210 protein-coding genes, 1 tRNA gene and 1 pseudogene (2 of these 212 only partly in view) are annotated in these 226,924 nt (G+C 64.0%); 120 read left to right on the plus strand and 92 right to left on the minus strand.

The features are described 5' to 3' along the window. The 3 genes from yidC to C6W88_RS06750 form a co-directional block, all read left to right on the plus strand. Positions 1-755 carry the 3' portion of a membrane protein insertase YidC gene (gene yidC / locus C6W88_RS06740; protein ID WP_108131947.1) on the plus strand. It extends 925 nt beyond the left edge of the window, so only the last 755 of its 1,680 coding nucleotides appear in the window; its start codon lies beyond the left edge, outside the window; the stop codon is at positions 753-755. A gap of 153 nt (positions 756-908) precedes the next feature. Next, on the plus strand, positions 909-2,279 hold the full coding sequence (mnmE, locus tag C6W88_RS06745) for a tRNA uridine-5-carboxymethylaminomethyl(34) synthesis GTPase MnmE (protein WP_108131948.1): 1,371 nt from the start codon (positions 909-911) through the stop codon (positions 2,277-2,279). Positions 2,280-2,540: 261 nt separating this feature from the next. Continuing rightward, complete coding sequence (locus C6W88_RS06750) at positions 2,541-3,113, plus strand: YceI family protein (RefSeq protein WP_146164639.1); 573 nt, start codon at positions 2,541-2,543, stop codon at positions 3,111-3,113. 38 nt (positions 3,114-3,151) lie between these two features. On the opposite strand, the gene C6W88_RS06755 is transcribed toward C6W88_RS06750, so the two are convergent. The 4 genes from C6W88_RS06755 to rdgB all read right to left on the minus strand — a co-directional run bounded on the left by C6W88_RS06755 (position 3,152) and on the right by rdgB (position 6,985). Next, positions 3,152-4,027: a 23S rRNA (adenine(2030)-N(6))-methyltransferase RlmJ gene (locus C6W88_RS06755; RefSeq protein ID WP_108131950.1), complete on the minus strand. Its 876-nt coding sequence runs from the start codon at positions 4,025-4,027 to the stop codon at positions 3,152-3,154. 464 nt (positions 4,028-4,491) lie between these two features. Next, the gene (locus tag C6W88_RS06760) at positions 4,492-5,166 is read right to left on the minus strand and encodes a YiaD family glycine zipper/OmpA-like lipoprotein (RefSeq protein WP_108131951.1); all 675 of its coding nucleotides are present in this window, start codon (positions 5,164-5,166) and stop codon (positions 4,492-4,494) included. Positions 5,167-5,204: 38 nt separating this feature from the next. Beyond that, positions 5,205-6,374, minus strand: coding sequence for a radical SAM family heme chaperone HemW (gene hemW, locus C6W88_RS06765; RefSeq protein WP_108131952.1), 1,170 nt, complete (start codon positions 6,372-6,374; stop codon positions 5,205-5,207). Continuing rightward, the gene (rdgB, locus tag C6W88_RS06770) at positions 6,374-6,985 is read right to left on the minus strand and encodes an RdgB/HAM1 family non-canonical purine NTP pyrophosphatase (protein WP_045992730.1); all 612 of its coding nucleotides are present in this window, start codon (positions 6,983-6,985) and stop codon (positions 6,374-6,376) included. The genes hemW and rdgB overlap by 1 nt, the downstream gene beginning before the upstream one ends. A gap of 328 nt (positions 6,986-7,313) precedes the next feature. Here rdgB and C6W88_RS06775 point away from each other — a divergent pair, with 328 nt between their 5' ends. Continuing rightward, positions 7,314-7,985 carry a LuxR C-terminal-related transcriptional regulator gene (locus C6W88_RS06775; protein ID WP_045992729.1) on the plus strand — a complete coding sequence of 224 codons (672 nt, stop codon included), beginning with the start codon at positions 7,314-7,316 and terminating at the stop codon, positions 7,983-7,985. 160 nt (positions 7,986-8,145) lie between these two features. Here C6W88_RS06775 and C6W88_RS06780 read toward each other — a convergent pair whose 3' ends face one another. The 5 genes from C6W88_RS06780 to C6W88_RS06805 form a co-directional block, all read right to left on the minus strand. After that, positions 8,146-9,387, minus strand: coding sequence for a P-loop nucleotide/nucleoside kinase family protein (locus tag C6W88_RS06780; protein WP_108131953.1), 1,242 nt, complete (start codon positions 9,385-9,387; stop codon positions 8,146-8,148). A gap of 12 nt (positions 9,388-9,399) precedes the next feature. After that, on the minus strand, positions 9,400-10,692 hold the full coding sequence (hemL, locus tag C6W88_RS06785) for a glutamate-1-semialdehyde 2,1-aminomutase (RefSeq protein ID WP_045992727.1): 1,293 nt from the start codon (positions 10,690-10,692) through the stop codon (positions 9,400-9,402). Positions 10,693-10,866: 174 nt separating this feature from the next. Beyond that, a complete protein-coding gene (gene thiD, locus C6W88_RS06790) occupies positions 10,867-11,679 on the minus strand; it encodes a bifunctional hydroxymethylpyrimidine kinase/phosphomethylpyrimidine kinase (RefSeq protein ID WP_108131954.1) in 813 nt (270 codons plus the stop codon). A 35-nt stretch (positions 11,680-11,714) separates the two neighbouring features. Then, a complete protein-coding gene (gene hemJ, locus C6W88_RS06795) occupies positions 11,715-12,146 on the minus strand; it encodes a protoporphyrinogen oxidase HemJ (protein WP_045992725.1) in 432 nt (143 codons plus the stop codon). Between the two features lie 9 nt (positions 12,147-12,155). Beyond that, the gene (locus C6W88_RS06805) at positions 12,156-14,114 is read right to left on the minus strand and encodes a chloride channel protein (RefSeq protein WP_231498559.1); all 1,959 of its coding nucleotides are present in this window, start codon (positions 14,112-14,114) and stop codon (positions 12,156-12,158) included. Between the two features lie 263 nt (positions 14,115-14,377). Here C6W88_RS06805 and argC point away from each other — a divergent pair, with 263 nt between their 5' ends. From argC to C6W88_RS06940, 27 genes are all read left to right on the plus strand, one after another. Continuing rightward, a complete protein-coding gene (argC, locus tag C6W88_RS06810; RefSeq protein WP_108131955.1) occupies positions 14,378-15,412 on the plus strand; it encodes an N-acetyl-gamma-glutamyl-phosphate reductase in 1,035 nt (344 codons plus the stop codon). A 169-nt stretch (positions 15,413-15,581) separates the two neighbouring features. Continuing rightward, positions 15,582-15,935 carry an iron-sulfur cluster insertion protein ErpA gene (erpA, locus tag C6W88_RS06815; protein ID WP_108131956.1) on the plus strand — a complete coding sequence of 118 codons (354 nt, stop codon included), beginning with the start codon at positions 15,582-15,584 and terminating at the stop codon, positions 15,933-15,935. A 221-nt stretch (positions 15,936-16,156) separates the two neighbouring features. After that, positions 16,157-16,912, plus strand: a complete 756-nt coding sequence (locus C6W88_RS06820) for a transporter substrate-binding domain-containing protein (protein WP_108131957.1) — start codon at positions 16,157-16,159, stop codon at positions 16,910-16,912. 164 nt (positions 16,913-17,076) lie between these two features. Next, positions 17,077-17,748 (plus strand): amino acid ABC transporter permease, encoded by a 672-nt coding sequence (locus C6W88_RS06825; protein WP_045992720.1) that lies wholly within the window; start codon positions 17,077-17,079, stop codon positions 17,746-17,748. A gap of 28 nt (positions 17,749-17,776) precedes the next feature. After that, positions 17,777-18,547, plus strand: a complete 771-nt coding sequence (locus C6W88_RS06830; RefSeq protein WP_045992719.1) for an amino acid ABC transporter ATP-binding protein — start codon at positions 17,777-17,779, stop codon at positions 18,545-18,547. Between the two features lie 540 nt (positions 18,548-19,087). Next, positions 19,088-20,983, plus strand: a complete 1,896-nt coding sequence (gene mnmG / locus C6W88_RS06835; protein WP_108131958.1) for a tRNA uridine-5-carboxymethylaminomethyl(34) synthesis enzyme MnmG — start codon at positions 19,088-19,090, stop codon at positions 20,981-20,983. A gap of 8 nt (positions 20,984-20,991) precedes the next feature. Next, positions 20,992-21,648 carry a 16S rRNA (guanine(527)-N(7))-methyltransferase RsmG gene (gene rsmG, locus C6W88_RS06840; RefSeq protein WP_231498560.1) on the plus strand — a complete coding sequence of 219 codons (657 nt, stop codon included), beginning with the start codon at positions 20,992-20,994 and terminating at the stop codon, positions 21,646-21,648. 74 nt (positions 21,649-21,722) lie between these two features. Then, complete coding sequence (locus tag C6W88_RS06845; RefSeq protein WP_045992716.1) at positions 21,723-22,493, plus strand: ParA family protein; 771 nt, start codon at positions 21,723-21,725, stop codon at positions 22,491-22,493. Positions 22,494-22,559: 66 nt separating this feature from the next. Next, positions 22,560-23,483 (plus strand): ParB/RepB/Spo0J family partition protein, encoded by a 924-nt coding sequence (locus C6W88_RS06850; RefSeq protein WP_045992715.1) that lies wholly within the window; start codon positions 22,560-22,562, stop codon positions 23,481-23,483. Positions 23,484-23,761: 278 nt separating this feature from the next. Continuing rightward, positions 23,762-24,121, plus strand: a complete 360-nt coding sequence (locus tag C6W88_RS06855; protein WP_231498561.1) for an ATP synthase subunit I — start codon at positions 23,762-23,764, stop codon at positions 24,119-24,121. Between the two features lie 13 nt (positions 24,122-24,134). Continuing rightward, entirely contained in the window at positions 24,135-24,998 is an 864-nt protein-coding gene (gene atpB, locus C6W88_RS06860; protein ID WP_045992713.1) for a F0F1 ATP synthase subunit A, read from the plus strand. Positions 24,999-25,077: 79 nt separating this feature from the next. Then, entirely contained in the window at positions 25,078-25,326 is a 249-nt protein-coding gene (gene atpE, locus C6W88_RS06865) for a F0F1 ATP synthase subunit C (protein WP_045992712.1), read from the plus strand. 66 nt (positions 25,327-25,392) lie between these two features. Continuing rightward, positions 25,393-25,863: a F0F1 ATP synthase subunit B gene (locus tag C6W88_RS06870; RefSeq protein ID WP_045992711.1), complete on the plus strand. Its 471-nt coding sequence runs from the start codon at positions 25,393-25,395 to the stop codon at positions 25,861-25,863. An 11-nt stretch (positions 25,864-25,874) separates the two neighbouring features. Continuing rightward, positions 25,875-26,414 (plus strand): F0F1 ATP synthase subunit delta, encoded by a 540-nt coding sequence (locus tag C6W88_RS06875; RefSeq protein WP_045992710.1) that lies wholly within the window; start codon positions 25,875-25,877, stop codon positions 26,412-26,414. Positions 26,415-26,430: 16 nt separating this feature from the next. After that, entirely contained in the window at positions 26,431-27,975 is a 1,545-nt protein-coding gene (atpA, locus tag C6W88_RS06880; protein ID WP_045992709.1) for a F0F1 ATP synthase subunit alpha, read from the plus strand. Positions 27,976-28,052: 77 nt separating this feature from the next. Next, complete coding sequence (gene atpG, locus C6W88_RS06885) at positions 28,053-28,934, plus strand: F0F1 ATP synthase subunit gamma (protein ID WP_045992708.1); 882 nt, start codon at positions 28,053-28,055, stop codon at positions 28,932-28,934. A 41-nt stretch (positions 28,935-28,975) separates the two neighbouring features. Next, positions 28,976-30,352 carry a F0F1 ATP synthase subunit beta gene (gene atpD, locus C6W88_RS06890; RefSeq protein WP_045992707.1) on the plus strand — a complete coding sequence of 459 codons (1,377 nt, stop codon included), beginning with the start codon at positions 28,976-28,978 and terminating at the stop codon, positions 30,350-30,352. Between the two features lie 24 nt (positions 30,353-30,376). Then, a complete protein-coding gene (locus C6W88_RS06895; protein WP_045992706.1) occupies positions 30,377-30,802 on the plus strand; it encodes a F0F1 ATP synthase subunit epsilon in 426 nt (141 codons plus the stop codon). Positions 30,803-31,035: 233 nt separating this feature from the next. Beyond that, positions 31,036-32,409 (plus strand): magnesium transporter, encoded by a 1,374-nt coding sequence (gene mgtE / locus C6W88_RS06900; RefSeq protein WP_108131960.1) that lies wholly within the window; start codon positions 31,036-31,038, stop codon positions 32,407-32,409. Positions 32,410-32,519: 110 nt separating this feature from the next. Continuing rightward, positions 32,520-33,317 carry an undecaprenyl-diphosphate phosphatase gene (locus C6W88_RS06905; protein WP_108131961.1) on the plus strand — a complete coding sequence of 266 codons (798 nt, stop codon included), beginning with the start codon at positions 32,520-32,522 and terminating at the stop codon, positions 33,315-33,317. Positions 33,318-33,337: 20 nt separating this feature from the next. Beyond that, a complete protein-coding gene (locus C6W88_RS06910) occupies positions 33,338-34,447 on the plus strand; it encodes an FAD:protein FMN transferase (RefSeq protein WP_108131962.1) in 1,110 nt (369 codons plus the stop codon). 97 nt (positions 34,448-34,544) lie between these two features. Beyond that, the gene (gene glmU / locus C6W88_RS06915; protein WP_108131963.1) at positions 34,545-35,909 is read left to right on the plus strand and encodes a bifunctional UDP-N-acetylglucosamine diphosphorylase/glucosamine-1-phosphate N-acetyltransferase GlmU; all 1,365 of its coding nucleotides are present in this window, start codon (positions 34,545-34,547) and stop codon (positions 35,907-35,909) included. A 90-nt stretch (positions 35,910-35,999) separates the two neighbouring features. Then, positions 36,000-37,838, plus strand: a complete 1,839-nt coding sequence (gene glmS, locus C6W88_RS06920; protein ID WP_108131964.1) for a glutamine--fructose-6-phosphate transaminase (isomerizing) — start codon at positions 36,000-36,002, stop codon at positions 37,836-37,838. Between the two features lie 567 nt (positions 37,839-38,405). After that, positions 38,406-40,055 (plus strand): BCCT family transporter, encoded by a 1,650-nt coding sequence (locus tag C6W88_RS06925; RefSeq protein WP_108131965.1) that lies wholly within the window; start codon positions 38,406-38,408, stop codon positions 40,053-40,055. Between the two features lie 1,048 nt (positions 40,056-41,103). Continuing rightward, the gene (locus tag C6W88_RS06930; RefSeq protein WP_146164640.1) at positions 41,104-42,408 is read left to right on the plus strand and encodes a DcaP family trimeric outer membrane transporter; all 1,305 of its coding nucleotides are present in this window, start codon (positions 41,104-41,106) and stop codon (positions 42,406-42,408) included. A 194-nt stretch (positions 42,409-42,602) separates the two neighbouring features. Continuing rightward, positions 42,603-43,451 carry a DUF72 domain-containing protein gene (locus C6W88_RS06935; protein WP_108131967.1) on the plus strand — a complete coding sequence of 283 codons (849 nt, stop codon included), beginning with the start codon at positions 42,603-42,605 and terminating at the stop codon, positions 43,449-43,451. Positions 43,452-43,757: 306 nt separating this feature from the next. Beyond that, positions 43,758-45,098, plus strand: a complete 1,341-nt coding sequence (locus tag C6W88_RS06940; protein WP_108131968.1) for a sodium-dependent transporter — start codon at positions 43,758-43,760, stop codon at positions 45,096-45,098. Positions 45,099-45,546: 448 nt separating this feature from the next. Here C6W88_RS06940 and C6W88_RS06945 read toward each other — a convergent pair whose 3' ends face one another. Beyond that, a complete protein-coding gene (locus C6W88_RS06945; RefSeq protein WP_045994480.1) occupies positions 45,547-45,759 on the minus strand; it encodes a PA3496 family putative envelope integrity protein in 213 nt (70 codons plus the stop codon). Between the two features lie 298 nt (positions 45,760-46,057). Between C6W88_RS06945 and hexR the strand changes: the two genes are divergently transcribed. From hexR to C6W88_RS06965, 4 genes are all read left to right on the plus strand, one after another. Further along, positions 46,058-46,918: a transcriptional regulator HexR gene (hexR, locus tag C6W88_RS06950; RefSeq protein WP_045994481.1), complete on the plus strand. Its 861-nt coding sequence runs from the start codon at positions 46,058-46,060 to the stop codon at positions 46,916-46,918. A gap of 84 nt (positions 46,919-47,002) precedes the next feature. After that, entirely contained in the window at positions 47,003-49,207 is a 2,205-nt protein-coding gene (gene uvrD, locus C6W88_RS06955; protein WP_108131969.1) for a DNA helicase II, read from the plus strand. 39 nt (positions 49,208-49,246) lie between these two features. Next, a complete protein-coding gene (locus C6W88_RS06960; RefSeq protein ID WP_258183932.1) occupies positions 49,247-49,462 on the plus strand; it encodes an aquaporin in 216 nt (71 codons plus the stop codon). Positions 49,463-49,652: 190 nt separating this feature from the next. Further along, positions 49,653-50,753, plus strand: coding sequence for a TRAP transporter substrate-binding protein (locus C6W88_RS06965; RefSeq protein WP_108131970.1), 1,101 nt, complete (start codon positions 49,653-49,655; stop codon positions 50,751-50,753). 208 nt (positions 50,754-50,961) lie between these two features. Here C6W88_RS06965 and C6W88_RS06970 read toward each other — a convergent pair whose 3' ends face one another. Beyond that, the gene (locus C6W88_RS06970) at positions 50,962-51,369 is read right to left on the minus strand and encodes an acyl-CoA thioesterase (RefSeq protein WP_108132188.1); all 408 of its coding nucleotides are present in this window, start codon (positions 51,367-51,369) and stop codon (positions 50,962-50,964) included. Between the two features lie 244 nt (positions 51,370-51,613). Between C6W88_RS06970 and C6W88_RS06980 the strand changes: the two genes are divergently transcribed. The 7 genes from C6W88_RS06980 to C6W88_RS07010 all read left to right on the plus strand — a co-directional run bounded on the left by C6W88_RS06980 (position 51,614) and on the right by C6W88_RS07010 (position 58,335). Then, positions 51,614-52,555 carry a PstS family phosphate ABC transporter substrate-binding protein gene (locus tag C6W88_RS06980; RefSeq protein WP_231498562.1) on the plus strand — a complete coding sequence of 314 codons (942 nt, stop codon included), beginning with the start codon at positions 51,614-51,616 and terminating at the stop codon, positions 52,553-52,555. 84 nt (positions 52,556-52,639) lie between these two features. Further along, complete coding sequence (locus tag C6W88_RS06985) at positions 52,640-53,848, plus strand: ABC transporter permease subunit (protein WP_045994486.1); 1,209 nt, start codon at positions 52,640-52,642, stop codon at positions 53,846-53,848. Beyond that, entirely contained in the window at positions 53,845-55,410 is a 1,566-nt protein-coding gene (pstA, locus tag C6W88_RS06990) for a phosphate ABC transporter permease PstA (RefSeq protein WP_231498564.1), read from the plus strand. Before C6W88_RS06985 ends, pstA begins: the two co-directional genes overlap by 4 nt. Positions 55,411-55,496: 86 nt before the next feature. After that, entirely contained in the window at positions 55,497-56,270 is a 774-nt protein-coding gene (gene pstB / locus C6W88_RS06995; protein WP_045994491.1) for a phosphate ABC transporter ATP-binding protein PstB, read from the plus strand. Between the two features lie 32 nt (positions 56,271-56,302). Further along, on the plus strand, positions 56,303-57,037 hold the full coding sequence (gene phoU, locus C6W88_RS07000) for a phosphate signaling complex protein PhoU (protein ID WP_108131973.1): 735 nt from the start codon (positions 56,303-56,305) through the stop codon (positions 57,035-57,037). 139 nt (positions 57,038-57,176) lie between these two features. Beyond that, positions 57,177-57,905 (plus strand): sulfate transporter CysZ, encoded by a 729-nt coding sequence (gene cysZ / locus C6W88_RS07005; protein WP_108131974.1) that lies wholly within the window; start codon positions 57,177-57,179, stop codon positions 57,903-57,905. A 94-nt stretch (positions 57,906-57,999) separates the two neighbouring features. After that, positions 58,000-58,335 (plus strand): YnfA family protein, encoded by a 336-nt coding sequence (locus C6W88_RS07010; protein WP_197037082.1) that lies wholly within the window; start codon positions 58,000-58,002, stop codon positions 58,333-58,335. A gap of 174 nt (positions 58,336-58,509) precedes the next feature. Here C6W88_RS07010 and phoR read toward each other — a convergent pair whose 3' ends face one another. The 4 genes from phoR to C6W88_RS07030 form a co-directional block, all read right to left on the minus strand. Continuing rightward, entirely contained in the window at positions 58,510-59,838 is a 1,329-nt protein-coding gene (phoR, locus tag C6W88_RS07015; RefSeq protein WP_045991648.1) for a phosphate regulon sensor histidine kinase PhoR, read from the minus strand. Between the two features lie 60 nt (positions 59,839-59,898). Beyond that, entirely contained in the window at positions 59,899-60,588 is a 690-nt protein-coding gene (gene phoB / locus C6W88_RS07020; protein ID WP_045991649.1) for a phosphate regulon transcriptional regulator PhoB, read from the minus strand. A gap of 114 nt (positions 60,589-60,702) precedes the next feature. After that, positions 60,703-61,596: a 4-hydroxybenzoate octaprenyltransferase gene (gene ubiA, locus C6W88_RS07025; protein WP_108131975.1), complete on the minus strand. Its 894-nt coding sequence runs from the start codon at positions 61,594-61,596 to the stop codon at positions 60,703-60,705. A gap of 197 nt (positions 61,597-61,793) precedes the next feature. Further along, positions 61,794-62,432, minus strand: a complete 639-nt coding sequence (locus tag C6W88_RS07030; RefSeq protein ID WP_108131976.1) for a chorismate--pyruvate lyase family protein — start codon at positions 62,430-62,432, stop codon at positions 61,794-61,796. A gap of 161 nt (positions 62,433-62,593) precedes the next feature. Here C6W88_RS07030 and C6W88_RS07035 point away from each other — a divergent pair, with 161 nt between their 5' ends. The 3 genes from C6W88_RS07035 (at position 62,594) to C6W88_RS07045 (ending at position 64,820) form a co-directional block, all read left to right on the plus strand. After that, the gene (locus tag C6W88_RS07035) at positions 62,594-63,754 is read left to right on the plus strand and encodes an FAD-dependent oxidoreductase (protein WP_108131977.1); all 1,161 of its coding nucleotides are present in this window, start codon (positions 62,594-62,596) and stop codon (positions 63,752-63,754) included. A 342-nt stretch (positions 63,755-64,096) separates the two neighbouring features. Continuing rightward, the gene (locus C6W88_RS07040) at positions 64,097-64,372 is read left to right on the plus strand and encodes an HU family DNA-binding protein (RefSeq protein ID WP_045991652.1); all 276 of its coding nucleotides are present in this window, start codon (positions 64,097-64,099) and stop codon (positions 64,370-64,372) included. A gap of 91 nt (positions 64,373-64,463) precedes the next feature. Next, positions 64,464-64,820, plus strand: a complete 357-nt coding sequence (locus C6W88_RS07045; RefSeq protein ID WP_045991653.1) for a hypothetical protein — start codon at positions 64,464-64,466, stop codon at positions 64,818-64,820. Between the two features lie 45 nt (positions 64,821-64,865). Here the strand turns inward: C6W88_RS07045 and recG are convergent, their stop codons facing one another. Beyond that, positions 64,866-66,947: an ATP-dependent DNA helicase RecG gene (recG, locus tag C6W88_RS07050; RefSeq protein WP_045991654.1), complete on the minus strand. Its 2,082-nt coding sequence runs from the start codon at positions 66,945-66,947 to the stop codon at positions 64,866-64,868. Next, complete coding sequence (locus C6W88_RS07055; RefSeq protein WP_108132191.1) at positions 66,944-67,861, minus strand: hydrogen peroxide-inducible genes activator; 918 nt, start codon at positions 67,859-67,861, stop codon at positions 66,944-66,946. Before C6W88_RS07055 ends, recG begins: the two co-directional genes overlap by 4 nt. Positions 67,862-67,977: 116 nt before the next feature. Here C6W88_RS07055 and C6W88_RS07060 point away from each other — a divergent pair, with 116 nt between their 5' ends. Then, positions 67,978-68,856: an SDR family oxidoreductase gene (locus C6W88_RS07060; RefSeq protein ID WP_108131978.1), complete on the plus strand. Its 879-nt coding sequence runs from the start codon at positions 67,978-67,980 to the stop codon at positions 68,854-68,856. 355 nt (positions 68,857-69,211) lie between these two features. Here C6W88_RS07060 and C6W88_RS07065 read toward each other — a convergent pair whose 3' ends face one another. The 6 genes from C6W88_RS07065 to gmk all read right to left on the minus strand — a co-directional run bounded on the left by C6W88_RS07065 (position 69,212) and on the right by gmk (position 74,460). Beyond that, positions 69,212-69,706, minus strand: coding sequence for an acyloxyacyl hydrolase (locus tag C6W88_RS07065; RefSeq protein ID WP_052704262.1), 495 nt, complete (start codon positions 69,704-69,706; stop codon positions 69,212-69,214). A 383-nt stretch (positions 69,707-70,089) separates the two neighbouring features. Continuing rightward, complete coding sequence (thpR, locus tag C6W88_RS07070) at positions 70,090-70,599, minus strand: RNA 2',3'-cyclic phosphodiesterase (RefSeq protein ID WP_108131979.1); 510 nt, start codon at positions 70,597-70,599, stop codon at positions 70,090-70,092. A gap of 72 nt (positions 70,600-70,671) precedes the next feature. Beyond that, entirely contained in the window at positions 70,672-71,061 is a 390-nt protein-coding gene (locus tag C6W88_RS07075; RefSeq protein ID WP_108131980.1) for a deaminase RidA, read from the minus strand. 84 nt (positions 71,062-71,145) lie between these two features. Beyond that, positions 71,146-73,278, minus strand: a complete 2,133-nt coding sequence (locus C6W88_RS07080) for a RelA/SpoT family protein (protein ID WP_045991657.1) — start codon at positions 73,276-73,278, stop codon at positions 71,146-71,148. A 63-nt stretch (positions 73,279-73,341) separates the two neighbouring features. Further along, positions 73,342-73,599, minus strand: a complete 258-nt coding sequence (gene rpoZ, locus C6W88_RS07085; protein WP_045991658.1) for a DNA-directed RNA polymerase subunit omega — start codon at positions 73,597-73,599, stop codon at positions 73,342-73,344. 243 nt (positions 73,600-73,842) lie between these two features. Next, on the minus strand, positions 73,843-74,460 hold the full coding sequence (gene gmk / locus C6W88_RS07090; protein ID WP_045991659.1) for a guanylate kinase: 618 nt from the start codon (positions 74,458-74,460) through the stop codon (positions 73,843-73,845). A 331-nt stretch (positions 74,461-74,791) separates the two neighbouring features. On the opposite strand from gmk, the gene C6W88_RS07095 reads away from it, so the two are divergent. Together C6W88_RS07095 and C6W88_RS07100 are read left to right on the plus strand one after the other, a co-directional pair. Continuing rightward, a complete protein-coding gene (locus C6W88_RS07095; protein ID WP_108131981.1) occupies positions 74,792-75,610 on the plus strand; it encodes a lysophospholipid acyltransferase family protein in 819 nt (272 codons plus the stop codon). Continuing rightward, on the plus strand, positions 75,603-76,559 hold the full coding sequence (locus C6W88_RS07100; protein WP_108131982.1) for a phosphatidate cytidylyltransferase: 957 nt from the start codon (positions 75,603-75,605) through the stop codon (positions 76,557-76,559). Before C6W88_RS07095 ends, C6W88_RS07100 begins: the two co-directional genes overlap by 8 nt. Before the next feature lie 175 nt (positions 76,560-76,734). On the opposite strand, the gene C6W88_RS07105 is transcribed toward C6W88_RS07100, so the two are convergent. Then, positions 76,735-77,955 carry an MFS transporter gene (locus tag C6W88_RS07105; RefSeq protein WP_045991661.1) on the minus strand — a complete coding sequence of 407 codons (1,221 nt, stop codon included), beginning with the start codon at positions 77,953-77,955 and terminating at the stop codon, positions 76,735-76,737. Positions 77,956-78,531: 576 nt separating this feature from the next. Here C6W88_RS07105 and C6W88_RS07110 point away from each other — a divergent pair. From C6W88_RS07110 to C6W88_RS07125, 4 genes are all read left to right on the plus strand, one after another. Next, positions 78,532-80,034 carry a M28 family metallopeptidase gene (locus C6W88_RS07110; protein WP_108131983.1) on the plus strand — a complete coding sequence of 501 codons (1,503 nt, stop codon included), beginning with the start codon at positions 78,532-78,534 and terminating at the stop codon, positions 80,032-80,034. A gap of 162 nt (positions 80,035-80,196) precedes the next feature. Continuing rightward, positions 80,197-80,502: a hypothetical protein gene (locus tag C6W88_RS07115; RefSeq protein WP_045991662.1), complete on the plus strand. Its 306-nt coding sequence runs from the start codon at positions 80,197-80,199 to the stop codon at positions 80,500-80,502. Positions 80,503-80,610: 108 nt separating this feature from the next. Beyond that, positions 80,611-82,221 carry a M43 family zinc metalloprotease gene (locus tag C6W88_RS07120; RefSeq protein ID WP_197037083.1) on the plus strand — a complete coding sequence of 537 codons (1,611 nt, stop codon included), beginning with the start codon at positions 80,611-80,613 and terminating at the stop codon, positions 82,219-82,221. Between the two features lie 58 nt (positions 82,222-82,279). Continuing rightward, a complete protein-coding gene (locus C6W88_RS07125; protein WP_108131984.1) occupies positions 82,280-83,221 on the plus strand; it encodes an ATP-grasp domain-containing protein in 942 nt (313 codons plus the stop codon). A 64-nt stretch (positions 83,222-83,285) separates the two neighbouring features. Here the strand turns inward: C6W88_RS07125 and hpaI are convergent, their stop codons facing one another. From hpaI to C6W88_RS07140, 3 genes are all read right to left on the minus strand, one after another. Continuing rightward, positions 83,286-84,143: a 4-hydroxy-2-oxoheptanedioate aldolase gene (hpaI, locus tag C6W88_RS07130; RefSeq protein ID WP_108131985.1), complete on the minus strand. Its 858-nt coding sequence runs from the start codon at positions 84,141-84,143 to the stop codon at positions 83,286-83,288. Positions 84,144-84,164: 21 nt separating this feature from the next. Further along, positions 84,165-85,439 (minus strand): alpha/beta fold hydrolase, encoded by a 1,275-nt coding sequence (locus tag C6W88_RS07135; protein ID WP_108131986.1) that lies wholly within the window; start codon positions 85,437-85,439, stop codon positions 84,165-84,167. A gap of 121 nt (positions 85,440-85,560) precedes the next feature. Beyond that, the gene (locus C6W88_RS07140; RefSeq protein ID WP_045991666.1) at positions 85,561-87,036 is read right to left on the minus strand and encodes a peptide MFS transporter; all 1,476 of its coding nucleotides are present in this window, start codon (positions 87,034-87,036) and stop codon (positions 85,561-85,563) included. A gap of 349 nt (positions 87,037-87,385) precedes the next feature. Between C6W88_RS07140 and C6W88_RS07145 the strand changes: the two genes are divergently transcribed. From C6W88_RS07145 to C6W88_RS07170, 6 genes are all read left to right on the plus strand, one after another. Continuing rightward, the gene (locus tag C6W88_RS07145; RefSeq protein WP_146164641.1) at positions 87,386-88,240 is read left to right on the plus strand and encodes an aminoglycoside phosphotransferase family protein; all 855 of its coding nucleotides are present in this window, start codon (positions 87,386-87,388) and stop codon (positions 88,238-88,240) included. Between the two features lie 283 nt (positions 88,241-88,523). After that, a complete protein-coding gene (locus tag C6W88_RS07150; protein ID WP_108131988.1) occupies positions 88,524-89,438 on the plus strand; it encodes an allantoinase PuuE in 915 nt (304 codons plus the stop codon). 69 nt (positions 89,439-89,507) lie between these two features. Further along, complete coding sequence (locus tag C6W88_RS07155; RefSeq protein ID WP_181248617.1) at positions 89,508-90,332, plus strand: transporter substrate-binding domain-containing protein; 825 nt, start codon at positions 89,508-89,510, stop codon at positions 90,330-90,332. Positions 90,333-90,409: 77 nt separating this feature from the next. Next, the gene (locus tag C6W88_RS07160) at positions 90,410-91,081 is read left to right on the plus strand and encodes an amino acid ABC transporter permease (protein ID WP_108131989.1); all 672 of its coding nucleotides are present in this window, start codon (positions 90,410-90,412) and stop codon (positions 91,079-91,081) included. Between the two features lie 82 nt (positions 91,082-91,163). Then, the gene (locus C6W88_RS07165) at positions 91,164-91,910 is read left to right on the plus strand and encodes an amino acid ABC transporter ATP-binding protein (RefSeq protein ID WP_045991702.1); all 747 of its coding nucleotides are present in this window, start codon (positions 91,164-91,166) and stop codon (positions 91,908-91,910) included. Between the two features lie 100 nt (positions 91,911-92,010). Next, on the plus strand, positions 92,011-93,255 hold the full coding sequence (locus C6W88_RS07170) for a cysteine desulfurase-like protein (protein WP_108131991.1): 1,245 nt from the start codon (positions 92,011-92,013) through the stop codon (positions 93,253-93,255). A gap of 157 nt (positions 93,256-93,412) precedes the next feature. Here C6W88_RS07170 and C6W88_RS07175 read toward each other — a convergent pair whose 3' ends face one another. Then, the gene (locus C6W88_RS07175; protein ID WP_108131992.1) at positions 93,413-94,129 is read right to left on the minus strand and encodes a GntR family transcriptional regulator; all 717 of its coding nucleotides are present in this window, start codon (positions 94,127-94,129) and stop codon (positions 93,413-93,415) included. A gap of 330 nt (positions 94,130-94,459) precedes the next feature. Between C6W88_RS07175 and C6W88_RS07180 the strand changes: the two genes are divergently transcribed. Continuing rightward, the gene (locus tag C6W88_RS07180) at positions 94,460-95,749 is read left to right on the plus strand and encodes an aminotransferase class V-fold PLP-dependent enzyme (RefSeq protein ID WP_108131993.1); all 1,290 of its coding nucleotides are present in this window, start codon (positions 94,460-94,462) and stop codon (positions 95,747-95,749) included. A gap of 42 nt (positions 95,750-95,791) precedes the next feature. On the opposite strand, the gene C6W88_RS07185 is transcribed toward C6W88_RS07180, so the two are convergent. Next, positions 95,792-97,558, minus strand: coding sequence for a SulP family inorganic anion transporter (locus tag C6W88_RS07185; protein WP_108131994.1), 1,767 nt, complete (start codon positions 97,556-97,558; stop codon positions 95,792-95,794). Between the two features lie 114 nt (positions 97,559-97,672). Here C6W88_RS07185 and C6W88_RS07190 point away from each other — a divergent pair, with 114 nt between their 5' ends. Further along, on the plus strand, positions 97,673-98,509 hold the full coding sequence (locus tag C6W88_RS07190; RefSeq protein WP_108131995.1) for a LysR family transcriptional regulator: 837 nt from the start codon (positions 97,673-97,675) through the stop codon (positions 98,507-98,509). An 827-nt stretch (positions 98,510-99,336) separates the two neighbouring features. On the opposite strand, the gene C6W88_RS07200 is transcribed toward C6W88_RS07190, so the two are convergent. The 8 genes from C6W88_RS07200 to C6W88_RS07235 all read right to left on the minus strand — a co-directional run bounded on the left by C6W88_RS07200 (position 99,337) and on the right by C6W88_RS07235 (position 103,917). Continuing rightward, complete coding sequence (locus tag C6W88_RS07200) at positions 99,337-99,756, minus strand: c-type cytochrome (RefSeq protein WP_231498565.1); 420 nt, start codon at positions 99,754-99,756, stop codon at positions 99,337-99,339. A 31-nt stretch (positions 99,757-99,787) separates the two neighbouring features. Further along, complete coding sequence (locus C6W88_RS07205) at positions 99,788-100,654, minus strand: WD40/YVTN/BNR-like repeat-containing protein (protein ID WP_035470136.1); 867 nt, start codon at positions 100,652-100,654, stop codon at positions 99,788-99,790. A gap of 23 nt (positions 100,655-100,677) precedes the next feature. After that, a complete protein-coding gene (locus C6W88_RS07210; RefSeq protein WP_181248616.1) occupies positions 100,678-101,421 on the minus strand; it encodes a cytochrome c biogenesis CcdA family protein in 744 nt (247 codons plus the stop codon). Positions 101,422-101,438: 17 nt separating this feature from the next. Then, positions 101,439-101,822 carry a hypothetical protein gene (locus C6W88_RS21620; protein WP_035414162.1) on the minus strand — a complete coding sequence of 128 codons (384 nt, stop codon included), beginning with the start codon at positions 101,820-101,822 and terminating at the stop codon, positions 101,439-101,441. Beyond that, positions 101,819-102,382 carry a TlpA family protein disulfide reductase gene (locus C6W88_RS07220; RefSeq protein ID WP_071211088.1) on the minus strand — a complete coding sequence of 188 codons (564 nt, stop codon included), beginning with the start codon at positions 102,380-102,382 and terminating at the stop codon, positions 101,819-101,821. The genes C6W88_RS21620 and C6W88_RS07220 overlap by 4 nt, the downstream gene beginning before the upstream one ends. A gap of 15 nt (positions 102,383-102,397) precedes the next feature. After that, on the minus strand, positions 102,398-102,838 hold the full coding sequence (locus tag C6W88_RS07225; protein WP_035414165.1) for a DUF411 domain-containing protein: 441 nt from the start codon (positions 102,836-102,838) through the stop codon (positions 102,398-102,400). Between the two features lie 64 nt (positions 102,839-102,902). Further along, positions 102,903-103,598, minus strand: a complete 696-nt coding sequence (locus C6W88_RS07230; protein WP_231498566.1) for an SCO family protein — start codon at positions 103,596-103,598, stop codon at positions 102,903-102,905. A 73-nt stretch (positions 103,599-103,671) separates the two neighbouring features. Then, positions 103,672-103,917 carry a hypothetical protein gene (locus tag C6W88_RS07235; protein WP_035414167.1) on the minus strand — a complete coding sequence of 82 codons (246 nt, stop codon included), beginning with the start codon at positions 103,915-103,917 and terminating at the stop codon, positions 103,672-103,674. 257 nt (positions 103,918-104,174) lie between these two features. Here C6W88_RS07235 and C6W88_RS07240 point away from each other — a divergent pair, with 257 nt between their 5' ends. Then, the gene (locus C6W88_RS07240) at positions 104,175-104,606 is read left to right on the plus strand and encodes a MerR family transcriptional regulator (RefSeq protein WP_081919054.1); all 432 of its coding nucleotides are present in this window, start codon (positions 104,175-104,177) and stop codon (positions 104,604-104,606) included. On the opposite strand, the gene C6W88_RS07245 is transcribed toward C6W88_RS07240, so the two are convergent. From C6W88_RS07245 to C6W88_RS07260, 4 genes are all read right to left on the minus strand, one after another. Beyond that, positions 104,600-105,331: a sulfite exporter TauE/SafE family protein gene (locus tag C6W88_RS07245; protein ID WP_035470139.1), complete on the minus strand. Its 732-nt coding sequence runs from the start codon at positions 105,329-105,331 to the stop codon at positions 104,600-104,602. The two genes, C6W88_RS07240 and C6W88_RS07245, sit on opposite strands and share 7 nt — an antisense overlap. Then, on the minus strand, positions 105,332-105,871 hold the full coding sequence (locus C6W88_RS07250) for a protein-disulfide reductase DsbD domain-containing protein (protein ID WP_035470142.1): 540 nt from the start codon (positions 105,869-105,871) through the stop codon (positions 105,332-105,334). Next, positions 105,868-106,680, minus strand: coding sequence for a prolipoprotein diacylglyceryl transferase (lgt, locus tag C6W88_RS07255; protein WP_035414172.1), 813 nt, complete (start codon positions 106,678-106,680; stop codon positions 105,868-105,870). Before lgt ends, C6W88_RS07250 begins: the two co-directional genes overlap by 4 nt. Before the next feature lie 68 nt (positions 106,681-106,748). Continuing rightward, the gene (locus C6W88_RS07260) at positions 106,749-107,276 is read right to left on the minus strand and encodes a DsbE family thiol:disulfide interchange protein (RefSeq protein ID WP_035414173.1); all 528 of its coding nucleotides are present in this window, start codon (positions 107,274-107,276) and stop codon (positions 106,749-106,751) included. A gap of 253 nt (positions 107,277-107,529) precedes the next feature. Between C6W88_RS07260 and C6W88_RS07275 the strand changes: the two are divergent. From C6W88_RS07275 to C6W88_RS07285, 3 genes and pseudogenes are all read left to right on the plus strand, one after another. Then, positions 107,530-109,929, plus strand: a pseudogene (locus C6W88_RS07275) (heavy metal translocating P-type ATPase). A gap of 38 nt (positions 109,930-109,967) precedes the next feature. Then, positions 109,968-111,620: a multicopper oxidase family protein gene (locus tag C6W88_RS07280; RefSeq protein WP_035470148.1), complete on the plus strand. Its 1,653-nt coding sequence runs from the start codon at positions 109,968-109,970 to the stop codon at positions 111,618-111,620. Between the two features lie 67 nt (positions 111,621-111,687). Continuing rightward, entirely contained in the window at positions 111,688-112,308 is a 621-nt protein-coding gene (locus C6W88_RS07285; protein WP_035470151.1) for a class I SAM-dependent methyltransferase, read from the plus strand. Here C6W88_RS07285 and C6W88_RS07290 read toward each other — a convergent pair whose 3' ends face one another. Then, positions 112,309-112,491 carry a hypothetical protein gene (locus C6W88_RS07290; protein WP_035470154.1) on the minus strand — a complete coding sequence of 61 codons (183 nt, stop codon included), beginning with the start codon at positions 112,489-112,491 and terminating at the stop codon, positions 112,309-112,311. Positions 112,492-112,723: 232 nt separating this feature from the next. Further along, on the minus strand, positions 112,724-113,620 hold the full coding sequence (locus C6W88_RS07295) for a cation efflux transmembrane domain-containing protein (RefSeq protein WP_035414185.1): 897 nt from the start codon (positions 113,618-113,620) through the stop codon (positions 112,724-112,726). Between the two features lie 97 nt (positions 113,621-113,717). On the opposite strand from C6W88_RS07295, the gene cadR reads away from it, so the two are divergent. Beyond that, complete coding sequence (gene cadR / locus C6W88_RS07300; RefSeq protein WP_035414187.1) at positions 113,718-114,125, plus strand: Cd(II)/Pb(II)-responsive transcriptional regulator; 408 nt, start codon at positions 113,718-113,720, stop codon at positions 114,123-114,125. 137 nt (positions 114,126-114,262) lie between these two features. On the opposite strand, the gene C6W88_RS07305 is transcribed toward cadR, so the two are convergent. Next, positions 114,263-115,645, minus strand: coding sequence for a DegQ family serine endoprotease (locus tag C6W88_RS07305; protein WP_051895595.1), 1,383 nt, complete (start codon positions 115,643-115,645; stop codon positions 114,263-114,265). 206 nt (positions 115,646-115,851) lie between these two features. Here C6W88_RS07305 and C6W88_RS07310 point away from each other — a divergent pair, with 206 nt between their 5' ends. The 3 genes from C6W88_RS07310 (at position 115,852) to C6W88_RS07320 (ending at position 118,764) form a co-directional block, all read left to right on the plus strand. Then, positions 115,852-116,766, plus strand: a complete 915-nt coding sequence (locus C6W88_RS07310; protein ID WP_035470160.1) for a cation diffusion facilitator family transporter — start codon at positions 115,852-115,854, stop codon at positions 116,764-116,766. 139 nt (positions 116,767-116,905) lie between these two features. Next, positions 116,906-117,544 carry a DsbA family protein gene (locus C6W88_RS07315; RefSeq protein ID WP_231498567.1) on the plus strand — a complete coding sequence of 213 codons (639 nt, stop codon included), beginning with the start codon at positions 116,906-116,908 and terminating at the stop codon, positions 117,542-117,544. Then, a complete protein-coding gene (locus C6W88_RS07320; protein ID WP_197037084.1) occupies positions 117,541-118,764 on the plus strand; it encodes a M23 family metallopeptidase in 1,224 nt (407 codons plus the stop codon). Before C6W88_RS07315 ends, C6W88_RS07320 begins: the two co-directional genes overlap by 4 nt. A gap of 306 nt (positions 118,765-119,070) precedes the next feature. Here C6W88_RS07320 and C6W88_RS07325 read toward each other — a convergent pair whose 3' ends face one another. Beyond that, a complete protein-coding gene (locus C6W88_RS07325) occupies positions 119,071-119,529 on the minus strand; it encodes a MerR family transcriptional regulator (protein WP_035470166.1) in 459 nt (152 codons plus the stop codon). Between the two features lie 89 nt (positions 119,530-119,618). On the opposite strand from C6W88_RS07325, the gene C6W88_RS07330 reads away from it, so the two are divergent. The 7 genes from C6W88_RS07330 to C6W88_RS07360 all read left to right on the plus strand — a co-directional run bounded on the left by C6W88_RS07330 (position 119,619) and on the right by C6W88_RS07360 (position 127,039). After that, on the plus strand, positions 119,619-121,817 hold the full coding sequence (locus tag C6W88_RS07330) for a heavy metal translocating P-type ATPase (protein ID WP_035470168.1): 2,199 nt from the start codon (positions 119,619-119,621) through the stop codon (positions 121,815-121,817). Next, positions 121,814-122,317 carry a signal peptidase II gene (gene lspA, locus C6W88_RS07335; protein ID WP_035470171.1) on the plus strand — a complete coding sequence of 168 codons (504 nt, stop codon included), beginning with the start codon at positions 121,814-121,816 and terminating at the stop codon, positions 122,315-122,317. The genes C6W88_RS07330 and lspA overlap by 4 nt, the downstream gene beginning before the upstream one ends. Before the next feature lie 34 nt (positions 122,318-122,351). Next, a complete protein-coding gene (gene lnt / locus C6W88_RS07340) occupies positions 122,352-123,824 on the plus strand; it encodes an apolipoprotein N-acyltransferase (protein WP_108131997.1) in 1,473 nt (490 codons plus the stop codon). A gap of 107 nt (positions 123,825-123,931) precedes the next feature. After that, a complete protein-coding gene (locus C6W88_RS07345; protein ID WP_231498568.1) occupies positions 123,932-124,921 on the plus strand; it encodes a L,D-transpeptidase family protein in 990 nt (329 codons plus the stop codon). Between the two features lie 313 nt (positions 124,922-125,234). Next, a complete protein-coding gene (locus tag C6W88_RS07350; RefSeq protein WP_071211138.1) occupies positions 125,235-126,008 on the plus strand; it encodes a cytochrome c oxidase assembly protein in 774 nt (257 codons plus the stop codon). Beyond that, positions 125,986-126,450 carry a copper chaperone PCu(A)C gene (locus tag C6W88_RS07355; RefSeq protein ID WP_035470183.1) on the plus strand — a complete coding sequence of 155 codons (465 nt, stop codon included), beginning with the start codon at positions 125,986-125,988 and terminating at the stop codon, positions 126,448-126,450. The genes C6W88_RS07350 and C6W88_RS07355 overlap by 23 nt, the downstream gene beginning before the upstream one ends. 25 nt (positions 126,451-126,475) lie before the next feature. Beyond that, positions 126,476-127,039 carry an SCO family protein gene (locus tag C6W88_RS07360; protein WP_231498569.1) on the plus strand — a complete coding sequence of 188 codons (564 nt, stop codon included), beginning with the start codon at positions 126,476-126,478 and terminating at the stop codon, positions 127,037-127,039. Positions 127,040-127,212: 173 nt separating this feature from the next. Here C6W88_RS07360 and C6W88_RS07365 read toward each other — a convergent pair whose 3' ends face one another. Continuing rightward, entirely contained in the window at positions 127,213-127,800 is a 588-nt protein-coding gene (locus C6W88_RS07365) for a bile acid:sodium symporter family protein (protein ID WP_231498570.1), read from the minus strand. Here C6W88_RS07365 and C6W88_RS07370 point away from each other — a divergent pair. Further along, complete coding sequence (locus C6W88_RS07370) at positions 127,799-128,047, plus strand: MerR family DNA-binding protein (protein ID WP_081919056.1); 249 nt, start codon at positions 127,799-127,801, stop codon at positions 128,045-128,047. The two genes, C6W88_RS07365 and C6W88_RS07370, sit on opposite strands and share 2 nt — an antisense overlap. Positions 128,048-128,546: 499 nt before the next feature. After that, positions 128,547-130,364 (plus strand): hypothetical protein, encoded by a 1,818-nt coding sequence (locus tag C6W88_RS21335; protein WP_146164642.1) that lies wholly within the window; start codon positions 128,547-128,549, stop codon positions 130,362-130,364. A gap of 122 nt (positions 130,365-130,486) precedes the next feature. Here C6W88_RS21335 and C6W88_RS07380 read toward each other — a convergent pair whose 3' ends face one another. Both C6W88_RS07380 and C6W88_RS07385 read right to left on the minus strand, forming a co-directional pair. Further along, entirely contained in the window at positions 130,487-130,804 is a 318-nt protein-coding gene (locus C6W88_RS07380; RefSeq protein WP_231498571.1) for a helix-turn-helix domain-containing protein, read from the minus strand. A gap of 66 nt (positions 130,805-130,870) precedes the next feature. Beyond that, the gene (locus C6W88_RS07385) at positions 130,871-131,566 is read right to left on the minus strand and encodes a YagK/YfjJ domain-containing protein (RefSeq protein WP_035470195.1); all 696 of its coding nucleotides are present in this window, start codon (positions 131,564-131,566) and stop codon (positions 130,871-130,873) included. Positions 131,567-132,332: 766 nt separating this feature from the next. Between C6W88_RS07385 and C6W88_RS07390 the strand changes: the two genes are divergently transcribed. The 5 genes from C6W88_RS07390 to C6W88_RS07410 all read left to right on the plus strand — a co-directional run bounded on the left by C6W88_RS07390 (position 132,333) and on the right by C6W88_RS07410 (position 135,475). Continuing rightward, positions 132,333-132,665 (plus strand): hypothetical protein, encoded by a 333-nt coding sequence (locus tag C6W88_RS07390; RefSeq protein WP_035470198.1) that lies wholly within the window; start codon positions 132,333-132,335, stop codon positions 132,663-132,665. Positions 132,666-132,803: 138 nt separating this feature from the next. Beyond that, positions 132,804-133,772, plus strand: coding sequence for a TIGR03299 family phage/plasmid-derived protein (locus C6W88_RS07395; RefSeq protein WP_035470200.1), 969 nt, complete (start codon positions 132,804-132,806; stop codon positions 133,770-133,772). Between the two features lie 96 nt (positions 133,773-133,868). Beyond that, a complete protein-coding gene (locus C6W88_RS07400; RefSeq protein ID WP_035470203.1) occupies positions 133,869-134,054 on the plus strand; it encodes a hypothetical protein in 186 nt (61 codons plus the stop codon). Positions 134,055-134,065: 11 nt separating this feature from the next. Further along, a complete protein-coding gene (locus C6W88_RS07405; protein ID WP_035470206.1) occupies positions 134,066-134,803 on the plus strand; it encodes an ERF family protein in 738 nt (245 codons plus the stop codon). A 60-nt stretch (positions 134,804-134,863) separates the two neighbouring features. Continuing rightward, a complete protein-coding gene (locus tag C6W88_RS07410; protein ID WP_035470208.1) occupies positions 134,864-135,475 on the plus strand; it encodes a lambda exonuclease family protein in 612 nt (203 codons plus the stop codon). Positions 135,476-135,688: 213 nt separating this feature from the next. Here the strand turns inward: C6W88_RS07410 and C6W88_RS07415 are convergent, their stop codons facing one another. The 3 genes from C6W88_RS07415 to C6W88_RS07425 form a co-directional block, all read right to left on the minus strand. Beyond that, on the minus strand, positions 135,689-135,874 hold the full coding sequence (locus C6W88_RS07415) for a helix-turn-helix transcriptional regulator (RefSeq protein WP_035414227.1): 186 nt from the start codon (positions 135,872-135,874) through the stop codon (positions 135,689-135,691). A gap of 61 nt (positions 135,875-135,935) precedes the next feature. Beyond that, positions 135,936-137,156, minus strand: a complete 1,221-nt coding sequence (locus tag C6W88_RS07420) for a tyrosine-type recombinase/integrase (RefSeq protein WP_035414229.1) — start codon at positions 137,154-137,156, stop codon at positions 135,936-135,938. 374 nt (positions 137,157-137,530) lie between these two features. Continuing rightward, positions 137,531-138,394: a YicC/YloC family endoribonuclease gene (locus C6W88_RS07425; protein ID WP_108131998.1), complete on the minus strand. Its 864-nt coding sequence runs from the start codon at positions 138,392-138,394 to the stop codon at positions 137,531-137,533. Positions 138,395-138,617: 223 nt separating this feature from the next. Between C6W88_RS07425 and rph the strand changes: the two genes are divergently transcribed. After that, a complete protein-coding gene (gene rph, locus C6W88_RS07430; protein ID WP_045992108.1) occupies positions 138,618-139,355 on the plus strand; it encodes a ribonuclease PH in 738 nt (245 codons plus the stop codon). Between the two features lie 109 nt (positions 139,356-139,464). On the opposite strand, the gene C6W88_RS07435 is transcribed toward rph, so the two are convergent. Then, entirely contained in the window at positions 139,465-140,232 is a 768-nt protein-coding gene (locus C6W88_RS07435) for an exodeoxyribonuclease III (protein WP_045992107.1), read from the minus strand. A gap of 118 nt (positions 140,233-140,350) precedes the next feature. Between C6W88_RS07435 and pyrE the strand changes: the two genes are divergently transcribed. From pyrE to rep, 3 genes are all read left to right on the plus strand, one after another. After that, the gene (gene pyrE / locus C6W88_RS07440) at positions 140,351-141,040 is read left to right on the plus strand and encodes an orotate phosphoribosyltransferase (protein WP_045992106.1); all 690 of its coding nucleotides are present in this window, start codon (positions 140,351-140,353) and stop codon (positions 141,038-141,040) included. A gap of 98 nt (positions 141,041-141,138) precedes the next feature. Further along, positions 141,139-141,639 (plus strand): tRNA (uridine(34)/cytosine(34)/5-carboxymethylaminomethyluridine(34)-2'-O)-methyltransferase TrmL, encoded by a 501-nt coding sequence (gene trmL / locus C6W88_RS07445; RefSeq protein WP_108131999.1) that lies wholly within the window; start codon positions 141,139-141,141, stop codon positions 141,637-141,639. After that, complete coding sequence (gene rep / locus C6W88_RS07450) at positions 141,636-143,702, plus strand: DNA helicase Rep (protein WP_108132000.1); 2,067 nt, start codon at positions 141,636-141,638, stop codon at positions 143,700-143,702. Before trmL ends, rep begins: the two co-directional genes overlap by 4 nt. 152 nt (positions 143,703-143,854) lie before the next feature. On the opposite strand, the gene C6W88_RS07455 is transcribed toward rep, so the two are convergent. Continuing rightward, entirely contained in the window at positions 143,855-144,715 is an 861-nt protein-coding gene (locus C6W88_RS07455) for a c-type cytochrome (RefSeq protein ID WP_231498572.1), read from the minus strand. Positions 144,716-144,957: 242 nt separating this feature from the next. Between C6W88_RS07455 and C6W88_RS07460 the strand changes: the two genes are divergently transcribed. Beyond that, positions 144,958-145,034 (plus strand) — tRNA-Arg (locus C6W88_RS07460). A 333-nt stretch (positions 145,035-145,367) separates the two neighbouring features. Here the strand turns inward: C6W88_RS07460 and C6W88_RS07465 are convergent. From C6W88_RS07465 to C6W88_RS07475, 3 genes are all read right to left on the minus strand, one after another. Beyond that, positions 145,368-146,498 (minus strand): polysaccharide lyase family 7 protein, encoded by a 1,131-nt coding sequence (locus C6W88_RS07465; RefSeq protein WP_197037085.1) that lies wholly within the window; start codon positions 146,496-146,498, stop codon positions 145,368-145,370. 166 nt (positions 146,499-146,664) lie between these two features. Further along, positions 146,665-148,656 (minus strand): methyl-accepting chemotaxis protein, encoded by a 1,992-nt coding sequence (locus C6W88_RS07470; RefSeq protein WP_181248615.1) that lies wholly within the window; start codon positions 148,654-148,656, stop codon positions 146,665-146,667. Between the two features lie 337 nt (positions 148,657-148,993). Then, positions 148,994-150,475 (minus strand): sodium:solute symporter family protein, encoded by a 1,482-nt coding sequence (locus C6W88_RS07475; RefSeq protein ID WP_108132002.1) that lies wholly within the window; start codon positions 150,473-150,475, stop codon positions 148,994-148,996. Positions 150,476-150,745: 270 nt separating this feature from the next. On the opposite strand from C6W88_RS07475, the gene C6W88_RS07480 reads away from it, so the two are divergent. After that, positions 150,746-151,642: a LysR family transcriptional regulator gene (locus tag C6W88_RS07480; RefSeq protein ID WP_108132003.1), complete on the plus strand. Its 897-nt coding sequence runs from the start codon at positions 150,746-150,748 to the stop codon at positions 151,640-151,642. Positions 151,643-151,655: 13 nt separating this feature from the next. Here C6W88_RS07480 and C6W88_RS07485 read toward each other — a convergent pair whose 3' ends face one another. Further along, a complete protein-coding gene (locus C6W88_RS07485; RefSeq protein WP_108132004.1) occupies positions 151,656-152,864 on the minus strand; it encodes a M24 family metallopeptidase in 1,209 nt (402 codons plus the stop codon). Positions 152,865-153,262: 398 nt separating this feature from the next. Here C6W88_RS07485 and C6W88_RS07490 point away from each other — a divergent pair, with 398 nt between their 5' ends. Genes C6W88_RS07490 through C6W88_RS07510 form a run of 5 tightly spaced genes read left to right on the plus strand, consistent with a single transcriptional unit; the run spans position 153,263 to position 158,528 of the window. Next, entirely contained in the window at positions 153,263-154,240 is a 978-nt protein-coding gene (locus C6W88_RS07490; protein WP_108132005.1) for a TRAP transporter substrate-binding protein, read from the plus strand. Positions 154,241-154,245: 5 nt separating this feature from the next. Beyond that, entirely contained in the window at positions 154,246-154,746 is a 501-nt protein-coding gene (locus tag C6W88_RS07495; RefSeq protein WP_231498587.1) for a TRAP transporter small permease, read from the plus strand. Next, positions 154,743-156,026: a TRAP transporter large permease gene (locus C6W88_RS07500; protein ID WP_108132006.1), complete on the plus strand. Its 1,284-nt coding sequence runs from the start codon at positions 154,743-154,745 to the stop codon at positions 156,024-156,026. Before C6W88_RS07495 ends, C6W88_RS07500 begins: the two co-directional genes overlap by 4 nt. Before the next feature lie 3 nt (positions 156,027-156,029). Further along, positions 156,030-156,773, plus strand: coding sequence for an HpcH/HpaI aldolase/citrate lyase family protein (locus tag C6W88_RS07505; protein WP_108132007.1), 744 nt, complete (start codon positions 156,030-156,032; stop codon positions 156,771-156,773). 36 nt (positions 156,774-156,809) lie between these two features. Then, positions 156,810-158,528 carry a thiamine pyrophosphate-binding protein gene (locus C6W88_RS07510; RefSeq protein ID WP_108132008.1) on the plus strand — a complete coding sequence of 573 codons (1,719 nt, stop codon included), beginning with the start codon at positions 156,810-156,812 and terminating at the stop codon, positions 158,526-158,528. A gap of 10 nt (positions 158,529-158,538) precedes the next feature. Here C6W88_RS07510 and C6W88_RS07515 read toward each other — a convergent pair whose 3' ends face one another. Then, a complete protein-coding gene (locus tag C6W88_RS07515; protein WP_108132009.1) occupies positions 158,539-159,534 on the minus strand; it encodes a LysR family transcriptional regulator in 996 nt (331 codons plus the stop codon). Between the two features lie 638 nt (positions 159,535-160,172). Here C6W88_RS07515 and dctP point away from each other — a divergent pair. The 4 genes from dctP to C6W88_RS07535 are packed head-to-tail and all read left to right on the plus strand — an operon-like array spanning position 160,173 to position 163,706. Beyond that, positions 160,173-161,186: a TRAP transporter substrate-binding protein DctP gene (gene dctP / locus C6W88_RS07520; protein ID WP_162816416.1), complete on the plus strand. Its 1,014-nt coding sequence runs from the start codon at positions 160,173-160,175 to the stop codon at positions 161,184-161,186. Positions 161,187-161,199: 13 nt separating this feature from the next. Further along, positions 161,200-161,715 (plus strand): TRAP transporter small permease, encoded by a 516-nt coding sequence (locus C6W88_RS07525; RefSeq protein WP_108132011.1) that lies wholly within the window; start codon positions 161,200-161,202, stop codon positions 161,713-161,715. A gap of 3 nt (positions 161,716-161,718) precedes the next feature. After that, on the plus strand, positions 161,719-163,023 hold the full coding sequence (locus C6W88_RS07530) for a TRAP transporter large permease (RefSeq protein WP_108132012.1): 1,305 nt from the start codon (positions 161,719-161,721) through the stop codon (positions 163,021-163,023). Positions 163,024-163,034: 11 nt separating this feature from the next. Further along, positions 163,035-163,706, plus strand: coding sequence for an RraA family protein (locus tag C6W88_RS07535; protein WP_108132013.1), 672 nt, complete (start codon positions 163,035-163,037; stop codon positions 163,704-163,706). Positions 163,707-163,801: 95 nt separating this feature from the next. Here C6W88_RS07535 and C6W88_RS07540 read toward each other — a convergent pair whose 3' ends face one another. The 4 genes from C6W88_RS07540 to C6W88_RS07555 form a co-directional block, all read right to left on the minus strand. Further along, the gene (locus C6W88_RS07540) at positions 163,802-164,863 is read right to left on the minus strand and encodes a TRAP transporter substrate-binding protein (RefSeq protein ID WP_108132014.1); all 1,062 of its coding nucleotides are present in this window, start codon (positions 164,861-164,863) and stop codon (positions 163,802-163,804) included. Between the two features lie 99 nt (positions 164,864-164,962). Then, the gene (locus C6W88_RS07545) at positions 164,963-166,249 is read right to left on the minus strand and encodes a TRAP transporter large permease (RefSeq protein ID WP_181248614.1); all 1,287 of its coding nucleotides are present in this window, start codon (positions 166,247-166,249) and stop codon (positions 164,963-164,965) included. A 15-nt stretch (positions 166,250-166,264) separates the two neighbouring features. Further along, positions 166,265-166,777 (minus strand): TRAP transporter small permease, encoded by a 513-nt coding sequence (locus tag C6W88_RS07550; RefSeq protein WP_108132015.1) that lies wholly within the window; start codon positions 166,775-166,777, stop codon positions 166,265-166,267. A 322-nt stretch (positions 166,778-167,099) separates the two neighbouring features. Further along, a complete protein-coding gene (locus C6W88_RS07555) occupies positions 167,100-168,173 on the minus strand; it encodes a MurR/RpiR family transcriptional regulator (RefSeq protein ID WP_108132016.1) in 1,074 nt (357 codons plus the stop codon). Positions 168,174-168,369: 196 nt separating this feature from the next. Here C6W88_RS07555 and C6W88_RS07560 point away from each other — a divergent pair, with 196 nt between their 5' ends. Genes C6W88_RS07560 through C6W88_RS07570 form a run of 3 tightly spaced genes read left to right on the plus strand, consistent with a single transcriptional unit; the run spans position 168,370 to position 171,762 of the window. Next, on the plus strand, positions 168,370-169,599 hold the full coding sequence (locus C6W88_RS07560) for a diaminopropionate ammonia-lyase (protein ID WP_108132017.1): 1,230 nt from the start codon (positions 168,370-168,372) through the stop codon (positions 169,597-169,599). Further along, positions 169,589-170,845, plus strand: a complete 1,257-nt coding sequence (locus C6W88_RS07565) for a Zn-dependent hydrolase (RefSeq protein ID WP_108132018.1) — start codon at positions 169,589-169,591, stop codon at positions 170,843-170,845. Before C6W88_RS07560 ends, C6W88_RS07565 begins: the two co-directional genes overlap by 11 nt. Further along, positions 170,842-171,762, plus strand: a complete 921-nt coding sequence (locus C6W88_RS07570) for an N-carbamoyl-D-amino-acid hydrolase (protein WP_108132019.1) — start codon at positions 170,842-170,844, stop codon at positions 171,760-171,762. Before C6W88_RS07565 ends, C6W88_RS07570 begins: the two co-directional genes overlap by 4 nt. A 125-nt stretch (positions 171,763-171,887) precedes the next feature. Here C6W88_RS07570 and ahpF read toward each other — a convergent pair whose 3' ends face one another. The 26 genes from ahpF to C6W88_RS21970 all read right to left on the minus strand — a co-directional run bounded on the left by ahpF (position 171,888) and on the right by C6W88_RS21970 (position 204,223). Then, positions 171,888-173,444, minus strand: a complete 1,557-nt coding sequence (ahpF, locus tag C6W88_RS07575) for an alkyl hydroperoxide reductase subunit F (protein WP_108132020.1) — start codon at positions 173,442-173,444, stop codon at positions 171,888-171,890. A gap of 336 nt (positions 173,445-173,780) precedes the next feature. Then, entirely contained in the window at positions 173,781-174,344 is a 564-nt protein-coding gene (ahpC, locus tag C6W88_RS07580; RefSeq protein WP_045992348.1) for an alkyl hydroperoxide reductase subunit C, read from the minus strand. Positions 174,345-174,565: 221 nt separating this feature from the next. Beyond that, entirely contained in the window at positions 174,566-175,267 is a 702-nt protein-coding gene (locus C6W88_RS07585) for an RNA polymerase sigma factor FliA (RefSeq protein ID WP_108132021.1), read from the minus strand. Between the two features lie 22 nt (positions 175,268-175,289). Further along, the gene (locus C6W88_RS07590) at positions 175,290-175,724 is read right to left on the minus strand and encodes a flagellar protein FlhE (protein WP_108132022.1); all 435 of its coding nucleotides are present in this window, start codon (positions 175,722-175,724) and stop codon (positions 175,290-175,292) included. 2 nt (positions 175,725-175,726) lie between these two features. After that, on the minus strand, positions 175,727-177,808 hold the full coding sequence (flhA, locus tag C6W88_RS07595) for a flagellar biosynthesis protein FlhA (protein ID WP_108132023.1): 2,082 nt from the start codon (positions 177,806-177,808) through the stop codon (positions 175,727-175,729). A 49-nt stretch (positions 177,809-177,857) separates the two neighbouring features. Continuing rightward, on the minus strand, positions 177,858-179,036 hold the full coding sequence (gene flhB / locus C6W88_RS07600) for a flagellar biosynthesis protein FlhB (RefSeq protein ID WP_108132024.1): 1,179 nt from the start codon (positions 179,034-179,036) through the stop codon (positions 177,858-177,860). Between the two features lie 161 nt (positions 179,037-179,197). After that, positions 179,198-179,860, minus strand: coding sequence for a protein phosphatase CheZ (gene cheZ, locus C6W88_RS07605; RefSeq protein WP_108132025.1), 663 nt, complete (start codon positions 179,858-179,860; stop codon positions 179,198-179,200). 26 nt (positions 179,861-179,886) lie between these two features. After that, positions 179,887-180,276 (minus strand): chemotaxis response regulator CheY, encoded by a 390-nt coding sequence (gene cheY / locus C6W88_RS07610; RefSeq protein ID WP_045992353.1) that lies wholly within the window; start codon positions 180,274-180,276, stop codon positions 179,887-179,889. Between the two features lie 41 nt (positions 180,277-180,317). Continuing rightward, on the minus strand, positions 180,318-182,036 hold the full coding sequence (locus C6W88_RS07615; protein WP_231498573.1) for a methyl-accepting chemotaxis protein: 1,719 nt from the start codon (positions 182,034-182,036) through the stop codon (positions 180,318-180,320). A gap of 41 nt (positions 182,037-182,077) precedes the next feature. After that, positions 182,078-183,136 (minus strand): protein-glutamate methylesterase/protein-glutamine glutaminase, encoded by a 1,059-nt coding sequence (locus tag C6W88_RS07620; protein ID WP_045992355.1) that lies wholly within the window; start codon positions 183,134-183,136, stop codon positions 182,078-182,080. 69 nt (positions 183,137-183,205) lie between these two features. After that, a complete protein-coding gene (locus C6W88_RS07625) occupies positions 183,206-184,078 on the minus strand; it encodes a CheR family methyltransferase (RefSeq protein ID WP_108132027.1) in 873 nt (290 codons plus the stop codon). Then, a complete protein-coding gene (locus C6W88_RS07630; RefSeq protein ID WP_108132028.1) occupies positions 184,075-186,222 on the minus strand; it encodes a methyl-accepting chemotaxis protein in 2,148 nt (715 codons plus the stop codon). The genes C6W88_RS07625 and C6W88_RS07630 overlap by 4 nt, the downstream gene beginning before the upstream one ends. 92 nt (positions 186,223-186,314) lie before the next feature. Beyond that, positions 186,315-188,075 (minus strand): methyl-accepting chemotaxis protein, encoded by a 1,761-nt coding sequence (locus tag C6W88_RS07635; protein ID WP_231498574.1) that lies wholly within the window; start codon positions 188,073-188,075, stop codon positions 186,315-186,317. Positions 188,076-188,140: 65 nt separating this feature from the next. Next, positions 188,141-188,644 (minus strand): chemotaxis protein CheW, encoded by a 504-nt coding sequence (locus C6W88_RS07640; RefSeq protein WP_108132029.1) that lies wholly within the window; start codon positions 188,642-188,644, stop codon positions 188,141-188,143. Then, positions 188,641-190,893 (minus strand): chemotaxis protein CheA, encoded by a 2,253-nt coding sequence (cheA, locus tag C6W88_RS07645; protein WP_108132030.1) that lies wholly within the window; start codon positions 190,891-190,893, stop codon positions 188,641-188,643. The genes C6W88_RS07640 and cheA overlap by 4 nt, the downstream gene beginning before the upstream one ends. 23 nt (positions 190,894-190,916) lie before the next feature. Next, the gene (motB, locus tag C6W88_RS07650; RefSeq protein ID WP_108132031.1) at positions 190,917-191,888 is read right to left on the minus strand and encodes a flagellar motor protein MotB; all 972 of its coding nucleotides are present in this window, start codon (positions 191,886-191,888) and stop codon (positions 190,917-190,919) included. Next, complete coding sequence (motA, locus tag C6W88_RS07655; RefSeq protein ID WP_045994770.1) at positions 191,885-192,757, minus strand: flagellar motor stator protein MotA; 873 nt, start codon at positions 192,755-192,757, stop codon at positions 191,885-191,887. The genes motB and motA overlap by 4 nt, the downstream gene beginning before the upstream one ends. 339 nt (positions 192,758-193,096) lie before the next feature. Further along, on the minus strand, positions 193,097-193,684 hold the full coding sequence (flhC, locus tag C6W88_RS07660) for a flagellar transcriptional regulator FlhC (RefSeq protein WP_045994769.1): 588 nt from the start codon (positions 193,682-193,684) through the stop codon (positions 193,097-193,099). Then, positions 193,681-194,007: a flagellar transcriptional regulator FlhD gene (locus C6W88_RS07665; RefSeq protein ID WP_045994768.1), complete on the minus strand. Its 327-nt coding sequence runs from the start codon at positions 194,005-194,007 to the stop codon at positions 193,681-193,683. The genes flhC and C6W88_RS07665 overlap by 4 nt, the downstream gene beginning before the upstream one ends. A gap of 290 nt (positions 194,008-194,297) precedes the next feature. Then, complete coding sequence (locus C6W88_RS07670; RefSeq protein WP_108132032.1) at positions 194,298-194,588, minus strand: EscU/YscU/HrcU family type III secretion system export apparatus switch protein; 291 nt, start codon at positions 194,586-194,588, stop codon at positions 194,298-194,300. Then, entirely contained in the window at positions 194,585-195,940 is a 1,356-nt protein-coding gene (locus tag C6W88_RS07675) for a flagellar hook-length control protein FliK (protein ID WP_108132033.1), read from the minus strand. The genes C6W88_RS07670 and C6W88_RS07675 overlap by 4 nt, the downstream gene beginning before the upstream one ends. Beyond that, complete coding sequence (fliT, locus tag C6W88_RS07680; RefSeq protein ID WP_231498575.1) at positions 195,937-196,365, minus strand: flagellar protein FliT; 429 nt, start codon at positions 196,363-196,365, stop codon at positions 195,937-195,939. The genes C6W88_RS07675 and fliT overlap by 4 nt, the downstream gene beginning before the upstream one ends. A gap of 16 nt (positions 196,366-196,381) precedes the next feature. Further along, positions 196,382-196,792, minus strand: coding sequence for a flagellar export chaperone FliS (gene fliS, locus C6W88_RS07685; RefSeq protein WP_045994764.1), 411 nt, complete (start codon positions 196,790-196,792; stop codon positions 196,382-196,384). Positions 196,793-196,828: 36 nt separating this feature from the next. Next, entirely contained in the window at positions 196,829-198,232 is a 1,404-nt protein-coding gene (fliD, locus tag C6W88_RS07690) for a flagellar filament capping protein FliD (RefSeq protein WP_108132034.1), read from the minus strand. A gap of 118 nt (positions 198,233-198,350) precedes the next feature. After that, on the minus strand, positions 198,351-200,102 hold the full coding sequence (locus C6W88_RS07695; protein WP_108132035.1) for a PilZ domain-containing protein: 1,752 nt from the start codon (positions 200,100-200,102) through the stop codon (positions 198,351-198,353). 128 nt (positions 200,103-200,230) lie between these two features. After that, the gene (locus tag C6W88_RS21970; RefSeq protein WP_108132036.1) at positions 200,231-204,223 is read right to left on the minus strand and encodes a sensor domain-containing phosphodiesterase; all 3,993 of its coding nucleotides are present in this window, start codon (positions 204,221-204,223) and stop codon (positions 200,231-200,233) included. A 634-nt stretch (positions 204,224-204,857) separates the two neighbouring features. On the opposite strand from C6W88_RS21970, the gene C6W88_RS07705 reads away from it, so the two are divergent. The 3 genes from C6W88_RS07705 to fucP all read left to right on the plus strand — a co-directional run bounded on the left by C6W88_RS07705 (position 204,858) and on the right by fucP (position 208,883). Next, positions 204,858-206,486, plus strand: a complete 1,629-nt coding sequence (locus C6W88_RS07705; protein ID WP_108132037.1) for a flagellin N-terminal helical domain-containing protein — start codon at positions 204,858-204,860, stop codon at positions 206,484-206,486. Positions 206,487-206,648: 162 nt separating this feature from the next. Beyond that, positions 206,649-206,900 (plus strand): hypothetical protein, encoded by a 252-nt coding sequence (locus C6W88_RS07710; RefSeq protein ID WP_108132038.1) that lies wholly within the window; start codon positions 206,649-206,651, stop codon positions 206,898-206,900. A 636-nt stretch (positions 206,901-207,536) separates the two neighbouring features. Continuing rightward, positions 207,537-208,883: an L-fucose:H+ symporter permease gene (gene fucP / locus C6W88_RS07715; protein ID WP_197037086.1), complete on the plus strand. Its 1,347-nt coding sequence runs from the start codon at positions 207,537-207,539 to the stop codon at positions 208,881-208,883. 27 nt (positions 208,884-208,910) lie between these two features. Here fucP and C6W88_RS07720 read toward each other — a convergent pair whose 3' ends face one another. Further along, a complete protein-coding gene (locus C6W88_RS07720; protein ID WP_162816418.1) occupies positions 208,911-209,639 on the minus strand; it encodes a FadR/GntR family transcriptional regulator in 729 nt (242 codons plus the stop codon). Positions 209,640-209,737: 98 nt separating this feature from the next. Between C6W88_RS07720 and C6W88_RS07725 the strand changes: the two genes are divergently transcribed. From C6W88_RS07725 to C6W88_RS07755, 7 genes are all read left to right on the plus strand, one after another. After that, a complete protein-coding gene (locus C6W88_RS07725) occupies positions 209,738-211,060 on the plus strand; it encodes an L-fuconate dehydratase (protein WP_108132040.1) in 1,323 nt (440 codons plus the stop codon). Further along, on the plus strand, positions 211,057-211,491 hold the full coding sequence (locus tag C6W88_RS07730; RefSeq protein ID WP_108132041.1) for an RbsD/FucU family protein: 435 nt from the start codon (positions 211,057-211,059) through the stop codon (positions 211,489-211,491). The genes C6W88_RS07725 and C6W88_RS07730 overlap by 4 nt, the downstream gene beginning before the upstream one ends. After that, the gene (locus tag C6W88_RS07735; protein ID WP_108132042.1) at positions 211,491-212,282 is read left to right on the plus strand and encodes an amidohydrolase family protein; all 792 of its coding nucleotides are present in this window, start codon (positions 211,491-211,493) and stop codon (positions 212,280-212,282) included. Before C6W88_RS07730 ends, C6W88_RS07735 begins: the two co-directional genes overlap by 1 nt. Then, complete coding sequence (locus C6W88_RS07740; RefSeq protein WP_108132043.1) at positions 212,279-213,277, plus strand: aldo/keto reductase; 999 nt, start codon at positions 212,279-212,281, stop codon at positions 213,275-213,277. The genes C6W88_RS07735 and C6W88_RS07740 overlap by 4 nt, the downstream gene beginning before the upstream one ends. Then, on the plus strand, positions 213,274-214,125 hold the full coding sequence (locus C6W88_RS07745) for a fumarylacetoacetate hydrolase family protein (RefSeq protein ID WP_108132044.1): 852 nt from the start codon (positions 213,274-213,276) through the stop codon (positions 214,123-214,125). Before C6W88_RS07740 ends, C6W88_RS07745 begins: the two co-directional genes overlap by 4 nt. Before the next feature lie 3 nt (positions 214,126-214,128). Continuing rightward, positions 214,129-214,875, plus strand: coding sequence for an SDR family NAD(P)-dependent oxidoreductase (locus C6W88_RS07750; RefSeq protein ID WP_108132045.1), 747 nt, complete (start codon positions 214,129-214,131; stop codon positions 214,873-214,875). 133 nt (positions 214,876-215,008) lie between these two features. Continuing rightward, positions 215,009-216,826 (plus strand): GGDEF domain-containing phosphodiesterase, encoded by a 1,818-nt coding sequence (locus C6W88_RS07755; RefSeq protein ID WP_181248613.1) that lies wholly within the window; start codon positions 215,009-215,011, stop codon positions 216,824-216,826. A gap of 141 nt (positions 216,827-216,967) precedes the next feature. Here C6W88_RS07755 and flgN read toward each other — a convergent pair whose 3' ends face one another. From flgN to flgA, 3 genes are all read right to left on the minus strand, one after another. Next, positions 216,968-217,417 carry a flagellar protein FlgN gene (gene flgN / locus C6W88_RS07760; RefSeq protein ID WP_045994752.1) on the minus strand — a complete coding sequence of 150 codons (450 nt, stop codon included), beginning with the start codon at positions 217,415-217,417 and terminating at the stop codon, positions 216,968-216,970. Further along, on the minus strand, positions 217,414-217,719 hold the full coding sequence (gene flgM / locus C6W88_RS07765; protein WP_108132047.1) for a flagellar biosynthesis anti-sigma factor FlgM: 306 nt from the start codon (positions 217,717-217,719) through the stop codon (positions 217,414-217,416). Before flgM ends, flgN begins: the two co-directional genes overlap by 4 nt. A 169-nt stretch (positions 217,720-217,888) precedes the next feature. Continuing rightward, the gene (gene flgA, locus C6W88_RS07770; RefSeq protein ID WP_181248612.1) at positions 217,889-218,662 is read right to left on the minus strand and encodes a flagellar basal body P-ring formation chaperone FlgA; all 774 of its coding nucleotides are present in this window, start codon (positions 218,660-218,662) and stop codon (positions 217,889-217,891) included. Between the two features lie 230 nt (positions 218,663-218,892). Here flgA and flgB point away from each other — a divergent pair, with 230 nt between their 5' ends. From flgB to flgK, 10 genes are all read left to right on the plus strand, one after another. Then, complete coding sequence (flgB, locus tag C6W88_RS07775) at positions 218,893-219,309, plus strand: flagellar basal body rod protein FlgB (protein ID WP_108132049.1); 417 nt, start codon at positions 218,893-218,895, stop codon at positions 219,307-219,309. 39 nt (positions 219,310-219,348) lie between these two features. Beyond that, positions 219,349-219,753, plus strand: a complete 405-nt coding sequence (gene flgC / locus C6W88_RS07780) for a flagellar basal body rod protein FlgC (RefSeq protein ID WP_045992584.1) — start codon at positions 219,349-219,351, stop codon at positions 219,751-219,753. A 4-nt stretch (positions 219,754-219,757) separates the two neighbouring features. Next, positions 219,758-220,453, plus strand: a complete 696-nt coding sequence (gene flgD / locus C6W88_RS07785) for a flagellar hook assembly protein FlgD (protein ID WP_108132050.1) — start codon at positions 219,758-219,760, stop codon at positions 220,451-220,453. A 56-nt stretch (positions 220,454-220,509) separates the two neighbouring features. Then, positions 220,510-221,766, plus strand: a complete 1,257-nt coding sequence (flgE, locus tag C6W88_RS07790; protein WP_108132051.1) for a flagellar hook protein FlgE — start codon at positions 220,510-220,512, stop codon at positions 221,764-221,766. A 59-nt stretch (positions 221,767-221,825) separates the two neighbouring features. Further along, a complete protein-coding gene (gene flgF, locus C6W88_RS07795; protein WP_045992587.1) occupies positions 221,826-222,581 on the plus strand; it encodes a flagellar basal-body rod protein FlgF in 756 nt (251 codons plus the stop codon). Positions 222,582-222,654: 73 nt separating this feature from the next. Beyond that, entirely contained in the window at positions 222,655-223,437 is a 783-nt protein-coding gene (gene flgG / locus C6W88_RS07800; RefSeq protein ID WP_045992588.1) for a flagellar basal-body rod protein FlgG, read from the plus strand. Positions 223,438-223,533: 96 nt separating this feature from the next. Beyond that, on the plus strand, positions 223,534-224,256 hold the full coding sequence (locus C6W88_RS07805; protein WP_108132052.1) for a flagellar basal body L-ring protein FlgH: 723 nt from the start codon (positions 223,534-223,536) through the stop codon (positions 224,254-224,256). A gap of 58 nt (positions 224,257-224,314) precedes the next feature. Continuing rightward, a complete protein-coding gene (locus C6W88_RS07810) occupies positions 224,315-225,406 on the plus strand; it encodes a flagellar basal body P-ring protein FlgI (RefSeq protein ID WP_274601887.1) in 1,092 nt (363 codons plus the stop codon). A gap of 158 nt (positions 225,407-225,564) precedes the next feature. Next, on the plus strand, positions 225,565-226,665 hold the full coding sequence (gene flgJ / locus C6W88_RS07815; RefSeq protein WP_231498589.1) for a flagellar assembly peptidoglycan hydrolase FlgJ: 1,101 nt from the start codon (positions 225,565-225,567) through the stop codon (positions 226,663-226,665). A 237-nt stretch (positions 226,666-226,902) separates the two neighbouring features. After that, positions 226,903-226,924, plus strand: the 5' portion of a protein-coding gene (flgK, locus tag C6W88_RS07820; protein ID WP_108132055.1) for a flagellar hook-associated protein FlgK. 1,622 nt of this gene lie beyond the right edge of the window; 22 of the gene's 1,644 nt are visible here — the first part of the coding sequence; the start codon lies at positions 226,903-226,905; the stop codon falls past the right edge of the window.

Here is a 226,924-nt window from a genome sequence, read left to right on the forward strand (position 1 = left end):
CGGGAGCCGACGCCACCCTGGGTGCCACCCTCTACATGGGGCCCAAGGTGCAGGAGCGGCTTGAGGCCGTGGCACCGAACCTGGAGCTGACCGTCGACTTCGGCTGGCTGTGGTTCATCGCCAATCCGCTGTTCTGGCTGCTCGATCACATCCACGATCTGATCGGCAACTGGGGCTGGTCCATCGTCATCCTGACCATCATGGTCAAGGCTGCCCTGTGGCCGCTGTCTGCCAAGGCCTACAAGTCCATGGCACGCATGCGCAAGCTGGGCCCGGAAATGCAGCGTCTCAAGGAACGCTTCGGCGACGACCGCCAGAAGATGTCCCAGGAGATGATGAAGTTCTACCAGAAGGAAAAGATCAATCCGCTGGGCGGCTGTCTGCCGATCCTGATACAGATGCCGGTATTCATCGCGCTGTACTGGATGCTGCTGGAGTCCGTGGAACTGCGTCACGCGCCCTTCATGCTGTGGATCCAGGACCTGTCGGTGAAGGACCCCTACTTCGTCCTGCCGATCCTGATGGGCGCCTCCATGTTCGTTCAGCAGATGCTCAACCCGACGCCTCCGGACCCGATGCAGGCGAAGATCATGAAGATGCTGCCGATCGTCTTCACCTTCTTCTTCCTGTGGTTCCCGGCCGGTCTGGTCATCTACTGGGTGTGCAACAACTGCATCTCGATCATTCAGCAGTACGTGATCACCCGCAAGATCGAGGAAGACCCCAGCGTCGGCAAGGGCATGAACACCAAGTAAGTCCTCATGCATGACGCTTCCAGACCCCCGCTTCGGCGGGGGTCTGGCGTTTCAGGGCCCGCACCTCTGGCCACAGCCGTTGGCCACACCAGCCGGACTGGCAAAGCCAGGCGCTGCGCCTGACAATACGCCCGATCATCAAGGAGTCTGACCATGACCACGCCTCTCTACACCCAGGACAGCATCTGCGCCCTCGCCACGCCGCCGGGTCGGGGCGGCGTCGGCATCATACGCGTCTCGGGGCCTGCCTGTGGCGCGATTGCCAGCGCCATGCTGGGCCAGGTACCGGAAGCGCGCCAGGCCTTCTACGGACCGTTCAGGGGCGATAACGGGGTAATCGATGAAGGCATCGCGCTGTTTTTCGAAGGGCCACACTCCTTCACCGGCGAAGACGTGCTGGAACTTCAGGGTCACGGCGGCCCGGTGATCATGGACATGCTGCTCGAGCGCTGTGTGGCGCTGGGGGCACGGCTGGCCCGCCCGGGTGAGTTCTCCGAGCGCGCCTTTCTCAATGACAAGCTCGACCTGGCTCAGGCCGAGGCCATCGCCGACCTGATCGACGCCAGCTCCCGTGGCGCCGCCGAAAATGCCTTGCGCTCCTTGCAGGGCGAGTTCTCCACCCGCGTGCAGTCGCTGGTCCAGGGCCTGATCGAACTGCGCATGTACGTCGAGGCGGCCATCGACTTCCCCGAGGAGGAGATCGACTTCCTCGCCGATGGCCATGTCGCGGCCAAGCTGGGCGCGCTCATGACGGAGCTCGCCGAGGTGCGTCGCAGTGCTGGCCAGGGCGCACTGATGCGCGAGGGCATGAGCGTGGTCATCGCCGGACGGCCCAATGCCGGCAAGTCGAGCCTGCTCAATGCGCTGACCGAACAGGACACGGCCATCGTCACCGATATCGAGGGCACCACCCGGGACGTGTTGCGAGAACATATCCATCTGGACGGCATGCCACTGCACATCATCGACACCGCCGGCCTGCGCGATACCCCCGACGCAGTGGAAAAGATCGGCGTGGCCCGCGCCTGGAGCGAAATCGAGAAGGCCGACCGAGTCCTGCTGCTGGTGGACGCCACCACCACCGAGGCCACCGACCCCATGGCCATCTGGCCGGAATTCGTCGAGCGCCTGCCGGACGCCTCACGCTTGACCCTGGTGCGCAACAAGGTGGACCAGAGCGGTGAAGTGCCGGGACTCGATTTATCCACAACACCTCCTACGCTGCGGCTCTCCGCCAGATCACGTCAGGGTGTGGATAACCTCAAGTCTCACCTCAAGGAGATCATGGGCTTTCAGTCCACCACCGAAGGCCGCTTCTCGGCTCGGCGTCGTCACCTGGACGCCCTCGACCGCGCTCGCGAGGCCCTCGACAACGGCCATGCACAACTCGAAGGCTATGGCGCGGGCGAGCTGCTGGCTGAGGACCTGCGTGATGCCCAGCAGGCTCTGGGGGAGATCACCGGCGAGTTCAGCGCCGACGATCTACTGGGTGAGATCTTCGGCAGCTTCTGTATCGGCAAGTGAATGCCTGAAAATGCACAAAAGCCTTTAAAGCATACGCTACACCGATAGCGAGCACTTACCCACGTTCATGCGCCAGCGATCGCCTCGCCATCCCTTCAGTGATGGCGAAGCCACGCCTGGCGCCGACATGGGGCGCCTGAGGCGTCCGCCATCACTGGTGCCAGACATCCGCCCCCCGGCCGGCCGGATCGAGGGCTCGTCCAGGGCATCTGTCATACCCGCTACACTGTGGGCATTGCCCCCTTGCCCACAGGAGTCCCCATGAAAGCTCTTCCCCTGGTTGTCGCAATGGCGCTAGGCAGCGCCTCGCTTTCCGCCCTGGCGGACTGGCAGCTGTCCGGTGACGATTCACGCCTGTGGTTCGGCTCGGTGAAAAACCAGAGCATAGGTGAGACCCACCACCTGGATGGTCTGTCCGGCGGTATCGACGATAACGGCAAGGTCACCATCGAGGTGGCCACCGAATCGCTGGACACGGGCATCGATATCCGTGATGAACGGATGCTCGAGCACCTGCTGGCCGCGGCCAGCTTCGCGATCTCGGCCCAGGTCGATACCTCCAGCTTCGATTCACTTGGCGTAGGCGAGACCCTGGCGACCAGTATCCCGGTCGATATCAGTCTCGGCTCGGCGTCGACCGAGCAGGAAGCCCAGGTACTGGTGGCAAGACTCGCCGACACACGCTGGCTGGTGGTATCGGATCAGCCGGTATGGCTAAGCGCAGAATCGCTGGGCTTCGAGGACGGCATCGCCGCCTTGCAGGAAATCGCCGGCCTCTCATCCATCGACCGAACCTCACCGGTGGGCTTTCGCTTGATGTTCGAGGCACCATGACCCGATTGGCGTCTGGCCAGATCACCGACGACCAGGCGCTACTCCTCGACCCACCAGCGCTGGTCGTGGCGCGCTGCGTCACCGAGCAGCGGCAGCCAGTCAGCGATGGCGGCCTGCATGCTGTCGCTGACACCCCAGGGCGGGTTGGCCACCAGCATCCCGCTGCCGTACATGCCGTGACTCGCCCCACCCGGGGGGTGCAGGATCACCTCGCTGCGCCATAGCTTGCGCACACCGCTGGCTCGCAGCCTGTCCAACAGCTCCTGGTGGCGCCCGGCGGGCAGCAGTGGATACCACAGCAGCAGCACCGCGTGTCGGACCTTGCCGAGGGCATGAATCATGGTTTCGGCGACCTCCTGGTACTCCGACTTGCGCTCGAAACTCGGGTCGACCAGCACGCACAGCCGCGGTGTCTTTACCGGGAGCAGTGACCTGAGCCCGGCCAGGCCATCGCCATGCACGCGTCGAATATTCGCCTGCTGCCCTTCGCCTGCCAGTGACTGCCGGGCCAGGTGGCCGTGCTCACCCGGGTGCAACTCGAACAGGGTCAATCGGTCCTGATCACGCAGCCGATGACCCAGCCACCAGGGCGAGCCCGGGTAGTGGGTCAATTGCTGTGGGCGCGGCTGGACGGAGTCGATCGCCTCAAGCCAGGTCGTCAGCAGTGGATTCTGCGCGCCCGCCTTGCCCGTCTCGGTGCGGCTGTCCCACAAGCGCTTGACGCCCGTCTGGTACTCCTTGAGCCGCGCGGTTTCTTCAGCCGCCAACGGATAGCTTCCTCGCCCGGCGTGAGTATCTATAAACGTAATGGCACTATCTTTACGTAATAGATGATCGATCGTGGCGTAAAGCCACAAGTGTTTATGAACGTCGGCGAAATTGCCGGCATGATAGGCGTGCTGATAGGAAAGCATGGATGGTCTGACCTGGTCGTGGGGCGAAAATCGTTCGCCGAGTCGATGACGTTACGATAACAGCAAGTAGGGGTCTGCGTGCAGACGTATGGACTCATGACAGACATTGGGCTTTATCCGAGTAGGTACGCTGTACCCCCACGAACCCGAGCCGTTGAATATCATTGAGCCGTCGCCAGTTATCGCTGTGACCAAGGTTGGGGCAGCAGCAGGGCTGGGAGAGACCAGGCCAGACAAGACCACGAGAGATCTAGCGAGTCCAGGAGATATCTAGAGGGTCCTGGAGAGACCGGGCAGGAATGAAGAGATAGGCAGGTATCGAAAAGGCCCGCGCCTCTGTCGAGAGGTGCGGGCCTTGCGATTGCAGTCGCTGCAACGTCGCGACTTCAGCTACGGGCTATCGACGCAAGCGAGAGAAACCCACCGAGGTGGCGGGCCTCCCTCATACAGGCAGCCGAGTCGCCTTACCCCTGCTGGCCGGTCGGCGTCAGGGTAATCTCGACGCGACGGTTCTGGGCGCGACCTTCTTCGGTGTTGTTGCTGGCGATCGGTTGGTTTTCACCGTAGCCGCTCACGTACAGACGACCGGAGGCGACACCCTGCCCCTGGAGGTAGCTGCCCACCGACTGAGCACGACGCTCGGACAGACGCTGGTTGTAGCTGGCGTCGCCGGTAGAGTCGGTGTGGCCGGCGATATTGACGCGGGTTTCCGGATACTGGGTCAGCACGTTGGCCACGTCGTTGAGGGCGCTGGTGGCGCCGCCGGTCAGGTCGGCGGAGTCGAAGCCGAAGGTCACGCTACTCGGCATGTTGAGCACGATGTTGTCACCCTGGCGCTCCACCTCGATCCCGGTACCCTGCATGCTCTGACGCAGCTGTTCTTCCTGGCGATCCATATAGACACCGATGCCACCGCCCACGGCGGCGCCCGCAGCGGCACCAATCAAGGCACGGTCACGTTTGCTGGTGCTGCCGTCGCCACTGATGGCGCCGGCTGCGGCACCGACGGCGGCACCCACAGCGGCGCCAATGCCGGTGTTGTTGCGATCGGTCTGGCCAGTGTAAGGATCCGTTGTGGAGCAGCCAGCCAGAATCACGGCGGCTGCCAGCGGGGCGATCAGTCGAGTCTTGCTGCTCATGGCGTCAACGTCTCCTTCCATGTGGTACATCATCCCTTTCAGTCTTCGCTGAACAGGGTCAAAAGGTCGTTCAAGAATAATAGACCTTGCGCAGAAGCTTGAACCCTGGCGGCGTCTTGCACAATAAGTCCCTTTTCACGCGCCTTGTCGATCTTTGGCGACAACTCTGCCACAGAGCGTCCTGTGTGTGCACACCAGGTATCCAGCGATACCCCGTCGACCAGTCTCAGTGCGTTCATCGCGAATTCCAGCGCCACCTCGTCAGGCTTCACCCGTCGATGACCGGCCACGAAACCCCGTGGGTCCTGATGTCGCTGCAGGTAAGCCTCGGGCTGGCGAGTCTTCCAGCGACGCTCGATGTGGAAGCCCGACTCGCCCGGCTGGCTGATCTTGCCGTGGGCACCGGCGCCGATCCCCAGGTAGTCGCCGAAGCGCCAGTAGTTGAGGTTGTGACGCGCCCGACGCCCAGGCTTCGAGTAGGCCGAGATCTCATAGCGTTGAAACCCTGCCGCCTCGAGACGCTCGTGGCCCAAGTCCTGGATATCCCACAGCACCTCTTCTTCCGGTAGCCGCGGTGGCTTGGCATGAAACTCGGTATTGGGCTCCAGCGTCAGCTGATACCAGGACAGGTGTTCCGGCGCCAGCGTGATGGCCCGCTCCAGGTCGGCAAGCGCGAGCTCCGGGGTCTGCCCCGGCAAGCCATGCATCAAGTCCAGATTGAGATTGTCGAATCCGGCTCGGCGAGCCTCATCGAAGGCGCGCTCGGCGTCCTCGCCGCCATGGATACGACCCAGCGCCGAAAGCTGTTCGTCGTGAAAACTCTGCACGCCAAGCGACAGCCGGTTGATGCCGGCACGGCGATAGTCGGCAAAGCGGCCACGCTCCAGCGTCCCCGGGTTGGCTTCCAGCGTAATTTCGATATCCGAGGCGAAAGGCACCAGCTGGCTCGCCGTATCCAGCAATCGGCGATAGAAATCTCCAGACATCAGACTCGGGGTGCCGCCGCCGATGAAGATGCTGACCAGCTCGCGTCCGTCGGCAAGCCTGGCATCGCTGCGCAGGTCGTCGATCAAAGCCGCCAGATAGGCCTGTTCGGGGAGTTCGGCGCCGCGCCCGACACCGTGGGAATTGAAGTCACAGTAGGGACACTTGCGCACGCACCAGGGCACATGGACATACAGCGCCAGCGGCGGAAGACGAGACACCATCACGAACTCGACCGACGCTCGAGTTCGAGCAGCAGTGCCGAGAGGGCGCGACCGCGATGACTCAGTCGGTTCTTCTCCGCCGCGCCGAGTTCGGCGGCGCTGGCGCCCTGATCCGGCAGCCAGAACAGTGGGTCATAGCCAAAGCCGCCCTCACCGCGCGGATGGGCCAGGATCTCGCCACGCCAGTCGGCCTGGACAATCAGTGGCACTGGATCCTCGGGATGCTCGAGCAGCACCAGCACGCACCAGTAGCTGGCACCACGACTCCCTTCGGGCACCTCGGCCATGGCCTCGAGCAACTTGTCGTTATTGCGACCGTCGTCCTTGGGTTCACCGGCAAAGCGGGCGGAATAGATACCGGGGCGACCATCGAGTGCATCCACGGCGAGCCCGGAGTCGTCGGCCAGCGCCGGCAGGCCGCTGATACGGCTGGCTTCCCTCGCCTTGAGCAGGGCATTTTCGACAAAGGTCAGTCCCGTTTCCTCGACCTCTGGAACGGCAAACTCCGACTGGGCGTGAACCTTGATGCCCAGTGGCGCCAGCAGCGCGCCCAGTTCCTTGAGCTTGCCGGCGTTTCCACTGGCCAGCACCAGTTCGGTAAGTTGACTCATGGTGTCGCTCTTGATGGGTAGTTCGAGAGAAGACACGTCGGCACTATGCCGGCATGTTTGCCTATACTCTATCATGCGTGGTTTGAATGCCGTTTAAGCACAAAGTTGGAAAAAAGATTCAAAAAATACCGGGAAAATGTCCGAAAATTCGCTATTTTCTAGGACCAAGGTATGAAATATTTCGGTACAACCGTGTATCAAGCCTAACTTTACTGTGCAGTAGTTACAGAACCTTACAAAATGAATGAAATAGGCCCATAATGGTCACCACTTACTAGTCATACCCATCCCTGTCAGCAGGCGTCTGCGGGTGCACGGAGACACGACGATGAGCAACAACACAGGACAGATAGTGCTGGTGACTGACCACAACCCTCAGTCACTGCTCTTCATCAACTATATCAAGGACCAATTCCACTGCCCTGTCTCCATCGCCGCCCCCGCCGACACCATCGAGATCGATGACAGTCAGCAGGTGCTGGTACTGATGGACGCCGACCACGTCGACGACGCCGCCATGCAGCATTGGCAGGATGTCAGTGCACGCCACAGCGGCCTGTTGCTCACCGCCTTCAACCTGCGTGACGAAGAACATGCGCTGGAGGTGCTGTCCTTCATGCATCTGCGAGGGGTCTTCTATCGTCAGGACAGCCTCGACAGTATCTGCAAGGGCATCGCCAAGCTGTTCGAGACCGACGATCTGTGGATGTCGCGCTCACTGATGACTCGCCTGATCGAGTTCTCCCGCCGCCAGCAGCTCAATGCCTATCGACCGGCCTGTGGCCTGACCCAGCGCGAGATGGAGATCATCGGCCTGCTGGGCTCCGGCGCCTCCAACATGGAAATTGCCGAACGCCTGTGCGTCAGCGAACACACCGTAAAGTCTCACCTGTACAACGTGTTCAAGAAGATTCGCGTCAGCAATCGCCTGCAGGCGGTCAACTGGGCACGCCAGAATCTCGGCGCACCGCCACCTCGACGCTCCACTGCGACACGCTAAGGCTCGACGACCGAGCCCTGGAACGACGGGGGCACAGACGCCTTTGGGCCGAGATCGAGCAACGGAATAAAGCGACTGCATCGACAACACAGGTGCAGCCGACAAGGACGCCGGCGATGCCGGCGTCCTTGTTGGTGGAGAAAGATACCTGGCTGGTCTCTCACAGCACGCGAATGTGCTCTTCGATCAGGCTGGCCAAGGTCTCCGCCGCGTTGTCGGCCGTGCTGTCCAGCCGCACCAGGTGCAGGCGTTCCTCGTCGGTGAAGTCTTCGAAGGCGTCCTGCTGTGCCGCCAGCACCGCCAGGCTCAACGATTCGTCTCGCTCATTGCGCACCGCGCGTTTGCTGATGCGACGTCTTAGCGTCTCGTCGTCGGCCTCGAAGCTTACCAGCAGCACCGGCAGTCCCCGGGCCTCGGCCTGCCAGCGCAACAGCTCGCGCTGCTTGCGCTCGAGGAAGGTGCCGTCGACACAGACCATGTAACCGGCGTCCAGCAAAATCCCGGCGCAGGCGGCCAGGCGCTGGTAGGTCTTGTCGGTGGCCTCGCGGGTATAGATATCCACAGGCAGATCGTCACTACCCTGTTGTGGATTGAATCCATGCAGCACCAGGCGCTGAACATCGGAGCTCAGTCGCACCGCCCCCTGGCGTCCCACCAGGGTACGGGTGAAACGGCTCTTGCCGCTGCCCGACACCCCGACGCCGATCACCAGCGGCGGAAAGCGGAACTCCGCGTGGCGCTCCGCCAGGGTCAGGTAGCGGCGGAAACTGTTCATGGTCTCGGCCATCAGCGACGGACGCTCCTGGCCGCTCACCTGGCGACGCTGCAGCGCACGGCGCATGCCCGCCATGGACTCGATGACCTGCAACAGTGACAGGATCCGTGCCAGCTCGTAGTCGCCACTGCGACGTAGATAGCCATCCAGAGCCTGATGGGAGAGCGTCATCTCGCCACGCAGTTCGAGTTCCACCCTGAGACTCGCCAGGTCATGGCCGGGATCTGCCATCTCGGGATAGTCGAAGGGCTTGGGATCCTGGGCGGCACTCTGGGCAACCACCAGACGCCCGTTGTCACACAGACGTACATCGGAGTACTCCATGTACCAACGGCTGGGACGCAGGCGATCCTTGCGCACCTCGATGATCGGAGCGAGACGATCGAATTCCTGATCCAGCCACACCTTGAGGGCGTCCAGGCGATCGACGTCCTCGTCCCCGGTCAGCAGTGATCGACAGGCCGAGAACTCGGCCTCGCTGCGGTGCTTGAGCACCGTCAGCGGTTCCGGCAAATCGCTCTCCGGCGGCAACGGCTCGGCGTGAAACTCGGCCAGCGCGTCCAGCAGTTCTTCCAGGGTAAATGGCTCCAGCGCGGTGTCCGGCGAAGCGGCGTCATTGCCAGTCATGGTCGGCTCCTGTCAGGCCTGGGTCGTCATCTGGGCGAAGGCTTTCTCGGCAGCGTCCAGGGTCACCTGGATATCCTCCGGCGTGTGTGCACTGGACATGAAGCCAGCCTCGTAGGCCGACGGCGCCAGGTAGACTCCCTGCTCGAGCATGGCGGTGAAGAAACGGCGGAAGGCATCGGCGTCGCAGGCGGTGGCCTGGGCAAAGTTCTCGACGCTGCTCTGGGCGGTGAAGAATACCCCGAACATCCCTCCCACGCGCTGGGTGATCATGTCGATACCAGCCTCTCGTGCCCGGCTTTCAAGCCCGTTGCACAGGGTCTCGACACGCTGCGCCAGGGCCTTGTGAAAGCCCGGCTCTTTCAGCTTGGTCAGCAGTGCCACCCCCGCCGCCATGGCCAGTGGATTACCGGCCAGGGTGCCGGCCTGGTACACCGGTCCCAGCGGCGATAGTTCGCTCATGATCTCGCGGCTGCCACCGAAGGCACCCACCGGCATGCCGCCACCGACGATCTTGCCGAGACAGGTCAGATCCGGGGTCACGCCAAAGTGTGCCTGGGCGCCGCCCAGGGCGACACGGAAACCGGTCATCACCTCGTCGAAGATCAGCACGCTCTGGTGGCGGTCACAGACCTGGCGCAGGGTCTTGAGGAAGTCGGCGCTCGGCGGGATGCAGTTCATGTTGCCGGCCACCGGCTCGACGATGATGCAGGCGATCTGACTGCCGATCTCCTCGAAACAGCGCTCCACCTCGTCGATGTCATTGTAGGACAGCGTGATGGTATGTTCGGCCAGAGCGGCAGGCACCCCGGGAGAACTGGGCTCACCGTGAGTCAGCGCGCCGGACCCCGCCTTGACCAGCAGCGAATCGCTGTGGCCATGGTAGTTGCCCTCGAACTTGACGATCTTGTCCCGCCCGGTAAAACCACGGGCCAGGCGAATCGCCGACATGGTCGCCTCGGTGCCCGAGTTGGTCATGCGCACCATCTCGATGCTCGGGATGATCTCGCAGATCAGCTCCGCCATGGTGGTCTCGACCGCGGTCGGGGTGCCGAAGGACAGGCCCTTGTCGAGGCGCTCGCGCACCGCGCCCAGCACGTCGGGATCGGCATGGCCGGTGATCATCGGTCCCCAGGAGCCCACGTAGTCGACGTAGCGCTTGCCTTCGACATCGAAAAGGTAGGCGCCCTTTGCGCTCTCCATGAACACCGGCGGACGATGCAGCCCCTTGAACGCGCGCACCGGTGAGTTGACGCCACCGGGAATGTGCCGACAGGCCTGTTCGAAGAGCTCAGCGGATGTGGTCATGGCAACCTCTTTGCCCAAAAGTGAAATTCAATCATCGATGCCACAGACATCGATTCAGCGCGACACCGCCTGTGGATAACCCTGTGGAGGGCATGGGATAACCCGGTGAATTGGGCACCAATACCTTCCAACAGGGGCTGATCGGGGTCTCTCATGCCGACTGCCGTGTCGCCATCATACCTTGACCTCGTCCGGCGAAAAGCGCGGCGTCGGCATTTTCCACAGCCGGCGAGGCAACGACTGCCCCTGGCCCGGCGTCCAGCCATGGGCCAGCGCCTGCCAGGCAAACACCTGAGCCTGCTCACAAGCCTGCACCAGACTTTCTCCCGCCGCCAGTCGCGTAGCCACGGCAGCGGCCAGGGTACAGCCGGAACCATGGAAGGTCGCCGGCAAGCGGGGCCAGGTCCACTGACGATCGCTGTCCGGAGTATGCAGGGTATGGGCGACGCGCCCCTTGGCCGTCTGGCCCTCGGGATCATCGGTGCCGGTCACCAGCACCGCCTGGCAGCCCTGGTGCATCAGACTGACACAGCGCTCGGTATCATCCTGGTAGTCGAGCCCGGCCAGGCGTGCCAGTTCGCCGCGATTGGGGGTCAGGATATCGACCCTCGGCAGCAGACGCTCGAAGTAGGCGTCGATCAGCTCCTGGGTCGCAAGCGGTGATCCGCCCCCCGCCTTGAGCACCGGATCGGCAACCACCGGCACACCGGGCCGGCGGCGCACCACATCGACCACCGCGTCCAGCGCCTCGAGGTCGGCGATCAAACCGATCTTGATCGCCGCGATCGGCAGGCTCTCCAGCGCTGCGGCTGCCTGGCGAATGGTCGAGGCCGGCACCGGGTGCACCGCCTGGACGTCGACGAGGTCCTGTACCGTCAGTGCGGTAGGCACGGTCAGCGCCCAGCCTCCGCAGGCGGCCACGCTCTCGGCGTCGGCCACCAGGCCGGCACCGCCGGTCGGGTCATGCCCGGCCAGCACCAGCACCATCGGCAGGTGGGGCGAAGTCGAAGGACTCAGGCTATTCAAAAGGGTTTCACCACGGCCAGGATCACGATAGCCACCAGTGCCAGTACCGGCAGTTCATTGAACACACGAAAGAAGGTGGCACTGCGACGGCAACGATCCTCGGCCAGCTGCTTCAGGTAGATCAGGCAGACATGGTGATAGGCCACCAGCGCCACCACCAGCGCCAGCTTGGCGTGCAGCCAGCCCTGGCTCATCAGGGCCGGGTTCAACCACACCAGCAAGGCCCCCAGCAGCAATACCGCCACCATCGAAGGTGTCATGATGCCGCGATAGAGCTTGCGTTCCATCACCATGAAGGTATCCATGCTGGCGTACTCGCCCTTGTCCCGGGCCATGGCGTGGTACACGTAGAGCCGTGGCAGATAGAACATGGCGGCGAACCAGGTCACGATCGACATCAGGTGAAAGGCTTTTATCCACAGATACATGGCGACTCCTCAGGCTGTGGATGGATCAGACAGGCGGTAGTACCGCTCGATGGCATCCCGGGTGATGATACCGGAAATTCGCTTCTGCTTCGGTCGATAGCCGTGTTCCACGTAGAGTCCATCCACCTTGCTTTCGTTCAGCACGTTCAGCGCCTCGGTCAGGGTCGCCTGCAGGTGGATGGCCACCAGGTCCAGTCGCTGGCCGGGGATTTCCAGCAGGTCCAGCAACGCCTCCTTGTCTTCATCGGGGCTGGCCGCCGCTGGTGACACCGGCGGTGGCGAGCGATCGACGTTCTTGCCCGCGATGACATCTGCCTGGCCACCGGGGGCGCCCCCCTTGTCCATCAACACGTCCATGGCGGCATTGTCGTCGCTGGCTTCGCGTTGATCTTCCGGCGCCACCGGCGCTGCCTTGTGTTCCTGTTTCTCCCGCTGTCCCTGCTGCTCCTGCTCCTGCTGCTCGAGCAGATAACGCGCCAGGTCGGCCGCCTTCAGCGCCAGGGTCGGCTTGTCGTCGGTGGAACGTTCGATGATGATCCACACCGGTTTGGCCTCGAGCAATGCCCGAGCCTGGGTCTCCGAGATCCGTCGCCTGGTGCGCACCAGGCTGCGCTCCATCACCGCCGGCACCGACACCCGCGACAACGCCTGCATCAGCGGTTGCTGAAGGGGGTGCAGACCATGGCGCTTGACGCTGATGAAGAAGCCGTCACAGCGACACAGCTGGCGCGCGGTCAGGCAGGACACCACCACCGCCAGCATGCCCGGCAACAGAATATGCGGCATATGGGTCAGTTCGAGCAGCGCCATCAGCGCCGCCAGCGGCGCCTGCAATACCGCCCCCATCATCGCCGCCATGCCGATCATAGCGAATAGCCCAGGGTCTGCGGCCTTGTCCGGCCACATCCAGCCCCCGGCAATGCCGAACAGCGCCCCGGCAGCCGCGCCGACCACCAGCACCGGGCCGATGATGCTCACCGGCACCCCGCAGCCTACCGCGAAGGCAGTCAGCAGCAGCTTGCCCAGCACCAGCGCCATCAGAATATCCAGCGTCAAACGATTGAACAGCGCATCGGACAGGCTGTCGTAGCCGATGCCCTGGACCTGGGGGTAGCACCAGGCCAATAGCGCCGCCAGGGCACCGACCAGTGCCAGGCGCCACCACAGCGGCAGACTGGCGATGCGCTCCGAGCGCGAGACATGGATGAACAGACCCGCCAGCAGACCGATACCAAAGGCCATGGCGGCGATCCAGTAGATATTGAACAGCGAGCCCATGGACAGATCGGGAACCGCGAAGGCAGGGTCGGCGCCATAGACCAGCTGGGAGACCAGGGCTCCCATGCAGGCCGCCAGGATGACCGGCATGAAGCCAACGATGGTGTATTCCATCATCACCACCTCCATGGCGAAGATCACCCCGGCGATGGGCGTATTGAAGGAGGCGGCGATGCCTGCCGCGGTACCGCATGCCACCAGCACCCGCAGGCTGTTGTGGGGCAGGCGCAGCAGTTGGCCGAGGCCACTGGAGGCGGCGGCGCCCAGGTGGATCGCCGGGCCTTCGCGCCCGGCGGACAGCCCCCCGACCACCGACACCACCCCCACCCACCACTGGTTCAACCAGTTGCGCAGCGGAAAGCGGCCCTGGTGATAGGTCAGGCGTTCGATCACATGGCTGACGCCGATCTTGCGGGCGGCCAGTGGCTGACGCCACAGCAGCACACCAATCACCGTCACCGCGATGATCGGCAGCACCATGCGCAGGCCGGTAGACAACTGCTCGAAGGCTTCGGGATCGTCGTAGGGCATCACCAGCATGGCGCCGACCATCAACGCCAGCCGGAAGACCACCATCAGACTGCCGGTGATCAGCCCCGTCACCACCCCCAGCACGCACAGTTGCGGCAGGGCGTCGACGCTCGCCAGCTGGCGACGGAAGGCATCAAGACTGAGATCGGGCAGGCGCATGGAGGTGTGGGTCGCTTCCTTGAGAGCGAAGGGTCGAGTCCCTGACGCAAGATGAAAGGCAGGCTTACCTTAGGTGACTATCTCTTGTGTATCATAGAACGTGACTTGGCACCCAGGCCGCCGTCATCGTCGTCTCTCGGAACCCCCATCGCCTGGCCCGAGAATCTCCAGGCAGGCCTGTGGCCAGGCCATTCGGCTCGCCTTGCGGGCGGCCACATTTCCATGGCAATGCGCTGAAACAGCAAAGTGCAAAGGAGCGTTACGTGATCAAGGTTGGAATCGTCGGCGGCACCGGTTACACCGGCGTCGAACTGCTCAGGCTGCTGGCGCGCCACCCCGAGGTGGAGGTGGACGCGATCACCTCACGAAGCGAAGCCGGCCTCGGCGTGGCCGAACTCTATCCCAACCTGCGAGGTCACTACGACGAGCTGCGCTTTTCCGAGCCTGACCCGGAGCGCCTGGCGCGCTGCGACGCGGTGTTCTTCGCCACTCCCCACGGCGTCGCCCACGCGCTGGCCGGCGACCTGCTGGAGCGAGGCACCCGGGTGATCGATCTGTCAGCCGACTTCCGGCTACGCGACGCCGGCGTCTGGGCCGACTGGTACGGCCAGCCTCACGGCGCCCCGGGTCTGCTCGAGGAAGCCGTCTACGGCCTGCCCGAGGTCAGCCGCGATCAGATTCGCCAGGCCCGCCTGATCGCCGTCCCCGGCTGCTATCCCACCGCGGTGCAGCTTGGCTTTCTGCCGCTGCTGGAAGCCGGGCTGATCGACGCCGACCACCTGATCGCCGACTGCAAGTCTGGCGTCACCGGTGCCGGCCGTGGCGCCAAGGTGCCCTCGCTGCTGGCCGAGGCCAGTGAATCGATGAAGGCCTACGGCGCCTCCGGCCATCGTCACCTGCCGGAAATTCGCCAAGGGCTCGGCGACGCCGCCGGGGGTGAGGTCGGGCTGACCTTCGTGCCCCACCTGACGCCGATGATCCGCGGCATCCATGCCACCCTGTACGGGCGCCTGACCGGCGAGCCCGGTGATCTCCAGCGCCTGTTCGAAGACCGCTTCGCCAACGAGCCCTTCGTCGACGTGATGCCCGCCGGCAGCCACCCCGAGACCCGTAGCGTCAAGGGCGCCAACCTTTGCCGCATCGCCGTACATCGCCCCGGCAACAGCGACACCGTGGTGGTGCTGGCCGTCATCGACAACCTGGTCAAGGGCGCCTCCGGCCAGGCCATCCACGCCCTCAATCTGATGTTCGGCTTCGACGAGACCGCCGGTCTCGACGCCCCGGCGATGATGCCCTGAGGCCCATCCCCCCGCTTGCTGCGGGGGGATGTCGACGTAACAGGCGCCTTACCTCCGAGGAAAAGTTGACCCTTTTACTCTGGCTTGGGGATAATGACCGATGCGGTCGACGTCGGCTGATCGGCGACATCGACCGCTTTGACCCTGTTTCTCGACCCCGGGAGCTCTCATGAGCGGTGCCGAATCCTTTGTCCCCACCCCGCTACTGCTGTCCGACAACGCCCAGCGCCGACTCAAGGCACTGATGGCCGAAGACGGCGCCAGCAACATCGCCCTGCGCGTCTATGTCACGGGAGGCGGCTGCTCGGGATTTCAGTACGGCTTCGACGTGGCCGACGGCGTCAACGACGACGACACCGAGATTCCCTTCGGCGATGTCGCGTTGGTGGTCGACCCGCTGTCCTACCAGTACCTGGTCGGCTCCACCATCGACTATGAGGAAGGCCTGGCCGGCGCGCGCTTTCTGGTGCAGAACCCCAACGCCACCACCACCTGTGGTTGCGGCGCCTCCTTTATGGTGTAGCGACCTTGCTGCGCGTCAGCCGACGCGACAGCAACACGCCTTTCCAGATAGCGCTTGATGCAGCCCTTGATGCCACCCTCGACGCAGCCTCCCGGCTGCGTCTTGCATTGTGTTGTGGCGCCGCCAGCGTTGGCCCAGCGGATTCTCCCCCAACTTGACCCCTTCCCCGCAACTCGCCATGGTAGTTGAGGATTTCACAATAACGTCAACTGGGGAAAATCATGAAAACCGCCCTTACTTCTGCCGCTCTTACCTCCGCCCTGCTCGCCTTCGGTGTCATCGGCAGCGCCCAGGCCGAGACCCTGAACGTGGCCACCGACCCGAGCTTCGTGCCGTTCGAGATGATGGACCAGGAATCCGGCGAAATGGTCGGCTTCGACATGGACATCATTGCCGAGCTGGCCGAGCGTGCCGGTTTCGAATACGAACTGCGCACCATGGACTTCAACGGCATCATTCCCGCCGTCCAGACCGGTAACGTCGACATCGCCATCGCCGGTATCACCATCACCGACGAACGTGCCGAGATCGTCGACTTCTCCGACCCCTACTACGACAGCGGTCTGAAGATCCTGGTCAACGCCGACGAAGAAGGCGTCAGCGAGATCGATGACCTGTCCGGCATGCGTATCGGCACCAAGATCGGCTCCACCAGCTATGACTTCCTCCAGGAAAACCTGGGCGAGGACGCCGAGATCACCCCCTATCCGGGCACCAGCGACATGTACATGGCCCTGCTCGGTGGCAGCGTCGATGCCGCCTTCTACGACGCCCCCAACGTCGGCTACTTCTCCCAGACCCGTGGCGAAGGCAAGGTCAAGGTCGTTGGTCCGCTGTACGAAGGCCAGCAGTACGGCATCGTCTTCGTCAAGGGCAGCGAGTGGGTAGAGCCGGTCAACGAGGCCCTGGCGGCGATGAAGGAAGACGGCACCTACGACGAGATCCACGCCAAGTGGTTTGGTTCCACCAGCGAGTGATCGCAGTCCATAGCGACCTGGGCAACCGACCTGGGATTCATGGGGGCCGGTACACGACCGGCCCCCTTGGTGTTACCCGGACGTCACCCCGAGGCACTGTCTCGACCCCGGCATCAAGGCCTCTCGCCTTGTCCTGATTTCACGTGCATGACGGAGACCCACTCGTGGACGTCAACTTCCAATTCGACTGGTCGGCGGCGCTGTCCTCCATCCCCCAGCTGCTGACCGGCATCCCCTATACCCTGCTGATTTCCTTCGGCGGTCTGGCCATCGGCTTTGTCATCGGCATCATCTTCGGCCTGTTGCGCATTTCCCCGAGCGCCTGGCTGCGTGTTCCCGCCGTGGCCTACATCGAAATCTTCCGCGGCACCCCGGTACTGGTACAGGTGCTGTTCATCTTCTATGGCCTGCCAAGCATCCTTGGTGGCCCCATCGATGCGGTCACCGCAGGTATCGCTGCCATCGCCGTCAACTCCGGCGCCTACATCTCGGAGATCGTGCGCGGTGGTGTGCAGTCCATCGAGCGCGGCCAGCGCGAGGCCGGCCTGTCGCTGGGCCTGTCCCGCCGCCAGACCTTCCGCTACATCATCTGGCCCCAGTCCTTCCGCCGCATGATCCCGGCGCTGGGCAACCAGGCCATCATCAGCATCAAGGACACCTCGCTGTTCGCCGTCATCGGCGTTGGCGAGCTGGTGCGCCAGGGCCAGATCTACATCGCCACCACCTTCACCGCCCTGGAGGTCTATCTGATGGTGGCGCTGCTCTATCTTGCCATCACCCTTTCCTTGTCCTTCGCCCTGCGCATGCTCGAGCGCAAGGGCCTGGTGGGCCAGTGAGGTGCAACATCCCATGGAAAATTCCGACATGAACCCAGCCTCTCACGCCCAGGGCGAGCCCATCGTCCGTATCGACAAACTCAACAAGCACTTCGGCTCGCTGCACGTGCTCAAGAACATCGACCTTGAGGTGGCCCAGGGCGAAGTGGTGGTCGTCATCGGCGCCAGTGGCTCCGGCAAGTCGACCCTCATCCGCTGCGTCAATGGCCTGGAAGAATTCCAGCAGGGCGCCCTCAGGGTCGACGGCAACGACCTCAAGCCCGACGGCAAGGCCAGCCAGGCGCTGCAGACCATCCGCACCGAGGTCGGCATGGTGTTCCAGCAGTTCAACCTGTTCCCTCACCTCAGCGTGCGTGACAACGTCACCCTGGCCCCGATGAAGGTGCGCGGCGAAAGCCGTGACAAGGCCGAGGCCACCGCGGAACGGCTGCTCGATCGGGTCGGCATCAAGGACCAGGCCGACAAGTACCCGACCCAGCTCTCCGGCGGTCAGCAGCAGCGCGTGGCGCTGGCCCGCGCACTGGCCATGGAGCCCCGTCTGATGCTGTTCGACGAGCCCACCTCGGCGCTGGACCCGGAGATGATCGGTGAGGTGCTCGACGCCATGCGTGAGCTCGCCAGAGAGGGCATGACGATGATGATCGTGACCCACGAGATGGGCTTCGCCCGGGAGGTCGCCGACCGCGTGATCTACATCCACAAGGGTGAGATCGTCGAGCAGGGCAAGCCCGAAGAAGTCTTCGACAATCCGCAGAATGAACGTACCCAGAGCTTCCTGGCGCGAGTGCTCAAGCACTGAAAAAACCGCCCGTTCGAGCCTCTCAAACGCCCTGTCGAGTGATCGACAGGGCGTTTTTTTGGCTTTTTGGGGCTGTGGACAAGATTTTTCACATTTGGCTGCGAAGCCCACTGCCACGGGGGCTGTGGGCAAGTCGGCGAGTTGTTCACCGTCGCGGTGACAACCGCCCCCGAGCTCGGTGGATAACTGGTGGAAGCCGAGCCCTGTGGGCAAGTCGTGATTGTGTCCACAGGCAGATAACACGCCATCAAACGCTGGTACGTCCCTTGTCCAACAAAGGATCAACATTGTACCTATTTGTTTTTTGTAGATTTAAATGGTTTTTCCACAGAAAGTGTCCACACCAGTAGTTACAACCACTACAGAACTTCCTTTCTTATTCTTTTATTTTTTTATAGGTAGGTAAGTGAAGCTCCTGCCTGACAGACGGGGTGTGGAAAACCCTGACGTTTACCCACAGGAGGGTTTATACTGGCCGGCTATTTTTCGTACGAACCCAATATCCAGACCGCTGGCGCGCTGCGCCGAACGAGGTGAACCTTGGAGTATCCCGACCGCTTTGACGTCATCGTCATCGGCGGTGGCCATGCTGGAACGGAAGCTGCCCTGGCCTCTGCCCGCATGGGTTGCCAGACCCTGCTGTTGACCCACAACATCGAGACCCTGGGCCAGATGTCCTGCAATCCCGCCATCGGCGGGATCGGCAAGAGTCATCTGGTCAAGGAAATCGACGCCCTCGGCGGCGCCATGGGATTGGCGACGGACCTGGGCGGGATCCAGTTTCGCGTGCTCAACGCCCGCAAGGGCCCCGCGGTACGGGCGACCCGTGCCCAGGCCGATCGTGTGCGCTACAAGGCCGCGATTCGTGGCATGCTGGAAAACCAACCGAACCTGACGCTGTTCCAGCAGGCCGCCGGCGACCTGATCGTCGACCAGGACACCGTGCGCGGCGTGGCCACCGAGACTGGACTGCGATTTCTGGCCGAAACCGTGGTGCTGTGCACCGGTACCTTCCTCGGCGGGGTGATCCACATCGGGCTGGACAACAGCCGTGGTGGTCGTGCCGGGGATCCGCCCTCCAATGCCCTGGCCGAGCGTCTGCGCGCCTTGCCGTTTCGGGTCGATCGCCTGAAGACCGGCACCCCGCCGCGCATCGATGCCAAGAGCGTCGACTTCTCGCGCCTCGAGGAACAGCCGGGCGACAGTCCGACTCCGGTGATGTCCTACCTGGGATCACGGGACATGCATCCGCGTCAGGTCAGCTGCCATATCGCCCATACCAACGAGCGCACCCACGAGATCATCTTCGACAATCTCGATCGCTCGCCGATGTTCTCCGGGGTGATCGAAGGGGTCGGGCCGCGCTACTGCCCGTCCATCGAAGACAAGGTCCACCGCTTCGCCGACAAGACCAGCCACCAGGTGTTCGTCGAGCCGGAGGGTCTGGATACCCATGAGCTATACCCAAATGGTATTTCGACCTCCTTGCCCTTCGACGTGCAGCTCAAGGTGGTGCGCTCCATCGAAGGTCTCGAGCGGGCCCATATCACCCGTCCGGGCTACGCCATCGAGTACGACTTCTTCGATCCGCGGGACCTGAAGCACTCGCTGGAAACCAAATTTATCCACAACCTGTTTTTCGCCGGCCAGATCAACGGCACCACCGGCTACGAGGAAGCGGGGGCCCAGGGCCTGCTCGCCGGGCTCAACGCCGCGCGTCGCGCCAAGGCGCTCGACGCCTGGTGTCCGCGCCGCGACGAGGCCTACCTCGGGGTGCTGGTGGATGACCTGATCACCCTGGGCACCAAGGAGCCCTACCGGATGTTCACCTCCCGCGCCGAGTACCGGCTGTTGCTGCGTGAGGACAACGCCGACATGCGCCTGACCGAACACGGTCGCGCACTGGGGCTGGTGGACGATGAGCGCTGGGCACGGTTCAGCGACAAGCGTGAAGCGGTGGAGCGCGAGAGCGCCCGGCTCAAGGCGACCTGGGTGCAGCCCGGGACCGATGCCGCCGCCACCATCGAGCAAATCACCGGCAAGCCTCTGGCCCGCGAGTACAGCCTGATGGACCTGCTCAAGCGCCCGGAACTCGGCTATGCCGACGTGGCTGCGGCCAAGGGTGAGCCGGTGAGCGACGAGACGGTCGCCGAACAGGTCCAGATCCAGGCCAAGTACCAGGGCTACATCGATCGTCAGCAGGACGAGATCGACAAGCTCAAGCGTCACGAGTCCATGGCCCTGCCGACCGATCTCGACTACAGCCGAGTCGAGGGGCTGTCCCACGAGATTCGCCAGAAGCTCGCCGAGGCGCGCCCGGAGACCCTGGCCCAGGCCGGGCGGATCAGCGGGGTGACCCCGGCGGCAGTATCGATCCTGCTGATTCACCTCAAGAAACGCCGGTTGCTCGATGATCGCGAGGTAGCCAGCGGATGAGTCAGGCGATGTCCCCGGCCCTGCAGCAGCGACTGCACGAGCGCTTGAGCGAGGGCCTTGCCGCCCTCGAGATCACGGCCACCGCCGCCCAGCTTGACCAGCTTCTGGCCCTGGTGGGTCTGTTGCACAAGTGGAACCGGGCCTATAACCTCACGGCGGTACGCGATCCGCTGGACATGGTCTCTCGCCACGTGCTCGACAGCGCCGCGGTGCTGCCCTGGGTCAAGGGCCCACGGGTGCTCGACGTGGGTGCGGGGCCTGGCCTGCCCGGCCTGGTGCTGGCGATCCTCAACCCCGAGCTCGACGTCAGCCTGCTCGACAGCAACGGCAAGAAGGTTCGCTTTCAGCGTCAGGCGGTGATGGAACTTGGGCTTGCCCGGGTGACCCCGATCCAGGCGCGAGTGGAAGCCTATACCCCGGCCGAAGGCGGGTTCGATCAACTGATCTCGCGGGCCTTTGCCAGCCTCGAGGACTTCGTCGAGCTGACCCGGCCGCTGCTGGCGCCCCACGGCCAGTGGCTGGCGATGAAAGGGCCGGCGGTGGACGGCGAGCTCGAACGCCTGGAGGACGACGTGCGCTGTGTCTCGCGCCATGCGTTGAGGGTGCCGTACGAGTCAGCGGGTCGAGAACTGGTTATGCTGGAACCCGAGGCCGGGGGCCGCTAGGCTCGGGCTTGGGGTTCGGTTTCACGATTTTGCCGCCACCAGCCACCCGAGAATTTCCACGCAAGGATGACGTCGTGACCAAAATCATCGCCTTGACCAACCAGAAGGGTGGGGTCGGCAAGACCACCTCTGCCGTCAACCTGGCCGCCAGTCTGGCGTCGCTGGATCGCCGCGTACTGCTGGTCGATCTCGATCCCCAGGGCCACGCCACCATGGGCAGTGGTGTCGACAAGCACAGCCTCGAGGGCAGCGTGCTCGACGTCATCCTGGGCGACAAGCGCCCGGTGGAGGTCATCCTCGACTGCCCCGAGGCGGGCTACGCCCTGCTGCCGGGCAATGGCGACCTGACCGCCGCCGAGGTCGAGCTGCTCGATCGTGGTGAAGGCCGCGAGCGGGCGCTGGCCAAGGCGCTGGACGAAGTCGCCGGCGAGTACGACGTGGTGATGATCGACTGCCCACCGTCGCTGAACATGCTCACCGTCAATGCGCTGACCGCCGCCGATGGGGTACTGATACCGCTGCAGTGCGAGTTCTATGCCCTGGAAGGCCTGTCGGCGCTGCTCGACACCGTCGAGCAGATCAAGGACAGCGTGAATCCGGGCCTCGAGATCTTCGGGATCCTGCGCACCATGTTCGACGCCCGCAACAGCCTGACCCGGGACGTCAGCAAGCAGCTGCGGGACTACTTCGGCGATGCCCTGCTCAAGACCACCATTCCACGCAACGTGCGGGTTGCCGAGGCGCCGAGTCACGGCCTGCCGGTTACCAAGTACGCACGCTTCTCGCGGGGCAGCCAGGCCCACCGGGTGCTGGCCAAGGAACTGATTCGTCGGCTGTCGCTGTAGCCCCGGCCAGGGTGGCAAGGGCCAGCAGTGTCGAATTTTTGAGCGTGCTGTGATGAGGATGAATCGATGACGCGCAAACGCGCCCTGGGACGAGGACTGGATGCGCTGATCGGGGCCGGTGCCCGCCGCCGCGAGAGCCTCGATCTGCCCGAGGTGGATGCCGAGCTGACGACCGACGGCGACGAAGACGCCACGGTGGTGCCGCCTCCCGCGCCGGAGGAACGTCTGGAGCGCCTGCCGCTGGGCCAGCTCAGCCGTGGACGCTACCAGCCAAGGCGCGATATCCAGCCCGAGGCGCTGGAGGAGCTGGCCGACTCGATCCGCGCCCAGGGCGTGATGCAGCCCATCGTGGTGCGTCCGATCGGTCCCGACCGCTATGAGATCATCGCCGGTGAACGCCGCTGGCGGGCCTCCCAGCTGGCCGAGCTGGACGTCATCCCGGCGGTGATCCGCGAGGTGACCGACGAGGTGGCCCTGGCGCTGGCACTGATCGAGAACATCCAGCGCGAGAACCTCAACCCGGTGGAGGAAGCGCTGGCGCTCAAGCGTCTGCTCGACGAATTCGAACTGACCCAGCAGCAGGTCGCCGACGCCGTGGGCCGTTCGCGTACCCAGGTGACCAACCTGCTGCGCCTGCTGGCGCTGGACCCCGAGGTGCAGACGCTGCTCGAACGCGGTGACCTGGACATGGGCCATGCCCGCGCCCTGTTGACCCTGCCGGCGGCCAAGCAGCGCAAGGCGGCCCATGAGGTGGTCAACAAGGACCTGACCGTGCGCGCCACCGAGGCACTGGTCAAGCAACTGGCCAATGGCAAGCCAAAGGCCGCCAAGACTGCGCCGAATCAGGACGTGGCCCGGCTGGAGACCCGTCTGGCGGATCTGCTCGGCGCCCCGGTCAAGATCAGCCACGGCAAGGCCGGCAAGGGCAAGGTCACCATCCAGTACTCGAGCCTCGACGAGCTCGACGGCATCCTGGGCCACATCCGCTGAGTGGCGACGACCAGAGACGGCGACCGGGTTGCGCGTATCAGCGCAGTAAACCACTTAGGTCGCTAATCACTTTAGCGGCCTTTTCTCCGCATTTGGTCGTAAGCCAGCGCGAAGTGACGACAAATCGTCACGTCTTTGGTTGAAGCCGTTAGGGGGCTTCCCTATAATCGCGCCGGAGTCTGCCGGTGGTCTGTCGCCGGCGATCACGATGGATGACGAGTTCGCGCCAAGAGGCGCGTCGGGAGAGACACTTGGCGGCCAGGATCCAACGACCCCAGGTGCAGCGCCTGCTGATGGCACAGCTCGCTGTGCTGGCGCTGACCAGCGTCGCGGCGGCTGGCATCGACGGTATCTCCGGCGCTTCCTCGGCGGCCCTGGGCGGGCTGGTGGCCTTTTTGCCCAATGTGTTCTTTGCCTGGTGTGTGTTCCGGGCGCAGGGCGCGCGCTACTCCAAGGCCATCGTCAACAATTTCTATCGTGCGGAAGCCGGCAAGTTCGGTTTGACGGCGGCGCTGTTCACCCTGGTGTTCATCGCAGTGCCTCCCTCAAACCCGACTTTTTTCTTTGGCGCTTATGTGGTGACGCTGTTCGTTCATTGGCTGGGGCCCTGGCTGGTGAAACGACCGTCGCACACCTGACAACGAGGCAGACATGGCAGGCACGAATCCGACTCCGACGGAATATATCCAGCACCACCTGCAGAACCTGACCTTCGGGCTGCACCCGGACAATGGCTGGTCGATCGCCCATTCCGCCCAGGAAGCTTCCGACATGGGCTTCTGGGCCGTTCACCTCGATACCCTCGGCTGGTCCGTCGGTCTCGGTCTGATCTTCCTGTGGCTGTTCAAGAAGGCGGCCAACACCGCTACCACCGGCGTGCCTGGTGCGCTGCAGAACTTTGTCGAGCTGATGGTCGAGTTCGTCGACAACTCGGTCAAGGACACCTTCCACGGCAAGAGCAAGCTGATCGCGCCGCTGGCGTTGACCATCTTCTGCTGGGTCTTCCTGATGAACCTGATGGACCTGGTGCCGGTGGACTTCCTGCCGCTGCTGGCGGCCAAGATCGGCGCCCTGTTCGGCGCGGACCCGGCCCACGTCTACTTCAAGGTGGTACCGACCACCGACGTCAATGCCACCCTCGGCATGGCGCTGTCCGTGTTCGGCCTGATCATCTTCTACACCATTCGTGCCAAGGGCTTCTCCGGCTTCATCGGTGAGCTGACCCTGCACCCGTTCAACTCACCCAACAAGCTGGTCCAGGCGCTGTTCATCCCGGTCAACTTCCTGCTCGAGACCGTGACCCTGATCGCCAAGCCGATCTCCCTGGCCCTGCGACTGTTCGGCAACCTCTACGCCGGTGAGCTGATCTTCATCCTGATCGCGATGATCGGCCTGTGGCAGCTGCCGCTGCACTTCACCTGGGCGGTGTTCCATATCCTGGTCATCACCCTGCAGGCCTTCATCTTCATGATGCTGACCATCGTCTACATGAGCATGGCGGTGGAGAAGCACTGACGGTTTCGCTTCAACCCTAAACCCTTAACCCTAACCCACTGATAAACCTTAGTTTCAACTAAAAACTGGAGAGACCACCATGGAAGCACAAGTTCTGGGTATGACCGCCATCGCCGTGTCCCTGCTGATCGGCCTGGGTGCACTCGGCACCGCCATCGGCTTCGGTATCCTCGGCGGCAAGTTCCTGGAAGGCGCTGCACGTCAGCCGGAAATGGTTCCGATGCTGCAGGTCAAGATGTTCATCGTCGCCGGCCTGCTGGACGCCGTGACCATGATCGGTGTTGGTATCGCGCTGTTCTTCACCTTCGCTAACCCGTTTGTCGGTTAATGTCCGACCGCTCGTCCCGAGCCGTCGATCCGTTAACCCCAAACCCGTAACGCGAGAGGTGCTGGCGTGAACCTGAACCTTACCCTAGTCGGCCAGGCTATCGCCTTTGCGTTCTTCGTCTGGTTCTGCATGAAGTTTATATGGCCGCCGGTCATGCAAGCTCTGCAGGAACGCCAGAAGAAGATCGCCGATGGTCTGGATGCTGCCAGCCGTGCGGCGCGTGATCTCGAGGTGGCCGAGAAAGAGGCCGACGAGACCCTGCGCAAGAGCAAGCAAGAGGCGGCCGAGATCCTGGAACAGGCCCAGAAACAGGCCAACCAGAAGCTCGAGCAGGCACGCGAAGACGCCCGCCTTGAAGGCGAGCGCATGATTGCCAAGGCCAAGTCCGAGATCGAGCAGGAAGTGGCACGCGCGAAGGAAGACCTGCGCGCACAGGTGTCCCGTCTGGCGGTCCTGGGCGCTGAGCGAATCCTGGAGTCCTCCATCGATGAGAAGCAGCACGCTGCCATCGTCGACAAACTCGCCAAAGAGCTCTGAGGAGGTGCCCCATGGCGGAAACGTCAACTATCGCTCGCCCGTACGCCAAGGCTGCCTTTGAGCACGCCGTGGCCAAGGACGCGCTCGACGAATGGTCCGGCATGCTGGCCAGGGTCGCGCAGGTCGTCGGCGACGACGACATGCGCGCCCGGGTGCTCGGCAATCCCAAGCTGTCCAGCGCACAGAAGGCTGATGTTGTCGTCGACGTCTGTGGTGACGCCGTCAATGACGACCTCAAGAACTTCGTTCGCCTGGTCGGCCAGAAGGGTCGCCTGGCGGCGCTCGGCGCCATCGCCGAGCAGTTCGAGGTGCTCAAGGCCCAGCAGGAAAAGCGGGTAGAGGTGGAAATCGTTTCTGCCTTCCCGCTGGCCGAAGCCCAGGAACAATCGCTCGCGAGTGCACTGGCCAAGCGTCTGAACCGCGAAATCTCCATTACCACTCAGGTGGACAAGACGCTCCTGGGCGGCGTGATCCTGCGTGCCGGCGACACCGTCATCGACGGTTCGGTACGTGGTCGATTGAACCGCCTCCAGGAAGCCCTTTCCGCCTGAGTCTGAGGGACATGGCATGCAGCAACTGAATCCTTCCGAGATCAGCGACATCATCAAGCAGCGTATCGAGAAGCTTGACGTCGCATCCGAAGCCCGTAATCAGGGCACGATCGTCAGCGTATCTGACGGTATCGTGCAGATTCACGGCCTCGCCGACGCAATGTTCGGTGAGATGATCGAATTCCCCGGCGGCATCTTCGGGATGACCCTGAACCTCGAGCGCGACAACGTCGGTGCCGTGGTTCTGGGTGATTACCTGCAGCTGGAAGAGGGCATGACTGCCCAGTGTACCGGTCGCATCCTCGAGGTGCCGGTGGGTCCCGAACTGCGCGGCCGTGTGGTCGACGCCCTCGGTAACCCCATCGACGGCAAGGGCGACCTGGGCACCAAGGAAACCGACGCGGTCGAGAAGGTCGCACCTGGCGTCATCACTCGTCAGTCCGTCGACGAGCCGATCCAGACCGGTTTCAAGTCCATCGATGCCATGGTGCCGATCGGCCGCGGTCAGCGTGAGCTGATCATCGGCGACCGTCAGATCGGTAAGTCGGCGATCGCCATCGATGCGATCATCAACCAGAAAGGCACCGGCGTCACCTGTGTCTACGTGGCCATCGGTCAGAAGCAGTCGACCATCGCCAACGTGGTGCGCAAGCTCGAAGAGCACGGCGCCATGGAGCACACCATCGTGGTCGCCGCCGGCGCCGCCGATCCGGCCCCGATGCAGTTCCTCGCCGCCTACTCCGGCTGCACCATGGGCGAGTACTTCCGCGACCGCGGTGAAGACGCGCTGATCGTCTATGACGATCTGTCCAAGCAGGCCGTGGCCTACCGCCAGGTGTCCCTGCTGCTGCGTCGTCCGCCGGGCCGTGAAGCCTTCCCTGGCGACGTCTTCTACCTCCACTCCCGTCTGCTCGAGCGTGCCGCGCGTGTCAACGCCGACTACGTCGAGAAGTTCACCAACGGTGAAGTGAAGGGCAAGACCGGCTCGCTGACCGCACTGCCGATCATCGAGACCCAGGCCGGCGACGTGTCTGCCTTCGTTCCGACCAACGTGATCTCGATCACCGACGGTCAGATCTTCCTCGAGACCGACCTGTTCAACTCAGGCATCCGCCCGGCCATCAACGCCGGTCTGTCGGTGTCTCGTGTGGGTGGCTCGGCACAGACCAAGATCATCAAGAAGCTCGGCGGCAGCGTGCGTCTGGCTCTGGCCCAGTACCGCGAGCTCGCGGCCTTCTCCCAGTTCGCCTCCGACCTGGACGAAGCCACCCGCAAGCAGCTCGAGCACGGTCAGCGCGTCACCGAGCTGATGAAGCAGAAGCAGTACTCGCCGATGTCGGTTGCCGAGATGGCGATCTCCCTGTTTGCCGCCAACGAAGGCTTCCTGGACGACGTCGACGTCAACAAGGTGCTGGACTTCGAACATGCACTCCACGAGTACATGAAGTCCGAGCACGGCGAGTTGCTCGACAAGATCAACGAGTCTGGCGACTACAACGACGAGATCAAGGACGGCCTGAAGCAGGGTCTCGAGAAGTTCAAGTCCTCTCAGAGCTGGTAAGCGTCCACTGGCCCGCCGCAAGGCGGGCCAGGTGGTCGAACAGGATTCTGAGGGTCACCGAACAAGGGTAGATCGCCATGGCAGTCGGAAAAGAGATTCGCACGCAGATTGCGAGCATCAAGAACACGCAGAAGATCACCAATGCGATGCAGATGGTGGCGGCGTCGAAGATGCGCAAGACCCAGGAACGGATGTCGGCGAGCAAGCCTTACGCCGAACAGATCCGTCACGTGGTGGGTCATCTCGCCCAGGCCAACCCGGAATACAAGCATCCGTGGATGGAAGAGCGTGAGGCCAAGCGCGTCGGTTACATCGTCGTCTCCAGCGATCGTGGTCTCTGTGGCGGCTTGAACGTCAACCTGTTCAAGGCGACGGTCAAGGACGCTCAGGCGTGGCACGAGAAGGGCGCCGAGCTCGACTTCTGTGCCCTCGGCAGCAAGGCCAGCAGCTTCTTCCGCAAGTATGGGGGAAGCCTGGTCGCCGCCAAGAGTGGCCTGGGGGAAACGCCGAGTCTTGATGATCTGATCGGCAGCGTGAAGGTGATGCTGGATGCCTACGATGAAGGCAAGCTGGATCGTCTTTACGTGGTGCACAACGAATTCGTCAATACCATGACCCAGAAGCCGGTCGTCCGTCAGCTGCTACCGCTGACCGAGGACACCGCAAAGGTCGAGGAAGACGACGAGAACAAGCGTCCCAGCAGCTGGGACTACCTGTATGAGCCGGATGCCAAGGCGCTGCTCGACAGCCTGCTCGTGCGCTACGTTGAAGCGCAGGTGTATCAGGCGGTGGTCGAGAACACAGCGTGCGAGCAGGCGGCACGCATGGTTGCCATGAAGAGCGCGACCGACAACGCGGGCAATCTGATCGACGATCTGGAGCTGGTGTACAACAAGGCCCGTCAGGCGGCCATTACCCAGGAAATCTCCGAGATCGTTGGCGGTGCCGCCGCTGTTTAAGGCATGCAGGTTTCATTTGCAGGTATTAGAGAGGAACCAAGATGAGCGGACGTATCGTACAAATCATCGGCGCGGTGATTGACGTAGAGTTTCCGCGGGACGATGTTCCCAAGGTCTACGACGCGCTGAAGGTCACCGAAAAGGAGACCATCCTCGAAGTCCAGCAGCAGCTGGGCGACGGCGTGGTGCGCTGCATCGCCATGGGCTCGACCGAAGGGCTCAAGCGCGGCATGAACACCGATAACACCGGCGCGGCCATCTCCGTCCCGGTCGGCCAGGAAACCCTGGGCCGCATCATGAACGTGCTCGGCGAGCCGATCGATGAGGCCGGTGAGATCGGCGAGCAGGAGCGCATGCCGATCCACCGCGAGGCTCCGGGCTACGCGGACCAGGCGGCCACCAACGAGCTGCTCGAGACCGGCATCAAGGTCATCGACCTGGTGTGCCCGTTTGCCAAGGGCGGCAAGGTCGGTCTGTTCGGCGGTGCCGGTGTCGGCAAGACCGTCAACATGATGGAGCTGATCCGTAACATCGCCACCGAGCACAGCGGTTACTCCGTGTTCGCCGGTGTCGGTGAGCGTACTCGTGAAGGTAACGACTTCTACCACGAGATGCAGGAGTCCAACGTTCTCGACAAGGTGGCACTGGTCTACGGCCAGATGAACGAGCCGCCCGGGAACCGCCTGCGTGTGGCCCTGACCGGTCTGACCATCGCCGAGAAGTTCCGTGACGAAGGTCGTGACGTACTGTTGTTCGTCGACAACATCTACCGTTACACCCTGGCCGGTACCGAGGTGTCCGCACTGCTGGGCCGTATGCCGTCCGCGGTGGGTTACCAGCCGACCCTGGCCGAGGAGATGGGCGTTCTGCAGGAGCGTATCACCTCCACCAAGACCGGCTCGATCACCTCCGTGCAGGCCGTCTACGTGCCCGCGGATGACTTGACCGACCCGTCTCCGGCGACCACCTTCTCGCACCTGGACGCCACCGTGGTACTGGCGCGTTCCATCGCCGAGCTGGGTATCTATCCGGCCATCGACCCGCTGGACTCCACCTCTCGCCAGCTTGATCCGCTGGTGGTGGGCGACGAGCACTACAACGTCGCGCGCGGTGTTCAGGGCGTGCTCCAGCGCTACAAGGAGCTCAAGGACATCATCGCCATCCTGGGTATGGACGAGCTGTCCGACGAAGACAAGCAGATCGTGGCACGTGCGCGTAAGATCCAGCGCTTCCTGTCACAGCCGTTCTTCGTTGCCGAGGTGTTCACCGGCTCTCCCGGCAAGTACGTGTCGCTGAAGGAGACCATCCGTGGTTTCCAGGGCATCCTGGACGGCGAGTACGACGAGCTGCCCGAGCAGGCCTTCTACATGGTCGGCACCATCGACGAGGCCGTCGAGAAAGCCAACCAGATGAAGTAATCCCTCTAACCGGGAGACGTCATCATGACGAAAACCATCCAATGCGAGATCGTCAGTGCCGAAGCCTCGGTCTACTCCGGTAGTGCCGAGCAGGTGGTGGCGGCTGGCATCCTGGGGGATCTTGGCATCCTGGCCGGCCACACGCCGCTGCTGACCGAGCTGGCTCCGGGCCCTGTGCGGGTGCTCAACGAAGGCAGCGAGGAGCACTTCTACGTCTCCGGCGGCTTTATCGAAGTGCAGCCCGAGAAGGTGATCGTGCTGGCCGACACGGCGGTTCGCGCATCCGATCTGGATGAAGCGGCCGCCGAAGAGGCCCGCAAGCAGGCCATCAAGGCCATGGAGGACAAGTCGGCGGAGCTGGATTACACCCGCGCCGCGGCGGAACTCTCCGAGGCCCTGGCCCAGCTGCGTACCATCCAGCAGCTGCGCAGGAAGGCCGGCAAGGGCTAAGTTCCCTGGCGCCGATGCCCCACGCCCCCCGAATGGCTGACATTCGGGGGGCGTTTTCGTTGGTGATGGCGGCAGCGAACCGCGACTGACGCTTCTTCGATGCTTGCCTTGTGTCTAATGTTCATCCAGACATGGCATCATGTCGCCTTTTCGAGCAGCCCCGATAGGTCGTCTCTTGGGGACACTGCGCCTCAGCGATTTGCGGCAAGGACGCCGGCCATGAGGAGACGTCCATGAATCTGACCCCCAGCCTGGATGCGCACAAGCAGGTGCTGCTGCGTGCCCTCGATCCCCGCGACAGCAAGACGCTGGAAGCCCGCCTGCCCGAGATTCGCTCGGCGGATCTGGCCGAGATCCTCGAGCGACTGATCGAGGATGAGGACCGCCTGGACAGCGCCGTGGCGCTGTTGGCCTGCCTGCCGGTGGGGCGCCAGGCCAGCGTGTTCGGTCATCTGCCATTCGAGGCCCAGGATGCCATGGCGTCTCGCATCGAGGACGCCTGGCTGTCGCGAATCCTCGACAAGATGGGCTCGGATGAACGTGCCGACCTGTTCAAGGTGCTGGGAGATGATCGCAAGGAGGCGCTGTTACGGCGCATGGCGCGGCGCGAGCGCGAGGCGCTCAAGCGCCTGGCGAGCTACGAAGAGGGCACCGCCGGCGCCCTGATGACCGCCGACTATGTGGCGATCCCGATGGGGCTCACCGTGTCCCGGGCGATGATGCGGGTGCGCCAGACCGCTCCCGACGCCGAGACCGTCTACCAGCTGTACGTGGTGGACGAGCACGGCCGCCTGGCCGGCACCATGTCACTGAGACAGCTGATGGTGGCACGGCCCCAGGCGATCATCGACGAGCTGATGATCCACGACGTCATCAGCATCGGTGTGGACGCCGAGCAGGAAGAGGTCGCCCGGGTGGTGGCACGCTACGACCTGCTGGCGTTGCCGGTGACGGACACCGACGAGCGACTGGTCGGCATCGTCACCCACGACGACGCCATGGACGTGGTCGAGTCCGAGGCCACCGAGGACATCCACAAGGGCATGTCGATCGGTCAGCTGGAAGGTGGCGTGTCCCGGGTGCCGCTGTGGAGCCTGTATCGCAAGCGAGTGATCTGGCTGGTATTGCTGGTGTTCGGCAACCTCTTCTCGGGAGCCGGCATCGCCCACTTCGAGGACACCATCGCCGCCCAGGTGACCCTGGTGTTCTTTCTGCCGCTGTTGATCGGCAGCGGTGGCAATGCCGGCGCCCAGGCCGCCACCCTGATGGTGCGAGGCATGGCCACCGGTGACGTCGGCATCAAGGACTGGAGCAAGCTGCTCGGCCGAGAACTGCTGGTGGCAGGCTCGCTGGGACTGACCATGGCCCTGGCGGTGGCCCCCATCGGGGTCATTAGAGGTGGTGAGGCGGTGGCCTTGGTGGTGGCCATCAGCATGATCTGCATCGTCTTGTTCGGCAGCCTGCTCGGCATGTGCCTGCCGTTCGTGCTCGATCGGCTGGGCTGGGATCCGGCCACCGCCTCGGCACCGCTGGTCACCACCCTGATCGACGCCTCCGGGGTGGTCATCTACTTTTCCATCGCCACGCTGGTACTGATGGGAACTTGATCGACCGCAGCGGGGGCGGCCAGGGGCCCCCTGACAGCGGACAAGAACGCCCGTGGAGTGTATGCTCTTGCGGGCGTTTTGCCTGTTACCCCTCGCTTACGGGTCACTCCATGGATTGGCTACAGATTGTCGTTCTCTCCCTGATTCAGGGAATCACCGAATTTCTTCCGGTATCGAGCTCCGCCCACCTGATACTGGTCCCCGTGTTCAGCGACTGGCCGGACCAGGGACTGGCCTTCGACGTGGCGCTGCACCTGGGTAGCCTTGGCGCGGTGGTCATCTATTTCCGCGACGAGATCCTGCGCATGCTGTCGAGCTGGTGTGCCAGCGTCGCCGGTCGCGGCACCGATCAGGACGCTCGGCTGGCCTGGTGGGTGATCCTCGCCACCGTTCCGGTGGGGCTGGCCGGACTGCTGTTCAAGGACGTCATCGAGCAGTATGCCCGCTCGCCCATGGTGCTGGCGTTCGGTCTGATCTTCTTCGGCCTGATGCTGGGGCTTGCCGACTGGCGCTTCAGGGGCTCGCGCAGCGAGTATCAGCTGCGCTGGAGCGATGCCCTGTGGATCGGCATCGGCCAGGCGCTGGCGCTGATTCCCGGCACTTCGCGCTCCGGCATCACCATCACCGTGGCGCTGATGCTGGGCATGGGGCGAGAAGCCGCGGCCCGCTTCTCGTTTCTGCTGTCGATTCCGGTGATCGTGCTGGCGGGGGGACTCGAGGCCTGCGAGCTGATTCAGACGGGTGTCGATGTGCACTGGGGTGACATGGCGCTCGGCACGCTGCTGTCCGGCGTCAGCGCCTACCTGTGCATCCATTTCTTCCTGTCGTTCATCAAGCGCATCGGTATGCAGCCCTTCGTCGTCTATCGCCTGCTGCTTGGTATCGCCCTGATCTGGCTGTTTGGCTGATATATCTGAAGAGACCCCTCATGACTGGATTCAAGACCGCTCGGCGTGGATGGCTGACAACCTGGCTGGCGCCCCTCCTGATGGCACTGCTGGTGTCCGGTTGCAGCGAAGAGACCACTACCCGTTCGCCGATCACCCTGGAAGGCGACATCTTCGGCACCTTCTACCAGATCACCCTGGCCGACCCGCTGACACGCGAGCAGGTAGAGGAGATCGAGCAGGGCGTACTCGACGAGATGCACGCGGTCGACGCCTCCATGTCGACCTGGCGCGAGGATTCGGAGCTGTCCGCCTTCAATCAGTCACCGCTGGGGCAATGGCAGCCGATCTCCGACGAATTCATGGAGGTGCTGGCCATCAGCCAGTCGGTCAACCAGCAAAGTCACGGCGCCTTCGACGTCACCGTCGGTAGCCTGGTCAATCTGTGGAGCTTTGGCCCCGAGGCCCGGCCCCGGGAAATCCCCGAGGAAAACGTACTCGAGAAGCGCTTGTCTCAGGTCGGCATGGACGCGCTCGAGATCGACACCGCCGAGGCCCAGGCCCGTCGCCTGCGTGACGTCTACATCGATCTGTCCGGGGTGGCCAAGGGGTTCGCCACCGACGAGGTGGCGGCCTATCTGGATCGTCAGGGTATCGCCAACTACCTGGTCAATCTTGGTGGAGAGGTCAAGGTCAAGGGACGGCGTGACGGCGGCAAGGGGCTGTGGCGCATCGGTATCGAGGTGCCCGAGAACGGCGCGCCCAAGGCTCAGCACGTGGTCGGCCTCGATGATGTCTCGGTGGCGACTTCCGGTGACTACCGTCACTACTTCGAGGCCGATGGCAAGCGCTACTCCCATACCATCGACCCCCGCACAGGGCGCCCCATCACCCATCGGCTGGCCTCGGTGACGGTGGTGCATCCGTCCAATGCCTGGGCCGACGCCTGGGCCACCGCGCTGAGCGTGATGGGCGAAGAGGAAGGCATGCAGGCCGCCATCGACCAGGAGTTGCCGGTGGTGATGCTGGTGCGTCAGGGTGAGGGCTGGGAAAGTCGGGTCAGCCCCGCCTTTGTGACGCGCTTTGGGCAGGAGATGGTCGATACCCTGGGGCTGACGGTGGTGACGGATGTCGACACCCCGCTAGAATAGAAGCGCTGGCCTCTCACGACGGATCACTGAAACCGTTGGTCGGTTCGCTACTGTTGCGATATTTGCTTCGATCTTTTGTTTTAGACAAGGAGTCACGATGAGCCTCGATGTGGTGATTCTCGCCGCCGGACAGGGCACCCGCATGCGCTCGAGTCTGCCCAAGGTGCTGCATACCCTGGCGGGCAAGCCGATGGTCCGTCATGTGGTCGATACCGCCCGGGGTCTCGATGCGGATCGCACCCACGTGGTCATCGGGCACGGTGGCGAGCGGGTTCGCGATGCCCTGGCCGACAGCGAGGTTCGCTTTGCCCATCAGGCCGAGCAGAAGGGTACCGGTCACGCCGTCGCCCAGGCGCTGGGCCAGCTCGGCGATGGCAAGGTGCTGGTGCTCTACGGTGACGTGCCGCTGATCCGTCGGCAAACCCTGGCGGCCTTGCTGGAGCAGGTAGACGAGCGCCACATGGGACTTCTGACCGTGACCCTGGACGACCCGGCGGGATACGGCCGCATCGTGCGTGACGATCAAGGCAAGGTGGTGGCCATCGTCGAGCAGAAGGATGCCTCTGAAAGCGAGCTTGCGATCACCGAGTGCAACACCGGCATCATGGCCATGACCAGCGCCCAGCTGAAGCGCTGGTTGCCTGAGCTGTCGTCGGACAACGCCCAGGGCGAGTACTACCTGACCGATGTGATCGCCATGGCCGCCGCCGAGGGCATTGAGGTGGCCACTGCCCAGCCGGCACGGCCGATGGAGGTCGAAGGCGTCAACAATCGCGCCCAGATGGCGCGTCTCGAGCGAGCATACCAGCGCGACATCGCCGAGGCGCTGATGGAAAAGGGCGTGGCCCTGGCCGACCCAGACCGTCTCGACGTGCGTGGCAAGCTGACTTGCGGGCACGACGTCTTCATCGACGTGGGTTGTGTGTTCGAAGGCGAGGTGGAGCTCGGCGAAGGTGTGCGCATCGGCCCCTACTCGGTGGTACGCAACAGCCATGTTGGCGCCGAAAGCGTCATCGAGGCCCACAGCATCGTCGACGGTGCAGTATTGGCCGGGCTGAACCAGATCGGTCCCTTCGCCCGGCTGCGTCCTGGCTCGCGTCTGGCGGTCAAGGCGAAGGTCGGTAACTTTGTCGAAACCAAGAACGCCGAAGTGGGCGAGGGCAGCAAGATCAACCACCTGAGCTACGTGGGTGACGCCCGCCTGGGACGTGAGGTCAATATCGGCGCCGGCACTATCACCTGCAACTATGACGGCGCCAACAAGCACCGTACCGAGATCGGTGACGCCGCCTTCATCGGCTCCAATTCGGCGCTGGTAGCCCCGGTCAGTGTCGGCGAGGGCGCCACCGTCGGTGCCGGCTCCACCATCAGCCGCGACGTCGCCGATCATAGCCTGGCGGTGACAAGGTCTCGTCAGATCGCCAAGGCCAACTGGCCGAGGCCGACCAAGGACGAGGATTGACGGACGCTTCCGCCCGTTTCTGCCGTTGCGGCCCCCTCTCGATTGCTGGTCAGCGGTAGCCAATAACGAATCTCTCAAGGAGTGACCCCTATGTGTGGCATCGTCGCCGCGGTGGCCCAGCGCAACGTACAGAACATTCTGCTCGAAGGCCTCAAGCGCCTCGAGTACCGCGGCTATGACAGTGCCGGCATGGCGGTGCGCAGCCCCGAGGGAGAACTGGTGCGCCAGCGCGCGGTGGGCAAGGTGGCCGCGCTCGAGGCGCGACTGGAGGGTTCGGCGCTGCCGGGGCTCAGCGGTATTGCTCACACCCGCTGGGCGACCCACGGTCGCCCCAGCGAGCCCAACGCCCATCCCCACCAGTCGCGTGATCGCCTAGCGGTGGTACATAACGGCATCATCGAGAATCATGAGCAGCTGCGTCGGGAACTCACCGATCAGGGCTATGTGTTCGAGTCCGAGACCGATACCGAGGTGATCGCCCACCTGCTGGAGCGTGAGTCTCGCCGCGACGGTGATCTGCTCAGCGCCTTCCAGCGGGTCGTCGCCGGCCTCGATGGCGCCTACGCCCTGGGGGTCATGGCGGTGGACGAGCCCGATGTGGTGGTCGGCGCGCGCAAGGGCAGCCCGCTGGTGGTCGGCGTCGGCATCGGTGAGGCCTTCCTGGCGTCTGACCCGCTGGCGCTGCTGCCGGTGACCGATCGCTTCATCTATCTGCGTGAAGGCGACGTGGTGCGCCTGTCCGCCAATGGTCGCATCGAGATCTTCGATGCCGAGGGGACCGCCGTCGAGCGTGAGGTCCAGACCTTCGAGCATGGTGACGGCGCCGCCAGCAAGGGCGAGTACCGCCACTTCATGCTCAAGGAAATCCACGAACAGCCGGCGGTGATCGCCGCGGCGCTGGAAGGCCGCCTGGGCGACCGCTCGGTGCTGGTGGAAAGCTTCGGCCCCGATGCCGAGCGACTGTTCCAGCAGGTCCGCCAGATCCATATCGTGGCCTGCGGCACCAGCTATCACGCCGGCATGGTGGCGCGCTACTGGCTCGAGCGCTACACCGGCATCCCGGTGCAGGTGGAGGTCGCCTCCGAGTATCGCTACCGCCAGGTGGTGGTGCCCCAGGGTACCCTGTTCGTGACCCTGTCCCAGTCCGGCGAGACCGCCGACACCCTGGCCGCGCTGCGGTTTGCCATGGAGCAGGACAACTACCTGGGCAGCCTGGGTATCTGCAACGTACCGGGCAGCTCGCTGGTGCGCGAGGCCGACCTGAGCCTGATGACCCAGGCCGGCCCCGAGATCGGTGTGGCCTCCACCAAGGCCTTCACCACCCAGTTGACCGCACTGATGCTGTTCGCCCTGGCGCTTGGCCGAGTGCGGGGCATGGACGAGGACGAGCAGGCCGAGATCGTCGCCGCTCTGCGGACCCTGCCGGCGCTGTGCAGCCAGGTGCTGGGCCTGGACGAGGCCATCGAGCGGCTGTCCATGGCCTTCGCCGAGAAGCACCACGCGCTGTTCCTGGGACGTGGCGCCCACTTCCCCATCGCCCAGGAAGGCGCCTTGAAGCTCAAGGAGATTTCCTACATTCACGCCGAGGCCTACCCGGCGGGCGAGCTCAAGCACGGCCCCCTGGCGCTGGTGGACAGCGAGATGCCGGTGATCTCGGTGGCACCCAACGACGAATTGCTCGACAAGCTCAAGTCCAACCTGCAGGAGGTCAGGGCTCGAGGCGGCGAGCTGTACGTGTTCGCCGACGAGAACGTCGGCCTGAACGCCAGCGAGGGCATCCAGGTGCTGCACCTGCCCCACGTCCACGAGGCACTGGCGCCGATCCTCTACACCCTGCCGCTGCAGCTATTGTCGTACCACGTGGCGGTGCTCAAGGGGACCGATGTCGATCAGCCGCGCAATCTGGCCAAGTCGGTGACGGTGGAGTAGACATACCGTCGGGCGATAGTATGGCAGCGGTCGCAGACTCGGCGTGACGGAAGGGAAATCTTCCCATCAACTCCAGAGAAGGTGTTGATGCAGTCCGTTCTTGTTCTTGGAGGCTAAAGAGAGTGCGGTGACACCCCGGTGTCCCGCGCTCTTTTTGCCTGGGAATGGGGTCCACTTCAGTTCAAGGATGGAGAGCAAGTCACCGATCAATCAGACAGGACTGCCGCCAAATAGCCCGGCACCGGATTTGACGATATCTCGTTGCGTTCTCGGTGGTGATGATTCTGATGTGCTATACAGTGATCAAGGCGTTGAACGGAAAGCGGCGTCGCTTTCGTTGATATTTCCACGCGTTATTTGCGGTCCCCCCTGTTGTGCTGACCTGCACGGGGTAGAGGGTTTCAGGGGAGGGCTGCTGTTTCCGGTGCACATATTGACGCCGAGAGCTCAATCTTTCCGCTACTGGTAAGGGAGCCTCAGCTCTCATCGCTTGTCCTGTCACACGCAACAGCTGACGTGTGCGAGACTCACTCGGCCAGTGTGTTTCCATCCACAGGAGCATCATTCATGAGTACTCAAAGCGAGCAGGCTCCAACCCCGGTTTCGGACGACATGCAGACGGACTATACCGTCGGGCAGGACAACTTCGAGGGCAGCCTGGGGCCTATCGGCTTCGATATACATAACCGGGTCTTCGCCATCTCGGCGCTGGCCTCGATTGTCTTCATCGTGCTGACGCTGCTGTTCCCCGAGCGAGCCGGTAATCTATTTCAGTCCATTGTCAGCTTCTCCACCGGCACCCTCGACAGCTACTTCATGATCGTGGTGGACGGCTTCATCCTGTTCTGTCTGGCACTGGTCGTGCTGCCATACGGCAAGGTCCGCCTGGGCGGCCCCGACGCCACGCCGGAGTATGGCTACCTGTCCTGGTTTGCGATGCTGTTCGCGGCCGGCATTGGCATCGGCCTGCTGTTCTTCGGCGTGCTGGAACCGGTCTATCACGCCAACGTCTCCTCGCCGCTAGGCACGCCCTCGCCCTTCGGCAGCGACGGGGAACTGAACGCTGAGGCCATCGCCGACGCCACCGCCATGGGGCTGGCCGGCACCTATCTGCACTGGGGCATCCACGGCTGGGCCGTCTACGTGGTGATGGCGCTGGCGCTGTCCATCTTTACCTACAACAAGGGCCTGCCCTTCTCCATCCGTTCGGCGTTCTTCCCGCTGCTGGGTGACCGCGTCTGGGGCTGGTGGGGCCACGTCATCGACATCCTGGCGGTATTCTCGACCCTGTTTGGCCTGGCCACCTCGCTCGGCCTCGGCGCTCAGCAGGCCAACGCCGGCATGAACTTCGTCTTCGGCCTGGACGTCAGCATCACCACTCAGGTGGTCGTGATCGCAGCCGTCACCGCAGTGGCGCTGGTTTCGGTGTGGCGCGGTCTGGAAGGTGGCGTGAAGCGGCTTTCCGAGATCAACATGGGAATGGCCGTGCTGTTCTTCTTCTTCGTGCTGTTCGCCGGCCCGACCCTGGCAGCGCTCGCCGGCTTCTGGGCCGGCCTTGAGACCTACGTGACGAAGTTCATCCCGCTGTCGGCCCCCTTCGGCCGCGAGGACGACGCCTATCGCCAATCCTGGACCATCTTCTACTGGGCCTGGTGGATCAGCTGGGCGCCTTTCGTCGGCATGTTTATCGCCCGCGTCTCCCGGGGGCGCACGGTGCGTGAGTTCGTGATCTGTGTGCTGGTGATCCCGAGTCTGTTCATCTTCATCTGGATGGGCGTGTTCGGCGCCACCGCCCTCGACCAGCTATATGCCAATCCGGCCGGTAGCCTGGTCAAGGAATACGTGATCGACAGCTACAGCCCCGAGCTGTCGCTGTTCGCCATGCTCAACGAGCTGCCGCTGTCGGGCCTGATGTCGACCCTGGGCATTATCCTGGCGCTGATCTTCTTCGTCACCTCGTCGGATTCCGGCTCGCTGGTGATCGATACCATCACCGCCGGTGGCAAGATCGATGCACCGCGCCCTCAGCGCATGTTCTGGGCCACGGTGGAAGGCCTGATTGCCATCGTACTGCTGATCGGCGGCGGACTCTCGGCGCTCCAGGCCGGAGTCACGGCCACCGCGATCCCCTTCTCGGTGGTGATGATTGTGATGTGCTACACCATCATCAAGGCGCTGAACGGCGAGCTTCGTCAGTTACGCCGTCGGGGTGGCTGAGTCCTCTCATCATGCGAAATCTGTCGGCTTTCTTTGGTTGTAGATGCTCTATCTGCTGGCACAACAACGTCGACTGACCCCGTTTTGCTGCATCCAGCTTTGCCCGGCCTCACGAGGTCGGGCTTGTTCCCTTCCTGTTGTGTAGTGCTGAGGGAAGCGTAGGCTCAAGTGTCGCCGCAGATCCAGGAGGTGCGGTCGAGGACAACGCGATATTCCGTCTACCGGGGTATGGCTCCCCCTAGCTCGATAGATCAATGTTCAAGTCATTGATGGTAATGAACACAGTTTTTCTAGATAGGCGCTAGAAGCGTGACGCGATCGGTGCCGGCAGCCCAAATCCACATGAAGTGACGAAGAGCTCTTTCCAGAGTGATGTCGGCCGAGAGGTATCGCCGACGGCGCGACGAGTCAGCGTCATAGCTGCGAGGCCAAAGGTATCCTGGCGCAGCGCCGGGAAGTCTTGAGGCGACAAAGCAGCTTTATCCGGAGTGTTGGTCCTGGGACATCGGAAACCTCGGCCTGCCAGAGGTAGTGCACCTGAATCCCGAGAGGAATGCGGCGCCCCTGGCGGCAGGGTGTTAAAGAGTCAGAATCATTTCAAGTGTCATCTGTGTTGACAGGCTCCGCGCTGCCGGTCCGAGAACCAGATCACAAAAACAGCACGTTGATGCAGTGGTATTTTCTTGAGGTCGGCCAGGCGCCGCTTCTACTGCCTATCGATATATGCTGTACCGGTACTTGATAAAGAAGAAAGCTCGTAATTTTCCATATTTTCCGGTTCTAGCATTATGAATTTGTAAGATATATTTCTATTGTTTTGCTAATTCGGACGCTTCTTTTTCGTGCTTCATTGGGCACAATATCAAACACCGTTCTCGAACCTTCATTCCTATATTCGTTAGTTAAGCGCTTGGTTATACGTGGTCGCCATTCCTGCGAGTGGTTTGCCGGTCATGCCTGGGTCTCCGAGCGTGCAGGCGTCGGTGATTCAGTTCAGCGACAGCCGCCATGACGACCGCCACGACAACGATAATGAAGGGGGACGGCGATGAGCGGATTACGATCCACAAGCGCCTTGCTGACGGGAACCGGCCTTTGTCTGCTGATGCCGATCGCGGCCGAGGCGCAGACGTCGATGCAGGAACTCAATGACCTGAAGGCCCAGATCGAACAGCTCAAGGCCCAACAGCAGGCGGCCATGCAATTGGTCGAACAGCAGCAGGCCCAGATCGATAACCTGATCAACCAGCAGGCCAGCATGCAACAGGACGTCGCCGACGTCAGCGAGAACGTGGTCAAACGCACCGAGAGTGGCGACTTCCTGGTGGGAGATACCACGGTGTCCTTTGGCGGCTACATCAAGGCTCAGGCGGCGTTCTCCGACAATGGACTCAGCGACGGCAAGGCCAACGAGACGGTGACGGCGGGGCTGTTGCGCGCCACCGACGATGACGCCGACAACCGCGTCAGTTTCAGTGCGCGGGAAACGCGTCTGAGCTTCGGTACCAGTACACCGCTGGGTGGCGATACCATGAAGACCTATATCGAGACGGACTTCTATGGCGCCGACGACGAAGCCAACGAATTTGTTTCGCACTCCTACGCGCCGCGGCTGCGCCACGCCTACCTGAGCTGGGGCAACTGGCTGGCCGGGCAGTACTGGTCAACCTTCATGGATCTCAAGGGGCTTGGCGAGATCGACGCCTTCAGTACCCATACCGGCTCGATCTTCGTGCGCCAGCCACAGCTTCGCTATACCTATCCGCTGGATTGGGGCAGCCTGCAGTTCGCGGTGGAGAACCCCGAGGACGGCGACGACGACCAGGACACCCCGGACATGGTGGCCCGGGTCAATGTGGACCAGGAGTGGGGGCATGTTTCAGCGGCCACCGTGGTCAGGCGCTTCAGCCTGGATGACGCCGAGGACGACGACAGTCGCTGGGGGGCCGGTTACAGCCTGACCGGACGATTCCCGGTGTTCGAAAAAGACGACCTCATGCTGCAGGCCAACTATGGCAACCTGGGACGCTACATGGCGCTGGGCGCCTACCCCAACGCCAAGGTGGAGGACGGCCAGATCAAGATGGTGGAGTCCTGGGGCGCCTCGGCCATCTATCGTCACTACTGGACCGACACGCTGCGCTCGAGCATCGCCTACTCGGCGACTGAACTCGACAGCAACGGTACCGGCGACGACACCGACAGCTACGACAGCTTCTTTCTCAACCTGATGTGGTCGCCCTTTGCCAACACCACGCTGTCGGCGGAGTACCAGCGCTACGACCTGGATGAGGTGGACGGCGATACCTTCGACCTGGACAGGGTTCAGTTCTCCGCCAAGTACGACTTCTAGGAGGCTGAAAATCCCCTGTGTCCGTCGGCTTTTCGGACAGAGTCCCGGCTGAGGGCGAGAAGCTCCGGCGCTCGGCGCCGCTTGCAGCTTGTCAGCATCTCCCCGTTCGGCAACACCGGGCGGGGCGATGCTATGCTGGCGCCCCTGAAACCGTCGAGTCTGCCTTCTTGAACGATCGATCAGCGCAACCGCCCATGTACATTGGTCTGCCGATGTGGGCCAATCCCGACTGGCGTGGTGGTCTCTACCCACCCCACGCCGGGCGCGAGGGTTGGCTCGACGACTACGCCGCCGTATTCAACGCCGTCGAGGGAAATACCACCTTCTACAGCGGGGCGCCCAGGCCACGGACGGTGGAAGGTTGGTCCCGCCAGGCGCCACCGGGCTTTCGCTTCTGCTTCAAGCTGCCCCAGGCGCTGACACATGCAAAACGATTGCGCCAGGTCGAGACCGATGTGGGCGACTTCGTCGAGGCCCTGTGGCCACTGAAGGACCGACTCGGGCCGGTCATGATTCAGCTCCCCAGGGACTTTGGTCCTGAGGAGGTGCCTGCTCTGGAGAAGGTTCTACGAGATTGGCCACAAGACGTACCCTGCGCAGTAGAACTGCGCCACAGTGAATTTTTCCACAAGGGGAGCGCCGAGAGAGATATCAACGCCCTGTTGATAAGTCATGGCGCCGATCGCGTGATGCTGGATGTCAGGCCGTTGTTTTCCGGGCCGCCCGAGGCCCATTCGGGATTGATCCAGGCTCGTGCGGAAAAGCCAAGACGCCCACTACACGTGATCTCTACAGCAAAATTTCCTGTGATACGTTTCATTGGCCATCTTGACAGCGCCATCAACGAGCACTATTTCACCCCCTGGATAGACCAGCTCGCCTTGTGGATAAAACAGGGGAAAACCCCTTTTCTTTTTGTGCATACGGCGGATAATCGCGAGGCCCCGGAACTGGCCAGAAACCTGTACGCCAGAGTCGCCGATAGAATGGGGTGGCAGGCATTGCCCGGGTTTCCGGGAGATCGACAGAATCAGCTGCTTTGACCATTGTTGGCTGGCGTTTGTTATTGTCATACGCTAGTTTTGTCGGCTGTTCGTCACTTGCCACGGGCCAGAGACGGTCGCCTCCTTATCCTTGGATGGTGACTCGCCTGGACCCACCGGTCTCGACCAGCGCGAACCCTGCGCTGGGGAAGAGTGGTGTGCCGGCAGTGATCCTGCTGACATCCGTCAGACCCCTTGTACATCGGTGGATCCGTGACCCGGACCATCGAGGACGTGGCGACTACAAACACAACGCCGTCATTGCATCCGATCGATCGATGACGACACGTATCCGAAGGGTGATTTATGTCCAAAACGACACATGCGCAGTGGTCATCGCGCTTTTCCTTTATCCTCGCCGCCACCGGTTCCGCTGTCGGGCTTGGTAATATCTGGAAGTTTCCCTACATGGTGGGCGAGAGCGGTGGTGCCGCCTTCGTGCTCGTCTACCTGCTGTGCATCGGCCTGATCGGCCTGCCGATCCTGGTCACCGAGTGGATGATCGGTCGGCGTGGGCAAAGCAACCCGGTCAATGCCATGGCCAGCGTCGCGGCCAAGGCCGGTCAGCCCAAGGTCTGGGCCCTGGTCGGCGTCGCCGGGGTCATCGGTGCCTTCCTGATCCTGTCGTTCTACAGCGTGATCGGTGGCTGGTCGCTGTACTACACCCTCGGTAGCGTGACCGGTGACTTCAGCGGCCAGGACGCCGACGGTATCGGTGCCTTGTTCAGCGGCATGCTGGCAAGCCCCGGTCTGCTGCTGCTGTGGCACTCCATCTTCATGCTGCTGGTCATCGGTATCGTTGCTCGCGGCGTGACCAAGGGCCTGGAAGGCGCGGTCAACGTGTTGATGCCGGCCCTGGCGCTGCTGCTGGTGGTGCTGGTGGGCTACGGCATGACCACCGGCCACTTCGGTGAGGCGTTGAACTATCTGTTCAACCCGGACTGGTCAGCACTCAATGGTGAGGTGGTACTGGCAGCGCTGGGACACGCCTTCTTCACCCTGTCACTGGGCATGGGCATCATGATCGCCTACGGTTCCTACCTCGGCGAGAAGGTCGACCTGATCAAGACCGCACGCACCGTGGTGATCATGGATACCGTGATCGCACTCGGCGCGGGCCTGGCGATCTTCCCGATCGTGTTTGCCAATCAGCTCGACCTGGCCTCCGGCCCGAGCCTGATCTTCGTCACCCTGCCGCTGGCCTTCGGCAATATGGGCGGTGGCCTGATCTTGGGCCTGATGTTCTTCCTGCTGCTGACCTTCGCCGCCCTGACCTCGGCCATTTCGCTGCTCGAGCCGGTGGTCGAGTTTGTCGAAGAGCGCACGCCGTTGTCGCGTTCCGCGTCGGCGGTGGTCTCCGGCATCGGCGCCTGGGCGCTGGGTATCGCCGCTCTGCTGTCCTTCAACGTGTGGAGTGACCCGGTACTGTTTGGCCTCGGGGTGTTCGACCTGCTGGACAAGCTGACCAGCAAGTTCATGCTGCCGTTGACCGGCCTGGGTGCCATCCTGTTCGCGGGCTGGTTCCTCAACCGCGAAGGCGTGGCCGAAGACCTCGGTCTGTCCGGTGGCAAGGAAGTACTGTGGGTCGCCTTGACCCGCTTCGTGGCGCCCATCGGTGTGGCGGTGGTGTTCATCTCCAGCCTGTAACAGGCGTCATTGCTGCATGCCAGACCAGAGACCCGGCCTTGTGCCGGGTCTCTGCGTTGACAGGCAATGCCAGACGATCCATCGGAACCGGGCGGCAGGGCAATACTGCTGCCCGTACAGAGTGACCAAAGGGGGACGTCAACGAGGTGGCAGTGGGGCCTCAGCGGGAGCCCAACGAGACGTCAGTGCTTGTTCATTGATGCCTGCAGCCAAAGACATGCATTTGGGAGAGCATGCCAGGAGGGACGCTTGGCGGTGCCTTTGACGCGCCTGGGGCTTTCAGGCGACAGACACCCGATGGCGAGTCTCGTCGGTGCGATTCTCGCAAGGGATGGGCCGGCCGTCGCTCGAGCCAGCGGCCAGGCCCCGAATATGGTTCAGACCCGCGTTGTTGGCGGTCTGGCGCACGTCGGGCCGGCGGCCACGCGTGCTGGTTCAGTCTACCGGGTCAGTGCATTTCGTCGTCGTTGCCGTCTTCCGGCAGTTCGGCGATGTCTTCGGATAGACGCTTGAATTCCCGATGAAGCTCGATGCCGCGGCGGGCTCGCAGGTTGCGTTGGGCCGCGGTGCGGGAGCGCCTTTCGTGTTCGGCGACTTCCATGCTCATGAAGATGTCGAGGAGTTCACTCTTGACGGAGGATAACCTTTCGACATTACGCATGATCGATTCTCCTATGCAGTGAATGTGCCGGCATCCAGGACGCTGCGCGACACTGCCCTTTTACTATACCCCAGTTGACAAAAAGATGACGGTGTGGACGTCAATCCTGCAACGTTCTGCCAACGCTAGAAAAAAATCCATCCGGTTGCGCAGGGGCGGCCTGGGGGCTCGATGCATGACGCAGCACAGGGCGCATTTGACGCCGTCATGGGGCATACTGGAACCAGACCGGATCGATAGCGACGGGCATTGCGCCCTGCCAGCTCCGGGTCCTCCCAGCCAGTCAAAGGAGTAGAGGGTGAGTCGCGCGCTGTTTGATGAAATGCGACGTCGCATGGAGCACTTCCGTCGGTCGGAGCAGAAGGTCGCACGCTTCGTATTGCGCAACCCCGACGAAGTTATCCACATGCGTATCGTCGATCTGGCCACCGAGGCCAAGGTCAGCGAGCCCACGGTGGTACGCTTCTGCCGGGCCCTGGGCTGCAACGGCTTTCAGGACTTCAAGCTGAAGTTGGCGCAGATGCTGGCGTCGGGCAGCCAGTTCGCGCAGTTCTCGATGAATGACAGCGACTCCGTGGCCGAGTTTTCCCACAGCATCTTCGATTCCACGGTGGGGACCCTGCTGTCGATCAGGGACCGGCTCGACAACGAGGCGTTGAACAAGACCATCAACGCCCTGGCCATGGCCAATCGCGTCGAGTTCTACGGCTACGGAGCCTCCGGTGCGGTGGCCTTCGATGCTCAGCACAAGTTTTTCAGGCTGCAGATTTCCACCGCCGCCTACGCCGATCCGCACATGCAGAACATGTCGGCGGTGACCCTCAAGGAAGGCGATGTGGTGGTGGCGATCTCGCAGACCGGCCGCACCCGGGCACTGGTGGCCAGCGTCAAGCTGGCACGGGAGGCGGGCGCCACCGTGGTCGGTCTCTGTCCCAGTGGCTCCCCCCTGGCGGACGAAGTCGACCTGCCGCTGTACATCGATGTGCCCGAAGACACCGAGATCTACACGCCCATGAGTTCCCGTATCGCCCATCTGGTACTGGTCGACGTGCTGGCGGTGGGAGTGGCGAAGACCCGGGGCCCCAAGCTCGCCGAGCAGCTCAAGGCGGTAAAGCGCAGCCTCAACCCGCTGCGCTATCCGGAGTCCGATCCTTCCTGACCGAGGGCGCCCTGCCTGTCCATTTATCCAGCATCGCTGTGGTAGACTGGGCGCCCATTTTCGATCTCGAGCGGTGCCTTCTCCATGGACGACGTCACGGCGATCATCGACGGCCTCAATGCGGCGCAGCATGAGGCGGTCTGCGCTCCCCAGGGCAATATGCTGGTGCTCGCCGGCGCCGGTTCCGGCAAGACCCGCGTGCTGGTCCATCGCATCGCCTGGCTGATGCAGGCGGAAGGTCTCTCGCCCTACGCGGTGCTGGCGGTGACCTTCACCAACAAGGCCGCCAGGGAGATGCGCACTCGCCTGGAGGCGTTGCTAGGGATCTCGCTGCGCCATGTCTGGGTGGGTACCTTTCACTCCATCGCCCACCGCCTGCTGCGTACCCACTGGCAGGATGCTCGTCTGCCCCAGCACTTCCAGATCATCGACTCCGATGATCAGCTACGTCTGATCAAGCGCCTGTTGAAGGACAACAAGATCGACGACGAGCGTTTTCCGCCCCGTCAGGTGCAGTCGTTTATCAGCGGCTGCAAAGAGGAGGGATTGCGTCCTCACCAGGTCCGGATCAACGGTGACGCCTACGTGGAGCAGATGGTGGCGCTGTATGACGTCTACCAGCTGACCTGCGAACGTGGCGGCCTGGTCGACTTTGGCGAGCTGCTGCTCAGGAGCCTCGAGCTGTTGCGCGACAATCCTGCTCTGCTGGCCCACTATCAGGAGCGCTTCGCCCACGTACTGGTCGACGAGTTCCAGGATACCAACACCCTGCAGTATGCCTGGCTGAAGCTGTTGACCGGACAGCGCACGCCGATGACGGTAGTCGGCGATGACGACCAGTCGATCTACGGCTGGCGCGGGGCACGGGTGGAGAACATTCGTCGCTTCGAGCAGGAATTCACCGACACCAAAACGGTGCGCCTGGAGCAGAACTATCGCTCCACCAGCGCCATCCTCGACGCCGCCAACGCCCTGATCAAGCAGAACTCGGATCGCATGGGCAAGGAGCTGTGGACCGCCGGCAGTCGTGGCGAACCGATTTCGGTCTACGCCGGTTTCAACGACTTGGAGGAGGCGCGCTTTATCGTCGACACCATCAAGGAAAAGGTCGACGAGGGGTTCAAGCGCCAGGAGGTGGCCATCCTCTATCGCTCCAACGCCCAGTCCCGCGTTATCGAGGAGACCCTGATCCGCCAGGGCATGCCCTACCGCATCTACGGGGGCCAGCGCTTCTACGAGCGCCTCGAGATCAAGAATGCGCTGGCCTACCTGCGGCTGCTGCTCAACCGCGACGACGATGCCTCGCTGGAGCGGGTGATCAATGTCCCTGCCCGCGGTATCGGTACCCGCACGGTGGAGGGACTGCGCGATCGTGCCCGTCGTACCGAAGTGTCGCTGTGGCAGGCGATCCACGACACCCTGGCCGAAGGCTCGCTCAAGGGGCGTGCGGCCAACGCCGTGGGTGCCTTTGCCAATCTGATCGAAGGCCTCGACAACGACACCTCGGGGATGGCGCTTCACGAGATCATCGCCCACGTGAATCAGCGCAGTGGACTGATTGACCATCATCTGAGCGAGAAGGGGGAAAAGGGGCAGGCCCGGGTCGAGAACCTGGAAGAGCTGATCAACGCCGCCCGTGCCTTCACCCAGGGCGAGACGCTGGACAACGTCGAAGCCGGGGAGGGCATGGCCGCGCTGGAAGCCTTTCTGGCCGAAGCTGCCCTCAATGCCGGCGAGCACGAGGCCGACGAATTCGAGGACAGCGTCCAGTTGATGACGCTGCACTCGGCCAAGGGGCTCGAATTTCCCATCGTGTTCGTGGCCGGGGTCGAGGAAGGCCTGTTTCCCCACCGCATGTCGCTGGAAGAACCCGGGCGCCTGGAGGAGGAGCGCAGGCTCTGCTACGTCGGGGTCACGCGCGCCATGCAGAAGCTCTACCTCACCCACGCCGAGATCCGTCGCATGCACGGCAAGGAGACCTTTCAGCGCCCGTCGCGCTTTCTGCGTGAGTTGCCGGAGTCGCTGCTCGAGGAGGTGCGTCTGCGTGGCCAGGTGTCACGTCCGGTCAGCGCCCGGCCAACGCCGTCGCGCTTCGCCCAGACGACCGTGGAGGCGAGCGGCGATCTACCTGCCTTGTCGCTGGGCCAGCGGGTACGCCATCCGGTATTCGGGGAGGGGGTCATCCTCAACGCCGAAGGAGAGGGCGAGCGGGCCCGTGTCCAGGTCAGCTTCGAAGGCCACGGCGACAAGTGGCTGGTGCTGGGCTTCGCCAAGCTGGAGGCGCTGTAGCGGGGTCTCAGTCTAGTCATCAAGGCGCCGGTGACCGCCATGGGCCTGCTGACACTGATCCATCTGATCAGCATCCCGGTGACCAACACCTCGGTCAATCCGGCGCGCAGCACGGCGGTGGCGGTGTTCGTGGGTGACTGGGCGCTGGCGCAGCTGTGGTTATTCTGGGTGGCGCCGCTGATCGGTGGTGTGCTGGGTGCGCTTGTCTACCGCCTGATCGGAAGCGCTCGACCGGTGGGCGAGCAGGCGACCTGAGGTGACTTGAGCAAGACGCAGGAAACCGGCCCGGCCATCGCCGGGCCGACCTGCATGGTGGTGGCTTGCAGGCGAATTTCGCTTTGCCGCATACTGCTTGGCGGACACCACGCCGAGCGCGGGGAATGGCGCTTCAGCGCGGCTCCCTGCGCTCCCGGCGTCGACACTACAAGCTTCAGGAGCTCGCCCCATGGAACGTCGTTCCTTCCTCAGGACAGCCGGCCTCGGCGCCGCCGGCGTGGCCGCCGCCCCCTTCGTCAATACCGCCAGCGCACAGGAAACCATCACCTGGAACATGGTGACGTCCTGGCCCAAGAACTTTCCGGCCCTCGGCACCGGAGCCAACGATCTGGCAGCGCGTATCGAGCGGATGTCCGGCGGACGCATGAAGGTCAGGGTCCATGGTGCCGGCGAGATGGTACCGCCGATGGAGGTCTTTGACGCCGTGTCCCAGGGAACCGCCGAGATGGGCCACTCCGCTTCCTACTACTGGCGGGGAAAGGTCGCGGCTTCTCAGTTCTTTACCGCCGTGCCCTTCGGCATGACCACCACCGAGACCAACGCCTGGCTGTACTACGGCGGCGGCCAGGAGCTGTGGGACGAGCTCTACGCCGACCACAACCTCAAGCCTTTCGCGGTGGGTAACACCGGCACCCAGATGGCTGGCTGGTTCAAGAAGGAAATCAACTCGCTCGAGGATATGCAGGGCCTCAAGCTGCGTCTGCCAGGGCTCGCCGGCGAGGCGATGGCCGGGATCGGCGTGACCACCCTGACCATACCGGGTAGCGAGATCTTCACCTCCCTGCAGACCGGCGTGCTCGATGCCGCCGACTGGGTGGGGCCCTACAATGATCTGGCCTTTGGTCTGCATCAGGTGGCTGACTACTACTACACCTCGGCCTGGAATGAACCCAGCGCGGTGCTGGAGGGCACGGTCAACCTGGATGCCTGGAATGCGCTGCCCGATGACCTCAAGGCGGTGGTCAATGAAGCCGCCAAGGCCTCCAACCTGGCCATGATCAGCGAATTTGCCTTCCGCAACGCCGAGGCCCTGGACGCCCTGGTCAACGAGCATGGCGTCAAGCTGCGCTCGTTTCCGGAGGAAGTACTGGCGGCCCTGCATGACTCCTCGCAGCAGGTGCTGCAGAAGCAGGTCGATAACGACGAGGCGTCGGCGCGGATCTACGAGTCCTATCGCAATTTCCAGCGCCAGGTACGCAAGTTCTCTGACGTCGGTGAGTTCGCCTACCTGAAGGCCCGCGATAGCGTGCTTGGCCAAGGCGAGTCCTGACGCCAGACGAGGCTCAAAAGTGGTGGCACAGACCCGGCGGTGACGGGCCTGGCGAGGTGATGAAGGCTAGCGACGGAAAACCAGGCGCGCCGCGGGCGCGCCTCTCTTGAAGGGCTATCTTGCAGGTCTAGTTCGCAGGACTAGCTTGCAGGTCTAGCTCGCACCTCTCTCTTGCCGGCCGCGTTCCCAGCTCTTGCTGAGGTATCGCTCAGGCGTCGGATCGGACGCCACGTATACGCCCGTTGTCATCCAGTGCCACCATCACATGGCGGGCCTCGGTGACCTTGTGCAGGTCGGCGTCTTCGGCGTCCTGGAGGGACCGGATCCAGACCTCCACGTCGATCTTGATGGAACTGTGGCCGATATCGCGCACCTCGGTGTAGACGCAGACCAGCGAGCCGACTCGTACCGGGCACAGAAAGTCCATGCCTTCGATGGCGACGGTGGCGGTACGTCCCATCGCCTCGCGGCTGGCGGTCCATTCCGCGGCCTGATCCATCAGGCTAACCAGCCAGCCTGCCGGGATATCGCCGTGGGCATTGGTATGCTGTCGTGTCGCGGCCAGCTGGAGCGTCAGCTGTCCCTTTGGCACGGGAACGTCATCGAGTTCTGTCATCATGGTGGGCGGCGCCTGGTCGTGGATGTTGTTGTGTCGTCATGGTACCCACCCGGGTCAGTCTTTCTCTACCGTTGGTGTCATGAAACGCCCAGGGGAGCGCATGTCTAGGTTGTCGCGTTGCATAGGTGCGCTCAAGCGCACGCTGTTGGCTCCCAGCCGGGGGCCGAGAACGCTGTCGATAGCGGTGTCGGGCGAAGCGCCGGCAGCGGTGTCGAGAGTGGCGCCGGGAGCAGTGTCGAGAGTGGCGTCGAGGCTGGTCTCGGGCCTGGTGCTTTCCGCCATGCTGGTGTCGGCGAAGGTTGCCGCCCATGACGTGGCCGGCTCTCTCGATGCGATAGGCTCGGATACCATGGCGGAGTTGATGCTGCGTTGGGGCGAGCAGTTCGAAGAACAGCGACCGGGGGTCAGGCTGCAGCTTCAGGTGGCCGGTTCGGCCAGTGCACCGCCTGCCCTGATCGCCGGCACCACCCTGCTGGGCCCCATGTCCAGACCCATGCAGGAGGACGAGTCCGCGGCCTTTATCGAGCGCCATGGCTACGCGCCAACGCCGGTGGTGGTCGGCAAGGATGCCCTGGTGGTGGTGGTCAATCGCCACAACCCCTTGTCTCGACTGTCTCGAGCAGAGCTCGATGCGATCTTTTCCGACACCCTCGCGTGCGGTGCCAGCGAGAGCATCGAGCGCTGGCAGCAGCTTGGGCTCGAGCGCCCGGGGGGCACCATCCACCTGTATGGCCGCAACGCTGTCTCCGGCACCCATGGATTGTTTCGTCGCCGCGCCCTGTGTGACGGCGAATTCAAGGTATCGGTCATGGTGTCGGCTGGCTCTGCCGCCGTGGTGGCCGCCGTGGGTGACGATCCCGCAGGCATCGGTTACGCCGGCCTGAATCACTTGAATGCGGACGTCAAGGCGGTAGCGATCGGCAACGCCGAAGGCGGGATTCTTCCGCGCCGACAATCGCTGCGAAGCGGCGGCTATCCGTTGTCACGGGACCTGTTGATCTACGTCAATCGCCCCCCCGAGGGCGAGCTTCCCGACGTCGAACGGGCCTTTCTCGACATGGTGCTGTCACCCTCGGGTCAACGGGTGGTCAAGGAACTGGGTTTCGTGGCGCTGCCGCCGTCTGTGCTGGCCGCTCAGCGACATGCCCTGGGGCTGGCTGAACTGCCACGGGACGGGCCTTGAGAGATGCCAGGCCTCGGCCGGGTTGTCATCTGGGTGTCATGAAGTTGTCGTAATCTTTCGCTATATACCGATGGCCCAAGATCAATGTCTGACCCTTCTCCGATAACCTCACTGCACCAGACGAGACAGCGACGTGACCGCCTGGCGACCATGCTGATCACGGCCGGAGGGGTTGGCGTGCTGTTGGCGGTGGTCGCCATTGCGGTATTTCTGCTGGTCGAGGTGCTGCCGCTGTTCTGGCCGGATGGCGCTAGCTTTCCGCTGGAGGCGCTGTGGTCATCGCCAGACGTGAGCGGCGAGCCCGAATATCGCTGGCTGCCCCATCGGCTGGATGACGCCGCGGTGCCCCAGGCGAGCCTGGCCCCGCTGTTGTGGGGCACCCTGGAAGCGGCCGCCTGGGCGTTGGTGGTGGCGATTCCCCTGGCCCTGGGTGCTGCGGCGCACTCCAGCCTGTACATGTCTCCCGGCCTGCGCGCACGGCTCAAGCCGACGCTGGAGCTGATGGAGGCGATGCCCAGCGTGGTGCTGGGGTTTATCGCCGGTCTGGCGCTGGGGCCCTGGGTCGAACGTCACCTGGCGCAGTCGCTGTCGATTGTGGTGGTGCTGCCCGCGGCGGTGGTGCTGCTGGCGTTGGGCTACCGGTGGCTGCCCGATCGGCTGAAGGCTGCCCTGACGTTACGCTGGGCGGCCCTGTGGTTGATACCCTGCCTGTTGCTGCTGGTGTGGCTGGCGATGAGCGTGGCGCCGATGTGGGAAGGATGGTGGTTCGATGGCGACCTGCGCCTGTGGGTCGAGGAGTCCTGGGGGCTCGACGTGCAGGCACGCAACGCCTTGATCGTCGGGCTGGCCATGGGTTTTGCCGTGATTCCCGGCATCTACGCGCTTGCCGAGGATGCGCTGAGCGATGTGCCTCGGGAGTTGGCCGAAGGCGCCCAGGCCATGGGTGCGACCCGCTGGCAGACGCTCACCCGGGTGATGCTGCCGGTGGCGCTGCCCGGTGTCTTTTCGGCGATCATGATCGGCGCCGGGCGCGCCGTGGGCGAGACCATGATCGTGCTGATGGCCAGCGGCAACAGCGCGCTGATGACGGCGAGCCCGCTGGATGGCTTGAGGTCGCTGGCCTCGAGCATCGCCATCGAACTGCCGGAAGCCGCACCCGGGGGCAGCCACTATCGGCTGCTGCTGCTGGCGGCGCTGGCCCTGTTTGCCTTCACCTTTCTGGTCAACACCCTGGCCGAGGTGGTGCGTGCCCGCCTGAAGCGTCGTTTTACCCGGCGTAAGGGGGACGCATGAAGATTCCCGGCCACACCGCGGTGGGCATGCCCGGCAAGCGGCGCACTCGAGAGGGCCCCTGGGCCTGGTTGGCAGCGGCCTCGGTGGCGCTGTCGCTGATCATGCTGGGGGCCTTGCTGGTGCTGTTGAGCGTCAAGGGCCTGTCCAATTTCTGGCCAGCGACGGTCCACCAGTTGACCCTGAAGAGCGGTGAGACGGTGATAGGGGTTCCCCTGGCGACCCGCGAACTACCCTCCGGGCAGGGGCTGGAGCGGCGCTATCTGACCGCCAATCGTGATGACGGCGGTGGCATCTGGCGGTGGCTCGCCAATGACCAGATCACCGAAGACACCACGCCGGAGGATCTGGTGGTGCTGGAGCGGCGCCACTGGGGCACCTTTCTGGGGCGTCTGGTGGCCTTGCAGTCAGGTGATCAGCGCTTGACCGGTCCGGATGCCTGGACGGTGCTCGAGTCCCGGCTGAAGGAGATCAATGCCCTGCGCGACGAACGTCGGCGTCTGACCCACGACGAGATATTACCGCTGATCCGCAGCATGGAAGACCAGGATGGCCACCGCTCGGAGGATCGACGTCTGGCCGACCTGCAGCGCCGGGCCAGTGAGCTTCAGCAGCGCATGCAGGGTGACCTGGTGGTGCTCGAGAATGGTCAGGGGCGTCGTCAGGAACAAGCCCTTGCCGAGACACTCGAGGCCTGGCGCCCCAACGCCATGGCCTGGCATGAAAAACTCGGCCACTGGGTGCGGGAGCTGTGGCAGTTTCTGTCCCAGGGGCCACGCGACGCCAATACCGCTGGTGGCGTCTGGCCGGCGATCTTCGGCACCATCCTGATGGTGCTGTTGATGTCGATTCTGGTAACGCCCTTTGGGGTGCTGGCGGCGGTCTACCTCAATGAGGTCGCCCACCAGGGGCGATTGACCCGACTGGTCCGGATCGGCGTGCGCAATCTGGCCGGGGTGCCGTCCATCGTCTACGGCGTGTTCGGCCTGGGGGTCTTCGTCTATGGCATCGGCGGCAGCATCGATCGCTGGTTCTTCGAATCGACGCTGCCCTCGCCGACCTTCGGCACCGGCGGACTGCTGTGGGCCTCGCTGACCCTGGCGCTGTTGACCTTGCCGGTGGTGATCGTGGCCACCGAAGAAGGTCTGTCGCGGATCCCGCTGCACCAGCGTGAAGGCGCCCTGGCGCTTGGGGCCACGCGCTTCGAGACCTTGACGCGGGTGGTGCTGCCGATGGCCACGCCGGCGATGCTGACCGGCCTGATCCTGGCGGTGGCCCGGGCCGCCGGCGAGGTGGCGCCGCTGATGCTGGTCGGGGTCGCCAAGCTGGCGCCGCAGGTGCCGCTGGACGGGGAGTTCCCCTTCCTCCACCTTGAAAGGAAGTTCATGCACCTGGGGTATCACATCTATGACGCGGCCTTTCACTCCAGCGATGTCCAGGCGGCGATGCCGCTGGTGTATGCCACAGCGCTATTGCTGGTCACGGTGATTCTGGTGCTTAACCTGACTGCAATATTCATGCGTCACTATTTGCGTAAGCGTCATGGTGCCCCGGTGCGCCGATGATGCAGGGAGAGGCAATGTCCATCGATGGCGAGCTGCCCAAGCGTCAGCTGGCCCAGGCAAGACTGGGAAATCGACGCGGGGCGGTCATGGAGTTTTCCGCGGCCGATACCTGCCTGGATATCCAGGGTTTGACCCTGGCCTATGGCGGCAAGACGGCGCTCAAGGATCTGACCCTGCGCATTCCACGCCATCGGGTCACGGCCTTTATCGGGCCGTCGGGCTGCGGCAAGTCGACGCTGTTGCGCGCCTTGAATCGTCTGCACGACCTTAATGAGGACGTCAGTCGTCACGGCCAGATTCATCTGGACGGCCACGATATCCATGACCCCAGGGTGGCGGTGGCCGAGCTCAGGCGTCGGGTGGGCATGGTGTTTCAGGCACCGAACCCCTTCCCCATGTCTATCTACGACAACGTCGCCTTTGGCCTGCGTCTGCAGGGAGGCTTGAGCAAGCGCCGCATCGACGATGTGGTCGAATGGGCACTGAAGTCGGCGGCGCTGTGGGACGAGGTCAAGGGGCGTCTACGGGCGTCGGCCTGGTCGCTCTCGGGAGGCCAGCAGCAGCGTCTGGTCATCGCCCGGACCCTGGCGGTGGAACCCGAGGTGCTGTTGCTCGACGAGCCGGCCTCGGCCCTGGATCCGATCTCGACGCTGAAGATCGAGGAGCTGATTCGCACACTCAAGCCGCATCTGACCCTGGTGCTGGTGACCCACAACATGCAGCAGGCGGCGCGGGTGTCGGACTATACGGCGTTTTTGCACAACGGTGAGCTGGTGGAGTACGGCCCGACCGACACCCTGTTCACGCATCCGCGCCTGAGGCGCACCGAAAACTACATCACTGGACGCATGGTGGGCTAGCGTCCCGTCCCATGCTTCTTCAGGAGACCTTCATGGATATCACCAGCGATACCCACAGCCAGCACATCTCGAGGCAGTTCAATCATGAGCTCGAGGAACTCAAGACCCACCTGATGGCCATGGGTGGCCTGGTGGAAAAGCAGGTGCAGGATGCCGTCAGTTCGTTGCTCGACGCCGACTCTGCACTGGCCTCTCGTGTGGTCGACAACGACCGCGCGGTCAATGACATGCAGGTCAAGATCGACGACGAGTGCACCCGCGTGCTGGCACGCCGTCAGCCGGCGGCCTCTGACCTGCGACTGGTACTGGCGGTGATTCGTGCGGCGTCGGATCTCGAGCGTATCGGTGATGAGGCCAGCAAGATCGCGCGCAACGCCATCGAACTGGTCGACGGCAACAACGGCACCCGCGGCTTCGTCGAGGTGCGCAATATCAGCGAGCACGTGCGCCACATGATGCGTGACGCCCTGACCTCCTTCGCGCGTTTCGACACCGAGCTGGCGATGCAGGTGGTGCAGGAAGACGAGCGGGTCGACAGCGAGTACCAGAGCGCCATGCGTTCGCTGATGACCTTCATGATGGAAGATGCGCGTTCGATCTCTCCGGTACTGGGCATCATGTGGATCCTGCGCGCGCTGGAGCGTGTCGGCGATCACGCCAACAACCTGGCCGAGTACGTCATCTATCTGGTCAAGGGCCTTGATATCCGTCACATCGCCCCTGACGACCTCAACCAGGAACTGCTCGACGACAGCAGCACGTCTTGACCTCGACGCCCTGAGCGGCGTCAATAGGCCGGCCCCGTCAGGGTCGTTGCCTGCACTCTGAGCATCGGGCCATCGTCGAGACGATGGCCCGATGTCGTTGGGGCACTGTCATCTTCAGCCACTGCCAAGGATCGATGTCATGCTGAATGCCCTCGAGGCGGTCCGCCGCGGAACCCGCCTGGTCTATAGCCAGGGCCTGCGTCGTTATGTGTTTCTTCCCATTCTGGTCAACCTGCTGGTCTACGCCGGCATGCTCAGCTACGTGCTCGGTGAGTTCGGTGGCTGGCTCGATAGCTGGATGGCCATGGTGCCGAGCTGGCTGGAATGGCTCGACTGGCTGATCTGGCCGTTGTTTGTGGTCAGCCTCGGGCTGATCGTGTTCTTCAGCTTTACCCTGGTTACCCACCTGATCGCCGCCCCCTTCTACGGCTTCCTGGCGGCCCGGGCCGAGGTCGAGCTGACCGGCCGCGAGCCCATCGACGACCGGGGCTGGCTCAAGACCGGTCTCGACGCCCTGGGCAGGGAGCTGTTGAAGCTGGCCTATATCCTGCCGCGCATGATCGGGCTGTTTATCCTGAGCTGGATTCCGGTGGTCAACCTGATCGCGCCGCTGTTGTGGGCGGCCTTCAGCGCCTGGGTCATGGCGATCACCTACCTCGACTACCCGATGGATAACAACAAGGTCAGCTTCGCCGATATGCGCAAGCGCCTGTCGGCGCGCTGGTGGCCGAGTCTCAGCTTCGGTGGCCTGGTGACCTTGATCACCTGGATCCCGCTGGCCAACCTGTTTCTGATCCCCGGGGCCGTGGCCGGCGCGGTGCTGATGTGGGATCAGCACTATCGGCAGTTGCCGGTGGTAAGGCGTTGATAGGCACTGTCGGCGCTGTTGTCGATGGTTGTACGGCGTTGAGCATCGCTGTCGATGGACGTGCGGCGTCAAAAGGGGATAGCAGGGAGTGGCCATGACAGCGCTGTTGCCAAGTCTTTTGCTCTATATCGCGGCGGCGCTGGCCGAGATCGCCGGCTGCTTTGCGGTGTGGCGCTGGTGGCGAGATGACGCCTCGGCATGGTGGCTGCTGCCCGCGGTGGCGAGTCTGGTGGCCTTCGCCTGGCTGCTCAGTCAGATCGATGCCGACTACGCCGGGCGTGCCTTTGCCGCTTACGGGGGCGTCTACATCGTGGCGTCGCTGGGCTGGCTGTGGTGGGTCGAGCAGCGCCTGCCGGATCGCTGGGACCTGATCGGGGGAGTGCTGTGTCTGGTGGGTGCCGCGGTCATCCTGCTGGGGCCCAGGAGCTGATGGGAGCACGCCCTGTTCGTCCTGGCGGGGCCTAGGCGCTGTCCGAAAAGTCGACGAGCGAAGGTTAGACAAGGCAAAAATCGGTGAGAAAGCGCAGTTTACGGGGTGTAAATGAGCATTTTGATCCGATTTTTAACGCCGTATTACCGAGCGCAGGCACTTTTCAGACAAGCCCTAGTGCACAGCGCCGGCGCGGCCGAGCGCTACCGGGTCGGCCGCTGCCAGCCGGCTCGAGGGAAAGATGCAGCGGAAGGTTGCGCCCTCGCCGAGCCGGGAGTCGATATCCAGGCGTGCCTCGTGGCGCAGCAGCACATGCTTGACGATGGCAAGCCCCAGGCCGGTACCACCGGTGGCGGTGCTGCGGCCCTTGTCGACCCGGTAGAAGCGTTCGGTAAGGCGTGGCAGGTGCCTCGGATCGATGCCTTCGCCGTCGTCTTCCACCTCGAGGCAGGCGCCTTCGCCGTAGGCACGCCAGCGTAGCGTGATATGGGCGCCGTCACCGGCGTAGCGCACCGCATTGAAGGCCAGGTTGGAGACCGCGCTGTGCATCTCCTTCTCGCTGCCGGTGAGACTGCGCGATTCTTCGACGACGACCTCGATCTGCTGGCGGCCGCCTGACAATGCCTCGGCGTCGCGCTTGACCGCCTGCAGCAGGGTGGTGGGGTCGAGGCGAACGTGGTCGCTGCCGCCCTGGTCGTTCTCGAGTCGTGACAGCAGCAGCAGGTCGTTGACCAGATTCTGCATGCGGCGCGTCTGGCTCTGCATCTGGGCGACCCCCTTGCCCAGGCGCTCCGGCAGCATGCCGGCCATGTCGCTGTAGGTCTCCAGGTAGCCGGTGAGCACGGTCAACGGCGTGCGCAGCTCGTGGGAGACGTTGGCGACGAAGTCGCGGCGCATCTGTTCCAGGCGATGCAGACGGGTGATATCGCGGGCCATGACCAGGCGTTCATCGTCACCGTACAGGGTGATCTGGAACTGCAGGATCATGTTCTCGTCGATGGGGGAGGGCAGGCTCAGCGGTTCGCGGTAGTCACGGGCATTGAAGTAGCCGACGAAGCGCGGGTCGCGCAGCAGGTTGGTGATGTGCTGGCCGCGGTCCAGCGCCGGCTTCAGGCCGAGCATGCGCTCGGCAGAGCTGTTCCACCACTCCAGGTCGCCGTGGCGATCGAGCATCACCACGCTGTCGCGCATTGCCTCGGACGACTCCTGGATGCGCTGGAGGGTCGAGCGCAGGCGGCGCTGGGTGATCCGCTGGCCTTTCTGGTAGCGATAGAGGCGATCGAACAGCTCGCCCCACAGGCCACTGGCGGTGGGAGGTTCCTGCTGGGGGCGGTGGGTCAGCCAGTCGTGCATCGCGTGCAGGTTGCGCAGGTGATAGCTGAGCCCAAGCGCCAGGCCCAGGCCGATGCCTACGCTGGACAGCGAGAAGGGCCAGCCCAGCAAGGCGCCGAGACCCACCAGCACGGCCAGGCGCCAGACTTCTCGTCTCCACAGACGACCCACGTCAGTTCTCGGCTCCGTTCACCTCATCCCTCCTGGTGCTGCGTTGCGTCGATGGCTCGCTCAGACCTTGGCCGAAAAGCGATAACCGGTACCGCGTACGGTCTGGATCAGTTGCTGATGGGGTTCCCCCAGGGCCTTGCGCAGGCGGCGGATATGCACGTCGACGGTACGTTCTTCCACGTAGACGTTGCCACCCCAGACCTGATCGAGCAACTGGCCACGGGTGTAGGCGCGCTCCTGGTGGGTCATGAAGAACTGCAGCAGGCGATATTCGGTGGGGCCCATGTCCAGTGACTTGCCGTCGACGCTGACGCGATGGCTGACCGGGTCGAGCTTGAGGCCTTCCACCTCCACCGGGTCCTCGACGCCCCGCGGAGTGGCGCGTCGCAGCACTGCCTTGAGTCGGGCTACCAGTTCTCGCGGCGAGAATGGCTTGGTGATGTAGTCGTCGGCGCCGGCTTCGAGGCCCTGGATCTTGTTGTCCTCCTCACCCTTGGCGGTGAGCAGGATGATCGGCAGCTCTGCGGTGGTTTCCTCGCGCTTGAGCCGGCGGGCCAGTTCGATGCCGCTGGTACCCGGCATCATCCAGTCCAGCAGCAGCAGGTCTGGCTGGTCATCGACGATGATGGCGTGGGCGGCCTGAGCATTGTCCGCCTCGAGCACCCGGTAGTCGGCCATTTCCAGCGCCACCGCGATCATTTCGCGGATCGGGGCTTCGTCATCGACGATCAGTACGGTCTTGGCGGTCATCCCGGGAGCCTCTTGGTCAGGGTCTTACACTCGACGGTGACAAATGACACCACGTCAATGTGACAATTAGATGACATTGTATCCATTGTCGAGCGACCGAGACGGGCATTTCCCTCACCCGAGGGAGGGATAGAGGCTCAGTCCGAGTCCGGCGAACAGCAATAGGCCCGACCAGTGGTTGTTGAGAAAGGCCTGGAAGCAACGGTCGCGGTCACGGCTCTTGATCAGCCGCTGCTGGTGGACAAAGGTCGCGCCCATGGCCAGCCAGCCGAGCCAGAAGAAGCCGCCCAGCGCCAGCAGGCTGCCGGCCCAGGCCAGCAGCCCCAGGGTGGCCAGCTGCAATAGCGCAATGATCCGGGTATCCCAGCGACCGAACAGCACCGCGGTGGACTTGATGCCGATCTTGAGGTCGTCGTCGCGGTCGACCATGGCGTATTCGGTGTCGTAGGCCACCGTCCACAGCACGTTGGCGGTAAACAGCAGCCAGGCGACCATCGGGACTTCGCCGAGCACCGCGCCGAAGGCCATCGGAATGGCCCAGGAGAAGGCTGCGCCCAGCACCACCTGGGGGAAGTGGGTGTAGCGCTTCATGAAGGGATAGCTGGCGGCCAGCACCGCTCCGATCAACGACAGCCACACGGTAAAGCCGTTGGTCAGCCAGACCAGCGCGAAGGCCGATCCCAGCAGGCACACGAACAGCACCTTGGCCTCCCGCTCACTGATGCGGCCGGTGGCCAGCGGTCGGTTCTTGGTGCGTTTGACGTGGCCATCGAAGTGGCGATCGGCGTAGTCGTTGACCACGCAGCCCGCCGCCCGCATCAGGTAGACGCCGGCGACGAAGATCAGCAGGGTGTCACGGCCCGGAATGCCCTCGGAGGCCACCCACAGCGCCCACAGGGTCGGCCACATCAACAGCCAGGTACCGATGGGGCGGTCCAGACGCATCAGCGCCAGAAAGTCGGGAATTCGGTTCAGGTATCCAGGGGGACGCAGCAGCGAACGATCCATCGGTCTCTCTCATGCTCTGGCGCAGGTCAGGCGAAAATGAGGCGTTAGCCGGGCAACAGTCGCTCCTCGGAGAAACATCGCCGAGAAGCCTTGGCGCAGCCTAGCGCGAGCCGACCGCCATGACCAGCCAGGCGGCTCGCTCCGAAGGTGGCGACGGAAGGGCGATGGCGGGGTGACGGCCGGTGAGCGACAGCTAGTCAGCCGGTGGCAGAGGCCGACAGCGACAACGCCCGGCCCATGGCCGGCATAAAGCTCTCCTGCACCAGCAGCACCCAGCCGCTGTGACGAAATACCGAGCGGCGTTGCCACAGCCCGGCATAGCCGTGGATCGGCCTGGTGTTACGGCCGATCTGAATGGCGCTGCGCTCGAGATCGGGCTGGCGAAACAGCCAGCTGCCGAGAGAGGTCTCGCCGAGGCCTTCGAAGGGAGCGTCGTGACGCTCGACGATCGGTGCCACGCTGCGCGCCACCACCCAGGGCTCCTCGTCCACGCACAGGGCGACCTCGCGCAGCCAGGCCTGCTCGTCGCTGGCCAGACCCAGCACGTGGGCCTCGTCAGGCCACGGCAGGCCCTTGGCCTCCGCCAGCAGGCGTACGCGAAAGTGCCCGGCGCCTGCCGCCTCGATCAGGCGTTCGGTCAGGGAGTCCCGCGAGGCCAGCCAGGCGTGCCAGCCAGCGGGCACCTCGATGCCACCGGAGGCCAGCGACACCCAGCCGGGGTCGACGATATCGGCCGCGTCGGCATTCGGCGAAGAGGCTGTGGCTGGCGCGGGATTACCCGGTTCGGACCCCGAGCGCTCGATCTGGGAGCGGAATGTGGAAGGAAGCTGTGTCATGCGGCCTCGGCAGGGCTGTCGTCACCGGAGGGCGGTGCTCCGGTCGGTCGGCACATAGTGTACCATGTGGCCCAGCACTCACCCGCTGGTGTGGCCCCGTGCGGGCCGGCCCAGCTTCAACAGCGACCGCCCGGCGGTCGTCGGCAGAGTCGAAGGAAGCGATGCAAGGACCCTTGACCATCATCGGTACCGGCATGGCGGGCATAGGCCTGGCACGCCAGGTGCGGGCGCTGGACGCCCACCGACCGATCACCCTGATCAGCGCCGACTCAGGCGATGACTATTCCAAACCGCTGCTGTCCACCGGCTTCGCCAAGGGCCTGGCGGCGGATCGGCTGGCCGCGCGCTCGGCGCTGGAACTGGCCGATCAACTGGGCGCGGTGGTACGTCCCCACACCAGGGTCGATGCCATCGATCTGGCGTCGCGCACCCTGAGCCTGGGCCAGGAACGCCTGCCCTGGTCGGATCTGGTGATTGCCACCGGTGCCAGCCCCGTGGCGCCCTTCGAGATTCCCGATGCCCTGGCCGGACGGGTGTTCTCGATCAATGATCTCGACGACTATCGGCGTTTTTCGGCAGGCCTCGAGGCGCTGGGGCGCCCGGCTCGGGTGGCCATCGTCGGCCTCGGACTGGTCGGCTGTGAATTTGCCAACGATCTGCACGCCGGTGGTCATCGCGTCTGCCTGGTCGGCCCTGAACCCTCGTTGCTGCCCAGGTTGCTGCCCCGGCGGTTGGGTCAGACCCTGAGCCAGGCCTTCATCGAGGCCGGCATCGACGTCATCCATGGCCGTCTGGTGAGCAGGCTCGAAGGTGCCGGTGGTGACATCGGTGTGCACCTCGATGACGGCCATGAGCTGGAGGCGGATATGGTGCTGGTGGCCACCGGTCTGAAGCCGCGCTCTCGGCTGGCGCGAGAGGCCGGTATCGCGACAGATAATGATGCCATCGCCGTCGATCGCTACCTTAAAAGCTCCGATCCTCGTGTTCATGCGCTGGGTGATGTGGCCTCGGTGGACGGTGTCAATGTCATGTACGTGCAGCCGCTGCAGGCTTCGGCCAAGGCGCTGGCTGCGACCCTGTGCGGTCGTCCCACCCAGGTGCGTTACGGGCCCTGGCCGGTGCTGGTCAAGACGCCGCTGCTGCCGGTGGTGGCGCTGCCGCCGATGAACGACAAGGTGCATTGGCGAATCGAGGCCGACGGCGAGGATATCAGCGCCCTGGCCGAGGATGACGAAGGGCGTCTGCAGGGCTTTGCGTTGACGGGAAAATGCGTTCGTCGGAAAGTCGAACTGGCGCGGGCGGCACCGCCGTTGCTAGGCTAGGTTCGTCAACGGCGCGGGTTGTACGCGATACAGCCGTCGTTGAAGGTGCCACCGAGGCAGGGCAATTCTATCGGGGACGACCGCCACGACGTGTGGCTGGCCGGTGTCGTATCGCCGGTTTCGTACCGATGGAAGAGGCAAGGTCCCGTCGGCGGTGGCTCTCGCTAGTCGAAAGACAGTCAGGAAGCGCTGAGCGCACCGTGATGTTCATCGTCGTGGTCAACGATCCTGTTGTCACGGCGCAGGGCCGGGGACTGCCCGTGTGGACACTCGGACAGTGTTTCCATAACAATGATGCCGGTGTCACGGCACCGGAGTATCAAGCCAAACCAGGAGGGCTGTATGCGCAAGCCAGAACTCGCCGCGGCGATTGCCGAGCGTGCCGATCTATCCAAGGACAAGGCCAGCCAGGTGTTGAACGTCATCCTCGACGAAATCACCGGTAGCGTGTCTTCCGGCCAGGACGTGTCGTTGATCGGCTTCGGCACCTTCACCGTGCGCGAGCGTGCCGCCCGCACCGGCAAGAACCCTCAGACGGGCCAGCCGCTGAAGATTCCCGCCAGCAAGACAGTCGCCTTCAAGCCCGGCAAGGGGCTCAAGGACGCAGTCGCCCGCTGAGGTGACGACTACCACCGCCTGTCCTCCAGGCGGTGGATCGATATCGCGGCCCGGTAGCGGGCCGCGCCTACCCGTCGACCGGTGAGGCAACATGACCCTGAGACTGATGCTGTGGCTGCTGGGCGTCATGCTCAAGCGGGCCTTCAAGCGCAAGGCGCGATTCCGCGAACGTCTGCAAGACCGGGGTGGGCTCGACTGGGGCATCGCCACCGAAGATCTGTCCATCGCGCGCCACTATCGCATGCGTCCCACGGGGATCGAGAGTCAGCGCGGACTGCCAGTGGATCTCGATCTGGAACTACGCTTCCAGGACAGTCAGACCGCGATCAAGGTACTCCGGCGCCCCTCCCAGCGCACCTTCCTCGATGCCATGATGGCCGGCCAGCTTCGACTGGTGGGCGACGCCCAGGATCTTGATCGGCTGCAGCGCCTGCTCAAGCACCTGTGACGCACACCTGATTCATACCCGGCCCACGCCTGGCCCACACCCGGTTCACACCTGGCCATAGCGGCCGGCTTCCTCGCCCAGCCAGCGCCTGATCAGTGGCCTGCTGGCCTCCGCTGCCTGCTCGAGCAGGGCATCGGCCAGTGGAGTGATGCGCGGCAACAGGTCGGCATCGCGCTCCAGGTCGGCGATCTTCATCTGGGCCAGCCCCGTCTGGCGGGTGCCCAGCACCTCTCCGGGGCCACGAATCTCGAGGTCCCTCTCGGCGATGCGGAAGCCGTCGGTGGTCTCGCGCATGACCGACAGGCGCTGTTTGGAAGACTCCGACAGCGGCGGATGGTAGAGCAGCACGCAGTAGCTCTCGGTACTGCCGCGCCCCACCCGGCCACGCAGCTGATGCAGCTGCGATAGCCCCAGACGTTCGGGGTTCTCGATGATCATCAGGCTGGCGTTGGGCACGTCGACACCGACCTCGATGACCGTAGTGGCAACCAGCAGGTCCAGCTCGCCGCTCTTGAAGGCGGCCATCGTCTCGGCCTTCTCGGCCGCCTTCATGCGCCCATGGACCAGGCCGACGGCCAGGCCCGGCAGAGCCTCGGTCAGCTCCTCGTGGGTCACCTCGGCGGCCTGGCAGGTCATCGCCTCGGACTCCTCGATCAGGGTGCAGACCCAGTAGGCCTGGCGGCCCTCGTCGCAGGCCGAGCGGATGCGCTGAATCACCTCGGGCCGGCGTTCGTCCGGCACCACAGCGGTGGTCACCGGGGTACGCCCGGGCGGCAGCTCATCGATCACCGAGACGTCCAGGTCGGCGTAGGCGCTCATCGCCAGGGTGCGAGGAATCGGGGTGGCGGTCATCACCAGCTGATGGGGCGTCAGCCCGCCCTGTTCGCCCTTCTCGCGTAGCGCCAGACGCTGATGCACGCCAAAACGGTGCTGTTCGTCGATGATCGCCAGGCCCAGACGAGAGAACACCACATCATCCTGGAAGATGGCGTGGGTGCCGACGATCATGCGCGCTCGACCGTCGGCGATGGCGGCCTTGGTGTCCAGGCGCGCCTTGCCCTTGAGCTTGCCCGACAGCCAGGCCACGTCGATGTCCAGCGGCGCAAACCAGTCGCGGAAGGCGCGGTAATGCTGCTCGGCCAGCAGTTCGGTGGGGGCCATGATGGCGGCCTGGCAGCCGCCGGCGATGGCCGTCAGTGCCGCCATCGCCGCCACCACGGTCTTGCCCGAACCGACGTCGCCCTGGACCAGGCGCAGCATTGGCGCGGGCCTGGCCAGGTCGGCTCCGATCTCGTCGAGCACGCGACGCTGGGCGCCGGTCAACGAAAACGGCAGCTGGGCCAGAAAGCGAGTCTTCAGGCTTCGACCGCTGGGCAGCTCCGGCGCGCCGTCCGACTGAATGCGCAGGCGCACCTCGCGCAGGCTCAACTGGTGGGCCAGCAGCTCTTCCATGGCCAATCGCCGGGTGGCCGGGTGATGCCCGTCGCTTAGCGCCTCGACGTCGCTGTCGGGGGGCGGATGGTGCAGGGTGGCGAGGCTATCGTGCAGCGAGGCCAGGCCGAAGCGCTGACGCAGGTTTTCCGGCAGGTAGTCCGGCAGCGCCTCGGGGGTCTCTTCGAGCAGCGTCATGGCCTGGTCGATCAGCGCCCGCAGACGTGCCTGGGCAAGCCCCTCGGTGGTGGGGTAGATCGGTGTCAGGTGGTCTTCCACCGGCGGTTCACTGCCACCGATCAGACGATATTCCGGGTGGTAGATCTCCAGACCGGTCGCGCCGGCGCGGGCCTCGCCAAAGGCGCGCACCCGCACGCCGGGGCGAAACTGCTGCTGCTGCGCCGGCGAGAAGTGGAAGAAGCGCAGGCTGAGGATGCCGCTGCCGTCACGTAGTCGTACCAGCAGGCTGCGGCGGCGACCGCGGACCACGTCGGCGGCGGATACCTCACCCTCGACCACCGCCTCGTGTCCCCCTCGCAGGGTGGCGATAGGGGTGATCCGGGTGCGGTCCTGGTAGCGCAACGGCAGGTGAAACAGCAGGTCCTCGATTCGCTCCACCTTGAGCCGGGCCAGCTTCAGGGCCAGCGCCTCGCCGACCCCCTTGAGCGTCGTGACCGGGTCCGCCAGCCCGCTCACGGAGTCTCCGATTCGGCGGCGCGGCAGCGCGCGATGGCTTCGGTCACCGCATCGATGGCCTTGGGCCGGGGAAAGCTGGCGCGCCAGGCGATCGCCACGGTACGTCCGGGGGGGTCTGTGAAGGGGCGGCTGATCAGCATGCCGCTCTCGTAGTGGCTGGTGCCGATGGCCGAGCGTGGCAGCACCGTGATGCCGAGTCCCGAGGCCACCATATGGCGGATGGTCTCGAGCGATCCGCCTTCGGCGGTGAGGGTATTGTTGGGGCTGTTGAGCTTGTGGCTGATCGCCGGGCAGGCCTCGAGGATCTGGTCGCGGAAGCAGTGGCCTTCGCCCAGCAACAGCAGGCGTTCATCGAGAAGGTCTTCCTTGGCGATGGTCTCGCGCTCGGCCCAGGGATGCTCCGCTGGCAGCAGCACCTCGAAGTCTTCCTTGTAGAGCGGCTTGGTGACGACGTCGGTCTCGGTGAACGGCAGCGCCACGATGATGGCGTCGAGCTCGCCATTTCTGAGCTTGCGGCGCAGCCCGCCGGTAAAGCCTTCCTCGATGTACAGCGGCATCTGGGGCGCGCCGCGGGTCAGCTCCGGGATCAGGTGCGGGAACAGATAGGGCCCGATGGTATAGATCGCACCGATACGCAAGGGGCTTGCCAACTGGTCCCGGCCGGCGGTGGCCAGTTCCTTGATGGCGCTGCTTTGCTCCAGTACGCGCTGGGCCTGTTCGACGATCTTTTCGCCGAGGGGTGTGACCTGTACCGTGGACTTGGAGCGCTCGAACAGGGCAACCTCCAGCTCCTCTTCCAGCTTCTTCACCGCCACCGAGAGGGTCGGCTGGGAGACGAAACAGCGCTCGGCGGCGCGGCCAAAGTGGCGCTCCTGAGCCAAGGTTACGATATAGCGGAGTTCTGTTAGAGTCATGATGGTGCCGATCGGCATCCTCTATCCGGGGTATTGATCGAGGCGCCAGACGCTGGACGCGCGGGTCTCCGGGCCGGAGCCTCATAGGGATTTTATATCAGGGGGACGCGGTAAAGGTGAAGACAACGACACTGATTGTTGGTTGTGGCGACATTGGCATAACGCTGGGACGCGAGCTGCTCGCCAGTGGACACCGGGTGATCGGCGCGCGTCGCCGGCCCGAGCGCCTGGCGGATTCGGGTATCGAAGGCGTCAAGGTCGATCTTGCCGACCCCGAGACGCTGGCTGAACTGCCCGATGCCGACATCCTGGTCTACGTGGTCAGCGCCGACCGCTTCGAGGAGGAAGCCTATCGCGCCGCCTACCCCGAGGGCCTGAAGGCGGTACTGGCGACCATGGCCACCCGTGACAAGGCGCCTCGCCACGTGTTCTTCGTGTCCTCCACCAGCGTCTACGCCCAGCGTGACGGCGAGGTGGTGGACGAGACCAGCCCGGCTGAACCCACCGGTTTCTCCGGTGTGCTGATGCGAGAGGCCGAGCAGGCGTTGATCGAACATGATCTGCCTGGCAGCGTGGTGCGTTTCTCCGGCATCTACGGCCCTGGGCGTGATCGCCTGATCCGCCAGGTGGGCGAGGGCCGCATCGCGCCGGCGTCGCCGACAATGTACTCCAACCGTATCCACCGCGATGACTGCGCCGGGGTGCTGGCCCATCTGATCGGCAAGGCGCTGGAGGGAGCCACCCTCGAGCCTCTGTACCTGGCCAGTGACACCGAGCCGGCCCCACTCAACGAGGTAATGACCTGGCTGGCGAAACAGCTCAAGGTGGAATGTACCGAAACCATCCAGTCACCGCTGCGTCGCAGGGCCAGCAAGCGCTGCGACTCCAGCTTGTTGATCGACAGCGGGTATCGCTTCCGTTACCCGACCTTCCGCGACGGCTATACCCAGGTGCTGAAGGAAGGCGGTTTTCTCAAGGCTGGCGTGGTGGAGTAAGGCTGGCGTCGAGCACCGGATCGACGAGGGTTTCAAAAGGACCGACAGCGCAAGGTCCGACAGCGCATGGCCGGCAATGGAAAACTGCCGGCCAGTTAGCAGAAAAAGCCCGCAACAAGGTTGCGGGCTTTTTCTTATCGACTTTTTCTTGCGGACAGTTTTTGCGGTAGTGGCAACGCGGAGGCGATCGCTGGCTCCGTCTTGTTCAGGACGAACGGGGAGTCACCGTTAAAAATGGCATGACAAGATAGTGCAGCGCACGTCTTGTCCGATAAAAGCGTATTCGCTTTTGTGTCGCGAGTGCGCCGAATGCATCGCCAGGGTCTGACCCTTGTCGGTCACATCCCGCAAGGCTTCAGTAGGCAAGGCGCCAGTTGAGCGCATACAGCTCGAAGCCATCGTTGGGCTCCTTGATACTGGCGTTGGAGTAGTGGGTGGCACTGATCGACAGATCCCCGTAGGGGCCCATCCGTAGACCCAGGGCGAGACGATCCTCGAACTGGAAGGAGCTCCCCAGATCCCGGTCCTCGATATGGGTATCGATAAAGGCCGAGGCACCGATGCCGCCTTCCACGAAGACGTGGTCCCAGCTGTAGCGCAGCGCAGGACGCAGGTAGAAGGCCTGGTTGGCGCTACGGTCGTCGCCTTCGAACAGGATCACCCCGGTGCCCAGGCGCAGGTCCAGTGAGGGGTGGTAGCGACTCAGGTCGAAGGTCCAGTCGTAGCCCAGATCCAGTGCCCCGGTGCCCTCGCTGGTGGAGCCGAGGCCGAGGGTGGGGCCTGCCGTGGCGGTAGAGGCGAGTCCCATGAGCAGGCAGCAGGCCAGCGGGCGGGCGAGTGAGGTAGTCATGGCGATTCCCCTATCCTTGTTGTGTCCTCGGGTCGTGAATCCGGCTGGCCCGAGCGCTGTTCGTTATTGTCTTTTGCAAATGGCTTTCGACACTGGCATTCGCACTCGTGCCACTGTCGCGTCTTGCCCGGATATCGTTGACGTTGCTGTGCTGTAATACGCTAGTCCCGGGTCCCACCATCGTTCGTGATTCAGGTCACATTCTTCTGCATAGCTGTGAGGTTTCTGCACAGCGGAAAAGCTCTTGTCGATGGGCCAACCCCAGGTAGATCGGTCAACAGGCAGACCCTCCGGGTGTACGAAAGGTGGTGTTCCTGTGCCTGGCCGGAGCCTACGCTCAAGGGTGCCACTATCGGTCAGATGGCAGAGCTACCTATACCGAGTTATCGACTGGTTGCGAGCGTGGTATATCGGCTGCCTTCATGACTAATTGATGACTGTATTAGTTGAATTGAAGTATAAGGCCAGCAGAAATAATCTTCTGATAAAGGTTGTGCTGATTGAGTCATCGCACTACGCAGTAACGATACATGGGGACGAAATTGCTGCGGTTGGTGGGGCAGGCCCCATCGGGTGAGCTGTCGCGACAGGTCGCTCTGCAGCTTGAGAAGGGAATCGGGGGGAGAGGAAGGACCGATCCAGACGATGCCGGGCCGGTGGAAGTAGCCTACGTGGTCGAGGGTCAGCCGACCGGGCGCACAGGGGTAGCGCTGGACCCAGCGACGCAGCTTCAAGGCGGTGGTGTCGCTCTGCTCACCGAGGAAGGCCAGCGTCAGATGAAGGTTGTCGTCGGGGATGCGGCGCCCGCCCAGTTCGGCGTGCAGCCGGTCGGCCAGCCCGCCGAGACGTTGGCGCAGCGCAGTCGGCGGTGTGAGCGCAAGAAACAGTCGCATCCCCGGGTTGCCCAGGCAGGGAGCGAGGCCGGAAATCCAGACGCCTCGGACCCTGACCTCAGGCTCCGTCCATCAGTCGCCGATGACCATCACCGCCTCGGCTTCGAACTGGGCGCCCTTGGGCAGGGCCTTGACGCCGACCGCGGCACGCGCCGGGTACGGCTTGGTGAAGACCTCTTCCATCACCTTGTTGACGGTGGCGAAGTTGTCCAGGTCGACCAGGTAGAGGTTGAGCTTGACGATGTCCTGCAGCGAGCCTGCGGCCTCTTCACACACCGCCTTGAGGTTGGTGAAGACCTGGCGCGCCTGGGCCTCGAAGTCGTCGGAAACCAGCTCCATGGTGGCCGGGTCCAGCGGAATCTGGCCAGACATGTAGACGGTGTTGCCGGCCTTGATGGCCTGGGCGTAGGGGCCGATGGCGGCGGGCGCCTGGTCGGTGTTGATGACAGCCTTGTTGCTCATTGTTGACTCCTGATGTCGTGTCAGCGGCAAATAGCAACACCACCACCAGGGCCGTCATCGGGATGACGGCCCTGGCGTCGGGGCTCAATTGCCAAGTCGAGAGATCTTGCCGATATGCGAAAGGTTACGCAGTCGTTTGATGATGCGTGCCAGATGGGTCCGATTACGCACAGAAAGTGTCAGATTGACGATCGAGAGACGGGCGTCACGCTCCTCGATGCCGATGCGCTCGATATTGGCGTCGGCGTCGGTGATCAGGCCGGCCAGCTCGGCAACCAGGCCGCGACGACTCTCGACCTCGAGGCGCAGCGCCACGGGGAAGTCCTCGTCGATGGTGTCCGACCAGTTGAGCGTCAGCAGCTTCTCCGGGTCGCTCTTCAATTCCTGCAGGTTGCGGCACTCGGAGCGGTGTACCACGATGCCTTTGCCCACCGACAGATGGCCGATGATCGGGTCTCCCGGCAGCGGGTGGCAGCAGCGGGCAAACTTGATCACCATGCCTTCGACGCCGCTGATGGTGACCCTGGAGCTGTCCTCGGCGGCCTCGCTATGGGAGATTCGCTCGCCACGGTGCAGTTCCACCAGACGACGGGCGATCACCTGGGTCATGCGATTGCCAAGGCCAATGGCTTCGAGCAGGGCGGATTCGCTCTGCAGCTCCATCTCCTTGAGCAGCCGTGCCATGACGTCTTCGCCGACGTCCTCCAGATGCACGCCAAACTCGCCCAGCGCCTTGGTCAGCAGGCGGCGTCCCAGCTGTACCGCTTCGGTATGCTGCTGATGCTTGAGCGCATGGCGGATGGCCGAACGCGCCTTGGCGGTAACGACGAAATTGAGCCAGGCGAGGTTCGGCTTGCCGCCCGGAGAGGTGATGATCTCCAGCGTCTGGCCGCTCTCCAGGCGCGATGACAGCGGGGCCAGATGGCGGTCGATACGACAGGCGATGCAGGTGTTGCCGATCTCGGTGTGCACGGCGTAGGCGAAGTCGATCACGGTGGCGCCCTGCGGCAGCTCCATGATGTCGCCTTTCGGCGTGAACACGTAGATATCATCGGGGAACAGGTCGTTCTTGACGTGTTCGATGAACTCCAGCGAATCGCCGGCATGGCGCTGCATCTCGAGCAGCCCCTTGACCCATTCCCGGGCCCTGGCGCGGCTGCCTTCGGCGATCGGGTGGGAGGTCTGCCCGGCCTTGTACAGCCAGTGGGCGGCGATACCGTTGTTGGCCATCGCTTCCATTTCCCGGGTACGGATCTGGACCTCGATGGGCATGCCGCTGTTGCCGAACAGGGTGGTATGCAGGCTCTGGTAGCCGTTGGCCTTGGGGATGGCGATGTAGTCCTTGAAGCGCCCCGGGACCGGCTTGTAGAGATTGTGCACCATGCCGAGGATGCGATAGCAGCTGTCGACGTCGTCGGCGATGATGCGAAAGCCGAACACGTCCATGATTTCGGCGAAGGACTTACGCTGGTCGCGCATCTTGCGATAGATCGACAGCAGGTGCTTCTGGCGCCCGATCACCGTGCCCTTGAGCTCGTGCTCGTCGAGCCGGGTCTGCAGCGCATTCTGCACCTGACGGATGGCCGAGCGACGGTTGCCTCTGGCGCTGGCCACGGCGCGCTTGATGCGTTCGGCGCGCATCGGGTGGATGGCCTGGAACGACAGGTCCTCCAGCTCGACCCTGATGGTATTGATGCCGAGGCGGCTGGCCACCCGGGCATAGATCTCGAGCGTCTCCCGAGCGATGCGGCGCTTCTTGTCCGGGCGCAGCGCGCCCAGGGTACGCATGTTGTGCAGCCGGTCGGCCAGCTTGACGATGATTACCCGGATATCCCGGGACATCGCCATGACCATCTTCTGGAAGTTTTCCGCCTGGGCGACGGCCTTGTCCTCGAAGGTGATCTGGGTGAGCTTCGAGACGCCGTCGACCAGTTCGGCCACGGCTTCGCCGAACTGCCCGGCGAGGGCATCCTTGGAGACCCCGGTATCCTCGATGACGTCGTGCAGCATGGCCGCCATCAGGCTCTGATGGTCCATGTGCATGTTGGCGAGGATGTTGGCCACCGCCAGCGGGTGGGTCACATAGGGTTCGCCGGAGCGACGACGCTGGCCGTCGTGGGCCTGTTCGGCATAATAGAAGGCACGCCTGACCTGCTGGATTTCCTCGGCGGGCAGATAGCCTCCGAGTCGGTCAGACAGATCGTCGATCGTGAACATGTGGCGTGCCCTGACTGCGTGATGAGAGGTCCGAAGGGCGACCCGCGGCCGCCTTCGGCACGATCATTCCTCGGAGGGCGAGGCCTGGTACTCGGGACGGAAGCGGCTGGGCGCCTCGACCGGCTCGTCCAGCACGCTGTGGTCGATCAGGCCCTCGGCGATCTCGCGCAGAGCCATGACCGTGGGCTTGTCGTTTTCCCAGGGAAGCAGCGCGTCGCGTGAGCCACGGGCCAGCTGCCGGGAGCGCTGGGTGGAAATCATCACCAGCTTGAAACGGTTCTCGACGTGTTCCAGACAATCTTCGACAGTAACTCGCGCCATTGGGCCCTTCCTGATCTGACAGACGGTGTGTCGGGCAGGTGCTGGCCTTTCGCGGTCGGCGAGACGGACTGTGCCCCCGTCGACGATTGCGCCCGGGGGTTGCACCTGCGAAGTGACAGGCTAGATTACTCGAGTCACGCCGCCTGTGACAAGACGCCGGGGTCTGGTTGCAGCGCCGAAAAGCGAGCCGTGGGAGGCGTGGGTTGCCCGCGCTCCTCGGCGACTTGCCTTTGATAGCGTGTTCTAGTCGGACAGAAGCGCCTCGAGCAGCGGGGCATGGCGCTGTCCAAGGCGCGGTGTGGCCAGGCGCTGGCTCACTACTAGGGCGCGCAGCTCGTCCAGTGCGGTGGTGAAGTCGTCGTTGATGACCAGGAAGTCGTATTCGCTGTAGTGGGACATTTCGCTGACCGCCTCACGCATGCGCGCGCTGACCACCTGATGGTCGTCGGTGCCGCGGCTCGACAGGCGGCGTTCAAGCTCTTCCCGTGAAGGCGGCAGGATGAACACCGAGACAGCCTCTGGCATCTGCTCGCGAACCTGGCGGGCGCCTTGCCAGTCGATCTCCAGAATCACGTCCTGACCGGCGGCCAGCAGTGTCTCCACGGCGCTGCGCGAGGTGCCGTAGCAGTTGTCGAAGACCCGAGCGTGCTCGAAGAAGTCACCCTGCTCGATCATCGCCTCGAAGGTGGCCATGTCGACGAAGTGGTAGTTCACGCCGTCGACCTCGCCCGGGCGCATGGGGCGGGTAGTGTGGGAGACCGAGACCTGAATGCCGTCGAGACCCTCGATCAATTCACGCACCAGGCTGGTCTTGCCGGCGCCGGAAGGGGCAGAAACGATAAACAGCGTACCTTGGGACATGGGCGGGGTCTTCACTTGGAGGCCTTGGGGATCGAGCGCCGTTCGCGGGCGACTTCGCGGGCGACAAGGTGGCGAAGTATGGCACAGTTGGGCCTGGGCCTGCATCCGCCCAGGCTGACCCGCGACGTCGCTCGGTGGGGCCATCGCTCCCCCTGGACTCTCCGTGAATTCCCCCTGAACTCCCGTGAAAAAGCGCCGTGGAGAGGGAAACGGGACCGCCTGGACGGGCGGCGAGATCGGAAAAAGGCAAGCCGATGGCGGCGGTGGATCCGGGGAGCGTCATTCAGCCGGGGCGGAACAACGTCCGAGCATGGGCAAGGGAGCATAAGACATGAAAGGAACAGCCTGGCGGGCGGCGTTGACGGGGGTGCTGATCCGGCTGGTGGCACGGCTGGTGACGGCGCCCAGGCCGATCTGGTCGGGGGTCGCGCCGGTGGCACGTCAGCGGCTGTACTTTGCCAATCACTCGAGTCATGGCGACTTCGTGCTGATCTGGACCACCCTGCCGCCGCGCCTGCGGGCGCGCACCCGCCCCGTGGCGGGCGCCGACTACTGGCTGGCGTCACGGCTGCGGCGCTTTCTGATCCACGACGTCTTCAAGGGGGTGCTGGTCGACCGCCAGCGCAAGCCCGGCCAACCTGGCCCCCTGGCGGTGCTGCGTGAGGCGCTCGACGGCGGCGACTCGCTGATTCTGTTTCCCGAGGGCACCCGCAATACCGATGACAAGGGCCTTTTGCCGTTCAAGCCGGGGCTCTACCACCTGGCCTGCGACTATCCCGAGGTAGAACTGGTGCCGGTATGGATCGATAACCTCAATCGGGTGCTGCCCAAGGGCGAGGTGGTACCGCTGCCGCTGCTATGCACGCTCAACTACGGCGAGCCGCTGGCTCGGATAGAGGGCGAGGACAAGGCCGATTTTCTCGCCCGGGCGAAGCGAGCGCTGCAGGCGCTGGCGCCGGCCGGGGCCAGCGTTCCCAGCGACCCCGTGTCTCCCGACACCGCGCCACCCGACACCGCTCATCCAGGTTCTACCACCCCTGGCTCTACCACCCCAGCTACCAGCACCCCAGACACCACCACCCCAGCTAAAAGCACCCCAGGCTCCGCCACCGAGGCATCTGGCCCCAGGGAGGGGGCGCCGAATGACTGATATCGTGATTCCCGCCGGTCTCGGCACCCTGCTCGCCGCCATCGTCGGGATCTTGCTGGTGGCCAGTAGCGTTGGCTTCGTACTGGCCCGCCGCTATTCGCCCGAGGGCGAAAACGAAGTGATCGAAAACCTCAACCAGCGCATCCGCTCCTGGTGGATCATGACGCTGTTGATGGGTATCGCCCTGCTAGGCGGCAGGACCGGGGTGGTGCTGCTGTTTGCCTTCGCCTCGTTTTCCGCGTTGCGCGAGTTCATCGGCCTGGTGCCGTCACGACGGGCCGATCACTGGGCCCTGGCGCTGGTGTTCTTTGTGGTGCTGCCGGTGCAGTACCTGTTCATCTGGCACCAGTACTACGGCATGTACTCGATCTTCATTCCGGTCTACGCGTTCCTGCTGTTGCCGGTGGTGGCGGCCCTGAGAGGGGATAGTCAGGGCTTTCTCGAGCGGGTCAGCGAGGTCCAGTGGGCGCTGATGGTGTGCGTCTTCTGCGTTTCTCACGTGCCTGCGCTGTTGAGCCTGGACATCCCCGGCTATGAGGGGCGCAACGTGCTGCTGATCGCCTTTCTGATCGTGGTGGTGCAGCTCAGCGATGTCCTGCAGTACGTCTGGGGCAAGCTGCTCGGACGCCGGCGTATCGCCCCCAGGCTATCGCCCTCCAAGACCTTGGAAGGCTTCCTCGGCGGGGTGGCCAGTGCCACCCTGGTCGGGGCCGGATTGGCCTGGATGACCCCCTTTTCCATGGGCCAGGCGGCGCTGCTGGCGCTGATGATCGCGCTGCTCGGCTTCGTCGGGGGGCTGGTGATGTCGGCGATCAAGCGCGATCGCGGGATCAAGGACTGGGGTCACCTGATCGAGGGACATGGCGGCTTTATCGATCGTCTGGATTCGGTGATCTTCTCGGCACCGATCTTCTTCCACGTGGTGCGCTACTTCTGGTCGGTGGCATGAGGCCCTGGTGGCGTCACAGCGCAATGCATGGGCTGGTGGGGTTCGTCGCCATGGGCGGTTGGACCGCCTGGGTAAGGGCGCGGCGCCTGTCATTGCGGTTCTCGCTTGGCGAAGGCGGCGCCTGACATTGCGCATTCTGCTCAACGAAGGCGACGCCTGAGTCCGGGGCGAACGATCAGCTCTCGCTGGCGCAGTCGGTGGCCGCGGCGCGGCGCCTGTCGCTGCGCTTCTCGGCGCGCAGGCCGATATAGAAGACCACCAGGCCGCCAAGGGCGAGCCCGGCGCCGACCAGGCCACTGGAGGACCAGGGCGCACCGGCCTTGATCGTCACCCCGGCCAGATAGGCGCCCAGCGCATTGGCGCAGTTGAAGGCGGCGTGATTCATCGAGGCGGCCATGGTCTGGGCGTCGCCGGCCACGTCCATCAGGCGTGTCTGCAGCGCCGGACCCAGCGCCATGCTGGTGCCGACCAGGCCGACGAACAGGATGCCGGTGTAAAGGTTGTCGGCGGCAAAGTAGAAGGCGCCCTGGACCACCAGGCACCACAGCAGGATGCGCGGCACCGCCTTCATCAGATTCTTGTCCGCTGCCCGGGCGCCCACCAGATTGCCGATGATGCCGCCGATGCCGAAGATCGCCAGCACCCAGGGGCCGACCATCTCGGGCATGTCGGCCTGGGCGCGCAGGGTCGGTACCACATAGCTGAACACCGAGAACATGCCGCCAAAGCCGATGCTGGCCACGCCCAGGGTGTAGAGCACCCGCTGTTTGACCAGGGCGGTCAGTTCGCGCTTGGGGCTGGCCTTGACGTCATGCGGCTGACGCGGCACGAACAGCTTGATCAGGCCCATGGTGACAAAGGCCACGACGCCCACCGCGAAGAAGGCGAACTGCCAGCCGAACCACTGGCCGGCCCAGGTGGCCAGTGGCGCGCCGATCACGATGGCGCTGGTCAGCCCCAGCATGACCCGGCTGATGGCTCGGGCGCGTTCTTCCACCGGTACCGCTGCTGCGGCCACCAGGGCGGCCACGCCGAAGTAGGCGCCGTGGGGCAGGCCGGCAAGAAAACGCAGACCGACAAAGGGCCAGAAGCTGGTCGCCAGGGCACTGGCGATGTTGCCCACGGCGAACACCAGCATCAGGCAGATCAGCAGGGTGCGCCGGGGCACCCGCGCGGCCAGCGCCGAGATCAGCGGCGCACCGACCACTACCCCCAGGGCATAGGCGGAGATGGCGTAGCCGACGTCGGCGGCGCTGACCGACAGGTCCTGGGCGACACGCTCCATCAAGCCCATGATCACGAACTCGCTGGTACCGATGCCAAAGCCACCGAGGGCCAGGGCGAGCTCCGCCAGGCGAGGATGACGAGCTCTGAGATGGGTGATGGAGATTGCCATCGGGCCTCCTGGAAAACGAAAACGATCCCGACGGGTGTCGAGATCGTAAATTTACGACAAAAGTATAAGGCATCCGAAAGGTGGGTTCTAGCGCCGAAAACGTCAATCTTGTCGATTAGATAGGGCTAAAATGCGGGTAAGTGACGGTTATGTGTCGTCGAGCCGGGGCGCTCTCCAGCGCCACGGCGAGCTATCGTGTTGTTAATTTTACCACTGTGAAAAAGCGCTCAGCTTTAGCGCATTTCTGTTGAAGAAGTTTCACCTATACGCAGTGTACTGTTTTTCTGTGCTCTTTTTTTGACACGACCAGCAGGCTGATCTCTTCAAAACTCTCCACTGCGCTTAACATTTGATTGAAAATCAATAGCCTGGCATGTGTTCACCGGCAAGTGATCGTGCCGATGTCGACGCGTGATTGTCGTGACGAGTGATGGCGGCGAGTGAGGAACGAACTACCTTAGTAGTTCAGTACCACCCGACTAAGTCCGTTGAGCCCCATTCCTCGGTTCAGCGGCGGTCGTCGTGGCGACGCCGAAACCGATGGTTCGGTGCACGCGCTGACGGCAGGGAGTCGACATGAAGGTCGAACTGCATCAGGCAAGGAGCGGCGACGCGACGCTGACCGAGCGCGTCGAGAAAGCCGGTGGCTGGCTGGTGGAGGCTGGACGCAAACGGCTGCTGGTCGCCGCCAACGCCCGCTGGCGGGCCGTCCGCGAGGCCACGAGCCTGCATGACGCCGATGACGCCGATGACGCGATGGTCCAGGACCTGGGCCAGGGAAGGCTGCACGGTGTCTGCCAGAAGGGTCGGCTGTTCCAGCAGGCCCATCCCGAGGTCCCGGTGCTGCTGGATGCGGGGCGCTATCTGGTGGTGGACCTGCCCAGGTCCGAGGCCAACAGGATCAACAAGCCCCTTGAGCAAAGTGAAGCGCCCTGCTTCCGCCTGTTCCCTTTACGCGAATCGACCCGTCTGTTTCGCCAGGTTGCGCCTCGTCGCGACGCCGCAGGATCCCGGGCCGTCGACGCTGTCGTCGCGTCGGCCTCCCAGGCCCGCTACGTCACCCTGCTGAGTCAGCTGGTGTCCTATCCGACGCGCCTATCATCGAGCGCCGAGTACGCTCAGGCGGTGGACTGGGCCGAGTCTCAGCTGACCACGGCGGGGCTGGCCGTGGATCGCCAGCAGGTATCGCTGCCCGGCGGCGCCAGCAGCATCAACCTGCTGGCGCGGCTGCCGGGGCAGGCCGCCAGCCCCCGTCACTGGCTGGTGGTCGCTCACCTGGACAGCGTCAACCATCAGGGCGGTCCGTCCGCACCGGCGCCGGGCGCCGACGACAACGCCAGTGGCTCGGCGGCGCTGATGCTGATGGCCGAGGTGCTGGCCGGGCAGCGTTTCGATGATGACCTGAGCTTTGTGCTGTTCGGCGGCGAGGAGCAGGGGCTGCACGGTAGCCGCCAGTTCGTGGCGGGACTCTCCGCTGCCGAGCGGGGGCGCATCACCGGGGTGCTCAATATGGACATGATCGGCTCGATCAACGCCACACCGGCGGCGGTACTGCTGGAAGGCGCGCCCCTCAGCCAGGACATGATTGATGGCCTGAGTGCGGCGGGAGGCCGCTTCACCGATCTCGAACTGCAGGTCTCGCTCAACCCCTTTGCCAGTGATCATGTGCCCTTTATCGACGCCGGCATACCCGCCGTGCTGACCATCGAAGGGGCCGACGGCGCCAATGACGCCATCCATGGACCTAACGATGTCCTGGCCACGGTGGATCCGTCCTACGCCATGAAGATCGTGGCAATGAACCTGGGGTTTGTGGCCACCAGCGCCGGCCTGCACGCGGTCGACGCCCCACCCCTGCCGGAATGCCACTGTCGTGGCGACGAGCGCCACCACCTGGGCGACCCCTGGCGCCAGCTCGAGGCCCATCATGAAGCCCTGCTGGCCCAGTATCGTCGCTGGCAGGGACAAGGCGTCTGGTCGGCGCAGCTGGACGTCGGCTGGCGTCAGGCCTGGCAGCGGTTGGAGTTGCTGCGCTCGCGCAGGGAATGGGAGCGACGGTCTCGGTCAACGGGCCGTTGAACGAGCCAGTGGCAAGGCCGCTCACCCAGCCACTCAGCCAGCCACTCACCCAGCCACTCACCCAGCCACTCACCCAGCCAGTGATCGAGTGACGCCCCGGCGAGACGAGAACAGGCAAGACAAGATCAGGTAAAGCAAGACAAGACCGATCAGGAGGATGTGATGCCAAAGGACCTGTGCGGAGACTGGATCGAGATGCGCGAGGAAGGCATCGGCGACTGCACGGTGCTGCGGCACCCGGATTCGCCGGCTGTCACCCCCTCGCGGATGCCGCGAAGGCGCCTGTGTCTGCACCAGGACGGCGCCGTCGAGCTCCACACCGGAGACGCCGCCGACCGCCTTGCCTGCGATGCCCGTGGTCAGTGGCGGCGTGATGGCGATCAACTGCACCTGACACTGCCCGGTTGGGACGGTGACTACGATATCGATGCGCTGGAGGACGATCTTCTGATCATTACCCGTCATTGAGGCCACCAACGCCGCCAATACCGTGCGTTGTGGGGCCACTTGAGGCCAGTTGCTGGCCATTGAACCTGTACTCACGACGCCGACCGGCTGGCCGGCGGGGAGGCTTGCATGTCCGATAACACCACCCATCCGGAACGGTGTCGCTGTTGTGGCACCATGGCGGTTCACCGGCGACTGCTGGACCAGGACCCCGGTTATGCCAGGCGGCGATCGCGCATCGAGGAACACGCCTTTCGCGCCATGCGTGGCACCATCGTCCAGCGTCCGGGGTGCACCCGCATCCCGGTGGTCGTCCACGTGGTCTACAACACCGACGAGCAGAACATCTCGCGGGAGCAGATCGACAGCCAGATCGAGATCCTCAATGAGGACTTTCGCAAGGCCAATGCCGACATCTCGACGGTACCTGCGCCCTTCGCGCCGGTGGCCGCCGATGCCAGGCTATTGTTTGCGCTGGCCACCAGCGATCCCGACGGCAACCCCACCGATGGCATCACCCGCACCCGCACCGACGTCAGCGGTTTCGTCGATGACGACAAGGTCAAGGCCGACGCCAGCGGCGGCAAGGATGCCTGGCCCGCAGACGAATACCTCAATATCTGGGTCTGCCCGCTTTCCGGTGGCCTGCTCGGCTACGCCCAGTTCCCCGGCGGACCCGCCGCCACCGACGGCGTGGTGGTGACCTACACCGGCTTCGGCAACATGGGCACCGCCCGGGCGCCGTTCGACCTGGGGCGCACCACCACCCACGAGATAGGCCACTGGCTCAATCTCTTTCATATCTGGGGAGACGACGGCACCGGCTGCTCCGGCTCGGACTTCGTCGACGACACCCCCAACCAGGGCGGCGCCAACCTGGGCAAGCCGACCTTTCCCAAGGTGTCCTGCGACAACGGCCCCGATGGCGACATGTTCATGAACTACATGGACTACGTCGACGACGACACCATGGTGATGTTCACTGAGGGCCAGGTGGCACGGATGCAGGCCTGCCTGGATGGCCCCCGCAGTGCCATCGGCGAGATGGTGTCGTGCACACCGCTGCACCCCAAGGCGCTGCCAAAGGACGCCCCCAAGGAGTTCACCAAGGAACCGATCAAGGATCCGCCAAAAGAGCGGCCCAAGGATAACCCCAAGGAGTTCGTCAAGGAGCCGGTCAAGGAGAGCGTCAAGGAGGGACCGAAGGACCTGATCAAGGATGGCATCAAGGATGGGATCAAGGACGGCGGCAAAGACGGGATCAAGGATGGCATCAAGGACGGCGGCAAGGAGTTGCCCAAGGACAACCCCAAGGACTTTGGCAAGGATCCAGGCCTGGAGCCGGGCAAATGGAAGCCGCTTGACCCGCCTCCCAAGCAGATCTTCGAAGTGCCGACCAAGCAACTGGTGGAAGGCCCCGTGGGCGGCAAGCAGGCCTTCGAGAATCCGCTACCGGGGGGCTGGGGCAACCAGCCCGTCCAGCCGATGCAACCAATGCAACCAGCCCAGCCGCTGCAGCCCTTTGTGCTGGCCACCGGTCAGGCGCCGTCGGGCGCCTCGCTCAAGCCGCCGGTGGCGGACGGCGGAGGCGAGCAGGATCAGAGCCAGGCGTTGCTTGGCGAGTACGCTCAACTGCTGGCGCAGTACGCCCAGCTCTACCAGCAGGGCATGCTCGATCAGCAGGGGATGCTGGCCTGGCAGCAGGCCTGGGCGGCCTACGTGCAGCTTGGTGGACGGTGAGCGATGACAGGACCCGCGGGCACCCTGTCGGTGCCCGCCTTTTTCGAGGGAGCCGAGCATGATCCTGATCCTGTCGTTTGCCGACAATGCCCATGTCGAGCGGGTACTGCCCCATCTTCACTCGCCGGTGGAGGTGATCGACGTCGCCGACTTCCCCCGGCGCCTGGGAATCCTGGCCTACGCAGGTGCCAGCGGTGACAGCCTGTGGCTGGAACTTGGCGACGGGCGCCGGCTGGCGCTGGACGAGGTGCGCTCGGTATGGAACCGGCGCATCCGTTCCTTTGACCTGGACCCTGCCCTGGGCGACGGCACCGAACGGCTGTTTGCCTGGTCCGAGACCCAGGAGGCGGTGCTTGGACTGTGGTATGCCCTGGATAGCTTCTGGATGAACCATCCGCTGGCCGACGAACGCGCCCAGCGCAAGCTGACCCAGCATCGTCTGGCCCACCGGCTGGGGCTCGAGATTCCCGATACCCTGATCACCAATCGCCCGGACGCCGCTGCCGAGTTTATCGCCCGCCACGGCGACGGTGGAGTGGTACGCAAGGCCTTTCGCAATATCGTCGAGGCGCCGCGAGAGACCCTCAAGGTCGGCCAGGACGAGATGGCCAGGCTCGAGGCGGTTCGTCTGGCGCCGGTGATCTTTCAGGAGTACATCCCGCTGGCGCTGGACCTGCGCGTCACCGCGGTGGCCGGCGAGATGTTCGCGACCGCCTTCAGGAGCGAGCCGCAGTACGAGGTCGACTACCGCAGTGGCGTGGGCAGCGCCGAGGTCTTCCCCTATACCCTGCCGGATGAGGTGGAGGCCGGACTGCGCGCGCTGATGAGAGAGCTTGGACTGGCCTACGGCGCCATCGATCTAAGGGTCACACCCGAGGGGCGTCATGTGTTCTTCGAGGTCAATCCGGCCGGCGAGTACCTGTTCGCCAGCGAACGCAGCGGCCAGCCGATTCCCCAGGCCATCGCCGCCGCCCTGGAGCGCGGCGGCGGCGAGTGGTGACGTCCCCGGCCGGTGGCAGCAGGGCCCCCGGTCGGTGGGATCAGGGCCCCCGGCCGGTATCAGGTCAGTAGGGTCCCTGGGACCCGTCGCCAGGGCTGGTGGATGAGTCTTCCTGCGAATCGGCCGCCTGCGGGCCAAGCGCAAACTCTGATGCACGCTGGCGCACCGCCTGCATCATCAGGCTGACGTCGAGCCCCACCGCCACGAAGCTGGCACCAAGGGAGAGATAGTGTCTGGCAAGCTCCGGGTCACCGGTGAGCACGCCGGCGGCCTTGCCGCTGGCAACGATGCGGGCGATGGCCTCGTCGATGGCGGCCTGGACCTCGGGATGGCCCGCGTCACCGAGATGGCCCATGGAAGCGGCCAGGTCGGCGGGTCCGACAAAGACCCCGTCGACGCCGTCCACCGCGCAGATCGCTTCGAGGTTATCCAGCGCGGTCACGCTCTCCGCTTGGACCAGTAGGCAGATCTCGTCGTTGGCCCGATGCACATAGTCAGGCCGTGCATTCCAGCGTGACGCCCGGACGATGGCGGAGGCTTCACCTCGCACCCCGTCCGGTGGGTAGCGGGTGGCGGCGACCATGGCGCGGGCCTGCTCCGGGGTGTCGATCATCGGCACCAGCAGGGTCTGGGCGCCGATGTCCAGCAGTTGCTTGATCCGCGCCGTCTCGCCGTTCACCACCCGAACCACCGGGTGGCTGTCGTAGGCGGCGACCGCCTGCAGCTGGGCGAGCATGGAGCGCACATCATTGGGGCCGTGCTCGCCGTCGATCAGCAGCCAGTCGAAGCCGGCGCTGGCGCACATCTCTGCGCAGTAGGGGTCGCCCAGCGACAGCCACAGGCCGATTCTGGCCTGGCCACTGGCCATGGCGGTCTTGAAGGGATTGCCGGCGGGGACACCCGCGCAGTGGGAAGGGGTCATGGGCAGCGTCCTTGATGAGTGTCAATCGTCCAGCATCGCCTTGAGCCGACGGAACACCCCGGGGTCCTGGCGCAGCCCGTCGTGCTCGTACTCGTTGGTGATCCAGTAGCGTAGCCGCGGGATCGCCTCGGCGGTGGCCAGCGACAGCTCGGCGTCCACGTACATGTCGTCGAAGTAGATCAGCGCCGCCACCGGCACCCGGTTGGCGGCGAGCTGTCTGGCGTCGTAGAAGGGGCTGGCCAGAGGTCGCCGGGCCAGCTGGTGTACCGCCCCACGGAAGGGCTTGAGGGCGCGAATCTCGTCGAACATCCAGGGGTAGATCATCTCGCCGGTCAGCCTGAGCGGGCGATGACGCTCGTCGAACTGCGGCCCCTGCTGGCGCTCGGCGGCCCAGTCGCACAGGCGCTCAGGGTTGGCGTAGATGTTCTCGTGGATGGCGCCGAACAGCGGATTCTCGTCGAAGCCGGTCAGCGTCATCACCTCCACCAGAAAGTGATGGTTGAGGGCGCTTCGCGTGTCGTCGGTGAAGGCCTCCTCGAGCAGCCAGTGGAGCTGCTCGGCGCCGTCACCCATGCCCAGCATCAGTCCCAGGCTCTGGAAGCGGCGCACGCTCAGTCGGTCGCCGTCGGGCAGGCGGACATCGTGGTCCAGCAGATGGTCGGCGATGGCGTCGATCCGCTCGCGATCATCGGGAAAGCGCGCCAGATACGCCTCAAGCTTGCGCTCCACCCGACGGTGAGTGCGCCGATAGACCTCGTCGGGGTCGGCGTCGAGCGCCGGCAAGCCGCCGGTGATATAGCAGCGGCTCAGTCCCTGAGGCGCGTAGGACAGGTAGGTCAGGGTCAGAAAGCCGCCGTAGCTCTGGCCCAGCGTGGTCCAGGTGGCGCCCTGATAGCGGGTCTTGCGCAGGTGCTCGAAGTCCGCGACCACCGCGTGGGCGTCGAAGCAGGCCAGGTAGTCACCGCCTGCCTCGTCACTGTCGAAGGCGGCCATGGTGGCCTCGGTGATGCGCGAACTGCGTCCGGTGCCACGCTGGTCGGGCAGGATCACCCGATAGTGCTTGAGCGCCTCGTGCAGCCATCCCGGTCCATTGGCGGTGGGGCGTGGCGACTTGCCGCCTGGGCCACCCTGCAGGAACAGCAACAGCGGCAGTTCCTCGTCGACACGGTCTGACGCGCAGACCTCGCGGTAGAACAGGCTCAGGGTCTCGCCGCTGTCCGGGTGGGACCAGTCCAGCGGCACCTCGAGGCGATGGTCGCTGATGGAAAGGCCCGGGATGGCGTGGTCGGAAGGCATGCCTGCATCCTGTGTCGAAAGAGTGACGAGAGAGTATCCGGGCGGCCATGGCCGCCCGGTGCCGAAAGAGACAAGGTCGGCCAGCTTCTTGTTGCCAGCGCTGGCCGACCCTGGCGGTAGCTCAGTCTGCGCCGCGCATGGCCCGGCGAATGAACGGCAGGCAGGCCGCCAGCAGCAGGGCGCTGACGCCACCGATGGCCGCCATGGCAATAAAGTAGCCGACTTCGGTGTCCTCGGTATAGAAGGCGCCGAGCTTGCCGCCGGCGGCGAAGCCGAGCGCCAGCGAGAGAAAGAACAGTGCCATCATCTGGGTCTGGAAGGCCCGCGGTGCGAGCTTGGTGGTCACCGACAGCCCGATCGGCGACAGGCACAGCTCCGAGGCGGTGAAGCCCAGCAGCAACAGCACCAGCATGGCCAGCGGCATGTTCGACCCTTCGCTGCCGAGAAACGGCAGGTAGCCGAGGAAGGTGGCGCCGATGATCGCCATGGCGATCACGAACTTGCCGGCCGACGACGGCTGGCGCTTGCCCAGCGTCGTCCACAACCAGGCGAACACCCCCGAGAACAGGATGATGGTCAGCGCCTGCACCGATACCAGCCAACCCACCGGAATCTCCCAGCCGAACAGGCTGCGATCCACGCGCTGATCGAAGAAGGCGGTGATCACGGTGTAGGACTGGCTGTACAGCGCCCAGTAGGCGGCGCTGGTCAGAAACAGCGGAATGAACGCCAGCACCCGGCTGCGTTCCTCGGGGCTTACGTGGGTGGAGCGCAGGATCACCGCAAAGTAGCAGAGCGCCGCTACAGCGATGATGCCAAGCATCACCCCGGACAGATTGTCGGCACGAATCCAGCCCGCCAGGGCCGCGCCGACCACGAGGGCGAGCACCACCAGGGCGATACCCAGGTAGCGCTTGAGGGTCGCTGGCGCGATGGGGTCCGGCGCGGCCTTCTGATCATCGGGCAGCCCCTTGCGTCCCGCCGTGTACTGGGCCAGACCGATCGCCATGCCCACGGCGGCGATGCCGAAGCCATAGTGGAAGCCGGCGTTCTGCTGCAGCAGACCTGTCAGCAGCGGGCCGACGAAGCCGCCGATATTGATACCCAGATAGAAGATCGAGAAGCCGGCGTCGCGCCGCGGGCTGCCGGGCTCGTACAGGGACCCCACCAGCGCCGAGCAGGTGGCCTTGACCCCGCCGCTGCCCAGCGCCACCAGAATCAGGCCGGCGGTGACGCCGTAGACACCGGGCAGGATGGCCAGGGCGATATGCCCGAGCATGACCACAATGCCCGAATAGAACAGGGTGCGTTCGGCGCCGAACACCCGGTCGGCGAACCAGCCGCCGAGGATGGTGGCCAGATAGACCGAACTGCCGTAGGCACCGACGATACCGATGGCCACCGACTGGTCGATCGCCAGGCCCCCGCGGCTGGCCTCGTAGTACAGGTAGATCAACAGGATCGCCTGCATGCCATAGAACGAAAAGCGCTCCCACACCTCCATGCCGAACAGGGTGGCGAGAGGCCAGGGATGGCCGAAGAAGCGGCGTTTGCCGCTGTCGCCGTGCTGGCGGGCGGCGGCCTCGGTGGTTTTCATCGGGAGCTCCTGCTTTGACGAGAAAATCGGAACGAAAAATACATTTTCCGCCCATGAAAACCCTAAAGCGTTGCGAATTACAGGGCAAAACTCATGTCCGCGATCGGAAAGGCCACGACGAAAAACGACAAGCGGGAGCGAGGACGTTGGCTCACAGCAAAACGAGCGGAACTGCTGCTGCACAGTGATGCTCTGGAGACAGCCCGTCGTGGGGGAGAAGGCCTGCCTGGCTGGGCGGCACGGGCCCCGCCCCTTTCGACGCATAGCCCGCCCCTTTCGGCGCATAGGTAGTGCACGTTTAGCGTGCTACTATCCGCGCGAATGTGCAGGGATAACGTCAGAAGGCGACATGATAAGAACTTTTTTCAAGAAAAAGGTGGCCGAAACGCCACTTGGGAGCATCACCGTCCAGGACCGGACCATCACCGATCTGACGCCACTGGGCAGCAAGCATTCTCCCGGCATGACCAAGGCCGGCAGGCTGTCGTTTGCCGGCTGGATGAACGGTCGCAAGGTCAAGGTCTATAGCGCCTTCTCGACACGTCAGATCGCGTTGAGCCACGCCATTCGCGAACTGCCGGCGTCGGGGCTCAGCTTCCCGGCGATACTCGCCCACGACGACGAGCTGGTCGTCGAAGAGTGGATCCAGGGGCCATCTCTCAAGCAGATCGAACGCTCCAGGGCAGACAAGGCGCCTATCGCTTCGGCGGCGGAGGCGGTGAGCCGCTTTCTCGAGATGGCGCAGTCGGACGAGCGCTATCGCGCCCTGGCCGACGAGCACGCCGGGGCCTTCTGTTACATTGACGACTACCTGCTCAGACGGGTGGACGGCTGGAAGCACCTGGATGCGATCGGTGGCTTTCTGGCCCGCTGGCAGCGTGAGGACGAGCGCCACCGCGCAGCGGTGGGCGCCAGGCTCAGCCACCCTGACCTGTCGCTGGCCAATATCGTGATGGAAGAAGGCAGTGGCCGCTTTGTGGTGATCGACAACGAACTGGTCGGGGTCGGTCCGGGCTGGGTCATCGACTGGCACAATTCCTTCCTCAAGCGGCGCAGCATGGCCGACGCCCCCGTCGTGCCCGAGGCCATCCGACCCTTCATCGACCTGACCTGGCGCCTGCGTCTGCTTGGGTCCGCGCTGTCCACCGGCAAGCTTCATCGCGCCATCGAGCAACTGGACGCCGAGACCGCGCCGAGCTGGTAATGCCCACAACAAGGCGCTGCAGGCCCCCACCGGCAGCGCCTTCCCGCCTCTCGATTGCTTTCCTTCCCGTCGAGTCCCTGGCCGGGGTTCGACTACCTGTTCAGCAGGCCCCAACCCCATACCCCACCATTGGCTAGTTGCCATTTGCGCTGCGAGTACGGTTGTGCTTTATTGTTCACATCGCACGCAGAATTGCGTGCAATCCTGGCAGGGCCGCCAGACGGTCGATAACAACACCAATAACCAGGGTCGTCACTTGCTTGGCGACCTCAGGAGAAACGGGATGCTCCCGCAGCGTGATCTGGTCGGCTACGCCGATACTCCCCCCACCGGGGCCTGGCCCAATGGCGCCCGCCTGGCGGTCAATATCGTGGTCAACTACGAGGAGGGCTCTGAAAGGTCCTTCGCCATGGGCGACGACGACCAGGAGTCGATGACCGAGTGGGGGAGTTACGTAACTCCCGCTGGAACCCGTAATCTGGCGATGGAGTCGATGTACGAGTACGGCTCGCGGGTCGGCATCTGGCGTATCCTCGATATCCTGCGCGAGGCCGACGTGCGTTCGACCTTCTTTGCCTGCGCGGTGGCGCTGGAGCAGAACCCCCGCGTTGCCCGTGTCGCCAGCGCCGATGGTCACGAATTCTGCAGCCACGGCTATCGCTGGGAGGAGGTCTTTCGCCTCAGCGAAGACGAGGAACGCGAGCATATCCGCCTGGCCATCGAGTCGATCACCGCCACCACCGGCAAGCGCCCGGTAGGCTGGTACTGCCGCTACGGACCCAGCGTGCGCACCCGGCGCCTTTTGGTGGAAGAGGGTGGCTTCCTCTATGACTCCGACGCCTACAACGACGACGTACCCTACTTCACCGAGGTGGCGGGAAGTCGTCAGCTGGTGGTGCCCTACACCACCGACATGAATGACTTCCGCTTCTGGCTTTCTCCTGGGCTTACCTCGGGGCGCGAGTTTCTCGACAACCTCAAGGAAGGCTTCGACGTGCTGTTCGAGGAGTCGGCCCGCGGCCCCAGGATGATGTCCGTCGGCCTGCATCCGCGCATGGTCGGGCGCCCCGGCAAGATTCGCGCGCTCAAGGACTTTATTGCCTATGCACAGGCCCACGAGGGCGTATGGTTCGCCACCCGTGAAGAGATCGCCCGGGCCTGGCTTGCCCGGGAAGGTGAAGCGACCGGCGTCGTCTGACGTCGCCGGTGACCCCTCCGTGTTTTCTGCTGTACCCGCAACAACGACAATAACCAGAGGAAATATCCCATGAGCCTTTCCTACAAGACCTTCTCCAAGACCTTCTCCAAGCGTTCCCTGGTGATGGCCACCGCCCTTTCCGCCGGTCTGGCAGCAGGCGGCGTGATGGCCGAGACCCTCAAGGTCGGTGCCAACATCGGCAACCTGCCCTGGGAGTTCCAGGACGACAGCGGTGACTACGTCGGCTTCGAGATCGACCTGGTCAACGAGGTCGGCAGCCGCCTGGGCTACGACGAGGTGGAGATCAGCAACATTCCGTTCAATGGCCTGTTCTCGGCGGTACAGTCCGGGCGCATCGACGTGGCGGTGTCCTCCATCACCATCACCGACGAGCGTCTGGAGTCGGTGTCCTTCGCCCAGCCCTACTACGACAGCGACCAGTCCCTGGCGACCCACACCAGCAAGGGCATCAGCGGGCTCGAGGATCTGGACGGCAAGGTGGTCGGCGTCGATACCGGCTCCACCGGCGACATCTGGACCAGCGAGAACCAGGAGCAGTACGGCATCAAGGAAATCCGTCGTTATGAAGGCCTGCAGCCGGCCATGCTGGACCTGTCCAGCGGCCGCCTGGACGCCTACATCTCGGACATTCCGGCGGTGCAGTACTACGTGCGTGACAAGCCCAGCCTCGAGGTGGTCAGTCGCATCCCCAGCGGTGAGCAGTACTCGATGATGTTCGCCAAGGACGCCGAGCTTGCCGCCAAGGCCAGCGAAGTGATCAGCGAACTCAAGCAGGAAGGCTTTGTTGCCGAGCTGCACGAGACCTGGTTCGGCGCCGCTCCGGATGCCGGCACCAGCACCGTCGAAGTGCGCGATATGCCTTCCGCCCAGTAAACCTGGCCCAGCAAGTCCCGTGGCCGCGGCGGTGACCGCCGCGGCCAGCGTATTACCCTCGATCGTGGAGACGATCCATGGACCTGGTCCAGACATTCTTCAACTGGGAGGTGCTGGTGCGCACCTTCCCGATGCTCCTGCAGGGGCTCGGCATGACCCTGATGCTGGGCTTTCTGAGCATCCTGCTGGGGCTGATCGGCGGGCTGGGGCTGGCGCTGTTGCGCCTCTACGGCCCCAAGCCGCTGCGTTTTCTCACCATCGCCTACATCGACGTCTTTCGCTCACTGCCGGTGCTGGTGTGGCTGGTCATCGTCTACTACGCGCTGCCGTTCGTCGGCATCACCCTGTCACCGTTCGCCGCGGCCTGTACCGCCCTGACCATGATCTCCAGCGCCTACGCCGCCGAGATCTACCGCGCCGGTATCGAAGCGGTACCTCGGGGCCAGTTCGAGGCCGCCCAGTCGATCGGTCTGAGCCAGTATCGGGTGATGTGCGACGTGGTCCTGCCCCAGGCGATCCGGCTGATCATTCCGCCGCTGACCAGCAACTGCATCAACGTGATGAAGGACACCGCCCTGGCCTCGGTGGTGGCCATGCCCGACCTGCTCAAGCAGGCCACCCAGGCCCAGGCGCTGGCGGCCAACCCGACACCGCTGATCGGCGCGGCGCTACTCTACCTGGCGGTGCTGCTGCCACTGGTGCGCCTGGTCGGTCTGCTCGAGAAACGCTTCGCCCAGGGCCGGGCCTGACAGGAGAACTGCCATGATCAATGAAACCCGGACAACCCAGGGCACTACCCAGGGCACTACCCTTCCCCCGCTCGAGGCTGGTCTGCCCGAGGCGCCCAGAGCGATCATCTCGCTCGAAGGGGTCAACAAGTACTATGGCGACTTCCACGCCCTCAAGAACATCGACCTCAAGGTACGCGAAGGCGAGGTGGTGGCGATCCTCGGCCCGTCGGGCTCCGGCAAGTCGACGCTGATCCGCTGCATCAATCATCTGGAGGCCTACAGCGCCGGCGACATCTACGTCGACAGCGTGCGGGTCCAGCCCGGCCCCGAGCTGATCGAGGTGCGCAAGGACGTCGGCATGGTGTTCCAGAGCTTCAACCTGTTTCCCAACATGACGGTGCTGGAGAACGTGACCCTGGGACCGATCCGGGTGCGTGGCATGAGCCCGGGGGATGCCCAGGCGCGGGCCAAGGAGTTGCTGGAAAAGGTCGGCATCGCCGAGCAGATGTACAAGTATCCAAGCGCCCTGTCCGGCGGTCAGCAGCAGCGGGTCGGCATCGCCCGGGCGCTGGCCAATGAACCGCGCGTGTTGCTGTTCGATGAGCCCACATCGGCGCTGGACCCGGAGATGGTCGGCGAGGTGCTCGACGTCATCAAGACCCTGGCCGGCACCGGCGTGACCATGCTGCTGGTGACCCACGAGATGGGCTTCGCCCGCCATGTCGCCGACCGGGTGATCTTCATGGAGGCCGGCCAGATCGTCGAGGAAGGCGCTCCCGAACAGATCTTCTCGGCACCGCAGGAAGACCGAACTCGCGCCTTTTTCCAGTCGGTGCTGGCTCACTGAGTCGTGGCGCCTGTTCGACGGCTGGCCGGCGCTTGTTTCGCCCCAGCCTTGTCTCTCGACGTCCATGTATCGCCTCTCGACCCCTATTCAAGGACTTCCCATGTCACTCGATTCATCCTCAGACGCTCGCCTTGATCTGACACACGTCAGAGCCCAGTTTCCCTCGCTTGAAAGCGACTGGGTGTTCATGGACAACGCCGGCGGCGCCCAGGTGCCGAAGATGGTGGTGGAGCGCATCAGCGACTATCTGCTGGGCGACAACGTGCAGCTCGGCGCGAGCTACGCCCCCAGCCAGAATTCCAAGGCCAAGGTCGACGCCGGTCGCCAGGCGGTGGCGACGCTGGTCAATGCTCGCCACGTGGAAGAGCTGGTGTTCGGTCCCAGTTCGACCATCCAGTTCCGCCTGCTGGCCGACGCCATGGCCAGCCAGTTTGCCCCGGGTGACGAGATCATCGTCACCAACACCGACCACGAGAGCCACGTCGGCCCCTGGATGCGCCTCGAGCAGCGCGGCGTCAAGCTGCGCTTCTGGAACTGCAATCCCGAGACCCTGGAGCTGGAGCTGGACACCCTGGCGGAACTGCTCAACGAGCGCACCCGCCTGGTCTGCGTGACCCACGTCTCCAACCTGCTCGGCACCATCAATCCGATCAAGCGGATTGCCGCCATGGCCCACGAGGCCGGCGCTCGCATCTGTGTCGATGGGGTGGCCTTCGCCCCGCACCGGGCCATCGACGTCCAGGACTGGGACGTCGACTACTACGGCTTCAGTCTGTACAAGGTATTTGGCCCCCATCACGCGGTGCTCTATGTGAAAAAGGAGTGCCTGCTGGAGTTGGACAATATCTACCATCACTTCTTCACGCGTGAGCAGATTCCAGGAAAGATGGAGCCGGGAAATCCCAACTACGAGCTGACCTACGCAGCCACCGGTATCCTGGATTATCTGACCTCGCTGTCGGGCGATAGTGGTGAAAGTGACAAGCGGAAAAAGCTGGAAACAGCCTTCGATACCATCGCCAAGCATGAAGCGATATTGAGCAAGAAACTGCTCGATTATCTCGCTGGAAAAGAAGGCGTTCGCATCATCGGAAGGCGGGATTCCGATATCGAACATCGCGTCGCGACCATCAGCTTTACCGTGGAAGGTCATCAGTCTGACGAGATTGTGCACAAGATCGACGAGGCCAAGGTAGGAATCCGCTACGGCGACTTCTACGCCCGCCGCCTGACCGAGGACCTCGGTCTGATGGACATCCAGGGCGTGGTGCGGGTGTCCATGGTGCACTACAACACCGAGGCCGAGGTGGACCGACTGATCGAGGCGCTGGACGCAGCACTCTGATGGCGTGGGCCAGAAGCTGGCAATGACGTCGTGGAAATGCAGAAAAGGGACCTCAGGCCCCTTTTCTGCTGCGCATGTCCCAGGCTCAGGGCCGGCTTTGTTTCCTGCTTGCGTTGGTTTTTCGGCCTGGCGTGGGTTTTTCGGCCTGGCCGGCCCTTTAGCCCAGCGGATCGTCGATGTCGATATCGTAGATGTTGGCCTCGGCGCGGCGGCGCTCGGACAGGTCCAGGCTGTAGAAGATGTGGCGACAGTGCTCCATCATCGACGCGGCGGCGCCCTCGGCGTCGCGCTTTTCGATCAGATCGACCAGGGTCTGGTGCTCGTGGGTCAGGCACAGCACGCCGGTGGAGCGTTCGTAGAGCGACTGGATGATGCAGAAGCGTCGAATGATCGGGCGCACGATGGCAATCAGCTCGTCGTTGCCGGTCAGCTCCGCCAGCATCAGGTGAAAGTCGCCGGAGATGCGATTGACGCTGGGCTGGTGCTCCTCGAAGACCTGGTGCTCCAGCGCCAGGTGGCGACGTAGCGTGGCGATGCCTTCGGCGTCGATACGCTCGCAGGCGATCCGCGCTACCGCACCCTCGATATGCAGCCGCGTCTCGAAGATATCGTAGGCTTCCTTCACCGATGGCAGCGAGACGAAGGCCCCCCGGTGCATCTCGAAGCGTACCAGACGCTCCGCCGTCAGCCGGTTCAGTGCGCGACGCACCCGGCTACGTGGCGTCTTGAAGGCGCTGGCGAGCTTGGCCTCGTTCAAACGCTCGCCGGGACGCAGACGCTTGTCGATCAGGGCGTCGACAATGCGGTCATAGACGAGCTCCTCGGCCAGGGCTTCCGGCTTGGATGGTGCAGCGGAGGTGGCGTCACTCGTCATGGCATGGTCTCGCCAGAAGGCTCGACCATCATCAGGGGGAAATCACCGGGATGGTTGAGCATTGTGAAAGGTGAAATAGCGTCAATTTACGGCCGTCGTGCAAGGGACAGATTATCACGATGTCGCTCGAACGGTAACGTTGGATCGACCAAAGTTCAGGCGCCCAGTGTGCTGCATTTTTGCCATCCGGTCAGCCAGGGCGTACTACTATGAGCAAGCTTCTCGATAACTCCGGACGAACCAGGAAGGATCGGGTAGCGTCCCTTGCCTCGTTCTGGCGCCCGGCTGGGGGTGAGGTTCGCTGTTCCGCTGCCACTAAGGAACGATCAGATGCAGACATTGAAGCCTTCCAGCAAGGCCAGCGTGGCGGTATTTGACGACGCCCTGATGAGTCAGGTGCGTGCTCGCTTTCACCACGTCGACCGCTGCCCCTACACCGGCCCCCGGATATTCTTCGAAAACGCCGGCGGTTCCCTGACGCTAAAGGCCGTGGTGGCGCGCATGGCCGAGGTTGCAGCACTACCGGACAACGAGCATCGCGACAACGACGCTTCCCGGGCCATTTCGTGCATGATCGATGACGGTCGCGATGCCATGGCCAGCCTGCTGGGGGTGGAGGACGGCACCGTGTTTGGCGGCGAGACCGGGACCGAGTGCCTGTTCCGGGTGATTCGCGCCGCCGCCAATGCCGCGCCAGCGGGGGGCAACATCGTTGCTTGTGAGCTCGAGCATCCCGCCACCTTTGATGCCACCGCGCAGTGGGCGAGGCGCACCGGCAGGCAGCGGCTGACGGTGCCCTTCGATCCGCATCAGGGGCGCGCCACCGCCGAGGACTATGCCCGCGTCGTGACGCCAGAGACCCGCGTGGCCACCATTTTGCACACCAGCCCGGTGACCGGCATGACCCAGGACGTGGCCGCCATCACCGAGGCGATTCGCGCCATCGCACCGGACTGCTACACCATCGTCGATGGCATCCAGCATGCCCCCCATGGTGCCCTGGCGGTATCGCACTACGGCGTCGATGCCTACGCGGTGTCGCTGTACAAGGTGTTCTGCCCGTTCAACGACGGCTACGCTTGGGTCTCGCCGCGACTGGGTTGCGCCGATCACGACCGCCTGGCGGGCAAGCCGGAAGACGCCTGGGAGCTCGGTAGCCGCGATCCTGCCGCCTGGGCCGGCGCCCACGAGATGGTCCGCTATCTCGAGTGGCTGGGAGGACACTTCACCGAGGAAACTGGCCGCCGGCAGCGGCTGCTGGCCGCCGGCCAGGCCATGCATGATCAGGAGGCGGCGCTGATGGGTCGGCTGATTGATGGCGCCGATGGTGTCACCGGACTCAGGGACCTGCCCGGCGTGACTCTGATAGGCGAGGCGGATTCGCCCTGGCGGGAGGGGGCGGTCTCGTTTTGCGTGAAGGACCGAGACCCACTGGAGATCGTCGCCGAGCTTGGCGAGCGTGGTATCCGCGTCCACGCCCGCAAGGACGACGCCTACTCCGGCAATATTCTGCGCCCCCTGGGCTTGCCCTCGGTCACCCGGGTGTCATTGGCCCACTACAACACCCCACTCGAAGTGGACGCCTGTCTGGCGGCGCTGAAGGACGTCCTCGGAGCCTGAATCTGGCGGCCCCGCCGAATTGCCCATTCCGGGCGCCGCTGATCAGACCTGGCTTGCCAGGACACCGTGTTCAGGAGATGGCTTCGACGCGCACTCGCCGAAGACACGCTTGGCGCAGCCCTGGCAGACGTCTGGGTTCAGAACCGGCGTAATCGAGGCAATGGCCGCCTCGGGATTTTCGAAAAAGCGAGCTTCGCCGATTCTCTTCAGATCCCCGCGACGGCGCAGCTCATCCATCACCGTGCCCTTGAGCGAGCTGATCATCAGCTCGCCCCCCTGGTCCGTCAGGCGCCGGACCTCCTGCAGCAGCATCTCCACGCCCGCCGTATCGATGAAGTTGATGCCCTTGCCGATGATCAGCGCACGGGAGCCCGGCTCTGCGGTGAAGGCGCGAAGACGACGTTGCACGTGGTCGGCGGCGCCGAAGAACAGCGAGCCGTCGATGCGCAGAATCTTGAGCTGTGGGCACTGCTCGAGCTGGTAGCGCCTGACGTTGCGGATGATCCGCCGGGGATGATCCTGGCGCGGCGCCACTTCCAGCACGGTGGGACGAGAGGTGCGCTTTAGATAGAGCACCAGTGACAGCAGCACGCCGATATAGATGGCGAACTCCAGTGCCACCAGCAGGGTAGCGGAGACGGTAGCGACCAGCACCATCGCCTCGTGGCGACTGACGCGTACCAGATGGACGATGTGCTGGACGTCGATCAGGTTCCAGGCGATCAACAGGATGCCTCCAGCCATGGCGGGTAGCGGCAGGTAGGCGGTGATGCCCGGGGCGAAGATCAGGATCAGCGATAGCAGCAGGGCGGCGAACACCGAGGCCAGCGGAGTGCGGGCGCCTGCGTCGTAGTTGGCACCGGAGCGGGTGAAGGAGCCCGAACTGGCGTAGCAGGAGAAGAACCCCCCCACGATATTGGACAGGCCCTGGCCGATGAATTCCTGATTGCCGTCGATCACCTGACGCGAGCGCAGGGCAATGGCGCGGGCGATGGATACCGCTTCGATCAGCCCCAGCAGGGCAATGGCGAAGGCGCCGGAGGTCAGCACGCGCAGGCTGTCCGGCGTCAGTTCGGGCAGCGTAACGGGTGGCAGGGTCCCGGGCAGGGCGCCGACCAGCGCCACACCGTGGGCGGCGCCATCCATCAACCAGCAGGCCAGGCTGCCGGCGGCCAGGCCCAGCAGCAGGTGAGGACTACGACGATGGAGGCGTCGTGCTACCAGCGAGGTGATCAGCGAGATCAACCCGATGGCCAATGCGTAGAGGTTGATATCCGGCAGCGCCCGGAACAGCGCTGAAAGCTCGGCCAGGAATCCCTGAGCGTCGATGGACACGCCAAGCAGGTGCTCCATCTGACTGGTGGCGATCAGGATGGCCGCACCAGAGGTGAAGCCGATGACCACCGTGTGAGAGATGAAACTCACCAGATTGCCGAGGCGCAAGAGCCCCATGGCCAGCTGGATCAGTCCGACCAGGAGCGTGATGGTCAGTGCCGCTCCCAGGTATTGGTCGGGTGTCAGCGTGCCGAGGCCACCGATCACGCTGGCCAGCACGATGGAGAGCGCCGCAGTGGGGCCGGAAATCATATGCCAGGAACTGCCGAACAGCGCCGCCACCGTGGCCGCGACGATCGCCGTGTAGAGCCCGACCTCCGGTGGCAGCCCCGCGATGAAGGCATAGGCCACGCCCTGTGGCAGTACCAGGATGGCGCCGGTCAGGCCCGCCATCATGTCCGCCGACAGGGTGCGGCGGTCGAGGCCGCGTCCCCAGCGCAGGAAGGGCAGATAACGCTTGGGGGAAGACGCCATGGCGGAACCTCAGGTGGGCAGAAGTAGGGGGTCGGGCAAGCCTAGAGAAATGCGGGTATCCTGAAAAACAAAATTTTTTGCGCCTCATGAACAAAAAAACCGCATAGGTGAGCCGTGGATACCCAACTGCTGAAGACCTTTCTCGAGGTCAGCCGGCTGCGCAATTTCGGCAAGGCCGCAGAGAGCCTCTGTGTCTCGCCCTCGACAGTCAGCGCACGCATTCGTCAACTCGAGACGCAGCTGGGGTTGTCGCTGTTCAGCCGCGGCCATCACCACATCGGTTTGACCCCGGCCGGCGAGCGCATGGAGCGCCACGCCCGCTTTCTGCTCGACGCCTGGGAGCGAGCCTACGAGGACACCGCCCTGAGCGAGCGGCACCAGCGGCGGCTGGTGGTGGCGGGGGTCGCCAGCCTCTGGGATATCTTCCTGCAGGACTGGCTCGCCACCATCTACCGCGCCTACCCGACCCTGGGTGTTCGCGCCGAAGAGAGCACCCCGCTGCGCGTGGTCGAGAAGCTGGAGCGCAACATGGTCGACGTCGGCTTCCTCTACGACACCCCGCGCATCAGTGGCGTCGGGGTCGAGGAGGTGGCGACCATCCCGCTGGTGATGGTCTCAAGCCAGCCGGATAGAAGCGCCGAGCAGGCGGTGGGCGAAGGCTACATACGGGTCGAGTGGGGCACGGCGTTTGCCAGCATCCACGAGAGCAGCTTTCCGCAGCGCCAACTGGCGCGAGGCAGGGTCAACAGCGGCCGCATCGCCCTCGGCCTGCTGCTTGAGTGTGGCGGCGCCGCCTACCTGCCGCAGGACATCGTCGCCCCCTGGTGTGACCGGCAGCGGCTGTTCGTGGTCAAGGACGCGCCCGTCATCGAGCTAAAGGCCTATGTGGCCTACCACTGGCACGGCGAGCACCGCGAATTGATCGGCGAGTTGATCGAGCATCTGGGGTGATCTGCTATGGAGTCTGTGTTGCTTGCGCAGGTCGCTGCGTCATCGTGCCTGGTGTCTTGGCATCATCACCCTGTCGGATCATCGAACCATGACCATCCGGTTCTCCAAAAACCGCTGGAACACGGTTGAGCCAAGTCGCCCCTACCCACACTGATCGACTTGGAAAAACGGTGGATACAAAAAGCGAAAAGTCCCAGTGAAACCACCGAGGCTGTAGCGCCGACCGGGAACTCCCAATCCACTTGATTCACAGTCAAGTGGATGCGCTAACCAGGGTCAAGGCGTCTTCTGTGCTGAATGCTCGGCTGGCCTTGGCGGATACAGAGGCCCTCACTCAATATTCTGAATCTGAAGATGTAATTTGATGTATTTTTTATTTATAAAACAGTTGGTTAGTTTTATTTTATGCATAGTTTTTTATTTGTTCCTACCCATCTTACTCCCCATCTGGTAGGAGAGAGACAGTCCTAGCTGAGAGCAAATGCAAACCTACCACAATCAGCTCAAGGTGACGCTCTCGCAGGGGGCTTCGTGCGTGCGATGAAATGTCCACCACCTCTGGGCTGGTATTGAGAGTAATGTCAGCAGCGTAGTGGTGAAAATGCCGCTACTGACCTTGGGGGCGTGCATGATGTCCTGTTCAAGGCTTCCCAGACACCGTTCGCTGCGGGGAACCTTCTTCTTGTTCTGTTGCTGAGCCTGAGCGACAGAAATCTGCTTCATCGGTTGGCTTTGGTCAGACAGTGGCAAGAAAGCCAGGTTTTACCCTGCGGTTGACTCTCCGTCAGCTGCGGAGGTGTTTACGCAGCGCTTCCCTAGCCCCACAGCTACTCACTCTGCGACGGAAATGGGGCTCCCTCGCTTTCTTCCGCCTGATGACGTCGTTGCTCCGGCGTCCATAACGTCTTGAGATAGTTCACCACGGAGCGGATCTCGGCGGGGGTCAGGACATTCTCGAAGGCCGGCATCGTCAGTCGCTCGGTCTTGTTCCAGGGGTCGCGCCATCCCTCGGCGATGATCCGGTAGAGCATCGCATCGGAGTGTTTCCAGGTATGCCCCTCCGGCCCGTGAGGGGGAGCGGGCAATTCGCCCTGGGCATTCTGGTGCTCCCAGTTCGGCTGGCCCTCGCCCTCGCTGCCGTGGCAGCTGGCACAGTACTGCTGGTAGATCCTTTCTCCCTCTTCCAGCCGAGAGGTATCGCGCGAAGAGGGGCCACCCCCCGCCATGGCCTGCCCGGCGGCACTCATCAGCAGCCACGTTGTGACGAGGATCCAGAGCTTACGCATCGGGGGGTGTCCAGGTTTGGCCCTGATCTTCGCTGCGCATGAGCTCCCCCTCGCGATCCAGGGCATAGAGCGTTCCCTGCGGCGCAAGCGTAAGCGTGACGAACGTCGGGCCATCACCCTTTACTTGCTGCCACTCCTGGCCGCCATTGTCGCTGCGCCACAGGCCTTGCTCCGTGGCCACATAGACGTGTTCGGGATCGTCGAGCTTGTAGGCCAGATCATAGACTCTGCCGGCATCGAGCTCCCCGGTCGGTCGCCAGCCGCAGAAGCAATCCATCGACAGGCGAACCGCATCGTCGGACACCGCATAGAGCCAGCCAGTCTGCATGCTCCCCTCCATATCGGAGTGGATGAGCCGGCGAACGGGTTGGGCAGGACCGCTATCCATCTTCTTCCAGGTCGTGCCGGCATCCTCACTCTGGTAGAGGCCGTCGTCGGCAATCACCACATAGAGTGTCTCGGGCTGATGGCGGTGCACGTCCAAGGCGGTAACGTCCTGGTTAGGCAAGCCATCGTTGAGTTCCTGCCAGGTTTCTCCATGATCGGTGCTGCGCTGCACCCCGATCGAGGGGCCGGCGATATAGAGGGCCTGTTCGGCTGTTGCCGGTTCCGATACCGTTACCAACCGTCCCTCCGCTACTTCGTCGGGCAAGGGAATCATCGTCCAGGCCGCCCCGCCATCCGTGCTTTCGAAAAGCTGGTTGGCCTGTACTTTGAGCAGCCGTTCGCCTGTTTGGTCATAACTCAGCGACGGCAATGCCTCCTCGGCGGCCCCGGCCATACTGACGAAGCTCAGACTGGCCATGACCCAGCTCGTCAGTGACAGGGCACGCCAGAAGCGACCCGTGATTTTGTTCATTGCAATATTTCCTCGAATAATGGCTAGCCGATGCTGCCTAGCGCCGGAAAGGTGCGCAATAACCAATAGGACAGCTCGGTCAGTTTGCCGGTGATCATCAAGATGCCCATCAGGATCATGATCAGCCCGGCCGCCAGATGCATGACTCGGCCCCAGCGGCGCAGGAATGGCTGGTGGTGCAGGAAGCGATCGAGCGACACCGCCGTCAACAGAAAGGGCACCCCCAGGCCCAGCGAATAGATGCCGAGCAACGCCATTCCGCTCGAGGCATTGGCCGTCGAGGCGCTGACGGTCAGAATGGCGCCCAGGATCGGGCCGATGCAGGGGGTCCAGCCGAAGGCGAACGCCACACCTAGGAGGTAGGCCGCACCAGGCCCCCCGCCCGCTTCCTTGAGGCGGCCGATCAACCGCCATTCCCGCTGTAACCAGTGCAGCGGAATGAGCCCGGTCATGAAGGCACCGAACAGGATGACGATGAGACTGCCGACCAGGTTCGCCTCCTGGCGATAGATCAGCAGCAGACGCCCGATGGCCGTGGCACTGGCGCCCAGCATCAGGAATATCGTGGTGAACCCGAGCACGAACCAGATCGACTGGGTTAACACCCGGAGTCGCTCCCGTCGATCCGCTTCCCGTATCTGCCCCAGCGAGCGCCCGGCGACGAAGGAGAGATAGCCAGGCACGAGCGGTAAGACACAGGGCGAAGCGAACGAGATCAGGCCCGCCAGAAAGGCCGTCGCCAGGCCGATATTGGCAAGCTCCAGCATCCTCCCCTATCCCGCGGCTAGGCTTGGAGCTTGGATATGGGCCGCTCGGACGGCACCTGGTGATTCGCCGCTTGGCGATTGGCGGATGTCGTCTCCGTGGGTACCGCGGTAGAGGCTTCCACCCCGGCTTGTGTATCAGTGACTTCGTCCTGGTCGGTCGACTTGTTTGTCTTGTCCTTGCATTTCATCATGCACAGTCCTAATCCGCACATGACAAGGCAAGGCAAGAGGCTCACCAAGAGAGGCGCGAGCCCAAGCAGGACCAACTGATCCCAGCCCATGGCAAGACCACCAGCCACCGCCACAGCGCCCAGCAGCATCCAGCGGCGTGGGCCTGTTACCAGGCCTTTCAGTCCGGCTTTCTCTTGGCCCTTTTGGGGCTTGTCGTCACAGCAACTCATGGCGCGTCCTCCTGGGTGGTTTCTATGGTTTCGGCAAGAAAGTCGATCATTTCAGGGGTATCCCACTCGGCCTCCCCGACCAGGCGTCCGATCTCCCTGCCCTGGCGGTCGAGCAGAAGCGTCGTGGGAATACCCACGGCACTGAGGTTCGCGCTGGCCATGCCGGTTGGATCGACGTAGGGAGCGAGATGCTCGATCCCCACCTCCTGATAGAATTCGTTGACGACCTCGATGCCTTTGCGATCGATCGAGAGTGCGACGACCTCGAAATCTGTCCCACCCAATTCAGCCTGGAGGGCATCCAGGGTGGGCATTTCCTCGCGGCAAGGGCCACACCATGTCGCCCAGATGTTGAGCAGGATCAGCTTTCCTCCGAAGGTGGTCAGCGTCAGCGGAGTACCGTCGCCAGCCTCGAAGCTGATTTCCGACACCTCGCGTGGGCTTTCCCAGAGAAGAAACCCATTCGGCCCCACACGTTTGGGTGGTTCGGCGACGGCCAAAGAAGTGATCATTCCCCACAATGCCACCGCTACCCAACTGGTCCCGATCAGTTGTCTCATCACCAAGGCTCACCTTCAGTGGGTGGCGTAAACTTCAGGGGTATCGGTCGGCTGAAAGGCCAGGGTGTAAACCTCCAGTGGGCCCTGTTTCTCGCCCGACATCCCCGGTGAGCCAAGTGGCATTCCGGGTACGCTCAGGCCTTTGATGAAAGGTTTCTCTTCGAGTACCTGGGTGACGCTTTCCACGGGTACGTGGCCCTCGAAGACATAGTTGTCGATGAGCGTGGTATGGCAACCCTGCAGTTTCTCGGAAACATCGTGTTCGGCTTTCATCTTCGCGAGATCGTGAGTATCGATTGTCTCCACTTCGAACCCGTTTCGTTCGAGATACTTGGCATATTCGGCGCAACAGCCACAGTTGGGGTTCTTGTAGAGGGTTGCCGACGTCTCGGCTGCCAACCCTGTCAGGGGGAAGGTCAATAGAGAAGCGATGGTCAGCGCTTTCCAGTGTTTCATACGCTAAGGCTCCATAGAGTTCACGAGAACGTTCGGCAGCGAGGCCGGCTATACTCTCGCGGCATTAATCGAAGGTGTTGACGACAGTATGGCGAATGCGATCCCACACACCGGTGGATAATGTCTCTGGTCCTTCTGCCAACACCTTTACATAGGAAACTAGGTGCTCCGGATCGAATTTGAGCCCATGAAAGCGGGCCCGTATCCGTCCTGATTGGTCGATGACATGAGTCACAACGCCATGCGCCTGGACGCCCTCGGCCACATCGTCGAATTTCAGACCGTAGGCTTCCGCGACCTGGCGTGTGGTGTCGACAAACTCATTTTCGCTTCGATAAAGAAACCGCCAGTTGGCGGGGTCCAGATCGAAATTTTCACCGTAGGCCCGCATGTTGTTGTGCGTGCCGGCAAAGTCCTCGCTGTCGGTAGCGATGGTGATAAATTCAACATCATCTCGTAGGCCGGTATCGTTGACTCGCTCTTGCACCTCGGCAATCAGGTTCATGTGCACCGGGCAGGCTTCCTGGCAGCGGGTGTAGATAAAATTGAGCACCACGACGCGACCTTCCAGGTCGGAAGATGCCACGATGTTGCCCTCAACACCGGCCAGGGAAAAAGTCGGGGCCGGCTGGTCGACAAACTGGGCGTAGCGTTCCCGCTCTTGCAACTCTGCCTCGGCATCTTCAAGGGAATGAGCAAAGGACGAAGCACTTGCCACCAGCCAGAGAATGGCTAATGGAGCATAGATGCATTTACGCAAATGCTGTTCTCCCCTCGCTCCACTAAAATGTAAATGGCTGCTCCTCTGCGGAGCAGCCCCTGGCGATCTCACGTCAGGCGTTACTGTCGGTTTCATGACCCTGTTGCATTTTATCCATCATGGCATTGCATTTTTCCATCATGGTATTCATGTCACTCATCATCCCCATCATGCCACCTTCTTGCATCATGTCCCCATGCATGCCCTTGCCCTCCATTGGCTCCTGCTGCGGATCTTCCTGTGCAAGGAGCGAGCCGGTCCCGAAGGCACTGGTGGCGATGATAGCGACAGTCAGGACTGCAGTGTGACGTTTCCGCATGACACTCTCCTCGATCTTCTTGGGACTCACCTTTCCACCAGCAAGGCTGATGGCACGGCTTGGCTTTGATTTCCACCCTGCAGCAGCGCTGCTTCTTGGAAAGGTATCCTTGAAGCCTACTTCAAGGTCAAGCCCTTATTTTTTGGCGTTTCCGCGTCATGCGGGCGGCCACCCATTGAGCGCTATAACCAGGCCTTGACCTTTGGGCGGCCTCACGGTTGTAGGCTGACTGAAACTGAGTAGGTAAGGAAAAGGCAATGCGAGTCACTGAACTGGCTCGGGCTGGTGGGGTCACTGCGGAAACGGTACGTCACTACACACGTGAGGGGTTGTTACGACCGCAACGGGACCCGCGCAACGGCTATCAACTCTATGACGAGGAGGCACTGGGTCGCCTGCGCCTCATTGATTGCCTTCGCTCGTTGGGAGTCGGCCTCCCAGAAATCAAGCAGATATTGACCTGGGCGGACCAAGACAGCCCTCCGGTTGTTGATAGGCACACGCCGCTGGCTGAACAAGGGCGCCACATTTGCATGAGGATTCAAGAACTTCAGGCGATAGCGCGATGGCTGGATAGCATCGGCCACGATGATGGTCCCGAGGCCCCTAGCCTGAAGCAACTGATCGAATCGCTGGGATCGGAGCAACCGGCCATCGTCACGGATGGTCCGCGCATTGGCCATCAGTGATGCGACGGCGCCATGCTGGCCATATCGTCCATGCCGGTCATGGAGTGCAGATGCCAGAGTTGCCAGACGGCAAACGCTATGATCAGCAACGCCGCCAGCGTGCGGGTCGCTGGATGGCGAATCCATAGCGAGACGCGGCGGGCTGCCATACCGGTCGCCAGGACGACGGGCAGGGTGCCGAGCCCGAAGGCCCCCATCATCGTCGCGGCGCGTAGCGGCTCGGCCACGGCCAGACTCCAGGCCAGCATTGAATAGATCAGCCCGCAGGGCATCCAGCCCCAGATCGAGCCCAGCGCGAAGGCCTGGGGCACCTTCACGACGGGCATCAAGCCTCGACCAAGCGGTTCGATACGCCGCCACAGCGAGCGACCCAGGGCTTCGACACGTAGCAACCCCTTCCACCAGTTGGCGATATACAGCGCCATCAGAATCAGCATGACCGCCGCCAGGATACGCAGCACCATGGCGATGCCGTCCAGGGCATGGTTGAGCACGGAACCGAGCAGCGCCACCAGGGCACCGGCGAGCATGTAGCTGGTGATGCGGCCCAGGTTGTAGCCGAGCAGGAGGCCCGCCAGGCGGCTCGGCTGCCGCATGCTGGGGGGCACGGCAAAGGTCAGGGCACTCATGATCCCGCCACACATGCCGATGCAGTGCGCCCCTCCGAGCAGGCCGAAGACGAAAGCCGCCGCCAATGGCGGTAGGCTCAGGCCGGTGGGATCCATTCAAGGCGCTCTATTTTCGCTATCCCCAGTACCACGAGGAGGAGAATCGAAGGCTGCCGGAGGCGACCCGTGAAGCGCGTCGAGCTCGACCTGCTCGGGTGGATAGCAAAGTCCCCGATCGGAGCAGCCCTGAAAGGTCACCGTGATGGCCAGCGGCCCGGTAGCGGCATCGCTCGCCTCGATGGGCGCACTAAATACCACCTGGTCATAGAACACCTCGATCTCCCCCAGAGACGCGTGCACCATGGGTTCGCCGGGGGGAATTGCCAGCTCACCGAAGCTGACGTCCGCGTCGCGGCTGTCCAGGGCGAATTGGTGGCGATGGAGGTAATAGTCCTCGGCATTGAGGAAGCCGACATAGAGCCGTTCATCGTCTCGCCAGGCGCTAGCCCGGAAGGCTTCATCGGCCGGCAGGAATTCCCGTTGAGCCGAGTTACTGAAGGTGGAGCCTTTGCCACCGCCCACGGGAAACTCTCCACGGGCCGCTACGGGTGTAGCGACGAACAGCAGCACCAGTAGAAAAGCGAAGGCCGTGTTCATGAGGTCGCCGCCGCCTTCGCCCTATCCACTGGCTGACGCCTCGACCAGATGACCAGGGCCAGCCCCGCAATGAGCATCGGTAAGGTCAACAGTTGCCCCATGGTCAGCCAGCCGAAGGCGATGAACCCCAGTTGGGGGTCGGGCAGGCGCACGAACTCCACGCCGAAGCGGAAGGTGCCATAAAGCACCAGGAACAACCCCGAGATGAGCCCTCGCTGGCGCGGTCGGCGCGACAACCACCACAGCACGGCAAACAGTACTACCCCTTCCAGGGCGAACTCGTAGAGCGCTGAAGGGTGGCGCGGCTCCGGCCCCAGCCCCATCATGGGAGGGAAGACCATCGCCCAAGGGATATCGCTGACCCTTCCCGGCAACTCGTGATTGATGAAGTTGCCGAGGCGCCCGGCACCCAGGCCGATCGGCACTAGCGGGGCGATGAAATCGGTCAACTGAAAGAAGGCCAGGCGGTGCTTGCGGGCAAACAGCCATGCCGCGAGCAACACACCGGCCAGGCCGCCATGAAAGCTCATGCCGCCGTCCCAGATTCTGAAGAGCCACAGTGGGTTGGCCAGCAGTTGCTCGAGCCCGTAGAACAGCGCATAGCCCAGACGACCACCGAGGATGATCCCCATGGCACCGTAAAAGATCAGATCGCCGATATCATCGTGATTCAGGTCCAGGCGGTGGGCACGACGACGCCCCAGCCACCAGGCGGCGACCAGCCCGACTACGTACATCAGGCCGTACCAGTGAATCTGTACTGGCCCCAGAGAAATGGCCACGGGATCAATCTGAGGATATTGCAGCATAAGCCTTCCTTATCTGACCGTTACCGGCCGCGTTATCAATAAAAGTAACTTTCAGCACGCTCGATGACTCATTGCTGCCATTTTTCTATCTCCTGAATAACTTTCTCAACATCCTCGGGAGTGATATAGCCCGTATGCTTATAGCGGATAATGCCCTCGGTATCGACGAGGAAAGTCTCTGGCACACCATAGACACCTAGCTCGAACCCAAGATCGCCATCCGGATCAAAAATATTGACTTCGAAAGGTCGTCCAAAATGGTCAAGAAACTCCAGCCCCTTGGCACGGGTGTCCTTGTAGTTGATGCCAATCAAGCGCACACCACGTTCGGCCAGTGTCAGCAACTGGGGCATCTCTTCCTTACAGGTTGGACACCACTCCGCCCAGACATTGACCAGCGTGACCTCACCCTTGAGGAGGGACTCGTCAACACGGCGTGAGGGGGCTTCCAGAGTTGTCAGGGTAAAGGGTGGGAAATGCTTGGCCAGTAGAGCCGAATCGCGAGCGAAAGGATTCATTTCCAAACCACGATAGAGGAAGAACCCCAGTCCCAGGAAAACCAACAGAGGAATAAGCAGTAACAGTCGCCGTTTCACGTATGCGTCTCACAGGATGTCAGCTGTCATGGTTCATGTATTCCGAGCCCAGACGAGTTTTGCCAGGATCGGCAGGAGCGTGATGCCACTGATCAGAATCAACGCGACCGCGAGGCCGTGGGAGTCGGTAGCTATGAGTATCTCCCCGAACATGACGATCAACTACGCCGTCGGAAGTACGCCAGCCAGCGTGGCAATCAAGAAACGCCACCGACCACGCAACAGAAACCTTTTGTACAATGGAGGGTTCTTCATGGAAAAAGACCCCGTTTGTGGCATGAGCGTCGATCCCGCCTCGACGGAGAGCGTCGAGCATCGCGGTGAGCGTTACTATTTCTGTAGCAAGCAGTGCGACGAGCACTTTCGCGAGGATCCAGGCGCCGTGCTTGCCGCCACCTCGGCGGCTGCGTCGAAGCCCAGTGGCAAGGCCAATTATTTCTGCCCCATGTGTTCTGGCGTAGAGAGCGAGGAGCCGGGGGAGTGTCCCAAGTGCGGCATGGCGCTGGAACCCGTCAAGCCGCAACCGTCGTCGAGGGTCCAGTATACCTGCCCCATGCATCCGGAGGTGCGGCAGGATGAGCCCGGCGACTGCCCCAAGTGTGGCATGGCACTCGAGCTCACCCGCGTTTCCGGAGAGGAACGCAGCTTCGAGTTTCTCGAGATGTTCCGACGCTTCTGGGTGGGCGGCCTGCTGACGCTGCCGGTGTTGTTCGTCGCCATGGGCAGCGTGCTGCCCGGTATCGGCCCTTGGGTGGATGAGGTGCTGCCCGCCGGCAGTGGTCACTGGATCGAACTGATCTTTGCCACGCCCGTGGTGCTATGGGCCGGATGGCCATTCTTCCTGCGTGGTTGGAAGTCCCTCGTCACACGCAACCTCAGCATGTTCACGCTGATCGCCCTCGGTGTGGGGGCGGCCTATGGCTACAGTGTCGTCGCCACGCTCGCCCCTGGGATATTCCCGGCCACTTTCCGTGACGCCGATGGCTCGGTCGGCGTGTATTTCGAGGCGGCGGCGGTGATCGTCGTGCTGATCCTGCTCGGTCAAGTGATCGAGGCCCGCGCCCGCGAGAAGACCGGCAGTGCGCTGCGCGCGATCCTCGATCTCGCGCCGCCGACCGCACGACGCATCGATGCCGAGGGCAATGACGAGGAGGTCTCGCTCGACGAGCTGTGTACCGGTGACCGTCTACGGGTACGCCCCGGTGACAAGGTGCCGGTCGATGGCGAGGTGCTCGAAGGCCACAGCACGCTGGACGAATCGATGGTGACCGGGGAGTCCCTTCCCGTCGAGAAGCGCGAGGGCGACACGGTCATCGGCGGCACCGTGAGTGGTCAGGGCAGCTTCGTCATGCGCGCCGACAAGGTCGGCGAGGACACGGTGCTTTCGCAGATCGCGGAAATGGTGGCCGAAGCGCAGCGTTCGCAGCCGCCCGTTCAGCGGCTTGCCGATGTGGTCGCCGGCTATTTCGTCCCCGCGGTGGTTATCGTGGCGATCCTGGCATTTATTGCCTGAGGGATCTGGGGGCCACCGCCGGCGATGGCCTACGCGGTGATCGCCGCGGTATCGGTGCTGATCATCGCGTGTCCCTGTGCGCTCGGCTTGGCGACGCCGATGTCGATCCAGGTTGGGGTCGGTCGCGGGGCCCGGGCGGGCGTGTTGATCAAGAATGCCGAGGCACTGGAACGTTTCGAGAAAGTCGACACCCTGGTCGTCGACAAGACCGGCACCCTCACAGAGGGTAAACCCCGGGTCGTATCCCTCAAGCCCGTTTCCGGCAGTGATGAAGCGCAGTTGCTGCAACTTGCCGGCAGCCTCGAGCGAGGCAGCGAACATCCGTTGGCCGAGGCCATTGTCAGTGCTGCGCAAGAGCATCATGTCGAGCTGAGCGATGCCAGCGATTTCGAGGCGGTGACCGGCATGGGGGTCACCGGTCGGGTCGAAGGACGCGAGCTTGCGCTTGGCAATGCCCGGCTGCTCGAAACACGTGGTGTGGAGGCGCGGGAATGGACGCAGCGTGCCGAGACGCTGCAAGCCGAAGGGCAAACCGTGATGTTCCTGGTGGCCGATGATCAGGTCATGGGACTCATCGGTGTCGCGGACCCGATCAAGGAAACCACCGCACAGGCGATCCGGACGCTCAAAGAGGATGGCCTGCGCCTGGTTATGCTCACCGGCGACAACCGTACCACCGCCGAAGCCGTGGCGCGCCAACTTGGTATCGACTAAATTGAAGCGGACGTACTGCCGGAAGATAAAGGGCGTATCGTGCGCGAGCATCGCGAGGCCGGGCGCGTGGTCGCCATGGCCGGCGACGGCGTCAATGACGCCCCCGCCCTGGCCGAGGCTGACCTCGGTATCGCCATGGGCACGGGGACCGATGTCGCCATCCAGAGCGCGGGGGTGACTCTGGTGAGAGGGGATCTCTCCGGCATTGTTCGCTCCCGCCATCTCAGTCGCTGGGTGATGCGCAATATCCGCCAGAACCTGTTTTTCGCCTTCGTCTACAACAGCCTGGGGGTGCCTCTGGCCGCCGGGGCGCTGTTTCCGTTCACCGGCTGGCTGCTCAGTCCCATCTACGCCGCCGCCGCGATGAGCCTGAGCTCGGTCTCGGTCATCGCCAACGCACTGCGGCTACGCGCCGCCAAGCTATGAGCCGGGGCCGCCGACAACCATAGAGGAGGGGGAGCATCATGGCTTATGTCGACCTGCAGCGACGTAGCGTATTGCGCCGCATCGGCGGTGTGGCGGCGTTGTCGACCCTGGTGGGGGCCGGGGTATGGACCGGGAGATATCGCCCCGCTCTGCGGGCGGCGTCCGCGTCAACGGCCATGGAGGGGCCCTTCGACGTCGACCTGCGTGTGCGAGCCCGTCCCGACAAGGTGGCTATCCTGCCCGGTGCGCCGAGCGACGTCTGGCGCTACACGGCCGAGCGAATCGTCGGGCCTGAAGATACCCTGACGCCCGTGGGTGAGAGTTATACGGGGCCATTGATTCGCCTGCGTCGTGGTCAGCGCTTGCGGGTACGCATCGACAACGATCTCCCCGAAGACACCACCGTGCATTGGCATGGTCTGCACGTACCACCGGACGTGGATGGTCAACCGCGCCTGCCGATCGCGCCAGCGACGAGCATGGCGGTCGCCTTCGATGTCGTGGATCGTGCCGGTCTGTACTGGTACCACCCCCATCCTCACGGCCCCGATGGTGGCCGGGTTGGCTTTCAGAGTTACGCCGGCCTTGCCGGTCCACTGATCATCAACGACGACGCCGAGCGTGCCTTGGAGCTCCCCGACGGAGAGCGGGAACTGGTCCTCATCCTGCAGGATCGCACCTTTAGCAATGGCAATGAGCTTCAGTACATCGACGATGGTGGCATGGGGGCGATGATGACCCGCATGCAGGGCTTTCGCGGGGAGCGGGTACTGGTGAACGGCCACCCGGACGCGCGACGCGAGGTGTCCACGCAGCCATATCGATTGCGCCTGCTCAACGGCTCCAACTCGCGCATCTACAAGCTGGCCTGGAGCGATGGCCGGGCGGTGACCGTCATCGGCACCGACGGTGGCCTGCTCGCCAAGCCCGAGCGGCGCCGCTCGGTCACACTGGCGCCGGCCCAACGGATCGATCTGTGGGTCGATTTTGGCGACACCGAGCCGGGAGAGTCCGTACAGCTGGTGAGCGAGGAGTACCAACTCGGCATGATGGGCGAGCGAATGGGCGACATGATGGACCGGGGCATGATGGGCGATCGAATGGGCGGCATGATGGATCGAGGGATGATGGGTGATCGAATGGGCGAGATGATGGATCGAGGCATGATGCGCGACATGATGGGAAGCGAGCGGCTCTCGCTAGTTACCTTCGCCGTCGTCGCACGGGCGAACGATGCGGAAACCCTGCCGGAACGCTTGGCTCAAGACCTGCCGGCCTCCCCGGTTCAGGCCGATACGCCAGTACGCCGCTTCGAGCTGGGCATGCGCATGATGCAGGGGTTCACGATCAACGGCCGGCAGATGGAGGGCGCGACGGTGGCAGATGACGAGATCGTCCGGCTGGCGCAGACGGAGATCTGGGAGTTCGTCAACAACACCATGATGCCGCACCCCATGCACGTTCATGGACTGCAATTCCTGGTTCAGGAGCGGATATCGGCGGGCGGCAAGACGGACCTGCACGATGGGATCATCGACGCGGGATTGCATGACACGGTGCTGGTGTTCCCGGAGGAACGGGTGCGCATCGCTCTGACCTTCAAGGACTTCGAGGGGTTCTACATGTACCACTGCCACACCATGGAGCATGAGGATGCCGGTATGATGCGCTACTTCAAGGTGGTGGCATAACGAACCGGTCTGGTTTCGATCACACCGTATTTCGATCACCTGGCAACCACACGGGATGACGATACAGATGTCCTTCTACGAGAATCGTGTTCTGCCGCATTTCCTCCACCTGGCGTGTGGCAACACGGTGGTCGATCGTCAGCGGGCGGCCGTGGTGCCGCAAGCCCGGGGCCGTGTTCTGGAGGTGGGTATGGGGTCCGGGCTCAATATTCCCCACTACGATCCGGACCGGGTCGAGCTGGTCTGGGGGCTCGAGCCTTCCGAAGGCATGCGACGCAAGGCCCGCCACAACGTCGCCAGCGCACAGTTCGAGGTGCGCTGGCTGGACCTGCCGGGCGAGGAGGTCCCTCTCGACGACAACAGTGTCGATACCGTGGTGCTCACCTACACCCTGTGCACGATTCCGGACTGGCACCGGGCGTTGGAGCAGATGCGTCGCGTGCTCAAGCCGGGTGGCCAACTGCTGTTCTGCGAACACGGCACGGCGCCCGACGAAGCCGTACGCCAGTGGCAGCGCCGTATCAATCCCCTGTGGCGCAGAGTGGCGGGGGGCTGCCATCTCAACCGCGACATACCCGAGCTTATCGGGCACGCAGGCTTCGGTATCCAGCGGATGGAGACGGGCTATCTTTCGAAGGTCCCGAGGTTCGCTGGCTTCAATTTCTGGGGGGGTGCTGTTCCCCGCTGATCAAGCTCGCGTGTAATGAGGCGATTCCCCGAACAACTGGCCATCCACTTCGATGGCGGTGCCATCCACGAACACTGGCACATAGCTCAGGGTCTTGACCTGATAGTCCAGGATCGGCGGCGCCAAGTGCCTTGCCCAGTAGCGAGCGATGCTCTGGAGCGCGTCGAGGTGGACCGTCCCCATGCGTACCAGGTATTTGCCGAGGCGGCCTCTCGCCGGCACGGTCTCGATGCCCAGCAGCTTCGCCGTGACCGGATCCTGACGAAAGGCGTCCAGATCGGACGCGCGCCATTGCCCGTGGCGAGGGAGGCCACCAGGCTCCAGAGTGTCTTCGCAACACTGGCGTCGTGCTTGAGGTGACTTTGCTAGGTGAACTGGCTCAGCAGGCCACTGAATAGCTATTAATAGACATTATTTAACCCTTGAGCGCCAGAATGCGCCTGGCACCGTTGAGCACAATGACCCCCGCGATGGTGCCGATAATCAGATCCGGATAATTGGTTCCGGTCCACGCGACCAAGGCGCCGGCGGTGATGACCCCCAGGTTGATCACCACGTCATTGGCCGAGAATATCCAGCTTGCCTTCATGTGCGCCCCGCCCTCTCGATGTTTGGATATCAGCAGCAGACAACTGGTATTGGCAATCAATGCGACGAATGCAATCGCCATCATCATCAGCGATTCAGGCTCGCTACCGAATACAAAGCGCCTGACCACCTCTGCGAGTACGCCAACCGCCAGAATCAGTTGGAGCACACCTGCAAGATGCGCGGCACGCACCTGCATTTTTACGCTATGCCCAACCGCATACAGGGCGAGCCCGTACACGGCCGCATCGGCAAAATTGTCCAGGGATTCTCCAATCAGGCCGGTGGAGTGCGCGATCAGGCCGGCCGTCATTTCCACCACGAACAGGACCGCATTGATACCGAGCAACCAACGCAGGGTGCCGGACTCCTGCGCGGCAGAGGCCGACGTGTCACCGACCGCCTTGATCGACTCAGGATCGGCAGCGGCCGTTTCCTGAAGCGAGGCTCCTAGCCCCAAGGTTGTCAGTTTTGCGGTGATGGGCTCGACCTCGCCGTCATGCACGACCTCTAATCGGCGGTTCGACAAGTCGAAGGACAGCACCCGAATCTCCTCAAAGCCGTTCAGGGCAAGGCGAATCATTCGCTCTTCCGATGGACAGTCCATCTTCGGCACGGCATAAACGCTGACCCATTTCCCCGATGCTTCGGAGGAGCGACGCATATCGGTATCCGCTATGGGCGTCGCATCGCCGCCACAGGGGGCTCCACAGGTTTTGCTCATGATACGACTCCACTTGAATATTATCGGGCTATCATTTAAAACCATATAGTCACTATAAGGTCAACAGAGCGGAGAGAATCCGTTGAGGAGGAGCTTGGTGCGTATTGGTCAGTTGGCAGAGTTGGTAGGGGTCGATACACAGACGATCCGCTTCTATGAACGACAGGGCCTGTTACCGTCGCCTGATCGGCAGGAGAACGGTTACCGTGTCTATACCGAGGAACATGGTGAGCGGCTGGCTTTCATTTGTCGCTGCAGAATCCTGGACCTGTCGCTAGCAGAGATTCACGAGCTACAGAGGTATCAGGACGACCCTCACCAACCTTGTGCCGCCGTGAACGCTTTGCTCGATGATCACATCTCTCACGTGCGCTCGCAGATAACCGCTCTACAGGCGCTTGAGAAACAACTCGTTTCACTGAGAGCGAGTTGCAACGATGGCCGGGAAGTTGAGGCGTGTGGGGTTCTTGCTGGAATTAGCGAGGGAAGCATGCACCAACAGTAGGTTGACGCATCAACCATTAAATCCGGATACCCTCCCCAGCCGTGCATTAGAATGTACGAGAGTCTGAAGAAACGCCCCAGCGATCCTGTTCGCCAGGGCGCCGCTGTGCTGATGTATTGAACGCTACTCAGTCGCGGTTAGTCACCATTGCCCACTCGCAGGGCCACGAAGTAGGTGCGGCCTTCGCGGTTGAGCAGAACAGGCACCGCTTGATCATCTGGCAGGCGGGTCAGCATCTCCTTCAGCTGTTCCGGACTCTCTACCGGCTGCTGGCCCAGTCTGACCAGCACATCGCCGGGGCGAATGCCGACGGCAGCGGCATGTCCGGCGGGGGCCACCTTGACGATGCGCACCCCGTGATCGATGCCAAGCCGACGCTTCTCCATGTCGTTCAACGGCTGAACCGCGATGCCCAGTCGAACCGGGTCGCCATCGGATTGACCGGGGCCGGCATCCGGCCACTCGCCAACTTCCACCGTGATGGTCTCCTGCTGACCATCGCGCAACACGGAGAGATCAACGTCTTCGCCGGGGGCCGTCTCACCGATCAGGCGCGGCAGCGTGGTGGAGTGGTCCACTTCCTGGCCGTTCACCTCAAGGATGACATCACCGGCCTTGAGGCCGCCTTCTGTCCCAGGGCTGCCGGGCTCGACCTGGGCAATCAAGGCACCCTCGGCCTGCTCCATGCCGAAGGACTCCGCCAGGTCCTTGGATACCGGCTGGATGCTGACGCCCAGCCAGCCGCGGCTCACGTACCCCTCTTCACGGAGCTGGTTGGCCACATCCAGTGCCACATCAATGGGAATGGCGAAGGAGAGGCCCATGTAGCCTCCACTACGGGTCAGGATCTGGGAATTAATGCCCACGACCTCACCGTCGAGGTTAAACAGTGGTCCGCCCGAGTTGCCCGGGTTGATCGCCACATCGGTCTGGATGAAGGGAACGTAGACGTCTTGGGGCAGGGTGCGGTTGATGGCACTGATGATCCCGGACGTCACCGAGTGGTCGAAGCCGAAGGGTGAGCCTATGGCGGCGACCCACTGGCCGACCTGGAGGTTGTCGGAGTTGCCCAGTTGCAGGGTGGGTAGGTTATCCGCCTCGACCTTGAGGACCGCCACATCGGTCTTCTCGTCGGCCCCCACCAGCTCGGCCGAGAGTTCGCGACGGTCGTTGAGGCGCACCAGAATCTTGTCGGCCTCCTTGACCACGTGCGCGTTGGTCATGATGTAGCCGTCTTGATCGAAGATGAAGCCCGACCCCAGTGACCGACGCGGCTCTTCATTGCGATTGGGCGCACCGCCAGGTGGCATCGGGAAGCGGTCGTCGAAGAAGTCACGGAGGATCTCCGGCACCTCCTGCCCCCCAAATTGCCGTGAGGACGTCATGGACCTCTCGACCTTGCGGGAGGTGGAGATGTTGACCACGGCCGGCGCGGCCTCGTCGACCAGTTCCGTGAAGTCCGGCAGCTGTGGCTCGGCGAGGGCTGGCGTTGCCACCATCAGCAGTAAAGCTAAGCTCATCAGCCAGGCGTGCGAGTAAGGCTTGGGTATCACAATGGGCTCCTTCCGGGGGCATGGAACATGGTAGCCAACTTGGTACAGTGCCCACTATGCAAAGTTCCGTACTCCTAACCCCGGCTCGGCCTTCAACAGAGTTCGGGCTTGAAGCTTGAGTTGCTATAGGTTTTATACTGCTGGGTCATCAGGTGACACCACAAGGATGACGCATGGGACATCATCACGATCATCCCCATCTTGCCCCCACCTCTGGTGACCGTCGGGTGAGTATCGCCATCTGGGCCAACGGGATATTGACCCTTGCCCAGATCGTTGGGGGCATTCTGGCGGGAAGCCTCTCGCTGATCGCGGATGCGCTGCACAATTTTTCCGACATGGCTGCGCTTGTCATTGCGTTTGCTGCCCGCAAGATCGCGAGACGACCGCCCGACTCACAGATGACGTTTGGCTATGGCCGAATCGAGGTTGTCGCAGCGCTGATCAACTACACCACCCTCATTATCGTTGGCATTTATCTAATTTACGAAGGCTTCATGCGCATGATCAACCCGCCAGAGATTCAGGGCTGGATAGTCGTTATCATTGGCATTGTCGCTCTTCTTGTCGATGCGCTAACGGCCTTGCTCACCTGGTCGATGCAAAAACATAGCGTCAATATCCGCGCCCTCTTCCTGCACAACCTGTCTGATGCCTTTGCGTCCATCGCCGTGATCATCGGGGGCTCACTGATTCTGCTGTATGACATGCGTTGGGTAGACCCCGCGATTACGATCGGTATTGCACTCTATATTCTCTATCTTGCCTTTACGGAGATAGGTACCCCTATCCGGACACTGATGCTGGGCTCGCCACCCGATGTCGATGGTCAATCCGTCATTGATCTCCTGCGCAGCGTCGAAGGGGTTGAGGATGTGCATCATGTTCACCTATGGCAAATGCAGGAGAATACCGCCGCGCTTGACTGCCACGTGGTGACGACGGAAGCCGGCTGGCAGCAGCTCGAGGCGATCAAGGCGGATATCAAAGCTCAGCTGAAAGCGCGCTTTGGCATTGGCCACTCCAGCTTGGAATTCGAGCATATTGATTATGCACATCAGGATGCCAACCTTTATGGGCATGGATAACACGCCACTATTCGCCGACTTAGGCACCCAACAGCGGCTGAGCTCCACTCAGCAGTATCCTGAGCTTTTTTAAACCTAACTCTTTGAAATTGAGAGAAAAATGTACAAAAAGGCGACGTTTATCCTGGCCGGAGCGTTGATGCTGACGGCCATCATCGTGATCGTGTCGAGGCCCTCGTTGTTGGGCATGGGCGCCGAGACGGCGAGCCGAGAGGGTGCACAGGCCGAGAATTCGCTGGTGCGCGCGCACTCGCCGGTCCTAGGATCGGAAGAGGCACCGGTGACGGTCGTGGAGTTCTTCGACCCGGCCTGTGAGGCCTGCCGTGCCTTCTATCCGCTGACCAAACGCATCCTGGAAGCCTACCCCGAGAAGGTGCGGCTGGTGGTGCGCTACACCCCCTTCCACGGAGACGTATCCGAAACCGCCATTCGCGTGCTCGAAGTGGCCAGGCGCCAGGATGCCTTCCAACCGGTGCTGGAGGCGCTGCTGGCTCGGCAGAGCCAGTGGGCGGCTCATGGCAGTGTCGATGAGGAAGCGATCATGGAGATCGCCAGCGAGGCCGGACTGAACAGAGCCACAGCCGAAGAGCAGCTCAATTCACCAGAGGTACAGGCGGTCTTCGACCAGGACAAGGCTGACGTCGAGGCCAACCAGATCAGCAAGACGCCGACCTTCTTCGTCAATGGCGAGCTGTTGGACCCCTTCGGCATGCAGGAGCTGGTCGACGCCGTTAACCGTGAGGTAGCCGAGGTCTCCGGCGAAGGGGATGCATCATGACACGACGCTGGTTGCTAGCGGGACTGATGGTCCTGAGCCCCGTGTTGGCTGAAGCCCGTTGGCAAGAGCGTGCCGGATTATCACCGGCCAAGCCGGTATCGGCCAGGGCACAAGGTCGCGTCGCCCAAGAGCTCACTGTGGCACCAGGGGATACCCTGGACGCACTGCTGCAGCAGCTTGGCGTGGATGCCGAGATGCGCACCCAAGCGGCGACCTCGCTGGCGAACAGGTTCGACCCGAGACGATTGCTGCCCGGAGATCGTATCACTTTCACCTCTATGGCGACGGGACAGCCGGTGTCGGTGGCCATCGAGCGTGACTCGGGTATTCAGTACGTCGTCACCCTGGGTGAGCGTCCGTCGACGCGCATTGTCCAGCCTCGCCTCGACACCCTGACCTTGGGTCGTGAAGTAGATGTCAAGACGTCACTCTATGCCGCCTTGGAGGCTGAGGAGATACCCAGGCGTTTCGCAGCAGAGCTTGACATGCTGCTGGGCGGACTCATGGACACACGCCGTGATATCGCGGGGGGCGAGCGCCTGCAATTACTGTGGGAAGAAGATCGCCGTGAGGATGGCACTCGAGTCGGGCCTCCCCGTCTGACCTATATGAGGTTGGTTGACCAGGGGGAGCGGCTGGAGGTGCTGTGGCCGGCGGACCAGAGAACCACCGTGATGCTATTTAAAAATGGTAGCCTCTTGGACTCCTTGCAGATTCCGGTTCTCGGCGCACGCCTGACATCTCCCTTCGGCAACCGGCGCCATCCCGTATCCGGAGAGGTCCGACGTCATGACGGTATCGATCTTGCCGCGCCTCGCGGCACCCCGGTCATGGCCACCGCACGGGGGCGCATTTCCTTCATCGGTCGCCGGGGAGGTTATGGTCGTGTCGTCGAGATAGAGCACGAGACGGGCACCATCAGTCGCTATACGCACCTCAGCCGGTTCGTCGCCAGGCTGGCGGTCGGGGACTCCATCAAGGCCGGCGAAAAACTGGGTGAGGTAGGGGCCTCCGGACTCGCCACGGGGCCCAACCTGCACTACGAGGTGAGAGTGGATGACCGCCCCGTGGATCCTCTCGAGGAAGGGCAACTCATCCTTCTGAGTGAGTCACCCACACGCCAGGAGTATCGCAGCGCACTTTTCGAGGCTCGGACACGTCTGCAAAAAAACATTGGAACGTCCGCTGCTCCCGATCTGGCCGCATTGGACAATCGATAAGCCACCAGGCGGGCTTGCGATGCAACCCGCCTCGGTGGGCACGATCTGCCTATCGTCATGAGACCCTACCGCCTCAGCGGCAATCGCTTCACCCGGGAAGGGGTTATGGAAGGTATCTCGACAGTCACGCTGGGTTTTTAGGCAGCCTCACCGCCGGCGTGATGGTGTATGTCATTGGCCATGAGATCACTCCCGAGACCATCGCAGCGGTCACCAGAACAAGGCGACCCTGGGAGTCTCAATGGAGCATGGTGATCATGCTGCTCCTGAATGTCTCAACTAGGGCACGCTGGGACGCGCAGGAGGTTACCCAAAGTCGTGAGCGCCTTTGTGGGCTGTCTCACTGATACACAGCTGGTGATCACTCAGCACCTCGATGATCCGGCAGCTTTCGACTTTCCCCCCATCACACTGGCTCACCATCCGCCTGAGCTCGTCACGCAGTGCCGAGAGCCGCTGCAGACGTGACTCCACTTCCTCCAGGTGATGCTTGGCAACGGCATCGACCTCCTGACAGGACATGTCGGGCTGGTCGGACATCGCCAGTAGCTCACGTACCGCATCCACCGAGAAGCCGAAGTCCCGGGCATGGCGAATGAAGGTCAGCCGTCTGACGGCGCGCTCGTCGTAGCGACGCTGACCCCCTTCAGTCCGTAAGGTGTTTTCCAGCAGCTCGATGCGCTCATAGTAACGCACCGTTTCAGGCTGGCAGCCGGTACGGCGAGCCAACTCCCCGATACCGATGGCATGGCTAATCTCCGGCATCCTGATGCTCCTCTTGCATGACTTGAACCTGTAGTTGCTACAGGGATTATGCTTCCGGACAAGATTAAGACATTCGGAGAGGCAGCGCCATGACCGAACCAACGCAAGGCACCATCCCGTCGACGCTGACACTGCAGGTGGAAGGCATGGACTGCGGCGGCTGCGAGCGCAAGGTAGAGGCCGCTCTGGGCCGCCTGGAGGGCATCGGGGAGGTGTCGGCCAGTTCGGTCACCGGATCGGTGAGGATTCACCCTCAACAGGATACGACGCCTTCTCATGAGGCGATCGAGCGGATCCTTAACGAGCTCGGCTACCAGCTTGCCACCGATGATGAGGGAGATGAGGCGGATGCCGCTCCGGCCTCTTGGTGGCAGACCGCCAAGGGACGCTTGGTGCTCGTCACGGGGGGGCTGCTGGCTCTGGCCTTCGTTCTCCGCCTGGTCTGGCCTAGCCTAGGCAACTGGCCCTTCGTCGCGGCCACCCTGGTGGGGTTGGTGCCCATTGCACAAGGCGCCTGGGGTGCGCTGAAGATGCGCAACCCCTTCACCATCGAGATGCTGATGAGCATCGCCGCCTTGGGGGCCCTGGCCATCAATGCCGCCGCCGAAGCGGCGGTGGTGGTCTTCCTGTTCGCCGTAGGCGAGTTGCTGGAGGGGGTGGCCGCGTCGAGGGCGCGACGCAGCATCTCGGCCCTGGCGGACCTGACGCCGTCCACGGCGAGGCTGATGGAGGATGGGGATACCCGTGAGGTCTCGGCCGCCTCGCTCACGCCTGGGCAGCGAGTCCTGGTGCGACCGGGCGACCGCGTGCCCTGCGATGGACGTATTCTGACCGGCGAATCCGACCTGGATGAGTCACCGATCAACGGGGAGTCGGTGCCCCGCACGCGGGCGCCGGGGGACGACGTCTTTGCCGGCACGGTCAACCTCGATGCCGCCCTGGAGGTGGAGGTAACCCGCGGCGCCGAGGACAACACCATCGCACGGGTCATCCGCCTGGTGGAGGAGGCCCAGGCCGCCAAGGCGCCGGTGGCACGTTTCATCGACCGCTTCGCTCGCTACTACATGCCGGCGGTGGTGGGGCTCGCCCTGCTGATGGCGGTGGTGCCGCCGCTGGTCTCGACCATGGCCTGGTCGGAATCGATCTATCGCGCCCTGGCCCTGCTGTTGATCGCCTGTCCCTGTGCTCTGGTGATCTCAACCCCCGCGGCGATCGCTGCCGGCCTCTCGGCGGGCGCCCGGCGGGGCCTGCTGATCAAGGGCGGCGCGGTGCTCGAACAGCTGGGTAAGCTGCGGACGGTGGCGCTGGACAAGACCGGCACCCTCACCGCCGGCACCCCCAAGGTCACCGACGTGGAGGACTGGGCCACTGGCCAGGGCACGCAAGAGATCCTGAGGCTGGCGGCTGGGATGGAACGTGACTCCAGCCACCCCATCGCCACGGCCATCCTCGCCCACGCTGAGCAGTTGGGCCTTTCCCTTCCACTGGCGAGTGAGAGCCGCGCCCTGTCGGGCCGAGGGGTCTCCGGTCGGGTCGAGGGGCGTGAGTTGAGCCTGATCACCCCCCGCCACCTGGCAGAGCAGGCCGCCCTCGATCACGATCTGACCGCTCGGATCGCCGAGCTGGAACACGCCGGCAAGACTCTCGCCGTGCTGGTCGAAGGCGAGCGCCCGCTGGGCCTGATCGCCGTGCGCGATGAACCTCGCGACGATGCCCGGGAGGGGCTGACGGCGCTGTCGCGCCTGGGCGTGCAGGCGGTGATGCTCAGCGGTGACAATGCGCGTACCGTCGCGGCCATCGGTGACAGCCTGGGCATCGAGGCACATGGCGAGCTGATGCCCGAGGAAAAGGCCCAGCGCGTTCGTGACTGGCAGGCCGCCGGCCGAGGCCCAGTCGGCAAGGTGGGCGACGGTATCAACGATGCGCCGGCGCTGGCCGCGGCAGAGGTGGGCATCGCCATGGGCGGCGGCACGGATGTGGCACTGGAAACCGCGGATGCGGCGCTGCTCAAGAACCGCGTCGGCGGCATCGCCGAGCTGATCGCCCTGTCCCGGGCCACGCTGCGCAACGTCAAGACCAACGTCGCCCTGGCGCTGGGCCTGAAGGCCATCTTCCTGGTGACCACGGCGCTGGGCATCACCGGCATGTGGATCGCGGTGATGGCGGATACCGGCGCCACCGTGCTGGTGACCCTGAACGCCATGCGGCTGCTGGGCTATCGCTTCTCGCCAGGCAATAATGCCACGACTGGCTCGGCAAGCCCGCGCTACCAGGAAGCCACGTCATGAGGACAGAGCGGATACCGACAGTGCCGCGCCGCTGGTACTGGTTGGCATTGGCCGTTATGGTCGGCCTGGCCGACCAGGCCATCAAGGGGCTGGTGCAGGCGCTGATGCCGTATGGCCAGACCATCCCGCTAGCCCCGTTCTTCAATTGGGGCCACTGGTGGAACACGGGAGCGGCCTTCAGCTTCCTCGCCGATGCAGGCGGCTGGCAGCGCTATCTCTTCTTGGGCCTGACAGGGATGGTGACTATTGTCCTGACGATCCTGCTGTGCAGGCCCAGGCCCCGTCTGGAGGCGCTGGGGTACAGCTTGATGCTGGGTGGCGCGCTGGGCAATGGCATCGACCGCCTGGTACGAGGGTATGTCGTAGACTACCTGGACGTCTACTGGCATGAGTGGCACTGGCCCGCCTTCAACCTGGCGGATATCGCCCTGTTCCTGGGTGTCATCGCCTTTGCGATTGCGGCCTTACGTGAGCGTCCCTCCCCCAGAGCGTCTGAGTAACGGCATGGATGCAGAGAACCTGCCAGTCCGGTACATGACGCTTGCCGGCCGGATCTCTCCGGCCCTCGGCTGTTTCCTGGCCCTGACCGCCGGGGGACTGACCACTCTCAGCGCCGCGCCCTTTGCGCTGTGGTGGCTGGGCCCGGTGGCGGTGGCACTGGTCTATTCCGGCATCCATGTCCTGACACCCGCTCAGGCCGGCCTCCGCGGCTGGTGCTATGGGGTGGGCCTGTTCGGCTCCGGTGCCTCCTGGGTCTTCGTCGCGATCCACGACTACGGCTATACGGGGGCGCCCCTGGCGCTCTTCCTCACCGGCCTGTTCGTGGCCAGCCTGGCGCTGTTCTTCGCCGTCCCCTTCTGGCTCTATCGCCGCGTCACGGGCCCACGCCTGGCCTTCCTCAGCTTCGCCGGCATCTGGGTACTCAGCGAGTGGCTGCGCACCTGGCTGTTTACCGGGTTTCCCTGGCTGCTGCTGGGCACGTCCCAGGTAGACTCGCCGCTGGCGGCCTGGGCCCCGGTGGGCGGGGTCTATCTGCTGTCGCTGATCACCGCCCTGACCGGCACCCTGGGCGTGGAACTGCTGAGACGACGCTGGTGGGCCGCGGCGCCCATCGCTGTTCTCTGGCTAGCCCCGATGGCCTTGCCGACCCAGTGGACCTTCCCGGCCGGCGAGCCGCTGCGGGTCGCCCTGCTGCAGGGCAACCTGGATCAGGCGATCAAGTGGACTCCCGAGGGGCAGCGCGAGGCGGCCAGTATCTATACGGCGTTGACCCTTGCACAGTCCAACGACTTCGACCTGGTTGTCTGGCCCGAGGCGGCCCTGCCGATGCTCGAGGAGGAGGCCCGGCCAATACTGGAGCGGGTGCAGTCCAACCTCGCCCCCGACACCGCCTTGCTCACCGGCATCCTGCAGCGCGACGGCGGCGACTACTACAACGGCGTGATCGGCCTGGGTAACGCCGAGGGAAAGTACCGTAAGGCGCGCCTGGTGCCCTTCGGCGAGTACCTGCCGTTGGAGAGCCTGCTCGCCGGCACCATCGCCTTCTTCGACCTGCCCATGCCCACCATGACGCCTGGCACCGACGATCAGGAACCGCTGCGCGCCGCCGGAACCACCATCGGTAACGCCATCTGCTACGAGATCATCTATGCCGACCGGGTGGCCGAGCAGGCGCGCGACGCCGAGCTGCTGCTGACGGTCTCCAACGACACCTGGTTCGGACGCTCCATCGGCCCCCTGCAGCATCTGCAGATGGCCCGCCTGCGCGCCCTGGAGAACGGCCGCTATCTGATCCGCGCCACCAGCAACGGGGTGACCGCCATCGTCGATACTCAGGGCCGTGTCACGGCCCGCGCACCACAGTTCCTGGCGACGAGCCTCCGCGGCGAGGCGCTGCCCATGGTGGGGAACACACCGTTCACACGTACCGGTAGCTGGCCGACCTGGGTGTTGGCCGCCTTACTGGTGCTGCTTGGATGGAAACTCAACACACGTCGGTCTGGATGATAATAGTCCAGTCGAAAAGGGAGAGAATAATGGCTTTATCGGAACGTCACTCTAGTACAGCGAGGAAAGGTCCATGGTGGCAGCTCCGAGCACGCTCAGTGGTGGGGGTGCTGGTCGGTTGGCTGGCACTCATTAGCGTTGCTCAGGCCGAAGAGGAGAACGAGTGGCCCCGCGGCCACTATCCGCTGCCTGAGGAAGGCAATGTGATCGGCGACACCTACCGCATAACGGTGGATGATCGAGGAGATACCCTGCTCGATATCGCCAGGCGACACAACCTGGGGTACAGGGAGATCGTGCGAGCCAATCCGGATGTGAGTCTCTGGATTCCCGGCGAGGGTACCGAGGTGACCATACCCGGGCGCTTCATCCTGCCCGATGCTGAGCGCACCGGGATCGTCATCAACATCGCCGAGCTGCGCCTCTACTACTATCCGGAGGTTGACGATGGTGAAACGCCACGCGTTGAGACCTATCCCATCGGCATCGGTCGTGAAGGCTTCGGTACCCCCCTCGGTGTCACCGAAACCACCATGAATATCGAGAACCCTGCCTGGTACCCACCCGAGTCGGTCCAGCGTGAAGCCAGGGCACGCGGTGAGAAGGCGCCCAGCGTGGTGCCTCCGGGTCCGGATAATCCACTGGGGGATCATGCCATTATCCTGGGTTTCGACGGTTACTTGATTCATGGCACCAACCAGCCGGATGGTATCGGCATGCGTGCCAGCCGTGGCTGTATTCGCATGTTCCCTGAGGACATCGAGTCGATTTTCGACCGCGTGCCACCGAACACCCAGGTCCAAATCGTCAACCAACCCATCAAGATCGGCTGGGAGGAAGAGCAGCCGCTGGTTCAGGCATTCCCGCCGCTGGAAGAAGAAGGGCACAGCATGTCCGCGTTGGAAGACACCGTCACACGCCTCAACCAACGCGGTGTCGAGGGCTTGAGCTTCGATGATGGACAGCTTCGCGGCCTATTGGATGACCCCAGCGGTCGCATGGTGTCCCTGAACCCCAAGCCGGCGCCGGAACCGGATAGAAAGCACGACACTGGCTACAAGGGTATCTACGCAGAAATCGCGCTGCGTAGGCCATGACGACGACATGGCGAGTCTTGTCAGTCTCGTGAGCTGACTCGGTCGTGGCTTATCCAAGGTCTATCGCCCTCTGCATGGCCACTGGCGGTGCGTTGGGGCTCGGCCTTCCTCGCCTACCAGGCACCGAGCTGCGGGCTCTGGCTTTGCCTGCGTTTATAGGCCCACCTTGCCGCATGGTGCGGCGGGCTCCTAAGCTCACCATTGGCGTGCCGATTCTGGGGAGGGAAGGGCTATCGAGCTCGACGTCGCTCTGGGCTACCTGCTGCCGTGGGAGTTCTCACTGACCTGGTCGGCGAGCTGCCTGCTGGCCATCGTGCTCTACCTGCGAGGCCTGCGGCAGCGCAGACGGCGCGGCGAGGCCACCGGCGCGGGCCGAATCCTGGCCTACCTGCTGGGTGTCGCCACCATCTATGGCGTCACCCAGACTCATTACGACTACCTCGCCCAGTACATGTTCTTTACCCATCGGGCCCAGCACCTGGTGCTGCATCACGCCGGCCCCCTCCTGATCGCCCTGGCCGCCCCCTTGCCGGTACTGGCAGACGGCTTGCCGACTCGAATCAGACCCTTCCCCGGGTGGAGCCTGGCCGCGCGCCTGCTGCGTCCTGTTTATCGGACTCTGCAGCATCCACTGATCGCCCCCCTACTGTTCGTCGGGCTGATCTATTTCTGGCTGATTCCCGAGATCCACTTCGACGCCATGCTCAGCGCTGATCTCTATCAGGTGATGAACTGGAGCATGGCGCTGGATGGGTTGCTGTTCTGGTGGCTGATCCTGGATCGCCGCTCGCCGCAACAAGGCGGTCTCGGCTATGGCAAGCGTGTCGCCATCCTGTTGGCGGTGATCCCCCCGCAAATTCTCCTGGGCGCCTATATCACCTTCAGTCGCGACGTGATCTTCGATGTCTACGAGGTTTGCGGTCGCGCCTGGCCGCTGGATCCTCTGACTGACCAACTCCTCGGCGGCCTGCTGACCTGGATTCCCGCCTCGATGATGAGTGCCATTGGGGTTCTGATCATTCTCAGCTTTCTGTTCCGTGACGCCCGCAAGGAGGATGCCGCTGATGTCTCTCACGCCACACGCTAGTCTGCCGCGCCTGGCGAAACGCTGGTGCTGGGCCTTCCTGCTGCTGATCGCGACGCCCGGCACGGTGGCTGCTGCCGAACTGCAGGTCAGCGAGGCGCGTCTTCGGCTTCTGCCCGGGGACCTGCCCGCGGCAGGCTATTTCACCCTCACGAATACCAGTGAGAAGGGCGTCACCCTGACAGGAGCGGATAGCCCCGCTTTCGGCAATGTCACCATGCATCGCACTGTCAATCAGGATGGCATCACCAGTATGCAACCCGTCGCCCAATTAGAACTGGCAGCGGGGGAGCAGATCGAGTTCGCACCGGGGGGCTATCATCTCATGCTCATGAAACGGACTCGCCCCCTCGTTGTTAGTGACGACATCGAGGTGAACCTTCATTTCGCCGGCGAGCAGCGACAGCGTGTCACCTTCCGCGCCGTGGCGCCGACAGCACAGTAGGGGGAGCAGGATGCACCGATGGATCATGGCACTATTCGTGACCCTATGGCTTGCGGGCTGCAGCGAGCCGCCTTGGCAGACCAAGGATATCTCGGGGCTCATGCCTCCCCTGGCGTTCGAGCTTGTCGACGAGAACGGCAAAGACGTCAACGCCGATCAGTTCCTCGGCAAGAGCACACTGCTGTTCTTCGGCTTCACTCACTGCCCCGATGTCTGTCCCACCACCCTCGCGCGCCTCGACGCCGCCACCCAACGCATGGGTGAGGCGGCGCGCGACGACATTCAGGTGCTCTTCGTCTCGGTCGACCCTCGTCGCGATGACGCCGAGACGTTGCGAGAGTACACGGATGCCTTCGGCCCCCAGTTCATCGGCCTCACGGGGGATAAAGCGGCCCTCGATGAACTGACACGCCGCTATCGGGTGACCTACGGGTATGGCGAAGAGGACAGCGAAGGCAACTATGATGTGTCGCACTCCAGCGCTGTTTTCGCCTTCAATGATCAGGGAGAGGCGCGCCTGCTGATCCGCGACAGCGATCCTATGGAGGCCGTGGTTGCCGACCTCGAAAGGCTTGCCAGCGGTGCCTGAGTAGTCACTGTCCATCGCCCCTATCTTCCGTAGAGGATCGGTACGGTTCAGGGGGCTGCCGAGGGGGGCTTGGCTAGGAGTACGGTGCAAGGTTCGTCGTTGCGCCTTGAGGCAGCCGAACACGACGTTCGATCACATTTTACTCCTGGAAATTGGATGGGGAGCTGCAAGGGCTATGTGTGAGAGGGCTCCGGGATCAACTTGCCTGGCACCCATCTCAGGTACACCACCATGCCGAACAGCTCGACCAGCGACTGGAAGACGATGACCACCACGGCGGCTTGCCAGGCATCGGGCAGCGTCAGGGCGATGGGTAGCACCACGAAGGAGTTGCGTGTGCCGAAGCTGAAGGTCAGAGTCCTGGCTGATGGCGCGGAGAGCCGGAAGAGCCTGCCGAGGGTCTTGCCCAGGATGGCGGCAAAGGCCAGGTAGGCGACGAAGATCGGCAGCACTTGCAGCAAGACCCCGCCGAGGCCGGCCACGGTCGTCACCTGGGAGGCCGCGATGACAAAGACCACCAGTGCCAGCAGGGGTACGGGCAGTAGGCCCAGGCCATGAACCCACCGTCTGGCATTGAGGTGACGCTCGGCCAGCCGCTCGGTCACCCAGGCCAGGGCCAAGGGGGTGAGAATCAATCCCGCGAAGGCGCTGAGGAGGTGGGTGCTGATCGCTGCCTGGAACCACTCCGCGCCCAGAAAGAGCCAGAGATAGACCGGTAAAGCCAGCAACTGCACGAGCAACAGCGCCGACGTGGCGCGCATGAAATTCGTGAAAGCGGTGCAGCGGCTGGGATTCAGCCTGGACGAGATCGGGCAGCTACTGGCTCTGGAGGATGGTGCTCATTGCAGCGAGGCGGCGGAACTAGCGTCACAGCGACTTGACGACGTGCGCGCCAGGCTGGCTGATCTGACCCGCATCGAGGCGGCCTTATCCCGGCTGGTCGATGAATGCCATGTGCATCAAAGAAAGGTGTCGTGCCCGTTGATCGCTGCCCTGCATGACTGGTAGGTCATGACGGGGCTCGTCAATGTGGTGCTGCCAGCTTCTGGCATTCCATGCAGCCATCTGTTGAAACTGACAGTCTCGAAGAACTCCGACATGCGGTGCAGCGAAGACCTTGACAGCTGTTGGCGGCCAGCCGGTCGTCCATGATGGAGTTGATACGGCTGTTGGGTGGAAATTTCATGCGTGGCCGCCGTGGTCAGTGGGCTGTGGGTAGAGACGGCGACGTTATCGCGCCATGCCGCTCTGTGCGGCGTTTATGCCGCTACCTGATGATTTCGTATCTCACGGTATAAAAGCGGCCCGGGGCCGCTGTGCGCCATTTGTAAGGCAGGGGGTGGTGATCGAGACGACAAGTCGCCTCTACTGTCTCGGCCATGTAGCCGCCTGGCTTAAGAAGCCTGAGGTATCACAGCTAACGAGGGGGATCGGGAAGAGCGGATGTCAGAGGTCCGTGTGATAGGCTTTGCGAGATATTCGATGGCGAAAAGGCACGAGGTAGGGAATGACGGATCATGGTCAGGATAACCACGAGTCTCATCCAGTGGGACACGAGGTAGCCAATACCAAGCACCGGCGGCAGAGGTTTGGCCTGAGTGAGCATTGGCGTGAGCAAGCTCGGAAGGTGGCTTCTGGTGAGCTTGATGATGCCGCAGAGACTTCGCCTACGCCCGATACAGGACCCTCTTCCTCATTTCCCAATGCATCACACGATGATGAGCCACCGGCCACTTTAAAGTCCCTCTTTAGTGACCCCGATCTCCAAGCTGCGCTCAATGCTCCTTGGCCTTCCTGGCCGGCAGCGCCTGATTTGAGCAGTGAATCTGGTGCTGGGGGCATGGGGTTATTTGGAGCGCGCCAAGCGCCAAAGCAATCTCGTCACGATAGACAAGTAGCCGATGTCATGTCCATGCTTCAAGGACAGTTTTATCTCACTACTAATGAGTCGAGAAGCCCACTGCTGACTGATAAGTTTACGGGCGAGACTTTGCCACATTTCGACCCAAAGATCCTTGAGAGGCTGAAGGGAGAGTATTGGAGAACCTCCATAGGAAGGCAGCAGGATGTCTCCTATGGTGTCATCAGGTCTGCCATCAGCAATTTTGTTTATGGTGCTATCCCCGAGGCTGTTCTACCGGTTTACGGTCGTGCAGGCGTTGACTTGAACAGTGGTCGACGTGCGCTGATCTTGGGGAATCAATGCTTGATTTTTTCACCGGGCTTATCGAGCTATGAGATACGGACTGGGATTCCCCATGTCATGCCTCGAGAAAGCTTGCCGGTGTGTGTTCCTGATAACGTTGGGAATGTGCTTCCTCAATCGATATCTACTTTATTCGATGTCACTTCGCTGCCGAAAGATAGTGACCTGTTGGTGATTGCCTGGATGGTCATGGCCTGGCGCTCAGATAGTGCGCCCGTGTTGCTTGAGTTGTTAGGTGAGCCTACTCCTGAGCTGATCGATTCACAGAAGATGCTGAAGACGGTCATAGACCCGGCGAGTAGTCTGTTTGAGATCGAGGTTCCCAAGTCGATAAAGCAAGTGGATATTCGGGCGCAGTGCCATTACCTGATGAGTTTCCATCGAGTGGATTCGCTGTCCAAAACACAGCAGAAAGGCTTGCTTTCGATCATGCAGGGAAAGGCAATGGAGTGGCGCACGAAAACGAAGCGTTCTGGGGTAGATCTTTCCGTCCGTTGTGCGGTCATGCTGAATAGCAGCGAGAGTGTAGTGACCTATGCACCGCTATCCGACGCTACCTTGAGCATAGAGCTGGATGATGCAGGAGGGGGCAAATCTCAAAATGCTGTGGAGGATCGCAGCATGGCGGAGAGAACCATCATTCATGGCCTTCTCCAAATATTTGGCTATGTTAACCAGTTCTGGAGCCATGTTGAAAATGATCGACAATGCGACCGCTATGGTGGTTTGCGAGACCTATGCCGGATAGGTGTACTGGTGGCTGATGCTTTGGGTCGAGATACTGCCGAATTCTGGCAACAACTTGATGCCAACCAGCAAAGTCGTCGCGATTATGAGCTGGAGGAAAATCCTGTCGCGATGGCCGTGAAGCGTCTCATCGATGCGTCGGAAGATGGACGGATAGAGGCCACGGTCAAGGATTGGCTTGTGCTGCTCGATGGGTATCGCCCTGAGCCTGATCCTTCAGGTTCCTGGCCTGTCACGTCCCGAGGGTTGGCGGCCAAGTTCAAGCAGAGCAGGGCCTTGCTTGCGACGTTCGGGGTTCAGCTTGTCCCTCTCGAGAAACGTGGCCCCTATGGGCGCTGGCGTGCCTCATGCGATGCCTCTCGCCAGAAGTAGCGATGGGCTGCCTAGAGCGTGCAAACTGGTATTGGGTTAGACATTGTGACTTATAAATCTAAAAAAACATGAAAATCGACATCCTGCGGCGCTCATGTTGTACGATAATCCATCGCAATGTCTCAATCTCCATCGCTTTGGTGGGTCTCTACCCACTGTCTGAGCAGGGCATGGCCAACCCCCGAGGGCAGTCGTCGCCCCTGCTCCCACTCCTGCAAGGTTCGCACGCTGACTCCCAGATCGGCCGCCAGCGCTGTCTGGCTCATGCCACGAATCCGGCGTAGGGCCATGACGTCACGTAGCAGTCGACGGGTCGGTTCCTTGCGTTCCATCCTGGCGAGGCGACGATCTCCCCAGGGATCGTGGGATGACGATTCTTCTTGGCTGCCACGGGTGTTGTGAGGGAACGAGAGGGAGGGAAACATCGAAGTCGGAAACATTGCAGGCACCATGTTGAGAGAGGTAGGACGGGTCCGCCTAGGACGGACCCATACCATGTCACTCAATCACCAAAGACGACTGCCATCGAAGACATGCGCCCTCTGGCCGAACGGTTTACTGAAGGCCTTGCACAGATAGCTGGCCATGAATACCGCCTCATTCATGGCTATCCAGTCATCCCGATGCAGGGCGCAGGACCAGGGCTCTTTTGTGACCGGGTCTTTGCAGACATGGATCAGCTGATGGAAGCGTGGATCGTCATGATCGAACCCCATTGCCTTCAACCAGGAACGCATCATGCGGTGGTAGAGGTTGTTGAATGAGTAGACCCCGAACCAATCTGGACCGAACGCCCCCAGGCTGTCGTAGGCGTTCCTGTTGAGCATGATCATCAGGTGGTAGTGCGGCTTGTCGCTGTTGACCTGCTCGCGTGCCCACAGGTAGTGCAGCTGGGTCGGGTACTTGGTTTGCCTCCGCTTGAGCTCGTAGCGGAAGAAGTAGAAGAACCGTGCCAGCACGGCGTTGGTCTCATGCATCGGCAGACGCGGCATCTCATCCGGGAAGTGGAGATCCACGCGAAAGATGAAGGTGGAATGGTTGATCCGTGTCACGGCGTCAAGGGTCTGCAAGGACCGTTCCAGGTAGTTCACGACCAGTGGGCCATCTGTCCAATGCTGGACGTCAAAGCCTCGATAGATGTCTTCGTAGTGAAGGCGCAGCTTGTCGTTAAGCGGATGGCAGAGGGGGTGATGTTGAAACATGAGGAGATACCTCGCTGTGGGAATGGTGAAAGATTCCGCAGCGATGGTCTTGTCGATCGATAGGAGGATAATAGGAAGCGGTATGTACTGACCTTGATGTGATGCTGTCGCTCACTTGAACTTCATCATCAGGCGTTTTCCAGTCGCCTGTGAGGTCAATCCCTAGAAGGTCATGTTGGGTGATGGTTTCATTGGGAGTGGTCTGTATGGGACCACTCCTCGGATGATCCTTCATGATCCTGGATGGGCTTTCACAAGTGAGCCCATCATGACCTAGTGACCTATCCCTGTAGACCCTGTTAGGAGTCTAGTGAATCTCCCTATAATACTTACCCGTCAGTGACGCATGTCGGAACCCCAGGGAAACGCTATCCCTGGACATGCCAATCGCCCCAGTTTTCTGGCGAATGAGGTGTCACTAACTTTCTCGGGAAATTCCGTTATCGATCCGTACAAGACACCGCGACGCGATGACGTCACGGTTTCGCTGCATCCCATCTCACAGCGCTGTAAAATATTACGTCGTCCTGGCTTGTCATCCTGGGAAACATCGGACGGATGTTCTGAAACATGCTCAGGAAGCCGACGGAGGCCGGAAAACCCGGCTTTTTCCCGTAGCTGACGTATACCTCGATGATGTTGCGGGTGTGTCGCCCAGGATCTTGCCCGTTGTCGATTCAATCGAATTTCAAACCTGTACTACCTCCTTGAAGCCCCAGACGGGTGGCTTCGTTCTCATGTCTTTTTCGATGGAAGAGGTAATGTCATGTCCATGTCTTGTCCCAGCTGTGGCGCGTTGCGGGTCGTGTCGCGCCATCGCGGGCGGAAGGTAGGAGGCTCCACGGGGGCGGTGGCCGGTACCGCCAGTGGGGCGGCCGGCGCCTGGAGTGGCGCCGAGGCCGGAGCCCTGGTGGGCGCAGTAGGCGGTCCGGTCGGGATCGCTGTCGGCAGTATCGCCGGAGCCGTCTTTGGTGGATTGGTCGGTGGCACGGCAGGCGGTGTCGCTGGGGCACGGCTGGGTAGTCAGCTGGATGATCAGGTGCTCGACAATCTCGAGTGCCGTGCCTGCGGCCACACCTTTCGTCCCCATATCGATTGACCCCTAAAGATCCGTCTCACGAGTCCATCGCTGCTCAGCGATGATCCCGCGACTCCCTTTATCAACATGCTCACGGTCGGCCTGCTTCCTTGGGGAGCGGGCTGTTATGCAGTGCTCGACTCTCAAGGAGCTTTCCCCATGGCACACCTGATCGAACAAATGGCCTACGTTGGCGATACCCCCTGGCATGGCCTGGGCCAGCAGCTGTCTCGTCATCAGCCGCTGGAAGTCTGGCGACAGCAGGCCGGCATGGACTGGCACATCGAGGAATCCCTGGTGCGCTTCATTGCCGACGGCGCTGGCCACCTGGGCAGCATCCATTCCTTCCCCGAGCAGAAAGTGCTCTACCGCTCCGATACCAAGGATCCACTGTCGGTGGTCTCCCAGCGTTACAAGGTGGTGCAACCGGAGGAGGTGTTGGAGTTCTACCGTGATCTCACGGAATACGCGGGATACGAATTGGAGACGGCCGGGGTGCTCAAGGGTGGCCGCAAGTTCTGGGCCCTGGCGCGCAGCGGCCTGGGCGGGGCATTGAAGGGCCAGGATCAGGTCAACGACTACCTGCTGCTGGCCACTTCCTGCGACGGCTCGTTGGCCACCGTCGCCACCCCGACGTCCGTGCGGGTGGTCTGCAACAACACCCTGACCATCGCGGTGGATGGCACCTCCCAGGGCGTGAAAGTGCCACATAGCACCGAGTTTCGCCCTCAGCTGGTCAAGCAGCAGCTGGGGATCTCCGTGTCCCAGTGGGACGACTTCATGTACCGCTTGAAGACCCTGGCTGAGCGCAAGGTCAGCCAGGAGGAAGCGAGAACCTACTTCCAGTCGGTGGTCTGCAACGCCGAGGCGCCGATGGACGATCCGTCCAAGCTGCCCAACGTTCGCGCCCTCAATCGCGTCCAGAAGCTCTATCAGGGTGAGGGGCGCGGCTCTCAGCTGTGCACGGCGCAAGGCACCGCCTGGGGCTTACTCAATGCGGTCACCGAGTACGTGGATCACGAGAAGCGCGCCCGCAGCAACGACTACCGCATGGACTCCGCCTGGTTCGGCCAGGGCGCCGGCCTCAAGGACAAGGCGCTGGAGTCTGCCCTTGCGCTGGTGGGCTGATCATCACTCAGCAAAACATCCACCCAGCCTTTCCCTCATCGCGGCAGAGCGCCCGGCCCCTTCAAAGGCCGGGCGCTACTGTTTCAGGAGATACCAATGCAATCGCCCATGACGTTCGAGATATGCCGGGCCCTGACCCAGCTGACCCGTCAGCTGCTGGAGGCCGGCGAACAGGCAACCGAAACCCACGTTCTGGCCAAGGGGCAGGTCTATCGCGTGGCCGTGTCCCTGGAGCCGGTCCCGATCGAGCAGCTCCCTGACGTCATCCAACGCTATCGATAACGGAGGCCATCATGGCAACCCCTATTCATCCCAAGACCGCCAACCAGGCACCGGTCGCACAGGCCACCCAGGACAGCACCGCGATCATCCAGGTGATCGAGCGGGCCGCACTCAATCCCGAGGTCGACATCGACAAGATGGAGCGTCTGCTCCAGATGCAGGAGCGTGTGCTCGACCGCCAGGCGCTGATGGCCTACAGCGCCGCGATGGCGGCCATGCAGACCGAACTGCCGAGCATCGCCGAGCGTGGCAAGACCAACAACGGTCACTACGCCACCTTGGAGGACATCGTCGATACCGTGCGCCCGATCATGAAAAAGTACGGCTTCGCGGTGAGCTTCCGCATTCAGACCCAGGAACGCGGCATCCAGGTCACCGGCGTGCTGATGCACCAGGACGGCCATCGGGAAGAGACCAGCATGCTGTTGCCGGCCGATACCAGCGGCAGCAAGAACGCCGTTCAGGCCTTCGGCTCCTCTACCAGCTACGGCAAGCGCTACGTGCTCTGCGCACTGCTCAACATCACCACCCGCGGCCAGGACGACAACGGTCAGGCCGCCGCCCCGGTCAAACTCGTCACCCCTTTCCAGGCCGGGCAGATCCGGCAGCTGATCGCCGCCTGTCCTCCTGCGACCCAGGAGTGGTTCGTCGGCAAGTACGGCGACGCTGAGCAGGTGCCGCGCGGCGACTTCGACAGATTGCGTGCCTCCCTGCAGAAGCGGGCGCAGCCCAACCATCAACATCACTGATCGGGCGGCGAAGGGACCTCCCCTCGCGGCCTATGCCGTGTCATCGAGAAGGAGAACGTCATGCAGATACTGGCGCTGGACCAGGGCACGCCCGAGTGGCATGCCGCCCGTCTGGGTATCGTCACCATGTCCGAGCTGAAGACTCTGCTGGTCAAGGGCAAGGGACCGGGCGGCTTCGGTGCCGGGGCCCTCAGCTACATGCATCAACTGATCGGAGAGCGCATCACCGGCGAGCCGTCCGATGCCTTTCAGGGCAATGCCCACACCCAGCGCGGCCATGAGCTGGAGCCCGTGGCCCGGGAGCTCTATCACGAGGCCACCGGTCTGCCCCGCCTGGCGCAGGTCGGCATCATCCTCAACCACGGTGTGGGCTATTCGCCGGACTGCCTGGTGGATACCAATGGCTTGGTGGAGATCAAGACCAAGCTGCCCAAGTACCAGATCGAGCTGCTGCTGGCCGACGAGCTACCTCAAGAGCACGTCGCTCAGTGCCAGGGCGGCCTGTGGGTCAGCGAGCGGGAATGGATCGACTTCGTTAGCTACTGGCCGGGGATGCCGCTGTTCGTGAAGCGGGCCTACCGGGACGAGGTGATGATTCGCACCATCGCCGAGCGGGTCGAGGCCTTCTACGAGGAGCTTGATCGTCGCATGGCCATGGTCATGGCGGCCTGATGCCTGATGAAAACCTGGTGGATTTACACGCCTAGTGGTTGGCAGTGAGGAGGTGGTGTCCTTCGCTGAGAGGGGATGCCTTTGAAAAAATAACATGATAATGCCGACACAGCTTCCTGCTTAGGAAGCTGTGTCGGCTGGTGGAGCGGTATTTTTTTAGTCGGCGGGAATGTTGCGGCTAGGTGGAATGACGAGCGTGTTTTTTTACCCTATTTATGCAAGGTCTCTTTCGGCTATTTTTTCTAGGATCCAGTCCTGAATTTCTTCCTCTACCCAGGCGACATTTCTTTCTCCCAAGGATACTGGTTTTGGGAATCTTTCTTCGGAAATGTATTTGTAAATGGTGGAGCGTGCAAGACCTGTAAGGCTGGTGACATCTTTAAGCTTGATTAGTCTCATGGCGCTTTCTCCAGAATTGGCTCATGAGATGTTGTTGGTGTGTAGAAATTTACGTTGTGAGTTAGGGAAGATTTATTGCAGGGCCAAGAAGATTTGCGACCTTGATAATCGCTTCTTTTCGCTCGTCGAAGTAGTCGTAACGGTCGTAGATGCCTTCGACGCCCTTGAGCTTGTGATTCAAGCAACGCTCCGCGACATGCCCCGGTACACCAACGGCAGCGAGCAAGCTGCGGCAGGTGCGGCGTAGATCATGCACAGTAAACTCGGTGATATCGCCCATCCGGTTCTCTGGTTGCGGCTTCTTGCCAGGCTCCTTGCCAAATAGCTTGGCAATGGCACGATTCAGCGTGTCTTTGCCCATGTGGGCCCGCTTACTGCTGCGGCGATTAGGAAAGACATAGTCCGAGCCGCAGGCACGGATCTTGAGCTCTTCCAGCCAGCCGATGGTTTGCGGTGGGAGGGGAATGACGATCCCGGCGCCTGTCTTACTGCGCTCACCGCTCAGGTTCCACCGGCCGTTCTTAAGGTCGAATTCTGACCACTGGGCTTCGGTAAGTTCGGTCTTACGTACCCCCAGGACGAGCAGTAGCGCGCAGGCGAGGTAGTTGTCGCGGCTGAAGCTGTCGCTATTGTCTCTGAAGGCTTGGAAAACGTTGCGAATCTCATCGAGGCTCAAAACCCTATCGCGGCTTTTCTCAATACCGCCTGCGTCGTTGACGTTGAAAGCGGATGCTGGGTTGTAAGTTAAAATTCCCAGTTTTATGGCGTGGTTGAACATCTGTTTAAGATACATCAGTGTGTCATTAGCTATTGTCGGCCTACCGCTATTTGTTACTCTTCTAATTATTTCACGGATATCAATTGGGGTGACAGCATCCAGCGATCTACCCCCGATGAGGGGCGCCACTTCTTTTTTGTATATCCGCTTTGGGATAGCTGGGTGCTTGAGTCTTCTCTCTAGCTCTGGGTACCAGTCAGCAAACAGGTCCTCCACTGTCCTGATCAAGGCTTGGCTATCGCGTTTGCGTTCCTCGATGGGGTCAAGGCCTTCGCGTATAGACTTCTGGTTTTCAACCGCTTTCGTCCGAGCCTCGGCGAGAGAGAGGTGGGCATGTTTGCCCAGCGTCATCTCACGCCGCTTGCCAAACAGCGTGTATCGCAACATCCAGTAAGGAGTTCCTTTCCTCGGTATCATCAGGTATAGGCCGTTGCCGTCGCTGTAGCGCCCTGCTTTACCCTCCTTGACAAGCGACTGGCTCTTCTTGGCGGTAAGGCTTCCCATTATTTCCTCTCGTCCCCCGCGGAAAATAAAACAAACGACCGTTTGATAACTACTCGGGCTAGGCTTGGGCTAGATAGTCGGCTTAATGTCATATGAGCTCGTCACTGGCGCCTAGTGGGCCTTTTTCCAACGGCATTTAGAGTGCCAGCGGGCACCCCCCCACTTGCTCCCGGTCATGCACTCGGATCGACATAGCTGGGGAGTATCTGTAAGGGTATGTGTCGGAGGGAGGAGAGGCAATACTTTTTCTCCCCGTTTTACTCCCCTATATGATCTGGATTTCCGGGGAGGTTGGTGGAACTTGGTGGACTTCTTGCACCTTTTTTCCATTTAAAAACATTGGTTTAATGGTTTTTGATGGCCTTTGGTGGATTCTACTCGATGTTCTGAATCTGCTCGCGCATCTGCTCGATCAGTACCTTCAATTCCACCGCGCAGCGCGTGGTGTCGGCGACCACGGACTTGGACGACAGGGTGTTGGCCTCGCGGTTCAGCTCCTGCATCAGGAAGTCCAGGCGACGGCCGATGGGGCCTTTCTGCTTAAGCTGGCGGCCGACTTCGGTGACGTGGGTGTCGAGGCGGTCGAGCTCTTCGGCGACGTCGGCCTTCTGGGCCATCAGCACCACCTCGGCCTCGAGCCGGTGGGGGTCGAGCTCGACATTGAGGTTGGCGAGCTTCTCCTCGAGCTGGGTGCGCTGACGTTCGAGGATCTGCGGCATCCTTTCGCGTACCTCGGCCACCAGCTCATGGATGGCCGCCAGACGCTCCTCGATCAGCGCCTTGAGCTGCTCGCCTTCCCGGGCTCGGCCTTCCACCAGGTCATTCAGGGCCTGCTTGAACATCTGGTTGGCGGCTTGCTTGACCGCGTCCAGATCGAGGCCTCCGCCTTCGAGCACCCCAGGATGGCCGAGCATGGCCAGGGCGTCGGGCATGTGCACCTCGGGCAGGGTGGCGCGTACCTCGGCCAGGGCCGATGACAGGGCGGCGAGGCGCTCATGGTTGACGCTCAGGCTGTCGCTCTTGTCGCTGGCATCGAAGCGCAGGGTGCACTCGATCTTGCCCCGTGCCAGGCGCTTGCGCAGGGCATCGCGGAAGCCGGGTTCCAGGTCACGCAGGGCCTCGGGCAGACGGAAGTGCGGCTCCAGGTAGCGCTGGTTCACGCTGCGCAGCTCGAGCTGCAGGCTGCCCCAGTCGGCCTCGAGGTCCTGGCGCGAAAAGGCGGTCATGCTGTGAACCATGGCGGGTCTCCTGGCGATTTCCTGGCGAATTCCTGGCGTCGGGCGCGGTGGTGTCGCAAGGCCGTCGAGGGTGGGCTCGACACCGGTGAGCGCAGTGTACCCGATTCATCGGTCAAGGCGTGTAGAATGGGCGGCCTTCGTTTTCCATTCCATGATCGACGTCGTCCCCTTCGCTGCGCCAGGCGATGCCGCGGCAAGAGGCGTGTCGACCAAGAGAGGTGCCATGTCCACGGACATCCGTCGTCCCAGCGGACGCGCTTTTGACCAGACCCGCGAGATTCGTCTCACCCGTGACTACACCCGCCACGCCGAAGGCTCGGTGCTGGTCGAGTTTGGTGACACCAAGGTGCTGTGCAACGCCAGCGTCGAGGCCGGCGTGCCGCGCTGGTTGCGGGGCAAGAAGCAGGGCTGGGTCACCGCCGAGTACGGCATGCTGCCGAGGGCGACCCACTCGCGCAGCGGGCGCGAGGCGTCACGCGGCAAGCAGGGCGGCCGCACCCTGGAGATCCAGCGTCTGATCGGGCGTTCGCTGCGTGCGGCGGTGAACCTGAAGAAGCTTGGCGAGTTCACTATCACCGTGGACTGCGACGTGATCCAGGCCGATGGTGGCACGCGTACCGCTTCGATTACCGGGGGCTGCGTGGCGCTGATCGACGCCATCCGCTACCTGCAGCGCGAGAAGCTGATCAAGACCGACCCCTTTTCGCAGCTGGTAAGCTCAGTATCGGTGGGGCTCTATCGCGGTCAGCCGGTGGTGGATCTCGACTACCCGGAAGACTCCAGCGCCGATACCGACATGAACGTGGTGCTGAGCGAATCCGGCGAGCTGATCGAGGTCCAGGGCACCGCGGAGTCCGGCACCTTCACCCGTGGTCAGCTCAACGCCATGCTGGATCTGGCCGAAAAGGCCGGGAACGAGCTGTTCGAGCACCAGCGTGAGGCGCTCGGCAATCGCGCCTGAGCGGTCGCCGTGACGAGATGAGTCGCATGAACGAAGGCGCCGGCCCCCTGAGGGGCCGGCGCTTTCATGTCCGGCCCCGGACCCGGGCCAGACGGCGACGAAGGGAGGCTTACAGTTGCAGGTCGTACTCGACGATCAGCGGCGCGAACTCCGAGAAGGTGGCGTCGTAGTCGATCCAGGCGTCGGTGATATGGCGACGGAAGTTCGGCCCGACGATCTGGTAGTCCAGGCGCCAGCCCTCCTGACGGGAGCGCGGCTGATCCTGGTCCAGCGCCGGCCACCAGGTGTACTCGTCACCGTCGCGGTTGATCTCGCGGAAGGTGTCGATGAAGCCGGTGGGACCGAACACCTGGTCCATCCAGGCGCGCTCTTCGGCCTTGAAGCCGGGCGTCGTCTGGTTGTCGGCCCAGTTGGCCAGATCGATGGTCTTGTGGGCGATGTGCCAGGTGCCGCAGATGATGTACTCGCGGCGCTTGCGAGCCATCTTCGACAGGTACTCCTGGTACTGGGCCATGAACGCCTGCTTGGCGTCAGGATCGCTGCCGTCGGGCATCAGGAAGCTGGCGATCGAGAAGCGATCGTAGTCGGCCTGCAGAAAGCGTCCTTCATGGTCGCACTGGGGGAAGCCCAGGCCGTACATGATGGCCTTGGGGATCTTGCGGCAGTAGAGGCCGACCCCTGAGAAACCGTCCTGTTCGGCGTCGAGGAAGTAACCCTCGTAGCCCTCAGGATAAAGAATGCTGTCGTCCAGCTCGAAGCTTTTGGCCTTGATGTTCTGGACGCAGACAACGTCGGCGTCCTGGTTGGCGAGCCAGTCGAGAAAGCCTCGACCGACGGCCTCGCGGATGCCGTTTACATTGATGGTGGCGATTTTCATACGTGGTCCCTTTTGCGTCGCGCGTGTATGATACCCGACGTTTCGACGTTTGGGTAAATGGCCGGTCGAGAAAAACGTGATAAGGCCAGGCAATTGGACAGGAGGCCTCGTGGCTGACATGGCACCTCAACCGCCAGGCGCGGCGCGCCTTCATCCCTACCAGCGGGAGTTCATCGAGTTCGCCATCGGCGAGGGCGTGCTCAGTTTCGGTGAGTTCACCCTGAAGTCGGGGCGGGTGAGCCCGTACTTCTTCAACGCCGGCCTGTTCAAGACCGGCCGCGCCCTGGCGCGCCTCGGGCGCTTCTACGCCAAGGCCATCGAGCAAAGCGGGATCGAGGCCGACGTGCTGTTCGGTCCGGCCTACAAGGGCATTTCGCTGGCGGCGACCACCGCCGTGGCGCTGGCTGACCATCATGACCGTGATCTGCCCTTTGCGTTCAATCGCAAGGAGGCCAAGGACCACGGCGAAGGCGGCAACATCGTCGGGGCCGCGCTCGACGGTCGCATCATGATCATCGATGACGTGATCACCGCCGGTACGGCGATCCGTGAGGTGATGGGGCTGATCGACGGCGCCGGCGCCCAGGCCGCCGGGGTGGTGGTGGCGCTGGACCGCCAGGAGCGCGCCAGCGACGACACCGACAAGAGCGCCATCCAGCAGGTGCAGGCCGAGTTCGGCATCCCGGTGGTCAGCATCGTCGGCCTCGACCAGGTGCTGGCCTACCTCGAACAGAGCGGGGGAGACACCCTCAAACCCCACGCCGAGGCCATCCGCGCCTACCGCGAACGCTACGGCGTCAGCGCCTGAGTCGCTATGGCTTCCTTGCGCCGAGGTCTTCCTCCCAGGAGGGCCTCGGTGATCTCCCTGCCTCACATCGTCCTCCGCCGCGATCCTGGTGATGTCCAATGCTCGACGTGGTGCTCTATCAACCCGAGATTCCGCCGAACACCGGCAATCTGATACGCCTGTGCGCCAATACCGGATTTCGCCTGCACCTTATTGAGCCGTTAGGCTTTACCCTAGACGATAAGCGCCTCAGGCGCGCGGGGCTGGACTACCATGAGTGGGCGCGGGTCCGGGTCCACGCCGACTGGCAGACGTTCATCGACGAGGTTTCGCCCTCTCGGGTCTTCGCCGTCTCGACCCGTGGGCGGCGTGGTTACCATGAGCCCGACTATCGTTCCGGCGACGCCCTGGTATTCGGCCCCGAGACCCGAGGCCTGCCCCAGGCGATGCTCGATGCACTGCCGCCGGAGCAGCGCCTGCGCATCCCGATGCTGCCGGACAGCCGCAGCCTGAACCTGTCCAACGCCTGTGCGGTGCTGGTGTTCGAGGCCTGGCGACAACTCGATTTCGACGGCGCGGCGCGACTCGATGTCCAGCCCGGCGCCCAGGACGACGCATGAACGCACCTGTGAAGACGATCCGCGAACGCATCCGCGGCCTCAACCCGCGTCAGCGCGAGGCCGTGCACTTCATCGACGGTCCCTGCCTGGTGCTGGCCGGGGCCGGCTCCGGCAAGACCAGCGTGATCACCACCAAGATCGCCTACCTGATCCAGGAATGCGGCATGAGCGCCCGGCGCATCGCTGCGGTGACCTTTACCAACAAGGCCGCCCGCGAGATGAAGGAGCGGGTCAGCTCGATGCTGCAGGGGCGTGAAGGCCACGGCCTGACGGTCTCGACCTTCCACACGCTCGGCCTCAACATCATCCGCGGCGAGCTCAAGGCGCTGGGCTACAAGCCGGGCTTTTCACTGTTCGATCCGGAAGACGCCAAGGCGCTGCTGCGCGATCTGATGAACAAGGACGCCCAGGTCGACGCCGACCAGATCAATCAGGTCCAGGGAGTGATCTCCAACTGGAAGAACGACCTGATCCTGCCCGGCCAGGCGCTGTCCCACGCCGCCACCGAAGACGAGCAGTACGCCGCCCGGGTCTACGAGGCCTACGTTCGCCACCTCAAGGCCTACAACGCGGTGGACTTCGATGACCTGATCCTGCTGCCGGTGGTACTGCTGCGCGACGACCCCGAGGCGCTGGCCCGCTGGCGTCGCAAGATCCACTACATGCTGGTGGACGAGTATCAGGACACCAACGTCAGCCAGTACATGCTGGTCCGCATGCTGATGGCCGAGCGCCAGACCTTCACCGTGGTCGGCGACGATGACCAGTCGATCTACGCCTGGCGCGGTGCCCGGCCGGAGAACCTGGTGACCCTGGGCGAAGACTTTCCGCGGCTCAAGGTGATCAAGCTGGAGCAGAACTACCGCTCCACCGGCACCATCCTGCGCGCCGCCAACACCCTGATCGCCAACAACCCCCACGTCTACGACAAGACCCTGTGGTCGGACATGGGCCAGGGCGATCCGATCCGGGTGGTGGTCACGCGCCACGAGGAGGCAGAGACCGAGCGGGTCGCCAGCGAGATCCTGACCCGCCGGATCAAGGAGCGCGCCGAATGGCGTGACTTCGCGGTGCTCTACCGTGGCAACTTCCAGGCGCGCCTGCTGGAATTGAAGCTGCAGCACTACCAGATTCCCTACAAGCTGTCCGGCGGCACCTCGTTCTTCTCCCGGGGCGAGATCAAGGACGCCATGGCCTACCTGCGGCTGTTGATCAATCCGGCCGACGACAACGCCTTCCTGCGTATCGTCAACGTGCCGCGTCGCGAGATCGGCCCGACCACCCTGGAGAAGCTCGCCAACTACGCCACCGAGCGCGGCGTCTCGTTGTTCGCCGCCTGTCACGAGCTGGGGCTGGCCGAGCAGCTGCCGGCCCGCGCGGTGGAGCGGCTTACGCGGTTCACCCACTTTATCGATGGGGTACGCCGCCGCATGGACCAGGGCGACGCCATCGCCGCGATCCGCGAGATGATGCGCGAGATGGACTACGAGGCCTGGCTCTACCAGAACGCCAGCGCCCCCACCATCGCCGAGCGGCGCATGGCCAACGTGTGGATCCTGATCGACCAGCTCGAGAAGTCGATGCAGGCCGATCCGGAAGAGAACACCGCCAGCACCGATACCGAAACCGACGACGTGGAATCGGCGATCTCGCGCCTGGTATTGCGCGATATCCTCGAGCAACAAGCGGAAGAAGATGACTCGGATCGTGTGCAATTGCTGACCATGCACGCCTCCAAGGGCCTCGAGTTCCCCCACGTCTACCTGATGGGTCTCGAGGAAGAGCTGTTGCCTCACCGCAACTCCATCGAGGCCGGCACCGTGGAGGAGGAGCGCCGCCTGGCCTACGTTGGCATCACCCGTGCCCGGCGTACCCTGACCATGACGCTGGCGCGCCAGCGCAAGGCCTACGGCGAGTTGATGGACTGCGCCCCCAGCCGCTTCCTCGACGAGTTGCCGCCGGATGATCTGGAGTGGGAAGGACGCGCCGATCGGGAAGACCCCGAGCGCAAGCAGGAGCGGGGCAAGAGCGCCATCGCCGGGCTGCGCTCGCTGCTGGACTGAATCCATCCACAGCCGCTGGATCGCCACAGGCTGTGGATAAGCCCGATGGCATCAAGGCTTGGCACGACCCGAGTGCAGGACCAGGCCTCGCCAGCAGACCAACGCAAGCGGGGCGCCCATGGGCGCCCCGCTGCTATATCGCGTGAGTCGATTTACTGGGTCATGTAAATGACGGCCGCCTTGATCTCGTCATCGGACAGACTCGGGTTGCCACCCTTGGGCGGCATCGCGTTGAAGCCGTTGATGGCGTGGTCATAGAGGGTGTCCATGCCCTTGGCCAGGCGCGGTTCCCAGGCGGCGGCGTCACCGCGAACCGGGGCGCCGGCGACACCGGCTTCATGGCACGCCATGCAGATGCCGCCATAGACCGCTTCACCATCGATGGCCGCCACCGCCGGGTCGACCTCGGCAGAGCCTGCATCGGTTGCAGCGGCGTCGTCGCCGCCAGCCGCATCGGTGGCGGCAGCGTCCTCACCTGCTGCTTCGTTGCTGGCAGCGGCGGCGCTGTCGTCTGATGCTGTCTCTTCGGCAGGGGCCGCCTCGCTGGCGCCTGCGTCGCTTGACGGCACTTCCATCACCGGCTCGACCAGGTAGGCCACCGCCGCATGGACTTCTTCATCGGACAGGTTCGGGTTGCCGCCACGGGCCGGCATCGCATTGAAGCCGTTAAGAGCGTGATCCAGCAGGGTGTCGAAGCCCTTGGTGGTGCGTTCGGCCCAGGCCGCTTCGTCGCCGCGCTTGGGTGCGCCGGCGACGCCGGTATCGTGGCAGGCCATGCAGATGCCGCCGTAGACGGCTTCGCCATCGACGCCACCGCCCGACGCCGCGGCGTCACCGCCGCCTGACGCGGCGGCCATGGCGCTGCCACATTCCTGGCCTTCGAGGCACACAGAACCTACCGGGGCCAGGCGCTCGGCCATGGCGTCACGCTCGGCATCGTCCTGTGCCATCGCCTGGCCGGAGCCCAGGCCCAGGGTGATCAGACACCCCATGATCAGCTTGCTGGATTTCACTCTCACCACCTCTGTAACGGTCGCTTGATGGAAGTTATTGTTGGTGGCGCCGAGCACGGCCATCGTCCCTATCGCCGGGCGTCACGCTGTGCCGGCAGTATAGCGAGATCGCTCGAGACGGGAAAATGTCGCCCGTCGCCGGGAAGGTGGCGCTGCGGGGCTTGGGCATGCCCTTGGGTGGACACCGGCGGGTGCGCAAGGTAGGATATGGCTCGCCGCGTGACAGGTTCAGGCGGCACCGCGCGCCCTTAGCTCAGCTGGATAGAGCGTTGCCCTCCGGAGGCAAAGGTCAAAGGTTCGAATCCTTTAGGGCGCGCCATAGAATTCAAGGGCTTACGACGCTGTCGTAGGCCCTTTTTCATGTCTGGAGGGTAGGTCGGCAGGGGGGCATCGAGCGCTCGAATCGGGCCATTCACTGCCGTTGAATTTGCCCATTGCTGCACGAGCACATGCTTGAAAGTGCACGGTTTTCTGCCAAAGTTCGCCCTTGAGGCGAAAGCGCCTTTGCTGATCTGGATCAAGTCGGCCTTTGTTGCCGAGCGCCGTTGGCCAGGAGCGAGCGGCAGCTTCGCCCCTGGCGTGAACGTTACGCTTCTCTGGCGTGGACGTTTCTCTTCTCTGGCGTGGACGTTACCGGGCGCTCGCTGGACGCTTACTCGACCGGGCCGCTATCCAGCTCGCTGAACACGACCTGGGCGTAGTCGCCGTGTTGCTGGTCGGTTTCCCACACCCCGGTACCCAGGCAGGCGCCAGATTCCGGCTTGGTGTTGCACTGGTTATAGGAACCCGCCTTGAAGTACATCCAGTCACCGGCGTATCCCTGCGGATGGTCGGCCTCGTCGACCTCACCGTCGGGACCGACGTTGTCGGCCAGGTTCTGCTCGAAGGTGCGGGTGGGGTGGCCGTCTGACGCGAAGGTCAGGTGCATGACGTCGTCCTTGACCTCGACCCGATAGCGGAAGCTCTCGCCCAGGGCGATGCCCGCCTCGCCCGGATCCTCGCTGCCGCTCCAGTCGTTGCCCCACACCGCGTGGCTGATATCGATGCGCTCGGGGTCATCCTTCTCGAGGTTGCGTTCGTAGTTCCAGAACACCGAGCCGGTCTCGTGGTCGGGAAACTTCTTGTAGTAGATCTTCAGCGGTTCGTTGCCGTGGCCGAAGCCATTGTCCTGGGCCAGCACCGCTTCGTCCTTGCCGGCGTGGATCTGGCCGATGACCACCGAATAGGCCGCTGCCCGGTCGGGCTTGTCGGTGCGCTCGGCGACGTGATCGACCCGCTGCGTAGCATCGAGGTAGCCGCCGATCTGGGCGTAGCGGTCAGCCTCGGGGTGAGAGGCGAGGGCAAAGTTCTGCTCAGGTGCCTTGGGGCCGAAGGCGTCGTCGGCGCCGGCCAGCATCTGGCGCAGTTCGGTGCGTGCATTGCTGGAATTGGGGGTGGTGAAGGCGCTGTTGGGGGTCACGAAGACCAGATTATTGTTGTCGTTCAGATAGTAGTAGTCCGGATGTTGATAGGACTGAAGCTCGCCGACCGATATCTCGTCGACGTCGTCGTCGCCGTCGGCGTCCATGGGCAGGGTCAACTTCCAGGTCGTGAGGTCGAAGACTTGCGCCGGAGGCGTACCCTCGTCGGCGGCCATGGAGGATACACCGAAGGAGGAGACGGCCAGGGCCGACAGCGCGACGATCAGGGGCTTGCGAAGGGGGTGTCGAAGGGACTGGTAAAGGGGCTGGCAAAGGGAATGGCGGTGGGAGAGAAAACGGCTGAGATGGTCGTGTTCGAGCACGGCGTTGTTCCTTGTTGTGCTGGGGTGGCATCAGCAAGGCTAGAATTGCGTTTCAATATTGTCAAAGATGATTCATCAAAAATAAAACGAGGTTTTGTTTGTGTGGGTTCCATGCCTGATAAAAAAAGCCGCCCGGAAGGGCGGCAAGGCGGGGAACCTGTAGGGCCTATGCGTGGCAGTCGACAAGGGTGGCCTGGGGTGAGCCGATAAGCGGCCCGTCTTCCGACGTGGCGTGAAGGGCCGTTGGCACATCGACCTTGAAGCGGCCCACCAGCGAGGCCATGTCGCGAGCCCGCTTGTCGAGGGACTCGCTGGCGGTGGCAACGCGTTCGACCAGGCCGGTGTTGCGCTGGGTGACGTCCTCGAGTTGCGCCAGTGCCTGAGTGATCTGTTCGATACCCAGCGACTGCTCGGTCGCCGCGGTGGAAATCTCCGACACCAGGGTCGCCGTCTGCTGGGCATGCTCGGAGATGGTGACCAGCGCCTCGCTGGTGGAGGTCACCAGGCGCTCGCCCTTGTCGACCCGCTGCGTACTGGTGGTGATCAACCGGCGGATCAGGGTGGCTTCCTCTGCGCAGCGGCTGGCGAGTTTCTGCACCTCCGAGGCCACCACCGAAAACCCTCGACCCTGGTCGCCGGCGCGCGCCGCCTCCACCGAAGCGTTCAGGGCCAGAATATTGGTCTGGAAGGCGATGTCGTCGATGGCCTCGACGATCCTGGTGACTTCCTGGTTGGCGTCGCGAATCTGTTCCATGGCCGTTCGGGTCTGGGCGGCGTTCTGGCTCAGGTCGTTGGCGCGGCAGGCGACTTCACGGGTCATTTCCTGCGCCTGGCGAGCGGAATCAGAGGTCTGCTTCACGGTGGCGGTGATCTGCTCCATGCTGGAAGCGGTCTGGATCAGTGAGGCCGCCTGCTGCTCCGTCCTGCTCGCCAGGTCCTGGTTGCCCCGGGTGATTTCTCCACTGACCGCCTCGACGGCGCTGGCGCTCTTCTTCAGGTTGACCACCAGGCTGGCAATATTGCTCAGCGAGTCGTTGAAAGCGCGGTAAAGCTGCGACAGCTCGTCCTTGCCGGGTACCGCCAGTCGCTTGGTCAGGTCATCCTTCTGCTCGCTGATGTCCATCAGGGCAATCTTTAGAGGACGCACCACGCTGCGGGCGGTGATGATCGAAAAGGCAAGGGTGACGAGCAAGACGGCAAGCATGACCAGGGCGTGCTTGAGCAGGTAGCTGAAGGACGCTTTCTGCAAGTCGTCAATACGTGCCAGAAGGTACTGCTCTGCCGACCGGGAGATCTGCTGAATGCCATCGATATACTCGGTCTGGGCCTCGAACCACTCCTGGTGATCGATACCGAAGCCGCCGCTTGAGGCCTTTTCGAGGACCACGCTGCGCATGGCATTCAAACGCTCGCCAAGTGCGCTGTCGGTCAGCGTCTTGAGCTCCTCCTGAACCCTCGGTGATGAAAGCTCGAAGAAGTTCTTCTTGTGCACATCGGACTTCACGATCAACGAAAGCAGCTTCCTGAACATTACTGGCGATATCGCGTCGGCGCTGAAAGATGCCGCCAGTACCGCCCGTTCTATGCCGGCCAGCTCCTTGATGTTCAAAAGGTCGTAATAGGCCGTCAGCTGACGGGCGACTTCTCCCTGATCGACGCCAAAGGTCAGCTTGGCGACGATATCGATCAGCGCCTCGTTGATGTTGGTATAAGCGTCCGTCGATGCTTCGGCAGAGATGTCGAGACCATCGACCTTGCGCCGTAGGTCATCCTTCTCCTCAAGCAGATGCTTCGCCAGATCGACCTGTGCTTCGATTCGAGGGTCGTGACGGGAAAAATCGATGTCAGCGATGTAGCGGTCAAATGATTCGGCCTGGGTATTGGTCGCCTCACGTTGCACCGGTAGCTCTGTATGATAGTTGCGGCCCTGACTGCTGAGAAAGGCGGCCGTCATCCCCCGTTCGCGCTGAAGTTCGTGCACCAGATTGGCCGAATGACGCCCGAGAATCGCCACCTCTTGAAGATTGTCCATTCGGGTGACGACCGCCTGGCGTTCCAGCACCGTGGAGAGCGTCATCCAGAGGATGGAAAGCAGCGGCAAGAAAAGCACCAGGAAGAACTTTCTTCCCATGGTCAGGCGATCAAGGAGTGATGTCATTGGCAGAGGGCTCATGCTGGGAGGGGCCAACCGGCAGTCATGGCATGAGCGAAGTCATATCCTGGCTTGCTCATCGCTCGGACTGCCTCCGGTTAGCAGCGATGCCAGGGTTATCGACCCATGAAAGCGTCAAGTTGAGAGGAATATGCTAAAGCGCTTCGCACCAATGATCTGGGTCATGAGAGCAGCCGGTTCTCGGCCCTGATGCTCAGGTTTAACCCAGATATTCACTGGATGATGGAGGTTTAACGAGAATGGCCGCCCCGGAGGGCGGCCTGTCTTTTTGCCCGAACCTCAGAGCTCTAGTCCTGAAGGCGAGTCGGGGGGATGTTTTCGGTCAAGCAGGGTGGTCAGGGAAGGATGCGTTCGGATGGCGGGCATGGGCGCGATGGCTGCGACCGACGAGGGTCACGCCGATATACAGAGCCGACGACACCACGCAGCCGGTCAGCGGACCGATCAACCAGCCCACATCGGCGAACAGCATCATGTAGCCGCTGGTGAAGAAGCCGCCGAGCATGGCCGCCAGCGCCCCCCAGGCCGAGCCCTGCCAGAAGGTCGAGATGAACACCGGTCCGATCAGGCTGGCGAGCAGGGTGCCGGTGCCAAGGATGCCGAGCCAGGACAGCATGAAGGGCGGTGCGTAGAGCATCATCAGCAGCGCCAGCACCCCGAGCACCAGCACCGCGGCCCGGTTCAGGCCCAGGACGCGCCGTGCCGAAGGCTGGCGTTCGGCAAAGATCGCCAGGCGCAGGTCGTGGGAGACGCTGGAGGCCACGGTGTGCAAAAGGGAGTTGGCGGTGGACTTCATGGCGAAGATGATGAACAAGGTGATGACGCCCTGGATCGCCGGATGCATGAACTGCTCGAGATAGACCGGCATGGCGCTGTCGGGGTCCGCCAGGCCCGGCAGCTTGACCCTGACGTAGAGCCCGACCAGCGGAATCAGACTGAGCAGGCCGCCGAGCACCGCGACGTAGATGCCGACCTTGTGCAGCTTGACCTCGGGCTTGAAGGCCAGGAAGCGGATCGCCATGAACGGCAGCACCGCCGCGAACAGAAAGGCGTAGGGCAGGACCAGGAAGACGTTGCCTCTGGAGGCGCCGTAGTGGGCCCCGTTGGTCGGGTTCAACAGCTCCGGGTCGATGGCGTTCAAGCCGCTTTCCCACTCGTTCACGTCAATGGTGGTCAGCATCTGGATGACGATGATGACCGCCGCCAGGGCCATGCCCCAGACCATGATGGTGTCGGTCCAGGCCACTGCGGCCAGCCCCCCGAGCATGGTGTAGAGGATGATCACCCCGACCATCAGCATGGCGCTCTGGTCGAGCTCGATGCCCAGCCAGCTGGCACCCAGAAGCCCCACCGCCTTGATCTGACTGGTCAGGAAGACCAGCAGCAGCACCACGGTGATGATCGCCGATACCGCCTGCAGCACTCGCCCCATGGCGCCGCCGCCGTGGGACTGGCCGATGTACTCGGGGATGGTGTTGCTGCCCATCTCGATCGCCTTGCGCTGCATGAAGCGGGCGAAGTAGAGCACCGCGATGACCATCGCCGGTGCAAAGAAGAAGTTGCCCAGCACCTCGATGGCACCAAACTGGTAGGTGACCCCGGGCGAGCCCATGAAGCCCCAGCCGCTGAATCCGGTGGCAACGATGGTACCGGCACCGACGAAGGCCCCCAGCGAGCGCCCGGCGACCAGGAAGCCGGCGGCGTCATCCTTGTGCATGCGCCGCGAGGACAGGTAGCCCAGATAGAGCATCAGGCCGAAGGTCATCAGCAGAAGCGCCCAATTGAACAGGGTAAAGGAGTCCATGTGCGTCACCTCGGTTGGCGGGCCTTGAGTTCTCGACGCAGGTAGGCTGCACCGGTGTGAATCAGCATGTAGAGCGTTAGAATGGCAAAGGTGGTCAATACCCAGGAGTTCATGAGGAAGCCTCTATTGTTTGTTGTTGGACGTCGACAATCGGCAGTCGTCGAGAGGTAGCGTCGATCTCCATCGACAGATTCAAGGTATTTTCTTGCCGCTGATGCGACCAATAAGAACGACAAATCGATGCATGATCTATGCCAATGAGGCCCCAGGTTGAAGACGATACCGAGTGAGTTATTGCGTACCTTCGTGACCATCAATGAGCTGGGAGGCTTTACCGCGGCAGGAGAGCGCCTGGGGCGTTCCCAGCCCGCCATCAGCCTGCAGATGAAGAAGCTCGAGGAGATGCTGGGTACTCGCCTGTTTCTGCGCGGAAGTCAGCTGGAAATGACCCAGGATGGTGACTATCTCTACCAGGAAGCCAGGGCCATGCTGGCGATCAATGATCGGCTGGTGGAGAAGCTTTGCGGAGGGGGCGTCAGTGGCAAGGTAAGGCTAGGTATTCCCAACGATTTCGAGCTGGCATTTGTGCCGCGAGTGCTGAGGAATCTGGCGCGGGTCTACCCCAATATCGAGGTCGAGGTCGACTGTGAAATCAGCAAGGTCATACTCCAGCGTTTTCACCGGCACCACTACGATATCGCCCTGGTGATGGAGCCGGAAAGGGTCGACGATGATCGCGATGCTCGGGATATCCGGGTAGATGACCTGGTCTGGGTGGTCGGCGACACGGCATTGCTGGAGGGTGAAGCGCCGCTGCCTCTGGTCACCTATCCCCTGGGGTGCCTGTACCGCTCGGCGGCGGAAGCGGCGTTGAGGGCCAGGGCGATGCCCTATCGGGTGAGCTACGCCAGTACCAGTCTGCTCGGAATCTTCACCGCGGTGGAGGAGGGCCTGGGCGTGACCGCCCTGGCGCGCAGCGTCAGCCCCGACCACTTGCACTGCGTGGATGGGGCGGACCGGCTGCCCGAGCTTGGACGCGTCACCTTCGGCCTGCACTACCAGACCGGCGAGCTGTCCGTGGCGGCGCACCACGTGCTGGACTACCTCAGGGCCGGGCTCGCCGACATGGGGGGCGAGCGGCCCCCCATGTCACGTCCCGGCCGGTGATCGCCGGATCGGTTCAACCCACGATGTTATGCGCCGGCCCGTAGGGGAAGCCGGTGATATTGTCGACACCGTCTTCCTTGACCACCAGGATGTCGTGCTCGCGGTAGCCACCGGCGCCGGGCTGGCCTTCGGGAATCATCAGCATGGGCTCCATCGACACCACCATGTTGGGCTCCAGTACGGTGTCGATGTCCTCGCGCAGTTCGAGACCCGCCTCGCGGCCATAGTAGTGGCTCAGGGTGCCGAAGGAGTGCCCGTAGCCAAAGGTGCGGTACTTGAGGACGTCGTGTCTGGCGAAGATCTCGTTGAGCTCGTGGGCGATGTCGCTGCAGCGGGCGCCGGGGCGAATCAGCTGCTGTCCGCGCTCGTGGACCTCGCAGTTGATCTCCCACAGCCGCAGATGGGCATCGCTTGCGTGCTCGCAGAACAGGGTGCGCTCCAGCGCCGTGTAGTAGCCCGAGATCATTGGGAAGGTGTTGAGGCTCAGGATGTCGCCGGGACGCACGCGACGGCTGGTGACCGGATTGTGGGCGCCGTCGGTGTTGATGCCGGACTGGAACCACACCCAGGTGTCCATCAGCTCGCTCTGCGGGTAGGTCTTGGCGATCTCGCGCACCATGGCGCTCTGGCCGGCCAGCGCCACTTCGTACTCGGGCACCCCGGCGGCGATGGCGTCGCGTACCGCGACACCGCCCACGTCGGCGATACGCGCCCCCTGACGGATCAGCGCGATCTCTTCGGCGGACTTGATCATGCGCATCTGCATGGTGGGTACGCCGATGTCGACCAGCTCTACCTCGCCAAGGGCGCTTTCCAGCTTGTCGCGGTTGGCCAGGGTCAGATGGTCGAACTCCACCCCGATGCGTCGTTTGCCTTCGCATAGCCGCATGATGGCCTTGAAGAAGTTGTCCTTCTGCCAGTCGGTGTAGACGATGTTGTCGCCCAGACGGTTTCGCCGATACGGTTGGCCGCCGTCGATGTTGGCGCTGACGGTAGTAAAGCCTTCCTGGGTCACCACCAGTCCATAGTCGCGGCCGAAGCGACAATAGACGAAGTCACTGAAGTAATTGATGTTGTGATAGGAGGTCAGGACCACGGCATCGACCTGCTGCTCGGCCATGTGCTGGCGTAGACGGGCCAGGCGGCCCTGCATCTCGGTGTCGCTGAAGGTGGGGGTGACCTTTTCACCGTTGGGGATCTCGATCAGAGAGGGCAGTTGCATAGGGGCTCCTTGTAATTCTTGGCCGACAGGGCGGTGGTTCTCATCCTGCGCTGGCGCCAGCCTCGACGCTGACCACCACGCTGGATCGACTATCGCCGTGGAGCCGTCAACGGCGCCAATCACAACCGCAAATGCCCCCATTTGCGCCAAAAAAATGGTTCTTGAACAGTGCGTTAAAGGAGTGTCTGGAAGCGCTTGTGGTTGCCGCCCCAGGCCTGTCGAAGGGCCACCCTGACCACTGTCCAATGGCTTTGCATAAATCAGGCTTATGCAAAGCATAAAATCTTGAAAATTGTCTAATACGCCTACCTGGCCGAGTCTCAAGTGACGCCTGTCTTGCCGTTAACAAAGCGGTGGCGGGCCCAGATCACAATCACAACGACTCAACGGGTACCCCCATGACCTCCAGGATGCTCCCCCTGCTGGCGCTTGGCGCCTTCGCCGGTCTTTCCACCTCGGCCCAGGCCCTCGACATCAAGCTCGGCCATGTGCTGGCCCCGACCCATAGCTGGCATATCGCCGCCGAAGGCTTCGCCGACGAAGTGCGCGAGGCCACCGAGGGTCGCGTCAACTTCCAGGTCTTCCCCAGCGGCCAGCTCGGCAACGAAAAGACCATGGTCGAAGGCATGCAGATCGGCAGCGTGCCCGCCGGGGTGATCGGCTGCGGCTCCTTCCAACCGCTGGACGCCCGCTTCGGCATCGTCGAGCTGCCCTACTCCTGGGCGGACCGCCAAGACGCCTACGCCGCCTACGACGGTGAGCTGGGCGAGGCGCTGGAAGCCATCGCTTCCGACTACAACATGAAGATCCTGTCCTGGTGGGAGAACGGCTTCCGCCACGTCACCAACAACCAGGGCCCGGTCGAGACCCCCGAGGACCTGGCCGGCCTGAAGATCCGGGTAACCCCAGACAAGATGCGCCTGGATACCTTCACCGCGCTTGGCGCGAGTCCGGCCCCGCTGTCCTTCGGCGAGCTCTACTCGGCGCTGCAGCAGGGGGTGTTCGACGCCCAGGAAAACCCGCTGTCGATCATCCATTCCTCGTCCTTCTTCGAGGTCCAGGACTACGTTTCGCTGACCGGACACGTATGGGCACCGGCCTGCCTGACCGTCGCCAACAACGTCTGGCAGCGCCTGTCCGAGGACGACCAGGCGGCGGTCCAGCAGTTGGCCGACGCCTGGCGTGACGAACAGCGCCGCATGACCCAGGAGGACGACTCGCGCCTGGTGGCCGAGCTCGAGGCCGAAGGCATGAGCGTCAACGAGGTCGATACCGCGCCGTTCAATGCCGCCGTCCAGGGCGTCTGGGCCGACTACGAAGACGTCTTCGGCAGCGACCTGATGGCGCTGGTGAAGCGCTACCGCGAAGGGCAGTGAGCGCGATGACCGTGCACGGCCTGCTGCACCCCGTGGCGCGTCTCGTCTCGCGCCTGTGCCTGGCGCTGGCCGGCATCGGCGCCGCCCTGCTGGCGGCGCTGGTCGCCTACTCGGTGTTCATGCGCTGGGTGGTGGGGGCGCCGCCCCACTGGGCCGAAGAGCTGCCCCAGCTGGTGCTGGTGTGGACCGCGCTGCTGGCCGGCGTGGCCTGCACCTACAAGCGCAGCCACCTCAGCGCCGGACTGATGCCGCTGCTGGTGAGTTCCCCCGCCGTTCGCAGAGGGATCACCCGGGCCACCGACCTGCTGCTGCTGGTGATGCTGCTGTTGCTGGCCAAGGCCGGCTGGGACCTGGCCTGGCTGACCATGAGCCAGACCACCACGGCGCTGCAGCTACCTGCGGGGCTGGTGTATCTGTCGGTGCCGGTGTGCTGCGCCGGCATGGCGCTGGCGCAGTGTGACCATCTGCTGGCGCGCCAGCCGCTGCCACAGGAGGGCGACGCATGACCCTTGGTGCCTTGACCCTGGTGGGCGTCTTCGCCCTGGCGATCCTGATCGACATTCCCATCGCCTTCGGCCTGATCCTGGCGGTGCTGTCCTATCTGCTGATGTTCGGCGCGGCGCCGATGATGGTCTCTGCCCAGCAGTTCGTGGCGGGCATGGAGAGCTTCACCCTGCTGGCCATTCCGCTGTTCGTGATGGCCGCCCAGTTGATGAATCACGCCGGACTGACCCAGCGTCTGGTGCGTCTGTGCATGGCGCTGGTGGGCGACATCCGCGGCGGCCTGGCGGTGGTCGCGGTGCTGGCCTGCATGATGTTCGGGGCACTGTCAGGCTCCGGCGTGGCCGACGTCATCGCCATCGGCAGCATGCTGCTGCCGGCGATGCAGCGCAGCGGCTATCACCGCGGCTTCAGCAGCGCCCTGGTGGGCACCGCCAGCTCCATCGGCACGGTGATCCCGCCGAGCATCGTGATGATCGTCTACGGCACCACCTCCAACACCTCGGTGGGCAAGCTGTTCATGGGCGGCGTGATCCCCGGCCTGCTGCTGACCCTGGCGCTGGTGGGGGTGGCCATCTATGTGTCACGCCGCAACGGCTGGTCCGGTGGTACCCGGCCCGAGCCCGGCGAGCGCAAGCGTGCCTTTATCGCTGCCCTGCCGGCGCTGCTGGTGCCGGTGCTGATCATCGGAGGCATTCGCTTCGGCGTCTTCACCCCCACCGAAGCCGCCGCCTCGGCCATCGTCTATGCGCTGATCGTCGGCACCCTGGTCTATCGCAGCCTGAGCCTTCGGGACATCGTCGACAGCGTCATCGCCACCGCGGAGACCTCCGGCGCCATCCTGGTCATCATCGGTGCCGCCGGCATGTTCGCCTGGGGCCTGACCTACGAACAGGTGCCCCAGGCCATCGCCACACTGATCGGCGAGATCACCGACAGCCGCTATGGCGTACTGCTGCTGCTGACCGTGGTGTTGCTGGTGCTCGGCTCCTTCATGGAAAGCATCGCCATCATCATCATCGTCACCCCCATCGTCATGCCGCTGCTGGTGCAGTACGGCATCGACCCGGTGCACTTCGGGGTGCTGCTGACGGTGAACCTGGCGATCGGCGCCAATACGCCGCCGCTGGGGGTCGACCTGATGGCCGCCTGCCGCATCGCCGGAATCAGCGTGATGGAGTCGTTGCGCTACCTGGGACTGATGCTCGGGGCGATGATCGCGGTACTGCTGCTGATCACCTTCGTGCCCGACATCGTGCTGTTCCTGCCGAACCTGATGGAGTGACCCATGGCGTCCTTGATTCCGACTCCTTTGTCCCTGACCCAGTGTCGCAGCTGGCTGTTCGTGCCGGGGCATGACCCGGCACGCCTGGATCAGGCGCTGGATAGCGGCGCCGAGGCCATCATCGTCGACCTGGAGGAGTTCACCCCGGCCGCCGATCGCCGCCAGGCCTGCGACGACTTTGTCGCCTTCGCCGAGCGCTGCCGGCAGCACCAGCGGCTGCCCATGGCGCGCATCAACCCGCTGACCCAGGGCGGCAAGGGCGAGCTGGCGGCGCTGATGCGGGCACGACCAGCGGCCATCTTCCTGCCCCAGGTCGAGTCCTCCATGGACATCGTGCTGCTGGCCCTGGCACTGGCCCGCGAAGAGCGTCGCGTCGGCCTCGAACAGGGCTGTACCGCGCTGATACCGACGCTGGAGAGCGCCGTCGGTGTGGGCGCCGCAGCGGAGATCCTCAAGGCAAGCCCAAGGGTGAGCGCGGCGCTTCTCGGCAGTGGCGATCTGTCGCGTGATCTGGGCGTTGCCGCCGACGCCGAGCCAGGCGAGCGGGCCAGCGTCCTGGCGCCCTGGCGCCAGCGCTTCGTCGACGCCTGCGCCAAGGCCGAGTGTCTGGCCATCGACGGCCCCTGGACTTACCGAGAGGGCTTCGAGCAAGACCTCGAGTGGGCCATGGCGCGGGGCTTTCGTGCCCGCTGCGTGGTGCTGCCCGAACAGATCGCCCCGCTGCACCGCGCCCTGACAGACGCCTGAACCGTCTTTACCAACAACGATATCGAGAACCCTGACATGAGCCTGCCAGCCTCCACGCTTTCGCCAACCACGTCCCTTGCGCGCCGCAATGGCGGCCAGATCCTGATGGACCAGCTGCGCGCCCACGGCGCCCGCCGGGTCTTCCTGGTGCCGGGGGAAAGCTACCTGCCCTGCATCGACGCCCTCAACGAGCATCGGGGCGCCATCGAGCCCATCGTCTGTCGTCAGGAAAGCGGCGCCGCCTACATGGCCGAGGCCTACGGTAAGCTGACCAACGAGCCGGGCATCTGCTTCGTGACCCGTGGCCCGGGGGCCACCAACGCCTCCATCGGGGTGCATACCGCCTTTCAGGACTCGACCCCGATGATCCTGTTCATCGGCCAGGTAGGGAACGACTTCGTCGAGCGCGAGGCCTTCCAGGAGATCGACTACCGTCGCATGTTCGGCCCCATGGCCAAGTGGGTCGCCCAGATCGATGCCACCGATCGTATCCCCGAGTACATCGCCCGGGCCTATCGCGTCGCCACCAGCGGGCGTCCCGGTCCGGTGGTGCTGGCGTTGCCGGAAGACACCTTGTGGGGCGAGGCCGAGGTGGCCGACGCCCAGCCCATGGCCAAGCTGCATTCCCACCCCGGCGCGGCTCAGCTCGAGGCGCTCAAGGCGCGTCTGGCCGAGGCCGAGCGGCCCTTCCTGCTGATCGGTGGCAGCGGCTGGACGGCACAGGCTCAGGCCCAGATGGCGGCCTTCGCCGAGCGTTTCGATCTGCCGGTGGGGGTGGCCTGGCGCCGGCTCGAGTGCTTCGACCAGCGCGATCCGCGCTTTGTCGGCCACGTCGGCTTCGCCATGGACGACGCCCTGCGCGAGCGGCTTGAGCACAGCGACCTGCTGATCGCCGTCGGCACCCGCATGGGCGAGGCCACCAGCGAAGGCTACTCGTGGATCCAGTCGCCGACCCCGCGCCAGACGCTGGTGCACGTCTACCCGGATCCCGAAGAGCTGGGCCGGGTCTATCATGCCGAGCTTGCCATCAACGCCGACGTGGTGGGCTTCGCCGCCGCCCTGGACGGGCTGGCGCCGGACACCTCACCGCGCTGGGCCGACCAGACCCGCGCCGCGCGCGCCGACTACCTGGCGACGCTTGAGCCCCAGCCGGCCCCGGGGCCGCTGAGTCTCGACAAGGTCGCCGCCAGCGTCGATCGTCGCCTGGATGGCCAGGGCTGCATCAGCGTGGGGGCCGGCAACTATGCGCTGTACGCCCACCGTTACGTGCGCTTCGCCGGGCTTGGCAGCTCGCTGGCGCCGACGGTGGGCTCCATGGGCTACGGCCTGCCGGCGGCGATCTCGTTCAAGCTCGAGCACCCCGACCGCCCGGCGGTGTGCTTCGCCGGTGACGGCTGCTTCCAGATGAACCTGCAGGAGTTGGGGGTGGCGCTGCAGTACGATGTCGGCCTGGTGATCCTTCTGTTCAACAACGGCATGTGGGGTACCATCCGTGCCCACCAGGAAAACGACTTCCCCGGCCGCGAGATCGCCCTGACCTTCACCAACCCGGCCTTCACCACCCTGGTCGAGTCCTACGGCGGCCTGGGCGAGATCGTCGAGCGGGACGAGGACTTCGACGCCGCCTTCGAGCGCGCCCTGGCCTTCGCCGAGCGCGAACGCCGTCCGGCGCTGATCGAACTGCGCTACGAGGCCGACGGCATCGCCCCGGGCAAGCGGCTGAGTGCCATCCGCGAGGCTGCCCTGGCGCGTTGAACAGGCTGCCCTATGGCGTATCGTCAAAAGCGAGGGGTGCCAGGGCGGCGTCGGCCACGTCGATACCGGTGGTCAGGCGGTGCTCCATGGGCACCTTGGCCATGCTGGTGAGGAAGAACTCGATAAAGGTTGTCTCCGCCACGCTGGCGCGGCCTTCGCGGTGCCACATCAGGTGCAGGTCGATGTCGGCCACGCCGTCGTAGGGCGGCAGCGGCCACAGTTCGCCGTCCGCCACCTGCCGGGCCACCAGGTGCTCCGGCAGGCAGCCGATGCCCCAGCCCGCCATGACCATGCGCTGGATCTCCTGCAGACGACTGGACTGCCCCACCACCGGGCCCTTGAGGCCGTGCTGGGCGCGGAACACCGCCAGCGGCGACAGCACCCCGTCGAGCTGCTCGCTGCCAAAGGACACGTAGGCCTCCTGCTTGAGTTCTTCCATGGGCAGGCTGTCGCGGCCGAACAGGCGGTGGCTGCGCCCGCAGTACAGCCGATAGCGCTGGCGCGCCAGCACCTGGCTGTCGAGGTTGTCCGGGCAGCTCTGTGCCAGGCAGATACCCAGCGCGCTCTGGCGCTGTGACAGGGCGTGCTGCACCTCCTGGCTCGACATGTCCTCGATCTCGAAGGTGATCTGCGGATAGCGACGATGGAAGGCCGCCAGCACGCTGTCGAGAAAGCGACACTGGATACCGGTGATAAAGGCCAGCGAGACGTGGCCGGCCACCTCCGGGTCCGATTCCCCCACCGAGGCCGCCAGGCGTGCCACATTGGCGTAGATATCCACCGCCTCGCGGTACACCAGCTGACCCGCCTGGGTCACCCGAAAGCGATGGCTGTCGCGCTCGATCAGCTTCTGGCCCAGCCGTTCTTCCAGCCGTTTCAGCGACAGGCTCACCGCCGGCTGAGACAGGTACAGGCGCACCGCCGCCTTGCTCACGCTCTCTTCCTGCACGATGACGATAAAGGTTCGCAGCAGGTTCCAGTCCAGGGTGTCGTGAATCGGCCGCATCACCGGCTCCTTTCATTTCTGTCAGCAAGAGGCGCTCGTGGGGACGATCTGTCCTCGCCGAAGGCGCCCTGATGTTGGCCTGTGTATGGTTGGCCAAGCTGTTGTCAGAGAATACACCGTCGGCCGTTGCCGGGCATGGGTTACCTCCTGCCAGCTCCGGCCTGGTCGAGGGTAACCGGCCAGGCGAGTCGATCCCTTCTTGCTGGAAAGAGTTGTTCTTCTGCTGGAAGGTGGCCGATAGGGTGTCGAAATTGTCGCCTGTGGCAATAACGACGATGGAGCTGGGCGGGCGTCTATACGAAAGAGAGTGTTTTGTATAGGTCGTTGTATTATATAGTTTATCAGGCGTTATTGGGGTTTTGTCTCATCATGCTTGGCGTAAAATACTTCGAGATAATAGCCCTTTAATACGAGATTTTTCACAAGATAGTGCTCTTTATTTTTCTGGTTTTTATATTTTCATTTTGTTGTATAAATTCTGTAAATTCTACATATTAAAAATCGAAAAACTCGATCGGTGCCTTTCCATTGACCCCGGTGTGTCGGCCTGACTAGATTGAAGTGGTATCGAAGATCCTTCTGCCGGACGCATCCCGCCTCGGCCACGGATGATAACAACCATAAACGCGAGGAAGACCATGAATCGCTCCCTGTCCCGACTCTCCCGCTCCATCCTGACCGTGTCCGCGCTGTCGCTGTCTGCCCTGTCACTGTCGGCGCTGTCACCCGATGCCCAGGCCACCGATCTGCGCATGCTGTCGAGCTACGACCTGACCTCGGCCTACACCCGCGAAGTCGCCCAGCGCTACATCGACAAGGTCCAGGGCGCCAGCGACGGCGAGGTCTCCATCAGCCTCAATGGCCCCGACGTGGTGCCGCCGTTCGAACAGCTGCAGCCGGTCTCGGTAGGGGTGTTCGACCTGCTCTACACCCACGGCGCCTACCACACCAACACCACCGGTGTCGGCGCGGCCATGGACGGGGTCTTCGTCGATCCTGCCAAGACCCGCGAGTCCGGCCTGTGGGACTTCATCGACAGCCACTACAACGAGCTCGGCCTGAAGCTGCTGGCGATTCCGCCGCTCGGCTCCAGCGGTTTCCAGTACGTGCTCAAGGAGCCCATCGAAGGCTCGCCGGGCCTCGAGGGACGTCGTCTGCGCGGCAGCCCCACCTACACCAACGTGACCCAGGGCCTGGGTGGCACGCCGGTGCTGATGTCCAGCGGCGACGTCTACTCCTCACTGGATCGTAACGTCATCGACGGCGCTGCCTGGGGCCTCAACGGCGTCGAGGATCTTGGCTGGCACGAGGTGGCGGGCTACTTCTCCAAGCCCACCTTCGGCCAGACCTACACCTACCTGCTGATGAACCTCGACACCTTCAATGGCCTCGACGAGCAGCAGCAGTCGGTGCTGCTGGCCCAGGGCGAGGCGCTGGAAAGCGAGATCGCCGGGGTGCTCGACGAACTGGCGGTCGAGGAATGGGCGCGCCTGCGGGAGCTCGGCATGCACGAAACCGAGTTCGCCCCGGAAGACGCCGAGCGTCTCGACGAGCTGGTGACCGAAGGCATCTGGCAGCTCGGCCTCGACAAGTCGCCGGAGGCGGTGGCCAAGATGCGCGAGATCGCCGAAAGCAACGACATGACCCCCTGATCGGATCGCTCCCATGCTGGCTACCATTGCCCGTTGGCACGATGGCCTCACGCGATTCGGCTTCTACCTCGGCGGTGCCACCCTGTGTGGCATCGTCGTGTGTTTCTGGATCGAAGTGGTGGCCCGCTACTTCTTCAACGCCCCGACCCTGTGGTCGAGCTCCATCGTCGCCTACTGTCTGTGCCTGTCGGCCAGCCTGGCCATGCCGGAACTCGCCCGGACCCGTGGGCACATCGCCATCAGCGTGCTGCAGGACAGCCTGCCCGCCGCCCGTCGACAGGGCTTCGAGCGCTTCACCTCGCTGCTGACCGCGGCGGTGTGTGCGCTGGCAGCCTGGATGCTGATCAGCGAGAGCCTTCGCCAGTTGGCCAGCGGCACCACCACCGCTATGGGGCTCGATATCCCCAAGGTGTGGGTGTCGAGCTTTATCGGCTACGGCTTTTCCAATACCGCGCTGCACTTTCTGCGGCGCGCGCTGCTGCCCGCCACCGTCGAGTGGCCCAGCGACAGTCCACGGCAGGAGGCGTAGACGATGGAGTGGTATGTCACCCTGGGCCTGGCCGTCGCCCTGCTGATGGGGCTGTTCGCCCTCGGCGTGCCGGTGTTCGTGGCCTTTCTGGCGATCAACGTGGCCGGCACCTTCTGGCTGATGGGCAGCGCCGGCTTCGGCCTGTTCGCCAACAGCGTCTATGACACCGTCACCTCGGAGACGCTGACCACCATCGCGCTGTTCGTGCTGATGGGCGAGCTGCTGTTCCGCTCGGGCTCCATCGACGTCATCTTCGACTCCCTCGACACCCTGATGGGACGCATCAAGGGCCGCTTGTACTTCTTCGTGGTGGCCCTGTCGACGCTGTTCGGCGCGCTGTCCGGCTCGGCCCTGGCGGTGACCGCCATGCTCAGCCGTTCGGCGCTACCGACGATGCAGCAGCGTGGCTACGACGACCGCCTGTCGATCGGCCTGATCCTCGGCGGCGCCGGCCTTGCACCGATCATCCCGCCGAGCCTTCTGGTGATCATCATCGGCTCCATGGTCGACGTCTCCATCGCTCGCCTTTTGATCGCAGGCATCATTCCGGGCATGCTCCTGGCCGGGTTGTTCGTGACCTACGTGGTGGTGCGCATGATGCTGGACCCGTCGCGGGCACCGGCGGTGGACGACTCGGGCGGCGGCAACTGGCGCCAGCGCGGTCGGGCGCTGGCCAACATGGCGCCGTTCTCGATCATCATCTTCTCGGTGCTGGGGCTGATGATGCTGGGGGTGGCGACGCCGTCTGAGTCCGCCGCCACCGGCGTGCTCGGGGCCATTCTGGTGGCCTTCTACTACCGCAAGTTCAGCCTCAAGATGGCCGGACAGGCGCTGCTGTCGTCGCTGTCGATCAGCGCCATGATCATCACCATCCTGGCTTGCTCCAAGCTGTTCAGTCAGCTTCTGTCCTTTACCGGGGCCACCTCCGGGCTGGTGGCCGCCGCCACCGCCATGGACCTGGACACCGGCCTGATGCTGCTGCTGTTGATGCTGATCCCGCTTATCGCCTGCATGTTCATCGACCAGATCGCCTTCATGATGGTGGTCATCCCGATCTACGCCCCGCTGGTCAAGGCCTACGGGTTCGACCCGGTGTGGTTCTGGACGCTGTTTCTGATCAACCTGGCGGTGGGCAGCCTGACCCCGCCGTTCGGCTACAACCTGTTCGCGGTCAAGGGCGGGGCACCCTCGGTGTCGATGCCGACCATCTACGCCGCCGCCTGGCCGATCGTGCTGTGCTTCCTGTTCGGCATGCTGATGCTGTACTGGGTGCCGGGACTGATCACCTGGCTGCCGAGCCTGATATAAGGAAAAACGCTGTGTACACCATCGCCGACCTGCCCGCCCCGCTGGACCCCGCCCGCCATCAGCGCCTGCTCGAGTGCGAGACCGCCACCATCGGTCACTTCCGCGAAGAGGGCTTTATCGACCCCGAGATCCGCTGCCAGCTCGACGAGGTGCGGGTGGCCGGGGTTGCCGTGACCCTGTCGCTGCCGCCGGGAGATGGCACCCTGCTCAACCACGCCATGCGCCTGTTACGTCCCGGCGATGTACTGGTGATCGATCGCCAGGGCGATCGTCGTCACGCCTGCTGGGGCGGGGTGCTGACCGAGGTCGGCTCGCGCCTGGGACTGGCCGGGGTGATCATCGACGGCACCGCCACTGACCTGGCTACCCTGCGCGCAAAGCGCTTCCCGGTGTGGAGCCGCGGCGTCTCGTCGCTGACCACCAAGCTCGCCGACCAGGGCGGTGCCATGAACCTGCCGGTCAGCGTCGGTGGAGTGGTGGTATCCGCCGGCGACGTGGTGCTGGCCGACGAGAATGGCGTGGTGGTACTGCCGCCGTCGGAGGTCGACGCGGTGATCGACCACACCCTGGAACTGCAGCGCCAGGAAGAACGCATCCTCGAGCGACTCGCCCAGGGCGAGTGCCTTCCGGACATCAGCGGAGCAAGTGCCATGGTCGAAAACCGGCTGACACCGTCGAACTGAAGTTGCAACAGTGACCAACGATCAGGCCGCTCCCCACGGGGAGCGGCCTGATCGTTTTTGGGCGCTTGGGAAATGCTATCGCGGGCGAGGCGACATCAGGGTGCGTCGGCTGCATCGATGGCGTCGAGCATGCTCGCCAGCAGGGCTTCGCCTTCACTGCCGTAGCGCTCGCTGATCACCTCGCGCACCGCTGGCTGGGCCTTGTCGATAAAGGCCTGACGGGCCTCGGGGGTGATGGCGTTGACTTCCATGCCGTCGGCCAGCTTCGGCAGGCCGTTGTCGGAGGCCTCGATGATCCGCGACATCGAGCGGCCGGCGTCCACCGCCACATCGGCGGCCCAGTCGATGACCTTCTGCTGCTCGGGGTCGAGCCCGTTGTAGAAGTCCTCGTTGATCAGCCAGATGTAGGGCGTGATCAGGTGGTTGCTGACGGTCAGGTAGGACTGCACCTCGTCGAAGTTGGCGAAGGACGTCTGCTGGATCGGGTTCATCTGGCCGTCGGCCACACCGGTCTGCAGCGCGGTATACACCTCGGACCAGGCCAGTGGCGTGGCCTCGGCCCCCAGGGCATTGATCATCGCTTCGTGGGTGGGCAGCGTCATGGTGCGAATGCGCAGTCCGTCCATGTCGTCGGTGGTCTCGATCGGACGCTGGGAGTTGGTGAACTGGAAGAAGCCGCCGCTGTCGAGCAGCCCCAGCACCTTGAGGCCGTCGGTCTCGGCTTCGAGGTCCTCGGCCAGGGCCTTGCCGAAGTCGCTGTCCAGGTCGATGACCTCGGTGGCCACCGCGATGTTGGGGAAGGCGAAGGGAATATCGAAGATGCCGATACGCGGATAGTGTTCCGCGACGCCACCGGCGGAAGAAATGGTGGACTGCACGATGCCCTGGCCGACCTGATTGATGACGTTGGCATCCTCGCCCAGCTGCCCGGCGGGGAAGATCTCGATCTGAATCTCGCCGTTGGTGGCGGTCTCCACCAGCTGCTTGAACACGGCGGTCATCGCGCCGGAGTTGCTGGCGGTGGGGTCCGGCGGATTGAGGTGGGCGATGCGCATGGTGGTCGCGGCCTGGGTCGAGGCGCTGGCGACCAGGGCGGCGGCGAGAGCGGCGCCCACCAGGGCAGTACGCGGGGCGACGGGGAGGGGCAGTCGAGACATGGTTCACTCCTTGCGTTGTTGTTGGCGCCCGCCGAGCGAGCCAGGCGCCTTGGGTGTTGCACTGCGTCGAGGACAAGCGGCGCCTGGCGCCGCAATAGATTAGCCCGCCAGTCCCAGCATGCGCGGGATGGCCAGACTGATGGGTTCCCAGTAGGCGGTGGCCAGCAGCACCAGCAGCTCGACCACGATGAAGGGCCACAGCGAGCGAGTGATCGATTCGATGCGCTCGCCGGTCACCGACGCCAGCACGAACAGGCAGGCGCCGACCGGTGGTGTCATCAGCGAGATGGTCAGCGACAGGATGATGATCATGCCTGCGTGTACCGGCTCAAGCCCGATGGTCGCGGCCAGGGGGGCGAGCACCGGCGCCAGGATGATCAACGCAGCGTTGATATCCATGAACAGGCCGATGAACAGCAGCAGGGCGACGATCATCGTGACCACCACCACGGGTGACTGCGACACCGACAGGAAGGCGTCGGCGATCAGCTGGGGGATCTGATTGAAGGTCATCCACCAGCCGAGGATCGAGGCCGAGGCGATGATCAGGAAGATGACCCCGGTGATCAGCGCGGTCCTCGCCAGCATCTCGTAGAGATCACGCCAGCCGATGTTGCGATAGCACACGCAGCCGACAAAGAGGGCGTAGAACACCGCCAGCGCAGCGGCTTCGGTGGGCGTGGTGATGCCGGTGAGGATGGCGCCGAGGATGAAGACCGGCAGGATCAGCGCCAGCAGGCTCAGGCGAAATTCCTTGAGAATACGAGCAAGGCTGGTGCCCTGTTCATCCTTGGGCAGGTTGAGGCGGCGGGCGGTGGCCGCGATCAGGCACATGCACACCAGACACAGCAGCAGCCCGGGGATGATCCCGGCGGCGAACAGCCCGGCAATCGACACCCCCATCAGCGAGCCGTAGATGATGGCCAGGGTGGATGGGGGGATGATCGGACCGATGATGGAGCCGGCCGCCGTGACGGCGCAGGCGTAAGGGCCACTGTAGCCGGCCTTCTTCATTGCCGGCACGAGGGTATTGCCGAAGGCGGCGGCGTCGGCGGTGGCCGAGCCGGTGAGCCCGGCGAACATCACCGACGCCAGCATGTTGGAGTGGGCCATGCCGCCGCGCAGCCAGCCCACCAGTGACTGGGCGAAGTTGACCAGGTTCAGGGTCAGCCCGGAACGGTTCATGATCTCGCCGGCGAGGATGAAGAACGGCATCGCCAGGAACGGGAACAGGTTCAGCCCAGAAAAGAACTTGTCAGGGACCATGGCGAGAAAACTGCCACCGCCCATGTCGACGAGTCCCAGCAGCCCGGCGACGCCGAGCACGATACCCACCGGCATGCCGATGACCAGCAGCAGAAAGAAGGCAGAGGCGACTAGCACCATGAGGGCGACTCCTGTTCAGGTGCGCTCGAGCGCCGGTTGGGGGGACGTACGCTTCATGTCCTTCAGCGCAGACAGAGCGAGCTGCAGGCACGCCACTCCGGAGGCGATGGGGAGGATCAGGTAGGGGTAGCCCTTGGGAACCCCGAAGATCATGGTGGACTGACTGAAGCCGCGTTCGACGTAGGTCAGGCTGTAGAAGAACATGACCGCGAAAAAGGCGATGCCGATAAGGTCGAAGGACAGCGCAAGAACACGCTGGAGAAGCGCCGGAAGTCGGTCGAAGAGTACCAGCATGCCGACATGCTGGCGCCGACATATCCCCATGGAGATTGCCAGCAACGCGACCCAGATCATCAGATAACGGGCCATCTCTTCGGTAAAGGTGAGGTTCCAGGGAAGGACATAGCGGGCGAGGATGCCGGTCCAGACGGTGACGACCAGAACGGCGAGCAGAATGACGCAGCAACGCTCCACCCATTGGTCCAGGGTGTGGCTCAGTCGTGCCGCCAGGTCAAGGGTTCGTGACATGGTGATTGGCTCCCGTCGTGTCTTGTGTTTGTTCTTTACATCTTTGGTGCCAGAGTCGGGTTTCTATCGGTTTTTCAGTATTTTGCTGTGTTCAATGTTCCCTTTTTCGACCTGATAAAGCTCGAGGCGATAATAAATGGTGCAAGCGGATGTTCACCTTGGTGCAGACTGACTTTCGCGCTTGAACCCTTGTGGTGAATGTGTCGGTTTATCAGAATATAGGGTTTCTAGAAATTTTCCGTCATGAGATAAGTAGTCACTGGGTTAACGGCTTTTTTGGCACATGATTGTCCCCGTATATTCATCACTACAGAAGATATTGTTACAGCCTGGAGAGCTCATCCAGGCTGTCATGAAGCGCTTCGACTTCCCTCAGGCGCTGCTGACAGGTATCGATATTCTGACGGTAAAAAATGGTGCAGATCGCCTGGATCATGCTGAGGCAGGAGGCGTAGCTGTCGAAGGGTGAAGCCGAGGCCACCCGTGCTTCCAGGCGCCAGTCGCCTGCCAGGGTGGTCGGGCAGGTCGGATCGACCAGCAGCAGGGTCTTGGCTCCCTGCTGACGGCAGCAGTCGAGCAGGCTGGTCTCCTGGCCGGTGCGTCGCCTCAGCGCGATCAGTATCACCAGATCATCCGCTCCTACGTCGACCAGGTCCTCGCCGAGGGTCTGGCCTGGCCGGGGCAGCAGCTGGACATCGGGCCTGAGCAATTGCAATTGACGATGAAAGAAGCTCGCCAGCATCTGGCTGTTGCGAAACCCCGCTAGATGTACCCGGGGCGCCTTGCCCAGGGCCGAGATGGCCTCGCCTAGCGCCGCCTGGTCCAGCTCGGCGAAGCTGCGCGCCAGGTTGTCCTGTTCCTGCGCCAGGTGCATCCCGAGTGCGCTATCCGCATCGAGCCCGCCCAGTGCACTCTGGCTCCCTGACAGCGCTTGGCCCTCCGTCCCGCGTGCCGACGGCTGGCGCGAGCTGCCGCCCTGGGCGGCACTTTCCAGGCCGGTACCCTGCTCAAGCGCACCGCTGTCATGGCCGGTGGCGTTCTGGCCTGTCGCACTGTTGTTGCCAGGAGCCGGTCGACGGGCCTCGGTGGCGCTGGACAGGTACAGCGGCGAGCCCCAGCGCTGGGCGTCACGCACCTGCTGTCTGGCCTCGTTGAAGTCGCGGTAGCCGAGCCGGCGAAACAGGCGTGACGCCGCCGCTCGAGAGGTACCGGCGGCCTCGGCCAGTTCTCCCGCACCGTAGCGCGAGATGTCACCGGGAAAGTTCAGCAGCAGCTCGGCCAGTCGGCGCTCCGCCGGAGGCAGGTCCTGGTGGTGGGCGCGTAGCCTGGCTTCGAGGCTCTGTTCGTGGCTGAGGCTCTGTTCGTGGCTCATGTCGGCGTGGGTCGTGTCGGTCATGAAAGCAGTATGGCACGTGGTAAAGCGATGTGAAAATGTATTTTCAATAATTGACAAAGTGAAAATATGGTTTCAGATTGAGGTGAGATATTCAGGCCAGGTGACCTTTGCCAGGCCAGGGCCCCACCGCCCTCGCTTTGCCCGCCACCCCGCGCACGGGCTCGACGACCGCTTCCCACCGACTCCAGGAGACCCCATGACCGCGCTGATCGAACATTCCCGCTGGCGCCACGTCGCCAACCCACGCGTGACGCCCGGTGCGCCCATCGGCGAGCGTCAGCGCGCGATCCTCCACCAGGCAGCGCTCGAGCAGGCGCGGGACGAGATACGCCGCTGGCCCGGCTACGCCGCGACCCCGCTGGTGGGCCTCGACGGCCTGGCGGCGGCGGCGGGAGTGGCGGCGATCCACTACAAGGACGAGTCGGAGCGCTTCTCGCTAAAAAGCTTCAAGGCCCTCGGCGGCGCCTACGCGGTGCTGCGGTTGATCAAGCGTCGGCTCGGCGAGCAGGTCACCAGCGAGGCGCTGATGGCCGGCGAGTATCGCGACGCGCTGGACGGTTTGACCGTGTGCTGTGCTACCGACGGCAACCATGGTCGCTCGGTGGCCTGGGGCGCTCGTCAGTTCGGCGTGCGCTGCGTGATCTATCTGCACGCCACCGTCTCCCCGGGCCGGGAACAGGCCATCGCCGACTTCGGTGCCGAGATCCGCCGGGTCGCCGGCAACTACGATGATTCGGTCCGTCAGGCCGCCAGCGACGCGGCCGAATACGGCTGGTTCGTGGTGTCGGACACCTCGTATCCCGGCTACATGGAGGTGCCACGGGATGTGATGCAGGGCTACAGCGTGATGGTCGATGAGGCGGTGGATCAGCTCGATCAGCCGCCCACCCACTGCTTCGTCCAGGGCGGTGTGGGGGGGCTCGCCGCCGCGACCCTGGCCCAGCTGTGGGAGGCCTATGGGGTGAATCGTCCGCGCGTGATCGTGGTCGAGCCGGAGCGCGCTGCCTGTCTGCTGGAAAGCGCCCGCAGCGGCGAGCCGGTGGCGGTCGACGGCGACCTCGATACCCTGATGGCGGGGCTCGCCTGTGGCGAGGTGTCGCTGCTGGCCTGGGAGGTGCTCGATGAAGGCATCGACGACTATCTGGCGGTCAGTGATGAAGCGGCGGTGGAGGCGATGAAGCTGCTGGCCGAGGGCGTTGGCGGCGATCCGGCGCTGGTCGCCGGGGAAAGCGCGGTCGCCGGTCTGGTGGGGTTGCTGCTGGCTAGTCAAGAGCCGGATCTGGGCGCCCGGTTGGGCCTCGATGGCAATAGCCGAGTGCTGCTGATCGGCAGTGAAGGTGCCACCGACGCCGAGGTCTATCGTGAACTGGTCGGTGCCAGCGCCGAGGACGTCATCGCACGCGGGAGGGCCAACCATGTGGAATGATCTGCGTATCGACGGCGAACGCCTGTGGCAGCGACTGAACGAATTGGGCGAGATCGGCGCGTTGCCGGGGGGCGGAGTCTGCCGCCTGGCGTTGAGCGAGGAAGATCGCCTGGGCCGTGAGCGAGTGATGGGCTGGATGCAGGAACTCGGCCTCGAGATTCACCAGGACGCCATCGGCAATGTGTTTGGTCTGCGTCCGGGGCAGCAGCCCGGCCCACCGGTGATGACGGGGTCGCATATCGATACCGTGCGCACGGGAGGCCTCTACGACGGCAATCTTGGGGTGCTGGCCGGTCTCGAGGTGGTCCAGACGCTCAATCAGGCCGGTATCGAGACGCGCCGGCCGCTGTGCGTGGCCTTCTTTACCAATGAGGAAGGCGCGCGTTTCGCGCCGGACATGATGGGCAGCCTGGTCTATGTGGGCGGCATGCCACTGGAGCAGGCGCTGTCCACCCGCGGGATCGACGGCGAGAGCGTGGCCGATTGCCTGACGCGTATCGGTGCCGTGGGCGAGCGGCCGGTGGGCCGTCCCGAGGCGCACGCCTTTGTCGAGCTGCACGTGGAACAGGGGCCGGTGCTTGAACAGCAGGGCATCACCATCGGCGCGGTAGAGCAGGTACAAGGCATTTCCTGGTCGGAGTATCGCTTCGACGGCTGCTCCAATCACGCCGGCACCACGCCGATGTCGCTGCGACGTGACGCTGCCCATGGGGCGGTGGCCACCGCCGCCTACGTCCGGCAACGCGTCGAGCAGGCAGGTGGCCATCAGGTGGGCACCGTGGGACGTATGGCGTTCACCCCGGATCTGATCAACGTGGTCCCCCTGAGCGCCAGCATGACGGTGGATCTTCGCAATACCGACGATAGCGTGCTGCGCCAGGTCGAAGAGGACGTGGAGCGCTTCGCCCGGCAGGTCGCCGAAGAGGAGGGTCTGGCGTTCGAGCGACGCTCCCTGGCCCGCTTCGAGCCGGTGGACTTCGATCCTGAAGTGGTGGGGCTGGTCGAGACCACCGCGCGCCGCCTGGGCTACAGCGTGCGTCGCATGCCCAGCGGCGCCGGCCACGACGCCCAGATGCTGGCGCGGGTCTGTCCAACGGCGATGATCTTTGTGCCGAGCGTGGGCGGCATCAGTCACAACATCGAGGAGTACACCGCGCCCGAGGATGTCGCCGCGGGAGCCAACGTGCTGCTGCAGGTGCTGCTCGAGCTGTGCCAGTCCCCTGACGTCCCGAGAGAGAATCCATGAGTCGACATATCGTGGTAGGCGCGGCCCAGTTGGGCCCCATCGCACGCAGTGAGCCACGCTCCCGGGTGATCGAGCGGATGCTGGCGCTGCTGCACAAGGCGCACCGGCGTGGCGCGACCCTGCTGGTGTTTCCCGAACTGGCCTTGACCACCTTCTTTCCCCGCTGGTTTTTCGACGATGCCGATGAACTCGATGGTTTCTACGAAGGCGAGATGCCGGGGGAGGCCACCAGGCCCCTGTTCGAGGCGGCCAGGCAACTGGGTATCGGCTTCTACCTGGGCTACGCCGAACGCATCGAGTCGGGAGGCCGGGTGCACCGTTACAACACCTCGATCCTGGTCGACCAGGCCGGTGAGCTGGTGGGCAAGTATCGCAAGGTGCATCTGCCGGGCCATCATGAGCACGAACCCTGGCGGCCCTTCCAGCATCTGGAGAAGCGCTACTTTGAACCTGGCGAGGACGGCTTTGGCTGCTGGGAGGCCTTCGGCGGCAAGATGGGCATGGCGCTGTGCAATGATCGCCGCTGGCCGGAGACCTACCGGGTCAGCGCACTCAAGGGGGTCGAGCTGCTGATGCTGGGCTACAACACCCCGATCCACTATCCGCCGGTGCCGGAGCATGACCACCTGCAGGGCTTCCACAATCATCTGTGCATGCAGGCCGGGGCCTACCAGAACGGCATGTGGGTGGTGGGCGTCGCCAAGGCGGGCCGCGAAGAAGGCTGCGACCTGCTGGGGCAGAGCTGCATCATCGCCCCCACCGGCGAGATCGTCGCCATGGCCAGCACCCTGGAGGATGAGCTGATCGTCCACGAATGCGACCTGGACCGCACCCGGGAAATACGAGAGCACATCTTCAACTTCCGCCTGCACCGGCGACCGGAGTGCTACGGCGTACTGGTGGACGACGATCAATAGACCAAAAAAAACCGCCCCGAGGGGCGGCAGGCTAGTCACGACCTTCCTGGTCGTGGACACCGCGGCCAAGAAAGCCAGACGGTGTCTTCAGGGAACACGGCTTTGTCGTGGTCGAGGGCTCGACCTTACTGACGAATCAGGTAGTCGAAGGCGCCGAGGGCGGCGGTGGCACCTGCCCCCACGGCGATGACGATCTGCTTGTAGGGCACGGTGGTGACGTCGCCGGCGGCGAAGATGCCGGGGACCGAGGTCATGCCATGGGCGTCGGTGATGATCTCGCCGCGCTCGGAGAGCTCGATCGGCGAGTCCTTGAGCCATTCGGTGTTGGGCACCAGGCCGATCTGCACGAACACACCTTCCAGCTCGACCTGCTTGAGCTCGCCGCTGGCGCGCTCTTCATAGCTCAGGCCGGTGACGCGGTTGCCGTCGCCGTTGATCTCGGTGGTGCGGGCACCGGAGATGATCTCGACGTTGGGCAGACTGCGCAGCTTCTTCTGCAGCACGGCGTCGGCACGCAGCTCGTCCATGAACTCGAACAGGGTCACGTGGGCGACGATGCCGGCCAGGTCGATGGCCGCCTCGACGCCGGAATTGCCGCCGCCGATGACCGCGACGCGCTTGCCCTTGAACAGCGGGCCGTCGCAGTGCGGGCAGTAGGCCACTCCGCGGTTGCGGTACTCGGCCTCGCCGGGCACGTTCATCTCGCGCCAGCGGGCGCCGGTGGCCAGGATCAGCGTCTTGGCGCGCAGGCTGGCGCCGGAGGCGAAGCGCACCTCGTGCTCGCCGCCCGGCTCGCTTGACGGCACCAGAGCTTCTGCACGCTGCAGGTTCATGATGTCGACGTCGTACTGCTTGACGTGCTCTTCAAGCGCGGTGGCAAGCTTGGGCCCTTCGGTCTCCTGCACCGAGATGAAGTTCTCGATGGCCATGGTGTCGAGCACCTGGCCACCGAAGCGCTCGGCGGCGACGCCGGTGCGGATACCCTTGCGCGCGGCATAGATGGAGGCGGCTGCTCCGGCGGGACCGCCGCCGATGGTCAGCACCTCGAAGGACTCCTTGGCGCTGATCTTCTCGGCTTCACGCTTTTCGGCGCCGGTGTCGACCTTGGCCAGGATCTGCTCGAGGGTCATGCGGCCCTGGTCGAAGGGTTCGCCGTTGAGGTAGACACTCGGCACCGACATGATCTCGCGGGCCTCGACCTCGTCCTGGAACAGGGCGCCGTCGATGGCGTCGTGGGAGATCCGCGGGTTGAGAATGGCCATCAGGTTCAGCGCCTGGACCACGTCCGGGCAGTTCTGGCAGGACAGCGAGAAGTAGGTCTCGAAGTGCATGTCCGCGTCCAGCGCCTGGATCTGTTCGATCACCTCGGCGCTGGCCTTGGGCGGATGCCCGCCGACCTGCAGAAGCGCCAGTACCAGTGAGGTGAACTCGTGACCCATGGGGATGCCGGCAAACACCACCCCGGTGGGGGCGCCATCACGATAAAGGGCGAACGACGGCGTGCGTGGGTCCGTGCCTTCGGTGGACAGGCTGATGTGGCCGCTGAGCGCGGCGATGTCGCTGAGCAGGCCGTGGAGTTCCCTGGACTTGTCGCCGTCATCGAGGGTGGCGACAAGCTCGAAGGGGCGGGTGACACGTTCGAGATAGGCTTTCAGCTGTTGCTTGAGAGAGTCGTCCAACATGACAGCGGCAATCCTGATAAAAATCGGAAAATGGTGGTCTGCGGCGGGGGCGTAGTGCCGGTATCGGCGAACTGGCCGATCATTGGGCCGCAGAATCCCCACCGGGCCGAAGGACCCGATCTCGCATAAGCGACTGGTAGGACGACCGAGACGAACGACCCGGTGGGGAAAAGGGTGTCACCTCAGGGGTGACGGGCGCCTCTGGCGAGGCGCCGTGACTGCGACAAGGGACACTAAGGCTGAGTCAGCCAGCCTTGGCGCAGTCACATCTTGCTCAAGACACTTTCGGTCAAGTGTCAGATCTGGCGGACAAGTGCCAGATCTTGCGGACAAGGCTTAGATCTTGCCGACGAGGTCCAGGGACGGCGCCAGGGTCTCTTCGCCTTCTTTCCACTTGGCCGGGCACACCTCGTTGGGGTGGGCGGCGACGTACTGGGCAGCCTTGACCTTGCGCAGCAGCTCTTCGGCGTTGCGGCCGATGTTGCCGGCGTTGATCTCGACGATCTGGATCTTGCCCTCGGGATCGATGACGAAGGTGCCACGCTCGGCCAGGCCGTCTTCCTCGATCAGCACCTCGAAGTTGCGCGAGATGGTCAGGGTCGGGTCGGCGATCATCGGGAACTGCAGCTTGCCGATGGTCTCGGAGCTGTCGTGCCAGGCCTTGTGGGTGAAGTGGGTGTCGGTGGAGACGCTGTAGATCTCGACGCCCAGCTTCTTGAATTCTTCGTAGTTGTCCGCCAGGTCACCAAGCTCGGTCGGGCAGACGAAGGTGAAGTCGGCCGGGTAGAAGAAGACGATGCTCCACTGGCCTTTCATGTCGTCGCTTGAGACGTCGACGAACTCGCCGTTGTGGTAAGCGGTGGCCTTGAACGGCTTGACTTCGGTGTTGATCAGGGACATTCCCGTCTCCTTTGAGCGATGGGTGTATTGTCTGAAGACAGGGCTCACCTTACGCAGAAACGAGCAATTGGATAAATTGAATGGTCCGATAATCCTGATAAGAGATGGCTATGGGGTGGCTGTTCCCTCTAGTCGGCCGCTCTTTCTAACCTGCCGTTTTGCCAGTGGTTTTCTTCTTTCGTTTTCTTCTTTCGCTTTCTTCGCTGAGTTGTCGGAGCGGCTCAGTGCTCGCTTAATCGCGCGCGCAGTCGGCTCACCGCCTGGCTATGGATCTGGCACACCCGGGACTCGCTGACCCCCAGCACGGCGCCGATCTCCTTGAGGTTGAGTTCCTCCTGGTAGTAGAGCGCCATCAGCAGTTTTTCCCGCTCGGGCAGCTCGGCGATGGCGGCGACCAGCGCCTCGCGGCGTTCGCCGTCGAGCAGTTCGGCCAGCGGTGCCATGCCGATCTGGTCACTGAAGCGATGCTCGTTGCCTTCGGCGAGCAATTCCTCGAAGGGCATCAGCTGGCCGTTGTTGACGTCGCTCAACAGGCGTCGGTAGCTGACCAGGTCCATGTCCAGCGCCTCGGCGATCTCGTGTTCCTCCGGGGGGCGGCCGAGGCGCTGCTGCAGCTCGCGGGTGGCCTCGTCCAGTGCCCGGGCCTGGCGGCGTACGCTGCGCGGCAGCCAGTCGCGGCTGCGCAGTTCGTCGAGCATGGCGCCGCGCACCCGCTGGCTGGCGAAGGTCGTGAACTGGGCGCCCTGGCTTGCATCGAAGCGCCCCAGCGCCTCCAGCAGGCCGACGATGCCGGCCTGGATCAGATCATCCAGGTCGACCCCGGCGGGCAGCTTGACCTGCAGCGCCAGGGCCTGGCGACGCACCATGGGGAGGTAGGCTTCGAGCTGGGACTGATGCTCCATTCTGCCTTGTGCGGTGTACATGGCACTTTCCTCTGGGACAGCCTCAACGGTGGTTGACGATCACGCTCATGCCGTCGACAACGAGCGGCGACTCACCATCCAGGAGACGGAAACGAAAGACGAAGGGGCCGGCGGCGTCGAGGCCGGCGAAGTGTTCGGTGCTGCCGTGGGCGGCCTTCAGGCGCAGGCAGCGCTGTCCATGGCACAGGCGACCCTGCAGGCGGGCGCCAGGCGCTGTGCGATAGCGCCACACCACCCGCTCGATCACGCCCTCGACGCTGGCGGAGGGCGGCGTCAGCGGTCGCGACGACTGGTCGAGCTGGCTCGAGGCGACGGTCATGCGCGGGGCGTTGGCGGTCCAGGCACCGGGGAAGCCCTGGGCGCCGCTGGCGATCAGCCACAGCGCCAGCAGGGCGAGTGTCGCCAGGCGTCTCGGCGTAATCCGGGTTCTCCGGGCAAGGATCAAGGCTGGGAGCATGGTCACATCCCCCCGACCTGATGGGTGACGCGCAGCATGCGGTCGTCGGGGATCTCGGCCTGGGACATCACCACCAGGTGGCGCAGACGGCGGCGCAGGAAGCGTGCCAGCACCGGGCGCAGGCTCGGGGTGACCACCAGCACCGGCGGCTCGCCGGTGGCCTCGTGGCGGCCCAGCGCCGCCTCGGTCTGGTCCATCAGGGTCTGGGCCAGGCCCGGCTCCAGGGCGCCGTTGCCGTTCATGGCCTGGTGCAGCACCTGTTCGAGCTGGGGCTCGAGGCCGATGACGTTGAGCGATTCCTGTCCGGCGAACCACTGCTGGGTGATGGCGCGGCCGAGCGCGATGCGCACCAGGGCGGTCAGCTCGGTGGGGTCCTGCTGATGGGGTGCGTGCTCGGCCAGGGTATCGAGGATGGTGCGCAGATCACGGATCGACACGTCCTCGTCCAGCAACTGCTGCAGCACCCGGGTGAAGGCGGTCAGCGACAGCGCCTTGGGCACCACCTCCTCGACCAGCGACTTCTGCTCTGCGCTGAGCTTGTCGAGCAGCTTCTGCACCTCCTGGCGCCCCAGCATCTCGGAGGCGTGGCGGTGCAGCAGGTGGTTCAGGTGGGTGGCGACCACGGTGCTGGCGTCGACCACGGTGTAGCCGTAGACCTGGGCGCGTTCGCGCTGGCTGGCGTCGATCCACACCGCCGGCAGGCCGAAGGCCGGGTCCTGGGTCGGGGTGCCGTCCAGCTCGCCGGACACCTGGCCGGGGTCGATGGCTAGCCAGCGCCCGGGCCAGGCCTCGGCGCGGCCGATCTCGGCGCCCTTCAGGGTGACCCGGTAGGTGGAGGCGTCCAGCTCCAGGTTGTCGCGGATATGCACCACCGGTGGCAGGAAGCCGACCTCCTGGGCGAACTTCTTGCGCACGCTCTTGATCCGACCAAGCAGCTCCCCCTGTTGGCGCGCGTCGACCAGCGGAATCAGCCGGTGGCCGACCTCCAGGCCCAGGGTATCGACCAGCTGGACGTCGTCCCAGCTCGCCTCCGGGGCTTCCGGGGGGGGCGCCGGGGCGGTGCTTTCCTGCTCTTCGACCAGGCGCTTCTCGGACTGGCGGGTCAGCCACCAGGCCAGGGTCGCAAGCAGTACGGTAAACAGCAGGAACACCAGGTTGGGCATGCCCGGCACCAGGCCCAGCAGGCCCATCACCCCGGCCGCCAGGATCAGCACCTTGGGATTGACGAACAGCTGGCTGATCATCTGCTGGCCGACGTCCTGGTCGGTGTTGACCCGGGACACCGTGACGCCGGCGGCGGTGGAGATCACCAGCGCCGGGATCTGGGCCACCAGTCCGTCGCCGATGGTCAGCAGGATGTAGGTGCGGGCGGCGTCGGAGAAGGCCATGTCGTACTGCATCAGGCCGATCATCAGCCCGCCCAGCACGTTGACCACCATGATGATCAGGCCGGCCATGGCGTCGCCGCGCACGAACTTGCTGGCGCCGTCCATGGAACCGTAGAAGTCGGCCTCCTGGGCCACCTCGGCGCGCCGCCGCTTGGCGTCTTCCTCGCCGATAAGACCGGCGTTGAGGTCGGCGTCGATGGCCATCTGCTTGCCCGGCATGGCGTCGAGCATGAAGCGTGCGCCCACTTCGGCGATGCGCCCGGCGCCCTTGGTGATGACCATGAAGTTGATGATCACCAAGATCAAGAACACCACCAGACCCACCGCGAAGTTGCCGCCGACCAGAAACTGGCCGAAGGCCTCGATGACCTTGCCGGCGGCGTCGCCGCCTTCGTGGCCATTCATCAGCACCACCCGGGTGGAGGCCACGTTGAGCGATAGCCGCAGAAGGGTGGTGAACAGCAGCACCGCAGGGAAGGCGGCGAAGTCCAGCGGCTTTTCGGTGAACATGCTGACCAGCAGCACCATCACCGCCAGGGCGATGTTGAAGGTAAACAGCACATCCAGCGCGAAGGGCGGCAGCGGCAGGATCATCATCGCCAGGATCATGATGATCAACAGCGGGCCGGCCAGCACCTTCATCGGGATCTCGGCCATCCAGTCGCGGCGGGTCAGGTACTGGGACAACGGCTTCATCCGTGGTCTCCCGCCGGGCTGGCGATGGCGCTGTGGTCAGGCGCTGGGGTCATGGTTGTCTCTCGTCTGCTGTCACATTGCGCTCTGGCGTGGAGGCGGCCACGGCCAGTTCGGCGGGCACCTGGATGGATTCTGGGGCGGGCGGCGGCGTCTCGCCTTCGCTGGCGGCGCGTTTGAGGCCGAAGGCCCAGGCCAGCACCTCGGCCACCGCGGTGTAGAGTTCCATGGGAATCTCGCGATCCAGGTCCACGTGGCGGTACAGGGTGCGCGCCAGGGGCGGCGCCTCGAGCAGTGGCACGCCGGCCTCACCGGCCAGCTCGCGGATGCGCGCGGCCACCGCGTCGGCGCCCTTGGCGACGACCCGTGGTGCGCCCATGCTGCCTTCGCGGTAGCTCAGCGCCACCGCGTAGTGGGTGGGGTTGGTGACCACCACGTCGGCGTCGGGCACCTGGCTCATCATGCGGCCTCGGGCCATGGCCTGCTGCTGCTGGCGGATGCGGCCCTTGACCTGGGGGTCGCCCTCGGACTCCTTGTGCTCCTGCTTGATCTCTTCCTTGCTCATGCGCAGCTTCTTGGCGTGGCTCCATAGCTGGTAGGGCACATCGATCAGGATCACCACCACCAGGGTCAGCACCATCAGCGCGCTGGCCTCGGCGGCCAGCTTCATCGATGCCGCCAGCGCCGCGGCGATGGGCAATTCCATCAGGCTCAGCGCCTCGCCCCGATGCAGGTAGACGAAGCCCAGGCCGACACCGCCCACCAGCACCGACTTGGCGATGGCCTTGCCCAGCTCCGCCAGGGCGTGGGTGGAGAACATGCGCTTGAGGCCCTTGACCGGGTTCAGCTTCGACGCCTGGGGCTTGAGTGCCTTGGCCGATACCAGCCAGCCGCCGAGCAGTGCCGGCGCCACCAGCGCGATCAGGGTCAGCAGCAGAAACAGCGGAATCAGGCTAAGCAGGGTGCGACTGCCCAGGTCCAGCGCCTGGGACAGCATCGGCATGGTCTCCATGGCCTCGCGGCGCTCGAACAGGAAGGCCTGCTCCATCACGCTGCCCAGCTGGCCGTAGAGCATGGCACCCATGGACCACAGCCCGACCACGCCGCCGAGCAGCAGCATGAAAGTGGCGAGTTCCCGCGAACGCGCTACCTGGCCTTCCTCGCGCGCCTTCTCAAGGCGTCGCGGGGTGGCCTCTTCGGTCTTTTCCTGATCGCTGGAGCTGTCGGCCATGGGGGATCAACGGGCACAAGTTCTGGTATGGCCCATTGTCCCTTGGGCAGGCCAGTTCAAAGGCCCGAAAAGGTGACGAGAAAGAGGGCTTACCCCCTGATGGGGGAAGCCCTGTCTGATCCCGGGAAGGGATGGTAGGCGCGCGGCCCTCGGCGAGGCGGCTAGAAACCCAGTTCGTCGAGCAGGTCGTCGACCTGGTCCTGGCTCGCCACCACGTCGCTGCTCTCAGGCTTGACCTGGGGGCCGTTGAGCAACGAATCCTCGTTGCGCCGGCGCAGGCTTTCACGGGCTTCGCTCTCGGGCACGCTGTCGATCAGCACCTGCACCAGCTGGTCCTCGATCTCGCGGATGACGTCCATCATGCGCTTGATCACCTGGCCGGTCAGATCCTGGAAGTCCTGGGCCATCAGGATCTCCAGCAGCTCCTTTTGGGTGGCCTGGGTGTTCTCCGGCACCATCGTCAGGTAGGCACGGGTGTCGCTGACCAGGTCGCGGGCCTCGTCGAGCTCCTTGGGGGCGTCGAACCACTGCTGCCAGCGATCGTCCAGCGCCTTGGCGTGTTCGCTCAGACTATCCTGCAGCGGCTGGGCGCGGTCGATGGCGTTGAGCGAGCGTTCTGCCGCCTGTTCGGTCATGGTGGCAACGTAGCTAAGGCGGTCACGGGCGTCGGGGATGGCCTCTGCGGCCTTTTCGATCTCCTTGTCCAGGCCCAGCTCGCGCATGCTTTCACGCAGCATGCGGGTCAGTTGGCCGATGCGCTGGACCAGGTCGTCGCCCTGGGCGTTGGGCCCGGGGGCGGCGCTGGCGATCTGCTGTTGTGTCATCGTTGTCTCCTCGTGGCGCCAGGGCGTCACATACCGAGCTTTTCGAAGATCTTGTTGAGTTTTTCTTCGAGGGTGGCGGCGGTGAACGGCTTGACCACGTAACCGTTGGCGCCGGCTTGCGCCGCGGCGATGATGTTTTCCTTCTTGGCCTCGGCGGTCACCATCAGGACCGGCAGTGACTTCAGGGCATCGTCGCCACGGATGGCCTTGAGCATCTCCAGGCCGTCCAGGTTGGGCATGTTCCAGTCGGAGACCACGAAGTCGAAACCGCCTTCACGCAGTTTTGCCAGGCCGTCCTGGCCGTCCTCGGCCTCTTCCACATTGGTGAAGCCCAGCTCCTTGAGCAGGCTGCGCACGATGCGGCGCATGGTGGGAAAGTCGTCCACCACCAGGATGCGCATGTTCTTGTCGGCCATTGATACGGGTCCTCGTCGTCGTTATCGCTTGGGGTGGAGGCCTAGAAGGCCTCCCATTCGGTTTCGTCGTGTCGCTGGCTCGCGCGGGCCTCGGGCTCGCGGCGACCATCGCTGCTGTCTGTGCTGCGGCCATCGTCATCGAGGTCGTCAGGGACGCTGCCGGTGCTCGCGGTCAGCGGCTGTCCCGGCGCGCTTGCCAGCGCAACGGGGCTATCTGTCTCGAGCCCTGCTGGCAGGCGGAACACTTCCACCGCGGCGGCCAGCTGGCGCGCCTGCAGCGCCAGGTCTTCGGCGGCGCGTGACACCTGCTGCACCAGCGAGGCGTTCTGCTGGGTGGTCTGGTCCATCTGTACTACCGCCTGGCCGATCTGTCCGATGCCGTCGCTCTGCTCGCGGGAGGCCACGGCGATCTCGTCGACGATGTCGAGCACCCGGCGCACCGAGCTGACCACCTCTGCCATGGTCTCGCCGGCCTGACGGGCGAGTCGGGTACCACCGTCGACGCGGCTGGTGGAGGTCTCGATCAACGACTTGATGCGACCGGCGGCCTCGGCGCTGCGACTGGCCAGGCTGCGGACCTCGCCGGCGACCACCGCGAAGCCGCGGCCCTGTTCGCCGGCCCGTGCCGCCTCCACCGAGGCGTTGAGCGCCAGGATGTTGGTCTGAAAGGCGATGGCATCGATCATCCCGGTGATCTCGCTGATCTGGCGCGAGTCCTGGCTGATGGTTTCCATGGTCTCCACCACCTGGCTGACCACCTGGCCACCCTGTTCGGCAGTGGTCGAGGCCTGGCTTGCCAGATGGCGTGCCTGGCCGGCGTTGTCGGCGTTCTGGGACACCGTGGTGGTGAGCTGCTCCATGCTGGCGGCGGTCTGTTCGATGGAGGCCGCCTGCTGTTCGGTGCGGGTCGCCAGATCGACATTGCCCGAGGCGATCTCGTGGCTGCCGCTGGCCATGCGTGTGCCGCCCCGGCGAACCTCGCTGACGGTCTGGCCAAGCTTGTGCTGCATTTCCTGCATGGCGCGAAATAGCTGGCTGATCTCGTTGTCGCCCCGCACCTGGATCGGTCGCGACAGGTCGGCGTGGGCGATGGCGTCCAGGCTCTCCACCGCCCGTGCCAGCGGCTTGATCACCAGGCTTTTCAACAGCAGGTAGGCGCCGGCGATGGCCAGCAGGATCATCGCCAGGGCCGCCAGCTCCAGCCCGCGGTCAAGGCGTGACTGACGTTCGAAGTCGCTGACGATGGTGTTGCCGCGGGCGTCGGCGTAGCTGCTGAACGCATCGAGTGCCTGGTTGAGCTCGGCAAGTTCGGGGGCAAGCGCCAGGCTACCGGCCTCGAAGCCTTCGCTGTCGCCATCGCGCAGTGCCTCGATCAGCTTGACGGCGCCGTCCATGACCACCGGGTAGCGGTCCTCGATGCGCCCGCCGACGGCCTCGCCCTGGGGGGTGCGGGGGACGGCGGCGAAACGGTCGAAGTGGGACTCGGCACTGACGATCAGCTCCTGGGCCTTGTCCAGCCGATCCAGTTGCTGGCTGGTGGCGGCGACCTCGATCTCCAGCAGTGCCTCGTTGAGCAGGGCGTCACCGCGATTGACCGCGTTGAGCTGCTCGACGTTGATGCGGTTGAGCAGCGACAGGGTGTCGGCAGCCTTGTGACTGCTCAGCATGCCGATCCCCAGGCCGATGACCGAGGCGACCAGCAGACTGGCCAGCATCACGATCATCAGGGTGTGCAGGCGAATATTGCGTAGTAGTGACACGGTGAACTCCTTGAGCGAATACGCCCTTCCCTGGGCGACCATCAGACGCGCTGGGCACGGCCAGCGGCGGCGACCAGCGCGAGAATCCTCGGCGCCACTTCAGGCAAGGCGACGGTTTCGTCCGCCCCTCCCAGGGCGATGGCTTCCCGCGGCATGCCGAACACCACGCAGCTGGCTTCGTCCTGGGCCAGGGTGGAAGCGCCGGCCTGGCGCATCTTCACAAGGCCGGCGGCTCCGTCCTTGCCCATGCCGGTGAGCAGTACGCCCACCGCGTTGGCGCCCGCCAGGCGTGCCACCGAGTCGAACATCACGTCCACCGAGGGGCGGTGGCGATTGACCGGCGGCCCGTCGTGCAGTCGGGCGATGTAGTTGGCGCCACTGCGGGCCAGCTCCAGGTGCATGTCACCCGGGGCGATGTAGGCGTGGCCGGGCAGCAGGCGCTCGCCGTCGCTGGCCTCCTTGACTGAGATCTGGCACAGCCGGTCCAGGCGCTCGGCGAAGGAGCGGGTAAAGCCGCCGGGCATATGCTGGGTGATGATGATGGCGGGGCTCGCCGCCGGCAGCGGCTCGAGCACCTGGCGGATGGCCTCGGTACCGCCGGTGGAGGCGCCGATGGCGACCAGCTTCTCGCTGCCGATGATGGGTGCCGACAGGCGCCTGGGCGGCTCCTGGTTCGGGCGCGTCTGGCGGGGGCGCGAGCGTGCCGCGGCGCGGATCTTGGCGGCGATGTCATTGGCGTAGTCGAGCATGCCGTCGCGGATGCCCAGGGTCGGCTTGGCGACAAAGTCCACCGCACCCAGCTCCAGTGCGCGCAGGGTGATGTCGGAGCCGGCCTGGGTCAGCGACGACACCATCAGTACCGGCATCGGGCGCAGCCGCATCAACCGCTCGAGAAAGTCGAGGCCATCCATGCGCGGCATTTCCACGTCCAGGGTCAGCACGTCCGGGTTGTGGCGCTTGATCAGATCCCGCGCCACCAGCGGATCGGGCGCCACCGCCACGACCTCCATGTCCGCCTGGGACTGGATGATTTCCTTCAACAGGTTGCGAATCAGGGCCGAGTCATCGACGCACAACACCTTGATCTTGGGGGCGCTCAAGCAGCTCTCCTAGGGGGATGGGCCAGTATCTGTGTTATCGGCGACCGGAAAGGGATCTTTAGACGTCGTTCAGCGCCCGGCCAGTCGATAGACGGTCTGGCCACGCAGACGGAAGGCGTCGCTGATCTGGGAGAAGTTCTCCGAATGGCCGGCGAACAGCAGGCCGTCGGGCTTGAGCAGCGGTGCAAAGCGTTCGAGGATCCGCGTCTGGGTCGGCTTGTCGAAGTAGATCATCACGTTTCGACAGAAGATCGCGTCAAACTTGCCTTCCATGCCCCAGCTCGGGGCGAGCAGGTTGAGCGACTGGAACGCAACACGTTGGCTGACGTCGGGATGAATCCGCGCCATGCCCTCGTGGCGGCCCTTGCCACGCAGGAAGTGGCGCCGCTTGAGGCCCTCGTCCAGCCGCGCGAGCTGCTCGATGCTGTAGACCCCGGCGCGGGCCCGGGCCAGGGCGTCGGTGTCGATATCGGTGGCGATGACCTCGAACTTGCCGGTATTGCCGCTGAAGACATCGCTCAACGTCATGGCGATGGAGTAGGGCTCCTCGCCGGTGGAGGCGGCGGCACACCACACTCGGTAACCGCCGGTACGACCACTGGCGTGCTCGGCCAGCAGCGGAAAATGGTGGGCCTCACGGAAGAAGGCCGTCAGATTGGTGGTCAAGGCATTGGTGAACGCCTCCCATTCCCTGGCATCCGGACGTCGTTCGAGTCTTTCCAGATAGTCGCTGAAGCGGGTCAGACCATGATGGCGCAGGCGCTTGGCCAGACGGCTGTAGACCATCTCGCGCTTGTGCTCGGCCAGCACGATGCCGGCCCGCTCATGGATCAGCTGACGAATGCGGCTGAAGTCGCGCTCGGTCAGCAGCAGGTCACGCTCGAGCGAGGGGATCCCCTCGCTCGTGCTCCAGCTGCCTGGTGGTGCCAGGGGCTCGTTCAAAAGGCTTCCCACTCCTCATGGTGTGTCTGGGCGGCTGGCGCCGGCTCGCGTCGCGGCGCACTGTCGTCGGTGCGTGGGTCCTGACGCTCGCGCTTCTCGCTCACCGTTTCCTGGGCCGAGCCCTTCAGGCGGAAGGCGCGAATGGCGAAGGCCAGTGCCTCGCTGTGGGCACGCAGCTGGTAGGCGGCGGCGGCGGAGGTCTGGACACGGGCGGCGTTCTGCTGGGTCACCTGGTCCATCTCGGTCACCGCCTGGTTGATCTGGACGATGCCGTTGCTCTGCTCGTTGGAGGCGGCGGTGATCTCCGCCATGATGTCATTGACCCGGGTGGTGGCTTCCATGACCTCGGTCATGGAGGCTTCGGCCTGGCGCACCAGCTCGGCGCCGCCGTCGACCCGCTGGTTGGCGTCGTCGATCAGCCCACGGATCTCGCTGGCGGCGTCGGCGCTGCGGCCGGCCAGCTTGCGCACCTCGCCGGCCACCACCGCAAAGCCACGACCCTGCTCGCCGGCCCGGGCGGCTTCCACCGAGGCATTCAGCGCCAGGATATTGGTCTGGAAGGCGATGGCATCGATGGTGGAGATGATCTCCGCCATCTTGCGCGAGCCCTCGGTAATCTCGCCCATGTTGCCCACCAGGCGCTGCATCAGCTCGCTGGTGGCCTGGGTGCGCTCGGCGTTGTCCGAGGCAAGACCACTGGCCTGACGCGCGTTGTCGCTGTTGTGGGCGACGGTGGTGGTCATCTCTTCCATGCTGGCGGCGGTCTGCTGCAGCGACGACGCCTGCTGCTCGGTACGCGCCGACAGGTCCTCGTTGCCCCTGGCGATATCGGCTACCGCCGGGGTGACCTGGCCGATGGCCTTGTTGACGTCGCCGATGATGCTGCCGAGGCTCTTGCGCATCACGTCGAGGCCGGCGATCACGCGGCCCATCTCGTCGCGCCGGGCGCTGGGCACTTCGGCGCCCAGGTTGCCTGAGGCGATCTGCAGACTGAAACGCTCCACTTCGCGCAGCGGCTTGAGCATGGCACGCAGGGTCAGGCCACCGATCAGCACCAGCAGCAAAAGGCCCGCACCGAGCACCCCGGCCAGCACCATCAGCATGGTCTGCTGCATCTGACTGGCTTTTGCCGCCAGGGCGTTGGCGGCGGCCTGCTTGTCCTGGATCAGGGTGGTGACCCGATCGGACAGCGCCTTGCCCTCGGCCTCTACCACGCCGATGTGGTTGGGCAGGGCGACGAACACCTCATAGCTGTCTTCACCCGTGAGGATCTCGATCGACTTGCCCAGGGAGTTCTCCAGGTACTCATTGAGCTGGCGCTCGAAGATGTCGGCCAGGGCGGTCTGGTTGACCTCGCGCTGGCGATAGCGCTCCCACAGTCCGCCGAGGCTCTGCTGGATCACCGAAAGCTCGGCGGCGTGCTCCTCACGCTTGTCCATCAGCGCCATGCGCTCCTTGCCCACCAGCGACGAATACCCCTGGGTGATCAGTTGATCCATGCGCTGCAGGCTGGCCACGTCCTGCAGGCCGTCCTGGTGGATGGACGCCAAATAGCCCACCGACTGACGCTCGGCGTAGAGCCCGATCGCACCGCTGGCCGCCAGCAGCACCGCCGCCACCCCGATCAGCCCGATCAGACGCGCCTTCATGCTCTTGAGGTTCAGTCGTCCCAGGGCACCGAAAAGCCCGCGCCGGCGCAGCTGGCCCTGGCGCAGGGCGTAGCGGGGGCGGCGCTTGCCGGCGCGGTAGTCGGCGTAGGCGCGCTCGGCCAGGGCGATCTCGTCACTCGACGCCTTGACCCGCACCGAGGCGTAGCCGACCACCTCGCCGCCCTCTTCCAGCGGCGAGACGCTGGCCCTGACCCAGTAGTAGTCGCCGTTCTTGCGGCGGTTCTTGACCAGTCCCTGCCAGGTCCTGCCGGCCTGGAGGCACTTCCACAGGTCGGCGAAGGCGGCCGGCGGCATCTCGGGGTGGCGCACCACGTTGTGGTGTTCGCCGATCAGTTCGTCGCGGGCAAAGCCGCTGACCTCGACGAAGGCCGGGTTGGCGTAGGTGATCCGGCCCTGGAGGTCGGTGCGGGAGATCAGGAAATGATCGTCGTCGAGCACGAATTCCCGCTGGGTGGTCGGTTGATTGTTTCGCATCTTGCCCCCTGCATGGTCGTTTTCTTGTGTGGTTGTCGCGGGCGCTGCCCGGGGTCGTTAGGGGCGACCCCGGGCAGCCCGGAGTGAGGTCGTCAGAACGACTCCCACTCGTCGTCGCTGCTGCTGTCGTGCTGGCTGGTGCTGGTGCTGGTGTTGCTGTTGGTCTGGCCGGCTCCGGGTCTTTGCCCGGCGTGGCGGCTGGCCTCGGCGTCGCGCTGGTTCGATCGCAGTGCCGGCATCCAGCGGGCCAGTTCGTCCTGGCTGTTGTCGGCATCGGCCCCGCTGTCGGCCAGCTGGAAGCGGCTCATGGTGGCGGTCAGACGGCTGGCCTCGGCCTCGAGCTGGTTGGAGGACGAGGCGGCCTGCTGCACCATCTGGGCGTTCTGCTGGGTCACCTGTTCCATCTGGTTGATGGCGTCGTTGACCTGGCCAATGCCGTGGCTCTGCTCGCTGGTGGCCGAGGCGATCTCGTCCATGATGTCGCTGACGCGAGTGACCGAGGTGACCAGTTCCTGCATCACCTGGCCGGCCTCATCCACCAGTTCGGTGCCCGAGCCGACCTGATTCAGCGAGGCGTCGATCAGCTCGCGAATCTCGCGTGCTGCCTCCGACGAGCGGCTGGCCAGCTTGCGCACCTCCTCGGCGACCACCGCAAAGCCGCGGCCGTGCTCGCCGGCACGCGCCGCCTCCACCGAGGCGTTCAGCGCCAGGATGTTGGTCTGGAAGGCGATGGCGTCGATGGTGCCGACGATGTCGGCGACCCGATGAGAGCCCGAGCGGATGTCGTGCATGGTGGTGACCACGCTTTGCATCACCTCGCCGCCGCGGCCGGCGGCGCTGCTCGCTTCGTTGGCCAGTTGGCTGGCCTGGCGGGCGTTGTCGGCGTTCTGGCTGACGGTGGAGGACAGCTCCTCCATGCTCGAGGCGGTCTCCTCCAGCGAGGCGGCCTGCTGTTCGGTGCGCGCGGACAGGTCGTTGTTGCCGCCGGCGATATGCTGGGCACCCTGGTAGATCAGGTTGCCGCTGTCGCGTACCGCGCCCACGGTGCCGGCCAGCCCCGCCTGCATCTTGGCCAGGGAGGCGTAGAGACGGCCGATCTCGTTGTTGCCGCGCTCGGGAATCTGCTGGTCCAGGCGACCGGACTCCACCGCCTCGAAGTAGCCGACCAGCCGCCCCAGCGGACGAATCACGTTGACCGTGACACCCCACAGCACGCAACCGATGGTCAGGGCGGCGATGATCAGCACGGCGACGATGGCCCACTGCAGCAGCCCCATGTTCTCGAGGAAGGTGTCGTAGAGCGCGGCGCCGTTGCTCTCGGCGGCGACGAAGAAGTCCACGGCTGCCTTGTAGAAGGCGTCGCTGAGTGCGATCAGGTCTTCGCGGTTCTGGGTGAAGACGTCGGTGTCGCCTTCGGCCAGCGCCGCCCGCTGCGGGATCAGCCCCTGGTCGATCAGGGCGCGGAAGGCCGCTTCCACCGCGGCGATGCGCTCGGCCTGTTCGGGGCGGCTCGGCAGCGCCATGAACTCGGCGAAGGTGGCCTCCAGGGTGGCCAGGTCGTCGTCGAGGGCAGCCGCCGCCTCGATCAGCGGTTCACGCTCCTCCGGCCACACCGCGTCGAGCAGTCCGGCCTGGATGTCGCGTAGCTCGAGCTGTAGGAACAGCTGCTGGGAGTTGGCCCGGTTGAGGGCGGATTGCTGGTCGACGTTGACCTCGTTCAGGCGCTGGATCGAGTCTTCGCTGAGCGAGGTGATATAGAGGCCGAGGGCGCTGAGCAGCGCCACCAGCAGGGCGAAGGTGCCCAGTACCAGCGTCCAGCTCAGCCTTACCGTCATGTCATTGAGTCGCTTCACGTGCCTTTCCTGTACGGGCGTCGTTTCAAGGGTCCAGGGACCGGATAGATCGGGAGCAGAAGGGGTCAGGCGCTGTCACCGGCGTGTTCGACCAGGGCCATTTCGTCGCTGGTCAACAGCTTGTCGATGTCCACCAGCACCAGCATGCGGTCCTCGAGGCTGCCCAGGCCGCTCAGGTAGTCCGACGACAGGGTCACGCCGAACTCCGGGGCCGGCTTGATCTGTTCCGGGGCCAGGGTCATCACGTCGGACACCGCATCGACCACGATGCCCACCACGCGGGTGCCCACGTTGACCACGATCACCACGGTCTGGCCGCCGTACTCGACCCGCTCCAGGCGGAACTTGATGCGCAGATCGACGATGGGAACGATGACCCCGCGCAGATTGGTCACGCCCTTGATGAAGGCCGGGGCGTTGGCGATGCGGGTGACGTTCTCGTAGCCGCGGATCTCCTGGACCTTGAGGATGTCGATGGCGTATTCCTCGTCGCCCAGGGAGAACACGAGGAATTCACGATGGCTCAGGTCGGTGGCCGCCTGTGCGGCCAGATCGGTGTGCTGGTTCATGCTGAAAGGTCCTCCGTCAGGGGCTGGGATTCAGGCAAAAGGTGGGCGCCGCGAGTATCGTGGTGGCGTCGCTGTTTCTTCTCGCGGTCGAGGCGGTGCAGGTCGGCGATGTCCAGGATCAGCGCCACGCTGCCGTCACCCAGGATGGTGGCGGCGGACACGCCCGGCACCCGCCGGTAGTTGGTTTCCAGATTCTTGACCACCACCTGCTGCTGGCCGATCAGGTCGTCCACCAGCAGGGCGTAGCGGCGCCCTTCGCCCTGGACGATGACGGCGATGGTCTCGGTGATCTCGGTGCGGGCGTTGGCCACGTCCAGCGCCGAATGGACCGCCACCACCGGCAGGTACTCGTCGCGCACCTGCAGCACCTGGTCGTCGCCGGCCATGGCGTAGAGGTTGTCGCGGGAGGGCTGCAGCGACTCCAGCACCGCCGACAGCGGCAGGATGAAGGTCTCCTCGCCGACCCGAATCGACATGCCGTCGAGGATCGCCAGGGTCAGCGGCAGCACGATGCGGGTGGTGGTGCCCTGGCCCTGGCGCGACAGGATCTCGACGTGACCGCCCATGGCCTGGATGTTGCGCTTGACCACGTCCATGCCGACCCCGCGGCCGGACACGTCGCTGACCTGGGCGGCGGTGGAGAAGCCGGGGGCGAAGATCAGCTGCCACACCTCGTCATCGCTCATCGCGTCGGAGACGTTCAGGCCGCTTTCGCGGGCCTTGGCCAGGATGCGCTCGCGGTCCAGGCCGGCGCCGTCGTCGATCACCTCGATCAGGATGTTGCCGCCCTGGTGCTGGGCCGACAGGGTCAGCCGTCCGGTCGCCGGCTTGCCGGCGGCAAGGCGCGCCTCGGGCGACTCGATGCCGTGGTCCAGGCTGTTGCGCACCAGGTGGGTCAGGGGGTCGATGATGCGTTCGGTCAGGCTCTTGTCGAGCTCGGTGGACTCGCCCTCGGTGGTCAGCTCCACGTCCTTGTCGAGCTTGGAGGCCAGGTCGCGGACCAGCCTTGGGTAACGGCTGAAGACGTAGTCCATCGGCACCATGCGGACCGACATCACCGCCTCCTGCAGATCCCGCGCATTGCGCTGCAACAGACTCATGCCGTTGAGCAGGCGCGGATCGGCGGCGGCGTCGAGCTCGCTGACGGTCTGGTCGAGCATCGACTGGGTGATGATCAGCTCACCGACCAGGTTGATGATCTGGTCGACCTTGTCCACCGAGACGCGGATGGAGCTGGCCTCTTTGACCGGCTTGGTGCTGGCCTTGCGCTGCTGGCGCGGCGGGGGCGAGCCGGCATCCGCGGTCGTGGCAGCAGCGGCGGCGGTCGTGACAGCAGCAGTGGCAGCAGCGGCGCTGCCCGCATCCGAGCCGGGCGCCGCAGGGGCTGGCTCGGCGGCAGGGGCTGGGGCGTCGGGGGCTTTTTCTGCGCTGTCGCCGGCGCTGTCGCCGGCGCTTTCCGGGGCGCTGTCAGTGCCGGTAACAGGGGCTGTGCCAGCGACACTCTGGCAGGGACGTATCTCGACCTGGTCGGCCTCGGCGATAAAGCACATCACCGCCTCGATATCCTCGGCGCTGACGCTGGTGGACAGCACCACCTCATGGCGCTGGGCGTCGCCGCGTCGCTCCAGCACCTCGCCGAGCTGGGCCAGCTCTTCCACCAGAAGCTCGCGGTCCTTGTCGGCCACGCCGATCAGCGCCACCACCAGGGCCGTGCCGTCGTCCTGTGCCGGCGCTTCACTGGTGGCGGCCTGATCCGCGGGCGAGTCGGCGGGCGGAGCCGTCGCCGCCGGGGCGGGGGCCGGATCAGCCGCTGCCGCCGCCGCAGGTGCCGCAGGCTCGGCGCCACCGTCCAACGCCTGGCCAATCTCCTCCAGTGCCAGGGTCTTCAGGGTCTGACAGATGCGCTCGTAGGCCTCCTGGTCCGGCGCCTGTTCGTTGCGGTAGGCGTCGAGCTGGTCGTTGAGCATGTCCTTGGTTTCCAGAAAGGTGTCGACGATGTCGGGGCGAAGGCGCAGCTCGCCGCGCCGGGTATGGTCGAGCAGGTTCTCGAACAGGTGGGTGGTGCGCTGCAGGATCTCGAAGCCGAACGTACCGGCGCCGCCCTTGATCGAGTGGGCGGCGCGGAAGATGGCGTTGAGCTGCTCGGTGTCCGGCGCTGCTGGATCCAGCTCCAGCAGATGGCGTTCCATGTCCGCCAGCAGTTCTTCGGCTTCCTCGAAGAAGGTGTCGTAGAAGTCGGTGATATCCATGCCTGTGTCACCCTTGTTCTGGTTCAGTGCGGCTCGTCTGGCGGCGACGCTGGGGAATTGGCCAGGGCGGTGTGAAAGCGTGCCTCGATGTCCTCGAGGGGACCGGCGAGCTGGGCCTCACCGCTTCCCCTGGCGGGCCTGGGGGCTCGCGGATCGAGGGTGCCGGGGTGGCGAATCAGCTCGGCGACGCTGGGAAACAGCACCACCAGTTCGATACGTCGATTGATCGGGTCATCGGCGTCGGTGCCAGGCATCACCACCTGGTCAGCGAGGCCTGCCACCCGCAGCAGCTTGTCGCCCTCGAGGCCGCCATCGAGCAGCTCGCGGCGCGAGGCGTTGGCGCGGTCCGAGGAAAGCTCCCAGTTGCTGTAGCCGCCCCGGCCGTTCAGGTAGGCCAGGCTGTCGGTATGGCCACTGATGCTCAGGTCGTTGGGCAGGTCGTTGAGCAGCGGCGCCATGGTGCGCAGCAGATTGCGCAGGTAGGGCGCCACGCGGTCGCTGCCGAGGGCAAACATCGGCCGCTGCTCGTCGTCCAGCAACTGGATGCGCAGCCCCTCCTGGGTCATGTCGAAGCGCAGCTGGTCACGCAGTCCGCGCAGGCTGGGGTCCTGCTGGATGGCCAGCTCGATGCGCTGCTGCAGGTCACGGAAGGCGCGCCGTTGCTGCTCGCTGGGGCGGGTCTGGCGCTTGAGGTCGATGCGCATGCGCTCGCCCTGCTGGCTGGTCACGTCGGGCCCACCGCCGGGGATGACCTGGGGGCTCATGGCCACGCTGTCGCCATTGGTCATGGCGGCCAGCAGCGGCATGCTGAAGTAGTCGGCCACTCCCTCGCGGGTCTCGCGGCTTGCTGAAGACAGGATCCACATCACCAGAAACAGCGCCATCAGCGCCGTCATGAAGTCAGCCAGGGCGATCTTCCAGCTACCGCCATGGTGGCGATGCACCACCTTCTTGCGGCGGATGATGATCGGTCGGCGCTGGTTGGGGCTGCTCATGCGGCCCCCGCGCTGGCCTTGGCGTCACGCACATGGTCCTCGAGCTCCTTGAAGCTCGGGCGTTCGCTGGTGTGCAGCGCCTTGCGGCCGAACTCCACCGCCAGCTGCGGCGGATAGCCGTGCAGGCTGGCCAGCAGGGTGACCCTCAGGCACTGCAGCATCTTGATCGACTCGCCGGTCTGGCGTTCGATGCGGTAGGCCAGCGGGCTGATGAAGCCATAGCCGAGCAGGATGCCGAGGAAGGTGCCGACCAGGGCGTGGGCGATCATCACCCCCATCTCGGCGGGATCGGCGGCGGTGACGCTCAGCGCCTTCACCACCCCCATCACCGCGGCGACGATGCCGAAGGCGGGCATGGAATCGCCGACCTTGGCGATGGCGTCGGCAGGAATATGTGCCTCCTGCTCGAACATCTCGATCTCGTGGAGCATCAGCTCGTCGATTTCCATCGGGTCCATGCTGCCGGCCACCATCAGGCGCAGGTAGTCGGTCAGGAAGTTCATGATCATCGGGTCGGCGACGACCTTGGGGTACTCGCTGAACAGCGCACTTTCGGCGGGGTTGTCGATGTCGCGCTCGATGCCCAGCATGCCGTCGCGGCGCACCTTGGCCAGCAGCCGGTAAAGCAACGCCATCAGCTCCATGTACATGGCCTTGTCGTAGCGCTTGGAGCGCCTCAGACGAGGAAAGATGCGGAAGGTCGCCTTGAGCGCCTTGCCGTGGTTGGAGGCGATGAAGGCGCCAACGCCGGCGCCACCGATCATCAGCAGTTCGGTCGGCTGGAACAGCGGGCCGAGGCTGCCGCCGGAGAGCACGAAGCCCCCGAACACCGACAGCAGCACGACCGCGAATCCAATAGGTATCAGCACGACGACTATCCTTTGCAGAGACGTGGAAGACGTTCTGCTTCAGTTATCGGCGTGCCGGCGCCAGACTTGAGCCGTGAAATCACCGTTCAACGAAAAAATATGCAGGATCGGTGGGCCCAAGGAAGAAGGGGGAGAGAGTAAAGACAGAGTGAAGGTAGAGAGGTAGAGAGGTAGAGAGCGGAGAAAGAGAGGGTAAGAGAGTGAGAGGGCGAGGGGGTGGGGGTGGGGCCTAGCGAGAAGTGAGTAGGGAGAGTGAAACAGGGCGGATAACCGCGGACTGGACTGCCACAGGGCGCTCCGACGAGGAGTCACCCTGCGGCCTGCGGTGGTAAAGAGGGGTCAAGCCAGATGCTTGACCGGCCCTGCAATCGCTGGCGTCTCTGCCGCCTTGGCGGCCTCGTCCTTCTGCGCCTGGCGACGGCGGGTCTTGCCGGCGCGGGACGGTGGCTGGCAGATGCCGCAGACGTAGTCGTGGCTCGGCGAGTGAGCGTGGGCCACGAAGTTGCCATGACAGCGGGTGCAGGGCGTCAACTGCAGCAGGTCGCTTTCAAAAAAGCGGATCAGCGTCCAGGCCCGGGTCAGCCCCAGCACCGGCTCGGCGGCGTCGATGTCGATCTGCTCGGTGTACAGCCGGTAGGCCTTGACGAAGGCCTCCATGCGCTCGCATCCCTGGTCCTGCAGGCGCTGATAGAAGGCATAGAACAGCGACGAGTGGATGTTCGGCAGCCAGGTGATGAACCAGTCGGTGGAAAACGGCAGCATGCCCTTGGGCGGTGACATGCCGCGGACCTCCTTGAACAGCCGGATCAGGCGGGCCCGACTGAGGTCGGTCTCGGTTTCCAGGACCTGCAGACGCGCACCGAGTTCGATCAGGTCGATGGCGAGCTGCACCTGATGCATCTCCTGGACCAGGCTCTTGGTGCTCATGTCAGCGCGCCTCCGGTAGAGGCCGCGCTGCAGGCCATCAACAGCGAGGAGTGGAGGTGAGCCAGGCCCTGTTCCCGCGGGTTGTCCACCACCTGACGCAGTTGCTCGGTGGAGCCGAGCCCCAGTTGGCAGAGCAGCTGGTTGGTGCGTGACAGCCGGGTCAGCTGGCGTGCATTGAAGCTTTCCAGCAGCTCAGCCTGTTCTTCGCTGATGTTCAGACGTAGACGGGCGGTGGTGCGGTCTTCGGCCAACAGACGTTGGGCCAGTAGAAGATAGGCAAGATTCAACTCCTGAATCTCGTCGATCAGTGACTGATTGCTCATGGGTTCCCTGCCTTGATCGTTTTTTTTGCTGATCATCGCCAGCTTTAGGTATTGCCGATATACCTGAATAGGTGCGGACGGACACTATCGGAACTTTTTGACGTTTAAGTGTCAGGTCCGTGTCCACCATTCGAGGTATTGTCGATTGCTATCAGTGTGGCGCAAGCCAGGAGGGAGGAAAAAGCTTCAACGGTGTCCGTTTGATGTGTATCAAGAAAAGTGAATATTCAAAGAAAACCGATATTTACGACGCCAAAAAAACCCAAGTTTAATTAGCCTTGTGCATTTTATTACATTCTGTTTCGCGAGTCGCTCGCATTTAGCTCGCCCACCCACACCAGTAATTCGGCGATCACCTGGTAGAGACGAGGGGGGATCTGCTCGTCCAGATCGAGCTGCATCAGCAAGCCCACCAGCGCCGGTTCGTCGTGGACGTGGATGCCCTGGCGGCGAGCTTCGTCGATGATGCGCTCGGCGATATCGCCGTAGCCCTTGGCGATCACCCTCGGTGCCTGATCATTTTCACCATAGCTCAGCGCCACCGCATGGCGGCGCGAGGGGGTGGGTTGGTCATCGCTCACTTGGGAAGCTCCTCGGCAGACCTGCTGTCACCTTCGGTGATGGTCAGCTCCACCCGGGCGAAGCCATGACCCTCAAGGCGCTGTATCAGTGTTTCGCGCCCTTGCTCGAGTCGATCCCTCAGGCCCTCGGCGGACGTCGCCAGGCGCAGGCTCAGGTGCTCTTCACCGAGCAGCGCGGACACCCTGAGCGAGCCATGTTCGGCCAGCTCCAGTTCCAGCTCGGTGCGCCAGGCGTGTTCCTCGTCCTTGCTGTCGTCGCGGCCCTTGCCGCCGCCTTGATGATCCGGCTCCCGTTGCGGCGGATGAATGGCGAGCGCCATGAACAGTCCGCTCCAGACATCGCCTTCCCAGCGCAGCACCGGGGTGGCCAGCATCTCGAGCTGGTGGCGCACCAGCGGAGCGAGGCTCTCGTGGACGCCGCTTGGGGATGCGCCCTCGCGACGGGCGGCGGCGGCATCGTCCGACGTGCTCGAGACGCCCTGGGCGCCCTGGGCATTGGCGGCGATTGTCGTCGCCAGGCTGGGCAGATAGCCGGCCGGCTGGGAGCTGCGCCAGGGCGCCAGCGGGAAGGCGGGCGCCATGTTCTGTCGAGAGCTCGGTTGAGAGCCCAGTTGAGAGCTCGGTTGAGCGCTCGGTTGCCCGGCCATTGCGCCCGCTTGAGTAGAGAGCCGACCAGGGCCTGAAGCGGGGGAGTGCCCAGAGGTCTGAGCATTCGCCTCGCTGGCCATTGGCCGAAACACCAGGGCGCGCCACATCTGGGGCTCCCGTGCCAGCTGGGCGCGGTCCAGGTTGCCGTGAAACCAGCGATTGAGGTGGGACTCGTAGAACAGGCCGCTGTCGCGCACGCGCTCGCCCAGGCGCTCGGCGAGCATCGTGACGGCGGGCCCCGACGGGCCAGTGGCCAGCCCGGCCGTTGCGCTGGTTGCCGTGGTGGCCGGGGCGCCGTGTGTGGCGCCTAGCGTCGACGGCGACGCGCTCGGGGCCGCTTGTTGGGCGGGGCTCGCCGTCAGCAGGGGACCCGTCGATGTCAGCGCCGAGGGCGGCGCCGGAAAACGCGCCAGCAGCTCGGCGATGCGAGCACCCGGTGCGCTCAAGCGGGTGATGGTGGAGGCGGGACGATCGCTGTCGGTGGGGACCTCGGCGTTCGGTGTTGCCGGGCGCTGGCCGGTGGTGGCGGCGGCTTGCTGGGGCCGCCGTGCGTCCAGGCGCGAGTCGCTATGGACCGCGCCTGGCCCCCGTCCCGGGTCCACCGGCTGGACCGGGGCGTTGGGGTCCTTGGTCGGGGGCACGTCGACACGCTTGCCCAGCACCTGGTGGAGCAGGGTATCGATCAGCGGTGTGATGCCGCTCACGGCGTCTCGCGTCGAAAGCGGGTGCCGGCGTTGACCACCCGGCCACCGGCGTAGGCGCGGTGCAGGTCCTGCTGGTTGCGCGACACCTTGAGCAGTTCGCCGAGTTCGTCGCGGCGGTGAACCAGCTTTTCTCGCAGCGCCAGATCATTGACCAGAATGGCCTCCAGCAGGCTGCCCAGGCGCTGGCGCTCGTCGGCGTCGAGGCTTGCCATCGGTGCCGCGCCATCGAGTGTCGCTCCATCACGTGCAGCGCTGTCGAGAGCGGCAACCTGGCTGACATAGTCGCCCTCAATAGCAATCAGCTCGTCCCAGGCGTGGTCGGCGGCCAGCGACAGCATCCGTTCGGTCATCGCCAGCAGTGCCTCGTAGCGAGACAGCAGGGGGCCTTGGGTATCTGGGCCGTGGTACTCGGCAAGCGGTGGCATCTAGGACCTCAAGCGCTCAGGAGTGGGTGGTGGTGCCGATCTCGCGCCAGGCCGAGGCGATATCCTCGATCAGGCGTTCGGCTTCGTCGAGGCCACTGGCGTCGTTGCGCAGGTTGGCGTCGAGCAGGCGGCGCGCTATGTAGTCATAGAGGCTGTCGAGCTGCAGTGCCACCTCGCCGCCCTGTTCGCCGTCCAGCACCGCACGCAGGCCGCTGTTGACGATATCCAGTGCCTTGGAGATGGCGGCGCCCTTGGCCGGAATATTGCCGTCTTCCAGGTGCAGGCGGGCGGCGCGAATCGACGCCTGGGCGCCGTCGAACAGCATCACGATCAACTGGTGGGGGCTGGCCGACATCACGCCGCTCTCCACCCCCATGCGGGCGTAAGCGCCGGCGCCGCGGCCATAGGTGGCCTGTGCTTGAGTCATTGGTTGTCTCCTCGGCTGGGTCTGGCGGGCTCAGGGCTATTGGTTCAGCTGGGCGTTCAGCGCATCGAACTGCTGGGTCAGGTAGCTGCTGGTCTGGTTCATGCTGGCGATCATGCTGTCCAGCTGTCCGAATTGGCTGCGGTAGCGCTCCACGGTGGCATCGATGCTCTGCTCGGTGCGCTCGTACTGGCGGTCGAGGCTTTCCATGCGGGTCTCGAGCCCGCTGGTAGCATTGTCGAGCAGGCCGCCGTCATCGAGGATGGCGCCCAGGGTGTCGTCGAGGCTGTCGGCAAGACCTACCCCGTCCTCGCCACCGGTAAAGAAGTCGGCCAGGTCGCCGCGCTCGCTGGAGATGACCTCGTCCAGGCGCTCGTCATCGAGTTCAAGGGTGCCGTCGAGCTGCAGGGTGATGCCGATATCGCTGAGGGTGCGGAAGTCACCCTGGGCCACGCCGCCGGACAGGGTGCCGCGCAGCCGCGATTCGATGCTGCGCAGGGTGGCGTCGCCAAGCAGTTCGCCCGAGGCACCGCTCTCGGCGTCGAAGCTGGTCAGCGTGCCCATGGTGTCCTTGAGCTCGTTGTAGCTGTCGACGAAGCCGCTGACCGCCTCACGCAGGGCCAGGTTGTTGTACTCAACCTTGACCGTGGTCTCGCCGACGTCCGTCAGGGTCAGGTCGACGCCCTCGATGGCCCCCTCGACGCTGTTGGAGGCACTGGTGATGGCGATGCCGTTGACCGTCAGTGCCGCGTCTTCACCGGCCACCGACTGGTGCATGCCGGCGCCGGTGTCGTCGGGGTCGGGGCTTGAGATGTCGAACGCCAGCTTGGCCTGCAGCTCGGTATCGGCGGCGTCATCCGGCACGAAGCTCACGGCGCTGATCGACGCCTCGGCGCCGGTCTTGTCGCTCGACAGCACCAGACGGTAGGGATTGTCGGCGTCGCCGGTGTTGATGATCGAGGCGCTGACGCCGGCCTCGGCGTCATTGATGGCGTCGCGCAGTCCCTCCAGGGTGCTGTCTTCCTGGCTCAGGCTGATGCTGACGTCTTCGCCACCCACGGTAAGGCTCAGGGTACCGGCGCCCAGCTCGCTGTCCCTGGCGTCGAAGCCGTCGCTGGCCAGGCTCTGGGCTCGGGCCAGCCGGGTCACCTCGACGTCGTAGCGGCCGGGGCTCGCCAGTTCGCTGGCGCTGGCACTGATACCCTCGCCCTCGACGCTGCTGGACAGGCTCTGGTAAAGCGCCGGGTCGCCGAGCTTGTCGACCGCCTCCTGGAAGCTGTTCAGCGCGCCTTCCAGGGTGCCGTAGGCGGAGATCTTGGCCTGATAGCTCGCCTGCTGGGCCACGATGGGCTCCAGCTGCTTTTGCTCCGCCGCCTCGAGCTGATCGAGCAGCCCGTTGAGGTCGAGACCGGAGCCGATGCCGAGCGATGAGATCGAGGCCATGTCGTCCTTCCTGTGTGATGGGGGCAGTGTGACAGAACGCCGGCAGGCCAGTGGCTCGAACAGGCGTCCTTGTGCTTGGTATATCGGGTTATCGGCGGGTGCTCATCGGACTTGAGCGTCAGGCGCCGATGATCACCTCGGCCTGGATCTCGCCCAGCGCGGCCAGCGTCTCGCCTTCCACCAGCGGGCCGATCAGCGGCTCCCGCGGGACCTGGCTGGGCGGCTTGCCGGCCATGCGCTGTACCCGCGAGGGCCGGCCCTGGTCGTCCAGCGCCAGTACCCAGCAGAGCGAGGCGTCGTCAAAGCGCACCAGCGAGCCGATCGGGTACAGACCGAAGCGCCGGATGAAGCGCTTGACCCAGCTGGTGTCGAACTTGTCGGGGTGGTCGAGCAGGTAGCGGTAGATCGCCGCGAGACGCCAGGGCGGACGGTCGGGGCGCTGGGCACGCATGGCATCGATGGCGTCGACCACGGCGCTGGCCCGGGCCAGCTCACGTAGCTCGTCGTCGCGGATGCCGGCGGGATAGCCGCTGCCGTCGAGGCGCTCGTTGATCTGGCAGGCGGTGGCCTCGAACACCGAGGCGTTGATCCAGGCGCAGTGGCTGAGGCGCTCGCGCAGCCAGCCCACGTGCTGGATCAGACGATTGCGTTCGGCGTCGCCGAAGGTCGGCGTCAGGCGCAGGGGCTCGGGCAGCAGCACCTTGCCCAGGTCATGAATCATGGCGCTGGCGACGATGGACTTGCGCAACTCGCCGGGCAGGCTGTCTTCCAGCAGATCGATCAACAGGATCGCCACCGACAGGCCGTGGCGTACCGGCCAGGACTCGCGGGTCAGGAACCTCAGCGCGAACAGCACGCCGTCGCGGTCCTCGTCGTACAGGGCCAGCAGGTGGTCGGCCTGGCGCGACAGGCGCGGGCCGTGGATGCAGCCGCCCTGAATCAGCTCCATCGCCTGGGCGTGCAGGTAGCCGGCTACGCGGGACAGCCGCTGGGTCATGACGGTGGGGTAGGCTTCCGCCTCGCGACGGCCAAGGCGCGGGCCGCGGCGCCCTGCCGGTGGCTGAAACAGCGGCGATGGCGGACGCCTGGAATCCACCCCTTCGGCGATGCGCGCGGCCTCGCGTTCGACCTCGCGTACCAGCTTCCACAGGGTGCGATCCTGGTGGGCCCCGACGCCGATGAAGCGAAAGCCGGCCTCGACCAGCCGCCGTTCGGGGTCGAAGCGATGATGTTGCACGACGGCCTGGAGCGCCAGACGGGTACCATCGGGAAAGCCCAGCTCCAGCGGCACCGGCAGCTCTCTGTTGGTCAGCACAGGAGCGGCGGTGCGGGGGAGGTCGAGGCGACAGCCGTCCACCGACAGATCGATCAGGTCGCCGTGCAAGTCCTGGCTGTCGCCGTCTCTGAGCACCGCCTCGGCGGCCATGCCCAGGCGCAGGCGCGCGCGAAAGCTTTGACGGCGCTGTAGCCGCTCCAGCTGGTCCGGGTAGGGGCAGCGCCACAGCCGGCGCAGCGGCACGCCCTGCCCAGGTGCGCGGCTGACTTCCCGCGACAGCTCCGCCTCACTCGGCGCCGTGGTCACCTCTCCGTCCGCGGCCGTGATCGCCGGAGTGCGGGTGATCATGCCCTCGCAGTAGCCGACCAGACGAAAGGACTTGCCCTGCTTAAGCTGGCGGTGAAGCCCCTCCACCGCGGTGATGTCCAGGGTGATGGACTCCCCCGGGGCAATCTCCATCAGCAGCACCGGTGTCGGCGTTCCATTGCCTTCCTCCCACGCCAGTGCGGCCCCCTGGGGGCCGCTCAAGCAGTCCAGCAGCCTGGCGATTTCCTGGGGGGCGCGTACTTCCTCGAATTCTTGTTGGTCCGGCACCAGCGGGACTCCTCGACGACATCTGGCATACGTTGTCTCGGAGTATCGGCAGAATGTGCCGGATCTTTAGGCTGACAACCTTGTTCAGGCTAGACACTCGGCGGGGGCGTGACACCGATCAAGCGTTTTCAGGCCTGGGAGTGACGCTTGCGCCGGGAGCGGTCGATGGCATCGCGCTGGCTGGCCAGGCGATGCTCGCCGAGAAAGCGGGTCAAGCGCTCGAAGGGCATGGGGTGGGCCAGGTGGAAGCCCTGGAAGGCGTCGCAATGATGCTGCAGCAGGAACTCGTGCTGGGCCTCGTGCTCGATGCCTTCGGCCACCACCATCAACTCCAGGTGGTGGGCCATGGCGATGATCCCCTGAAGGATGGCGCCATCCTCCTGGTTGTCCGGCAGCCCCTGGACGAAGGTGCGATCGATCTTCACCGTGCTGACCGGCAGGTGCTTGAGGTAGCCAAGGCTCGAGAAGCCGGTGCCGAAGTCGTCGATGGCCACCTCGACACCCATGTCGCGCAGCGACTGCAGCGTCTCGATGGCGTTCGGGGTGTCGTGCATCAGGATGCCCTCGGTCAGCTCGAGGGTGAGCTGGTGGGCCTCGATGCCGGTCAGGTTCAGGGTGTCGCGTACGGTCTCGAGGAAGTTGGCCCGGCGGAACTGCAGCGGCGACAGGTTGACCGCCACCGCCAGGCCCTCGAGGCCGGCCTCGTTGAGGAGCTGCAGGTCGCTGCAGGCGCGGGTCAGCACCCAGTGGTTGATGGCGATGACCTGGCCGGTCTCCTCGGCCAGGGCGATAAAGTCCTGGGGCGGCACCTGGCCGCGTACCGGATGTTCCCATCGCAACAGCGCCTCGACCCCGATGATCGCCCGGTGGTTGTCGAACACCGGCTGGTAGTGCAGGCGTAGCTGCTCACCGTCGATGGCGGCCTGCAGGTCATGACGCATCGCCACCCGCTCGTTTACCCCCCAGGTGATGTCCTGGCTGAAGTGCTGCAGCGCATTGCGTCCCTGGTGCTTGGCCTGGTACATGGCCATGTCGGACTGCTGCAGCAACTGCATCGGTTCGATGGTGACGTCGCTGGACACCGCCACCCCGATGCTGGCGGTAACGTGCAGCTCATGCTCGCCGACCCGGTAGGCCTGGGCCACCTTCGGCAGCAGGCGTTCGGCCAGGGTCACCGCCTGCTCGGGCTCGTCGAGGTCCGGCAGCAGCACCACGAACTCGTCGCCGCCGAAGCGGGCCACGGTATCCCCGGGCCTGAGCGCCTCGGTGAGCCGCTGGGCGACCTGGATCAACACCTTGTCGCCGACGTCGTGGCCGAGGCTGTCATTGATCGGCTTGAACTCGTCCAGGTCGATGAACAGCACGCCAAGGTGGTGGGACTGGCGCTTGGCCAGGGCGAAATCGTGGCGCAGACGATCCTCGAACAGGGCGCGATTGGCCAGGCCCGTCAGGGCGTCGTGGCTGGCATGGTAGGCCAGGCTTTCCTCGTAGGCCTTGTGCTCGGAGATGTCGTGCTGGACGCCGACGAAGTGAGAGACCTCGCCATCGGTGTCCATCACCGGCGAGATGTAGAGGTCGTTCCAGAAGGCCTCGCCGTTCTTGCGGTAGTTGAGCAGGGTGGCGCGGACTTCGCTGTGGTTTGCCAGCTGGCGGCGAATACGTGCCACCACCTGTGGATCGCTCTCCTCACCCTGCAGGAAGCGACAGTTGCGCCCCAGCACTTCTTCCTCCGGATAGCCGGTCATGCGCATGAAGGCCGGGTTGGCGTAGATGATCGGCAGCTCCGGCGAGCGCGCATCGGCGATCACGATGCCATTGATGCTGGCCTCGACGCTGCGCTGCAGGATGCGCAGCTGGGTCTCCTGGGCGTGGCGCTCGGTCACGTCCTTGGCGATGCCGAAGGTTCCACTGATGTCGCCGTCGATGATGATCGGCAGGTTGGTGATGTCCATTACCCGCCTGCCCAGCGGAGTAGTGATGGGCAGGGTGTAGCGGGTGACCTCGCCCTTGAGCGTCTTGCGCACCGCGTCGCGCACCCAGGAGCGATCCGATTCCTTGACGAAGACTTCGTAGTGCCGCCCCAGGATGTCACCCAGGGGTACCCCGGTGAGGGTCGAGCAGGTGGTGTTGGCGGCGACGAAGATGCCTTCGTGGTCGAGGGAGTAGATGGCGTCGGGGTTGTAGGTGAACAGCGAACGGTAGCGCTGCTCGCTCTGGAACAGCGCCTGGCGGTCCTGGTCGCGCTCCACCGCCAGGGCGACCAGCTCCAGGCAGCGCTCGATACGTCGGCTGTGCTCCGCCTGCTGTGCCGGCGAGTGTCGAAAGAACAGGCTGACCACCCCCAGCAGACGTTCATCGCTGGCGACGACCGGATAGGCCCAGCAGGCCATCAACTCGCCGTCGCGCAGGCGCGGGTGCACGCCGGCGCAGGCCGGGTCCTCGGTGATGTCGTCGCTGGCCCGGGGGGCCCTCGCCGCGGCGGCGCTGGCCCAGGTGCCGAAGGTGCCGCCCACCGGGGTTCTGGCGAGCAGTGGTGCCATCTCAGACGGCAGGCTGTGGCCCGCGGTCAGGCTCAGGGTCTCGCCGCCGGGGTCCAGCGTCAACACGGTGGCGATGGCATTGGGGAGGTGGCCCTCGAACAGCCTGCAGCAGGCCTCCAGGGTCTCGGTCAGTGGTGCCTCTCGGGCGATCATCGACTGGATGCCCTGGTAGCTTTCGAGCTGGTCCTGGGCGGCCACCAGGCTCTGGGTCTGCCACAGCAGGGTGCGCATCAACGACAGGCTGATGGCCAGGCTGTAGGACATGATCAACCCGATCAGGGTGATCAGCGCCGGCAGGCTACCCGCCAGCCACCAGTCACTGTCCGGGCCTGGCAGTGCACGCAGGGACAGGGTGCGCCCGTCCAGCTCCAGGGTCTGCTCGGCCAGTCTGGGTAGGGTCGGGTCCTTGACCTGCCAGGTGTCTTCGCCAAAACCGCACCACCAGACGCCCTGGCTGTCGGTGACGGCCAGCAGGGTGCGGTCGGCAACGCTGCGGTTACTGGGGGCCAGGGTGCCGGGCAGATCGATGCAGGCGACCAGGCGCAGGTCGTCATCGGCCAGGGTCCTGACCATGCGTGCCGACGTCGCCAGCGGGTTGTCGGGCAACTCCAGCCGTAGTTCGCCGCGGGCCGGCCTGGGCAGTGCCTCGCTCAAGCGGCAGACGCTGTCCTGAGCACGCCGTGAGCGCAGCCATAGCCGCTGGTCGCCGCGATACAGCGCCAGGCTCTCCAGGCTTTGTACGTCTCGCAGATAGAAGGTGATGACGTCGGCCAGGGTATTGGCGTCGGTCGTCTGCTCGCCGGCACGGTTGGCCAGGCGGTCGAGCCAGCGCTGGTGTAGCGCCATCTGGCCGCGTGCGCGCTCTTCGATGTTGGTCAGGGTATTGGCGGCGTCCTGCTGGACGTGGCTCTGGCGCACATGGTTGAGCGACAGCCAGGCCAGGCTGCTGAGCAGTACCCCGGCACAGGCCACCGCGATGCTGGCGCGTTGTAGGCGCAGCGGGCGGTTGGGCGGGCGTGAGGCAGCCACCAGCGAGGCCGGGCCGGCGATCAGGTAGAGCAGACACACCGCCATGGGCGAGGTGCTGCGGGTCACCTCCCAGACTTTGGGTGCCTGGCCAGGAATCACCAGCCAGACGGTAAAGATCGCGCCGATCAGCAGCAGCAGCCCCCCCGACAACCGCCACCAGAAGGAGCCCTGGCGATGCTCCACCCCGATCATCAGGGCCACGCAGCCCGGCAGCATCGCCAGGCCCGCCCAGCTGGTCATGCGCGGACCGCCGGTCAGCAGCGACTGCACGTCGGCAGGGCCGCTGGCGACCAGGTCATGGACGATGGCGTACAGCGCCAGCAGCAGCATCATCAGGCCGCAGACGCTGCGGCCACGCGGTCTGCGCAGTACCTGCAGCAGAACGCCGCCGCCGCCAGCGAGGCTTGCCAGCGCCACATCGGGGACCAGCAGCGGCTGTTCCACCGGGTGGATCAACCAGGCGGCGAGACCCGCAGCGCCGACCATCAGCAGTCCGCTGGAGGCCATCAGCAGCCAGGCATCTTCCGCCACATCGCGCAGTCTAAACGGCATCCTACCCACGACCCCCTTGGCGACCCTGCTTCCGGGCGCTCATTTCCTTGTCCTTCCGACGCTATGACGAAGACTCGCCATCCTCACAGCATGGCAGGCGACAGCGTTGATAGCGGCCACCGTGGTGCGTCTACCGCCCGAGGCAAAGGCGCCTTTGGACGGGCGGTCCGGTATCCCTGGACGCGTTTGCTCGAAATGGCACCAAAACAGTCTTCAACATACCTCAATCAACCGCGAGTGCTAGCCCCTGATGTCAGCATCCACCACCAGAGTCAGCGTCCAGCAAGGGCGAGAGGGGGACAACCGTAGAGAAGATGCGTCAGCGAATAGGCACAAAGAAGGCACAGGAAAGCATGCAGAACAGTCACAGACCCGATGGGAGGCGGGTAGCGAGCCGGTAAAGAGCAGGCGCAGGCCTGATGCAGACCTGATGGAGAGCGGGTGCAGACCCGGTGAAAAGCAGCCGTAGACGGCCCAGCAGGCGGTCAAGCAAGAGCCTTCCAAAGAAATTTGCAGGCCAGGGCTAAAGCTTTTCGGCGAGCCACCGATAAAGAGGGTAACGGCCAACGGCGCCGTTGCGGCAGGCCAAGACGGTCCGCCAATGGAGCCCAACTCTTTAAGGAAGGATGACACCATGTCCGTGATCAATACCAATATCACTTCCATGATTGGTCAGCAGAACCTCAACGCGTCCAAGAGCGCCCTGACCACCTCCATGGAGCGCCTGTCCTCCGGCCTGCGCATCAACAGCGCCAAGGACGACGCCGCCGGCCAGGCCATCGCCAACCGCATGAGCAGCCAGATCACCGGTCTGTCCCAGGCCCAGCGTAACGCCAACGACGGTATCTCTGTTGCTCAGACTACAGAAGGTGCGCTGAACCAGATCAACGACAACCTGCAGCGCGTTCGTGAACTGACGGTTCAGGCCCAGAACGGCACCAACTCTGAGGAAGACCTGACCTCCATCCAGAACGAAATTGGTCAGCGTCTGAACGAGATCAACCGTATCTCTGAAGAAACCAGCTTCAATGGGGTCAAGGTTTTGCAGGAAGATACTGGCCTCAAGATTCAGGTGGGTGCCAATGATAGCGAAACAATCAGCATTGATCTCAAGAAAATCAATGCCGAAACTTTGGGCCTCGAAAATTTCAGCGTTTCTGAAACAAAAATCGAGTTCTCAGACTCAATTGCTAAGAAAAGTGATGTTTCAAATGTTACCAACGTAGCGGTTGGGAACGACACTGCTTTTGATACCAATGGAACAAACTACAGCGCTGCACCGCTCGCTAACGATGCTGCTACCAAGTCTTACTTTGATGATGCCACTGGGATAACAGCAACAGACACAGGTGATAAAACTAGCGTTGTAACTGGCACCGATAAGGCAGTTTACAGCGTGAAAATTGATGGCGGAGATTACTTCGTCGCTCAAGACGATGATGGCAGCAATAAAATACAACTGCTGAAGCAGGACGGAACTGGCGGTTACGAAAAAGTACAAGTTGAGAATGATAGCGGAACGCTTACTGACGTCCAAGTTGCTGTCTTTAACGGAAAAGCAACTGCCTTTATTGATGATGGTTCCGGCAATGCCCAAAAAGTTGATCTAACAGGTGGGATTGCAAAAGCAGAAGCAACAGAACTGCTGGCAAAAAATGATAGTAACCTTGCTGTGAATATTGATGGTCAAAACCACAATGTTCATGAGATTCTTGACAAGAATGGCGACGCTTCAGGAAAGTATGGCGTCCGTATGGAAGACGGTACTGTTTATGCAGTAGCTGTGGATGCAACTAGCGGAAATGTTTCTATCCAAGAAGATGGGGATGGAAACAAAGTTCAGTATGCACTGCAGACGGACGGTGATGTGGCCACCGTAGTCGAGCATGAAGGTGACCTTTATGGAGCGACTTTGAATGCTACTTACAATGGTACGGCTACTCGCGGCGCGACGAAGTTTGATACTGACCTGCTGCAGGAAACAGGCACTGCAAAGCCGCTTGAAGCTCTCGACTCAGCCCTAGGCGAAGTTGATGCTCTGCGCTCTGACCTTGGTGCCATTCAGAACCGCTTCGAGTCTGCAATCACCAATTTGAGCACCACCGAGACCAACCTGTCCGCTGCACGTTCGCGTATCGAAGACGCTGACTATGCAACAGAAGTGGCCAATATGACTCGCGCCCAGATCCTGCAGCAGGCCGGTACTTCCGTGCTGGCCCAGGCCAACCAGGTGCCGCAGTCCGTGCTGTCTCTGCTGGGCTAAAGCTAGGTGGGTTGTCAGCCCTCGGCTGACGTGCTCCTCCGCGGGCCGCTGCTTTGCGGCCCAACCCCGACAGGCGCCTCTGGCGCCTGTCGGCATTTATAGGCCCGGCCAACCTTGCTACAGCAGTTCCGGCTGCGGTAGTTCCAACGACAGGAGCCACCAATGAATAGCGTCAACCCGTTTAGTGTTTCGCAGGATGTCCTGGTCGAAGGTCCTGTGGAGGCTGTCTCCGATGAGGCCCTGTTGGATGCGCTTGCTCGGTATCAGCAGGTGGTGGCCTGGGCCAGCGATCTGATCGAGCGCTTCGAGGCGACGGGCATGCAGGACGCCATGGGCGAGGACTACCGCCATCTGCTCGATATTCATCGGCAGGCTATGGTGGGGCAGGCGGAGCTGGCATTGCGACTTGCCTGAAAAGTGCCTGCGCTCGGTAATACGGCGTTAAAAATCGGGTCAAAATGCTCATTTACACCTCGTAAACTGCGCTTTCTCAACGATTTTTGCCTTGTCTAACCATCGCTCGCCGGCTTTTCGTACAAAGCTTAGGGCTTGTCTGAAAAGTGTCTGCGCTCCTCGAGCCTTTGCCCGCCCCAGTGTGACGCCTCTGCATCCCTGCTTCTCTTCCCACTCTTCTTGCACCCTCTCTTCTCTCGCTCTCTACTCAGGCCCTGTCCTCTCGCGCCCCTGTCTTTTCTCCCCCTCTCTCTCCTCTTTCTCTCCTCTTTCGCCCCCCCCCCATAGCGATAGGCAGCCGGGCTGACCTATTCATCGTATCTATCTCTCGCGAAGGTCGGCGGGCGACGCCTAAGCCATTCGCCTGGGCCCCCTGGTGCTGCTCCCTCCTTGTGCTTTTTCTGCTCCACGCTGTGGCGACAAAAAATCCTTTAAAACAGTGCTTTGTAATATTTTTCGCCGAGTCTCCTAAGACGTTTGTCTTATTCGTCATTCCTTGTATTCACGTGGCTCCTCGACTAGTTTCTCCCTCACTAGCTAAATTCATCTGATCAATTGTCTCGATAACCACTTACAAATACATACAAGGAGTCACTTGTGGATGCATCCTCTACCGCGGCGGCTGAGCAACAGTCGGCGCCGGAAAAGTCCTCCTTTCTGCACAGGGGCATGACCTTGCCCTTTGTGCTGATCGTCACCTGCTTTGCCGCCTGGGGGCTCGCCGGCAACCTGACCGATCCCCTGGTGTCGGTGTTCGGCTCGGTGTTCTCGATGAGCGCGCTGCAGGCGTCGCTGGTGCAGTTCGCCTACTACGGCGCCTATTTTGCCCTGGCGATCCCGGCGGCCTGGATCAATTCGCGCCTGGGCTACAAGGGTGGCGTGCTGATCGGCCTCTTGCTGGCGGCCACCGGGGGGCTTCTGTTCATGCCGGCCTCCCAGATGATGACCTACTCGATGTTCCTGGTGGCGTTGTTCACCCTGGCGGCCGGGCTGTCGATCCTCGAAACCTCCGCCAACCCCTACGTGATGGCGATGGGCCCGCGCGAGAACGCCACTCGGCGGCTGAATTTCGCCCAGTCCTTCAACCCGGTGGGGTCGAACCTGGGGGTGCTGCTGGCCGCGGTGTTTATCCTGCCCCACGTCAATCCGGCCACCGCCGAGCAGCGCGCCTCGCTGACCCAGGAGGCGCTGGCCGAGATGCAGTCGGCGGAATTGCAGGCGGTGATGGGCCCCTACATCACCCTGGCGCTGGTTTATGTGGTGATCGCGATCGCCATCGCCATGGTGCGGGTGCCGCGCCACGAGGCGCTGATGGCGGACCGCAAGAGCGAGACGGTGGCGCTGTCGGGGAGTCGTCTCGGGCGGCTGGTGCGCAACCGTCGCTACGCCTTCGGGGTGGTGGCGCAGTTCTTCAACGTGGCCGCCCAGACCTGTACCTGGACCTTCACCATCCACTACGTGACCGAGGCGCTGGGCGTCGGCAGTGAAGAGGCCGGCTACTGGCTGCAGGCCTCCTTGCTGGTCTTCCTGGTGTCGCGCTTCGTCATGGTCGGTGTCATGGGTCGGGTGGACCCGCGCAAGCTGATGACCGGGATGTGCGTGCTCGGTGTCGCGCTGTCGCTGGTGGCGGTGTTCAGCGGCAACCTGATCGGGGCGGTGGCCCTGGTGCTGCTGAGCGCCTGTATCTCGCTGCTGTTCCCCACCATCTACGGCATCTCGCTGGAAGGGCTGGGGCAGGACACCAAGTACGGCGCCGCCGGTCTTGTGATGGCTATCGTCGGTGGTGCCCTGGTGCCGCTGGCCCAGGGCTGGCTGATCGATATCACCTCGGCCCAGATCAGCTACCTGGTGGTGGCGGTGTGCTTCGCGGTGATCGTGGCCTTCGGTGTCTATGTGCAGCGTCATCCGCGGCCCGAGACCAGCAACGAGGGTGATCTGGCCTGAGCTGGCGTCTCTTGAACTGGCAGCGCCTCAACGCGAATCGGGGGTGTCCCGCAGCACCACGGCGACCTGAGCGAGGTGAGTCTGCATGGCGGCATGGGCGCCCCTGGGGTCGCCGGCGACGACGGCATTGAGGATGGCCAGGTGCTCCTGGTGGGTGATGGCGATACGACCGCCGAGGTGGATCGATTGCCACAGCCGCATCCGCAGGGTCGGCCGCGACAGTGCCTCGAGCAGGGCGACCAGCACGGGGTTGCGGGAAATCCTCGCCAGGCTGAGGTGGAACTCCAGGTCGGCGGCCATGGCACCTTCGTGGTCCAGCGCCTGGATGGCGGGCTCGGCCTCGGCCAGTACGGCCTTCAGGCGCTCGATGTCCTCGTCGGTTCGGCGCAGCGCCGCCACCGCCGCGGCCTCCACCTCCAGCGCCTGGCGCACATTGTGCAGGTCGCGGGACGAGGTCCCGGCCTGGATGCCCGCCCAGAACTCCAGGGGCTTCAGCAGCAGCCCCGGGTCCAGCGAGGTAACGGTGGTGCCGGAGCCCTGGCGGGTCTCGAGGATGCCCATGGCGACCAGCGCCCTGACCCCTTCACGCAGCGAGCTGCGCGAGACAGCGAAGCGGGTGGCGAGGATCGACTCGACGGGCAGGCGGTCGCCGGAGGCGATTTCACCGGAGACGATCATCTCCTGGATGCCTTGCACCACCACCTCGTACTGGGAGGGGCGGCGTTGGTCGCTGTCGGACGGGGGCGGCGGCGTCATGGCAGGGGCTCCGGCTCGGAAGGGGTGATCGAATCCCGCCATTCTATCGAAAACTTCGGCAGCACTTTAATACATCTGATGAATCTGGAGGACGATACGTGTCCGTCATCACCTCAATCGAACTGGTGGATCTGCGTTTTCCCACCTCGGACAGCAGCGACGGCTCCGACGCGGTCAACAAGGACGCCGACTACTCGGCGGCCTATCTCAGGCTGGTCACCGATGACAGCGCGCTCTATGGGTGCGGTTTCACCTTCACCATCGGTCGTGGCAACGAGATCTGCCTGCAGGCCATGGAGGCTCTCGCCCAGCCGCTGGTCGGCCGGGACGCGGCCGAGGTCTGCCGGTCCCCGGGAGCGGTCTATCGTGAACTGGCCGCGGATTCACAGCTTCGCTGGCTGGGCCCGGACAAGGGGGTGGTGCACCTGGCGCGGGCGGCGGTGATGAACGCCGTCTGGGACCTGGCGGCCCGGCATGCGGGGCTGCCGCTGTGGCGTCTGGTCTGCGAGATGGAGCCGGAGGTGCTCGTCGAGCAGTTGGATCTCAGCTACCTGGGTGACGTGCTGAGCGCCGAGGAGGCGGTGGCCATGCTCAAGGAACAGCGGCCCTTCCAGCAGGAGCGCATCGCCGAGCTGAGCGAGCAGGGCTTCCCCTGCTACACCACCTCGGCGGGGTGGCTCGGCTATTCGGACGAGAAGCTGGCCCGCCTGTGCCGGGAAGCGATGGACGATGGCTACCGCCATATCAAGCTCAAGGTCGGCGCCAATCCCGAGGACGACGAGCGTCGCCTGGGGATCGCCCGCTCGGTGATCGGCCCCGACGTGGCGCTGATGATCGACGCCAACCAGATCTGGGAGGTGCCCGAGGCCATCGAGCGGGTCGAGGCGCTTTCCCATCACGACCTTCTGTGGATCGAGGAGCCCACCAGCCCGGATGACGTGCTGGGGCATCGCAGCATCGGCGATGGCGTGCGCCCGCTCGGCATCGGCGTCGCCACCGGCGAGCACGGCATGAACCGGGTGCTGTTCAAGCAGTTGCTGCAGGCCAACGCGGTCGACTACGTGCAGATCGACTCCTGCCGCCTTGCCAGCGTCAACGAGATCATCCCGGTGCTGCTGATGGCCAGGAAGTTCGGCAAGCCTGTCTGCCCCCACGCCGGCGGGGTGGGGCTGTGCGAGCTGGTCAATCACCTGGTGATGATCGACCACATCGCGGTGTCGGGGCCTGTAGAGGGGCGGGTGGCCGAATTCGTCGATCACCTGCACGAACACTTCGTCGACCCCTGCGTCGTGAGAGATGGCGCCTATACATTGCCGCGTGAACCGGGGTATTCCGCCGAGATCAAGGCCGAGACGCTGGCGGCCTGGGCCTGGCCGAACGGCACCGAGTGGACCCGTCGGCGCCAGGCGGTGCCGGCATGATCCGCGGGCCGCTGCTCAATCCGCCCTTGCTTAAGGGCCTGGCCGCCGCCGGACATGGTGCCAGGGTGCTGGTGGCCGACGCGCTCTATCCGCATTCGACCGGTGCGCCGCCAGCGGCGAGCCGGGTCTACCTCAACCTGTGCGAGGGCATGGTGCCGGTGCTGTCGGTGATGGAGACGCTGGCCCAGACGGTGTTTCTGGAAGAGGTCACCTACATGGCCAACGCCGAGGGCGGCGCCTCCGAATCCGTGCTCGAGTGCCGCCAGCGGCTGGCCGACCACCGACATGGGGGAGGCCAGCAGATCGCCTGGTCGAGCCTGGATCGCTGGGCCTTCTATGACGCCTGCCGCGGCCCCGAGGTGTGCCTGGTGGTGGCCACCGGCGAGTGCCGCCCCTACTCCAACTTTCTGCTGACCATAGGCGTTCCGTGATGATCGATACCCACCTTCACGTCTGGGACACCGGTGCGGTGCGGATTCCCTGGCTCGCCGGTGCGGGCCTGCCCGCCAGGGCGCCGATTCCCGATGGTCAGGACCGCCGCTACGTGCTGGTCGAGGCCGACGCCCCGGACCCCGCCGAGGAAGCCGCCTGGCTGATCTCGCTGGCCGAGCGGGACCTGCGGGTCCACGGCGTGGTGGCGAGCGTCGCGCTGGAGCTTCCCCAGGCCGAGCGGGCGCTGGCGAGTCTGGCCGAGGTGCCCCAGGTGGTCGGCGTCAGACGCCTGCTGCAGGACCGGGAGCTGTTTGACTCGGCGGCCCTGGTCGAGGGCCTGAAGCGTCTGGCCGACTGGGGCCTGCCCTTCGATGCCTGCGTCAGGGACCGAGAGCTGCCGCGCCTGTTGGCGTTGCTCGAACAAGTGCCGGAGCTGACGGTGGTACTCGACCATATGGGCAAGCCGAACCCGCGTGATGGCGTCGCGCGAGAGGCCTGGCAGTGCAATCTGGCGCGCCTGGCCGAACTCGACAGGGTCCACTGCAAGCTGTCCGGGCTGCCGGCGGAGTGCCGCGACGCCGACGAACTCGAGCGCCACGCCCCAGACATCGTCGACGTCGCGCTTGAGACCTTCGGTGCCGAGCGCTGCCTGCTTGGCAGCGATAGCCCGATCAGTCAGGACCCGAAAGACTGGTGCGAGCGGGTGCTGGCGCGGGTGCCCGCAGAAAAGCGCCAGGCCGTCGCCGAAGACAACGCCTTGAACATTTATCACAGGAGGGATGCCCGATGACGACATCGCCGATTGCCAGCCGTCTGCCGTCCAAGCTGCGCCGTGCCTTCGAAGGCCTCGGCGTCGGTGCGGCGCAGTTCGGCAACATGGGCAAGGTCACCCCTGAACAGGACTGCCTGGCCGCCGTGGACACCGCCTGGGAGCTGGGGCTGAGGTTTTACGACACGGCCCCCCACTATGGGCTCGGGCTGTCCGAACAGCGTCTGGGCAAGGCGCTCAAGGGACGCTCGCCGGACGACTACGTCATCTCCACCAAGGTGGGGCGCCTGCTGGAACCCAATCCTTCCCCCCAGGGCAGCGACGAGGCCAACGGCTTCCACGTGGCCGATGACCTGACCCGGCGGCGTGACTACACCGCCGAGGGCGTCAGGCAGAGCCTGGAGGCCTCGCTTGCGCGCCTCGACATGACGTCGGTGGACATCCTCTGGATCCATGACCCGGAAGAGCCCACGGACCGCTTCGAGGAAGCCCTGACGGGGGCAGTACCCGAGCTCGAACGCCTGCGCGAGCAGGGCAGGATCGCGGCCTGGGGCGTGGGCTCCAAGGACGCCGGCATGCTCAAGCGCTTCGTCGATCAGGCCAGGCCCGACCTGATCATGCTGGCCGGTCGCTACACCCTGCTGGAGCAGGAACAGACAGGACTGATGGCCGCCTGTCTCGAACACCAGGTCGGAGTGGTCGCCGTCGGCGCCTTCAATTCGGGCCTGCTGGCGCGTGACGAGCCTCCCGCCGACGCCTGGTACGAGTACGGCCAGGCACCAGAGGCGGTGCTCGAGCGTGCCCGCGAACTCGCCGCGGTGGCGCGAGCCCACGGCGTCAGCCTGCCGGCGGCGGCGCTGGCCTTTCCGTGGCGCCACCCTGCCGTGGTCAACGTCATGGCGGGAATGCGCTCGCCTGAGCAGGTGAAGCGAAATCATGCACTGGCCTCGTGCGATATCCCCGAGGCCTTCTGGAACGAACTGCAGGCGCGAGGCCTGCTGAAGGAGAACACATGAAGCTGTTGCGCCGTGGAACGATGGGTAACGAGATGCCGCTGGTCGAGGTCGAAGGCGTGCTCTACGACGCCTCGCCGGTGGGCGACTTCGGGCCAGGCTTCTGGAAGGACAACGGCGTGGCGCGCCTTCGCCGGCTGCTGGACGCCGGACGGCTGACCGCCGTCGAGCTTGCCGACGAGGTACGCCACGGCTCGCCGGTGGCGGCGGTGGGCTCGGTGATCTGCATCGGCCAGAACTACGCCGCCCACGCCGCCGAGTCCGGCGCCGAGCCGCCGAAGCAACCCATCGTCTTCTTCAAGACGCCCAACACCGTCGCCGGCCCCGACGACACCGTCACCATCGCGCGCGGTTCGGAAAAGACCGATTGGGAGGTCGAGCTCGCCATCGTGATCGGCAGCACCGCCAGCTACTGCGACTCGCTGGAGGAAGCGGCCAGTCATATTGGTGGCTATGTGCTCGCCAACGACCTGTCGGAGCGCAAGTTCCAGCTCGAGGTCTCCGGCGGCCAGTGGAGCAAGGGCAAGTGCAGCCCGGGCTATATGCCATTGGGCCCCTGGATCGTGACCGCCGACGCCTTCGATCCCGCCAATGTGGGCCTGCGCTCCTGGGTCAACGGCGAGCCGCGCCAGGACTCCCGCACCTCGGACATGATCTTCGGCTGCGCCGAGATCGTGCGCGATCTGTCGCAGTACATGCAGCTCGAGCCCGGCGACGTCATCTCCACCGGTACTCCCGAAGGGGTGGCGGTCTCGGGGCGCTTCGACTACCTCAAGCCGGGCGACGTGGTCGAGGTGGAGATCGACGGCCTGGGCCGCCAGCGTCAGACCTTTCGTGCCTGGGAGGGCTAATCCATGACAGCTCGATTCGAAGGACGGGTGGCCATCGTCACCGGCGGCGCCTCGGGCATCGGCGCGGCGATCGCCGACTGCCTGGCCGCTGAAGGCGCCCGCGTCGCCGTGCTGGATCGCGAAGATCCCGCCAATCAACACCACTGGGAAGCGTGCGATGTCGCCAGCAGCGAGCAGGTAGAGCGTGCGGTGGCGGCGGTCGCCAGTGCGTTGGGGCGTATCGATATCGTGGTCAACAACGCAGGCATCGGCGCCCAGGGCGATGTCGCGGGCAACCCGGATGAGGAGTGGGCGCGTGCCTGGGAGGTCAACGTCGCCGGCATGGCGCGGGTGTCTCGGGCGGCGCTGCCTCATCTGCGCGAGTCGGACGCCGCCGCCATCGTCAATATGGCGTCCATCGCCGCCACCGCGGGGATTCAGCAAAGGGCCCTGTACTCGGCGACCAAGGGCGCCGTGCTGGCCTTGACCAGAGCCATGGCGGCCGATCACCTGCAACAGGGCATTCGGGTCAACTGTGTCTCGCCCGGCACCGCGGATACCCCCTGGATCGGCCGCTTGCTTGCGCAGGCGCCTGACCCCGAGGCCGAGCGTGCCGCGCTGGAGGCCCGCCAGCCCCACGGACGGCTGGTCGCCGCCGCCGAGGTGGCCCAGGCGGTGGCCTATCTGGCCGATCCCGCCAATCGCTCGACGGTGGGGGTCTGTCTGCCGGTGGACGGTGGCATGGACGCCCTGCGCCTGCGTCCGCGCTAGCCCTGTTCATGTAAAAACCGTTCATCTCGGTCCTCAAGAGTACGCCGGCCTCGCCGATAGTGGTTATATTAGGTAATGCGCACCGCTTACCTCTATCTGGGCAGGGCTCATGGCTAAGGATCGATCAGCGGGTTTGGGCCCGACGTCGCTGTTGCAGGCGGCCTCCGCCGGCAAGGTTGCCCACCACCCCTCGGTGGTGGCGGGGCTGGTGCTGGACCGCGCCCCGGTGGGGTTGGCGCTGATCGATGCCAACGACCGCCTGGTCTGGGCCAACACCGGGCTGACGGAGCTGGCCTGTCCCACCGGTGGCGAGCTGCAGGGCCGCAATCTCAACGAGCTGTTTCGCCCCTTCGTCAATCTGCTGGGGGAGCGGGGCAGCTACCATACCCTGTCACCCGGCGAGGACTGGCAGCAGGCCTGGCTTGCGGTGGATGACAGCGCCAGCGCTCGGCTGGGGCTGATGTCCTGCGTGGCCTTCGACCGAGGCGCCGATGCGTCTCTGGACAGCGGCACCGATCCGCTGATGTGGCTGGTCACCTTCGTCGATCTCGACGCTGACGCCGACGCGGTACTGGATCGCCGCCATGCCGATATCGGCAACGTGGCCAGTACCTGGATCTTCGAGGACCGCCTGTCCCACGCCTTCGATCGTGCCGACCGTCTGGGCCAGCGCCTGGGCGTGATGCTGGTCGAGCTACACGGCCTGTCGCGCATCCTGGTGGACCATGGTGGCGAAATGGCGTCGCGGGTGTCGCGCCGGGCCGGACGCCGACTGGTCAACGTGCTGCGCCGGGAAGACAGCGTGGTGCAAGTTGATCGCGAACGCTGGGGGGTGCTGCTCGAGCACCCCGTCACGCCGGAGACCCTGCAACTGGTGGCCGACCGCTGCCTCGAGGCGCTGGAACCGCCCTTTACCCTGTCCGGCTATCAGCCCGCCCTGATCGAGCCGCGTATCGGCATCGTCCTGTGCCCGGAAGATGGCGAGGAAACCGGAGAGCTGCTGGCCCACGCCGAAAAGGCGCTGGAAGAGGCCGTACCGGGTGGTTTCGCCTTTTACGACGGCAGCCTGCAGCGTCTGATGGAGCGCCAGCAGCGCTTCCGTCACGAGCTGCAGGAAGCGCTGATGTTCCCCGATCAGCAGCTCTATCTGGTGTATCAGCCCCAGTTCGATCTGCTCACCCGGCGCTGCTGCGGGCTCGAGGCGCTGGTGCGCTGGCGCCATCCCCAGCGTGGCGAGGTAGCGCCGGGGGAATTTGTCGCACTCGCCGCCGAAATGCAGTTGGTCGACCGGCTAGATCGCTGGGTGCTCAAGGAAGTCATGGCCCAGCGCAGGCGCTGGCGCGAGGCCGGCTCCGAGCTGGGTGACTGGGATATCTCGGTGAACATTCACCATTGCCTGCTGGATCAGGACGGCTTCGATGGCCGCGCCCTGGATCTCTACCTGCGCCAGCTATGCGAGTCTGGCGCAAAGGGGGAGGCGGGTGCCCAGAAGGAGGCGGGCGGCCACTATCGCCACGAGTGCCTCGACTGGTTGTGCCTGGAGGTGGATGGCGCGGGGTTGTTCGAGGTGGGCCACCGCCAGTCCCACCTGTTAAGGCGTATCGTCGCTTTGGGCGTGCGGCTCGGCGTCGATGGGCTGGGCCGCTCCCCGGTGGACCTGTTCGGCATGGCCTCGCTGCCGGTGACCCTGGGCAAGCTGGGGCCGGAGACCCTCAAGACCCTGGCCGATCCCTCCACCAGCATGCGCCAGAGCGTGGCGGCGCTGATGCGCTGCCTCGAGGCGCTGGAGTTCGTCGCGGTGGCGGTCGGGGTCGAGACCGCCGAACAGCTCGATACCATCAAGGCGCTGGGGCTTGTCCGGATTCAGGGGCGTCTTGTCGGTGCGCCGCTGGAAAGCGAGGCCCTGGTGGGCTGGGCGGCCTCCGGCGCGCATCCCGCGATAGCGATCTGAGCCAGCCATTGATGCCGCCAAGGTGGCGGTGCCGCCAAGGTGGCAGAGCCGGGCAGGTGTTTCCGAGAGGAGGCGTCAGGCCCGATGTCGAGAGTCCAAGCGGCGAGCCCAAGCTGCGAGCCAAGACCTTGAACCAGGAAATCAGGCCGAGACGTTGAGCCGAGAGGGCTGCAGCCGGGTGCGGCCGTCGGGCTGGTAGACGCTGGCGTTGGCGATGCGGTGGATCTGGTCGAGCATGCGCTGGTTGTGCTCCATGCGCAGGGCCAGCAGTTCGCCACAGCGCAGATTGGCGCGGGAGACTTCCCTGGCGAGTGCCATGGTGGCCTGCCAGGCGGCTTCGCAGCCGGCGTCACGGGCGGCTTGCAGGGTGCCCTCGCGGTCATCGGGGTAGCCCAGTCGGCACTGCACCTGATGGCGGCGCGCTTCCGTCTCGGCAAGCCTTTGCTGGATCTCGGACTTCTGGCCGGCGAGCGCCACCAGCGCCTCGCTGTCGACCTGGCCCTGAACCAGGCACTCCTGTTCCTCGCCCAGCAGGGCCAGCAGCTCGGCGAGTCGCTCACGCTGCTGGTCGAGCAGTCGGGCCAGACTCACGACTGCGAGCCCTCTGAGCCATCGCCGAGCATGTCGCGGACGCTGTCGATCAGGCCGTCGGCGATGCGTTCGGGATGGATTTCCAGGCGTCCCTCGCGGATGGCGTCACGAATCTGTTCGACCCGGGCGCTGTCGATGTCCTGGCTGGTGTCCGCCGCCGGGCGGCTCAGGTGGGCCTGGGCACCGGCTTCGACACCGGCGCCAGCGGTTTTTTGTGTCTCGCTTTGCTGGAGCTTGTCGCTCTGCTGCGGCCCCTTGCTTTGGGCGGGGCGGGTCAGAGGATGTTGCGAATCGATCTTCACGGGCAAGGCCTCACGAGAATGGCGATGGGACCAGGCGCTGGCTGTCGCCGTTGATCCGAATGTCTGCGTCTATGTACATCATCGGCCGCAAGAACAAGAACTTTAGGTCTGGCGCACCAGCCGGTTTTTAACGCCGTATTACCGAGCGCAGGCACTTTTCATCAATGTCCTAGTAGGTTACCGCCAGCCGGCCGCGTTCCACCACCCGGGCGTCGAGGATCTGGCGCCGATCCACCCTTACCCGCACGATATCGCCGAGGCCGCCGGCCTCCAGCGCCTCGCCCTGGCGGCTGATGCGAAAGCCCCGGCCACTGGCTTCCACCGCGACCTGCTCGCCGCGTCGCACCAGCTTGGGTGATGTCAGCTGATGGGCCGACAGCGCCTGACCCTGGCGAATCCCGCGTCGGGCGATCTGACCGATGGCCGCCTGTGGGTCAGTCAGCGCCTGGGACGGCAGTCGGCTTACGTCGAAGCGCTCGCTGGTCAGCATGTCCGCGCTCAGGCGCTCGCCGGGGGCGATGTCCCGCGCCGCCACCAGGCGCTCGCCTAGCCGGGTGATCTCGGCCTGCAGATAGCGGCTGCGATGACGCTCTCCCTCGCAGCGAAGCCCCACCGAGACGCGTCCGGCCAGTCGGCTCCCCGCCCGGGGCAGGAAGGGTTCGGGCTGGCGGCAGTCGGCCAGGCTCGCCGCCGGCGGGAATACCTGAATCTCCAGATCGCCCGGCCGGGCGCCGTCGGCCAGGGCCTGCTCGAACAGAAAGCTCTCTACCCGTGTCAGCGCTTCCCCGGTGCCCGCATCGACACCGCCGTCATCGACCGCCTGGCCGCTGGCCTGGGCGGTGCTGGCGGCAAAACCCGTACTGACACACAGCACCAGCGCCGCCCGGGCGATGACCCAGGACAGGGAAGCAGTGGCTTGTACAAGAGATGAGGATCGAGACATCGGGATACCGGTGGTCGGTGCGATCTTTAGCGCCCGGGGCCGTTTGAAGGGCGCTTTCCTGGCCATTCAAGGGCCATGGCACACCAGTGTAGAGAAGCCGGCATCGACGCATGGTCTGAAATGGGCGTGGTAATGGGGGCTGTTCACGGCTTTGTGCAGACAGGGGCCTGGGTATTCTTCATCGTCGAACCCCTTGTCTCTTTGTTCCCTTGCTTACGGAGCGCACCGGGATGATCGATCAGCTCGAGGCCTCGCTCGCTTTTCACCAGCAGGCCCTGTCGCTTAGACAGGAACGCCAGAAGGTCCTGGCCAGCAATATCGCCAATGCCGATACCCCCGGCTACAAGGCACGCGACATGGACTTTTCCCAGGCCCTGGAAGCCGCGACCAAGGGGGCGAATCAGCCTGGTCTGGCCCTGGCGCGGACGTCCAGTCACCACCTGTCGGGTCATGGCCAGGCGATGTCGCTTGGCGGCAGCGAGCTCAAGTACCGCGTACCGGAGCAGGCCAGCCTCGACGGCAACACCGTGGACATGGACCGCGAGCGGGCCGCCTTCACCGACAACTCGGTGCGTTACCAGGCCGCGCTGACGATCCTCAACAGTCGCATCCAGGGCCTCAAGCAGGCCATGCAGCCCGAGCAGTAAGCCCGGTCCATCTCAGTTTCCAAGCAGGGAGAGCGCCCCATGTCGATGTTTTCGATCTTCGATATCTCCGCCTCGGCGATGTCAGCCCAGGCCCAGCGCATGAACGTCACCGCCAGCAACATGGCCAACGCCGACAGCGTGGCCGGCCCCGACGGCGAGGCCTACCGCGCCCGCCAGGCGGTGTTCGAGTCCCGTGCCGCCAGCGACGGCATCGGCGGTGTCGGTGTGCGCGAGGTGGTCGAGGACCCCTCGCCGCTGCGCCAGGAGTATCGTCCCGAGCACCCGCTGGCCGATGACGCCGGCTACGTGGCGATGCCCAACGTCGACCCGGTGGGCGAGATGGTCAACATGATCTCCGCCTCCCGCTCCTATCAAGCCAACGTCGAGGTCATGAACACCAGCAAGCAGCTGATGCTCAAGACCCTGACCCTGGGCGAGGGCTGATCCCATGGCCAACACCATCGATGCAAGCGTTTACCAATCGGTCAACGCCGCCACCGCTCAGGCCAGCTCCAAGCAGGCGTCCGACGAGCTCGGCGACAACTTCATGACCATGCTGGTGACCCAGCTGCAGAACCAGGATCCGCTCAACCCCATGGACAACAGCGAGATGACCTCGCAGTTGGCCCAGATCAACACCGTGTCCGGCATCGAGTCTCTCAACGAGACCATGTCGTCGATCACCGGCCAGATCAACGCCGGCCAGGCGTTGCAGGCCACCCGGCTGATCGGCAAGGGCGTGCTGGTGCCGGGGGATCGCATCGTCATGGCCCACAACGATGAAGGCGCGCCGGTCTCCACGCCCTTTGGCGTCGAGCTGGAAAGCCCCGCCGCCGAGGTCAAGGTGACCATCACCAACGAGTCCGGCGAGGTCATCAACAGCTACAACCTGGGCCCGGCCTCCGCCGGGACCGAGTCGTTCCAGTGGGACGGCATGACAGGTGAAGGCGTGGCGGCCCCCGAAGGTGCCTATCACGTCAGCATCGAGGCCACCGGTGTCGAGGGCGAGGAGCTTGCGGTGACCGCGCTCAACTACGCCCAGGTCGGCGGGGTGTCCCCGGCGGATGACAGCGGCCAGGTGCAACTCGATCTGGGTGCCGTCTACGGGCAGGTGGCGCTGAGCGATATCCGCCAGATTCTGTAGCGAACGCAGGATGACCGTCGGGTCATCGACGCAGGGAAACGTATAAGGAGAGTGACATGGGTTTTTCACAAGCGCTGAGTGGTCTGAACGCCGCCGCCGATAGCCTGGACGTGCTGGGCAACAATATCGCCAACTCCCAGACCGTGGGCTACAAGAGCGGTAGTGCGCAGTTCGCCGACGTCTTCGCCAACTCCCAGATCGGCCTGGGCACCAAGGTCTCCACCGTGCTGCAGGACTTCAGCGGCGGCAACCTGGAGTCCACCAACCGGCCGCTGGATCTGGGCATCAGCGGCGACGGCTTCTTCCGCATGGAACAGAACGGCCAGGTGGTCTACAGCCGCAACGGCCAGTTGACCATGACCCCGGACGGCTACCTGCAGAACGCCCAGGGCGCGCGCATCATGGGTTACGGCGTCAACGCCGCCGGTGCGGTCCAGGTGGGCGGCCAGCCCGAGGTACTGCAGATCGAGGCCGACGAGATGCCGGCCAGCGCCACCACCGAGGTGTCCACCACCTTCAACCTGGACTCGCGCAAGGTCGTCGGCGAAGACCTCAACAGCGTCACCCTGGCGGGCTCCGACGGCTCCGCCAGTGTCCCGGTCGATTACCACTACTCCAACAACTTCACCGCCTACGACTCGCTGGGTAACCCGCGCAATGTCACCGTCTACTACCAGAAGACGGACGCGAAGACATGGACCGGCACCATGGCGATGGATGGCAAGGTGTTGATGGACGAGACCGCGACACCTGTCGCAGCGCAGACCCTCTCCATGGAGTTTGACACCAATGGTCAACTGGTCACCCCTGCTGATGGCAAGTTTCCGGTCACCTTTGCCTCGGCCGACTACTTCAATGGCGCTGCCAATGACATGACGCTGGACTTCGATATCTCCGGCTCCACCCAGTTCGGCAATAACGCCAGCACCACCGCACTCAACCAGAACGGCTACACCTCCGGCGCCCTGGTCGGCATCAGCATCGACAGTGACGGCACCGTAGTGCGCAGCTACTCCAACGAGCAGACCCGCCCGGCCGGCCAGATCGCCCTGGCCAGCTTCCGCAACCCCGAGGGCCTGTCACCCGCCGGTGACAACACCTGGGCCGCCACCGACGCCTCCGGCCAGGAGCTGGTCGGTGCCCCGGGTACCGGCCTGCTGGGCGGGATCCAGTCCGGCGCCATCGAGACCTCCAACGTCGACATGGCCAAGGAGCTGGTCAGCATGATCGTCACCCAGCGCGCCTACCAGGCCAATTCGCAGACCATCAAGACCCAGGACGAAGTGCTGCAGACCGCCATCAACCTGCGCTGATGACCACGCCGGCCGCTGCCCCGGGCAGTGGTCATTCACACCTTTCAGGGGAGTCGTAGATGGATCGCATGCTCTACACCGCCATGAGCGGCGCACGCCAGACCATGGAGCAGCAGTCGGTGGTCAGCCACAACCTGGCCAACGCCTCGACCACCGGCTTCCGGGCCCAGCTTCACGCCATGCGCGCGGTGCCGGTCGAGGGCGAGGCGCGTCTCGACACCCGGGTGTCCACCGCTGCCTCGACCCCGGGGGCGGACTTTTCCCCCGGAGCCATCACCCGTACCGGTCGCACCCTGGACGTGGCCATCGACGGTGACGGCTTCTTCGCGGTGGAAAGCGACGACGGCAGCGAGGCCTATACCCGTCGCGGCGACCTGCAGGTGGACGGCAACGGCCTGCTGACCTCGGTGGGGCGCCCGGTGATCGGCGAGGGTGGGCCGATCCAGGTGCCGCTGGAGGCCGAGCTGTTCCTCGGTGCCGACGGCACCATCAGTGCGATCGGCATGGGCCAGGACCCCGACGCCCTGGCCGAGATCGGCCGGCTCAAGCTGGTCGAGCCGCAGCCTGGCGAGCTGACCCGTGGCGGCGACGGTCTGTTTCGCTCCATCGGAGAGAATGGCGAGCCTGCTGCGCTGGCGGCCTCCGACCAGGTACGGGTGGTCAGCGGGGCGCTGGAGGGCAGCAATGTCAATCCGGTGGAGTCCATGGTGGCGATGATCGATGTGGCGCGGCGCTACGAGCTGCAGACCAAGATGATCAGTACCGCCGACGAGAACGCCCAGAAGGCCAACAGCCTGCTGTCGTTGAACGGCTGACCCCTTCAACCGACGGCCAGGGCCGAATTATTGAGCGGTCAGGGGAGCCTCCTGACCGAGGGAGAGAAGAACCATGATCAAGTCGCTGTGGACGGCCAAGACCGGACTCGAATCCCAGCAGGTCCAGCTGGACGTGATTTCCAACAACCTGGCCAACGTCTCGACCAACGGCTTCAAGCAGTCCCGGGCGGTGTTCGAGGACCTTCTGTACCAGAACATGCGCCAGCCCGGTGCCCAGAACAACGTCCAGGACCGGCTGCCCTCGGGCATGCAGATCGGTTCCGGCGTGCGTCCGGTGGCCACCGAGCGCCTACACACCCAGGGTGGGCTCGAGGCCACCGAGAACTCGCGTGATCTGGCGATCAACGGCAAGGGCTTCTTCCAGGTGCTGATGCCCGACGGCACCACCGCCTTCACCCGCGACGGCAGCTTCCAGCTCGACGAGAACGGCCAGATGGTCACCGCCAACGGCTATCCGCTGGAGCCGGCCATCATCATCCCCGACAACGCCCTGTCGGTGGACATCGGCGAGGACGGCGTGGTCTCGGTAACCCAGCCCGGCACCAGCGAGTCCGACGAGGTGGGTCAGATCACCATCTCCACCTTCGTCAACGCCACCGGCCTTCAGTCCATCGGCGGCAACCTGTACCTCGAGACCAGCTCATCAGGACCGCGCAACGAACTGATGCCGGGCATGAACGGCGCCGGCCGACTGCTGCAGGGCTATGTGGAGACCTCCAACGTCAACGTGGTGGAGGAGATGGTCAGCATGATCCAGACCCAGCGTGCCTACGAGATCAACTCCAAGGCGGTGCAGACCAGCGATGAGATGCTGGCGCGCCTGGCACAACTCTAGGGCTTGTCTGAAAAGTGCCTGCGCTCATCGACCCTTTTCGGGTAGCGCCTAGTCACGACTCTGATAATAAATTCTGCGGTGGCACTGGAGACGGCCATGCACCCTGACACGACCTCATCATCTGGCGCGCCATACGGTGGTATTCACGCCGTGCTGCGCCTGGCGACGCTGGCGCTGGCCCTGGTGCTGCTGACGCTTGCCGGCTGCGCCCAGATTCCCCACGCCTCGGTGGTGGGCGAGCAGGAGCAGATCGAGATCCCCGATCGGCCGCTGCCGGTGGCCAATGGTTCGATCTTCCAGAAGGCCCGGGGCTACCAGCCGCTGTTCGAGGATCGTCGTCCGCGCAGCGTCGGCGACATCCTGACCATCGTGCTGGACGAAGAGGTCAGCGCCAGCAAGAACTCCCGCTCCAACGCCGACCGTGACGGCGGCTCCAGCCTGACCTTCTCCCAGGTGCCGGAAGGCCTGGAGGAACTGATGGACTACGGCTTCGAGATCGACGGCGATACAGATTTCGAGGGCGGCGGTGGCTCCGAGGCCAACAACTCCTTTACCGGCACCATTACCGTCTCGGTGATCGAGGTGATGAACAACGGCAACCTCAGGGTGCGCGGCGAGAAGCAGATCGCGATCAACCAGGGCACCGAGTTCATCCGCTTCGGCGGGGTGGTCAATCCGCGTTTCATCACCACCCAGAACACCGTGCCGTCCACGGCGGTGGCCGATGCGCGCATCGAGTACGTGGGCAACGGCTACATCAACGAGGCGCAGCACATGGGCTGGATGCAGCGGTTCTTCCTGAACGTTTCCCCCTTCTAGGCCGAGCATCATGAGAAACCCTGTCTCCCGTCGCCCCACCCTGACCCTCGGCAGCCTGATGCTGGTGCTGCTGATCGCGCTGTCGGCCTTCTCCCACCTGGCCCGTGCCGAGAAGGTCCGCGACCTGGCAAGCTTCGCCGGGGTGCGCGACAACCAGCTGGTGGGCTACGGCCTGGTGGTGGGCCTGGACGGCTCCGGTGACCAGACCATGCAGGCGCCGTTTACCGGCCAGAGTCTCAACAACATGCTGTCCCAGCTCGGCATCACCGTGCCGCCGGGCACCAACATGCAGTTGCGCAACGTGGCGGCGGTGATGGTCACCGCGGACCTTCCGCCGTTCGCCCAGCCCGGCCAGCGCCTCGACGTGGTGGTGTCTTCCATCGGTAATGCCCGCAGCCTGCGCGGCGGCACCCTGTTGATGACGCCATTGAAGGGCGCCGACGGCGACGTCTACGCCCTGGCCCAGGGCAACCTGTTGATCAACGGTGCCGGCGCCGAGTCCGCCGGCTCCAGCGTGCAGATCAGCCATCAGGCCGCCGGGCGCATCGCCGGCGGTGCCATGGTCGAGCAGACGGTACCGCTGGCGCTGGGCAGCCGTGACGGCGTGCTGGAGCTGCAGCTCAACCAGGCCGACTTCGGTACTGCCGAGCGCGTGGTCCGGGCGATCAACGACACCTTCGACTACCCGGTGGCCTCGGCCAGAAACGGCGGGGTCATCGCCCTGAACGGGCCGACCAACGCCAACTCCCGGGTCAACTTCATGGCCCGTGTCGAGAACGTCGACGTCACCCCGATGCCGGCCCGGGCCAAGGTGGTGCTGAATTCGCGCACCGGCTCCATCGTGCTCAACGGCAGCGTGACGCTCAAGCGCGCCGCCGTGGCCCACGGCAACCTGTCCATCGTCATCGACACCGCCTTCGGCGTCAGCCAGCCGGCGCCCTTCAGCCGTGGCGGCGAGACCACGGTGGTACCGGACTCCGATATCACCATCGACGAGGGCCAGGGCACCCTGCAGGTGGTCGAAGGCGCCAATCTGCTCGACGTGGTGGACGCCCTCAACGCCCTCGGCGCGACCCCCAACGACCTGATGTCGATCCTCGAGGCGCTCAAGGCTGCGGGATCGCTCAGAGCCGAGCTGGAGATCATCTGATGGCTATCTCTGATCTTTCATCTGGGCCCATGACAGGGCTGGCTTCGGGGCCCATGACAGGGCTGGCGTCGGGGCCCACAACAGGACTCTCGGGTTCTGCCCTGTCCGGCGCCAGCCGGGCCACCGGCAGCGTCGGCCAGGCCGGCTTCGCGCTGGACATGCAGGGGCTGGCGCGACTCAAGACCAGCGCCCGCCAGCAGGACCCGGCGGCGGCGGCGGAGGCGGCGCGCCAGTTCGAGGCGATGTTCATCAACATGATGATGAAGAGCATGCGCGACGCCGTGCCCTCTTCTGGCCTGACCGACTCGAAGCAGACCCAGTTCTACCAGACGCTGCTCGACCAGCAGTGGTCCCAGACCATGGCCAGCCGCGGCATCGGCCTGGCCGACCAGCTCATGGCCCAGCTACGTGGCCCCGAGGCCAGCCAGGCCAAGGATGTCGAGGCACTGATTGCGGGCATTCCCCGTGGCACGCCGCGTCCGCTGTCCAACGCCCTGAGAGCGGACGCGCCGGCAGACAGCGAGGTCGAGGCGCCGACCAACTTCCTCGACGAGCTGGGCGCCGTCAGCCAGGGCATGACCACCGCCCAGGCCGAAGAGCGCATCAGCGGGCGCGAGGCCCGCGACACCCCGGCCCACGTCCAGGCCTTCCTCGACAAGCTGGCCGCCCCGGCCCAGGCCGCCAGCCGCGCCTCCGGCGTGCCGGCGGAATTGATCCTGGCCCAGGCGGCGCTGGAGACCGGCTGGGGCCGCCACGAGATCGCCACCGCCGACGGCAACAACAGTCACAACCTGTTCGGCATCAAGGCCGGCAGCAGTTGGGACGGCCCCACCACCCGTATTACCACCCATGAGGTGGAAGACGGCCAGCGCCAGCGTATTCGCGATGACTTCCGGGTCTACGGCTCGTTCGAGGAAGCCTTCACCGACTACGCCAGGCTGATCAGCAACAACTCCCGCTACGCCGAGGTCACCACCGCGCCGGACGCCGAGGCCGCGGCCCACGCGCTACAGCGGGGCGGCTACGCCACCGACCCGGCCTACGCCGCCAAGCTGATCGCGGTGATGCACACCTTCGGCCCGATCGGTGACGGCGCAGGCGCCACCCGCGTGGCGGCCGGCGAGGCTCGACCCGCTAGTGTCGGCGCATCGCCAGCAGAAGCCGCCAAGAAGGTGGATGCGGGTGCCACCGCGGGTGAGCGTGGCAGCGACTGGCTGGCCAGGGCGGATATAAGCGCCAACCCCACCCAGGTCTTCTAGGGCTTGTCTGAAAAGTGCCTGCGCTCGGTAATACGGCGTTAAAAATCGGATCAAAATGCTCATTTACACCCCGTAAACTGCGCTTTCTCACCGATTTTTGCCTTGTCTAACCTTCGCTCGTCGACTTTTCGGACAGCGCCTAGTCGCCCGGAAAATTAATGGTTTTTGCGGTACCGAGGCTCTCAAGCCAGCGGCCATTCGGCCGATAAACAGGCTATCGGCGAAAGGAATTCCACCATGAGCATGTTCTCCATCGGCT

The organism is Halomonas litopenaei, assembly GCF_003045775.1.
Lineage (GTDB): Bacteria > Pseudomonadota > Gammaproteobacteria > Pseudomonadales > Halomonadaceae > Halomonas > Halomonas litopenaei.

What these genes read in the sequence shown, in the direction of transcription:
- C6W88_RS07160 (WP_108131989.1), top strand. Translation starts at nt 90,410, where the DNA reads ATGGACCTGGTCCAGACATTCTTCAACTGGGAGGTGCTGGTGCGCACC.
- C6W88_RS07505 (WP_108132007.1), top strand. Translation starts at nt 156,030, where the DNA reads ATGGCGTCCTTGATTCCGACTCCTTTGTCCCTGACCCAGTGTCGCAGC.
- rep (WP_108132000.1), top strand. Translation starts at nt 141,636, where the DNA reads ATGAACGCACCTGTGAAGACGATCCGCGAACGCATCCGCGGCCTCAAC.
- C6W88_RS07710 (WP_108132038.1), top strand. Translation starts at nt 206,649, where the DNA reads ATGAATAGCGTCAACCCGTTTAGTGTTTCGCAGGATGTCCTGGTCGAA.
- C6W88_RS07540 (WP_108132014.1), bottom strand. Translation starts at nt 164,863, where the DNA reads ATGTCTCGACTGCCCCTCCCCGTCGCCCCGCGTACTGCCCTGGTGGGC.
- C6W88_RS07545 (WP_181248614.1), bottom strand. Translation starts at nt 166,249, where the DNA reads ATGGTGCTAGTCGCCTCTGCCTTCTTTCTGCTGCTGGTCATCGGCATG.
- phoU (WP_108131973.1), top strand. Translation starts at nt 56,303, where the DNA reads ATGGATATCACCAGCGATACCCACAGCCAGCACATCTCGAGGCAGTTC.
- C6W88_RS07245 (WP_035470139.1), bottom strand. Translation starts at nt 105,331, where the DNA reads ATGGATCCCACCGGCCTGAGCCTACCGCCATTGGCGGCGGCTTTCGTC.
- C6W88_RS07200 (WP_231498565.1), bottom strand. Translation starts at nt 99,756, where the DNA reads ATGAGTGCCGCCGGGCAGGCCATGGCGGGGGGTGGCCCCTCTTCGCGC.
- cheY (WP_045992353.1), bottom strand. Translation starts at nt 180,276, where the DNA reads ATGGCCGACAAGAACATGCGCATCCTGGTGGTGGACGACTTTCCCACC.
- C6W88_RS07740 (WP_108132043.1), top strand. Translation starts at nt 212,279, where the DNA reads ATGACGACATCGCCGATTGCCAGCCGTCTGCCGTCCAAGCTGCGCCGT.
- C6W88_RS07750 (WP_108132045.1), top strand. Translation starts at nt 214,129, where the DNA reads ATGACAGCTCGATTCGAAGGACGGGTGGCCATCGTCACCGGCGGCGCC.
- thiD (WP_108131954.1), bottom strand. Translation starts at nt 11,679, where the DNA reads ATGGTGCTGGTGCTGGCCGGGCATGACCCGACCGGCGGTGCCGGCCTG.
- C6W88_RS07295 (WP_035414185.1), bottom strand. Translation starts at nt 113,620, where the DNA reads ATGAGCAAAACCTGTGGAGCCCCCTGTGGCGGCGATGCGACGCCCATA.
- thpR (WP_108131979.1), bottom strand. Translation starts at nt 70,599, where the DNA reads ATGCGACTGTTTCTTGCGCTCACACCGCCGACTGCGCTGCGCCAACGT.
- cheZ (WP_108132025.1), bottom strand. Translation starts at nt 179,860, where the DNA reads ATGACACAACAGCAGATCGCCAGCGCCGCCCCCGGGCCCAACGCCCAG.
- C6W88_RS07390 (WP_035470198.1), top strand. Translation starts at nt 132,333, where the DNA reads ATGTCCATGTCTTGTCCCAGCTGTGGCGCGTTGCGGGTCGTGTCGCGC.
- flgJ (WP_231498589.1), top strand. Translation starts at nt 225,565, where the DNA reads ATGCAGGGGCTGGCGCGACTCAAGACCAGCGCCCGCCAGCAGGACCCG.
- flgC (WP_045992584.1), top strand. Translation starts at nt 219,349, where the DNA reads ATGTCGATGTTTTCGATCTTCGATATCTCCGCCTCGGCGATGTCAGCC.
- C6W88_RS06750 (WP_146164639.1), top strand. Translation starts at nt 2,541, where the DNA reads ATGAAAGCTCTTCCCCTGGTTGTCGCAATGGCGCTAGGCAGCGCCTCG.
- C6W88_RS07485 (WP_108132004.1), bottom strand. Translation starts at nt 152,864, where the DNA reads ATGCAACTGCCCTCTCTGATCGAGATCCCCAACGGTGAAAAGGTCACC.
- flhB (WP_108132024.1), bottom strand. Translation starts at nt 179,036, where the DNA reads ATGGCCGACAGCTCCAGCGATCAGGAAAAGACCGAAGAGGCCACCCCG.
- C6W88_RS06895 (WP_045992706.1), top strand. Translation starts at nt 30,377, where the DNA reads ATGACGAAAACCATCCAATGCGAGATCGTCAGTGCCGAAGCCTCGGTC.
- C6W88_RS07310 (WP_035470160.1), top strand. Translation starts at nt 115,852, where the DNA reads ATGGGACATCATCACGATCATCCCCATCTTGCCCCCACCTCTGGTGAC.
- hemW (WP_108131952.1), bottom strand. Translation starts at nt 6,374, where the DNA reads ATGGTGTCTCGTCTTCCGCCGCTGGCGCTGTATGTCCATGTGCCCTGG.
- C6W88_RS07100 (WP_108131982.1), top strand. Translation starts at nt 75,603, where the DNA reads ATGACTGATATCGTGATTCCCGCCGGTCTCGGCACCCTGCTCGCCGCC.
- flgB (WP_108132049.1), top strand. Translation starts at nt 218,893, where the DNA reads ATGATCGATCAGCTCGAGGCCTCGCTCGCTTTTCACCAGCAGGCCCTG.
- C6W88_RS06850 (WP_045992715.1), top strand. Translation starts at nt 22,560, where the DNA reads ATGACGCGCAAACGCGCCCTGGGACGAGGACTGGATGCGCTGATCGGG.
- C6W88_RS07220 (WP_071211088.1), bottom strand. Translation starts at nt 102,382, where the DNA reads ATGAGACAACTGATCGGGACCAGTTGGGTAGCGGTGGCATTGTGGGGA.
- flhC (WP_045994769.1), bottom strand. Translation starts at nt 193,684, where the DNA reads ATGAGCACCAAGAGCCTGGTCCAGGAGATGCATCAGGTGCAGCTCGCC.
- C6W88_RS21335 (WP_146164642.1), top strand. Translation starts at nt 128,547, where the DNA reads ATGACGGATCATGGTCAGGATAACCACGAGTCTCATCCAGTGGGACAC.
- C6W88_RS07180 (WP_108131993.1), top strand. Translation starts at nt 94,460, where the DNA reads ATGCAGACATTGAAGCCTTCCAGCAAGGCCAGCGTGGCGGTATTTGAC.
- C6W88_RS07525 (WP_108132011.1), top strand. Translation starts at nt 161,200, where the DNA reads ATGCTGGCTACCATTGCCCGTTGGCACGATGGCCTCACGCGATTCGGC.
- C6W88_RS07515 (WP_108132009.1), bottom strand. Translation starts at nt 159,534, where the DNA reads ATGCGGCCGATTCACGACACCCTGGACTGGAACCTGCTGCGAACCTTT.
- C6W88_RS07120 (WP_197037083.1), top strand. Translation starts at nt 80,611, where the DNA reads ATGTCCGATAACACCACCCATCCGGAACGGTGTCGCTGTTGTGGCACC.
- C6W88_RS07550 (WP_108132015.1), bottom strand. Translation starts at nt 166,777, where the DNA reads ATGTCACGAACCCTTGACCTGGCGGCACGACTGAGCCACACCCTGGAC.
- C6W88_RS07365 (WP_231498570.1), bottom strand. Translation starts at nt 127,800, where the DNA reads ATGCGCGCCACGTCGGCGCTGTTGCTCGTGCAGTTGCTGGCTTTACCG.
- C6W88_RS07730 (WP_108132041.1), top strand. Translation starts at nt 211,057, where the DNA reads ATGATCCGCGGGCCGCTGCTCAATCCGCCCTTGCTTAAGGGCCTGGCC.
- C6W88_RS07500 (WP_108132006.1), top strand. Translation starts at nt 154,743, where the DNA reads ATGACCCTTGGTGCCTTGACCCTGGTGGGCGTCTTCGCCCTGGCGATC.
- phoB (WP_045991649.1), bottom strand. Translation starts at nt 60,588, where the DNA reads ATGACCGCCAAGACCGTACTGATCGTCGATGACGAAGCCCCGATCCGC.
- cheA (WP_108132030.1), bottom strand. Translation starts at nt 190,893, where the DNA reads ATGGATATCACCGACTTCTACGACACCTTCTTCGAGGAAGCCGAAGAA.
- C6W88_RS07640 (WP_108132029.1), bottom strand. Translation starts at nt 188,644, where the DNA reads ATGAACCAGCACACCGATCTGGCCGCACAGGCGGCCACCGACCTGAGC.
- C6W88_RS07140 (WP_045991666.1), bottom strand. Translation starts at nt 87,036, where the DNA reads ATGAAAACCACCGAGGCCGCCGCCCGCCAGCACGGCGACAGCGGCAAA.
- C6W88_RS07225 (WP_035414165.1), bottom strand. Translation starts at nt 102,838, where the DNA reads ATGAAACACTGGAAAGCGCTGACCATCGCTTCTCTATTGACCTTCCCC.
- C6W88_RS07395 (WP_035470200.1), top strand. Translation starts at nt 132,804, where the DNA reads ATGGCACACCTGATCGAACAAATGGCCTACGTTGGCGATACCCCCTGG.
- lgt (WP_035414172.1), bottom strand. Translation starts at nt 106,680, where the DNA reads ATGCTGCAATATCCTCAGATTGATCCCGTGGCCATTTCTCTGGGGCCA.
- C6W88_RS21620 (WP_035414162.1), bottom strand. Translation starts at nt 101,822, where the DNA reads ATGAGTTGCTGTGACGACAAGCCCCAAAAGGGCCAAGAGAAAGCCGGA.
- C6W88_RS06960 (WP_258183932.1), top strand. Translation starts at nt 49,247, where the DNA reads ATGGGCCTGCTGACACTGATCCATCTGATCAGCATCCCGGTGACCAAC.
- C6W88_RS06985 (WP_045994486.1), top strand. Translation starts at nt 52,640, where the DNA reads ATGTCTGACCCTTCTCCGATAACCTCACTGCACCAGACGAGACAGCGA.
- C6W88_RS07435 (WP_045992107.1), bottom strand. Translation starts at nt 140,232, where the DNA reads ATGAAAATCGCCACCATCAATGTAAACGGCATCCGCGAGGCCGTCGGT.
- C6W88_RS07510 (WP_108132008.1), top strand. Translation starts at nt 156,810, where the DNA reads ATGAGCCTGCCAGCCTCCACGCTTTCGCCAACCACGTCCCTTGCGCGC.
- atpB (WP_045992713.1), top strand. Translation starts at nt 24,135, where the DNA reads ATGGCAGGCACGAATCCGACTCCGACGGAATATATCCAGCACCACCTG.
- C6W88_RS06820 (WP_108131957.1), top strand. Translation starts at nt 16,157, where the DNA reads ATGAAAACCGCCCTTACTTCTGCCGCTCTTACCTCCGCCCTGCTCGCC.
- hemJ (WP_045992725.1), bottom strand. Translation starts at nt 12,146, where the DNA reads ATGTATCTGTGGATAAAAGCCTTTCACCTGATGTCGATCGTGACCTGG.
- C6W88_RS07565 (WP_108132018.1), top strand. Translation starts at nt 169,589, where the DNA reads ATGTGGAATGATCTGCGTATCGACGGCGAACGCCTGTGGCAGCGACTG.
- C6W88_RS07135 (WP_108131986.1), bottom strand. Translation starts at nt 85,439, where the DNA reads ATGCCTTCCGACCACGCCATCCCGGGCCTTTCCATCAGCGACCATCGC.
- C6W88_RS06945 (WP_045994480.1), bottom strand. Translation starts at nt 45,759, where the DNA reads ATGCGTAATGTCGAAAGGTTATCCTCCGTCAAGAGTGAACTCCTCGAC.
- C6W88_RS07630 (WP_108132028.1), bottom strand. Translation starts at nt 186,222, where the DNA reads ATGCGAAACAATCAACCGACCACCCAGCGGGAATTCGTGCTCGACGAC.
- C6W88_RS07250 (WP_035470142.1), bottom strand. Translation starts at nt 105,871, where the DNA reads ATGAACACGGCCTTCGCTTTTCTACTGGTGCTGCTGTTCGTCGCTACA.
- C6W88_RS07305 (WP_051895595.1), bottom strand. Translation starts at nt 115,645, where the DNA reads ATGAGCTTAGCTTTACTGCTGATGGTGGCAACGCCAGCCCTCGCCGAG.
- C6W88_RS07805 (WP_108132052.1), top strand. Translation starts at nt 223,534, where the DNA reads ATGCACCCTGACACGACCTCATCATCTGGCGCGCCATACGGTGGTATT.
- C6W88_RS07205 (WP_035470136.1), bottom strand. Translation starts at nt 100,654, where the DNA reads ATGAACAAAATCACGGGTCGCTTCTGGCGTGCCCTGTCACTGACGAGC.
- ahpF (WP_108132020.1), bottom strand. Translation starts at nt 173,444, where the DNA reads ATGTTGGACGACTCTCTCAAGCAACAGCTGAAAGCCTATCTCGAACGT.
- lspA (WP_035470171.1), top strand. Translation starts at nt 121,814, where the DNA reads ATGAGGACAGAGCGGATACCGACAGTGCCGCGCCGCTGGTACTGGTTG.
- C6W88_RS07665 (WP_045994768.1), bottom strand. Translation starts at nt 194,007, where the DNA reads ATGAGCAATCAGTCACTGATCGACGAGATTCAGGAGTTGAATCTTGCC.
- C6W88_RS07720 (WP_162816418.1), bottom strand. Translation starts at nt 209,639, where the DNA reads ATGACGCCGCCGCCCCCGTCCGACAGCGACCAACGCCGCCCCTCCCAG.
- C6W88_RS07420 (WP_035414229.1), bottom strand. Translation starts at nt 137,156, where the DNA reads ATGGGAAGCCTTACCGCCAAGAAGAGCCAGTCGCTTGTCAAGGAGGGT.
- C6W88_RS07110 (WP_108131983.1), top strand. Translation starts at nt 78,532, where the DNA reads ATGAAGGTCGAACTGCATCAGGCAAGGAGCGGCGACGCGACGCTGACC.
- fliT (WP_231498575.1), bottom strand. Translation starts at nt 196,365, where the DNA reads ATGCCACCGCTTGCCGAGTACCACGGCCCAGATACCCAAGGCCCCCTG.
- C6W88_RS06755 (WP_108131950.1), bottom strand. Translation starts at nt 4,027, where the DNA reads ATGCTTTCCTATCAGCACGCCTATCATGCCGGCAATTTCGCCGACGTT.
- C6W88_RS07185 (WP_108131994.1), bottom strand. Translation starts at nt 97,558, where the DNA reads ATGGCGTCTTCCCCCAAGCGTTATCTGCCCTTCCTGCGCTGGGGACGC.
- C6W88_RS06940 (WP_108131968.1), top strand. Translation starts at nt 43,758, where the DNA reads ATGTCCAAAACGACACATGCGCAGTGGTCATCGCGCTTTTCCTTTATC.
- C6W88_RS07115 (WP_045991662.1), top strand. Translation starts at nt 80,197, where the DNA reads ATGCCAAAGGACCTGTGCGGAGACTGGATCGAGATGCGCGAGGAAGGC.
- rpoZ (WP_045991658.1), bottom strand. Translation starts at nt 73,599, where the DNA reads ATGGCGCGAGTTACTGTCGAAGATTGTCTGGAACACGTCGAGAACCGT.
- C6W88_RS07490 (WP_108132005.1), top strand. Translation starts at nt 153,263, where the DNA reads ATGACCTCCAGGATGCTCCCCCTGCTGGCGCTTGGCGCCTTCGCCGGT.
- C6W88_RS07425 (WP_108131998.1), bottom strand. Translation starts at nt 138,394, where the DNA reads ATGGTTCACAGCATGACCGCCTTTTCGCGCCAGGACCTCGAGGCCGAC.
- C6W88_RS07035 (WP_108131977.1), top strand. Translation starts at nt 62,594, where the DNA reads ATGCAAGGACCCTTGACCATCATCGGTACCGGCATGGCGGGCATAGGC.
- C6W88_RS07105 (WP_045991661.1), bottom strand. Translation starts at nt 77,955, where the DNA reads ATGGCAATCTCCATCACCCATCTCAGAGCTCGTCATCCTCGCCTGGCG.
- C6W88_RS07315 (WP_231498567.1), top strand. Translation starts at nt 116,906, where the DNA reads ATGCTGACGGCCATCATCGTGATCGTGTCGAGGCCCTCGTTGTTGGGC.
- atpD (WP_045992707.1), top strand. Translation starts at nt 28,976, where the DNA reads ATGAGCGGACGTATCGTACAAATCATCGGCGCGGTGATTGACGTAGAG.
- C6W88_RS07210 (WP_181248616.1), bottom strand. Translation starts at nt 101,421, where the DNA reads ATGCTGGAGCTTGCCAATATCGGCCTGGCGACGGCCTTTCTGGCGGGC.
- C6W88_RS07415 (WP_035414227.1), bottom strand. Translation starts at nt 135,874, where the DNA reads ATGAGACTAATCAAGCTTAAAGATGTCACCAGCCTTACAGGTCTTGCA.
- C6W88_RS07555 (WP_108132016.1), bottom strand. Translation starts at nt 168,173, where the DNA reads ATGACCGACACGACCCACGCCGACATGAGCCACGAACAGAGCCTCAGC.
- C6W88_RS07570 (WP_108132019.1), top strand. Translation starts at nt 170,842, where the DNA reads ATGAGTCGACATATCGTGGTAGGCGCGGCCCAGTTGGGCCCCATCGCA.
- rdgB (WP_045992730.1), bottom strand. Translation starts at nt 6,985, where the DNA reads ATGAGTCAACTTACCGAACTGGTGCTGGCCAGTGGAAACGCCGGCAAG.
- motB (WP_108132031.1), bottom strand. Translation starts at nt 191,888, where the DNA reads ATGAGCAGCCCCAACCAGCGCCGACCGATCATCATCCGCCGCAAGAAG.
- C6W88_RS07150 (WP_108131988.1), top strand. Translation starts at nt 88,524, where the DNA reads ATGCTCCCGCAGCGTGATCTGGTCGGCTACGCCGATACTCCCCCCACC.
- C6W88_RS07065 (WP_052704262.1), bottom strand. Translation starts at nt 69,706, where the DNA reads ATGACTACCTCACTCGCCCGCCCGCTGGCCTGCTGCCTGCTCATGGGA.
- C6W88_RS07045 (WP_045991653.1), top strand. Translation starts at nt 64,464, where the DNA reads ATGACCCTGAGACTGATGCTGTGGCTGCTGGGCGTCATGCTCAAGCGG.
- C6W88_RS07095 (WP_108131981.1), top strand. Translation starts at nt 74,792, where the DNA reads ATGAAAGGAACAGCCTGGCGGGCGGCGTTGACGGGGGTGCTGATCCGG.
- atpE (WP_045992712.1), top strand. Translation starts at nt 25,078, where the DNA reads ATGGAAGCACAAGTTCTGGGTATGACCGCCATCGCCGTGTCCCTGCTG.
- fliD (WP_108132034.1), bottom strand. Translation starts at nt 198,232, where the DNA reads ATGGCCTCGATCTCATCGCTCGGCATCGGCTCCGGTCTCGACCTCAAC.
- C6W88_RS06780 (WP_108131953.1), bottom strand. Translation starts at nt 9,387, where the DNA reads ATGACTGGCAATGACGCCGCTTCGCCGGACACCGCGCTGGAGCCATTT.
- C6W88_RS07530 (WP_108132012.1), top strand. Translation starts at nt 161,719, where the DNA reads ATGGAGTGGTATGTCACCCTGGGCCTGGCCGTCGCCCTGCTGATGGGG.
- C6W88_RS07325 (WP_035470166.1), bottom strand. Translation starts at nt 119,529, where the DNA reads ATGCCGGAGATTAGCCATGCCATCGGTATCGGGGAGTTGGCTCGCCGT.
- C6W88_RS07290 (WP_035470154.1), bottom strand. Translation starts at nt 112,491, where the DNA reads ATGGGGACGGTCCACCTCGACGCGCTCCAGAGCATCGCTCGCTACTGG.
- C6W88_RS07380 (WP_231498571.1), bottom strand. Translation starts at nt 130,804, where the DNA reads ATGTTTCCGACTTCGATGTTTCCCTCCCTCTCGTTCCCTCACAACACC.
- C6W88_RS07810 (WP_274601887.1), top strand. Translation starts at nt 224,315, where the DNA reads ATGCTGGTGCTGCTGATCGCGCTGTCGGCCTTCTCCCACCTGGCCCGT.
- C6W88_RS07155 (WP_181248617.1), top strand. Translation starts at nt 89,508, where the DNA reads ATGAGCCTTTCCTACAAGACCTTCTCCAAGACCTTCTCCAAGCGTTCC.
- C6W88_RS07010 (WP_197037082.1), top strand. Translation starts at nt 58,000, where the DNA reads ATGACAGCGCTGTTGCCAAGTCTTTTGCTCTATATCGCGGCGGCGCTG.
- C6W88_RS07745 (WP_108132044.1), top strand. Translation starts at nt 213,274, where the DNA reads ATGAAGCTGTTGCGCCGTGGAACGATGGGTAACGAGATGCCGCTGGTC.
- C6W88_RS07055 (WP_108132191.1), bottom strand. Translation starts at nt 67,861, where the DNA reads ATGACTCTAACAGAACTCCGCTATATCGTAACCTTGGCTCAGGAGCGC.
- C6W88_RS07145 (WP_146164641.1), top strand. Translation starts at nt 87,386, where the DNA reads ATGATAAGAACTTTTTTCAAGAAAAAGGTGGCCGAAACGCCACTTGGG.
- C6W88_RS06875 (WP_045992710.1), top strand. Translation starts at nt 25,875, where the DNA reads ATGGCGGAAACGTCAACTATCGCTCGCCCGTACGCCAAGGCTGCCTTT.
- flgG (WP_045992588.1), top strand. Translation starts at nt 222,655, where the DNA reads ATGATCAAGTCGCTGTGGACGGCCAAGACCGGACTCGAATCCCAGCAG.
- C6W88_RS07385 (WP_035470195.1), bottom strand. Translation starts at nt 131,566, where the DNA reads ATGTTTCAACATCACCCCCTCTGCCATCCGCTTAACGACAAGCTGCGC.
- dctP (WP_162816416.1), top strand. Translation starts at nt 160,173, where the DNA reads ATGAATCGCTCCCTGTCCCGACTCTCCCGCTCCATCCTGACCGTGTCC.
- flgF (WP_045992587.1), top strand. Translation starts at nt 221,826, where the DNA reads ATGGATCGCATGCTCTACACCGCCATGAGCGGCGCACGCCAGACCATG.
- atpA (WP_045992709.1), top strand. Translation starts at nt 26,431, where the DNA reads ATGCAGCAACTGAATCCTTCCGAGATCAGCGACATCATCAAGCAGCGT.
- C6W88_RS06830 (WP_045992719.1), top strand. Translation starts at nt 17,777, where the DNA reads ATGAACCCAGCCTCTCACGCCCAGGGCGAGCCCATCGTCCGTATCGAC.
- ubiA (WP_108131975.1), bottom strand. Translation starts at nt 61,596, where the DNA reads ATGGATCGTTCGCTGCTGCGTCCCCCTGGATACCTGAACCGAATTCCC.
- pstB (WP_045994491.1), top strand. Translation starts at nt 55,497, where the DNA reads ATGGAGTTTTCCGCGGCCGATACCTGCCTGGATATCCAGGGTTTGACC.
- flgE (WP_108132051.1), top strand. Translation starts at nt 220,510, where the DNA reads ATGGGTTTTTCACAAGCGCTGAGTGGTCTGAACGCCGCCGCCGATAGC.
- C6W88_RS07040 (WP_045991652.1), top strand. Translation starts at nt 64,097, where the DNA reads ATGCGCAAGCCAGAACTCGCCGCGGCGATTGCCGAGCGTGCCGATCTA.
- trmL (WP_108131999.1), top strand. Translation starts at nt 141,139, where the DNA reads ATGCTCGACGTGGTGCTCTATCAACCCGAGATTCCGCCGAACACCGGC.
- C6W88_RS07705 (WP_108132037.1), top strand. Translation starts at nt 204,858, where the DNA reads ATGTCCGTGATCAATACCAATATCACTTCCATGATTGGTCAGCAGAAC.
- C6W88_RS07285 (WP_035470151.1), top strand. Translation starts at nt 111,688, where the DNA reads ATGTCCTTCTACGAGAATCGTGTTCTGCCGCATTTCCTCCACCTGGCG.
- mnmE (WP_108131948.1), top strand. Translation starts at nt 909, where the DNA reads ATGACCACGCCTCTCTACACCCAGGACAGCATCTGCGCCCTCGCCACG.
- rsmG (WP_231498560.1), top strand. Translation starts at nt 20,992, where the DNA reads ATGTCCCCGGCCCTGCAGCAGCGACTGCACGAGCGCTTGAGCGAGGGC.
- C6W88_RS06805 (WP_231498559.1), bottom strand. Translation starts at nt 14,114, where the DNA reads ATGCGCCTGCCCGATCTCAGTCTTGATGCCTTCCGTCGCCAGCTGGCG.
- C6W88_RS07735 (WP_108132042.1), top strand. Translation starts at nt 211,491, where the DNA reads ATGATCGATACCCACCTTCACGTCTGGGACACCGGTGCGGTGCGGATT.
- C6W88_RS07585 (WP_108132021.1), bottom strand. Translation starts at nt 175,267, where the DNA reads ATGTACACCGCACAAGGCAGAATGGAGCATCAGTCCCAGCTCGAAGCC.
- uvrD (WP_108131969.1), top strand. Translation starts at nt 47,003, where the DNA reads ATGGACGACGTCACGGCGATCATCGACGGCCTCAATGCGGCGCAGCAT.
- hemL (WP_045992727.1), bottom strand. Translation starts at nt 10,692, where the DNA reads ATGACCACATCCGCTGAGCTCTTCGAACAGGCCTGTCGGCACATTCCC.
- fliS (WP_045994764.1), bottom strand. Translation starts at nt 196,792, where the DNA reads ATGACTCAAGCACAGGCCACCTATGGCCGCGGCGCCGGCGCTTACGCC.
- C6W88_RS07280 (WP_035470148.1), top strand. Translation starts at nt 109,968, where the DNA reads ATGGCTTATGTCGACCTGCAGCGACGTAGCGTATTGCGCCGCATCGGC.
- pyrE (WP_045992106.1), top strand. Translation starts at nt 140,351, where the DNA reads ATGGCACCTCAACCGCCAGGCGCGGCGCGCCTTCATCCCTACCAGCGG.
- C6W88_RS07470 (WP_181248615.1), bottom strand. Translation starts at nt 148,656, where the DNA reads ATGACATCACTCCTTGATCGCCTGACCATGGGAAGAAAGTTCTTCCTG.
- C6W88_RS06760 (WP_108131951.1), bottom strand. Translation starts at nt 5,166, where the DNA reads ATGAGCAGCAAGACTCGACTGATCGCCCCGCTGGCAGCCGCCGTGATT.
- C6W88_RS07355 (WP_035470183.1), top strand. Translation starts at nt 125,986, where the DNA reads ATGTCTCTCACGCCACACGCTAGTCTGCCGCGCCTGGCGAAACGCTGG.
- C6W88_RS07330 (WP_035470168.1), top strand. Translation starts at nt 119,619, where the DNA reads ATGACCGAACCAACGCAAGGCACCATCCCGTCGACGCTGACACTGCAG.
- C6W88_RS06970 (WP_108132188.1), bottom strand. Translation starts at nt 51,369, where the DNA reads ATGACAGAACTCGATGACGTTCCCGTGCCAAAGGGACAGCTGACGCTC.
- C6W88_RS06775 (WP_045992729.1), top strand. Translation starts at nt 7,314, where the DNA reads ATGAGCAACAACACAGGACAGATAGTGCTGGTGACTGACCACAACCCT.
- C6W88_RS07240 (WP_081919054.1), top strand. Translation starts at nt 104,175, where the DNA reads ATGCGAGTCACTGAACTGGCTCGGGCTGGTGGGGTCACTGCGGAAACG.
- C6W88_RS07495 (WP_231498587.1), top strand. Translation starts at nt 154,246, where the DNA reads ATGACCGTGCACGGCCTGCTGCACCCCGTGGCGCGTCTCGTCTCGCGC.
- C6W88_RS06965 (WP_108131970.1), top strand. Translation starts at nt 49,653, where the DNA reads ATGGAACGTCGTTCCTTCCTCAGGACAGCCGGCCTCGGCGCCGCCGGC.
- pstA (WP_231498564.1), top strand. Translation starts at nt 53,845, where the DNA reads ATGAAGATTCCCGGCCACACCGCGGTGGGCATGCCCGGCAAGCGGCGC.
- C6W88_RS07560 (WP_108132017.1), top strand. Translation starts at nt 168,370, where the DNA reads ATGACCGCGCTGATCGAACATTCCCGCTGGCGCCACGTCGCCAACCCA.
- C6W88_RS07400 (WP_035470203.1), top strand. Translation starts at nt 133,869, where the DNA reads ATGCAATCGCCCATGACGTTCGAGATATGCCGGGCCCTGACCCAGCTG.
- lnt (WP_108131997.1), top strand. Translation starts at nt 122,352, where the DNA reads ATGACGCTTGCCGGCCGGATCTCTCCGGCCCTCGGCTGTTTCCTGGCC.
- flhA (WP_108132023.1), bottom strand. Translation starts at nt 177,808, where the DNA reads ATGAAGCCGTTGTCCCAGTACCTGACCCGCCGCGACTGGATGGCCGAG.
- flgA (WP_181248612.1), bottom strand. Translation starts at nt 218,662, where the DNA reads ATGTCTCGATCCTCATCTCTTGTACAAGCCACTGCTTCCCTGTCCTGG.
- C6W88_RS07405 (WP_035470206.1), top strand. Translation starts at nt 134,066, where the DNA reads ATGGCAACCCCTATTCATCCCAAGACCGCCAACCAGGCACCGGTCGCA.
- C6W88_RS06930 (WP_146164640.1), top strand. Translation starts at nt 41,104, where the DNA reads ATGAGCGGATTACGATCCACAAGCGCCTTGCTGACGGGAACCGGCCTT.
- ahpC (WP_045992348.1), bottom strand. Translation starts at nt 174,344, where the DNA reads ATGTCCCTGATCAACACCGAAGTCAAGCCGTTCAAGGCCACCGCTTAC.
- C6W88_RS07360 (WP_231498569.1), top strand. Translation starts at nt 126,476, where the DNA reads ATGGCACTATTCGTGACCCTATGGCTTGCGGGCTGCAGCGAGCCGCCT.
- glmU (WP_108131963.1), top strand. Translation starts at nt 34,545, where the DNA reads ATGAGCCTCGATGTGGTGATTCTCGCCGCCGGACAGGGCACCCGCATG.
- C6W88_RS07320 (WP_197037084.1), top strand. Translation starts at nt 117,541, where the DNA reads ATGACACGACGCTGGTTGCTAGCGGGACTGATGGTCCTGAGCCCCGTG.
- C6W88_RS07075 (WP_108131980.1), bottom strand. Translation starts at nt 71,061, where the DNA reads ATGAGCAACAAGGCTGTCATCAACACCGACCAGGCGCCCGCCGCCATC.
- C6W88_RS07125 (WP_108131984.1), top strand. Translation starts at nt 82,280, where the DNA reads ATGATCCTGATCCTGTCGTTTGCCGACAATGCCCATGTCGAGCGGGTA.
- cysZ (WP_108131974.1), top strand. Translation starts at nt 57,177, where the DNA reads ATGCTGAATGCCCTCGAGGCGGTCCGCCGCGGAACCCGCCTGGTCTAT.
- C6W88_RS07170 (WP_108131991.1), top strand. Translation starts at nt 92,011, where the DNA reads ATGTCACTCGATTCATCCTCAGACGCTCGCCTTGATCTGACACACGTC.
- rph (WP_045992108.1), top strand. Translation starts at nt 138,618, where the DNA reads ATGTCCACGGACATCCGTCGTCCCAGCGGACGCGCTTTTGACCAGACC.
- erpA (WP_108131956.1), top strand. Translation starts at nt 15,582, where the DNA reads ATGAGCGGTGCCGAATCCTTTGTCCCCACCCCGCTACTGCTGTCCGAC.
- atpG (WP_045992708.1), top strand. Translation starts at nt 28,053, where the DNA reads ATGGCAGTCGGAAAAGAGATTCGCACGCAGATTGCGAGCATCAAGAAC.
- glmS (WP_108131964.1), top strand. Translation starts at nt 36,000, where the DNA reads ATGTGTGGCATCGTCGCCGCGGTGGCCCAGCGCAACGTACAGAACATT.
- C6W88_RS07475 (WP_108132002.1), bottom strand. Translation starts at nt 150,475, where the DNA reads ATGGACTCCTTTACCCTGTTCAATTGGGCGCTTCTGCTGATGACCTTC.
- C6W88_RS06925 (WP_108131965.1), top strand. Translation starts at nt 38,406, where the DNA reads ATGAGTACTCAAAGCGAGCAGGCTCCAACCCCGGTTTCGGACGACATG.
- C6W88_RS07235 (WP_035414167.1), bottom strand. Translation starts at nt 103,917, where the DNA reads ATGCGGAAACGTCACACTGCAGTCCTGACTGTCGCTATCATCGCCACC.
- C6W88_RS21970 (WP_108132036.1), bottom strand. Translation starts at nt 204,223, where the DNA reads ATGCCGTTTAGACTGCGCGATGTGGCGGAAGATGCCTGGCTGCTGATG.
- C6W88_RS06910 (WP_108131962.1), top strand. Translation starts at nt 33,338, where the DNA reads ATGACTGGATTCAAGACCGCTCGGCGTGGATGGCTGACAACCTGGCTG.
- C6W88_RS07410 (WP_035470208.1), top strand. Translation starts at nt 134,864, where the DNA reads ATGCAGATACTGGCGCTGGACCAGGGCACGCCCGAGTGGCATGCCGCC.
- hpaI (WP_108131985.1), bottom strand. Translation starts at nt 84,143, where the DNA reads ATGACCCCTTCCCACTGCGCGGGTGTCCCCGCCGGCAATCCCTTCAAG.
- flgD (WP_108132050.1), top strand. Translation starts at nt 219,758, where the DNA reads ATGGCCAACACCATCGATGCAAGCGTTTACCAATCGGTCAACGCCGCC.
- gmk (WP_045991659.1), bottom strand. Translation starts at nt 74,460, where the DNA reads ATGTCCCAAGGTACGCTGTTTATCGTTTCTGCCCCTTCCGGCGCCGGC.
- C6W88_RS06905 (WP_108131961.1), top strand. Translation starts at nt 32,520, where the DNA reads ATGGATTGGCTACAGATTGTCGTTCTCTCCCTGATTCAGGGAATCACC.
- mgtE (WP_108131960.1), top strand. Translation starts at nt 31,036, where the DNA reads ATGAATCTGACCCCCAGCCTGGATGCGCACAAGCAGGTGCTGCTGCGT.
- C6W88_RS07030 (WP_108131976.1), bottom strand. Translation starts at nt 62,432, where the DNA reads ATGACACAGCTTCCTTCCACATTCCGCTCCCAGATCGAGCGCTCGGGG.
- C6W88_RS07080 (WP_045991657.1), bottom strand. Translation starts at nt 73,278, where the DNA reads ATGTTCACGATCGACGATCTGTCTGACCGACTCGGAGGCTATCTGCCC.
- C6W88_RS07175 (WP_108131992.1), bottom strand. Translation starts at nt 94,129, where the DNA reads ATGACGAGTGACGCCACCTCCGCTGCACCATCCAAGCCGGAAGCCCTG.
- C6W88_RS07590 (WP_108132022.1), bottom strand. Translation starts at nt 175,724, where the DNA reads ATGCTCCCAGCCTTGATCCTTGCCCGGAGAACCCGGATTACGCCGAGA.
- C6W88_RS07370 (WP_081919056.1), top strand. Translation starts at nt 127,799, where the DNA reads ATGAAATTCGTGAAAGCGGTGCAGCGGCTGGGATTCAGCCTGGACGAG.
- C6W88_RS06935 (WP_108131967.1), top strand. Translation starts at nt 42,603, where the DNA reads ATGTACATTGGTCTGCCGATGTGGGCCAATCCCGACTGGCGTGGTGGT.